Origin of the sequence: Sphingomonas sp. A2-49 (genome assembly GCF_025548555.1) — a bacterium.
In the GTDB taxonomy this organism is placed as follows: Bacteria; Pseudomonadota; Alphaproteobacteria; order Sphingomonadales; family Sphingomonadaceae; genus Sphingomonas.
In genome coordinates this window covers 1-228,719 of record NZ_JAJLPA010000002.1, presented here as the reverse complement: position 1 = coordinate 228,719, position 228,719 = coordinate 1, and the positions used below count along the sequence as shown (strand labels likewise).

At 63.3% G+C, this 228,719-nt stretch carries 221 protein-coding genes and 5 pseudogenes (1 of these 226 running past the window's edge); 121 read left to right on the top strand and 105 right to left on the bottom strand.

Annotated elements, in window-relative coordinates; genetic code table 11:
- The 8 genes from LPN01_RS05055 to LPN01_RS05020 form a co-directional block, all read left to right on the top strand.
- A protein-coding gene (locus LPN01_RS05055) for a BPTD_3080 family restriction endonuclease (RefSeq protein WP_410482795.1) crosses the window boundary here: on the top strand, positions 1-848 show its 3' end. The gene continues 2,143 nt to the left of window position 1, outside the view; the window shows 848 of its 2,991 coding nt (coding positions 2,144-2,991); its start codon lies beyond the left edge, outside the window; the stop codon is at positions 846-848.
- Positions 848-3,805: a site-specific DNA-methyltransferase gene (locus LPN01_RS05050; protein ID WP_262827265.1), complete on the top strand. Its 2,958-nt coding sequence runs from the start codon at positions 848-850 to the stop codon at positions 3,803-3,805. Before LPN01_RS05055 ends, LPN01_RS05050 begins: the two co-directional genes overlap by 1 nt.
- A 20-nt stretch (positions 3,806-3,825) precedes the next feature.
- Positions 3,826-4,203 carry a hypothetical protein gene (locus tag LPN01_RS05045; RefSeq protein ID WP_262827264.1) on the top strand — a complete coding sequence of 126 codons (378 nt, stop codon included), beginning with the start codon at positions 3,826-3,828 and terminating at the stop codon, positions 4,201-4,203.
- Positions 4,204-4,207: 4 nt separating this feature from the next.
- Complete coding sequence (locus tag LPN01_RS05040; protein ID WP_262827263.1) at positions 4,208-6,268, top strand: 3'-5' exonuclease; 2,061 nt, start codon at positions 4,208-4,210, stop codon at positions 6,266-6,268.
- Positions 6,269-6,595: 327 nt separating this feature from the next.
- A complete protein-coding gene (locus LPN01_RS05035; protein ID WP_262827262.1) occupies positions 6,596-7,600 on the top strand; it encodes a site-specific integrase in 1,005 nt (334 codons plus the stop codon).
- Positions 7,601-8,665, top strand: coding sequence for a hypothetical protein (locus tag LPN01_RS05030; RefSeq protein ID WP_262827261.1), 1,065 nt, complete (start codon positions 7,601-7,603; stop codon positions 8,663-8,665).
- Positions 8,666-8,777: 112 nt separating this feature from the next.
- On the top strand, positions 8,778-9,647 hold the full coding sequence (locus tag LPN01_RS05025; RefSeq protein WP_262827260.1) for a hypothetical protein: 870 nt from the start codon (positions 8,778-8,780) through the stop codon (positions 9,645-9,647).
- Between the two features lie 131 nt (positions 9,648-9,778).
- Complete coding sequence (locus LPN01_RS05020; RefSeq protein ID WP_262827259.1) at positions 9,779-11,224, top strand: MBL fold metallo-hydrolase; 1,446 nt, start codon at positions 9,779-9,781, stop codon at positions 11,222-11,224.
- A gap of 164 nt (positions 11,225-11,388) precedes the next feature.
- Here the strand turns inward: LPN01_RS05020 and LPN01_RS19115 are convergent.
- Positions 11,389-11,884, bottom strand: a pseudogene (locus tag LPN01_RS19115) (AAA family ATPase); the annotation flags it as partial.
- 266 nt (positions 11,885-12,150) lie between these two features.
- Between LPN01_RS19115 and LPN01_RS05005 the strand changes: the two are divergent.
- Both LPN01_RS05005 and LPN01_RS05000 read left to right on the top strand, forming a co-directional pair.
- The gene (locus tag LPN01_RS05005) at positions 12,151-12,399 is read left to right on the top strand and encodes a hypothetical protein (protein WP_262827256.1); all 249 of its coding nucleotides are present in this window, start codon (positions 12,151-12,153) and stop codon (positions 12,397-12,399) included.
- A gap of 672 nt (positions 12,400-13,071) precedes the next feature.
- Positions 13,072-13,290, top strand: a complete 219-nt coding sequence (locus LPN01_RS05000) for a hypothetical protein (RefSeq protein WP_262827255.1) — start codon at positions 13,072-13,074, stop codon at positions 13,288-13,290.
- 208 nt (positions 13,291-13,498) lie between these two features.
- On the opposite strand, the gene LPN01_RS04995 is transcribed toward LPN01_RS05000, so the two are convergent.
- A complete protein-coding gene (locus tag LPN01_RS04995; RefSeq protein ID WP_262827254.1) occupies positions 13,499-13,924 on the bottom strand; it encodes a MerR family DNA-binding protein in 426 nt (141 codons plus the stop codon).
- Between the two features lie 69 nt (positions 13,925-13,993).
- Between LPN01_RS04995 and LPN01_RS04990 the strand changes: the two genes are divergently transcribed.
- The 3 genes from LPN01_RS04990 to LPN01_RS19065 are packed head-to-tail and all read left to right on the top strand — an operon-like array spanning position 13,994 to position 14,906.
- Positions 13,994-14,368, top strand: a complete 375-nt coding sequence (locus LPN01_RS04990; RefSeq protein WP_262827253.1) for a mercuric transporter MerT family protein — start codon at positions 13,994-13,996, stop codon at positions 14,366-14,368.
- A gap of 8 nt (positions 14,369-14,376) precedes the next feature.
- Positions 14,377-14,661: a heavy-metal-associated domain-containing protein gene (locus LPN01_RS04985; protein WP_133192460.1), complete on the top strand. Its 285-nt coding sequence runs from the start codon at positions 14,377-14,379 to the stop codon at positions 14,659-14,661.
- The gene (locus LPN01_RS19065) at positions 14,658-14,906 is read left to right on the top strand and encodes a GDCCVxC domain-containing (seleno)protein (RefSeq protein WP_240699152.1); all 249 of its coding nucleotides are present in this window, start codon (positions 14,658-14,660) and stop codon (positions 14,904-14,906) included. Before LPN01_RS04985 ends, LPN01_RS19065 begins: the two co-directional genes overlap by 4 nt.
- Before the next feature lie 289 nt (positions 14,907-15,195).
- Here the strand turns inward: LPN01_RS19065 and LPN01_RS04980 are convergent, their stop codons facing one another.
- The gene (locus LPN01_RS04980; RefSeq protein ID WP_262827252.1) at positions 15,196-15,504 is read right to left on the bottom strand and encodes a hypothetical protein; all 309 of its coding nucleotides are present in this window, start codon (positions 15,502-15,504) and stop codon (positions 15,196-15,198) included.
- A gap of 530 nt (positions 15,505-16,034) precedes the next feature.
- Here LPN01_RS04980 and LPN01_RS04975 point away from each other — a divergent pair.
- Complete coding sequence (locus LPN01_RS04975) at positions 16,035-16,301, top strand: Abi family protein (RefSeq protein ID WP_262827251.1); 267 nt, start codon at positions 16,035-16,037, stop codon at positions 16,299-16,301.
- A 438-nt stretch (positions 16,302-16,739) separates the two neighbouring features.
- On the opposite strand, the gene arsH is transcribed toward LPN01_RS04975, so the two are convergent.
- The 5 genes from arsH to LPN01_RS04950 are packed head-to-tail and all read right to left on the bottom strand — an operon-like array spanning position 16,740 to position 19,975.
- Positions 16,740-17,486 carry an arsenical resistance protein ArsH gene (gene arsH, locus LPN01_RS04970; protein ID WP_262827250.1) on the bottom strand — a complete coding sequence of 249 codons (747 nt, stop codon included), beginning with the start codon at positions 17,484-17,486 and terminating at the stop codon, positions 16,740-16,742.
- A complete protein-coding gene (arsN2, locus tag LPN01_RS04965; RefSeq protein ID WP_262827276.1) occupies positions 17,486-17,911 on the bottom strand; it encodes an arsenic resistance N-acetyltransferase ArsN2 in 426 nt (141 codons plus the stop codon). Before arsN2 ends, arsH begins: the two co-directional genes overlap by 1 nt.
- Before the next feature lie 5 nt (positions 17,912-17,916).
- On the bottom strand, positions 17,917-19,203 hold the full coding sequence (locus LPN01_RS04960; protein WP_262827249.1) for an arsenic transporter: 1,287 nt from the start codon (positions 19,201-19,203) through the stop codon (positions 17,917-17,919).
- Positions 19,203-19,631, bottom strand: coding sequence for an arsenate reductase (glutaredoxin) (gene arsC, locus LPN01_RS04955; RefSeq protein WP_262827248.1), 429 nt, complete (start codon positions 19,629-19,631; stop codon positions 19,203-19,205). The genes LPN01_RS04960 and arsC overlap by 1 nt, the downstream gene beginning before the upstream one ends.
- Before the next feature lie 11 nt (positions 19,632-19,642).
- Positions 19,643-19,975 carry an ArsR/SmtB family transcription factor gene (locus LPN01_RS04950; RefSeq protein ID WP_262827247.1) on the bottom strand — a complete coding sequence of 111 codons (333 nt, stop codon included), beginning with the start codon at positions 19,973-19,975 and terminating at the stop codon, positions 19,643-19,645.
- A gap of 425 nt (positions 19,976-20,400) precedes the next feature.
- Between LPN01_RS04950 and LPN01_RS04945 the strand changes: the two genes are divergently transcribed.
- Positions 20,401-20,799, top strand: a complete 399-nt coding sequence (locus LPN01_RS04945) for a hypothetical protein (RefSeq protein WP_262827246.1) — start codon at positions 20,401-20,403, stop codon at positions 20,797-20,799.
- Positions 20,800-20,865: 66 nt separating this feature from the next.
- Positions 20,866-21,327, top strand: a complete 462-nt coding sequence (locus LPN01_RS04940) for an RES family NAD+ phosphorylase (RefSeq protein ID WP_262827245.1) — start codon at positions 20,866-20,868, stop codon at positions 21,325-21,327.
- A gap of 111 nt (positions 21,328-21,438) precedes the next feature.
- On the opposite strand, the gene LPN01_RS04935 is transcribed toward LPN01_RS04940, so the two are convergent.
- The 9 genes from LPN01_RS04935 to LPN01_RS04895 all read right to left on the bottom strand — a co-directional run bounded on the left by LPN01_RS04935 (position 21,439) and on the right by LPN01_RS04895 (position 31,473).
- Positions 21,439-22,959 (bottom strand): glycosyltransferase family 39 protein, encoded by a 1,521-nt coding sequence (locus tag LPN01_RS04935; RefSeq protein WP_262827244.1) that lies wholly within the window; start codon positions 22,957-22,959, stop codon positions 21,439-21,441.
- 53 nt (positions 22,960-23,012) lie between these two features.
- Positions 23,013-24,071, bottom strand: a complete 1,059-nt coding sequence (locus tag LPN01_RS04930; protein WP_262827243.1) for a VacJ family lipoprotein — start codon at positions 24,069-24,071, stop codon at positions 23,013-23,015.
- Positions 24,072-24,132: 61 nt separating this feature from the next.
- Positions 24,133-24,642: a DUF2141 domain-containing protein gene (locus tag LPN01_RS04925; protein WP_262827242.1), complete on the bottom strand. Its 510-nt coding sequence runs from the start codon at positions 24,640-24,642 to the stop codon at positions 24,133-24,135.
- Positions 24,642-25,559 (bottom strand): hypothetical protein, encoded by a 918-nt coding sequence (locus LPN01_RS04920; protein ID WP_262827241.1) that lies wholly within the window; start codon positions 25,557-25,559, stop codon positions 24,642-24,644. The genes LPN01_RS04925 and LPN01_RS04920 overlap by 1 nt, the downstream gene beginning before the upstream one ends.
- Positions 25,556-26,710 (bottom strand): glycosyltransferase, encoded by a 1,155-nt coding sequence (locus tag LPN01_RS04915; protein ID WP_262827240.1) that lies wholly within the window; start codon positions 26,708-26,710, stop codon positions 25,556-25,558. The genes LPN01_RS04920 and LPN01_RS04915 overlap by 4 nt, the downstream gene beginning before the upstream one ends.
- Positions 26,698-27,459 (bottom strand): DUF2334 domain-containing protein, encoded by a 762-nt coding sequence (locus tag LPN01_RS04910; protein ID WP_262827239.1) that lies wholly within the window; start codon positions 27,457-27,459, stop codon positions 26,698-26,700. The genes LPN01_RS04915 and LPN01_RS04910 overlap by 13 nt, the downstream gene beginning before the upstream one ends.
- 156 nt (positions 27,460-27,615) lie before the next feature.
- Positions 27,616-29,946 (bottom strand): TonB-dependent receptor, encoded by a 2,331-nt coding sequence (locus LPN01_RS04905; RefSeq protein WP_262827238.1) that lies wholly within the window; start codon positions 29,944-29,946, stop codon positions 27,616-27,618.
- Positions 29,906-30,859, bottom strand: coding sequence for a FecR family protein (locus LPN01_RS04900; protein ID WP_262827237.1), 954 nt, complete (start codon positions 30,857-30,859; stop codon positions 29,906-29,908). The genes LPN01_RS04905 and LPN01_RS04900 overlap by 41 nt, the downstream gene beginning before the upstream one ends.
- Positions 30,860-30,936: 77 nt before the next feature.
- The gene (locus LPN01_RS04895) at positions 30,937-31,473 is read right to left on the bottom strand and encodes an RNA polymerase sigma factor (protein ID WP_262827236.1); all 537 of its coding nucleotides are present in this window, start codon (positions 31,471-31,473) and stop codon (positions 30,937-30,939) included.
- A gap of 129 nt (positions 31,474-31,602) precedes the next feature.
- On the opposite strand from LPN01_RS04895, the gene LPN01_RS04890 reads away from it, so the two are divergent.
- On the top strand, positions 31,603-32,763 hold the full coding sequence (locus LPN01_RS04890) for a glycosyltransferase (protein WP_262827235.1): 1,161 nt from the start codon (positions 31,603-31,605) through the stop codon (positions 32,761-32,763).
- Positions 32,764-33,298: 535 nt separating this feature from the next.
- Here the strand turns inward: LPN01_RS04890 and LPN01_RS04885 are convergent.
- The 3 genes from LPN01_RS04885 to LPN01_RS04875 form a co-directional block, all read right to left on the bottom strand.
- A complete protein-coding gene (locus tag LPN01_RS04885) occupies positions 33,299-34,186 on the bottom strand; it encodes a protein-L-isoaspartate(D-aspartate) O-methyltransferase (RefSeq protein ID WP_262827234.1) in 888 nt (295 codons plus the stop codon).
- 479 nt (positions 34,187-34,665) lie between these two features.
- A complete protein-coding gene (locus LPN01_RS04880) occupies positions 34,666-34,833 on the bottom strand; it encodes a hypothetical protein (protein WP_262827233.1) in 168 nt (55 codons plus the stop codon).
- Between the two features lie 203 nt (positions 34,834-35,036).
- Positions 35,037-36,128, bottom strand: a complete 1,092-nt coding sequence (locus LPN01_RS04875) for a glycosyltransferase (RefSeq protein WP_262827232.1) — start codon at positions 36,126-36,128, stop codon at positions 35,037-35,039.
- Between the two features lie 397 nt (positions 36,129-36,525).
- On the opposite strand from LPN01_RS04875, the gene LPN01_RS04870 reads away from it, so the two are divergent.
- Entirely contained in the window at positions 36,526-37,122 is a 597-nt protein-coding gene (locus LPN01_RS04870) for a DedA family protein (RefSeq protein ID WP_262827231.1), read from the top strand.
- A gap of 134 nt (positions 37,123-37,256) precedes the next feature.
- Here the strand turns inward: LPN01_RS04870 and LPN01_RS04865 are convergent, their stop codons facing one another.
- Positions 37,257-37,796, bottom strand: coding sequence for a phosphatase PAP2 family protein (locus tag LPN01_RS04865; protein ID WP_262827230.1), 540 nt, complete (start codon positions 37,794-37,796; stop codon positions 37,257-37,259).
- 301 nt (positions 37,797-38,097) lie between these two features.
- Here LPN01_RS04865 and LPN01_RS04860 point away from each other — a divergent pair, with 301 nt between their 5' ends.
- From LPN01_RS04860 to LPN01_RS04850, 3 genes are all read left to right on the top strand, one after another.
- Complete coding sequence (locus LPN01_RS04860; RefSeq protein WP_262827229.1) at positions 38,098-38,766, top strand: response regulator transcription factor; 669 nt, start codon at positions 38,098-38,100, stop codon at positions 38,764-38,766.
- A gap of 143 nt (positions 38,767-38,909) precedes the next feature.
- Positions 38,910-41,531, top strand: coding sequence for a TonB-dependent receptor (locus LPN01_RS04855; RefSeq protein ID WP_262827228.1), 2,622 nt, complete (start codon positions 38,910-38,912; stop codon positions 41,529-41,531).
- Positions 41,532-41,871: 340 nt separating this feature from the next.
- Positions 41,872-43,113 carry a cytochrome P450 gene (locus LPN01_RS04850; protein WP_262827227.1) on the top strand — a complete coding sequence of 414 codons (1,242 nt, stop codon included), beginning with the start codon at positions 41,872-41,874 and terminating at the stop codon, positions 43,111-43,113.
- A 447-nt stretch (positions 43,114-43,560) separates the two neighbouring features.
- On the opposite strand, the gene fliE (LPN01_RS04845) is transcribed toward LPN01_RS04850, so the two are convergent.
- From fliE (LPN01_RS04845) to LPN01_RS04835, 3 genes are all read right to left on the bottom strand, one after another.
- Positions 43,561-44,010, bottom strand: coding sequence for a flagellar hook-basal body complex protein FliE (gene fliE / locus LPN01_RS04845; protein ID WP_410482794.1), 450 nt, complete (start codon positions 44,008-44,010; stop codon positions 43,561-43,563).
- A 337-nt stretch (positions 44,011-44,347) separates the two neighbouring features.
- Positions 44,348-44,791: a DMT family transporter gene (locus LPN01_RS04840; RefSeq protein WP_262827226.1), complete on the bottom strand. Its 444-nt coding sequence runs from the start codon at positions 44,789-44,791 to the stop codon at positions 44,348-44,350.
- Between the two features lie 90 nt (positions 44,792-44,881).
- Entirely contained in the window at positions 44,882-45,853 is a 972-nt protein-coding gene (locus LPN01_RS04835) for a diacylglycerol/lipid kinase family protein (protein ID WP_262827225.1), read from the bottom strand.
- Between the two features lie 1,140 nt (positions 45,854-46,993).
- On the opposite strand from LPN01_RS04835, the gene LPN01_RS04830 reads away from it, so the two are divergent.
- Positions 46,994-47,176: a hypothetical protein gene (locus LPN01_RS04830; RefSeq protein ID WP_262827224.1), complete on the top strand. Its 183-nt coding sequence runs from the start codon at positions 46,994-46,996 to the stop codon at positions 47,174-47,176.
- A 282-nt stretch (positions 47,177-47,458) separates the two neighbouring features.
- On the opposite strand, the gene LPN01_RS04825 is transcribed toward LPN01_RS04830, so the two are convergent.
- Both LPN01_RS04825 and LPN01_RS04820 read right to left on the bottom strand, forming a co-directional pair.
- Positions 47,459-48,106, bottom strand: coding sequence for a DUF2490 domain-containing protein (locus LPN01_RS04825; RefSeq protein WP_262827223.1), 648 nt, complete (start codon positions 48,104-48,106; stop codon positions 47,459-47,461).
- Positions 48,107-48,228: 122 nt separating this feature from the next.
- Positions 48,229-49,344, bottom strand: a complete 1,116-nt coding sequence (locus LPN01_RS04820; protein ID WP_262827222.1) for a VacJ family lipoprotein — start codon at positions 49,342-49,344, stop codon at positions 48,229-48,231.
- A gap of 965 nt (positions 49,345-50,309) precedes the next feature.
- Here LPN01_RS04820 and LPN01_RS04815 point away from each other — a divergent pair.
- Positions 50,310-50,600, top strand: coding sequence for an HU family DNA-binding protein (locus LPN01_RS04815; RefSeq protein WP_262827221.1), 291 nt, complete (start codon positions 50,310-50,312; stop codon positions 50,598-50,600).
- On the top strand, positions 50,597-51,097 hold the full coding sequence (locus LPN01_RS04810; RefSeq protein ID WP_262827220.1) for a MucR family transcriptional regulator: 501 nt from the start codon (positions 50,597-50,599) through the stop codon (positions 51,095-51,097). Before LPN01_RS04815 ends, LPN01_RS04810 begins: the two co-directional genes overlap by 4 nt.
- 117 nt (positions 51,098-51,214) lie before the next feature.
- On the opposite strand, the gene LPN01_RS04805 is transcribed toward LPN01_RS04810, so the two are convergent.
- The 7 genes from LPN01_RS04805 to LPN01_RS04775 form a co-directional block, all read right to left on the bottom strand.
- Positions 51,215-51,340, bottom strand: a complete 126-nt coding sequence (locus LPN01_RS04805) for a hypothetical protein (protein ID WP_262827219.1) — start codon at positions 51,338-51,340, stop codon at positions 51,215-51,217.
- Between the two features lie 421 nt (positions 51,341-51,761).
- The gene (locus LPN01_RS04800) at positions 51,762-52,751 is read right to left on the bottom strand and encodes a cation diffusion facilitator family transporter (protein WP_262827218.1); all 990 of its coding nucleotides are present in this window, start codon (positions 52,749-52,751) and stop codon (positions 51,762-51,764) included.
- 360 nt (positions 52,752-53,111) lie between these two features.
- Complete coding sequence (locus LPN01_RS04795; RefSeq protein ID WP_262827217.1) at positions 53,112-53,984, bottom strand: undecaprenyl-diphosphate phosphatase; 873 nt, start codon at positions 53,982-53,984, stop codon at positions 53,112-53,114.
- Positions 53,985-54,035: 51 nt separating this feature from the next.
- A complete protein-coding gene (locus LPN01_RS04790) occupies positions 54,036-55,982 on the bottom strand; it encodes a cytochrome c/FTR1 family iron permease (protein WP_262827274.1) in 1,947 nt (648 codons plus the stop codon).
- A 167-nt stretch (positions 55,983-56,149) separates the two neighbouring features.
- Positions 56,150-57,367, bottom strand: a complete 1,218-nt coding sequence (locus LPN01_RS04785; RefSeq protein WP_262827273.1) for an aspartyl protease family protein — start codon at positions 57,365-57,367, stop codon at positions 56,150-56,152.
- A gap of 489 nt (positions 57,368-57,856) precedes the next feature.
- On the bottom strand, positions 57,857-60,880 hold the full coding sequence (locus LPN01_RS04780) for a heavy metal translocating P-type ATPase (RefSeq protein ID WP_262827216.1): 3,024 nt from the start codon (positions 60,878-60,880) through the stop codon (positions 57,857-57,859).
- A gap of 317 nt (positions 60,881-61,197) precedes the next feature.
- On the bottom strand, positions 61,198-61,596 hold the full coding sequence (locus LPN01_RS04775; RefSeq protein WP_262827272.1) for a MerR family transcriptional regulator: 399 nt from the start codon (positions 61,594-61,596) through the stop codon (positions 61,198-61,200).
- Positions 61,597-61,673: 77 nt separating this feature from the next.
- On the opposite strand from LPN01_RS04775, the gene LPN01_RS04770 reads away from it, so the two are divergent.
- The 12 genes and pseudogenes from LPN01_RS04770 to LPN01_RS04715 all read left to right on the top strand — a co-directional run.
- The gene (locus LPN01_RS04770) at positions 61,674-62,306 is read left to right on the top strand and encodes a cation transporter (RefSeq protein ID WP_262827215.1); all 633 of its coding nucleotides are present in this window, start codon (positions 61,674-61,676) and stop codon (positions 62,304-62,306) included.
- Positions 62,307-62,350: 44 nt separating this feature from the next.
- A complete protein-coding gene (locus LPN01_RS04765) occupies positions 62,351-63,652 on the top strand; it encodes a TolC family protein (RefSeq protein WP_316746898.1) in 1,302 nt (433 codons plus the stop codon).
- Between the two features lie 85 nt (positions 63,653-63,737).
- Positions 63,738-64,907 (top strand): efflux RND transporter periplasmic adaptor subunit, encoded by a 1,170-nt coding sequence (locus LPN01_RS04760; RefSeq protein WP_262827212.1) that lies wholly within the window; start codon positions 63,738-63,740, stop codon positions 64,905-64,907.
- A 3-nt stretch (positions 64,908-64,910) separates the two neighbouring features.
- Positions 64,911-68,153: an efflux RND transporter permease subunit gene (locus LPN01_RS04755; RefSeq protein ID WP_262827211.1), complete on the top strand. Its 3,243-nt coding sequence runs from the start codon at positions 64,911-64,913 to the stop codon at positions 68,151-68,153.
- 22 nt (positions 68,154-68,175) lie between these two features.
- Positions 68,176-68,508 carry a DUF190 domain-containing protein gene (locus LPN01_RS04750; RefSeq protein WP_410482799.1) on the top strand — a complete coding sequence of 111 codons (333 nt, stop codon included), beginning with the start codon at positions 68,176-68,178 and terminating at the stop codon, positions 68,506-68,508.
- A gap of 15 nt (positions 68,509-68,523) precedes the next feature.
- Positions 68,524-69,009, top strand: a complete 486-nt coding sequence (locus LPN01_RS04745) for an SRPBCC domain-containing protein (protein WP_262827209.1) — start codon at positions 68,524-68,526, stop codon at positions 69,007-69,009.
- A gap of 55 nt (positions 69,010-69,064) precedes the next feature.
- On the top strand, positions 69,065-70,336 hold the full coding sequence (locus LPN01_RS04740) for a sodium:proton exchanger (protein WP_262827208.1): 1,272 nt from the start codon (positions 69,065-69,067) through the stop codon (positions 70,334-70,336).
- A 117-nt stretch (positions 70,337-70,453) separates the two neighbouring features.
- Positions 70,454-70,939 carry a signal peptidase II gene (gene lspA, locus LPN01_RS04735; protein WP_262827206.1) on the top strand — a complete coding sequence of 162 codons (486 nt, stop codon included), beginning with the start codon at positions 70,454-70,456 and terminating at the stop codon, positions 70,937-70,939.
- A complete protein-coding gene (locus tag LPN01_RS04730) occupies positions 70,939-73,095 on the top strand; it encodes an NAD(+) synthase (protein WP_262827205.1) in 2,157 nt (718 codons plus the stop codon). Before lspA ends, LPN01_RS04730 begins: the two co-directional genes overlap by 1 nt.
- A 495-nt stretch (positions 73,096-73,590) precedes the next feature.
- Positions 73,591-73,845, top strand: coding sequence for a hypothetical protein (locus tag LPN01_RS04725; protein WP_262827204.1), 255 nt, complete (start codon positions 73,591-73,593; stop codon positions 73,843-73,845).
- A 1,475-nt stretch (positions 73,846-75,320) separates the two neighbouring features.
- The gene (locus LPN01_RS04720; RefSeq protein WP_262827203.1) at positions 75,321-76,070 is read left to right on the top strand and encodes a TolC family protein; all 750 of its coding nucleotides are present in this window, start codon (positions 75,321-75,323) and stop codon (positions 76,068-76,070) included.
- A pseudogene (locus tag LPN01_RS04715) lies at positions 76,012-78,474 on the top strand (efflux RND transporter permease subunit); the annotation flags it as partial. The gene LPN01_RS04720 and the pseudogene LPN01_RS04715, both read left to right, overlap by 59 nt.
- Before the next feature lie 61 nt (positions 78,475-78,535).
- On the opposite strand, the pseudogene LPN01_RS04710 reads toward LPN01_RS04715, so the two are convergent.
- From LPN01_RS04710 to LPN01_RS04675, 8 genes and pseudogenes are all read right to left on the bottom strand, one after another.
- A pseudogene (locus LPN01_RS04710) lies at positions 78,536-78,883 on the bottom strand (RES family NAD+ phosphorylase); the annotation flags it as partial.
- 86 nt (positions 78,884-78,969) lie between these two features.
- Positions 78,970-79,401, bottom strand: a complete 432-nt coding sequence (locus tag LPN01_RS04705; RefSeq protein ID WP_262827201.1) for an antitoxin Xre/MbcA/ParS toxin-binding domain-containing protein — start codon at positions 79,399-79,401, stop codon at positions 78,970-78,972.
- A gap of 864 nt (positions 79,402-80,265) precedes the next feature.
- Positions 80,266-81,162: an MBL fold metallo-hydrolase gene (locus LPN01_RS04700; protein ID WP_262827200.1), complete on the bottom strand. Its 897-nt coding sequence runs from the start codon at positions 81,160-81,162 to the stop codon at positions 80,266-80,268.
- Positions 81,163-81,193: 31 nt separating this feature from the next.
- Positions 81,194-81,973 carry a sulfite exporter TauE/SafE family protein gene (locus LPN01_RS04695; RefSeq protein ID WP_262827199.1) on the bottom strand — a complete coding sequence of 260 codons (780 nt, stop codon included), beginning with the start codon at positions 81,971-81,973 and terminating at the stop codon, positions 81,194-81,196.
- Positions 81,974-82,034: 61 nt separating this feature from the next.
- Positions 82,035-82,385, bottom strand: a complete 351-nt coding sequence (locus LPN01_RS04690) for a TIGR01244 family sulfur transferase (protein WP_262827198.1) — start codon at positions 82,383-82,385, stop codon at positions 82,035-82,037.
- Positions 82,366-82,818: a DUF6691 family protein gene (locus LPN01_RS04685; RefSeq protein ID WP_410482793.1), complete on the bottom strand. Its 453-nt coding sequence runs from the start codon at positions 82,816-82,818 to the stop codon at positions 82,366-82,368. The genes LPN01_RS04690 and LPN01_RS04685 overlap by 20 nt, the downstream gene beginning before the upstream one ends.
- Positions 82,815-83,234, bottom strand: a complete 420-nt coding sequence (locus tag LPN01_RS04680; protein WP_410482798.1) for a YeeE/YedE family protein — start codon at positions 83,232-83,234, stop codon at positions 82,815-82,817. Before LPN01_RS04680 ends, LPN01_RS04685 begins: the two co-directional genes overlap by 4 nt.
- Before the next feature lie 32 nt (positions 83,235-83,266).
- The gene (locus tag LPN01_RS04675; protein ID WP_262827195.1) at positions 83,267-83,614 is read right to left on the bottom strand and encodes a PepSY domain-containing protein; all 348 of its coding nucleotides are present in this window, start codon (positions 83,612-83,614) and stop codon (positions 83,267-83,269) included.
- A 145-nt stretch (positions 83,615-83,759) separates the two neighbouring features.
- On the opposite strand from LPN01_RS04675, the gene LPN01_RS04670 reads away from it, so the two are divergent.
- The 5 genes from LPN01_RS04670 to LPN01_RS04650 all read left to right on the top strand — a co-directional run bounded on the left by LPN01_RS04670 (position 83,760) and on the right by LPN01_RS04650 (position 86,689).
- A complete protein-coding gene (locus LPN01_RS04670) occupies positions 83,760-84,074 on the top strand; it encodes an ArsR/SmtB family transcription factor (protein ID WP_262827194.1) in 315 nt (104 codons plus the stop codon).
- Between the two features lie 29 nt (positions 84,075-84,103).
- Positions 84,104-84,313: a hypothetical protein gene (locus LPN01_RS19060; RefSeq protein ID WP_316746861.1), complete on the top strand. Its 210-nt coding sequence runs from the start codon at positions 84,104-84,106 to the stop codon at positions 84,311-84,313.
- Between the two features lie 433 nt (positions 84,314-84,746).
- Positions 84,747-85,016 carry an HU family DNA-binding protein gene (locus LPN01_RS04660; RefSeq protein WP_262827193.1) on the top strand — a complete coding sequence of 90 codons (270 nt, stop codon included), beginning with the start codon at positions 84,747-84,749 and terminating at the stop codon, positions 85,014-85,016.
- A gap of 320 nt (positions 85,017-85,336) precedes the next feature.
- On the top strand, positions 85,337-86,305 hold the full coding sequence (locus LPN01_RS04655) for a magnesium and cobalt transport protein CorA (RefSeq protein WP_262827192.1): 969 nt from the start codon (positions 85,337-85,339) through the stop codon (positions 86,303-86,305).
- Positions 86,306-86,413: 108 nt separating this feature from the next.
- Positions 86,414-86,689, top strand: coding sequence for a hypothetical protein (locus tag LPN01_RS04650; protein WP_262827191.1), 276 nt, complete (start codon positions 86,414-86,416; stop codon positions 86,687-86,689).
- A gap of 150 nt (positions 86,690-86,839) precedes the next feature.
- Here the strand turns inward: LPN01_RS04650 and tnpC are convergent, their stop codons facing one another.
- From tnpC to LPN01_RS04625, 5 genes are all read right to left on the bottom strand, one after another.
- A complete protein-coding gene (tnpC, locus tag LPN01_RS04645; protein WP_410482792.1) occupies positions 86,840-88,378 on the bottom strand; it encodes an IS66 family transposase in 1,539 nt (512 codons plus the stop codon).
- Between the two features lie 62 nt (positions 88,379-88,440).
- A complete protein-coding gene (tnpB, locus tag LPN01_RS04640) occupies positions 88,441-88,788 on the bottom strand; it encodes an IS66 family insertion sequence element accessory protein TnpB (RefSeq protein WP_262827190.1) in 348 nt (115 codons plus the stop codon).
- The gene (gene tnpA / locus LPN01_RS04635; RefSeq protein ID WP_262827189.1) at positions 88,785-89,198 is read right to left on the bottom strand and encodes an IS66-like element accessory protein TnpA; all 414 of its coding nucleotides are present in this window, start codon (positions 89,196-89,198) and stop codon (positions 88,785-88,787) included. Before tnpA ends, tnpB begins: the two co-directional genes overlap by 4 nt.
- Before the next feature lie 82 nt (positions 89,199-89,280).
- Positions 89,281-89,517 (bottom strand): hypothetical protein, encoded by a 237-nt coding sequence (locus tag LPN01_RS04630; protein WP_262827188.1) that lies wholly within the window; start codon positions 89,515-89,517, stop codon positions 89,281-89,283.
- Positions 89,518-90,130: 613 nt separating this feature from the next.
- The gene (locus LPN01_RS04625) at positions 90,131-90,535 is read right to left on the bottom strand and encodes a MerR family transcriptional regulator (RefSeq protein WP_262827187.1); all 405 of its coding nucleotides are present in this window, start codon (positions 90,533-90,535) and stop codon (positions 90,131-90,133) included.
- 574 nt (positions 90,536-91,109) lie between these two features.
- Here LPN01_RS04625 and LPN01_RS04620 point away from each other — a divergent pair.
- The 18 genes from LPN01_RS04620 (at position 91,110) to fliE (LPN01_RS04535) (ending at position 112,118) form a co-directional block, all read left to right on the top strand.
- The gene (locus LPN01_RS04620; protein ID WP_262827186.1) at positions 91,110-92,393 is read left to right on the top strand and encodes a TolC family protein; all 1,284 of its coding nucleotides are present in this window, start codon (positions 91,110-91,112) and stop codon (positions 92,391-92,393) included.
- A 103-nt stretch (positions 92,394-92,496) separates the two neighbouring features.
- The gene (locus LPN01_RS04615) at positions 92,497-93,669 is read left to right on the top strand and encodes an efflux RND transporter periplasmic adaptor subunit (RefSeq protein ID WP_262827185.1); all 1,173 of its coding nucleotides are present in this window, start codon (positions 92,497-92,499) and stop codon (positions 93,667-93,669) included.
- A gap of 3 nt (positions 93,670-93,672) precedes the next feature.
- Positions 93,673-96,921, top strand: coding sequence for an efflux RND transporter permease subunit (locus LPN01_RS04610; protein WP_262827184.1), 3,249 nt, complete (start codon positions 93,673-93,675; stop codon positions 96,919-96,921).
- A 5-nt stretch (positions 96,922-96,926) separates the two neighbouring features.
- Positions 96,927-97,268, top strand: a complete 342-nt coding sequence (locus LPN01_RS04605) for a DUF190 domain-containing protein (protein ID WP_262827183.1) — start codon at positions 96,927-96,929, stop codon at positions 97,266-97,268.
- A gap of 9 nt (positions 97,269-97,277) precedes the next feature.
- On the top strand, positions 97,278-97,781 hold the full coding sequence (locus LPN01_RS04600; RefSeq protein ID WP_262827182.1) for an SRPBCC domain-containing protein: 504 nt from the start codon (positions 97,278-97,280) through the stop codon (positions 97,779-97,781).
- Entirely contained in the window at positions 97,778-99,265 is a 1,488-nt protein-coding gene (locus tag LPN01_RS04595; RefSeq protein WP_262827181.1) for a TolC family outer membrane protein, read from the top strand. The genes LPN01_RS04600 and LPN01_RS04595 overlap by 4 nt, the downstream gene beginning before the upstream one ends.
- 8 nt (positions 99,266-99,273) lie before the next feature.
- Positions 99,274-99,639: a hypothetical protein gene (locus LPN01_RS04590; protein WP_262827180.1), complete on the top strand. Its 366-nt coding sequence runs from the start codon at positions 99,274-99,276 to the stop codon at positions 99,637-99,639.
- Between the two features lie 157 nt (positions 99,640-99,796).
- The gene (locus LPN01_RS04585) at positions 99,797-100,252 is read left to right on the top strand and encodes an MgtC/SapB family protein (RefSeq protein ID WP_262827179.1); all 456 of its coding nucleotides are present in this window, start codon (positions 99,797-99,799) and stop codon (positions 100,250-100,252) included.
- Positions 100,253-100,268: 16 nt separating this feature from the next.
- A complete protein-coding gene (locus tag LPN01_RS04580) occupies positions 100,269-101,180 on the top strand; it encodes a cation diffusion facilitator family transporter (protein ID WP_262827178.1) in 912 nt (303 codons plus the stop codon).
- Between the two features lie 617 nt (positions 101,181-101,797).
- Positions 101,798-102,484, top strand: coding sequence for a ZIP family metal transporter (locus LPN01_RS04575; protein WP_262827177.1), 687 nt, complete (start codon positions 101,798-101,800; stop codon positions 102,482-102,484).
- Positions 102,481-103,077 carry a cation transporter gene (locus tag LPN01_RS04570; protein ID WP_262827176.1) on the top strand — a complete coding sequence of 199 codons (597 nt, stop codon included), beginning with the start codon at positions 102,481-102,483 and terminating at the stop codon, positions 103,075-103,077. Before LPN01_RS04575 ends, LPN01_RS04570 begins: the two co-directional genes overlap by 4 nt.
- The gene (locus LPN01_RS04565; RefSeq protein ID WP_262827175.1) at positions 103,074-105,662 is read left to right on the top strand and encodes a heavy metal translocating P-type ATPase; all 2,589 of its coding nucleotides are present in this window, start codon (positions 103,074-103,076) and stop codon (positions 105,660-105,662) included. The genes LPN01_RS04570 and LPN01_RS04565 overlap by 4 nt, the downstream gene beginning before the upstream one ends.
- A 54-nt stretch (positions 105,663-105,716) precedes the next feature.
- Positions 105,717-107,048 (top strand): NRAMP family divalent metal transporter, encoded by a 1,332-nt coding sequence (locus tag LPN01_RS04560; protein WP_262827174.1) that lies wholly within the window; start codon positions 105,717-105,719, stop codon positions 107,046-107,048.
- A gap of 663 nt (positions 107,049-107,711) precedes the next feature.
- Positions 107,712-108,095 (top strand): STAS/SEC14 domain-containing protein, encoded by a 384-nt coding sequence (locus LPN01_RS04555; protein ID WP_262827173.1) that lies wholly within the window; start codon positions 107,712-107,714, stop codon positions 108,093-108,095.
- Positions 108,096-108,213: 118 nt separating this feature from the next.
- Complete coding sequence (locus LPN01_RS04550; RefSeq protein ID WP_262827172.1) at positions 108,214-108,555, top strand: hypothetical protein; 342 nt, start codon at positions 108,214-108,216, stop codon at positions 108,553-108,555.
- 976 nt (positions 108,556-109,531) lie between these two features.
- The gene (locus LPN01_RS04545) at positions 109,532-110,137 is read left to right on the top strand and encodes a DedA family protein (protein ID WP_262827171.1); all 606 of its coding nucleotides are present in this window, start codon (positions 109,532-109,534) and stop codon (positions 110,135-110,137) included.
- A complete protein-coding gene (locus LPN01_RS04540; RefSeq protein ID WP_262827170.1) occupies positions 110,127-111,623 on the top strand; it encodes a phospholipase D-like domain-containing protein in 1,497 nt (498 codons plus the stop codon). The genes LPN01_RS04545 and LPN01_RS04540 overlap by 11 nt, the downstream gene beginning before the upstream one ends.
- Positions 111,624-111,764: 141 nt before the next feature.
- Positions 111,765-112,118 (top strand): flagellar hook-basal body complex protein FliE, encoded by a 354-nt coding sequence (gene fliE / locus LPN01_RS04535; protein ID WP_262827169.1) that lies wholly within the window; start codon positions 111,765-111,767, stop codon positions 112,116-112,118.
- 474 nt (positions 112,119-112,592) lie between these two features.
- Here the strand turns inward: fliE (LPN01_RS04535) and LPN01_RS04530 are convergent, their stop codons facing one another.
- Together LPN01_RS04530 and LPN01_RS04525 are read right to left on the bottom strand one after the other, a co-directional pair.
- Positions 112,593-112,970 carry a zf-TFIIB domain-containing protein gene (locus LPN01_RS04530; RefSeq protein WP_410482791.1) on the bottom strand — a complete coding sequence of 126 codons (378 nt, stop codon included), beginning with the start codon at positions 112,968-112,970 and terminating at the stop codon, positions 112,593-112,595.
- A gap of 66 nt (positions 112,971-113,036) precedes the next feature.
- Positions 113,037-113,444, bottom strand: coding sequence for a hypothetical protein (locus LPN01_RS04525; RefSeq protein ID WP_262827168.1), 408 nt, complete (start codon positions 113,442-113,444; stop codon positions 113,037-113,039).
- A 690-nt stretch (positions 113,445-114,134) separates the two neighbouring features.
- Between LPN01_RS04525 and LPN01_RS04520 the strand changes: the two genes are divergently transcribed.
- On the top strand, positions 114,135-114,533 hold the full coding sequence (locus LPN01_RS04520; RefSeq protein ID WP_262827167.1) for a hypothetical protein: 399 nt from the start codon (positions 114,135-114,137) through the stop codon (positions 114,531-114,533).
- Positions 114,534-114,616: 83 nt separating this feature from the next.
- Here the strand turns inward: LPN01_RS04520 and LPN01_RS04515 are convergent, their stop codons facing one another.
- From LPN01_RS04515 to LPN01_RS04475, 9 genes are all read right to left on the bottom strand, one after another.
- Positions 114,617-114,889 carry a hypothetical protein gene (locus LPN01_RS04515; protein WP_262827166.1) on the bottom strand — a complete coding sequence of 91 codons (273 nt, stop codon included), beginning with the start codon at positions 114,887-114,889 and terminating at the stop codon, positions 114,617-114,619.
- Positions 114,890-115,013: 124 nt separating this feature from the next.
- Positions 115,014-115,763, bottom strand: a complete 750-nt coding sequence (locus LPN01_RS04510) for a VWA domain-containing protein (RefSeq protein ID WP_262827165.1) — start codon at positions 115,761-115,763, stop codon at positions 115,014-115,016.
- Between the two features lie 13 nt (positions 115,764-115,776).
- Positions 115,777-116,556, bottom strand: coding sequence for a hypothetical protein (locus tag LPN01_RS04505; protein ID WP_262827164.1), 780 nt, complete (start codon positions 116,554-116,556; stop codon positions 115,777-115,779).
- Positions 116,557-116,845: 289 nt separating this feature from the next.
- On the bottom strand, positions 116,846-117,499 hold the full coding sequence (locus LPN01_RS04500) for a TerD family protein (protein ID WP_262827163.1): 654 nt from the start codon (positions 117,497-117,499) through the stop codon (positions 116,846-116,848).
- Between the two features lie 43 nt (positions 117,500-117,542).
- Complete coding sequence (locus LPN01_RS04495; RefSeq protein WP_262827162.1) at positions 117,543-118,715, bottom strand: hypothetical protein; 1,173 nt, start codon at positions 118,713-118,715, stop codon at positions 117,543-117,545.
- 249 nt (positions 118,716-118,964) lie between these two features.
- Positions 118,965-120,374, bottom strand: coding sequence for a dihydrolipoyl dehydrogenase (lpdA, locus tag LPN01_RS04490; protein ID WP_262827161.1), 1,410 nt, complete (start codon positions 120,372-120,374; stop codon positions 118,965-118,967).
- 349 nt (positions 120,375-120,723) lie between these two features.
- Positions 120,724-121,014 (bottom strand): DUF411 domain-containing protein, encoded by a 291-nt coding sequence (locus LPN01_RS04485; protein ID WP_316746845.1) that lies wholly within the window; start codon positions 121,012-121,014, stop codon positions 120,724-120,726.
- 180 nt (positions 121,015-121,194) lie between these two features.
- The gene (locus LPN01_RS04480) at positions 121,195-122,133 is read right to left on the bottom strand and encodes an NAD(P)/FAD-dependent oxidoreductase (protein WP_262827159.1); all 939 of its coding nucleotides are present in this window, start codon (positions 122,131-122,133) and stop codon (positions 121,195-121,197) included.
- A gap of 58 nt (positions 122,134-122,191) precedes the next feature.
- Positions 122,192-122,842 (bottom strand): cation transporter, encoded by a 651-nt coding sequence (locus LPN01_RS04475; RefSeq protein ID WP_262827158.1) that lies wholly within the window; start codon positions 122,840-122,842, stop codon positions 122,192-122,194.
- Here LPN01_RS04475 and LPN01_RS04470 point away from each other — a divergent pair.
- Entirely contained in the window at positions 122,754-123,314 is a 561-nt protein-coding gene (locus tag LPN01_RS04470) for a MerR family DNA-binding protein (RefSeq protein WP_262827157.1), read from the top strand. The two genes, LPN01_RS04475 and LPN01_RS04470, sit on opposite strands and share 89 nt — an antisense overlap.
- A 29-nt stretch (positions 123,315-123,343) precedes the next feature.
- Here LPN01_RS04470 and LPN01_RS04465 read toward each other — a convergent pair whose 3' ends face one another.
- The 3 genes from LPN01_RS04465 to LPN01_RS04455 form a co-directional block, all read right to left on the bottom strand.
- Positions 123,344-123,727: a MerR family transcriptional regulator gene (locus tag LPN01_RS04465; protein ID WP_262827156.1), complete on the bottom strand. Its 384-nt coding sequence runs from the start codon at positions 123,725-123,727 to the stop codon at positions 123,344-123,346.
- Positions 123,724-125,985, bottom strand: coding sequence for a heavy metal translocating P-type ATPase (locus LPN01_RS04460; RefSeq protein ID WP_410482797.1), 2,262 nt, complete (start codon positions 125,983-125,985; stop codon positions 123,724-123,726). The genes LPN01_RS04465 and LPN01_RS04460 overlap by 4 nt, the downstream gene beginning before the upstream one ends.
- Positions 125,986-126,374: 389 nt before the next feature.
- Positions 126,375-126,743 (bottom strand): hypothetical protein, encoded by a 369-nt coding sequence (locus LPN01_RS04455; RefSeq protein ID WP_262827154.1) that lies wholly within the window; start codon positions 126,741-126,743, stop codon positions 126,375-126,377.
- A 280-nt stretch (positions 126,744-127,023) separates the two neighbouring features.
- Here LPN01_RS04455 and LPN01_RS04450 point away from each other — a divergent pair, with 280 nt between their 5' ends.
- From LPN01_RS04450 to LPN01_RS04435, 4 genes are all read left to right on the top strand, one after another.
- A complete protein-coding gene (locus LPN01_RS04450) occupies positions 127,024-127,239 on the top strand; it encodes a hypothetical protein (protein ID WP_262827153.1) in 216 nt (71 codons plus the stop codon).
- Positions 127,240-127,458: 219 nt separating this feature from the next.
- On the top strand, positions 127,459-128,766 hold the full coding sequence (locus LPN01_RS04445) for a type II restriction endonuclease (RefSeq protein WP_262827152.1): 1,308 nt from the start codon (positions 127,459-127,461) through the stop codon (positions 128,764-128,766).
- Positions 128,767-128,834: 68 nt separating this feature from the next.
- The gene (locus tag LPN01_RS04440; protein WP_262827269.1) at positions 128,835-129,713 is read left to right on the top strand and encodes a DUF4396 domain-containing protein; all 879 of its coding nucleotides are present in this window, start codon (positions 128,835-128,837) and stop codon (positions 129,711-129,713) included.
- 86 nt (positions 129,714-129,799) lie between these two features.
- Positions 129,800-130,132, top strand: coding sequence for a four-helix bundle copper-binding protein (locus LPN01_RS04435; RefSeq protein ID WP_262827151.1), 333 nt, complete (start codon positions 129,800-129,802; stop codon positions 130,130-130,132).
- Between the two features lie 48 nt (positions 130,133-130,180).
- Here LPN01_RS04435 and LPN01_RS04430 read toward each other — a convergent pair whose 3' ends face one another.
- From LPN01_RS04430 to copC, 3 genes are read right to left on the bottom strand one after another with little or no spacing between them, the layout of a single operon-like run.
- On the bottom strand, positions 130,181-130,450 hold the full coding sequence (locus LPN01_RS04430; RefSeq protein WP_262827150.1) for a flagellar biosynthetic protein FliQ: 270 nt from the start codon (positions 130,448-130,450) through the stop codon (positions 130,181-130,183).
- Between the two features lie 52 nt (positions 130,451-130,502).
- The gene (gene copD, locus LPN01_RS04425; protein WP_262827149.1) at positions 130,503-131,429 is read right to left on the bottom strand and encodes a copper homeostasis membrane protein CopD; all 927 of its coding nucleotides are present in this window, start codon (positions 131,427-131,429) and stop codon (positions 130,503-130,505) included.
- A 4-nt stretch (positions 131,430-131,433) separates the two neighbouring features.
- A complete protein-coding gene (gene copC, locus LPN01_RS04420) occupies positions 131,434-131,802 on the bottom strand; it encodes a copper homeostasis periplasmic binding protein CopC (protein ID WP_262827148.1) in 369 nt (122 codons plus the stop codon).
- Positions 131,803-132,200: 398 nt separating this feature from the next.
- Between copC and LPN01_RS04415 the strand changes: the two genes are divergently transcribed.
- Positions 132,201-132,641 carry a periplasmic heavy metal sensor gene (locus LPN01_RS04415; protein WP_262827147.1) on the top strand — a complete coding sequence of 147 codons (441 nt, stop codon included), beginning with the start codon at positions 132,201-132,203 and terminating at the stop codon, positions 132,639-132,641.
- Positions 132,642-132,651: 10 nt separating this feature from the next.
- A complete protein-coding gene (locus tag LPN01_RS04410; RefSeq protein ID WP_262827145.1) occupies positions 132,652-133,239 on the top strand; it encodes an RNA polymerase sigma factor in 588 nt (195 codons plus the stop codon).
- Here LPN01_RS04410 and LPN01_RS04405 read toward each other — a convergent pair.
- On the bottom strand, positions 133,231-133,605 hold the full coding sequence (locus LPN01_RS04405; RefSeq protein ID WP_262827144.1) for a hypothetical protein: 375 nt from the start codon (positions 133,603-133,605) through the stop codon (positions 133,231-133,233). The two genes, LPN01_RS04410 and LPN01_RS04405, sit on opposite strands and share 9 nt — an antisense overlap.
- Before the next feature lie 175 nt (positions 133,606-133,780).
- Here LPN01_RS04405 and LPN01_RS04400 point away from each other — a divergent pair, with 175 nt between their 5' ends.
- The 12 genes from LPN01_RS04400 (at position 133,781) to LPN01_RS04345 (ending at position 146,447) form a co-directional block, all read left to right on the top strand.
- Positions 133,781-135,847: a copper resistance system multicopper oxidase gene (locus LPN01_RS04400; protein ID WP_262827143.1), complete on the top strand. Its 2,067-nt coding sequence runs from the start codon at positions 133,781-133,783 to the stop codon at positions 135,845-135,847.
- Positions 135,844-137,139 carry a copper resistance protein B gene (locus LPN01_RS04395; RefSeq protein ID WP_262827142.1) on the top strand — a complete coding sequence of 432 codons (1,296 nt, stop codon included), beginning with the start codon at positions 135,844-135,846 and terminating at the stop codon, positions 137,137-137,139. Before LPN01_RS04400 ends, LPN01_RS04395 begins: the two co-directional genes overlap by 4 nt.
- Before the next feature lie 69 nt (positions 137,140-137,208).
- Positions 137,209-137,793, top strand: coding sequence for a c-type cytochrome (locus tag LPN01_RS04390; RefSeq protein ID WP_262827141.1), 585 nt, complete (start codon positions 137,209-137,211; stop codon positions 137,791-137,793).
- Between the two features lie 25 nt (positions 137,794-137,818).
- A complete protein-coding gene (locus LPN01_RS04385; protein ID WP_262827140.1) occupies positions 137,819-138,556 on the top strand; it encodes a PepSY domain-containing protein in 738 nt (245 codons plus the stop codon).
- 133 nt (positions 138,557-138,689) lie between these two features.
- A complete protein-coding gene (locus tag LPN01_RS04380; protein ID WP_262827139.1) occupies positions 138,690-139,082 on the top strand; it encodes a DUF305 domain-containing protein in 393 nt (130 codons plus the stop codon).
- Positions 139,083-139,156: 74 nt separating this feature from the next.
- Positions 139,157-139,606: a DUF411 domain-containing protein gene (locus LPN01_RS04375; protein WP_262827138.1), complete on the top strand. Its 450-nt coding sequence runs from the start codon at positions 139,157-139,159 to the stop codon at positions 139,604-139,606.
- A gap of 96 nt (positions 139,607-139,702) precedes the next feature.
- Entirely contained in the window at positions 139,703-140,062 is a 360-nt protein-coding gene (locus LPN01_RS04370) for a hypothetical protein (protein ID WP_262827137.1), read from the top strand.
- An 81-nt stretch (positions 140,063-140,143) separates the two neighbouring features.
- Complete coding sequence (locus tag LPN01_RS04365) at positions 140,144-140,404, top strand: hypothetical protein (RefSeq protein WP_262827136.1); 261 nt, start codon at positions 140,144-140,146, stop codon at positions 140,402-140,404.
- Between the two features lie 82 nt (positions 140,405-140,486).
- Entirely contained in the window at positions 140,487-141,725 is a 1,239-nt protein-coding gene (locus LPN01_RS04360) for a TolC family protein (RefSeq protein WP_262827135.1), read from the top strand.
- The gene (locus tag LPN01_RS04355) at positions 141,722-142,969 is read left to right on the top strand and encodes an efflux RND transporter periplasmic adaptor subunit (RefSeq protein ID WP_262827134.1); all 1,248 of its coding nucleotides are present in this window, start codon (positions 141,722-141,724) and stop codon (positions 142,967-142,969) included. The genes LPN01_RS04360 and LPN01_RS04355 overlap by 4 nt, the downstream gene beginning before the upstream one ends.
- The gene (locus tag LPN01_RS04350; RefSeq protein ID WP_262827133.1) at positions 142,966-146,127 is read left to right on the top strand and encodes an efflux RND transporter permease subunit; all 3,162 of its coding nucleotides are present in this window, start codon (positions 142,966-142,968) and stop codon (positions 146,125-146,127) included. The genes LPN01_RS04355 and LPN01_RS04350 overlap by 4 nt, the downstream gene beginning before the upstream one ends.
- Positions 146,124-146,447: a copper-binding protein gene (locus LPN01_RS04345; RefSeq protein WP_262827132.1), complete on the top strand. Its 324-nt coding sequence runs from the start codon at positions 146,124-146,126 to the stop codon at positions 146,445-146,447. The genes LPN01_RS04350 and LPN01_RS04345 overlap by 4 nt, the downstream gene beginning before the upstream one ends.
- Positions 146,448-146,485: 38 nt before the next feature.
- Here the strand turns inward: LPN01_RS04345 and LPN01_RS04340 are convergent.
- A pseudogene (locus tag LPN01_RS04340) lies at positions 146,486-148,457 on the bottom strand (FTR1 family protein); the annotation flags it as partial.
- A complete protein-coding gene (locus LPN01_RS04335) occupies positions 148,457-149,083 on the bottom strand; it encodes a cation transporter (protein ID WP_262827131.1) in 627 nt (208 codons plus the stop codon). The pseudogene LPN01_RS04340 and the gene LPN01_RS04335, both read right to left, overlap by 1 nt.
- 76 nt (positions 149,084-149,159) lie before the next feature.
- Here LPN01_RS04335 and LPN01_RS04330 point away from each other — a divergent pair, with 76 nt between their 5' ends.
- Positions 149,160-149,627, top strand: coding sequence for a MerR family transcriptional regulator (locus LPN01_RS04330; protein WP_262827130.1), 468 nt, complete (start codon positions 149,160-149,162; stop codon positions 149,625-149,627).
- Here LPN01_RS04330 and LPN01_RS04325 read toward each other — a convergent pair.
- Both LPN01_RS04325 and LPN01_RS04320 read right to left on the bottom strand, forming a co-directional pair.
- Positions 149,575-150,807: a retropepsin-like aspartic protease gene (locus LPN01_RS04325; RefSeq protein ID WP_262827129.1), complete on the bottom strand. Its 1,233-nt coding sequence runs from the start codon at positions 150,805-150,807 to the stop codon at positions 149,575-149,577. The two genes, LPN01_RS04330 and LPN01_RS04325, sit on opposite strands and share 53 nt — an antisense overlap.
- A 113-nt stretch (positions 150,808-150,920) precedes the next feature.
- A complete protein-coding gene (locus LPN01_RS04320) occupies positions 150,921-151,712 on the bottom strand; it encodes a transporter (protein WP_262827128.1) in 792 nt (263 codons plus the stop codon).
- A 763-nt stretch (positions 151,713-152,475) separates the two neighbouring features.
- Here LPN01_RS04320 and LPN01_RS04315 point away from each other — a divergent pair.
- From LPN01_RS04315 to LPN01_RS04245, 15 genes are all read left to right on the top strand, one after another.
- Positions 152,476-152,787, top strand: coding sequence for a hypothetical protein (locus LPN01_RS04315; protein ID WP_262827127.1), 312 nt, complete (start codon positions 152,476-152,478; stop codon positions 152,785-152,787).
- Between the two features lie 235 nt (positions 152,788-153,022).
- Complete coding sequence (locus LPN01_RS04310; RefSeq protein ID WP_262827126.1) at positions 153,023-153,514, top strand: RNA polymerase subunit sigma-70; 492 nt, start codon at positions 153,023-153,025, stop codon at positions 153,512-153,514.
- 27 nt (positions 153,515-153,541) lie between these two features.
- Positions 153,542-153,883, top strand: a complete 342-nt coding sequence (locus tag LPN01_RS04305; RefSeq protein ID WP_262827125.1) for a hypothetical protein — start codon at positions 153,542-153,544, stop codon at positions 153,881-153,883.
- Positions 153,884-153,906: 23 nt separating this feature from the next.
- On the top strand, positions 153,907-154,386 hold the full coding sequence (locus LPN01_RS04300; protein ID WP_262827124.1) for a hypothetical protein: 480 nt from the start codon (positions 153,907-153,909) through the stop codon (positions 154,384-154,386).
- The gene (locus LPN01_RS04295) at positions 154,356-154,826 is read left to right on the top strand and encodes a winged helix DNA-binding protein (RefSeq protein ID WP_262827123.1); all 471 of its coding nucleotides are present in this window, start codon (positions 154,356-154,358) and stop codon (positions 154,824-154,826) included. Before LPN01_RS04300 ends, LPN01_RS04295 begins: the two co-directional genes overlap by 31 nt.
- Before the next feature lie 679 nt (positions 154,827-155,505).
- The gene (gene repC, locus LPN01_RS04290; protein WP_262827122.1) at positions 155,506-156,840 is read left to right on the top strand and encodes a plasmid replication protein RepC; all 1,335 of its coding nucleotides are present in this window, start codon (positions 155,506-155,508) and stop codon (positions 156,838-156,840) included.
- A gap of 241 nt (positions 156,841-157,081) precedes the next feature.
- On the top strand, positions 157,082-158,008 hold the full coding sequence (locus LPN01_RS04285; protein ID WP_262827121.1) for a replication initiator protein A: 927 nt from the start codon (positions 157,082-157,084) through the stop codon (positions 158,006-158,008).
- 174 nt (positions 158,009-158,182) lie between these two features.
- Positions 158,183-162,403 (top strand): strawberry notch family protein, encoded by a 4,221-nt coding sequence (locus tag LPN01_RS04280; protein WP_262827120.1) that lies wholly within the window; start codon positions 158,183-158,185, stop codon positions 162,401-162,403.
- A gap of 124 nt (positions 162,404-162,527) precedes the next feature.
- Entirely contained in the window at positions 162,528-164,591 is a 2,064-nt protein-coding gene (locus tag LPN01_RS04275) for a ParB/RepB/Spo0J family partition protein (RefSeq protein WP_262827119.1), read from the top strand.
- Between the two features lie 141 nt (positions 164,592-164,732).
- A complete protein-coding gene (locus tag LPN01_RS04270; protein ID WP_262827118.1) occupies positions 164,733-165,656 on the top strand; it encodes an ArdC family protein in 924 nt (307 codons plus the stop codon).
- Positions 165,653-166,624, top strand: coding sequence for a phosphoadenosine phosphosulfate reductase family protein (locus LPN01_RS04265; protein WP_262827117.1), 972 nt, complete (start codon positions 165,653-165,655; stop codon positions 166,622-166,624). Before LPN01_RS04270 ends, LPN01_RS04265 begins: the two co-directional genes overlap by 4 nt.
- Positions 166,621-166,830 (top strand): hypothetical protein, encoded by a 210-nt coding sequence (locus tag LPN01_RS04260; RefSeq protein WP_159513210.1) that lies wholly within the window; start codon positions 166,621-166,623, stop codon positions 166,828-166,830. The genes LPN01_RS04265 and LPN01_RS04260 overlap by 4 nt, the downstream gene beginning before the upstream one ends.
- 73 nt (positions 166,831-166,903) lie before the next feature.
- Complete coding sequence (locus tag LPN01_RS04255; RefSeq protein WP_262827116.1) at positions 166,904-167,539, top strand: hypothetical protein; 636 nt, start codon at positions 166,904-166,906, stop codon at positions 167,537-167,539.
- A 24-nt stretch (positions 167,540-167,563) separates the two neighbouring features.
- Positions 167,564-168,175: a DUF6927 domain-containing protein gene (locus tag LPN01_RS04250; protein ID WP_262827115.1), complete on the top strand. Its 612-nt coding sequence runs from the start codon at positions 167,564-167,566 to the stop codon at positions 168,173-168,175.
- On the top strand, positions 168,168-169,142 hold the full coding sequence (locus LPN01_RS04245; RefSeq protein WP_262827114.1) for a hypothetical protein: 975 nt from the start codon (positions 168,168-168,170) through the stop codon (positions 169,140-169,142). Before LPN01_RS04250 ends, LPN01_RS04245 begins: the two co-directional genes overlap by 8 nt.
- Here the strand turns inward: LPN01_RS04245 and LPN01_RS04240 are convergent.
- Both LPN01_RS04240 and LPN01_RS04235 read right to left on the bottom strand, forming a co-directional pair.
- Positions 169,127-170,073, bottom strand: a protein-coding gene (locus tag LPN01_RS04240) for an IS630 family transposase (RefSeq protein ID WP_262827112.1) whose coding sequence is annotated in 2 segments (ribosomal slippage) — positions 169,127-169,737 and positions 169,737-170,073 — 948 coding nt in all. Because the reading frame shifts where the segments join, the coding sequence is not laid out codon by codon here. The genes LPN01_RS04245 and LPN01_RS04240 overlap by 16 nt on opposite strands.
- Before the next feature lie 508 nt (positions 170,074-170,581).
- Positions 170,582-170,890 (bottom strand): hypothetical protein, encoded by a 309-nt coding sequence (locus LPN01_RS04235; protein ID WP_262827111.1) that lies wholly within the window; start codon positions 170,888-170,890, stop codon positions 170,582-170,584.
- Between the two features lie 248 nt (positions 170,891-171,138).
- Between LPN01_RS04235 and LPN01_RS04230 the strand changes: the two genes are divergently transcribed.
- The gene (locus LPN01_RS04230; RefSeq protein WP_262827110.1) at positions 171,139-172,098 is read left to right on the top strand and encodes a DUF2493 domain-containing protein; all 960 of its coding nucleotides are present in this window, start codon (positions 171,139-171,141) and stop codon (positions 172,096-172,098) included.
- 1,143 nt (positions 172,099-173,241) lie between these two features.
- The gene (locus LPN01_RS04225; protein WP_037527256.1) at positions 173,242-173,652 is read left to right on the top strand and encodes a single-stranded DNA-binding protein; all 411 of its coding nucleotides are present in this window, start codon (positions 173,242-173,244) and stop codon (positions 173,650-173,652) included.
- 94 nt (positions 173,653-173,746) lie between these two features.
- Here LPN01_RS04225 and LPN01_RS04220 read toward each other — a convergent pair whose 3' ends face one another.
- Positions 173,747-174,154 carry a response regulator gene (locus LPN01_RS04220; RefSeq protein WP_183937263.1) on the bottom strand — a complete coding sequence of 136 codons (408 nt, stop codon included), beginning with the start codon at positions 174,152-174,154 and terminating at the stop codon, positions 173,747-173,749.
- 551 nt (positions 174,155-174,705) lie between these two features.
- On the opposite strand from LPN01_RS04220, the gene LPN01_RS04215 reads away from it, so the two are divergent.
- A complete protein-coding gene (locus LPN01_RS04215) occupies positions 174,706-174,870 on the top strand; it encodes a hypothetical protein (protein WP_183937264.1) in 165 nt (54 codons plus the stop codon).
- Positions 174,871-175,064: 194 nt separating this feature from the next.
- Here LPN01_RS04215 and LPN01_RS04210 read toward each other — a convergent pair whose 3' ends face one another.
- Entirely contained in the window at positions 175,065-175,277 is a 213-nt protein-coding gene (locus tag LPN01_RS04210) for a hypothetical protein (RefSeq protein WP_262827109.1), read from the bottom strand.
- 361 nt (positions 175,278-175,638) lie between these two features.
- Here LPN01_RS04210 and LPN01_RS04205 point away from each other — a divergent pair, with 361 nt between their 5' ends.
- The 3 genes from LPN01_RS04205 to LPN01_RS04195 all read left to right on the top strand — a co-directional run bounded on the left by LPN01_RS04205 (position 175,639) and on the right by LPN01_RS04195 (position 178,488).
- Positions 175,639-176,031 (top strand): DUF3768 domain-containing protein, encoded by a 393-nt coding sequence (locus tag LPN01_RS04205; protein ID WP_151989779.1) that lies wholly within the window; start codon positions 175,639-175,641, stop codon positions 176,029-176,031.
- Positions 176,032-177,439: 1,408 nt separating this feature from the next.
- On the top strand, positions 177,440-178,126 hold the full coding sequence (locus LPN01_RS04200) for a ParA family protein (protein ID WP_151989778.1): 687 nt from the start codon (positions 177,440-177,442) through the stop codon (positions 178,124-178,126).
- Positions 178,123-178,488 carry a hypothetical protein gene (locus tag LPN01_RS04195; RefSeq protein WP_133192393.1) on the top strand — a complete coding sequence of 122 codons (366 nt, stop codon included), beginning with the start codon at positions 178,123-178,125 and terminating at the stop codon, positions 178,486-178,488. The genes LPN01_RS04200 and LPN01_RS04195 overlap by 4 nt, the downstream gene beginning before the upstream one ends.
- A 424-nt stretch (positions 178,489-178,912) precedes the next feature.
- Here LPN01_RS04195 and LPN01_RS04190 read toward each other — a convergent pair whose 3' ends face one another.
- Together LPN01_RS04190 and LPN01_RS04185 are read right to left on the bottom strand one after the other, a co-directional pair.
- Complete coding sequence (locus LPN01_RS04190) at positions 178,913-179,311, bottom strand: VOC family protein (RefSeq protein ID WP_183937804.1); 399 nt, start codon at positions 179,309-179,311, stop codon at positions 178,913-178,915.
- 70 nt (positions 179,312-179,381) lie between these two features.
- Positions 179,382-179,642, bottom strand: coding sequence for a hypothetical protein (locus tag LPN01_RS04185; RefSeq protein WP_151989776.1), 261 nt, complete (start codon positions 179,640-179,642; stop codon positions 179,382-179,384).
- A gap of 307 nt (positions 179,643-179,949) precedes the next feature.
- Here LPN01_RS04185 and LPN01_RS04180 point away from each other — a divergent pair, with 307 nt between their 5' ends.
- The 3 genes from LPN01_RS04180 to LPN01_RS04170 are packed head-to-tail and all read left to right on the top strand — an operon-like array spanning position 179,950 to position 182,818.
- Positions 179,950-180,513 carry a hypothetical protein gene (locus LPN01_RS04180; RefSeq protein ID WP_234422472.1) on the top strand — a complete coding sequence of 188 codons (564 nt, stop codon included), beginning with the start codon at positions 179,950-179,952 and terminating at the stop codon, positions 180,511-180,513.
- Between the two features lie 32 nt (positions 180,514-180,545).
- A complete protein-coding gene (locus LPN01_RS04175; RefSeq protein WP_151989784.1) occupies positions 180,546-181,943 on the top strand; it encodes a relaxase/mobilization nuclease domain-containing protein in 1,398 nt (465 codons plus the stop codon).
- A complete protein-coding gene (locus LPN01_RS04170; RefSeq protein WP_262827108.1) occupies positions 181,940-182,818 on the top strand; it encodes a hypothetical protein in 879 nt (292 codons plus the stop codon). Before LPN01_RS04175 ends, LPN01_RS04170 begins: the two co-directional genes overlap by 4 nt.
- A 274-nt stretch (positions 182,819-183,092) precedes the next feature.
- Here LPN01_RS04170 and LPN01_RS04165 read toward each other — a convergent pair whose 3' ends face one another.
- From LPN01_RS04165 to LPN01_RS04135, 7 genes are all read right to left on the bottom strand, one after another.
- Positions 183,093-183,683 carry a DUF305 domain-containing protein gene (locus tag LPN01_RS04165; protein WP_262827107.1) on the bottom strand — a complete coding sequence of 197 codons (591 nt, stop codon included), beginning with the start codon at positions 183,681-183,683 and terminating at the stop codon, positions 183,093-183,095.
- A 26-nt stretch (positions 183,684-183,709) separates the two neighbouring features.
- Entirely contained in the window at positions 183,710-184,414 is a 705-nt protein-coding gene (locus tag LPN01_RS04160) for a glutaredoxin (protein WP_262827268.1), read from the bottom strand.
- Between the two features lie 86 nt (positions 184,415-184,500).
- Positions 184,501-184,809 carry a plasmid stabilization protein gene (locus LPN01_RS04155; protein ID WP_262827106.1) on the bottom strand — a complete coding sequence of 103 codons (309 nt, stop codon included), beginning with the start codon at positions 184,807-184,809 and terminating at the stop codon, positions 184,501-184,503.
- Positions 184,810-184,829: 20 nt separating this feature from the next.
- Positions 184,830-185,015: a hypothetical protein gene (locus LPN01_RS04150; protein WP_262827105.1), complete on the bottom strand. Its 186-nt coding sequence runs from the start codon at positions 185,013-185,015 to the stop codon at positions 184,830-184,832.
- Between the two features lie 27 nt (positions 185,016-185,042).
- Positions 185,043-185,693, bottom strand: a complete 651-nt coding sequence (locus LPN01_RS04145) for a sensor histidine kinase (RefSeq protein WP_262827104.1) — start codon at positions 185,691-185,693, stop codon at positions 185,043-185,045.
- A gap of 13 nt (positions 185,694-185,706) precedes the next feature.
- Positions 185,707-186,492: a Crp/Fnr family transcriptional regulator gene (locus LPN01_RS04140; protein ID WP_262827103.1), complete on the bottom strand. Its 786-nt coding sequence runs from the start codon at positions 186,490-186,492 to the stop codon at positions 185,707-185,709.
- Positions 186,489-186,653 carry a hypothetical protein gene (locus tag LPN01_RS04135; RefSeq protein ID WP_262827102.1) on the bottom strand — a complete coding sequence of 55 codons (165 nt, stop codon included), beginning with the start codon at positions 186,651-186,653 and terminating at the stop codon, positions 186,489-186,491. Before LPN01_RS04135 ends, LPN01_RS04140 begins: the two co-directional genes overlap by 4 nt.
- 352 nt (positions 186,654-187,005) lie before the next feature.
- Here LPN01_RS04135 and LPN01_RS04130 point away from each other — a divergent pair, with 352 nt between their 5' ends.
- A complete protein-coding gene (locus LPN01_RS04130; RefSeq protein ID WP_262827101.1) occupies positions 187,006-187,773 on the top strand; it encodes a Crp/Fnr family transcriptional regulator in 768 nt (255 codons plus the stop codon).
- Between the two features lie 158 nt (positions 187,774-187,931).
- Entirely contained in the window at positions 187,932-188,705 is a 774-nt protein-coding gene (locus LPN01_RS04125; RefSeq protein WP_262827100.1) for a Crp/Fnr family transcriptional regulator, read from the top strand.
- Between the two features lie 163 nt (positions 188,706-188,868).
- Here the strand turns inward: LPN01_RS04125 and LPN01_RS04120 are convergent, their stop codons facing one another.
- From LPN01_RS04120 to LPN01_RS04050, 15 genes are all read right to left on the bottom strand, one after another.
- Positions 188,869-190,791 carry a type IV secretory system conjugative DNA transfer family protein gene (locus LPN01_RS04120; RefSeq protein ID WP_183937156.1) on the bottom strand — a complete coding sequence of 641 codons (1,923 nt, stop codon included), beginning with the start codon at positions 190,789-190,791 and terminating at the stop codon, positions 188,869-188,871.
- 13 nt (positions 190,792-190,804) lie between these two features.
- Positions 190,805-191,827, bottom strand: a complete 1,023-nt coding sequence (virB11, locus tag LPN01_RS04115; protein WP_262827099.1) for a P-type DNA transfer ATPase VirB11 — start codon at positions 191,825-191,827, stop codon at positions 190,805-190,807.
- A gap of 4 nt (positions 191,828-191,831) precedes the next feature.
- A complete protein-coding gene (virB10, locus tag LPN01_RS04110) occupies positions 191,832-193,142 on the bottom strand; it encodes a type IV secretion system protein VirB10 (protein WP_262827098.1) in 1,311 nt (436 codons plus the stop codon).
- A gap of 1 nt (position 193,143) precedes the next feature.
- Positions 193,144-194,151 carry a TrbG/VirB9 family P-type conjugative transfer protein gene (locus tag LPN01_RS04105; RefSeq protein ID WP_262827097.1) on the bottom strand — a complete coding sequence of 336 codons (1,008 nt, stop codon included), beginning with the start codon at positions 194,149-194,151 and terminating at the stop codon, positions 193,144-193,146.
- A 1-nt stretch (position 194,152) separates the two neighbouring features.
- Complete coding sequence (locus LPN01_RS04100) at positions 194,153-194,830, bottom strand: virB8 family protein (RefSeq protein WP_262827096.1); 678 nt, start codon at positions 194,828-194,830, stop codon at positions 194,153-194,155.
- Positions 194,831-195,264: 434 nt separating this feature from the next.
- Positions 195,265-196,329 (bottom strand): type IV secretion system protein, encoded by a 1,065-nt coding sequence (locus LPN01_RS04095; protein ID WP_262827095.1) that lies wholly within the window; start codon positions 196,327-196,329, stop codon positions 195,265-195,267.
- Positions 196,330-196,374: 45 nt separating this feature from the next.
- Positions 196,375-196,647, bottom strand: a complete 273-nt coding sequence (locus LPN01_RS04090; RefSeq protein ID WP_262827094.1) for a hypothetical protein — start codon at positions 196,645-196,647, stop codon at positions 196,375-196,377.
- A 2-nt stretch (positions 196,648-196,649) separates the two neighbouring features.
- Positions 196,650-197,375 (bottom strand): type IV secretion system protein, encoded by a 726-nt coding sequence (locus LPN01_RS04085; RefSeq protein WP_262827093.1) that lies wholly within the window; start codon positions 197,373-197,375, stop codon positions 196,650-196,652.
- A gap of 1 nt (position 197,376) precedes the next feature.
- The gene (locus LPN01_RS04080) at positions 197,377-199,743 is read right to left on the bottom strand and encodes a VirB4 family type IV secretion/conjugal transfer ATPase (protein ID WP_262827092.1); all 2,367 of its coding nucleotides are present in this window, start codon (positions 199,741-199,743) and stop codon (positions 197,377-197,379) included.
- On the bottom strand, positions 199,736-200,071 hold the full coding sequence (locus LPN01_RS04075) for a type IV secretion system protein VirB3 (protein ID WP_262827091.1): 336 nt from the start codon (positions 200,069-200,071) through the stop codon (positions 199,736-199,738). The genes LPN01_RS04080 and LPN01_RS04075 overlap by 8 nt, the downstream gene beginning before the upstream one ends.
- A 1-nt stretch (position 200,072) precedes the next feature.
- The gene (locus LPN01_RS04070; protein ID WP_262827090.1) at positions 200,073-200,399 is read right to left on the bottom strand and encodes a TrbC/VirB2 family protein; all 327 of its coding nucleotides are present in this window, start codon (positions 200,397-200,399) and stop codon (positions 200,073-200,075) included.
- Positions 200,400-200,421: 22 nt separating this feature from the next.
- Positions 200,422-201,750 carry an LPD7 domain-containing protein gene (locus LPN01_RS04065; protein ID WP_262827089.1) on the bottom strand — a complete coding sequence of 443 codons (1,329 nt, stop codon included), beginning with the start codon at positions 201,748-201,750 and terminating at the stop codon, positions 200,422-200,424.
- Positions 201,747-202,358 (bottom strand): lytic transglycosylase domain-containing protein, encoded by a 612-nt coding sequence (locus tag LPN01_RS04060; RefSeq protein WP_262827088.1) that lies wholly within the window; start codon positions 202,356-202,358, stop codon positions 201,747-201,749. Before LPN01_RS04060 ends, LPN01_RS04065 begins: the two co-directional genes overlap by 4 nt.
- A complete protein-coding gene (locus LPN01_RS04055) occupies positions 202,355-202,708 on the bottom strand; it encodes a hypothetical protein (protein WP_262827087.1) in 354 nt (117 codons plus the stop codon). Before LPN01_RS04055 ends, LPN01_RS04060 begins: the two co-directional genes overlap by 4 nt.
- A complete protein-coding gene (locus LPN01_RS04050) occupies positions 202,705-203,361 on the bottom strand; it encodes a muramidase (protein WP_262827086.1) in 657 nt (218 codons plus the stop codon). The genes LPN01_RS04055 and LPN01_RS04050 overlap by 4 nt, the downstream gene beginning before the upstream one ends.
- Positions 203,362-203,691: 330 nt before the next feature.
- Between LPN01_RS04050 and LPN01_RS04045 the strand changes: the two genes are divergently transcribed.
- From LPN01_RS04045 to LPN01_RS04035, 3 genes are all read left to right on the top strand, one after another.
- Positions 203,692-204,468: a hypothetical protein gene (locus tag LPN01_RS04045; RefSeq protein WP_262827085.1), complete on the top strand. Its 777-nt coding sequence runs from the start codon at positions 203,692-203,694 to the stop codon at positions 204,466-204,468.
- 51 nt (positions 204,469-204,519) lie between these two features.
- Entirely contained in the window at positions 204,520-204,843 is a 324-nt protein-coding gene (locus LPN01_RS04040; protein WP_262827084.1) for a single-stranded DNA-binding protein, read from the top strand.
- 251 nt (positions 204,844-205,094) lie between these two features.
- The gene (locus LPN01_RS04035) at positions 205,095-205,964 is read left to right on the top strand and encodes a toprim domain-containing protein (protein ID WP_262827083.1); all 870 of its coding nucleotides are present in this window, start codon (positions 205,095-205,097) and stop codon (positions 205,962-205,964) included.
- Positions 205,965-206,006: 42 nt separating this feature from the next.
- Here LPN01_RS04035 and LPN01_RS04030 read toward each other — a convergent pair whose 3' ends face one another.
- The 3 genes from LPN01_RS04030 to LPN01_RS04020 form a co-directional block, all read right to left on the bottom strand.
- On the bottom strand, positions 206,007-206,630 hold the full coding sequence (locus LPN01_RS04030; RefSeq protein ID WP_262827082.1) for an SOS response-associated peptidase: 624 nt from the start codon (positions 206,628-206,630) through the stop codon (positions 206,007-206,009).
- Between the two features lie 49 nt (positions 206,631-206,679).
- The gene (locus tag LPN01_RS04025) at positions 206,680-206,949 is read right to left on the bottom strand and encodes an HU family DNA-binding protein (protein ID WP_262827081.1); all 270 of its coding nucleotides are present in this window, start codon (positions 206,947-206,949) and stop codon (positions 206,680-206,682) included.
- A 213-nt stretch (positions 206,950-207,162) separates the two neighbouring features.
- A complete protein-coding gene (locus LPN01_RS04020; RefSeq protein WP_262827080.1) occupies positions 207,163-207,705 on the bottom strand; it encodes a hypothetical protein in 543 nt (180 codons plus the stop codon).
- Positions 207,706-207,909: 204 nt separating this feature from the next.
- On the opposite strand from LPN01_RS04020, the gene LPN01_RS04015 reads away from it, so the two are divergent.
- The 5 genes from LPN01_RS04015 (at position 207,910) to LPN01_RS04000 (ending at position 213,924) form a co-directional block, all read left to right on the top strand.
- Positions 207,910-208,671 (top strand): ImuA family protein, encoded by a 762-nt coding sequence (locus tag LPN01_RS04015; RefSeq protein ID WP_262827079.1) that lies wholly within the window; start codon positions 207,910-207,912, stop codon positions 208,669-208,671.
- Positions 208,672-208,834: 163 nt separating this feature from the next.
- Positions 208,835-210,112 carry a DNA polymerase Y family protein gene (locus LPN01_RS04010; RefSeq protein ID WP_316746788.1) on the top strand — a complete coding sequence of 426 codons (1,278 nt, stop codon included), beginning with the start codon at positions 208,835-208,837 and terminating at the stop codon, positions 210,110-210,112.
- Between the two features lie 6 nt (positions 210,113-210,118).
- Positions 210,119-210,370 (top strand): DUF6504 family protein, encoded by a 252-nt coding sequence (locus LPN01_RS19110; protein WP_410482796.1) that lies wholly within the window; start codon positions 210,119-210,121, stop codon positions 210,368-210,370.
- Entirely contained in the window at positions 210,367-213,633 is a 3,267-nt protein-coding gene (locus tag LPN01_RS04005) for an error-prone DNA polymerase (RefSeq protein WP_262827078.1), read from the top strand. The genes LPN01_RS19110 and LPN01_RS04005 overlap by 4 nt, the downstream gene beginning before the upstream one ends.
- Positions 213,634-213,636: 3 nt before the next feature.
- Positions 213,637-213,924, top strand: a complete 288-nt coding sequence (locus LPN01_RS04000; protein ID WP_037533385.1) for a hypothetical protein — start codon at positions 213,637-213,639, stop codon at positions 213,922-213,924.
- Positions 213,925-214,022: 98 nt separating this feature from the next.
- On the opposite strand, the gene LPN01_RS03995 is transcribed toward LPN01_RS04000, so the two are convergent.
- The 3 genes from LPN01_RS03995 to LPN01_RS03985 form a co-directional block, all read right to left on the bottom strand.
- Positions 214,023-214,313, bottom strand: coding sequence for a DUF1488 family protein (locus LPN01_RS03995; RefSeq protein ID WP_242153008.1), 291 nt, complete (start codon positions 214,311-214,313; stop codon positions 214,023-214,025).
- 6 nt (positions 214,314-214,319) lie between these two features.
- A complete protein-coding gene (locus LPN01_RS03990; RefSeq protein WP_242187454.1) occupies positions 214,320-214,607 on the bottom strand; it encodes a hypothetical protein in 288 nt (95 codons plus the stop codon).
- 96 nt (positions 214,608-214,703) lie between these two features.
- Positions 214,704-214,910: a hypothetical protein gene (locus LPN01_RS03985; protein ID WP_037533394.1), complete on the bottom strand. Its 207-nt coding sequence runs from the start codon at positions 214,908-214,910 to the stop codon at positions 214,704-214,706.
- 335 nt (positions 214,911-215,245) lie between these two features.
- Between LPN01_RS03985 and LPN01_RS03980 the strand changes: the two genes are divergently transcribed.
- The 6 genes and pseudogenes from LPN01_RS03980 (at position 215,246) to LPN01_RS03955 (ending at position 223,343) form a co-directional block, all read left to right on the top strand.
- Positions 215,246-215,530 carry a helix-turn-helix domain-containing protein gene (locus LPN01_RS03980; protein WP_197979490.1) on the top strand — a complete coding sequence of 95 codons (285 nt, stop codon included), beginning with the start codon at positions 215,246-215,248 and terminating at the stop codon, positions 215,528-215,530.
- Positions 215,527-216,813: a type II toxin-antitoxin system HipA family toxin gene (locus LPN01_RS03975; RefSeq protein WP_262827077.1), complete on the top strand. Its 1,287-nt coding sequence runs from the start codon at positions 215,527-215,529 to the stop codon at positions 216,811-216,813. Before LPN01_RS03980 ends, LPN01_RS03975 begins: the two co-directional genes overlap by 4 nt.
- A gap of 69 nt (positions 216,814-216,882) precedes the next feature.
- Positions 216,883-217,074, top strand: a pseudogene (locus LPN01_RS03970) (integrase); the annotation flags it as partial.
- Between the two features lie 59 nt (positions 217,075-217,133).
- Positions 217,134-219,431, top strand: coding sequence for an AAA family ATPase (locus LPN01_RS03965; RefSeq protein ID WP_262827076.1), 2,298 nt, complete (start codon positions 217,134-217,136; stop codon positions 219,429-219,431).
- Positions 219,432-219,606: 175 nt separating this feature from the next.
- Positions 219,607-220,716, top strand: coding sequence for an exonuclease SbcCD subunit D (locus tag LPN01_RS03960; RefSeq protein ID WP_262827075.1), 1,110 nt, complete (start codon positions 219,607-219,609; stop codon positions 220,714-220,716).
- A complete protein-coding gene (locus LPN01_RS03955; protein WP_262827074.1) occupies positions 220,713-223,343 on the top strand; it encodes an AAA family ATPase in 2,631 nt (876 codons plus the stop codon). The genes LPN01_RS03960 and LPN01_RS03955 overlap by 4 nt, the downstream gene beginning before the upstream one ends.
- 25 nt (positions 223,344-223,368) lie before the next feature.
- Here LPN01_RS03955 and LPN01_RS03950 read toward each other — a convergent pair whose 3' ends face one another.
- The 3 genes from LPN01_RS03950 to LPN01_RS03940 form a co-directional block, all read right to left on the bottom strand.
- Positions 223,369-224,049 carry a hypothetical protein gene (locus LPN01_RS03950; protein ID WP_262827073.1) on the bottom strand — a complete coding sequence of 227 codons (681 nt, stop codon included), beginning with the start codon at positions 224,047-224,049 and terminating at the stop codon, positions 223,369-223,371.
- The gene (locus LPN01_RS03945; RefSeq protein ID WP_262827267.1) at positions 224,042-226,231 is read right to left on the bottom strand and encodes a Mov34/MPN/PAD-1 family protein; all 2,190 of its coding nucleotides are present in this window, start codon (positions 226,229-226,231) and stop codon (positions 224,042-224,044) included. Before LPN01_RS03945 ends, LPN01_RS03950 begins: the two co-directional genes overlap by 8 nt.
- 80 nt (positions 226,232-226,311) lie before the next feature.
- Positions 226,312-227,484, bottom strand: a complete 1,173-nt coding sequence (locus LPN01_RS03940) for a hypothetical protein (protein WP_262827072.1) — start codon at positions 227,482-227,484, stop codon at positions 226,312-226,314.
- A 142-nt stretch (positions 227,485-227,626) separates the two neighbouring features.
- Here LPN01_RS03940 and LPN01_RS03935 point away from each other — a divergent pair, with 142 nt between their 5' ends.
- Positions 227,627-228,502, top strand: a complete 876-nt coding sequence (locus LPN01_RS03935; protein WP_262827071.1) for a WYL domain-containing protein — start codon at positions 227,627-227,629, stop codon at positions 228,500-228,502.
- Positions 228,503-228,719 lie beyond the last annotated feature (217 nt).

Here is a 228,719-nt window from a genome sequence, read left to right as displayed (position 1 = left end):
AGGACAGCCGCCTCGTCATTACGCCCGAGGACATCGGCCCGACGTCGGTGACGATGGAGGGCATCGTCGGTGCCGGCGTCACCATCACGCCCGAGGTGTTGGCGCAACTCCGCCCCTCGGAGATCAGCTTCAACCTCGCCAAGCACCTGCTCTATACGCATTTCCGCGACGAGGACGGCTTCCCCAAGCAGCACCTGTTCCCGCAGATCCAGCGACTGGCGCGGCGCTGGATTGAGGAGGGCTATCTGGTCACCAAGGGGGTGCCGATCGGGGCGATCCTCTATCAGGAGCAGCTCGCCCGCGCCGCCGAAAAGATCGACATCGCCTGCACGCGCGGCGGCGGCGGCCACATCATCGCGGTGCTCGATCCCTACAATCCGAGCGGATCGACGCGGCACGTCAATTTCATCACGACCAAGGAATGCTGGAAGACCGGCGCCCAGCCCCCGCGCTCCCAGATCAGCCACGTCGTCAAGGATTCGAGTTGGGAAGTCGCGCTGGCGCAGGCGCTGGAGGGGCACGGCCGCGTGCTTGCTTACGCCAAGAACCAGGCGCTCGGCTTCGAAATTCCCTATCTCGATGGCGGCACGATGCGGCGCTACCTGCCCGACTTCCTCGTCCGTCTCGATACCGGCACCGAGCCGCTCCACCTCGTGCTGGAGATGAAGGGCCAGCGTGATGAAAGCGACAAGGCTAAGGCGCAGACCGCCCGCGACCTGTGGGTTCCCGGCGTCAACGCACTCGGCGGCTACGGCCGCTGGGCGTTCGCCGAGTTCACCGATCCTTACACCACCGAGGACGAGTTCAAGACTTTGGTCACCAAACTGATCGACGGGGCGGTCGCCTAATGGCACGCAAGCCCGGCACCCCCAAGAAGATTGAAGCGCTGCGTCACGCCGAGGCCACGCGGCGCAACATCCCGACGGCGGAGATGGAGAGCTTCTTCCGGCGCGAGGAAGACACGCATCCGCTGCCGCCCAAACATTATCCCCGTGCCCGGCCGCTGGCTGAGGGCCAGACCCGAACCGAAGAGGAACCGAGTGTGCCCCTTATTATCTGGAACGGGGCTCGGATCACGATCACCGAAACGCAACAGGCCGAGCTTGCCGCGACTGGCACGCTCACCCTGTCCGACACGCAACTCGTCTGGCGCGGCAAGGACCGGCAGGACTGGTCGGACCTCGTCGTCAACGTGCCGCCGCTCTATATTCAGGAGAAGATCCAACCGCAGGCAATCATCGGCGACTTGAAGCGCCGAACAGCGGAAGCGCGCGAAGCGACCACCGACGCACCCAACATGTTCGCCGACTTTAACGGCTTGCCGAAGGACTGGATCGAGGAAGGCTTCTACAAGCACGATGGCCATTGGTCGAACCGCATGATCTTGGGCGACAGCCTGCAGGTGATGGCGAGCCTGTCCGAGCGCGAGAGCCTGAAGGGCAAGGTGCAGTGCATCTATTTCGACCCGCCATACGGCATCAAATTCAATTCGAATTGGCAGGTCAGCACCCAGTCGCGCGACGTGAAGGACGGCAAGCAGACCGACATCAGCCGTGAGCCCGAGCAGGTGAAGGCGTTCCGCGACACCTGGAAGGACGGCATCCACAGCTACCTGACCTATCTGCGCGACCGCCTGACCGCGATGCGCGACCTGCTGACCGAGAGTGGGTCGATCTTCGTGCAGATCAGCGACGAGAACGTGCACCGTGTGCGGGCAGTCATGGACGAAGTATTTGGGGCAGAAAACTTCGTATCCCAAATTATCTTCACGAAGACGGCGGGGGCAACATCGGAATACCTGCCGGGCACATACGATATTATTCTATACTATTGCCGCAACAAGCAGTGGCTAAAATTCAAACCTCCATATCGCCGTAAGGTATTATCTGGGAATGGCGGGTCGGCCTATTCGAGGGTGCGCTTTTCTGATCTCACAAGCCGAAGTTTGAGTCTGGAAGAGAAATTTGCACCCGAAAAGCTCCCTGCCGGCGCGCGCGTTTATCGCATAGACAATCTTACAAGCCAAAGCGTTGGCCGAGAGAAGGGCGAAGGGGCAGCGTCGTGGTTCCCAGTTCAATTCCAGGGGCGGGAGCTCCGCCCATCATTGAAAGTGCGTTGGAAGACGAGCGAAAGCGGGATGCGAAACTTGCGCAATGCCGGGCGCTTGGAGTCGACTTCTACCGGGCTCTACTACGTTCGATACTTCGATGATTTCGCAGTCTATGCTGAAACTGACGTTTGGTCTGACACAGGTATCGCTGGGTTCGCTTCGGATAAACAATACGTAGTCGAAACATCAGCCAAGGTCATAGAGCGCTGCATCTTGATGGCCACTGATCCAGGCGATCTCGTGCTTGACCCAACCTGTGGCTCGGGCACCACAGCCTATGTAGCCGAGCAAATGGGCCGACGCTGGATCACAATGGATACCAGCCGGGTCGCCCTCACGCTTGCTCGCACTCGGTTGATGGCTGCCCGCTATCCTTGGTATCTGCTCGCAGACAGCCGTGAAGGCCGCGCGAAGGAGGCCTCGCTCACCCAGACTGTGCCGCCCGAAACGGCGGTGCACGACGATATCCGCCAAGGCTTCGTCTACGAGCGCGTGCCGCACATCACGCTCAAGTCGATCGCCAACAACCCGCTGATCGACGACATCTGGGAGAAGTGGCAGGCGGTGCTCGAGCCGCTGCGCACCGCACTCAACACGGCGACCGACGAAAGCTGGGAGGAATGGCAGATCCCGCGTGAGCTTCCCGCCACCGCGGCGCCTGCCACCGCCGAGCCGCACGCGAAATGGTGGGAAGCGCGCATCGCCCGTCAGCGCGAGATCGACGCCAGCATCGCCGGCCGCGCCGATGTCGAATATCTCTACGACAAGCCCTACACCGACCCCGCTCGCGTCCGCGTCGCCGGTCCGTTCACGGTCGAAAGCCTATCGCCGCACCGCGTCCTCCCTGCCAGCGAGGAGGAACTGATCGAGACGGCCGACGCAGCCGACGGCAAGCGCTCCGCCGCGGACTCCGATCTGGCGGGTGCCGACTTCGGTGGAATCGTAATCGACTATCTCAAGGCGGAGGGCGTCAAGCAGCAGGCCAAGGGCGACCGCATCACCTTCGAGAGCATCGCGCCTTGGCCCGGCAACTTCATCGGCGCCGCCGCGACCTTCATCGAAGGCGCGGACGGCCCGGAGCGCCGCGCCGCGATCCTCATCGGCCCCGAATACGGCACCGTCGGTCGTCAGGATCTCGTCGCTGCCGCGCGCGAGGCGGTGGACAACCGCTTCGACGTGCTGATCGCCTGCGCCTTCAACTTCGACGCACACTCGTCCGAGCTTGACAAGCTCGGCAGCCTCACAATCCTCAAGGCCCGGATCAACCCCGACATGCATATGTCGGAGGAACTGAAGAACACCGGGCGCGGCAATATGTTCGTCGTGTTCGGCGAGCCCGATGTCGAGGTGCTGAACGATGGCGGCGCAACGGTCCGCGTCAAGGTGAACGGCGTCGACGTGTTCGATCCCAACACAGGCGATATCCGCTCCAGCGACACTAATGGCATCGCAGCTTGGTTCATCGACACTGACTATAACGAAGAGAGCTTCTTCGTCCGACATGCCTATTTTCTGGGCGCGAACGACCCCTACAAGAATCTCAAGACCGCGCTCCAGGCCGAGATCGATGAGGACGCCTGGGCGACGCTCTATTCCGACACCTCGCGCCCGTTCGAGCGACCGGCGGGTGGACGGATCGCAGTGAAGGTCATCAACCACTTCGGCGACGAGGTGATGAAGGTGTTTAGCGTTTAGACAATGCGAGGGGATTCGCCGTGATCGTCGATGGCTTCAGGCACGGGTTTAATGATGAAGCTTGGGAAGCGGCCAAGGGCGAGGCGCGTGCGGTTATGTATAAGGTAGCGCGGCGAGAAGCGTTGATTGCCTATTCGGACCTCGTTGCGCGGATCGGCTCGATCTCACTCGATGCTCATGACCATCGCCTCGACCATTTTCTTGGACAAATTGCCACGGAGGATGATGACGAGGGCCTCGGCCTCACGACCGTCGTTGTGGTGCACAAGACTGGCGACCAAATGCCCGGCCCGGGATTCTTCAACATGGCTGAGAGCCAAGGACGGGACATCTCGGACCCCGTCGCCTGCTGGATGGACGAACTAAAGGCGGTATACCGCCAGTGGTCGAAAAAATAGGCAGATGAACTTCCTAATCGCCGACACCTTCACTGCTTCCTTCAACCGCCTGTCCGGGCAGGACCAGAAGGCCGTGAAGGCGAGCGTTTTCGACTTACAGATGGATCCGACCGGCAACGGTCTTCAACTTCACCGCATCGACAAGAGCAAGGATCCGAACTTCTGGTCGGCGCGGGTCAATCGCGACGTGCGGCTGATCGTCCACAAGACTGGCGAGTCGATGCTGGTCGCCTATGTCGATCACCACAACAACGCCTATGCCTGGGCCGAGCGGCGGCGGATCGAGGCGCATCCTCGTACCGGCGCGGTCCAGATCGTCGAAGTTCGCGAGCGAGTGGAGGAAGTCGCACCGCCCGAGACGTTCGACTTCGTTACGCCCGAAGCGATGGTCGCTGCGGCATCCCAACCGCAATTATTCGTGTCGCTTGGCGATGATGCCCTGCTGTCGATCGGCGTACCGGCGGACTGGCTCGCCGATGTCCGCGCGGCGACCGAGGAAGGCTTCTTCACGCTCGCGGAGCATCTGCCGGGTGAAGCATCAGAAGCTCTGCTCGAATATGCCGCGACCGGCGCGCTGCCAGTGCCGACACCGGCCACGGCCGATCCGTTCACGCACCCCGATGCTCTGCGCCGTATCAGGCCGATCGCCGATCAGGACGAGCTCGAACAGGCGCTAGCGTTCCCGTGGGAAAAGTGGGGCGTCTTTCTCCACCCTTCCCAGCGTGATCTGACCGACCGCAGCTTCGCCGGCCCGGCGCGGGTCGCCGGATCGGCTGGCACGGGCAAGACGATCGTCGCGATCCATCGCGCCGTGCGGCTGGCGCGCGAGAACCCGGGGGCGCGTATCCTGCTCGCCAGCTTCTCGCAGCCGCTCGCCGGCGCGATGGGGAAGAAGCTACTGGTCTTGGCCCCTGAGACCGGCGGCATCGTCCCGCGCATTACCGCGGCCTCGTTTCAAGGCATTGCCGAGCAGATGTATCAGCTCGAACACGGCGTTCGCCCGCGTATCGCGTCGGAGGCCGTGTTGCGGGAAAAGCTGGGCGAGGCAGCCAAGGACTCGCATCTCAAGGGCTTTTCGGATCGCTTCCTGCTCTCCGAATGGACCAACGTCGTCGACGCGTGGGGCATCACGACCCTCGACGCCTATGCGGCCGTGCAGCGAATGGGCCGCAAGAGCAGGCTCGGCCCGAACCAGCGCGAGCGGCTGTGGCCGGTGTTCGAGGCGGTGCGCTCGGCGCTGGTGGCGGAACGCCATACGACATGGGCGCAGGTGTTCACCGGGTTGGCCGTGGCGCTGGCCGATCGTCTGCGCAAGCCGTTCGATCACATCATCCTCGATGAGGCGCAGGATCTGGCGCCAGCCGAACTCCGCTTCTTCGCCGCGCTGGCGCCCGCCGGGCGCGACGCGCTGTTCCTTGCCGGCGACATGGGCCAGCGCATCTTCCAACATCCGTATTCGTGGTCGAGCCTGGGCGTCGAGGTGCGCGGCCGGTCGCATACGCTCAAGGTCTGCTACCGCACGTCGCAGCAAATCCGGCAGGCGGCCGATCACCTGCTGCCACCGGTCCTGCGCGACGTCGATGGCTTGGAAGACGAGCGGCGTGGGATCGTATCGGTTTTTGACGGGCCAGCACCTGTGGTCGAAACATTTGCCAATGCCGATGACGAAGCCGCAGCGGTCGGTGCGATGGTCGACGGGTGGTTAGCCGATGGCATTGCCGCGCACGAAATCGGCATTTTCGTGCGCGCATCCGACCTCATCGTGCGAGCTCGGGATGCGATAAATGGCAGAGACGACGCTGCCGCGATTACCACCGCGCCGATGCACTTGGCGAAGGGCTTGGAGTTTCGAGCCGTCATAGTGATGGCGTGCGATCAGGGCATTCTGCCTCTGGATGAGAGGGTGGCCGATGCAGCCGACGAGGCGGAGCTCGACGAGATCTACGAAACCGAACGACGCCTGCTCTATGTCGCCTGCACACGCGCCCGCGATCGTCTGTTTCTAACCGGCGTACGGCCAGCATCCGAATATTTCGATGATTTGAAAAACGGTGCGACGACATGAACCCCGTTTGGTGACAGCCACAGCTCTGCGCTTACCCGGCTTGTTTTTTCCGATAACGCTGATTCTCGGAACAAACTTATAGCTCGATTTCGCGAGCCCTGTTAGAGGTCGCGGAAGGCACAGGGAGGCTTTCGATGGGGCTGCGACGATGGCTGGCCGCGTTACGGGTGGCGGTAGGGCGGGTGATTGGCGTCGAACGTCGCGACGACGCCAGCAAAATTTGCTACCCGCCAGCGCGCGCTTCCCGTCGGCCTGGGTCGCCGCAGGATCAAGCGCGGCCGCCGCGCCGAGCGTCATCGATGCGACGGGCGCGGCGCGGACAGCGACATGGCTGACAAGGATCCCCTCCCGCAAGCTCTGATCGTCCGGCCGCCCGTTCTCGAGGCGCCGGTACTTCCGGCAATCATCGAGGCGGAGGTCAACGCTGCCCGCGGCTATGCCGCCGCGTCGCGCGCCGCTTCGACGCGGCGCGCCTATCTGTCCGACTGGACCATCTTTTCCGCTTGGTGCGACGGCCGTGGCGTCGGGCCGCTCCCGGCCGCGCCCGCAGCGGTGGCGACGTTCCTGGCTGCCGAAGCTGACGCGGGCGTGAAGACGGCAACGATCGGGCGTCGGCTGGCGGCGATCGGCTACATGCACCGTGTCAATGGGTTCGATCCGCCGCAAGCATGCGTCGGTGCTCAGGCGATCCGTGACGTCCTCGCCGGCATCCGGCGCACCCATGGCGTTCGCAAAGGCAAGAAACGCGCGGCCGACGCCGACATGCTGCGCGACATGCTCCACGGCATCGATGGCGACAGCCCCCGCGCCGTCCGCGACCGCGCGCTGCTCGCCATCGGCATGGCGGGCGCCTTCCGCCGGTCAGAGCTGGTCGCGCTGCAGCTCGACGAGGTGGCGATGGTGCCCGAGGGCATTCGTGTCGTGATCGGCAGGTCGAAGACCGACCAAGAGGGCGCGGGCGTCGAGATCGCGATCCCCGAGGGCACCCGCATCCGGCCAAAGCAGCTGCTGCTCGACTGGGTGACGCTCGCCGGGTTCGCCGACGGGCCGGTGTTCCGCAAGCTGACGCCGCAGGGTCGGATCACCGCCAAGCCGATGAGCGACCGCGGCGTTGCGCTGGTGGTGAAGGCGCGCGCCGAGGCGGCGGGCTACGATCCCGAACAGGTGAGCGGCCATTCGCTACGCGCCGGGTTCCTCACTGAGGCGGCGCGGCGGGGGGCCAACATCTTCAAGATGCGCGAGCAAAGCCGGCACAAGTCGCTTGAAGTGCTATCGGACTATGTCCGCAACCACGAGCTGTTCGCCGACCACGCCGGTGAACGATTCCTGTAGATGTCGCTTCATGCCCTGCTGATGCCCCAACAGGTGAAGGCGATCGAGGAAGCGCCGCTCGTTGCCGACCAGCGTCATCCAGCATGGAGCGCGCTTTTCCTCCATCAAGCGAGCGCGACCGACTTCCTCACCCGGAGGGCGGCCGACGCGGTTTGGCGCTCGCCCACGTTCAAGGTAGACATGCGGAGCGTGCTGCAGCGCGCGGCCGACCTGGAAAACATCGCCGATGCCGCTGCCGCCCTTGCGGAGCTGCGCGCGCTCGGCGCGATGATCGAGGCTCGAATGACGCCGGTGCCGCTGCCCGCGTCGGCGAAACACGGTCCGTCGCCGGACTTCGAGGCAAATGCCGGCGACGGGCCCGTGACGGTGGAGGTCCATGCCAAGCACGAAGACGGCGCACAGACCGCCCGGCGGTTCGCTATTGCCGCCGGCGAGGACGTACCCGGCGTCGAGCGCACTAGCCGCAAGGTCGGCGACATGCTCGTCACCCACACGACCTCGGTCTGGCATCCAGGCGGCACACCCGATCCCACGAAGCCGTTCGACTCGATCCAGGCGAACGTCATCAGCAAGTTATGCAGCGTCAAAGCTAGCGAGCATCAGCGGCGCGAAGCCGTGCCGTCGGTCCTGTGGCTCGACCTCACCACGTTCGATCCGATGAGCAAGAGCCAGTTGCTTCAGACGCTCCCGCTCGTTTCGGGTCACATCGGCCTGACCTCGGGAGCGATTTGGCACGCGTTTTACGGCTGGAAAGGTGCGCCGCTGCTGGAAGAGGGCAATCCTCGCCGCACGACGATGGGCCATGACGGACGGTTTCGAATGAGTGGGGACGCCAAGAGCCATCTCGCCGCGGCGATCGTCAGCTTCGAACGCGGACTAGTCCTCCTGGAAAATCCGTGGGCAACGGTGCCGCTCCCAGCAATGTTTAGACGTCGATGCGAACGGCTGCCCTGGTTCAAACTTGGCAACAGCGTGGCCGACTGGACGCGAGGACAGGCAGCGGCGCAACTTGCCCTGGCCGTCGCACAGATCGAGGCCCTCGCTGGCCAGGCTGCGATCCGATGAACCGACCGAAAGCCCTCGCTGGATCGCAGGCCGGCCCGAGGCGCAGCGGAGCACGGAAGCGCGGAAGGGTCGCGTAAGGCGGGATGAGCGTGTCGATACAGGCGGCCGAAAAGTGGAAAGGGCGAAGAACATGGCATGGCCAAAAGGAAGTGCGCAGCCACCGATCGCGAGCGGACGCGCCCGCAACCTGCCGTTCCAGGTCGCCGCCGTGTGCTGGGTAGACCTGCTCGGCTATGGCGGGATGATCGGCGCGGCCGACTTCAACCCGATTGCGCCGCAGGCCAAAACCGCGATTACGCGCCTGCGCGCGTTTCACCGGATCGTCGCCGAGCATAGCGGTCGCACCTTCCGCACCCTCGTGCTGAACGACGGCGCGGTGGTCTACCGGGATCTTTCGTTGCGCAGTTCCGGCGTAACCTACGACTTCCTGGCCCGCTCGTTCGCGCTGTTCAAGGCGCTCGAGGCGAGCGAAAAACGCAACGGCTGGTACGGCGCGCGGATGGTGCTCGCGACCGGGTTTCGCGCCAAGGGCAGCAGCCGCGCGATCGATGCCGCCGCGGGGCAGCTGGAGTCGATCCTGAGCAGGATGAAGGCGGGGCAGATCGCGCCGGAGGAAGCGATCCGGGAAGCGGCCAGCATCGAGCGCTATTTCGACGTGCTTCCGCAGTTGCAGGCGAACTTCGCCTTCACGAAAGCCTATCTCGCCGATGCGGCCGGGTCCGGCGCCGGTCTCGGCGGGCCGCGTTTCTTTGTCGACACCGCAATTTTCGAAAACGGCATTCCCACCTGGGTGCGCGCGGACGCGCCGGTGGCGTTTAAGGACCAGCGGCTTGGGCTCGGCGGCGAGTTCGCGCCCGTCTCCGAACTGACCCCGCCGGGTCACACCACGCCGGCGGTCCCCGGCATGCGCGATGCGTTGCAGATCGCCGATGCGATCGCGCCGTCGGCCAACGTGCGCGCATTGATCCGAGCCGCGCGTTGAACCTCACGCCGTCCCCTGAAAGCCGTGCTCTCGGGCACCTCCGCTGTTCGCCCGCCGATTGGGCGGGCAGCGAGATTTCCTGACTCCGAGCAGTGGCTGGCGCGAACACCTTGCTGTCCATCGAGATCGGCATGATCAAGACGATGCTCGCGTTTCGCCCCGAGCTAAGCAAGCAGGCGGTCCTCTCCTATTTCACGCGGCCCGGGCGGGACCTCAATCATCGGTTGATCGCGGAAATCGCCGGCGGACGCTGGTCTCATATTCCGGCCGCACCGGTTCAAGCGACACTCGCCTACATGGCGCAATGCCTCGGCCACCCCTATCCTCTATCCGGATCCTATGCCGATGACGAGGAGTCGACGGATTTGACGCGACTGGCGACGATGGAGTTGACGTGGTGGCCAGTCGGGCAGGGCCTGTTCATGTCCGGCCGCCTGTTCTGCATCGCCGGCGGTCAGTTCAACTGGGTCTACGACTGCGGCTCCACCTCGGGCGCGGCCGAGCGCGACCGAGCGATCGCTACGTTTCGCTCTCGGCTTGCGGGCCGCCGTCTTGACCTCGTCGTTCTCTCTCACTTCGACAGCGATCATATCAACGGGATCGTCAGGCTGATCCGCGGCACGCCTGTTCGCACCCTGCTCCTTCCCTATGTGCCGCTGTGGCAGCGGCTGCTGATCGCGCTCGGAGAAGGCATCGGGGCGGACAACGCGCTTCTCGACTTCTATCTCGATCCAGCAGCCTATCTCGCCGGTATCGACGGCAGCGAAATCGACGAGATCGTCTTCGTGCCCGGTGCCGGCCCGGACGACATTGCGCCCGGTTCGGAGGATGAACCTGATCCCGACCGGCCGATCGAGGGGGGCAAGGTCGAATATGGTCCACCGCCACAAGGCAGCGAGGGCGACCCGGCTCTTGCCGGCCAAGCGAACGTCCAAGTGCGCACTCTCGCGCCCGGGGGCCGGATCATTGTCCCGTCGCTCTGGGAGTTCGTGCCCTATAACGACGCCGCAATGCAGCCGCTCGCCGACGCCTTCTTCGTCGTTCGCGTTAAGCGCGTCGCCGGTGCTCTTCTGGCAGGGCGACGGCGACAATCGGTGATGCTGCGACTCCTCAAGAGGATCTACCAGCGGACGTTTGGCTCGGGCTCGGTACCGGCGAACATCATCTCGCTATTCCTTTATGCCGGCCCGATCGGAACACGCATCCGGTTCGACCCCGTGGCGGGGACCGCTCCGTTTCGGATCAATCTCAATCGAGACAATCTGGCGCAGCTCGCCACGGGGGATGGCTTTCTGGACACGCCCGCCCGGCTGGTGGCGCTGCAGCGCTTTTATGTGCGGAATCGACGGCTCGATCGCGCTGGGCTTCTCCAAGTGATGCACCATGGAGCGCGCCCCAATTGGCAGCCCGGGCTCGCCGCTGTCCTCAAGCCCGCCGCCAGTATCTTCTCGTCAGACCCTGATTACACCCACGCGCATCCGGCTCCTGAAGTGCTGCGCGATTTCTGGTCCTGGTGCCCGGTCCGCGTGGACAAAGTGACCGGATTCAGCCTTGTAGCAAACCTGGAATTGCGCTGAAGGCTGCGCGCTCGGCATCTTCGACGTTCGGCGAGCCCGAACCGTGATCGTCGAGGGTCACCAGCGACACCGCTACCTGTCCGCCCTTCACGCACTTGGTCGCCCGCCAGCGGGGCCGCACGACCTTTACGTGATGTCATCTCCGCTCGTGTTCAGGCCTGGCCTCACTGCCGAAACTTAACGCGCAGACGCCGCGCGCGTTTACGGAACGCCTGCTCGCCGCCTTCGAGAATGTCGCAGACGCGCTCGCGGATGACCGCGTCCTCGAGCCCGCCCGCAACGTAGCTGATCGTTGGCAGGCCGCCGCCCTCCCGCCGTCCCGCACTCGCCACGATCACCTGGTCGGCATCGGTGTTGACGACGAGATTGGCGTTGTGGGTGACCATTATAACCTGGCGGTTCGCTTTGACGGTAATGAACAGCCTAACCAGCTCGTCAAAGATCGATTGGGGTCGAGTTTCTCCTCCGGCTGGTCGATGATGAGCGGGCGATCATCGTCAGTATCGAGCGCGAGGTAGAGGAGCAGCAGAACGATCCCGCGCGCGCCCGGTGACAGGCTCCGGATGTCGGCCCGTCAAAATCGACGCTGTAGCGAACCTGAATGTGGTCGGTATTGTAGAGCCACTTGGCGAAGCGTTTCAGCCAGGCGCGGTAATCGGCACGGCTGCCCGCCGCCTCGAGCAGCTCGTCCTGGTTCTTTTGTCGTGTAACACGCTTTCGCCGAATACCGCCTTCCATGCCCCGCAGGTAAATAGCAATAATCAGCGTTATCGCTAATTATGATGCGGGGCATATGACGTGCGGAGTGTGACCCGGAGAATGAGTTTTGCGACACGGTTCGCCGCAAACGCTGACACTTTCCTTTTTCGATTTGCATCGGTCGTATAGGTTCAAAGACACCCTCAAGCGTGCGGAGGCGACCCATAATGGGGAATGTCGATCTGATTAAGATGCAAACGAAGATCCGCTCGATGACGTTTGAACGTGGCACACCAGATCAAATTGCACTTTGGCGTGACGATCTGGCGGAAGCGCGCGCTAATCTGGTCATCGAGGGGCTTGTACCGACGGCAAATGACGATGAGATGTTTGCAATGATGCTTGACGAGGGCGTTCCACCAAGATTGATGCCAACGCTTATACTTCAGCTTTACCTACAAGACGGTCGCCGCTGAGTTCATGCGTTATCTGCGGCAATAATGAGGTCGGCCTGAATCAAAATCTTCTCGGGTTCTTCAAACGGCTACGAACTTACGGCTACGGAACGCTAACCCCTAACCAACTCCGCTGCGACCGCCATTTGGTGCCGTCTGGCCATCGCATCAATCCCGGTCAACGAGTCGGCCGTGTCGCGCACCTGCTCGCTCAACAAGCCAAGATCGTCCGAGTAAAAGACAGAGGAACGCCGACGTACGCGCTCGTCCTGGATGCGGGATGCAGCTTTCTGCGCAACGCTGGTCAGGCACGAACGGTCGTCAAAAGCACGAACTCACGGCGTGTAGCCGGACCTTTTTCAAGTAGCATCTCGCGTATGAGCATTCCGGTTCGTGCTTTTGACGACCGATCACCACGGCAGCCCCGTTAGCGCAATGCTGCGGTCCGCGTGGATGTGCGACGTCGCGCAACGATTGTCGAGGGTTCGCTGCGGCCCAGACGACAGCCCAGGTCTGCGAATGCCCTTCGGGGAGACGGATAGGGCCGCTAGACCGCCGCAGGTATGGCGTATCTAGATGCTGTAGGAAAAAAGCGATTTGCAGCGCGAGTGCGTGTAGATTGAATTCCTGGTAGAGGAGGTGTGCCACGTGGCACACCTATCTTCAGCGCGAGCGACGAAGTATATTTGAGCTATGGCCAGGGCGCAGCCTACCTCAACCAGCACTTCGGTTCGTGACCCGAAAACAGGTCGTTTTCAGACCGTGCGCGGCGTCGGTGCGCTCAACGGCCGCCTGAAATTGGAAAAGGGCGTTGATCTTACCAAACCGATCGCGCCTCAGGTGCTGAAGGGCGGCGGATCCCTGAAGAATGCTGCTCAGAACCTGAAGAGACGCCTTGTCGCTAACGAATAGCAGACTTTGGCCAGCGGGCGACAATGCCGAAGGGATGCGCGCTTGGAGCAAGCGCTTAGTCGACGGGACCTCCGCTTCAGGCCACACCCCGCCGGCACGCCTCGGAACTTCGATAAATTGCTGCCCTCACGGTTGACGATCGCTAGGCTGATGCGGGCTGCCCTGACCGGGCAGGCGTTAGGCACGTCGCGGCACTATTTAGAACAGGTCATTGACCCTCCGGTCCGGCCTGTAATGCCTCAAGGATGGGGCAGCCCAGGCCGTCTTCGCCGTGCTCACACTGCGCAGAGATCGCGACCAACGTCTTCTCCAATCGCGCCAAATCGCGCAGCTTGGCGCGCACGTCGGCTAGATGACGCTGCGTGAGCGCATTGGCTTCGCCGCAGGCCTCGGAACCAGATCCGCCTAGACTCAGGAGCCCTCGCAGCTCGTCAATCGAGAAGCCGAGTTGACGACCGCGTAGGATAAACGCGAGTTGCGCCTCGTCGTCGGCCGAATAGAGCCTGTGCCCAGACGCTGTTCGATCCGGCGCGTCGAGCAGCCCGATTTTCTCGTAGTGACGCACGGTCTCGATGTTGCATCCGAACCGCCGGGCAACGTCGCCACGCTTCCTGGACCGTCCCGCAATCACCATTAAAATACCTCTTGAACCTGTAGTCACTACAGACCCTATAGTCTTTTCATACAAGGATCGGAACCTGGAATGGATCGACCATCAACATCCGGCAGCCTGAGTGATCGCCGTGCCGGCTGGCTCGCCGCAGGCGGCATCGCAGGCGCGCTGCTTGCGTCGTCCTGCTGCTTGCTGCCTCTTAGTCTTGTCCTGATCGGCGTCAGCGGTGCGTGGATCGGCAATCTTGCTGTGCTCGAGCCCTACACCCCGCTGTTCGCGGTCGTGACGTTGGGGCTGATCACAGTAGGTCTCTGGCACGCCTATCACGGGCAGCCAAACAGATGCGCTGAAGGGGCCTGCGCAAGCATCCGTCGCCGGACGCTCACCCGGACAGTGCTCTGGCTCGGTGCCGTGCTGGTCATTCTCGCGCTTACCACTCGGTGGTGGGCACCCGTTTTCTACTAGGAATCCCGATGAACCGACATCTCGTGCTCACACTCGCTGCGTTCTGCCTGCCCTCAGCGGCCATCGCCGCCCCTGAACGAAGCGTCACGTTTGCGGTCAGCAATCTCACATGCCCGACCTGCCCGATCGCGGTGAAGGCGGCGATGGGACGCGTGCCCGGCGTCACCCACGTTACTGTGGATTTCTCGACCAAGATCGCGACAGTGAATTACGACCCGGCGCGCGCGACGCCTGCAGGGATCGCGGCGGCCTCGACCAAGGTCGGTTATCCCGCACGGATTGCGACACGATGAGCCGGGGGGCTGACGCGACGGCGATCGAACCAAGATCGACGATTACCTGTCCGAAGTGCGGACACGTCGAAACCGAGACGATGCCGACGAATGCGTGCCAATTTTTCTACGACTGCAAGGGTTGTGCCGCAGTGCTCCGGCCGAACGCTGGTGATTGCTGCGTCTACTGTTCGTTTGCCGACGTCCCATGCCCGCCCATTCAGGAGGCTCGGCTGACCGGGGGCGTGGCGAGTTGCTGCGGCTAGAGTCGCGAAATGAAATCTTCAAGCGCCGGGAATGATCTGCGCGTGGAGTGGCACTCCTCGAGAGCAGATAAACCAAGGGCCGCCTTTTTTGGGCGGCCCCAGTCTGTTAGTACCCTCTCGGGAAACGGACACGCCCGATAAGCCGCCGCAGGTTCACTCTATATATATAAGGGCAGCGGAGAAGAAAACCGTAATACCTGCCTTACGGCGGTCCCGTGGGACTGATCGCAAGGGCGTTTGTGCTTATCTTGGGTTTCACGAACTTGGCGGCTTGCTTTGATCGCAGGCGTCAACCCGCCGCCCTGAAGGTACCATCGACGAAGCTGCCTCGCTCGACCTTACCGTTGAGCCTGCGGATCATCACTTCGGGATTGTCGCTGTCGAGCGAATAGAGGGGCACGTCCTTCTTGGCGTAAAGCCGAACGCCGGCTTTGGCCAAACGTCCCGTTACCCGCTCGAGCGCTTGCGTGCTGGCCTTCACGTTGTGCTGGACCACCGCCTCGGAAGGCGCGGGTGCAGTCACCGTCACGCTTCCGAAGCGGGTCTTGCGCCTTCTCACCTTGGGGTTGCCAAGCTGAATTATCGCGTGGGTCGCCATATCCTACCCTCCTGCGGCAAGGTTAAATCGTTATCTCAAGATAACGCCTGTGGCCTCTCTCCGCTACAGCCGGTCGCGCGATCGCCGTCGATATCAAAGCGCGTTCTACAATCGCAGCCGAATGGCGCCCAGCAAACGTTGCAGGTGTGCCACGTGGCACACTCTCTCTCAGATCATGCCTGCATGGCGCCACGGACCGCGTTGATCACTGCGACTTAATTGGCCGATCAGCAGCGCATCTTCGGGTCGCGATGTCCAAGTCGTTCCGGCGACGTTGAGTTGCAGGAGCGCGGTCATCCCCCGAAGAAAGCTAGATAACTCCCTGACCGGCTTTCAAATCCTATTTGAACCCTCATGCATCCAGGCCTATATCGGACGCAACATGGCCCTCCCCTCTGTTGCCGCTGGCAACAAGGGGCGGCCTTCTCCGTATCTGGGCCGGATGCTTGCGCCCTATACCACGCCCTCTCCTTAGTTTCGCCGATCAGATCGCGCTTCTCAAACCGCGCGGCTTGGTCGTGCCGATATGAATGGCAGTCGAGGCATGGAATTTCGAGACCTTGTCCTGGTTGCTCGAGATGGCGCATCCCAACGATCGTGCCGCCACCGGCAAGCGCTACGGCCTTCTTCCCAACACGCTGGTGAGCTGGATCAAGACGCTCGCGTTCGTGCGCAACATCAGCGCGCATCATGCCCGTCTGTGGAACGCAGGCATCATTAGCCGTTGGAGCGCAAGCCGTTCGAGGCACCGCAGCTCGTGCATATTGATGGCGATCTGGAGCGGCGCACGCGTGTAAATGGTGTCGTGGCCGTGGCCAGCTGCTTCGTCAGGCGGATCAATCCCGGGACATTCTGGCCGTCCCGCATGAAGGCGCACTGGCAAGCGTTCCCTACGATGCCGTTCGCAAGTCTCTTCCAAAGCGGTTTCTTGGCCGGCTGGGACGCAGAAGCGATCTGGCCTGATTTAAGGGGCTTGCGGCACGACTCCGCCGGAGCCGGCTTTATCGGCACGTTTCTGCCAACCGAGCCACCGCACCGGCGTCTCAGCCCTGACGGATGACGATCCTCCCGTGAGGTGTGCCACGTGGCACACCTATCGCCCCGCGCGCATGCGCGGCACTGAGCCCGTCATGCGCCGCACCCCGCCCCGGAGGCCCGCCAGCGCAGGGACCACCAAGCGGCTGCTCGCCGAGCGTCGTCAGCTTTGACGTCGACTAGCGCTGAAATCTGTCAGGCTATCCTTGGGGGGCGGTCGCAACGCTCGACAGATCCGTCGCCGTGTCGATCGGCACGCCGGCTTCCTTCCGTTCCGAGTAGCGATCGACGAGCTGGACCGCATGAGGGCGCAGCAGCACCGTGAACCGCACCAGTTCCTCCATCACGTCGACGATCCGGTCATAGTAGCTGGACGGCTTCATGCGCCCGGCATCGTCGAACTCGTTGAACGCCTTGGCAACGCTCGATTGGTTAGGGATCGTGACCATCCGCATCCAGCGGCCCAACACGCGCAGCGTGTTGACGCTGTTGAACGACTGCGACCCCGCCGACACCTGCATAACCGCCAGCGTGCGTCCCTGCGTCGGTCGCATCCCGCCCATCGACAGCGGAAGATGATCAATCTGCAGCTTCATGATGCCCGTAATCTGGCCGTGCCGTTCGGGGCTGCACCACACCTGTCCTTCCGACCATAGCGACAACTCTCGCAGCTCGTGGACCGCCGGATGATCGTCGCCGGCGTGTTGGTCAGGGAGCGGCAGGGTGGACGGATCGAAGATGCGCGTTTCACACCCGAAGAAGCGGAGCAGGCGCGCCGCTTCTTCGACGCACAGCCTGGAAAAGGACCGTTCGCGCAGCGAGCCATAGAGCAACAGGATACGCGGCGCGGGATCGAGCGATCGGAGCCCCAGGGCCGGCCGCTGGATGGCGTAGGCAGGATCAAGCGCCGGCAAGGTGTCGGGATCATGGAGCGTGCGGAGCGGCATCAGAGAGCTTTCACGAGATAGGCGGCCGACGCGGGGCACAGCGCGGTAAATTCGCGCGGTGCGGCGACAGCCCGGGGAGCGGCACCGCGATCGGCGTCGGTATAGCCTAGCGCTCGGAAGAACGATGCAGCCGTTGTCGTCAACAGATGCAGGCGCTCCACCCCGCGGTTGCGGGCCTGTTGTTCGAGGGTGGTGACTAATGTCCGTCCCACGCCATGTCCGCGGCGATCGGCGAGGATGACTATCGAGCGGAGCAGGCGGTCGGCCCCCTCCCCCTCAAGACCGCCATACCCGACGAGGCTATCCGCCTCGAACCGGAAGAACAGGCGGCCAGGATCGGCGAGATCGGCGCTCGGCAGGTTCGCGGCGTCGAGACACCATGCCAATCCGGCCAGCTCGCCCGGATCGAGCAACGCGGCTGCCATTTTCGTCACGCAACGCTGATCCTGATCGCGAGCGCTGCGAGCGTGATGAGCAGCACTGGCACGGTGAGCGTCACGCCAACACGAAAGTAATAGCCCCATCCGATCCGCACGCCCTTCTGGCCAAGGACGTGAAGCCATAACAGCGTCGCGAGCGAGCCGATCGGCGTGAGCTTGGGGCCGAGGTCGCAGCCGATCACGTTGGCATAGATCATCGCTTCCTTGATCGCACCCGTGGCGTGGGTGGCGTCGATCGACAGCGCGCCCACCAGTACGGTCGGCATGTTGTTCATCACCGACGACAGGACGGCCGCGATCACGCCTGTGCCGAATGCGGCGCCCCACACGCCGCCTTGAGCGGTGCGATCGAGCAGCACCGCCAGATGGTCGGTCAGGCCCGCGTTCCGCAAGCCATAGACGACCAGGTACATGCCGAGAGAGAAGATCACGACCTGCCACGGCGCGCCGCGCAGCACCTTGCCGGTCTGGATCACATGGCCCCGCCCCGCGATTACCAGCAGGAGGATAGCGCCGGCAGCGGCGACGGCGCTGACCGGCACGCCGACGGGTTCGAGCAGGAAGAAGCCGGCGAGCAACAGCGCCAACACGATCCATCCGGCGCGGAAGGTCGCGACGTCACGGATCGCTTCGCGGGGCACGCGCAGCGCGCCCACGTCATAGTCTTCCGGTAAGTCGCGCCGGAAGAACAGCAGGAGCGCCCCCAGCGTGGCGACGATCGACACCAGATCGACCGGCACCATCACGGACGCATATGTGCCGAACCCGATCTTGAAGAAGTCGGCCGACACGATGTTGACGAGATTCGACACGACCAGCGGCAGGCTGGCCGTGTCGGCAATGAACCCGGCCGCCATGACGAACGCCAGCGTCGCCTTGTCCTTGAAGCCCAGCGCCCGCAGCATGGCGATGACGATCGGCGTCAGGATCAGCGCCGCGCCATCGTTGGCGAACAGCGCGGAAACCGCCGCGCCGAGCAGCACGATCAGAACGAACAGCCGGCGACCATGCCCCCTCCCCCAGCGCGCGACATGCAGCGCCGCCCATTCGAAGAAACCGGCTTCATCGAGCAGCAGGCTTATGACGATGATCGCGACGAACGCGGCCGTCGCGTTCCAGACGATGCCCCACACGACGGGCACGTCGGACAGCGTGACGACGCCCGCGCGCAGCGCCACGACGGCGCCGCCCATCGCGCTCCATCCGATGCCGAGCCCCTTGGGTTGCCAGATGACGAGCGCGATTGTGGCGACGAAGATCAGGACGGCAAGGAGCATCAGGCGATGCGCTGACCCGAGGCATCGACCACCTTTTGTCCGTCCTCCTTTGCGAACGCGCCGAGCTGATCGTCCGGCAGCAGATCAAGCACGGCTTCGGACGGCCGGCAGAGCTTCACGCCGAGCGGAGAAACGACCAGCGGCCGGTTGATGAGGACCGGATGCGCCATCATCGCGTCCACCAACGCATCGTCGGACAGCGACGTGTCGCCCAGGCCCAACTCCGCATAGGGTGTCCCCTTCTCGCGCAGCAGATCGCGAGGCCTCATGCCGGCGCGGTCAATCAGCTCGACCAGCAGAGCGCGCGTGGGCGGGGTTTTAAGATACTCCACGACATGCGGCTCGATGCCGGCATTGCGGATCAGGCCCAGCGTGTTGCGCGACGTGCCGCATTCGGGGTTGTGATAGACGACGATATCGACGGCCAAGGGGCGTCCTTTCAGCAGCAAGGGGTAAGTTCGGCGATCAGCGGAGCGCACAGCTCCGCATTGCCGGCGCAGCAATCCTTGACGAGGAACAGCGTGAGCGCGCGCAGGCCACCCAGATCGGCACGGTAGATGATTGAGCGGCTATGCCGTTCGGATCGTACCAACCCGCCACGGGCCAGAATGCCGAGGTGTGCGGACATGGTGTTTTGCGGCACGTCGAGCTGGCGGGCAATTTCGCCCGCCGCCAGGCCATCGGGCTCGTGGCGCACCAACAGGCGAAACACGTCTAGACGTGTCCCTTGTGCGAGCGCACCGAGTGCTGAAATTGCCGATTCGTTTTCCATATATCCAGCATAGCGGATATTAATGGCAGTGAAAGCGAGCGGGAGCGATGACGAAGGGCGTCACAATGTTGTCGAGCGACTCCGCTACACGGTCAGGATTGCGACGTTCTAACGCGAGGAGACGCTGGTGACGCGGTCCTTCAATCCGCTGTTTGCGCACGAGGTCATCGAGTGTGTGAGCGAGGGACGCAGTCCAACCACGCCTGAGTTGTTCCGCCTTGCTGAACGGATCTGGCGGGAGGGCGCGGCTGAGCGCTCCGCTTTCGCCTGGGGTCAGCTCGCTTCTTCCGACCCGGAGCGGTTATGCTCCTTGCGTGCTGCCGTAGCTGCGGCAGTCGGCAGTGGAGAATAGCCCGGCACCTGCGCGGTCCTTGACAGCCGAGCGAATGTGCATATATTGTGCATAGTTTAAGCGGAGATGTGAGATGGCGACAGCCTTCCTTGTTGATGAGCAACGCGCCACCCGGTTGGCGTCCGGCTTCGTCGCGAGCTTGCAGGAGCCAAGAACGCCGTATATCTCGCCAAAGCGGGTCGCTCAGGTGCTCGGGGTTCAGTTATCGCGGCTGGCGGAGATTGCGGGAGTCCATCGCAATACGCTCGCCAATCCCGCGTCGGAGCGGCTCCAGGATCGCTTGCGCGACATGGTGCGCGTGATCCTGGCTGCGGGCGAACTGACCGGCGACATGGAGCAGGCGATCTACTGGTTCAGGAATGAGCCGATCGTCACCCTCAAACGTCAGACGGCTGCCGAACTCGTCGCCGGCGGTCACGCAGATGCCGTGATGGCGCATCTTTCGGAGCTCGTTGACGGCGCGAACGGCTAACCGTGCTGCGCGTCAGCGTCGGATTACGCCACTTCTATCGTTATCTCACGCCAAAGTGGGCCTTACTTGCCGCTCAGCGGGGCAGGAGCCGCGAGCATAGGCGGACGTTTCAATCGGCCCGGAGTCGAGGCGCTATACCTCTCGGCGGAGCCTGAGACGGCGCTTGCCGAGTACAAGCAGGGGTCGAGCCTGCCTCGGCCAGCGACGCTTGCAGCCTATGAGCTTGATCTGACCGATGTTTTCGACCTGTCCGCCGGCTACGATCCGGACCATTGGGCAGCGCCGTGGGCGGCCTGGACCTACGACTGGCGCTGGATCGCGCGGGTCGAGCACAAAGTGCCACCGTCGTGGCAGCTCGGCGATGAGGCGATCCGGTCGGGTGCTGCCGGCTTGTTGTTTCCGTCGACCGATCATGCCGGCGGTACGAACCTCGTCGTGTTCAGCGCCAACCTGGCGAGCGTCGACCGGCTTGCGGTATACGACCCGGATGATATGCTACCGAAGGACCAGCGGTCATGGGAGCCGTAGGAGACCGATCCCGTGTGCAGCCGATCACACGGTAGATACCTTAAGTATCTGTTCTGAAAAGATAATCCTTTAGTCCGATACATCTGTTATGTAAAATCGTTGCATTTCGATTTATCTGTTTTGCGCATTTGCCGTTGGTCGACCAGCGTCGGCATCCTGCTTGGGCCGCATAAGCAGCGCGTGTGGACAAGACTTGGGAGGACGGGCTGCGCTCGGAGCATCCCGCCGATACACAAGGCGGGTACGTTCAGGGCCGGTGCTGATGCAGGCGACCAGACGATAGTCGCTCGCAAGCGCCCGATCGACGATGCGCCTGGTGGCGAGATTGCCAAAGGCAAATCGTGGATAGTCGTCGACGATGGCGACGGGCCTGGTTGCCAGGGTGCGCGTCACCTCCTGCACGGGGTCGACACCGATCGCGGCGGAGGTCGATTCATCCCGCGTCGCCAAGTGACCGGGAAACGACCATTTTGTCGGCAGACACGACCCGGTCAGCATGTAGAGGGCCGGATAGCCGTCATAAACATAGATGCAATCGCCTGTCGGTTTCGCCGCCGCAGCCACTGCCATGGCTGCTTCCCGGCCGCCTTTGTATCGCTCACTAACGGCAAGCACGGCCTGACCGGCAGCCAAGGTCGTTGCGAGCGCGAGAACGATGCCGATCCTCCTCCTGAGGGTGCCGTCCAGCACCGGTGCAAGCAGGACGCATGCTGGCACCAGGAGCGGAATGCCATAATGCGGGCTGTCAAAGCGACCGTAGACCAGCATAGCGGCGATCGCCACAACGAACCAACCGGCAAGGATACGCCGTCCGACGTCGCGGTCGCGCCATGGCCGTGCGATCGCCACCCCGACCAGCAACGGCAACAGTATCGCCCCGATCACTGCTAAGCCGGTAATCTCAGTGCCGAGCGGTCGCCGACGCTGCCCCAATGCCGACGTGACGTTCGAGAACACGAAGTCGTGAATGTGCCCATCAGCAGCGTACCAAGCAAACGCGAGCAGCGTCGGCAGCGCAGCCGCAGCGATCCAAAGCATCCCGGAGACGACAAGCCTTGCGAAAGGCTCCCGGTCGCGGCTGCCCAGCCAGAGAAGAACGCACCCGAAATAGACACCCTCTAAGGCCACGCTGTACTTGATCTGAATCGCCAGTCCGACGGCAGTCATCGCCACCAAGCCCGCCGCTCGCGTCATGCCGGTTCGCATGGCCGCAGTCGTTACTGCGGCGCCGGCGGCTATCATCGGAAGATCGTAGAAGACCGGAGTTTGTCCGCCCTCCCCTTCCATGAAGTTCAGCCAGAGAACATACGTGGCCGCGGCGGCAAGTGCGCCGAACCTATTTGCGCGGTGTCGCGCGAGCAAGAAGACGCCGACGCCGGTGAGAACGACAAAGCAGGTTGCGACCAGCTTATATTGCAGAAAACCATCGCCCCCAAGCAGACGAACCGCCGCATAGATCAGGAAGAGGCCGACTGGCTTTCGGTCGAATACGTCGACGAATGGAACCGCTCCTTGGAGCATGCGATCGCCGACAAGCAGGTAGAACTGCTCGTCGAAGCCCAGCACCGGGTTGCCGAAGGTGCGCGCTCGGGCGACGATCGCGAGCAGCGCAAGCGACGTCAGTGCGATCACCGCCTCGCGCCACAATGGTGGGAGGCGTACTTGAGGCGCCGGCGTCAGACCGGTCAGAGTCTCGGTGTCGCTGCTGGTGCGCTTGCCGGACTGGCATCGCTCGGCGCTTCCGCTGCGGGGTCCTGTGGGGCGGAAGACATAGGTTGCGCCGCGTCTTCGAACGGGCGAATCGCATCGCTCGATACGGTTTTTCGGCCGTGAAGCTGATCGATCTCGGCCTGCCGGGTGCGCATGTAGAGCGCGCGGCGGCTCTCGTACGGATCAGCGCTTTCCCGGATCGCTTGGAACTGGCCGTCACGCTCCGCTCGCCGGTCGAGTACCCGCAAGGTACCGGTCGACACGACATAGGCGCGTCCACCCAGCGGCAGGAACGATAGCCCCAGGAGCCGGTCAACTCCTCCGCCGGCGATGTCGCGTACGGTCGTCGGCCCGATCAGGGGAAGGAACACGAAGGCACCAGGTCCGACGCCATAATAGCCCAGCGTGTTGGCAAAACCATTCGGGCGACGGGGCAGCTTGAACGGTCGGCGTTTCGCAAGGTCGAGAATGCCGGCGATGCCGATGGTGCTGTTGATCGCAAACCTGCCAACGGTCTCGGCGGCCTTGCCGGGCTTGAGCTGTAGCAGGTAGTTTAGCGCAACGTTCGGCTCGTGCAAGTTGTTGGCGAAGTTGCGGAAGCCGCTTCGCACCGGGTCGGGCACGACGCGCTTGTATGCAAGCGCGGCCGGACCGGTGATAGCCTCGTCGACCGCCTGTGTAGCTGCGAAAGAGCGGACGTTCACCGCTCTGATCGGATCGCCGGGCGGCCTGGCGGTCACGACGATGTCGCCTGTTTGCGGGGCACTCGTTTCCGCAGAGGCCGCTCGGTTCGCTTGAGACGAAACTTCGGCATCAATCGTCGGAGCGGCCGGAACAGCCTGTTCTTGCCGCACCGCCTCAGCACCTGGCCTTCTCCAAGCTTCCGGAAGCGCGGCGCGCCCGGCCTGTCCAATGGCCCGCCGCTGATCAGTCGGATCACTGGCTTGTGGGACAGAGGCAGCATTGTTAGCATCGGAGCGTTCGCCGCACGAGGACGCCAGCATGATCAGCGCGGCCGCTGCGGTGATGCTCATGCGTCATCTTCCAGTTCCAAAATAGTTTTGCACGGCGTCGGCCGTTCCAAAACAAGCCGGCTCATCGGCCGTCCGGGCGCATGGCCAGCCCGTGCCGGTAGTTCACCACAATGCGGAGCGGGGTAAGCCCCCCACCTGCTTCTGCAGAGGCCGCGGCCGCCTTCGGCTTGGACCATCCGAGGCGAGGATTGCCCGCGAAACCGATCCCGTCCAACGACAGGTTGAACCGGTGGTCCCGGTTGCGGTCGTGCAGGAGGCTCACGGCATACCTGCCGGCCCGCGGCAGCCGGACGCAGAGCCGGACCGATCCGGCAGTGGGCGCGGCGGTCTCGACGCGGCGGAACGGCTTCCCGGCAGCGATCAGGTGACTGTCGTCGGCCAGGAAATCTTCGTCCGTTGGCGGGTACACCTCAAGTTTCAGCAGTCCGGTCCGGTCTCGCAAGCCGACCACGTCTACGAGGAACGCCGGTCCGGGCTCGCCGGGCCGGCACGCAGCCGCGACCTTACCCAGCTCAAGATTGGAGACGACCTGCGCTGTGACCATCGCTACGGGCATCGCTTGCGAAAACATCAACCCTGCACCTTCCTCATCAATCCCGCCGCCGCCGAGCAGAGCGCCACAGCGACATGAGCGGCAATTACCAGGCCTCCGAGCATGGCCATGGCCGGCACGACCTGGGCATCCCGCCCGAGCAGGATCGCAACCAGTCCCGCGAACACAACGTCCTTGGCGGGAAGGAACGGCAGCCGCGAGAGCATCATCCGCATGGTGACGAGCACCAGGAGCCCCGTCGCCGGTAGCGCGGGTAGGAGCAGGTGCCACAGCACGCCCAGCAGCAGCATCGAACCGACGATCCGCAGGACGTGGGTTATGAAAATCGCCCAGAGCTCGCTAGTTGGAAGCGAAAACAGCCTTCGCCGCAGCAGGAACATCGCGAGCGAAGATGCCGCGATAAGCCCGGCCGAGATCGCGAACGCTTGCCCTAACGAGCCCACCACAACGCGGGCCAACAGTCCGCTGCTTGCGATCATGAGGCCCAGCGTGACCACGTTGCCCGCTACGGCCGACAGCACGGCCACGTCTTTAACCGCACCAAATGGAGAGGTGGCGAGTTTCGCATGTCGCCTGGCCCACAGATAGAACTGGGCCTCGCCCGAATAGCCGAATACCAGCTCGTTCGCGACCTGCTTGCGCATAAGTGCAGCGAGGCCTGCCACCGGCAGCCGCCACAGGCGTCGAAAGACAATCCAATCGCATGCCGAGGGCAACAGGTAGAATGCCGCGAAGACCGACCAGAAAAATGGGTCAACAGGCGCATCTCGGGCGACTTGGACCAGCCTGGCACCACCCAGCTGCGCGGCGACAGCGATGAGGATCGCAAACGACAGTAGCGCGCCTGCCCACCATTGCGGGTCGGTAGGCAGGCGACGCGGGGCATGATCCGAGTGACCTTGCGCGGCGGTAACGGCGACCGCAATCCCGCTCACGAAGCATGTTCCGCGTAAGGCATCGGCTCGATCAGATCCGGACCCGTCCGTCGAGATCGCTCGAGGACGTCTTGCATTGACACCAGGTAAAGCTCGGCGGCACCTTCGAGAGTGAAACGCCGAGCCCGCTCGCGGCAGGCTGCGCGATCAAGCGGGCGACTCGGCTCCCCGCGCATCGCGGCGGCAAACAGGACGGGATCTCCTCGCGGTACAATGGTGCCAATGCCGGCATCGAGCAGCGCACGCACGCCTGGGCCGCAGTCGCTGGCGACGATGCGCCGACCCGCCGCCAGCGCCTCGATCAGCGCAGCAGGAACCCCTTCGTATCGCGACGACATCAGCACCACGTCATAGTCTCGCATGCGCCGCGCGGCGTCGGGCACATGTCCCGCGAAAGTGACCTGTTCGCCGATCCCAAGCGACACCGCCAGCGACCCGAGCTCGAGCCGCAGCGGACCGTCACCCATAAGCGTGAGAGTATCGTCCGACCCGCGGCCAAGCGCGAACGCTCTCAGCATCAGCGAGAAATCTTTTTGGTGGACGAGCCTGCCGACCGCCAGAAATCGGATCTTACCGGCCATGCCGAACGACGTGCCCCCCGAGGCGACAATCTGAGCCTCGTCGATAGCAGGGTCCGGGACGACGACCCGATCGACGGGTCCAAGCTGGGCGTCGACATCCGGAAGGATACTTTCTTCCATCACAATCCACCGGTCGATGTACTTGGCCTGGAGGCGCAACCAGGTCGTCCACGCGTGGCGGGCGATGGGCGGCAGGTCGGCACGGGTAAGATCGTTGCTGATCTTGGCGACGATGGGCGGGCAGCTACGCCCTAGCACCAGTTTGAGGGAGACTGCGACCACAGTGTATGTGCTGCCCGCGCAGAACACGAGATCGGGCCGCGTTCGTCGGACTTGGCCGGGCAACTTGGCGATCATCCACAGCGTCTCCCACCAAGCCGTCCCCCATCGAGGCTGGCGTGGAACGTCGAAGGCAAGGCCATCTGCCACCTCGCCACGCAGCGGGCCGTCGGCGCGACCGAGAAACAACGGGGCGTCGACGCCCAATGCGCGCCAACGCCGCACGAGGCGCAGCGCTACTCGTTCGACGCCACCCGGCTCGAAGCTATGGAGGAAGGTCAGGATGCGCACGCCGCGTCTGCTTTCAAGTCGGCGTACCGACTTACGACACGAGATCGCCGCAGCGTCGAAACCGTCTCGGCTATGCTGGACATCACCTTGGGCTCGCCGCAGTCTCCCGGATGCACACCGACCCGCATGATCCTGAATGGCGCGAGGCGGCGCGCCACAGAGGCTACGGCGAGTGAGGACGCCATGCGCGCCTGGGTTCTGGTGGCCCAGGTAATAACGGGCGAGTACGCCAAGGTTGCTTCGGTCGCCGGGTTCCACACACGCCAGTGGTCCTCGGCCAGATCGATAGCGGCGTCGGCAAGCGCTCTCTTCGCGCTGGGGCCGTAGAGCCAGGCCGGAGCGACGAACCCGGCAATGGGCTGGCCGGTGACGTCCTCGAGCAAGCGGCGCCCCATCTCGATCCGCACAGTCGCCTCGAAATGGCTTAGTCCGAGGAATTCTCCCTCACCGGCCGTCAGTTGGCGAGACTTGAACCGAGCGATCCGGGATGTGTGCTGCGCGTCGTCGCGATGTACGTAGCCGTGCAGGAACATCTCCACACCCTCGGCCGCCCACGCGCGCAGCCGCGCGGCGAAAGCCGATCCGCGCACGATCGGCGATCTGTCCCAGAAATTGGGCACGACGAGCATGGCCATCCGCTCGCCGCCGCAGCCCAGCAGGTGGTCGCGCAGGCAGTCCACTTCCGCCTCGTGACGCGGACAAACATCGTGTATCGCGACCAGAAGCCGCCGCTTGGGACGCTCAGCCATCAGATATGGGTCATCACGACGCTCGACGCTTCCTTGCATGCCGGACAAGACGCCGGTCGCCGCGCGGAACCTCAGTCGGATGGAAAAAAGTCTGTCGGCGCGTGCCCCGCGACGAGCAGGTGACGACAGGCAGCGAGTTCCGATGTTCGCCGACGGTCAGAAGCGGCGTGACAGCTCCAGTCGGATCGAACGGGGCCGCAACGGCGTGTATTCGCGCTCAGCCCTCACCATGAACGGGTTTCCGAACGCGAAGCGGTCCGCGCGCGCGTTGAGGAGATTGTCCACGTCGATCCTGATCCGGAGCGATGCAATCGTCGCCGCAGCGCCGGCCCGGGTCGTAGCGTAGCCGCCCATCTCGCGGTCCAAGCCCTCGTCGAAGCTGAGACGGGAGCGGCCGACATAGTCGGCAGCGACATAGAGGTCGCTGCGAATCCCCGCGATATCGAGCGTCCTGCCTAGTTCAAGGCGGCCGGTAAGGTCAGGTACGACCGGCAGGCGCCGGTCTTTCGGCAGGTCGGCTCCGTCCACGCCGCTCTCGAGGCGCGCGCGCTGCGCCGCTCCGCCGGCCCGCAGGCGCCACGAACTCGGTCGCCATTCCACCGACAGTTCCGTGCCCATGATCTCGGCATTGCCAGCGGTCCGCGTCGCGACCAGTCCGTTTAGTTGCAGGTAGTCGGACTGCACGTCGGCCCAGGTCGATCGAAATGCCCCACCCGAAAGCGACAGTCGCCCATCCGCCAGCAGAAGGCGCGTGCCGAGATCGAAGCTGCGCACTTCGTCCGCCTCGTATCGCCCCGTTCGCGCGTTGGCCGGATCAAGACCGCCCGGGCGGAAGGCCGACCCGAAGCGCAGGTAGACCAGCCGGTCCGGCGCGAGCTCGTAGGTCAGGGAAGCGCTCGGCGTGAAAACGACGCTCGCCTTGGCGCGCGTCGTCGGCGTCCCGCGCTCCTCGCGGCGTTCGTCGGTGGTCGTCGCCCGGAACAGCCGGCCTCCCCCGCCTAACCGCAGTCCGCTGACCAGCGGCGCCGAGGCGTCCGCGAATACCGCGGCCTCCGTCACTTCCCGTTGCAGCAGAAAGAACGGCGAATACACCCTGTCCGCACCGGCCAGGTCGCCGGTCGCCAAAGTCGTCGCCGAGAGGTAAGAGGCGCCGGCCAGCCACGATACCCGTCTGCCGGGTGGGGACGAGATCCTGACCTCCTGGTCGAACACGCGATGCAACCGGCGATCGCGATAGGCTTGAGCGTCGGCACGCCCGAGCGCTGACGCCGAAGCCGCTGCCGCGTATGTCTCGGTCCTATTCTGCCAGGCATGGCTCGTGGACACCGTCAGTCGCGCATCACCCACCGACCCCTCGGCCGTGCCGCTCAGGAGCTTGAAGGTCCCCTGCGACGGCTCCGGGATGCGCATCGAGCGAGTCAGGTCCTCGGCATCGCGATCGACATACTGGCTGTCGCGCTGCGAGACCCGCTGGAGCGCGCCGCCGAGATCGACCGTCCAGCCGGCCGCCGGCGCAACGCGCACGGTTAACCTAGCGCCCTCGACGGATGTCGCGTTCAGGTCACGTCGGCCGCCTGCGTTGCGGACCCATCCTCCTTGCGCCGCGGAGTACCCAACTGCACGGATTGCCGCAGTATCGCCGAGTATGGGCGCGTTCACCATGACGGTCGCGTCCGCACCAGGCCCTCCGCCCCGCACGGAGTCAAATCCGATCGTCGCCGATGCATCTACCGCGCCCAGCACGGGTCGGTTCGTCACGATGCGGTAGACCCCACCGAGCGCGCCGGTGCCATAAAGCGGCCCTTGTGGACCCTTCAAAACCTCGACTCGCGCTACGTCGACGAGCCTGAGCCCGGGCTCCGGCGCGTCGTAGGTAACGCGCGCGTCGTCGACGATCACGCTCACCGTCGCCTGGCTGAAACCGTTGAAGGGGCTGTCAGCGATGCCACGGATGAAGGGCCTGTCCCGGCCGGGTCCAAGATTGGTGAGGCTGAGTCCCTCGACCGCCCGCGCCACGTCATGAGCGTCAGCGCGCGCTCCAGGCGGACGACCGGCATCGCTGGGCTCGAAAACCGAAACGGGTGCCGCGACGCGCGACAACGCCTCGGAAAGCTTACGGCCGGTCACTACGATATCAGCCGCGGGTGGATCGGGGAGACGCGGTTTGGTGGCGACCTCGTCTCTCCTGAGTGCGACCAGGCGCCATATCGACGGACCGACACGTTCGGCCCTCATGCCCGATCGCGCGAGCATGCGCCTGAGCGCTTCCCCCGCCTCCATCCTGCCGCGAACCGCCACGCTCGTTCTCCCCCGCAGGGTCCCGTCGGTGCCGATCGAGGTGCCGGTCTGCGCCGCGAAGGTCGCAAGCGCATCCGTCAGGTCGCCCGCCGGCACGTCGACCCTGAACGTTCGATCCTGTGCGTCGGCCCTGGCGGTGACGAGAAGGCTAGCGAGGAGTGCGGTCGCGTAGACGAATCGCGTCACCATCCCTCCTCGCCTGGAGTCCTGCGAGCGATCCGAGCGCAGCGACCATTTCATCCCCCGCGGCTGGGGCCAGGACACCTGAGAAAGGACGGGACGCTAAAGCAGGATCGACCGTCACCGACCGTCCCGACGTACGCGACACGTCCGCCACCACGATAGCAAGCGGGGTTTGATCGTAGACCATCGGGCCCGCCTTCCAGGCACCCACGTCGCCGGAACGGGTCGGCATGGTCGTTGAGCGGCCATCGGCGGAACCGGTGAGCGACCGACCGGCCGACAACTCTACCTCAGGCGCGCCAGACGGGGGCATCACCGCTACCCGGCCATTGGAAACAGCCACGCGAACCATGCCTCCGCCGGTGACGACCTCAAAGCGGGTGCCCACGTCCCTGATCCGGTAACCCCCGGCTTCCACTATCACTTGACGATCGGGATCGTGGACGACCTCGAAAAGTGCGCGACCCGACAGCGTCAGACGACCTGTGCCATTCCCGCCCGCAACGAGCGCGCTGCCTGGAGCAAGCGACGCGCGCACGCCGCGGCCGAGGTCGACGACTCGCATCGTCGATGCCGCCCGATACTCGGTCGAGTTGGCCACCTGAGGGTCCGACTGCCGCAGCGCGAACGTCCCCATGGCTATCCCCGCCACGCTGGCCGCGGCGAGTCCCCATCGCACACTGCGCCGCCGTCGCGATCCGTCGCAATCCGGCAGAGATTGCTGGTCGGCTATGGCGACGACGCTCAAGAGCGAGCGGCGGTGTAGGTCGATGCGCTCGTCCAGCAGCGCGATCTCGTCGAACGCGCCACGATGACGCGGGTTCGCTTCGAGCCACGCAGTGAACGCGTCCCAGTCCATGTCGTCCCGGTCCTGCATCGCGTGCCAGCGTGCAGCCTGCTCGAAGATGTCCTCGCTCATGTCCGTCCCGTCGCCCGGGTGTCGCCACGCCGCCTTTCTTGCCTTGCCACCCCTAGACGCCGTCCGCTTTGCATACCTCAGTCCGCCAACGCACGGCGGAGATGCGCCATCGCGAGCGCGATGTGCTTCTCGACGCCGCTTCGCGTGATGCCCAGCCGGCGCGCGACCTCCGCGTGGGGCAGCCCATCGAGCTTGTGCATCCGGAATGCGCGCCCGGCGGCTTCCGGCAGCGCCGCGATAGCGGTAGCAAGCGCGCCTGCTTTCTCGCGTTCCAGAAGCACATCCTCGGCGTTCGCGCGCGGATCGGCAGGTTCTGTCCCCGAGATAGAGCCGCTTTGCGCCTTCGACCATTCACCGTCCCGCGCCGTTCGCCGCCGACGCTCCCGAGCCCGGTCGAGCACGAGATTCTGCGCGGCGCGATAGAGATAGGCTCGACCGTTGGCGACGGGCCCGCCGGCCCCATCACGGGTGCGGATCCACAGCTCCTGAAGAAGGTCCTCGGCCTCCCCGGCATCGCCAAGCCGCGCGATCAGGAAGCGGAGCAGCTCCGGGCGTAGTTCTCCCAGCAGTTGCGAGAGCCCCGATGTGGGCGGCTGGGCTTCGACGGAACGCATAAGATAATTTACCTGTGCCTCCCCGCGGCAGGCGCGGCAAGACGCAAAACCCGCCTTATCGACTGTGGTGCGTGCCCCGCGCGGCGTCTTCCTGAGGTGCGCCCGTCATGGGTCCGCCCGGAGAACCTCGTGCGAATTCTCGACGTATGCGCCTTCTACACGCCGCATGGAGGCGGCGTGCGGACCTATGTCCACCGCAAGATGGCGGCGGCGACCGCGGCGGGCCACGAGGTCGTCGTGCTCGCGCCGGGTGAATGCGACGGCTGGCGCGAGTTGTCGGGCGGCGGCATCCTCGCCACCATCGCGGCGCCCAAGCTGCCGGTCGACCGCCGGTATCGGTTCTTCAACGACGAGCAGGCGCTTCACCGCGCGCTCGACACGTGGCGACCGGACGTGGTCGAGGCGTCGTCCCCTTGGTCCAGCGCGTCGATGGTCACGCGATGGTCGGGTGCGGCCAAGCGCTCGCTCGTGATGCACGCCGATCCCATGTCCGCCTACGCCTATCGCTGGTTTGGCCGGGTCGCGAGCGTGGCGACCATCGACCGGGGCTTCGAACGTTTCTGGCGGCACCTGCGGCAGCTGGACAGCGCGGTAGATGCCGTGCTGTGCGCCAGCGACGAACTGGCCGGACGGCTCGTCGCCGGCGGACTGACGCGCGTGGTGACGCTGCCGATGGGCGTGGAGCCGGGAAGGTTCTCGCCCACGCACCGCGATCCGACCCTCCGCGCGGGCCTCCTCGCCCAGTGCAACCTACCGCCATCGGCAACCCTCCTGCTGGGCGCAGGGCGCTACTCCGCTGAAAAACGTTGGGGCATGGTGATCGACGCCGCTACGGCTGCGGGCAACGCAACGCCGGTCGGCCTCGTGCTCGTCGGTGACGGACGCGGCCGCCGTGGTCTGGCCGCGCTTGCGAGCTCGCCGCACGTGGTCGTCGACGCCCCTGTCCACGACCGGTCGCTGCTCGCGACCATGATGGCGAGCGCCGACGCGCTGGTTCATGGCTGTGAGGCCGAGACCTTCTGCATGGTCGCTGCCGAAGCCGCAGCAAGCGGACTGCCGATCATCGCACCCGACCGGGGCGGAGCCGCCGACCACGTCTTGCCGCCGGGCCGACACTACCGCGCGGCGGACGGTGGTTCCCTGCGCGACGTGCTGGTCGAGTTCGCCTGCACTCGGTACGGACGCTCCACGCAACCCAGGCCACTCCCAACCCGCACGATGGACGAGCATTTCGGCGAGTTGTTCGCGCTGTACGCAGGCCTGCGCAGTCCCTGTCGCCTGGCTGCGTGATTGCGGAGCGGCATCTTGAGCACGGTCGACAAGTATCTGCTGCGACTGGTCGCGCTCCGTTTCGCGGCGGTGGTCACAATAGTGAGCGCCATCATGTCGCTCGAGAACGCCTCCCGGCTTGCCTTGTTGGTTGAACGAACTGGGACGCCGTTCGCGCTCTTGTCGCGATTGATGGCCAGCCTGTTGCCGGAATATCTTGCTATCGCCCTCACGAATGGTGAGGGAGCCTGGGATACCGCCTTGGCTGCAGTCGCGTGTCGGCTGGGTCGGTCGGCGCGAGACGGCGTTCCGCTCACTCGCCGAACAGCACGCATCCGGCGGGTCCTACGTAGATAATGCAGCAGAACGCGTGAATCGCCGGTCCGCGATCGATGTTGATGCTGTAGGCTGGTGCCGCTCCTCCTAAGATTAGTAGCGCAGAACCGCGGCCGCGCCGAGGGAGCGGGTGCTGCACCCCACATAACGAACGCCGAACCCAACCATCGAGGTTGGCGCGGCGCGGGCACCGCCACCGGTACCGGCTAGCGATTGTTCCTCAGGTAAGGGGCTGAGCGTGGCAGCTCGGAATACCGCGGTCGATGAGACCGCGGCTATCGGCGGCTCGCTCACCTGTGCCCGTCAGCGGTACGAACATCGTCCATCCAAGCGAACAGCGCCTCACCTCCCCGTCTGCGCGCTTGCTATAGACGAGCAGCTGCTCCTGCGCCCCGCTCGGGCCGACCGGCATTACCAGGCGCCCGCCGGGCTTGAGCTGGTCCAGAAGCGGTTGCGGCACCGCGGCCGCGCCCGCAGCGACGACAATGCCGTCAAAGGGCGCATGCTCGGGCCAACCCGCGAAACCGTCTCCGGCGCGCACCTCGATGTTGCGGTAGCCGAGTCGGCGCAGCCGGGCCGCGGCCTCGTCGGCGAGTCCCTTGACGATCTCGATGGAGGACACCCGCCGGGCCAGCGGTGCCAGCAGCGCGGCTTGGTATCGCGAGCCGGTCCCGACGTCGAGCACCTCGGCGTTCGGCGGAAGTCGCAGTTCTGCCGTCATGATCGCCTGGATGTAGGCATCCGAGATGGTCTGGCCGTAGCCGATCTGAAGCGGGGTCGGTAGATAGGCATATGGTCGCGCCGCGCGCGAAACGAACTCTTCTCGCGGGATCGCGCCGATAATGCTCAGCACGCGCTCGAATTGGGCGTCGTCGAGGGCCGGATCGGCCTCCCTGACCTGACGACGAATCCCTTCTACCAGATCGCGACGCTTCTCCGCAAAGCTGCGGTGCCGATCCGCTGCGATCCGTCGAGCGAGCGGCAAGGCTATCCAGCCGTCGCCGCCAGTGGCCCGAGCCTCGCGTCGCGAGTTCGGTTGTTTCTGTTGGGCGTGCAAAATCGCGATGGGCGCGAACCCGATCAGAAGAACCGTCACCAGCCATTTCATATGTCGCCACTCTCCTCGATATCGCCGCCAAGACGCTGCGGTGGCTGAGAAGTCGCAGTTCGACGCCGCTCCACGCGCAAGGCTACCGCTGATCGTGGCTGCCGCAAGCAGGGCGGGCCGTGGTCCAACCGCCGCGCACTCAGAAGGTAGCCGATCGCTGTGACGGTGAACAAGCTGAGCGCCGTCACTCCGCCGAGCGCCGACACGTCGATCGCCACGACCTGGAGCCACCCGCAACCTTCTGGTACGGCCAAATTGGCAGGCGACCTCATCGCGAGCAGCAGCCAGCAGTCGGAGGCCGACGTCCCCTCCACCCAGATCTGGAACCCTAGCCCAACCATCGCGAGCAGCGTGGCGGCTAAGACTAGGAAGGCGACGGTCAGTCTAGCTTCGCGCCGGGCAAAAGCGTGATACGAAGAGCCGGGCCTGGCTTGTGGAACGAGAGGTACATCAAAGGGGTCCTCCAATCCGTCCACGGTTCACTCCGGTGCCACGAGGACCACGCCTGCGCCGATCAGCGCGACGATGAACACATTTCGCTTGTCGACGGGAGTGACCCGCGAGGCGTTCCCTAACTCAAGGGCACTACGGTAACGCAGCCACGAAGACCCGGTCACCAGCCCCGCCAGAACCTGGAACGCCCACATGCGCGCGCGCCGACCGGCGACGCCCGGCAGCTTACCGGTCGTCGCGAATAGCGTCTCGCCTTCGGCAGCTGTGCGAAGTGGCGCACGGGAATGTTCAGGAACTGACCTCGGCGACGAGCGCCGGCGTCCCCGCCCTGTATTCCGCGGGGTGAGGACAAGACCGGAAACCACGCGGTAAGTGCAAATTGCAGCGAACGTCTTCCTCACCCTGACGTAGCAGCTTGATCTCGGTGCCTTGCTTCAGGGGCTGGGGCAGACTGAAGCGACGTGACACTCCGGAACTGGTCGACGAACGTCTGCGCGGACTTTTCAAGCGAGCATCTGACGAGTTTCTCATGGACCCTTTCGCGAGACGGCATCGGCACGGAGAGCATAGCATGCGACAACGAGACGACGTCGCCCCAGACCGCCAGCGCGCCAAGGGCACCGTCGTCGAGCAACGCGCGAACGCCGGCATCCGTGTCCGACCCGATCACCCCCAGTCCGGCGGCAAGCGCGTGCACCATCGCATTCGGGACCCCCGGATCGCGCGACGGCAGCATGAGCACGTCGTGTTTCTCGAGCTCTTCCAACGGGTCCCTGCTCGGTGGTGCGAAGTCGATGACATTGTCGACGTGGAGCGCACGCCCCCACTTCTCCAGTCTGGCGCGAAGCCCGCCATAGCCGATGATCGTCAAGCGATCGCCAAGACGGCCGGCAAGCGCGAACGCCCGCACGCCCTGGACAAAGCTCTTGGGGTCATTCGAGTTGCCCAACAGCACGTAGGATGTATGCGAGGATGGAATGCGGCGGGGATGCGTGCACCTCATTGTCTCGGTGGCATCGACAAATGAGGGTGCGGGGGCGGATAGGAGATGCACCAGCGACAAGCGGTCGGCGAGCCTTGCCAGCAGCTTATCAGACCACGTGGTGTTGCAAGCGTGCTCCTCACTAAGCTTTGATCGATGGTGCGACCGCTCCGGGGACGAGAAACGAGGGCGGTGCCGAAGATCGAGCACGTGGTTGATGCTGGCCACGATCGGAGGGCATAGCCGGCCAAGAACCGTGCGGGCGATAATCGCGACGGCGGCGTACATTGGATCGGGGCAGAAGATAACGTCCGGTTGCCAGCGGCGGATCTCCGCTGGCAAGCCTTTGAAAAGCCGCAAGCCCTGGCGCCACTGCGACGTGCCGCAATGCGCGCATAGTTCGGCGGAGCCTTCATTGCCACATTTGAACGCCCCGTCGGCTGGGCGGAGAATGCGCACTTTCAGCCCTATCTCGCGCCAGCGCTGCACGAGCGTGAGCAGGGCCATCTTGTCGCCCGAGGGGTAGCCTCGAAGAACTACCAAAATCCTCATATCACCCATCGGCAGGGTTGACCGAGGCACAGCGAGGGAGGTGCACTGTCGGCAGTGGTTTGCCGTGGCGTTGCCGACCGTACCCTCTTCGTGCTGGGCTGTTGCAAGTTCATGCGCTGGAGACGCCGTCGCGTATCGTTTCCGCAGTCGCCGCGCCCGCACCCGGTCGAGCCAAGTCTTCACTTCAGCCTTAATCCCGAGAGCCAATCCGCCCCGGACACCTCGCTTGTTGATAGTGCGCTGTTGTTCCGGAAGCCAACGAGCGGTTCAGTTTCGGCAAGGTTTGGAATAGCTAAGGTGCGACACCTGGCCGGCCATGCGACGGCCCTGTTCATATCCTGGAGCCGCCTGCATGTTCGACTGGATCACGTCCCTGATTTCACGCACCGGCTACGGCGGCATCGCTCTCCTCATGCTCGCCGAGAATGTCTTCCCGCCGATCCCCTCAGAGCTCATCATGCCCCTTTCCGGTTTCGAGGCCGCGTCCGGCAGGCTCTCGTTTGCCGGGGTGATTGTCGCGGGTAGCGTAGGATCGCTGGCCGGCGCGACATTTTGGTACTGGATAGCGGTCTGGCTCGGGTCCGACGGGGTTCGGAGTCTGGCGGCCCGGCATGGCCGCTGGATGACCATGTCGCCCGACGACGTGGATCGCGCCACGGACTGGTTCCGAACCCGTGGCGGCAAGGCGGTGCTGATCGGGCGTCTCGTGCCCACCGTCAGATCGATCATTTCGGTGCCAGCAGGTCTCTCAGGAATGCCTTTCAGACGTTTTTTCGTTCTGTCGGCCTTAGGCGTGACCGTGTGGTCTGCCGTCCTCGCCACCGGAGGGTACATGCTGCGCAGCGCGTACGGGACGGTAGCTCACTACCTCAATCCTATTTCGGCAGTAGTGCTGGTGCTGCTCGTCGGATGGTATCTGTACCGTGTCGCGACCTTCAATCAATCGTAAGCAGGTCATGCAGTTGAGTGCGGCACAGAAGCGCGAGCCTGTTTGGATCGCGGCATGCGGCGAGGGTCTATCCCTGCCCGCCAACGATGACCGTTACCCAGCTCTCAGCTCTGCGCGGAGTTGCTCTTCGGGGATCAGAACCGCGCCGCGAAGCTCACCCCGCCGCTGCGGTATCCCGCCCACGGCACCAGTTGAACGCGATCGTTGCGCTTCGACGTCAAGAACAGCCCGCTGGCGCTGCCTATCACCGCCCCGGCGAGCACGTCCTGGACGTAGTGCTTGTCTGCCTGCACCCGGGCGAAACCGACTAAGGTCGCCATGACGAGAGCGGGCAGACCCGCCTTCCATCCGTAGCGCTTATCAAGCGTGGCAGCGGCGGCGAACGAGACCGAGGTGTGTCCGGATGGAAAGCTGCGTCCGTCGCTTCCGTCTGGCCGACGTTCGTGGATCAGTTCCTTGAGCACGAAGGTCGTGCCGCCCGCAACGGCCATGCCGCCGCCGGCCTCCAGCGCACCGCGCCAGTCACCCTGGACTACCGGAACCCCGATCGCGGCCCCAACCAGCAAGTCGCGGCCGATGCTACTTGCGCGATCCCAATCCTTGTCGCTAGCAACAGCCGGCGACGTCCAGAGCAACGGTGCGGCTAGAATGAGGAGCTTAAACGGCGCTTTCATTTCGGCACTCCCTGTCATCGCGAACCCAAGCCGCTGTTCGCACGGCGGGCGCCGCCCGGTCGCAGCGTTCTTAGCCGCCGCTTTCCTGCTCGGGGAGCGCATTCTAGGCTGACTTCGATGCCAGCCGTCGTACGTCACGGTCCCGTGGATGGCGGCGGCAGTGAAGCAGCCCCTTTTGCTTTGGAGACAGACATGATAGCCGCTGCTATACAAGCTGTGTTTGTGCTGAGAACCCATCCCCCGTTCCTGCAATGCGCAAATGCGTTTCTTACCTCGAGCTCAGGCTTCTTTAGGGCCTTAAATGCGATTGCTCATCGTCGATAGCGACACCGCAACAGCCAGATCTATTGCGCGGGAACTCGAAAAAAGTTTCCACCATGTTTTAGTTGCGGGCTGCGTCCGAGAAGCGCGGTTCGCAATCGAACAAGAAGATCTGGACGGCATAATTATGGAGCGACAGCTGCCATTTTCTGATGGGAATGTACTCCTAAAGGAGATAAGAAGCCAGGGGTTAATGATTCCGGTGGTAATACTTACTGCTCCAAGTGGCGTGAGAGAACGAGTAGAGGCACTCGATGCCGGAGCAGACGATTACCTCGCAAAGCCCGTAGATATCGATGAATTACTCGCTCGCATAAGGGCCATAGCTAGACGATCGCCCATCTTGATCGACCCAGATATCATAAAAATCGGAGCAATAGAGGTTAATTTACGCAATCATCGAGTGACACACGACAAGAGCGAAGTGCATTTACAGCCACTGGAATATAAAATTCTTATTGAGCTAATTAGACAGCCTGACAAGGTAGTCAGTCGCAAAAGTCTTTATAAGAAGATTTGGGGATATGACAATGCTCCAAAGTCTAACAGCATCGATAGCCACATTCGACGACTAAGAAGTAAACTATCAGGTGATGGTGGCTTAAGCCCTATTGTTACTGTTCGCCGTCTTGGATATTACATCAAGTAGGCATTTTCATTTTCTGCGCTGCGGCGTTACACCAGATTTACGAGGTTTATTGTCACATTAGTGTTACACGGCTGTCACATGTTTGACCCATTCGTCAGGTAGCGGCTCCTCCATAGGACAATGCATCCTGACAAGGGGAATTTATGCGCTTTCGGACGGGCTTCCGCCTGCAATTGCTTCTGAGTGGCGGGCTACTGGCGACTACCGCATCCCCGGTTTTTGCTCAAAGCGTACCATCAAGCGATATGGATGCGAGTGTTGAGCAGCAATCCCCAGCATCTGGCAGCAGCTCCACCGCCGACGATAGCCTTGCCGACATTGTCGTTACGGCCACCAAGCGCGAGACCAACCTGCAGCAGACGCCGATCTCGATTTCCGTGCTGAGCGCAGAGGTGATCCGCGACCGCAAAATTCAAAGTCTGCTTGACCTTGCCGACGGAGGTGTTCCTGGCCTGCGCATTGCGACGTTCGAGGCGCGCCAGTCGGCACTGACGATCGGAATCCGCGGCATCGTGCCGCTCGACGCCAACCAACCTGCGCGCGAGCAGGGCGTCGGTGTCTATATCGATGGCGTCTATCTCGGCCGCCAACACGGCCTCAACGCCGCGCTGTTCGACGTCGAGCGGATCGAAGTCCTCAAAGGTCCGCAGGGCACGTTGTTCGGTCGCAATACCGAAGGCGGCGCGCTGTCGCTGGTCACGCGCGCGCCGTCGGGCAAGTTTGGCGGGCGGGCCGAGGGCGGCTTCGGCAATCTAGGCGGGCGTAACGCTTCGCTTCATCTCGACCTACCGCAGGTCGCGGGTTTCTCAGTTAAGCTCGACGGCGTCATCCAGCATCAGGACGACGTCACGCGCAACCCGCTCGCCGGACAGCGCGGCTGGGGCTATTATAACCGCAAGGGCCTGCGCGCCGCCGTTCGCTGGCAGCCGGTCGATGGTATCACCAACGACTTCGCCTATGATGTCGCGCGTGACGAGAACACGCCGTTCTACAGCCAGCTACTCAATTATAACCCGAACGGCTGTCTGAGTGGTGGCACCAACGCCGCGCCGCTTGCGGTCCCGGCGGGCAGCACCTGCGTAACTCCCGGCACCGCGTTCACCGGCACGCAGGGCACGGTCCGTTCGCTACTGCCTGGCGTCGTGGTCAATGGCGACACGTTGCAGCGTGTCGCCGATATCGGCGTCCCCCAGCAAGTCAGCGTCGACAAGACGTTCGGCTTCACCAATGCGTTCAAGTGGCAGATCGCACCCGAGATCGAGCTCCGCTCGATCACCGCGTGGCGCGGCGTCGACGTGCAGCAGTTCGACAATTCGGGCGGCGCGCACCGTGTGCCGGTCGTCAACCTGACCGCGGCGTGCGCCGGAGCAAATTGCGGATTCAGCCGCTATAGCCTTGCCGATTTGCGCCAGCGCCAGTTCAGCCAGGAGTTTCAGGCGGTCGGCACGGTTGGCATCGTCGATTACGTCGCGGGCCTTTACTATTTCAACGAGCGCGTCAGCGACGACGCCGCGACGCCGAACTCGATGGGCGCGACCGCGGTCCTGACCAACGGCGTGGTGACAGGCGCGACGTACGCACCAATCCCTTTCTGCACCGCGAGCACCCCCTTGTTCGTCGGCACGGCGGTCAACGGCTGTTCGATCGACCGGGCCTCGGTCGTCCGCTCGCGCAGCTATGCCGCGTACGGCCAAGTCACGTTGAACGCGACCGACGCGCTGCATGTGACCGTCGGTGGTCGCTACACGATCGACAAGAAAACTGGCGCCCTGACCTTTTCGCGCAACATCAACTACGCGACCAATCCGACGGCGGCAGCGGCGAACGGCTATGCTCCGCTCGACAAGGAGTCCAAGCGCTTCAATCCGCTGGTGACGGTCGCATATGATTTTACCGATCGGGTTCACGGTTACGCAAAATACGCGACAGGATACCGCGCCGGCGGTGCCAGCTCGCGCACCTCGAACTATCAGGCGTTCAACCCGGAGGACGTGAAGAGCTACGAGATCGGGCTGAAGACCGATTTCTTCGATCGTCGCGCGCGCTTCAACGTCGCCGCCTACATCATGAATCGCAAGGGCAGCCAGGTCGATCTCAGCACCATCCAGCCAACCGCGACCGGCAACTTCAACAACCTGGTCACGTTTAATGCGCCCGGCACTACTAAAATCCGCGGCATCGAAGCTGACCTCACCGTGCAACCCGTGGACAATCTCACGCTGTCGGCATCCTATGCCTATACCTACACCGACATCCCGCTAGTGCCCGTCACCTACCGCGAGTTCTCCGCCGCCGGCGTGCCGACTGGCAATCTGACGACGGTCGATCAGAAGTTCTTCATTGTCTTCACCCCACGCAACGCGGCTAGCGGGGCGATCGACTATGCGGTGCCTTTCGGCGGCGGCGATACTCGGGTTAAGTTTCACCTCGACGCCAATTATGCGCAGGCGACGCAAACCTTCGATCAATTTGCGACTAAGGCCGATGCATCCTTTATCGTCAATGGCCGCATCAATCTCGCCGACATCGGGCTCGGCAGCGGCGGTGGGCAGACGCTGACGATCGGCATCTGGAGTCGCAATTTGTTCAATGAGCATTACGTCTATCGCCGTGATCCGTCGAACAGCCTGCCGGCGGTACAAACCACGGCGGCAGCCGGCGTGCCAAATGTGCTGCGGGTTGGCAACAACGGCGGCATCCTCGGCGATTACGGAAACTTCAACGTGCCGCGTACCTTCGGCGTGGACGCATCATTACGTTTTTAGGCTAGATCAACGTCCCTTAAGACGTCCAGGTCGACGACGGCGTGAGGCTGGCTTCAGCCGGCCCGGCACGCCGACAGACAACGCGCTCTTCGAATGCTCCAACGTCCACCTGCGCGACGGGTGTTCTACACGCACTGGTTCCTGTAGCGGAACGGCGTCCAGCCAAGACCGAGATCTGGAGACGGGACTATTACGAGAGTCGTCCTCTTACATCGCTTGGCTGAATGACGCCGGTCGAATATGCTGCTGCTGCGGCCGCCAAGGCAGCCAATTGAACGCCGGAGCCTCACGCTCAATTCGGATGATAAACCAAGGGATCCTCATTCCGCAAAGGCGATCGATGATGAGTCGAAAGCGTTCCCGAAAGCACCTTGACCACACGCTGGCGCTGTTGGCCGATCCTTATCGGTTCATTGGTCGGCAGGCGGACGAGGCGGGAGCCGATATCTTAGAGACTCGGCTGCTTCTGAGAAGCACGACCTGCGTCCGCGGATCCGAGGCGGCAGAGCTGTTCTATAATCCGGACTCGTTCAAGCGCGCCGGTGCTATGCCCGCACCGGTGCGCAAGACACTGCTCGGCGAAGGTGGTGTGCAGGGACTCGATGGCGAAGCGCACCGGCATCGTAAAGCCTTGTTCATGTCGCTCATGGCGCCCGACCGCGTTCGCGAGCTGGGGCGAATCTTTTCGGAGGATTGGCTTCGCATGACCGCGAGCTGGCGCGGGCGCGACGAGATCATACTCTACGATGAACTCCATCCCATCTTTACAGAGGCAGTCTGCGCCTGGGCCGCCGTTCCGCTTCCCCCGGAGGACCTCCGCCGCCGGACGAGCGAGCTTCGGGCGCTCTTCGATGCCGCAGGCGCGCGCGGTCCTCGGCATCTCTGGTCGCGTTGGGCGCGCTGGCGCGTCGACCATTGGTTGACAGACATCGTCGAAGCGGTTCGGGAGGGAAGGCACGCGCCGCCAGCTGGCACGCCGGCGTACATGATCTCTTGGTGGCGCGATCATGTCGGCGATCTCCTCCCGGCCAAAATCGCCGCCGTCGAGCTCGCGAACATACTGCGCCCAACGGTGGCCACGAGCGTCTACATCGTTTTCGTCGCACACGCGCTGCATGCTGAACCGCACGCCAGCGAGCGCGCCGCCGCCGACCCCGAGTATCGGCGGGCATTCGTGCAGGAGGTGCGACGCTTCTACCCCTTCTTCCCCGCCGTGGCCGCGCGCGCAAGCCGCAACTTTACTTGGTGCCATTGGCGGTTTCCAAAGAACCGACGGGTGCTTCTGGACCTCTACGGGACAAACCATCACGGGCTGACGTGGGGTGATCCTGAACAATTCCGGCCTGCCCGATTTCTGGAAGGAGATCCCGGGCCCTACGCGTTCATTCCGCAGGGCGGCGGCGGGCACCTCACAGGTCATCGGTGCCCAGGCGAGTGGATCGTCATTGAGCTGATGGAGCGAGCCGTTTGCCTGTTGTCGGCGATGCGGTACGAGGTCCCGGAACAGGATCTGGAGATCGACTTCCACCGTCTGCCAGCTCTCCCGAAAAGCGGGTTTCGGATCATCAAAGAGGGCGCTTGATGAGAGGGTTGCTGACGTCCTGCGGCTTAGAGTAAAACCGGCACCGCGGCCATATTGTATTGCGACCCCGCCTTCGCTTTGGCCCTGCGAATGCAACTTATTACAAAGCCGAGATCGGCGAGCGAAGGGCGGGGGCGGTCTCCCCGCTCGCTCAGTAGTTATGACTTGATCCGAAGTAGCCATGGACCAGTCGGCCAAAGGGGTTGTCGAAAGTCGGCTTTACTCTCGACGCTGTAGCGGTCCGCCTTCGAACTGTTTCTTGGTCAGGGTGACGACATCGCCGCCCCTGTTGGTCGCGCGGTTTAGTGGACCGTCCAGGACCAAGCTGCGCCTTCGCCTGTGCCTGGCAAATGCCCCCGATGATCGACGATGTCACCCAGGCGGCAGGCCCTCCGTAGACTTTTGATGGCTGAGTAATTGAAAGCTCTTGCCGAGGATCTCGCCGCGTTATATTTGCATGCTCATAACGTCCTTGTATGCGGAGAGCAGTTTGTTGCGGACCTGCAGGGTTGCCTCAAACGCGATCGAGGAGCGCTGGCCGGCGAGCATGACCTTGGCGATGTCGGTCGTTTCGCCCCTTTCATATGCCTCAGCAGCGGAGCTATCTGCCTCATCAAGCTGATTGACCTTTTGCAATTGCGCTTTAAGCGTAGATGCGAAGCTCGTAGGCTGAGAGGGTGAGGCCTGACCTGTGGGTGCCGCCCCGTTTGGACCACTCAGGCCACCCGCGCCTCTCTGCAAAACCGCGTTCATCGCGGACTCAAAGCTCGGCCGCCCGACGACGGTTGGATTTGCGATCGAGCTTGGGACACTCGCAACATTGCGCAGCACTGCATTACGCTCAAGGATCGCGCCGCGCGCCGCGAGCATATTAACATTGATAGAAATGTCGCCCACTGGGTCCATTCTCCTAGCTCTCACTCAACTTAGGGAACCCGTAGCGTCAAGTCGTTTCCGCATGGTTAACAGACCATAAACGACATCGATACGCACGATCGCCGGCGGTCAAGTAATCTGCCTCACCGCGTAATCTGAATAGATGGCCCTGCTATTTATTCTATGGCTGCCGCATTGTCGTTCGGCCAAAAATAAATGTCGGGCGTCCCACCCAAACGCTCGCCAGGCGCGGCTCGTAAACTCGGCAAGTGCCACCCCCCCTAGGCTGCTGTGCGGACGCCGATATGTCATCCAACCGACCGCCCAGTCAGGTCGCTCCTGGAACAGGGGCCCTGAATTAGTTTCGGGCAATCAGGCCCACGCCCGCAATCATCAACATCCCGCCAAGGACGCGCGATATAGTGACCGGATGCTCTTTGAATCCCATCAAACCAAAGTGATCAAGTACTATGGACATCATCACCGCCGCCGTGACCGTTAGACCAAGATATGGTGCCGCGCCGACACGCTGCGCGACCAAAAGCTGGGACATTACTACGGCTGCGCCCATGACGCCGCCTGTCCAAGACCACCAGGGCGTCCCGTTCAACCTCTCGCCGCTTGGCCAAGCAAGCTGGCCTGAAATAAGGCCGGCGGCAAAAAGGCTGGTCGCGCTCACCGCGACGACGACCAGGGCCGCAGGATAGGTCGTCGCCAACGACTTGCTCAAGGTTGCGTTAGCACCAGCCTGCAGTGCGTTGAGCATGCCAGCGAGAACCGCAAAACCATAAAGCAGATACATTTTCGTTTCCATTGTAGTTCACCTGCTGGTTGTTCCCTCGGCTGGGGGCCTAAGCAGCGAGTTTCAGTTGCAGACGATCGACACCCTAACCTATGGTTCCTGGTCCTCCAGCTGGGGAAGGTCGGTTGGCGCCATCAAAAGCAACGCTTCACGTGCGACCGACACCCGGATGGGCGTCTGCGTAATCACCTCGCCATCGACCGCGACGTGCTGCTTGGGCACGGTGTCGATCGTCAGCTCTGACGCGGTGAGTATTTCGATATCAGCAGGGCCGAACGGCACGCCGAGGGCGAGCCGCGCCCATTCTCTCGCCAACGCCCACTTGGAGGGCCCTCTGAGAATGTGGATGGCAATCCTGCCGTCATCGGGGCTGGCGTCACTGTCCACCAACACGCCGCCCTGGAAACCCCCGTTCACGATCCGAACGTCAAATGCTTTGAAGGTTGTCTTCTTTCCGTTGATCGTGACGGTACAACCGAATGGCGCGTATCGAACGAACTTCCCTGCCGCGACGAACGCGTATGCGCCTCGCCCAATCAGGCGCTTCAAGTTATGCGGTGTCGCCCGACCGACGATGGCCGGCATTCCGATCGAGGACCCATTGGCAAAATAAGCGTCGCCAATCATGGCCAAGTCGATATCAGCGACCTTGCCATTGACCAGGACGTCAATTGCTCCAGCGATATCAAGCGGAATGCCCAGAGTACGAGCGAAACTGTTCGCCGTGCCCAGTGGCAGCAATCCAAACACGACATCGGTGTAAGCAAACTCTCCAATAACAGAGCTAATCGACCCGTCCCCGCCTCCCACGATGATAAACTTTCGGCCTTTAGCGATCTCTTCCCTGACTATTTCCACCATCCGCTCTGGATAACGAATGGGATAAGCCGCATCGAGGGCTATCCCAGACTCCGCTAATAGCCTTTTGGCTTCCGAGTAGATACGGGCACCACTTCGTGACCGTGTGTTTACAATGAGAACGGCGTGGCGCCCTTCCTTGATCTCGCGATCAAGCGCGGCTTTTTGCGCGCGGCGCTCGGGAACGGAACGGCGAAGGGGCATCTTAGCTCCTCTTTATGGAGAGATAGGTCGGGGACGATTGAGCATCAGGACTGGAGCTGGTGCGAGTCGGGCGAGATCCACGCGATGCCACCGTGGCTCCGGAAGGTATGTTCGATCATCGACAGAAATGTCCTAGTGCCTATTGTGCTGCTCCCCTCCCGGCTCCCCAACCGATCAGAAGGCGGAGTCCCCGCCGTCATGACCATGCCAACTTCGGCGATTGGCGTGAGGGCGTCGGCTGACACGAAGAAGGCGTGTCTCTTCATGGTCTTCCCGCCTGGGGGTATGGCAAACGGGAAGTCTGTCGCACCATCGGTCCGCGCGCATTAAGAGCTGCGGCAATACCCCTGCAACTTGGAATAACCCAGCTAGTAACTGCACTTCACGACGACGGGAGGCACCTTTCCCGCCGGCCCGTGCTCTCTGACGCAGCGCAAGCTTTGTCCCGAGACGCGGGCCTGGCCCCTGTTGGTGCCACACCCGCTAACAAACATCGTCGCGGCGATCGTGGCCGATGCGATCAGAACAGCTTGAGCAATCATCTGATCCTCTTTTTGTCGAAGCATCGAACTAACACGCCCACCGCAACGCGCCTCTGTCCACAGCGGTTAAGCTCCCATAGCTTCTACAGCAACTAGAGGGTCAAGCTGTTTTTTTGTCCGGGTGCGGGGGTCTGAACGGCGCGCAACGTGCCTCGTCTGGTCGGACTAGGTTGCAGCTTTCGATTGGGCACCGGATTTGAACAAGGCGGAAAGGGCGGGAGATGCGTGGCGATCAGGTTCGCCACGAGAATCTGGAAGTCCCCGCGCTAGCCATGTCAGTGTGTTCATGATGAGGGCTTCGTGCTCTGCCAAATCACTTCCAGGGTCACCTAGACGATGAAGAGAACGGCCAAAGCAGCCGCACCTGCAAGACTTAAACGAAAACGAAGTAGCAAGCCGATCCCGAATAGCGATCGCGCGGCGGCAAAAAAGAACTCCTCGTGCTGGCGTGCGTCGAGCGGGAGGTCCGTCAGATGCCTCGCGCCAATTCCGGATCAGCGGCAACATGCCGGCGAGCAGAGTCCACTGATTGATCTCGTCAGACAACATCTTCGCGAGCCCGTTCTGGGCGCGGTTCCGCAGCACGAAGAGAGCCGCCATGACGACGGCGGGCGCTTCGCTCGCGAACGGCATGAGCTACTGGATCAGCAAGAACTTGTCCAAACCCCAAGAGGCGACCTGCCTCGATCATCGACTCGGCGAAAGGCTCGGCGGATACAAGAATGACGGCGGCTGCGACTATCGTCAGCGTTCCCATCGCCAACCAGTGGCGAATGGGTGAAAGCGCCATGAGCGCGGCGGCCGGGCCGGGCTCGTCGTCGTCGTCCGCGCCAGTCTCCTGTCAGCTGGCGCTGTAAAAAAGCCTGCGGTGCTGACCAGAAGGGGTGTTCAGTGGCGCGGCAGTTCGGGTCGCGGTGCCAGCTCGTTCCCGCCGTCGGGGACCGCTTTGAATGCCATTGAGCCAAACCGGCTGTTTTGGCAGCCTCGGCTGTGGTCAATTCGATTGTCGCGCGAACGATTGTTCGCACGAGAGGCTCGAATGTGTTCGCGGTGAAAAGTCAGATTATAGCCTGATCAGAAACCCCAAGGTCAGCGCGTGCTCCATCAGGTCGCGATTAGCGCCGTTGAAGCGGTACTGATTCATATAACCGACTTCGGCCTTCAACCTTTCGGCGATTGGAAAGGACAACGTCGCCGAATTGCGCATCCGCTCGTGGCCTGCATCCTGGCCAAAATCGGTCGTGTTAAAATTAAAGTAGCTCTCGTGCGCGAATGTCAGACTGAGCGCCTCGCTGAGCGGCAGCGCATAGGAAATCGCAGGTCGGACGCGATGGCCGACATCTTGGCCATTCCCTAGAAAGCGCTGCTCGAAGCGGACGCGGCCCGCCAGCTTGCCCCCTCCCAGCATCATGATCGGAAAGCTGATCTGCTGTCGCGGACGCCACTCGGTGTTGCTGATCCGGCCGTTGCTGAGCGCGACGACGCGGTTAACGCCGCCAGTCAGCGTGACGCCTTCAGCAATCTCGATGCCGACTACGGCGGAATACTGGCTTTCATAAAGCCCGCCGAGATCGTCGCTGAGGCGCTGGTTGGTCTCGATCACCAGTTCGACGCCCTCAAAGAGCTTGGTTGAAGCGTCAAGCTTGATCCATGACTGCTCGTCCTGATTTTGAGCGAGCGCTGGCGCAGTGGCAAGGCTTAGTCCAAACACGGCTATGATCGTCGACCAAATGTGCCTCATATCTCCACTGACTGCCTATTCAGATGATAATGGCTGCGTTCGCGACGGTGCGGTACCCAGTGCGCTATCACGCGACATGACTAGCGCTTAGCTTAGGGTTGACTGTCGGGCTCGACTGCGGCCTCCGCGACAGGGGTCTCCGTCGCCGTCGACTCAACCAAAGGCGTCTCACTTGGGACCGTTGTTCCAGAAGCCGGTATTCCAGGTAAGACTGGACGCAGCGCTGCGCCCGGCTCCAAATTCTTCGGCACAAACGGCCGTACGCTGGGCGGGGGCTCGGACATCCCCGCCGGATCCCCTTCGCCGCGCCCATGAAGACGATCGATTTCCGCCTGCCGCCGATTGAGATAAAAAGCCCGCGTCGCCGCGTATGGATCAGGCGAATTGTCGTGCAGGTCCTTCAGCGTCTGATCAAATTCGGAGCGATGATCGAGCGCGCCCAAGACGCCTGCCGGTGCGGTGTAGGTCGCGCTGGTAAACGGCTTGCCTACTCCCACTGGCAGAATCAGCCGATCGATTGCTCCACCAAACAGGTCGCGCACTGTGGTCGGCCCGACCAGCGGTAGGAACAGGAACGGCCCGTTCTTCACCCCGTAATATCCGAGCGTGTTGGCAAACCCGTTCGACCGGCGCGGCAGGCGAAAAGGTTTTCGTTTGGCGATATCAAGCACGCCAACTGCGCCGAGTGTGGAGTTGATCGCAAACCGACCAACCGTCTCTGCCGCCTTTCCAGGCTTGATTTGCAGCAGGAAGTTCAAAAACACGATTGGTTCGCGCAGATTATACAGGAAATTATGGACGCCGTGCCGGATCGGACTGGGTACCGCTTTCTTGTAAGTCCGCGCGACCGGCCCGATCACTGCGTTGTCGACCTTCTGGGTCACCGCGAACGATTCGGCGTTAACCGCGCGCAAGGGATCCCCCGCCGACTCCTTGCGTCCGGTAACGACGATGTCGTTTTGCGGGGTGGGCGGCATTCTGACCGGAGAGACGCCGATCGGAGGGGTCGCCTGTGTCGGCGAGGCCGGCATTGCCTCTGGCGAAACCGGAACTGGGGTTTCTTGCTCTGACGGTAGTGATCGCGCGGCAGGCGAAAGATCGGCAACGCCGGAGGATGTCGACGAGACTTGGGACGTCGTTCCTGCGCCATCGTCGGCAAGCTGTACGGGCGCGCCCGTTATCAGCATCGCACTTATAACTGCCAGCATTGACGAAAATCCCGAATTAAATCCGGCGGCAGCCAAAGACCGGCCGGGGTTGAGGGTCCTCCGGATTTCATCCAGGTCGAGGGTGAGTATCCGGCGTGCATCCGCCGGTTATCTTAGCCGCCGCATCTGCATATTCTATCAGCGTCAGCCAGCCAAGCGATGTGTGCACCGGACCTCGTCATATTCCCGCGGACCTCGATCTTGGCTCGAGCGTCCTTCAGCGAGAGAACCAAGGCGTGTTCAGACAATCGACCTACAGACGATTGTTGGATGACCCCACGAACATATTGTCCGTCGCGCTCGCCCGGCCGAGTAAAGACGAGTGTGACCCCAGCGATCAAGGCCTGCGAGATTAGCTCGGGACCGCTATCCATCTAAATGGTCTCGGGCGCACCGCGCGCCAGCGCAATCCGCGTCGTTGCCGATACCACCTGCTCGCAGTCGATGACCTGGTCACGTCGATCGCCAGTGCCTCGCGTGTGAACGTACCGACCACCGTCAGCGCACGGCGACGACGGCCATTTAACAGCACGTCCGAGGCGACGGCTCAACTGAGCTTGTCAAAGGCCTATCGACCACATCTCTTTCGCCGCCCACTTAGGAAGCTGCCGCGGTCGGCGGCGCTGACGTTGCGCCTGGGCCACTTGCGCCGAAGGCTCAGTTCGGCAAAGAGTCCCGGCTGCCGGCGCGCCGGTCTCCGCCTGCTTCAATGCAAATCCGAACTCCTCGTCCGTATATTTCGACTTCTTCACGGCATGGTCAATCCTCGCGGTAAACTTCAATGCCTGAAAACTCGAACTCACACCGGATGAGAAAACAGGGAGGACGCCGACGGATGAACATACTGGCTCGACACAGTCGCTCGCTCGTGCGCACAATCGTGCGTAATTTTTTGCGGTGCATTGGTCTGAATGAACGATGTTGAGATGCGTCGACGTTATGAATCGTAGACATGGAGAGAGTTGATGAAGCTGGATGATCTCGTGAGAAGTGTTGGGGCGGAAAGCGACCTCAGCACGGTCAAGGCGCGCGCGCTGATCGACCATGTGTTCGGCAGTATCGGCGATGCGGTTGCCCGCGGTGAAGAAGTGTCGTTGCCGGGGTTCGGCAAATTCTCCAGCAAGGGCACGAACGCGCGCACCGGACGCAATCCACGCACTGGCGAGCCTATGGAGATCGCTGCATCGACCAAGGTCGTATTCGTCCCGGCCAAAGCCTTCAGGGACAAGTTTCCCGTCGCAAAGGGTCGTTCATGACTACAGAGTTTGACACTGGTCCAAGCGTTATCGAACTCGCAACCGAGCTAACGATCGCTTGGCTGAGTAACCCCAACACTCGCGCTTCGGCCGAGGATGTGCCGGCGTTCCTCGCCACGATGCGAGATAGCGTGCTGCAACTGATCGGTCAGCCAAGCGCGGTAGATATCGAGGAAACTCCATCTGACCTGTTCACCCCGGCGGTGTCAGTGCGCAAGTCGCTGGCGTCCAAGGAACACATCATTTCGATGATCGATGGCAAGCCGTACAAGACCTTACGCCGTCATCTGGGCGGGTATGGTCTGACCGAGGAAGAGTATCGGCGCCGGTATAAGTTGAAGCCCGATTATCCGATGGTGGCGGAAGCGTACTCAGCTGCGCGTCGCGCCATGGCAAAGAAAATTGGCCTGGGCCGTAAACCTGGCTTGCGGATTACAACGACCCAACCGAGCCCACCTAAACGGCCGAAGTTGAAGCTGTCGACTGTCACCGGATAATTGTTAGAGTCCATGGCTGTCGACCAGTTTGGATCCTAGCAGTGCCACTTGAGCGGCGCGGAGCGACATCAACTTACCGGGATCGGTTGGCGCGAGGCAGCCGCAACGAAACGCCGATCAATCGGCAGCGCCTTCTGCCCAGATACGCTCCGCCACATGGATCGGCTCCTGAATAGTCGGGGCGCGGTCGCTTGCCATGCGCTCGATCACGACGTCATCGAATACTGGGCTTATCGAGCGCATCGTCGGTCCTCCTAGCAACCGCTTAAAGAACAACCATGACGCCGTTATGGCAGAGCGTCCGCACCCGGCCTTTGTCATTTGCTGGTGCTCGCGCGGCCGCGCTGAAATTGGCCCGAGCGTGTGCCGGCACGTGAAACCGCTCGGCCGACTGAAGATGTCGGGTAGCGGTCGATGGAGAACGCCGGTCCGAGGCATGAAAAAGCGTGCTTGCAACCCCTAGATTGTTTCTGACGGTCACAAGTCCATATAAGTCAACGTAAGCTTGATGGCAAAGGCCAGAAACGAGCGTGATGTTGCGATGTTTGGTGAACGCAGCGTCGTTGAACGTAGGTCTCAGGTATATATGCGAAATGAACGTGGTTAGAAGAGAACGACTTTACGATAATTCAGCGGGAAACGCTCGCGGCTTTGGCAATCCGAGCTAGACGGAGTTGCGAAAGTTCTTGGCATATCTTCCCACCGACAACCCGTCGAAATCCCGATCGTGGTGCTCTGATAAACCGAAAGGGTCTGCGTGAATGACAAGGTCGGCGCTGGGGAAAGCAGCTAGAATGCGATGCTCTGCGGCCTCAACAATTTCATGGGCAGCGGCAAGGGACTGATCAGGTTCCAACTCCATGTGCATCTGAATATGGAGGAACGGCCCTGAGGCGCGGGTTCGAAACTGATGGACGCCTAGAACCTGCTGATCGTCCAGCGCCAGCTTAAGGATCTGATGTCGATCGGCTTCGTCGACCTCGCGATCGAGCAGCTCGTTCGACGCTTCGCGCAACACGTTGATCGCGCCCTTGATTAGCCACCCGGCGACCAGCACGCCGGCCAGCGCGTCCCACCTTGCTTCGCCAGAGAGTCGCGCAAGCCCGATACCGACGATCGCCGCAGCGTTCGATACCAGGTCCGCAACATAGTGAGCGCGGTCGCCCTTGATGGCAACGGAGCGCGTTTGTGCGATCACTGAGGCTTGGGCGCGCACCAAAGCGAGGGTGGCGGCCACGGACACTATCATGACGATGATAGCGCCGCCCTGGTCCTGTACGGGCTGGGGGCGCAGAAGATGCGTGATCGCTTCGCGCGCAATTAGCGCCGCAGAGGCGAACACTAATCCAGCCTGCAGCAGACTGGCGAATGCTTCCGCTTTCCCGTGCCCGTAGCGATGTTCGGCGTCAGCGGGCAGAACGGCGACGCGTACCGCCCAGAATGTGCCTAGCGCAGCCACGAAATCAAGGCCCGAGTCTGCCGCCGAGGCCAGCAACGAAACCGAACCACTACGCCACCACACGGCTGCCTTCAGCAATGCCAGCGACAGACCGACTGACACTGACAGCCAGGTTACACGGGCCGTCAGCTTCGCCGTTTCGGCCGCACTCATCCGCTGTGCGCCGACAGGGTCAGGAGTGGTGGATACAAACATGTCAGGCATTTTCCGGATGATCTGTTTACGACGTGGTCGGCCTCAGGAGTTCGTCAGCGCTCGCATCTGATAATCACGAAACGGCGTAAGCGGACAGGCTTATCGATGGGGACAGAATGTTGACCGCCAGTGGCGGATTGATGGAGGTGTGCCGCAAAGCTGCAGCTCAAGCTTATAAGACCCCGCGTTGTGATCGAGTACCCTCGCCCGCACCGCAGTCAATCGAGTACACCAGCTTATCGAAGCAGCGTCAGGCAAGCTACAAGCTTTTCCTACTCCGTCGCGTACGATCTGCTTGCAAACTGATAAATCGCTCCCGGCTGACCCCAGATTGGCGCGTCAACACCTAGGCCGATCGCGTCAGCCCAGGGATCCTCGTGCTATCATGACAAGCAGAAAGATACCCAGGACGCCGCGATATATCACAAAAGGCCAGGCCGAGAATCGCTCGAGAACGCTCATCAATGCCCAAATTGCAGCGAAGGCGGCAATCGAGGCGGTGAGCAGGCCAACGGCCAGCACTGACCAGCCATGCACGTCGAGCCCTGCGCGATGAAGTTCCCACAGCTCCTTAAGTCCGGCAAGGGCGATCGCTGGAATGCCGAGCAAAAAGGAGAAGCGCGCGGCTTCCTCACGCTTAAATCCCAGCGCCAACGCAGCACTCAAGGTCGAACCAGACCGCGAAACACCAGGGATCAGGGCGCCAACCTGAGCAAGACCAACCAAAAACGCGTCTCTAAGGGACGCATTCTCGACCGTACGGCGATGCCGAGCGCTGATCTCCGCCAGCGCCATCACGCACGCCATTCCGATGCAGGCCCAGCCGATTACGGTAAGACTTCGAAGCGGCGACGCACATCGATTGAGGACAGGGCTAAGCGCAGCTCCGGCAAACAGGATCGGGAGCGTGCCAAGTCCAATCCAGAGAGACAGCCGGAGTTCTGCATCGTGGAATTTTCGCTGCATGATCGCGGAGACAGAGCCGGTTGCCAGCCGGGCGACGTCCTGCCGGAAGTAGCTGATCACGGCCACTAGCGCTGCAAGCTGCATCGCCGCCGAGAAGGCGGTGCCAGGATCGTGCCAGCCCAACAGTGCCGGCACGATCCGCATGTGAGCGGTTGAGGAAATCGGGAGGAGTTCGGTTATTCCTTGGACCACTCCCAGCCACGCCACCTTGATGTAGCCAAGCGACACGAAGCTGGTATCCGCGCCAGAGGAGCACGCAGCCGTCATCGGATACGCGCCTTTATTGGTCGTTCAATCAACATAGAGCGGTCGCTAACGTCATTCAGCAGGCGCGGGGTTAAGGGGGCGCAATCCCTTAAGTCGGTTGAGTGAGAAGCCCACGACGATTGCTACCGCCATCAAAAGCTGGGCGGCGATGGACTGCCAGGTCGGAAACAGGCCCAGCATCGAAAGGCGGGGTAGGTCTGCGATCGGGGAAATGGCAACGATGTCCGCTTCTTGTAACGCCGCGACTCCCTTACCGGCGAGTACGACGGTCAGGCCCGCCATCAGCCACGAGCTATAAGCGAACACTTTGGCGATCGGGAGTTGTCGGCTGTAGCGCAGCATCGCCCGGGCGATCACGCCGAGCATCGCGACGGCCACCCCGGCACCAGCCAAAAGCGCGCCGCCACTCCCTTGGGTCCACAGCGCCGCATAGAACAGGATCGTCTCGAACACCTCACGATAGACCACTAGGAACGCGAGTCCGAACAGGAACCAAGCCGAACGCCCCGACAGCGCGTGCGTCATTTTCGCCCGGATATAGCGTTGCCACTGATCGGCCTGCGCCTTGCCGTGCATCCAGATTCCGACCGAGAGCAGGACCACGGCCGCGAACAGCGATCCGAACCCTTCCGTCAGCTCCCGACTCGCGCCGCTGATTCCGATCGCGTAGGTGGCGACCACCCAGGTCAGCAGGCCCGCGACGATCGCCGCGGCCCAACCCCCATGCACATAGGGCAGGACTTCAGACCGCTCCGCCTTGCGGAGGAACGCGATCATGGCGACCACGATGAGCAGAGCTTCCAGACCCTCGCGCAGCAGGATCGTGAACGCGCCGAGGAACGTCGAGGCGGCGCTGGATGCGCCGGGGGCCAACGCCGCCTCGGCATCGTCAAACAACCCGTTCAGCACGAGGGCGCGGTTCTCCAGATCATCAAGCGCCGCACCTTGATCTACGGCGGCGCGATACTCTCCCATCGCGCCTTCGATCCGGGTGAGCAGCGTCGCGTCGCGTGCCCCTAGCGTTGGCTCAATCGCTTCAAAACCGTCGAGATAGGCCGACAGCGCCAGTTCCTTGGCGGCACGGGGATCACCTTTGCGGGCGGCATCTACGCTTGCCGCGAGTTTTTGGCGGACGAGCGATAGCGACGCCGGCCTTTGTTCGACCACAGCTTCCGGGTGACGGCGCAGAAAACCCATGACAGCCAGCGCGCGCTTCTCGCCGATGCTATCCGCCAGCTCGGCGGGGGTGAGCCCGACGAGCGTCTTCAGGTCCGGCACCCGCTTGTGGAGTGAAGGGTCGGCCTTCCACAGCCGCTCACCTTCGCGCGCCTGTTCGTCAGTCACAGCAAAGCTGCCGGCGCGAAATGCGAGCGCCCAGCGGTCCTGGTTTGGCAGATCGGAGAAGCTCTGCATCGCCGTTCCGTCGATGCCTTGAGTGATGGCCTGATAGAGCGCGAACACGCTCCGCTGGCGCGCGCGCTCGGCGTCCGTGAACGCAATTGGCGGCGTGGTGAGTTTCGCCGCGTCCGGCCCATGCCCGTTCCCTGTCGCACCGTGGCACGCAGCGCAGGTCGATCCGAACAGGGCCGCACCCCGCGCAAAGTCAGGAGGGGAAGCAGGCGCGAGCGGCACGGGATAGGCTTGGAGCAGATCGACCGCCAACCCGTGCGCAAGCGCCGCAACCTCTTGCGGCGTGCCCTTGCGGGCAATCACGCCTTGCAGGCGCGCCGCGCCGGCGAGCAGCGCTGAACGCTGAGTCTTGGGCGGGAGCGTGGCGAGCCGCGACGATACGGAGTGCGCGAATTCCGTCATCTCGGCATATTCGGTGGTGTTCTTGATCCGGCCGCCCTCCACCGCGCCGCCATAATCGACCGCCAGATAGTCGAGCAGTCGCCATGCGGTTTGCACATCGTTGGGATTGGCGGCCGGCTCGGCCCGGAGGGTGGCCGGGGCTAAGACGCCGAGCAAAATAGCTAGTGCGTGTGCCAAAAGGCGCATCATCGGACGGCGGATCATAGCCTGCGCGCGTGCGCAGGGACTCGCGGCAGGGCTTGGGTAGAACGAGAACATACGATCGTCCTACAACCTCTAGCAGGTAGAGGGTCAAGCGATTTGCGACCCGCTCGCATTAGCATCTGCTAAATCCGTGGCCGCAGACTGACTTCTCAGTAATAGTCGGCGAGCTTGAGCACCCGCGTCGTCCCGTCCGCGAGCTTGAGCGTCACCCGAGTTCCTGCTTGGCCGTAGCGCCACTGCCAAAGCAGTCCCCGCGTATAGGAGCCGTCGATGGGACGACCGTTCACGGCTACGACGTGCTCGCCAACACCCCAGCCCGCTTGAGCCGCGGGACTGCCGGATGCCACATGTACGACGGTCAGTTCAGTTGCGGAGGCGGCGAGACCCAGGCCGCTTCGATCCTTCAACATTGGCAATCGTGCCCGAGGCGGTGCGGACCGTAGCCACAACCACCCTTGCGAAACATCGAGCACGATGTCGAATTGGCCCAGGAGCGGCAGACCGATATTGCCCAGTGTGCTTGCAGAGGTCCAACGATCAAGTGCAAGCGCCGGAACCGCGGCGATCGAGAGCGCGCCCAGGCTTACCTTGTCGGCGGTAAACGGCTTGACGATTTGCACCCCCTCGACCCCGCCAAGGGCGGCGGTAGAGACGGTCTTGCCCGCAAGAAGGGAGTGAGCCTCGATATAGGAGGAGGAGAGGATCAGCGCCGACGAACTCCCAAAATCGAGCATCAGCGGCACCGGGTCGAGACCGGCGATGGACGCGAGCACGAACAATTCCTGTTTGGCACCGTGCCCGAGCGGAAGTGCCGTCCATTCCGGTCCCGCCACGAAGCTGGCGGGCTTCTCGAATGCGAACCGTCGCGTTGCGAAATCGAGCGCCACGCAGCCACCGGCAAGAACATCCGCCCCGAGCAACATATCGACAGGGCGTCCGAACGCGGCGGAAATCGCCCCGAGATCGGCTACAACCGCAAAAGGCAGGACACGCGCTTGTCCGCCAAGCACAACTTCGACATTGCGGACCAGTCCGACTGGAGCCTTGCCGCTCAGGCCGTTGATCCGTCGCGGCTCCAGGTTCGACATTCCGAGCTTTGCAGCAAGCGGCTTGCTGATGATGGACGCGCCGCTCCCGCTGTCGAGCACCGCCTCGATCGCTACGCCGGACATCTTGGCCGGCACGATCAGCAGGTCGCCGGTCCCGACCTCCAGGGGACGCCAGATTGGGGGCGTGGCAAAGCCAGCCCAAGACTCGCGGCTCTCGGTCCTTGCCGCCCACAGCGGAGGCGGATTGCTCGTTACGATGAGACCAGCACCGATATACTTAAGTGCCGAGCGCCGAGCGATGCACCGGCTAGTCTCCATTTCAGTTCTGTTTTCCACCAAATTTCCAATCGATTCTCACCGATTTGCAGAGAGGGTTGAGCTCTAGTTACATGCTGCAGCTACTAGAGGATCAAGCCCCGAACTACATACGAGACGCCTTGTAACGGGTCGAGCGATTAGAAGCACTTCGAGGAGCCCGCCGCAAGGAAGGGATAAGGATGCTTTGTGCCAGCTGCACGTGTTCCGATACCAGAGTCGATCTGAATATCATGCCCGATGATGTACGCCGCCACGACGTCGAGAACCACTGAGGCGTGCCCAACCTTCTCTTCGGGATATTTTGAGCTCGGTACCGACTGCAGCCGCTGGCGCCGGACCCAACAATATACCTATCGAGCGAAAGAGCGTGACAAGAGCGTGACAAGAGCGTCCGACGGATCGCGTTCATGGTCTTCGTCGGAGTTGCGCACAGGCGGCCTCTAAGAATTTGCTTCAAGCCCAAAATATCACTGGTCGGGTGAAAGTTGATCAAGCAGGCTTGAGAAGGCCGGTCGGAGATATTGGCAAGGTCGGCCCCTGCCCTCTGTGAAGTAGTCTGAGACCGTTCAGGACCACGAGCAGCGAGGCCCCGACATCCGCGGCGATTGCACCCCATAACGATGCAACGCCGATTAGCGTCAGAGCCAAAAAGAGCAGCTTCACCGCCAGCGAGAAACCGACGTTTTGCCTTACGACAGCAAGCGTCGCCCGCGAATGCCGGATCAGCCAGGGCAGCTTGGAGAGGTCGTCCGACATAAGCGCGATGTCCGCGGTCTCGATCGCCGCGTCGCTGCCCATGGCGCCCATTGCGATGCCAAGGTTTGCGCGGCCCATGGCTGGCGCGTCATTGACGCCGTCGCCGACCATCGCGACCGATCCGAAGCGCCGCACGAGATCCTCGACGGCACCAACTTTGTCACCGGGCAACAATTCCGCTTTAACCTCGTCGATGCCGGTCTGCATCGCGATCGCCTGCGCCGTTGCCAGATTGTCGCCTGTGAGCATCACCACATGCTTGACGCCGGCGCGATGGAGTGCCGTCACGATGCTCTTGGCTTCCGGCCTGACCGTGTCGGCGACCGCGATCAGACCATGTACCTTGTCATCGAGGCCGACGGCGACGATTGTGCGCCCCGCACTCGCCAGCCGGTCGGCGTGATCCAGTGCCGCCTGAGCGCCGCCGGTCCGCTCGTCGAGAAAGCGGCGCGAGCCGAGCCAGGCGTCGCGACCGTCGACCAGGCCGGTAACTCCACGACCCATGATCGCCCTGAGCTCGTCGGCGGGCACAAAGGTGAGCGCCTGCTCGGTCGCCTTGGCAAGGATGGCGCGAGCAATCGGATGTTCGCTCCGCGCTTCGAGCGCGGCCGCCAATCCTAGCAGCTCCGCCACGCTGCGGCCGTCGAAGGGCAGGAACTCGACGACCTGAGGTTCGCCCCTGGTGAGCGTGCCGGTCTTGTCCATGGCGATGGCTTGCAGCCTCGCCGGCGTTTCAAGATAAGTTCCGCCTTTGATTAGCACGCCCTGCTTGGCGGCGCCCGCGAGCGCCGCGACAATCGTAACCGGGGTCGAGATGACGAGCGCACAGGGACAAGCAATCACCAGCAATACTAGCGCGCGATAGAACCAAGTCTCCCATCCGCTGCCGAAAACGAGCGGAGGAACCAAGAAGACGGCTAGGGCGAGCGCCATGACGACGGGCGTGTATATCCGGGCGAATTTCTCGACCCATTGCTCGCTCGGTGCGCGTCGGCTCTGGGCTGACCCGACCATCCGAATGATCTGCGCCAGCGTCGTGTCGTTCGCAGCCTTTGTCGTGAGGACGTCGAGAACTCCCTCCCCATTGATCGTTCCCGCGAACACTTCCGCGCCGATGGTCTTCGCGACCGGAACGCTCTCGCCGGTGATTGGCGCCTGGTTGACCTCACTTTCGCCGGTTGAGACGATTCCATCAAGCGGAACCTTTTCTCCGGGCCGTATGACGAGGTGCGCGCCCATTGCGACCTCGCCGGCGGGCACATCGTGTTCGCTTCCGTCCTCGTGCCGAACGCGGGCTGTTAGCGGCGCGAGCTCCATCAACGCGGCGACCGCGCGTCGTGCTCGGCCAAGGCTCCATGCTTCGAGCGCCAGCGCGAGCGCAAAGAAGAAGGACACTGTCGCTGCTTCGAACCAGGCTCCAATGCCGATCGCGCCCGCAACCGCGATCATCATCAGCAGGTTCATGTCCGGACGCAACCGTCTGGCCGACAGCCACGCCTTCGGCGCGACGTAGCGGACAGCCGCCAAAATCGCGAGGGTGTAGAGTATTTTGCTGATGAGCGGTGTCGATCCGGCGGCGGCCTCGCCCGCCTCGAAGGCCGCGACGATGCCGCCAACCAGCCATGCGTGCGCCGCGAAGCCGAGTGCTGAAAAGACCCCGCTGGCGCTAGTCAGCCAGGTCTGAAGTCGCCGCCGACGGTCGTCGGCCACCGAAGCGTCGCTGGTGCTGCCCTCGATCCACGGCTCAGCGCGCAGACCGGCGCGCTGGACGGCTTTCTCGATCCGCGCTTCGAGTTCTGTATCGGGCGCTCGGCCGATTGCCATGCGGCCATTCAACAGGTCGAAGGACAAGGCTTCCTCGCCTACGATCGGACCGACTTCCCGTTTCAACGCCGCGATCTCGTCGGCGCAATCCATGCCGTGGATGCGAAAGACCATTCCGCCGACGATGTGTGTTGGAACGGGAGGCGAGAGTGCCTCCGCCCCGCTCGGCTCGCAGCCGCAGACTTCAGACGGTTGGGCGTGCAAAGCCGGTGACGGTGTCGCTTGCGAAGGTTCGCTCTTTGATGAAGCCTGCAATCCGGTGTTGCCAATGGCCGTCGTGATGGCTGCTCGATCCGCGCCGTTGGGCAGGACGGTCAGCGCGCCTGTCTCGGTGTCAAACGCGAGCGCGCCCTCGCCGACAAGCGGCGCAAGCTCCTTGGTCAGTGCGGCGACTTGGTCCCGCGCTTGCAGTTCTGGAATTCGAAAGAGCAACGCAGCAACCATGGGATCGCCGAGGATAGTGCCTCGCAAGCCTGCCGACATCAGACGATCGAGTATATCATCGACCGTTGCGCGCGCTTGGCGCGCGACGGTCATGCGACCCTGCGTGGTGTCGAAGAACAGGAACGTGTCGCCTCCAACCAGCGAGCCGATCTCGCGTTTAAGCTTCGCGACCTCATTCGCGCAGTCCAGCCCTTCGATCTGAAAGAGCCAAGGACCATCCGCCGATCGAGATGCCAGTTCCGGAGTCAGGTGCGCACGCATGCCGGTCGTGGCGACTGCTTGCTCGATGGCGGCAATATCGATCGACCCGCCAGACTCGACCGTCATAAAGCCGTCAGCAGTATCAAAGGCGAGGTTGGTTCCCTCACCAATCAGTGGACCCACCGCATCGCGCAGCGTTCGGACCTCGTTCTGGCAATCGAGACCTTCAATCTTGAAGCGCCATTGCGGCAACCCAGCTTGGACATCTTGAGAATCTGTCATTGTCATATCACCTCGCTTAGAGCTAAATTGCCAGTGGCTCGGCGTCCGCGTCCGAACTGTCGCGTACCGATCCCTCTTCCGGAAGATCTTGCAGCTTGTTGCTAGCACCCTTGGCTGGAGAGCAGCCAAATCTATCCTATTCCTTTCGCCTGGCTAATAAATCGAGATCCCGACCGAGCTAGTTCAGAGATCATTATCGTTTTAGGAAGCGCGCACCAATAGTTCTTAGTGCTGATGGCGACAAAACGACTCCAGTCTGGTCAAGAGCATAAATTAATCGTTACATTGGCATCACCCATGGTCCGCGGCGAATAACGCGGGAGCTATTTAGCCGGTCGGGCTATTGCCTGAATGACCTTGCAGTCAATCATTGATCGGGCGCAGCAGCCACTTGCGCTCATGGCGGCTAATTCCTCGCGTAAAGCCGAAAGCTGGCGCAGCCGGTGCTCCACACCGATAAGATGGCGCGCCGCGATTTCCGCCGCGGCCGCGCAGTCACGCTCCGGTTGGTCGGCGAGCGCGAGAAGCGAGCGGACTTCCTCGATCGTGAAGCCTAGCCTCCGCCCGTTACGAACGAAGTTCAGCCGGTCCACGTCATCAGCCGCATAGGTACGTCGTCCCGAAGCTGTTCGCACCGGTGACGCGAGCAGTCCAATTTGCTCGTAGAAGCGGATTGTCGTCACCTTCGTCGCGGTCGCGCGCGACAGCTCACCAATTTTCATCACGATCTGATTATCCTTTCTGAAGCGGTTCACATTTCTCTTGCTTCTACAGTAGCTGGAGATTGTAGGGAAGCCGGATGACCGACATCCGAACCGACGCGTGCGCCTGTCATGGCGATGAGAAACGCGCCCAGCATGACCCGGCTTATCGCCGTGCGCTTGCCATCGTTGTGATTCTCAATCTCGGCTTCGGCCTATGCGAGCTGGTGGGGGGCTTCATCGCCGAAAGCCAGGCACTCAAGGCCGACTCGCTGGATTTCATCGGCGACGGCTCGATCAGCCTGCTCGGCTTGCTGGCGCTGGCATGGACAGCGCGCGCCAGGGCGCACGTCGCCTTGACCCAAGGGCTTTTCCTCGGTGCGCTCGGCCTTGGCGTTATAGCGTTCGCCATTTGGCGAGCGTTCAATGCGACGCTGCCCGAGGCGGAGTTGATGGGCATGATCGGCATCGTCGCGCTGGCGGTGAATGTCAGCGCGGCGCTGGTGCTGTCCCGCTTCCGCGAGGGTGACGCCAATGTGCGCGCAATCTGGTTGTTCAGCCGCAACGATGCGATCGCCAACGTCGCGGTGATCGTCGCGGCAGGGCTCGTCGCCTGGACGGGTAGCGCGTGGCCCGACCTCGGTGTCGCAGGCGTGATTGCGCTCCTCTTCCTTCATTCAGCCTATGACATCGTCCGCAACGCGCGGGCGGAACTTCGGCCGGCAACATAGGGGTGCGCAGGATGATCGTTCCGCTGCGCGCAGTGTCGTGCATATTGAATGCAACGCTGGTCGCGTGCCTCGCCGGCGCATCGGCCGCGCAGGCGCAAACGGAATCACAATCGGGGGGGGCAACGACGCCGACCGGTGCGACGACTTCGACCGGGGCAGATGTGCTTAGCCTTGAAGCAGCCCTGTCTCAGGGCGGCGCCGCTTCGCCCTCGATTGCAGCATCGACTGCGGGCGTTCAGGCGGTCACGGCTGCCCGGACGATAGCCGGATTGCGGCCCAACCCCGAAGTTCAGTTGCAAGTCGAAAATCTAGCGGGTTCGGGCCAATATCGAGGCCTCCGCAGGGCTGAATCAAGCGTTGGAGTTGCTCTGCCTCTGGAGCTAGGAGGCAAGCGCAGCGCGCGGCTTGCGCTGGCGAACGCACGACTGACCCGGGCTGAGATCCAGACCGCAATCGCCGTTGCGGACCTTCGGCTCCGGATCACGCAGCTCTATGTCGAGGCGGCCGCAGCCGAGCGTCGCACAGAAGTGCTTTCGGAGCAGTCTGCTATCGCAGCAAATGCGTTGCGGATCGCGAGCGAACGCGTACGTGCCGGCGCGGCGTCGCCAATCGAGCAGCAACGCGCTGATGTCCTCCGAATCAACGCACAGGTTGCTGCCGACAGTGCGGGGCGGCAGGCACAGGCTGCGAGGTTCAATCTTGCCGCACTCATCGGTCGCCCGATCACGGGATCGCTTGACCGCGCCTGGTTCGATCAGGTCGCGAGTCTCTATGGACCAGCTCAGCGTGTCGAGGTTGAAGCGACGCTTGCTTTTGCCGCGGCCACCGCCGACGTTCGGGCGGCGGATGCGCAGGTTCGGCTGGCTCGCGCGTCACGCATTCCCAACATCACGATCAGCGCAGGCGCCCGCCGTATCGCGGAGACTAATGACACTGCCGCCGTGATCGGCGTGAGTGTCCCCATCCCGATCTTCAACAATGGCCGGGCCTTTGTTAGTCAGTCGCAAGCCGAGCAGACGCAGGCTCAGGCGCTGCGCTCGCTCGTGGCACTCGATACCCGTCAGGACATCGCCCGTGCGCAAACCGAGGTCGCCAACGCTGCCGCAACTGCACGCGCGACCGGAGGCCCAGGCCTCACCGCTGCAGCTGAGGCAGCCAGGATCGCGCGTATCGGTTACGCCCAAGGCAAGTTCGACCAAATCGCGCTGCTAGACGCCGAGCGGACGCTGTCCCAAACCCGGCAAGCATATGTCGATGCGCTTGCCGCCTACCACGATGCAGAAGCGAGATTGCAGCGTCTGACAACGCCAGCCACCCTCGCCAATGGCGAGGCGCGGCAGCCATGAACCCTGAACACACGCCAGGTTCCGGTCGCACGTGCCTTGGGCATGTATCGTATGCTTGCGCCTCGTCTTATCTTGGAGAACACCTATGATGCTTCAAGATAAGCGCGTGCTTGGCGGTGCGACCGGTGTTGCGTTGATCGCCGCGCTCGGTGGTTTTGCGGTTGCGCGCTGTACCACGGGCGGTTCGACGCCTGTCGTGTCCCCGGCCAACGTTCCTGCGGCTGAACCGGTCAAGGAGAACAAGCCGGATACCTTGGCAATGACGGCACAAGCAGTGCAGCAAGCTGGTATCGCGACTGAAGCGGTCAAGGCAGGCGGTCTGGGTGCCGAAATCGTCAGCCAAGCGACGGTGGCAGCCTCCCCAACCGGCGAGGCGATCGTAACAGCGAGAGCCGGAGGGGCGGTGACGCGCCTGCTCAAGCGTCTGGGAGATCCCGTAAGAGCAGGCGAAGCGCTCGCGATCGTCGAGAGCCGTGAAGCTGCTCAATTCGCGGCGGACCGCACGGTCGCAGCGGCAAAAGCAGCGCTGGCGCAAAAGGCTTTGGCACGAGAGCAGTATTTGTACCGGCAGAAAGTATCGGCGCGGGTCGATCTCGAGCAGGCTCAGGCCGGGGCGACCTCCGCAGCGGCAGAGGCGCGACGCGCGCAGGTCGCCGCGGGAGCGGCAAACGTCACGAGTGATGGTCGCGGTGTCGTCCTCGCAAGTCCGATCACAGGACGCGTGACCGCGGAAAACGTAAGTCTTGGGGCGTTCGTTCAACCCGAGACCGAACTTTTCCGGGTTGCCGATCCCGCCAAAATTCAGATCGAGGCCGCAGTCGGTCCGGCTGATGCTCAACGTCTGTCGCCGGGCGACCGCGCGATTGTCGAACTGCCGGACGGGCGAACGTTGGAGGGACGTGTCCGGGCGGTAACGCCGGGTTTGAGCGGCGAGACCCGTTCGGCAACCGCTGTTCTGGACGTGCCAGGCGCGCTCCAGCCAGGGTTGGCCCTCCGCGTGCGGCTCCTCCCGAGCCGCGGCGATCTCTCTAATGCGATCGCGGTTCCAGATGATGCGGTACAAAGCCTTGAAGGCCGCGACGTGGTCTTCGTCCGTACGGCGAAGGGCTTTCGCGCCCAGAACGTCACGATCGGCCAGCGCAGCAATGGCCGGGTCGAGATCGTCAAGGGCCTGGCACCGGGAAGCCAGATCGCGACCAGAAACGCATTCCTGCTCAAGGCCGAACTGGGCAAGGGCGCGGGCGAGGAAGAATAGATCATGATCGCCAACCTCATGGCGCTCTCCGTCCGCATGCGTTGGACGGTGCTCGCCCTTTTCCTAGTCATCGGCGGCCTCGGCCTTTGGCAGCTTACGAAGCTGCCAATCGATGCGGTGCCAGACATCACGACCAATCAGGTTCAGATCAACACGATCGACCCGCGCCTTTCGCCGGTCGAAATTGAAAAACTCGTCACCTATCCCATCGAAATCGCGCTCGCCGGTATTCCCGGGTTAGAAACAACGCGTTCGATCTCGCGCAACGGTTTCAGCCAGGTCAGTGCGATCTTCACCGACAGCACCGACCTCTACTTCGCACGCCAACAGGTCGGCGAGCGCCTGCGCCAGGCAACCAAAAATCTTCCAGACGGCGTGCAGCCGCAGGTTGGACCGGTGTCGACCGGCCTCGGCGAGATCGTCATGTATACCGTTGGCTACGCCAACCCCGACGGCAAGGGCGCGAAGAAAGTCGCCGGCCAACCCGGCTGGCAGCCTGACGGGAGCTACCTGACACCCGAAGGCGAGCGGCTGACCGATGCGGTGGCCAAGGCGAGCTACCTGCGTACGGTGCAGGACTGGATTATCGGCCCTCAGCTTCGATCCGTCGGCGGCGTCGCCGGCGTCGACTCTATCGGCGGTTTCGCCAAAACCTTTGTGGTCGAACCGGACCCGACCAAACTCGGCAGTTTCGGCATCTCGTATAGCGAGCTTGGTCAAGCTCTCGAGAACGCCAATCTTGCGGTCGGCGCCAATTACTACAACCGTGGCGGTGAAGCCTATCTCGTCCGCGTAGACTCCCGTGTTCGAACCGTTGACGAGATCCGCAACGCTGTAGCAGCGACACGGGGCGGAACCCCGATCACGATCGGCCAGATCGCGAATGTCCGTGTTGGTGGCGACTTGCGGACCGGTGCCGGCAGCATGAACGGCCAGGAAGCGGTGATCGGCACGGTGCTGATGCTGATTGGCCAGAACAGCCGGGTCGTGGCCGAACAAGCGACCACCAAGCTTAATCAAATAACCAAGACGCTTCCACCTGGCATTCAGGTGAAGGTGGTGCTGAACCGCGCTGAGCTGGTCGGTGCGACGGTGGCTACGGTCCAGCGCAACCTGACTGAGGGCGCGATCCTCGTCGCCGTGGCGTTGTTCCTGCTGCTCGGCAATTGGCGCGCGGCAGTGATCGCGGTTCTGGTCATTCCGTTCTCGTTCCTGATGATGGCAATGGGTATGAACGCGTTCAGCGTGCCCGGCAATTTGATGAGCCTGGGGGCGCTCGACTTTGGTCTGATCGTCGACGGCGCCGTCATCATCATCGAGAACTGCCTTGCCAGACTCGCGCACCGACAGGAACATGAAGGCCGACTGCTCTCGCTGCGGGAACGGCTAGAGGAGACGATGCGAGCATCGCAGGAGATGATCAAGCCGACCGTCTTTGGTCAGGCGATCATCCTGCTCGCCTTCGCTCCGCTGCTCACATTTACCGGCACCGAAGGCAAGACGTTCTCGCCAATGGCGATCACGATCATGCTCGCTCTGGTGGCTGCCTTCGTCTTGGCGATCACGCTGGTGCCGGCACTGGTAGCGATCCTGATCCGCGGCAAAGTCGCGGAGAAGGACGTATGGCTGATCCGCAAGTCCAAGGAGCGGTACCTGCCCGCGCTGGACAAGGCGATCGCGCGGCCTTGGCCGTTCATCCTCGGCGGCTTAGCCTTCTTCCTGGCCGCGATCCCCGCCTTCGGCTTGCTGGGATCGGAATTCATTCCTCAACTCGACGAAAAAAATCTCGCTTTTGCGTCGACGCGCGTACCCTCGGTCAGCCTTGAACAATCGCTGTTGATGGAACGCAAGGTCGAGGAGGCGGTGATCAAAATCCCGGAAGTCGCCTTAATGTTTTCAAAGACCGGTATCGCGGAAGCCGCAACCGACCCGGCGCCGCCGAACGTTTCGGACGGCTTTGTCATTCTGAAGCCGCAGGAGGAATGGGCCAAGGGCACGACCAAAGCCGACGTTGTTGCCAAGATCCAAAAAGCGACCGGCGGACTGCTCGGCAATCTCTACGAGGTCAGTCAGCCGATCCAGCTCCGTTTCAACGAGCTGATCGCGGGTGTTCGCGGCGACGTCGCGATTAAGATCTACGGCGACGACCTTGACAAGATGGCGCAGACTGCAGGCGAGATGGTGCGGGTGCTCCAGACAATACCTGGCGCGGCCAGCGTCAAAGCGGAACAAGTCGGTGGCGCGCCGGCGCTCGACGTGAGGCTTGATCGTGCCGCGATCGCGCGGTTCGGCCTGACCATTCGCGATGTTGCGGACACCGTCGCGGCGGGGCTCGGCGGCCGAGAATCAGGGCTTGTATACGAGGGCGACCGGCGTTTCGATGTCACCGTGCGCGTGCCCGACGCGACACGCGCCAATCTCGACGACATCCGGTCGCTGCCGGTCCTGTTGCCCGAGGTCGCCGGACGGCCGCGCGGCCAGGTGCCGCTCGCGCAAGTGGCGCAAATCCGGCTGACCGAAGGGTTGAACCAGATCAGCCGGGAGAACGGCAAGCGCCGCGTGGTCGTTCAGGTCAATCTCGGCGGACGCGATGCCGGTTCGTTCGTGCAGGAGGCGCAGGCGAAGATCGCACAGGTGAAGCTGCCGGCTGGCTACTACCTCGAATGGGGTGGTCAGTTCGAAAACCTGGCCGCGGCATCGAAGCGGCTGTCGATCGTAGTGCCGCTGTGCTTCCTAGCGATCTTCGGGCTGCTTTACATGGCGCTTGGCGGCTTCGGGAGGGCGGCGTCGGTGTTCCTGGCAGTTCCCTTGGGCCTTGCCGGTGGCGTGTTTACGCTGGCTCTGACGGGCATCAACTTCTCGGTATCGGCTGCTGTCGGATTCATCTGCCTGGCCGGCGTCGCTGTTCTCAACGGCCTGGTGGTAATGACCGCCATCCGGGAGCGATTGGAGGCAGGACTGGCGACTGCACAAGCCATCCGCGACGGCATGGCCGACAAGATGCGCGCCGTGGTGATGACCGGGTTCGTACCGGCAATCGGTTTCGTACCGATGGCGCTTGCGCACGGTACTGGTGCCGAGGTGCAGAAACCACTCGCGACGACCGTCATCGGTGGTTTGATCGCAGCGACGATTCTTACGCTTCTGGTGCTACCGGCCATCGCCACTGTCGTCCTGGGAGCAGGCGAGCGCCTCGCGGCCAGACGAACTCTCAAGTCGACACTGGCCGAGCCGGTTGAGGCGTGAAGAGAAGGAACAACGAATGACTATGAAGTTGTTGCGCATCTACACGGATGAGTCGGCCTACTACGGCGACCGGAAGGTGTTCCAGGAGATCGCAGCGCGGGCTAAGGAGGCCCGGGTTGCCGGCGTGACAATCCTGGAGGCGTTAATTGGCTTTGGCCAATCAGTGCATTTGCACCAGCGCCACGTTCTCGAAAGTGATCGTGCGGTTGTAATCGAGATCGTTGAGGACGAGCGACGCGTCCGTGCGTTTGCAGACCAACTTTCGGATATCCCGGGTATTGGCTTGATGACGCTGGAAGCGATCGAAGTGATCGGCGGGGCATCCTCCCTCATCTCCAATACAAACTCGGATTGAAATGAATGTGGCTCTATGTTTGAGGTCGATAGCTCGATAGCTCTTTCGGCGCCAGTAGGGCGCGTCTGGCGCGTACTGTCGGACTTCAACCATTATCGGGAGTGGCATCCGTTCATATCGCTGACGGGCGCAGGCGCGTTTGAGTCCATTTTGACGTTGGAGCACAAGACCAGGATACGTTCGCTGCCGCCAATCAGCGCGCAAGCCAGGGTGATTAGATATGTGCCTAACGCCAGCGTGGCTTGGCAGATGCGCGTTGGACGTCTGATCGCGGCCGAAGAGGGCTTCGAGCTTGTAAAGATCGATCAACGCACGGAGGTGCGCCATCACATGCGGTGCGGCGGCATTGTGTCAGTGCTCGGGATTGGGATGGTCCAGCGACGAATGCGCGATGCTTTGGCCGCCACGAACAAATGCCTTTCAAGCTTTCTCGCGCGAGGAACGACGATTACCCGTTACGCGCCGTTGCAAAACCGACCGGGGAAGCGGAACGCAAAATGAATTTATTGCGTACCGCGGCTCGGACAAGAACCATGGTCAAAAGGATACCGTGCCGATGGCTTTGACTTCCCCCGAGAGTTCACCGCCTTCATTACGCCGCTTTGCGCTATTGCTAGGCCTTGTCGGCGCCACGATGATCCCGGCTGTCATCCTGCGGATCGAAGGCTGGCGGCCCAACCCGCTGCTCGACACCTTTGTTTTTGGAGCGGCCATTCTTGCCGCAGGCTTCCTCCTTTCGTGGGGCGCGGAGGCGGCCGAGAAACGCATTTCTGCGGGGTTGATCGTGGCGATCATCGCGCTGATCACCGTACTGCCCGAATATGCCGTCGATTTTTATTACGCCTATTCGGCGGGTGCAAACCCGGGATCGAATTACGTCCATTATGCCGCAGCCAATATGACCGGTGCAAATCGGCTGCTCGTCGGCCTTGCATGGCCGCTGCTCGTGCTACTTCATTGGCGTCGCACGCGAGAGCGCGCGATTTCGCTGCTGCCCGCGAACCGGACCGAGATTCTCTTCCTGCTGCTTCCAAGCATCTACGCCTTCGTCATCGTGGCAAAAGGCCGGATTTCTCCGATCGACACCGTCGTGCTGGTCGCGCTGTTCGGCCTGTATATGTGGCGCGCGAGCCGGAAAGAGATTGGTGCGGACGCCGACGACGACGATGACGACGAGCCCGGCCCGGCCGCCGCGCTGATGCTGCTTTCACCTCTTCGCCAGTGGTTGGCGATGGGAACGCTGACGATCGTCGCAGCCGCCATCATTCTTGTATCTGCCGAGCCCTTCGCCGAGTCGATGATCGAGTCAGGCCGCCTTTTAGGGTTCGACGAGTTCTTGCTGATTCAGTGGCTCGCGCCGCTCGCGAGCGAAGCCCCCGCTGTCGTCGTGGCGGCGCTGTTCGTGCTGTCGGGCCGCGCCCAGACCGGGCTCGCGACGATGATGTCCGACAAGATCAACCAATGGACGCTGCTTGTCGGCATGTTGCCGCTGGCGGTCGGCTTGGGCGCGGGGCACCTGACGAGCCTGCCGCTCGACGCACGCCAGCATGAGGAATTTTTCCTCACCGCCGCGCAATCGCTATTCGGGATCGGCTTGCTACTTCGTTTCCGTTTAAGTCTGGCAGGCGCGGCTGCTTTGGCCGTCCTTTTCGTCGTCCAGGTGACCTTGGCGGTGATTTGGCAGAACAACGAACCCCGCATCGTCAACACGTTGACATGGCTAGCTTGGGGCTACCTGGTACTCGCGGCTATCTTGTTCCTGACAAACCTCCAAGCTCTTGCTGCGCTGTTCAGCAGAACCGGGCGCCGCGACGGTCAACGTGGTTAAACTACCACCCGGCACGTCCGCGGGCGGCGTGAGTTCGTTGTATAAAAAGCCCGCCACTGTGGACCTGACAACCCGACATCGAAGCCCGGGAATGCGCAGCCCCTGGAGCGTAGATCTATGAGGAGCGCCGCCGCGTGGCTGGGGGCCGGGCTTGCCGTAACCGTGGACCAGCTGACCAAGGCAGCGGCCTTCAAGTTCGTTGCGAGCCACGGCGAGATACAAGTCGCCCCCTTCCTTAACGTCACGTCCGGCATGAACACTGGCGTTGCTTTCGGGCTCGCCACAAGGGGCGACCCGATCCTGCTGATCGCGGTCGCCGCAGCCGTTATAACGGTCGTCCTCGTGATGATCGTGCGGGCGGCGAGTCCTATCTGCCGCGCCGCGCTGGGTATGATCCTCGGTGGCGGCATCGGTAATATTGGTGACAGGCTGAGATTCGGAGCCGTACGGGACTTCGTCGACCTCCACTGGGGCGGATATCACTGGCCGACGTTCAATCTGGCCGACGCGTTCATCACCGTAGGCGTCGCGATCGTGCTCATTGCTAGCGATCCGTCCGACGGTAAGTCGGAGCCACGATCCACGCACCGTGGAGACAAGTGATGTCGGGAACGGGAATGAACGAGCGAGCGCCACCTAAGGCAGCCGACTTCCTGTCGATCTACCAGCAAGGCTTCGTCAGGGTCGCCGCCTGCCGTCCCATGTGCAGGGTCGCGGACCCGGCGTTCAACCTCGAGGAGATGCTGAGACTTGCCCGTGAGGGGAGCGATGAAGGGGTCGCGCTGATGGTCTTCCCGGAGCTCGGGCTATCCGGCTATTCCATCGACGATCTCCTCCTGCAGCGAGCGCTGCTCGACGAGGTCGAGGGACGACTTCTAGAGCTGGTCGCCAAGAGCCGCGATCTCCGCCCGGTTCTCCTCGTCGGGGCGCCGCTTCGCCGTGAGGGGCGTCTCTACAACTGTGCCGTCGCGGTCCACCGGGGTCGTATCCTCGGCGTCGTGCCGAAGGGGCACCTACCCAACTACCGCGAGTTCTACGAGAAGCGGTGGTTCGCCTCCGGACGGGACGTGCGCGGCGAGATCCCCATCGGAGGTGAACCCGTCCCGTTCGGGATGGACCTCCTGTTCCAGGCGGAAGATGTCGATGGCCTGATCTTCCACACCGAAATATGCGAGGACGTCTGGGCGCCTGCACCGCCCAGCGACTTCGCCGCGCTCGCCGGCGCACTGATCCTGACGAACCTCTCGGCCAGCAACATCGTGGTGGGGAAAGCAGACACGCGGCGGCGCCTCTGCGAGATCCAGTCCGGCCGCTGCTGGGCCGCCTACATCTACTCGGCGGCCGGACACGGGGAATCGACGACCGATCTAGCCTGGGATGGCCAGGCCTGTATTTACGAGCTGGGGGCTCAGCTCGCGGAAACGGAGCGCTTCAGCGCTGAGTCCCAGATGGCCGTCGCGGACATCGACATTGAGCGGCTGCAATTAGAGCGCATGCGAACCGGCACGTTTAACGAGGCCGCGATCGCCAATGGCATGCCAGACCGGCGCTTCCGACGCGTGTCCTTTCGCTTCGAGCCGCCGCAGGGCAACTTAGGCCTGCGGCGATGCATCGATCGATTCCCCTTCGTGCCCGACGACCCAGCCCGTCTCGACCAAGACTGCTACGAGGCATTCAACATCCAGGTGAGTGGGCTCGCGCAGCGGCTTGAGGCGACCCGGATAGGCAAGATCTGCATCGGCGTGTCCGGAGGGTTGGATTCGACCCACGCCTTGATCGTCGCGGCGAAGGCGTTTGATTTACTCGGGCGTCCACGCACCGACATCCTCGGCTTCACCATGCCCGGCTTCGCCACCAGCAGCAGGACCAGGTCCAATGCGCACGCGCTGATGAGAGGGCTGGGCGTGACAGCCGAGGAAATCGACATCAGGCCGCTGGCCATTCAGATGCTGAGGGATCTGCGGCACCCGTTCGCGAGCGGCGAGCCGGTCTACGACACGACCTTCGAGAACGTGCAGGCGGGGATCCGGACCGACCTCCTGTTCAGGGCCGCCAATCAGCGTGACGGCCTGGTGCTCGGGACCGGCAACATGTCGGAACTAGCGCTTGGCTGGTGCACCTACGGCGTCGGCGACCAGATGAGCCACTACAATGTGAACGGCTCGCTTCCGAAGACCCTCATTCAGCACCTCATCCGGCGGACGGCGTTGAACCGGCTATTCGACGCCGAAGTGACCGACATTCTGCTCGACGTGCTCGGGACGACGATATCGCCGGAGCTCATCCCGCAGTCGTCCGAGGGCCAGTCGCAGAGCACCGAGGACAAGATCGGTCCTTACGAACTCCACGACTTCTCGATCTACTATCTCACCCGGTTCGGGCTGCGACCCTCCAAGATCGCCTTTCTGGCGCTTCACGCCTGGCAGGATGCCGCCGCGGGCAACTGGCCGCCGGGCTTCCCGGAGGAGCAAAAGCGATCCTACAGCATATCCACCATCCGCGACTGGCTCGACGTCTTCCTGCGCCGCTTCTTCGCCAACCAGTTCAAGCGCTCCGCCCTGCCAAACGGACCGAAAGTCACGACAGGCGGTTCGCTGTCGCCGCGCGGTGACTGGCGCGCGCCCTCGGACGCCGACGGCCAGATTTGGATCAACGAGCTGCGCAGCAACGTGCCCGACGACCTCAAGGCGTCGGATGAGGATGCTTCGACGCAGGATCCCCCGAAGGTGTCCACGGAGGGCAGGCCCATTGTCCGATGACTTCCGCGCCCGACCGTCCCGCAGATTAAGAAGCACGGCGACAGCGCCATTCCGAGAACGCCGAATAGGCAGCCGGGCGTGAGCGCGACAGAGGCGTCGTTTCGGGGCGGCCCCGTCGAAGGTGGCGAGAGTGAACGGCAGCAAGCTGGAGCGAACAACGATGGCGGAGCATCCAAAGCCTTCGAACATGGCCGCAGAACGGTCGGGCATCCGTAGACGGGCGGCGTCGGCCTTCCTGCTGTGCGCCGTGGTGCTGGGCGTCGCCACCTTGTGGCTGCCCGAACAGATCGAGCTGCCACGGGGGACCGCCGCGCGGCTCGCCTTCGCTGCGCGCGCGAGCCTCCTCGTCATGCTGTGGCTCGCAGTGGGGGTGGGCATCGTGTCGACCATCCGGCGCTACTCGGCGCATGACAATCCCGGTTCCGCCTTCGCCGCGCCAAGCGACCGGCTGAAGGTGCCGCTCGCATTCCTTCAAACACGCTCGAGCAGGCGACGATGGCGAGCATCGCCTTCCTGGCGCTCGCCACCCTCGATGGCGACGCCCCGCTCGAATTCATTACGGGCGCCGTGGTCCTGTTCGCGGTAGGACGGGTCACGTTCCTGCGCGGCTATCCACATGGAGCGACCGGTAAAGCCTTCGGGATGGCGACGACGGCACTACCGACCCTCATCGCGTTCGCCTGGATCATCATCGACATCTGCGCTGACCTGGCCCGCGGCGCCACCCAGCTTGGAGGAGGCGCAACATGACACCGAACGCCCGGCGCGAAGCGCACAGGCCGGAACGGCAGCGTCGGCGCCACCACCCCGGGACGGGCGGCTGGACCGCACGGCGGCCTTCCTCCGCAGACCCTACGATTACGTCCAAGAGACATACGCCCGTCTTGGCTCAAACCTGTTCGGTCGCGCCCGATGGAGCATTAAAAAAAGTGCTTGATCCTTTAGTAGCTGTAGAAGCTATGTCAGTCTGATTACGGCGTCCACGAAGGTCGGTCGGACACGTGACAAAGGAGGATCACATGATTGCTCTACGTGTACAGATCGCATTAGCGACCGCCGCAACGGCCACACTTGTTAGCGGGTGTGCCACCAGTCAGGGCCAGCAAGCGCGCGCATCAGGCCAAAATGCGCGCTGTGTTCGAGAGTTTGGACCATCAGGGAAGGTGCCGCCCGTGGTCATAAAATGCCCGCAAAAACGCTGATCTGCCTCGGTTCAAAGTTGCAGGGGCATAGCCGCAGCTCTTAATGCGCGCGGCCTTAAATGGTGCGATCACTCCCCGCCTGCCGTGCCCCTGGGCGGGGAGACCATAATCCGGCACATCAGCTCGCGGCGTTTGCTAGCGGCATTCCCAATTAGGGGCCTTCGGTGCGTCTCCCCGCGAATGGTGATTATGTAACCGACCACCTAGGCTTCGCGAATTGACATTCACGACTGACACGCAAACAAGGCTCCCGTGAAGACTCTTCTCCACCTTGTCCTGCTATTCGGCGCGATGATCGGCCTAATGGGCCAGTCGACTGCTATGGCGATGGCACCAGTGACGGTAGCGGGTGCGCAGATGGCTGCAATCGCCGATATGGGTAATTGCACCGAGGTCGCGGCACCTATGCAGGGTGGCATGCCTTGCAAGAAAATCACCTGGCAGTGCATCGCAGCGATGGGGTGTGGGTCCCCAGCTATTTCGCTGCCCACCGTTAGAACCGAAACCGCATTGCACATCGCTCCATTGCCTCATGCTCGGCGAGTGATCGCAGCGCTACTGGGCCGTACTGTCGCACCCGAGATCGACCCGCCCGCCTTCCCGATCTGACACCCGAAATCCGTCTGCCTGAGCCGTTTGGGGTTCGAGCGGGCGACCACGATCAGATCAAGGAAGACATCATGAAGAAATTTATCACGCGCGCGCTTGCGTGTGCCGTCGCCCTCGTCGCGACCAGCTCCGCGTTTGCCGCACAGTCGCCGTCAGAAGGTCATTACGAATGGCGTGCTTCAGGGCAACAGCGCCCCGGAATCCGCGCGCCATTGTTAGCGCCCGAGCGCGTTTGGGTTGCAAATCGCGCTAGGATGAGCCGGGCGAGCGATTGCACGCGCATGATGGCGACCAGCGAGGCCACAGACGCGGCATCGTGCATGGCGCATTGCGCCTCCTGACACCGACCAAGCGATAAATGTGACGGCCGGTGAAGCAGATGCTTCACCGGCTGGGCTCGCGACGGGGACCATCATGATTAAACCGGCTTTCTACGGCGCGGCGCTGGCTGTCGTGCTGTTCGCGGCAACGGCACAGGCCGAGCCGCTGACTTTTGACGCAGCGCTCGCACGTGCGCGTGACAACGCGCCGTCGTTGAGGGCCAAAGGCGCGGGCGCGGACTCAGCCCGGGCCGCCCGCGGCGCGGCCGGTGCGCTCCCCGATCCGAAGCTCGCGATTGGCTACGACAGCTTCCCTATCTCGGGACCGCTGGCGTTCGAGCCGCAACGCGACAACTTTTCCTGGGTTCGATTCGGCGTAACGCAGGACATTCCAAACGCCGCTAAGCGGCACGCGCGGCAGGCGCGCGCCGACACCGACATTACCGCCGCCGATGCCGAAGGCGTCGCCGAGGGGCGGACGGTGGAAGTCGGGACCGCCGTTGCATGGATCACGCTGGCCTATGCCGAAAAAAGACTGGCGGCGCTCGACGCGGTGCGCGGGCGACTCGACCGGCTCGTACAGGTGACGCCCAGCGCGGTCGCGTCGGGCAGCGCACGGCCCGCACAAGTGCTTGCCGGTCGCCAGTCGCTCGCCGCGCTCGATGACCGCCGTGACGAACTCGCCTCCGCAGTCGCGCGAGCGCGGGCCGACCTGATTCGTTGGACAGGCAACTCGAGAGTCGAAATCGCTGGCCCCGTTCCGGACTTCTCCGTCAACGAGGCGCGTCGAGATGGCCGAGGCGGAGTATATCGTCCGCGCGACCGGCTATCTGACCTCGCTTGACGATTTCCGCGCCGTGCCGCTCAGGACCGCAGCGGGCGGCGTCCCGGTTCGACTGAGCGACGTGGCGACCATCCAGCTCGGCCCGGACATGCGCCGCGGTCTGGCCGAGCTGAACGGCGAGGGCGAGGTCGCCGGCGGCGTCATTGTCATGCGGCAGGGCAAGAACGCCCGCGAAGTGATCGACGGCGTGCGGGCCAAGCTGGTCGATTTGAAAAGAAGCCTGCCGCCCGGCGTGGAGGTCGTCACCACCTATGATCGTTCTGGGTTGATCGACCGTGCGGTCGACAATTTGAAAAGTAAATTGCTGGAAGAGTTCATCGTCGTCGCGCTCGTCTGCGCGCTTTTCCTCTGGCACGTCCGATCGGCGCTGGTCGCGATCCTCACGCTTCCGCTTGGTATCCTGTTTGCGCTAATCGTGATGCGGGTGCAGGGCGTCAACGCCAACATCATGTCACTCAGCGGCATCGCCATCGCGATCGGCGCGATGGTCGACGGCGCGATTGTGATGATCGAGAACGCGCACAAGCACATCGAGCATTGGGAGCGCGATCACCCCAACGCCGAGTTGAAGGGTGCCGAGCGCTGGCGCGTCATCACCGACGCAGCGGCCGAGGTAGGTCCCGCGCTGTTCCTCAGCCTCCTCATCATCGCGCTATCGTTCGTTCCGGTCTTCTCGTTGCAAGGCCAGGAGGGGCGGTTGTTTGCACCGCTCGCCTTCACCAAGACCTATGCGATGGCCGGCGCGGCGATCCTGTCAATCACGCTCGTCCCCGTCCTCATGGGGTTCCTGATCCGGGGCAGGATACCCGCTGAAAGCGCCAACCCCATCAACCGCGGATTGACGCACCTCTACCGCCCCGCGCTCGATTGGGCGCTAGCGCGGCCCAAGCAGCTTCTGGTGATCGCCGGACTGGTGTTCGCCACCAGCCTATGGCCGATCAGCCAGCTTGGCGGGGAGTTCATACCGCAGATTCAGGAAGGCGACCTACTCTACATGCCGTCCGCGCTGCCGGGCATATCGACCGCAAAGGCCGCGCAGCTCCTTCAACTGACCGACCGGCTCATCAAGACCGTGCCCGAGGTGGAAAGCGTGTTCGGTAAGGCGGGGCGCGCGGACACCGCGACCGATCCGGCGCCGCTGGAGATGTTCGAGACCACCATTCGCCTCAAACCCCAGAACCAGTGGCGATCGGGAATGACGCAGGACAAGCTGATCGAGCAGCTCGACAACACTGTGAAGGTGCCCGGCCTCGCCAATTTCTGGATTCCCCCGATACGCAACCGGATCGAGATGCTGTCGACGGGGATCAAGAGTCCGATCGGGATCAAGGTCGCCGGACCCAATCTTGCAGAGATCGACGCCGCCGCGCGCCAGATCGAAGCCGTGGCGAAGACCGTGCCAGGGGTCAGTTCGGCGCTTGCCGAGCGGCTGACGGGTGGGCGCTATATCGACGTCATCATCAACCGCGCGGCGGCGTCGCGGTATGGCATGAACATCGCCGACGTGCAGGAGATCGTTTCCGGCGCAATCGGCGGTGAGACGATTGGCCAGACCGTCGAAGGGCTCGCGCGCTACCCGATCAGCGTGCGCTACCCGCGCGAGCTGCGTGGCAGCCTCAACGATCTGCGCAATCTGCCGATCGTTACGCCCTCGCTCCAGCAGATTACGCTGGGCACTGTCGCCGACGTCCGAATTACTGAGGGGCCACCGATGTTGCGCAGCGAAAACGGCCGCCCAGTGACGTGGATCTACATCGACGGCCGCGGTTCGTCGCTGACGACGATCGTTGGGGGACTTCAGCGTGCGGTATCCGGCCGGGTCAAGCTGCCTCCCGGCGTCAGTGTAACCTACACAGGCCAGTTCGAGTATCTGCAACGCGCAGTCGAGCGGTTGAAAATCGTTGTTCCTGCCACGCTGCTGATTATCTTCCTGCTCCTCTACGCGACCTTTCGGCGGTTCGATGAGGCGGCGCTGATCATGGGCACGTTGCCGTTTGCGCTGACCGGCGGTGTTTGGCTGCTCTACCTGCTCGGTTACAACCAGTCGGTTGCGACCAGCGTCGGGTTCATCGCGCTGGCGGGCGTATCGGCTGAGTTCGGGGTGGTGATGCTGATCTACCTGAAACACGCGCTCGCTGAGCGCGGCCCGACGCCCGATCGCAAGGACGTGGAATCCGCGGTCCGCGAGGGTGCGCTACTGCGCGTCCGACCTAAGGCAATGACGGTGGCGGTGATCCTGGCCGGGCTGTTCCCGTTACTGATCGGCAGCGGCACGGGGTCAGAGGTGATGAGCCGCATCGCCGCGCCGATGATCGGCGGGATGCTGACGGCGCCGTTGCTGTCGATGCTGGTGCTCCCAGCCGCCTTCCTGATGCTACGGCGACCGCGGCACGGTAACGGATAGCAGAGCTGCGCTGTAACCCTGAATACTGGGTCAACGGACGTCCAGTGTCGGTCGACGCCCATCAGGACAAGAGGCGCCGATCGAATTGGAACGGCGCCCTGTGCTGGATCGTCACCCGCGCCATGTCGGCATGGCGCACATTGAGCAGCACATTGCGTTCCTGCGGCACCATCACGCTTGCAACCAGAATTGCGGCCGCATCGCCTGCATCAAGGAAAGCATCGCCGGCAGCCCGGCATTCGTCATCCCCGGTCGGACTCGGATCGAGCGTGTGCATCGCCACGTCGTCGGGGATTTCGATCGTCAACATCCGGAGGTCGTCGGGCAGCAGCTCGGCCGGCAGATCGAGATGCACCAGCACTTCCAGCACCGCAAGGCTGGGGCTGGCGGCCGCATATACCATCGGCCGCCCCGCCGAGTTCTAGCGGCCGCCCCATAACCGCGCGCCCTTGCCGTCCAACGCACTGTGGACGGCCTTGCACAATCGATAGGCGATCACGCAGCGATGCCGTGCGCAATCCGTCCCAGCAACGCCTCTACGGCGCGCGCGCCCTGATCCGTATCTGCCATCCCCAACGGGGTTTCCCCGTCCAATGTGCGGTTCTCACGGTTGAGCCAGATATGCGCCTTCTCGCTGTCGGCGAAGGTCTCCTCTGCGGTTGCAACCACGCCGACCATACGTAGCAACCGATCCGACTCCGCCTGGTCCAGCGGCTCGGCACTTAGCTGGCGCCGTTTGAACGTGCGCCGATTTAGGATTTGTGGGTCGATTGCGTTGAACGAGAGGCGGGCCACGCTCAGAAAGTGATCGACCGCCTGGGTCGGCACCCCGCGCCGGATCAAGCGCACGATGTCGCGCTCGTTGTTGAGTGGGCCGGTAATGACCTCACCGCCCAAAAGCTCTCGAATCCGTGCGACCGCGCTCATCGTTCAACCCCAACAATTTGCCGAGCACTATCCAGCATAGTGTCAAGATGGGGTTTCTGTCGTGCAAGTGCAACCGGGGTGCGTTACGTCGGGCACGGCTCTATCGCCGCCTACCGGCGCCGACCGAGACGCCTTCCGGCGTCTCGTCCCATCCGGGTCACGATCCTTGCATGGGGTGCCACGTGGCACACCGAAAGGCGCCCGTTCACACGCAGACGAGGTTCGCTGGCACCGCTATTAGGTCTCCCTTGAGGAATGCGGACACTCGCATCGGGATGCTGGCCACCTAGCTCTGGCGAACGTCGTCCTGACTTATAAATATCCGTCTTGGCCGCGAGCGTGTCCGCCGCGCGACATTGATTGCCCCTGGCCGACGATGACGGCGCGCGAGGAGCGGCGCTAGCTGGACCACGTGGCGGATCTGCCCGAAAATATTTAGTCGATCGGCAACCCCGCTCGGCGTGAAGATTGGGCGGCGCTTGCCGATGCGGCGAGGACAAGGCGCGCGTCATGGCCGAACTTCGCGCTTGCTGGATTGGCACGAGCAAACACGAGCGGAACAACCGCTCGGTATTTCTGCTTGGCATCATTAGACGTCGGCATCCTCGAGTCTGCCGGCCTTGTTGGCCGCGAGGCTGCGCCGGCTAACTTGCGATGGCGCGACTGCATGGTAGCGCGAACCCTGGAAATGCTTTCTGGACTGCTGGGCAGCGGATGATACGGAGCGCCGACCCGAGGCAGTTCCGCACGATCCTCGCCGACGACAGATCGTGAGCATTAACTGCGCGGAGATTGAAGGACTCATGAGGCAGCAACGTGCGCGCGAGACACGGTGCGATGCACGATGAAGCTCGCGCCAGGGTCTTAGGGGACCTCGGCAACCGGCTCGAAATAGTTGAGCGGCACCTTGAGGAACGACCGGCCGTTGCATTCAGGATCGGGCAGACTGCCACCCCGGATGTTGACCTGAAGCGCGGCTAGCATGAGGTCGGGGAGCGGTAGCTTCGCGTCGCGCTCGTTTCGGATAAGGACGAACTCTTCCTCGCCGATGCCGTCTTTTACATGAATATTATTGGCGCGATGTTGCGCGACCGTCGCTATGCACGTCGGTTCGCGGCCGTCCTTGCCGTAATCGTGGCCGACGAACGTCGCGGTGTCGCCGGGCAGGTCAAGGATTTCGCGGATGCTGCGGTACAGAGCATGCGCATCGCCGCCGGGAAAATCTGCACGCGAAGTGCCGGAGTCGGGGACCATAAGCGTGTCGTGCACGAACGCGACGTCGTCGAAGACGTAGCTGATCGAGGCGAGCGTATGACCGGGGGAAAACAGCACCCGGCCTTCGAGCTCGCCGATGCGCAACGTGTCGCCTGCGGCGAACAGCCGGTCCCACTGGCTGCCGTCGGTCGGGAAACCGGGCAGGCAATATATGTCTTTCCAAAGCTTCTGGACCCCGACGACCTTCTCTCCGATCGCACGGGGCGCGCCGAACTTCTCGGCCAAGTATGGCGCGGCCGAAAAGTGGTCGGCATGCGGGTGGGTGTCGAGGATCCATTCGACCTTGAGACGCTCGGTCTCGATATAGCGCACGATCTCGTCGGCGTTGCGCGTGCTCGTCGCCGCCGCCTTTTCGTCGAAGTCGAGAACGGGATCGACGATGGCGGCCGAGCGGGTCGCCTTGTCGGTGATGATGTACTGAAAGCTACCCGTCTTCTTGTCGTACAACGAAGCCACGGTGGCCTTTTCTCGATCAAATATTTCCATCTTTTCGTCTCCAGCTATTACCGTAAATCATTCAGGCGAAGGCGGCCGCGCTCTTCCAGAGCATGTATCCGGCCACCGCGAAGATCAGGATGGCGAAGATCGTCGTCAGCCGTCCGGTGGTTCCGGACAGCCGCTTGGCGAGCCTCGCTCCAAGCGCACCGCCGAGGGCACCGCCTGCGATGAAGACGAACGCCAGCGGCCAGTCGACAAGACCCGACAACGCGTAGTTGAACGCGGTCGTCAGCCCGAACGCAGTGACCGCGACGAGCGACGAGCCGACCGCATTGATGATAGGCATTCCGGTCGACATCATAAGCCCGGGCACGATCAGGAACCCGCCGCCGATCCCGAAGAAGCCGGAGAACGCGCCCGTGCCCAGGCCTGCGCTCAGTACCTTGGGAGCGTTGCGCGCGTTGCATTCCGCGTCAGGATTGCCGGCGCTCTCGCCTTTGAGCATCGCCACGCCGACGATCACCATGACGATGGCGAACAGGAACAGCAGCTTCTGCCCGTCGAACGCCTTGCCGGCGGTCGAACCGGCGAACGCGCCGGCGACCCCCGCGCCCGCGAACATGAGGGCGCAGCGCCACTTTACCGTGCCCGCGCGGGCATGGCTGACCACCCCCATCGCGGCGTTGGCGGCGACCGCGAAGGCGCTGGTGCCGATCGCAAGATGCGGATTGGGCACGCCGACGAAATAGACCATCAGCGGCACAGCCAGGATCGACCCGCCCCCGCCGACGAGGCCCAGCACGAAGCCGACAAGCGCGCCCGATCCCGCGCCCAACACATATTGAACCGGCTCGAGCATCAGGCGGATTGCAGGCGCGGACGCAGCTTTTCCAGGTCGTAACCGGCATCGCGGGCAATGGTCACGAGCGTGTCTGCATCAATGTTTCCGGCATGCCCGAGCGCCCACAAGGTCGCGACGCGCCGGTACGGCAGTAGCCAAGCGCGGGGCCGGGCTGTTCCCCCAAGGCGCGGGTCATGGCGTCGACCTGGGTGTCGCTGACCTGACCGGAGGCGACCGGGATATGAACAAAGGCAAGGCCGTGTTCGCGCGCGGCGGCCTTGATGATCGCGGCGGCGGGTTGGCCGGGTTCCTCACCGTCAGGACGCAGGTCGATGATCGTGCGGAAGCCTTGCGCGGCGGCTGCGTCGACGTCGTCGGGTGTCAGCTGCGGCGACGCGGACAGGTTGGCGTCAAGCGTGTTGAACGGCATGGGCGGGCTCCTTGGGTTTTCGGGAAAAGATCATCCGGTTGACGGCCATGCCGCCGAGCATCGCCGCGACGAAGATGGCGGCTGGGAGCGGGCGCACGGCCAGATCGGCGATCGCGGGCCCCGGGCACAGACCCGCGATGCCCCAGCCGACGCCGAACAGCGCCCCACCGCCGATCAGCTTGCGGTCGATCGCGATCGTCGCGGGAACATGAAAGCCGTCTCCGACCAGCGGCCGATCGAGGCGCGCCTTGATCCGCCACGCGACGATCATCGGCAGCATCGCGCCGCCCATGACGAAGCCGAGCGTCGGGTCCCAGCGGCCCGTCACGTCGAGAAAGGCGCGTACGCGCGACGGGTCCGCCATGCCCGAGACGGCAAGCCCGGCTCCGAACAGGAGGCCGGACAGCAGCGCGATCCAGGAGGCGCGGTTCACCACGTCACTCCCCAAGCGTTCATCGCGGTGACGGTGACGATCCCGGCGAGCATGAACGTGGCGGTGGCGGCCAGCGAACGCGGTGACAGGCGCGAAACCCCGCACACCCCGTGACCGCTCGTGCAGCCCGAACTCATGCGCGTGCCGACGCCGACGACGAATCCGCCGACAAGCAGCGTCAGTATCGATGAAGGAAAACGGGTTTCGACCGGCCCCGCGACGGCCGCGACCAGCAGAGTGCCGAGCGGTAATCCGATTACGAAGGCCACCGCAATGATGCGCGGAGTTCCCTTGCCGGAGATACCGCTCGCCCGCGCGGCCATCCCGCTGACGCCCGCGATCCGGCCGGCGCCCAGCAGCATCCCCGCGGCTGCCAGGCCGATCATGATCCCGCCAAGCAATCCTTGGCCGGGCATAGCGTAGTCGGACGGTAACAATGCCCGAAAACTCAATCGTCTTCCAGTTCGACGCTTTCCACGGTGCCAGTTGAGGCGTTCACCTTAAGTTCGACTTTCTGCCCCTTGGCGTCCTTCGCGCAGACCTCCCAAGCCTCTGCTTCACGTTCTATTTCCTCGATGTCAGTAAAACCTTGAGCTTTAACGCGGGCAATAATCGCCTCGATCGACAACTTGGGCGCTGACGGTGAGCCGGCAGTTTTAGTCGCTCGCCTCGCGCTCGTGGACAGCGTTGATGATTGCGGCTGCGCATAAGCGGCGCTACCGACGCTGATAGCGAGCAACCCCGCGGCGACCGCAAGCCGTCCGCTCGTCGTTACATCCTGAATTGATACTCGCATAGTTCTCTCCACAGTGGTCGGTCGCCGTCACCGCGCGGCATCGTTCCTCATCATATCGAGAGATGCGCATATGCGCAATATCGACTATATCGAGACAATGGATTGTGAGTGACTGCAAAATCTGCAAACCTTCGAGCGCATGGACATGAAAATTATGCTGCTTGCAGTTGAGCAGGCCACCGACCTGCTCAAAGCAATGGCCAACCGCAACCGCCTGCTGCTTCTGTGTCATATGAATGACGGGGAGAAATCGGTCGGAGAGTTGGCGCGGCTTATCGATTCCCGCGACACCGCCGTCTCGCAGCAGCTGACGTTGTTACGTAAAGACGGCCTTGTCCGCGCGCGTCGAGATGGGCAGTCGATCTACTACTCGTTGGCCAGCCCGGAGGCGGCGAAGGTGATTGAAACGCTGCATGATCTCTATTGCGCCACTGATCGGTCGAGCATCGATCAGAGATGAGACAGGCCTCAACCGATTTAGATGGGTTAATGACGCCGAGTTCCGGCTGGATTGGCAGTCAGGTGCGATTGCACTTGCAGGATCACGCCGCCATCATGACTATTCCGGTGGACATCACGCTGAATGGGCGCATGAACCTGGCCGCAGACATCCGCAAGCGGCTCGGCCTCAGCGGCGGCGGCGATCTACCTGATGAAATTCACGATGGCGTCGTCATGGTTGTTGTGACGATATTTTAGCCCGGTGGTGCGAAGGCGTACCTCGGAGCGGACAAGGGCTTGAGGCATTAAGCCTTCATGCTTGCCGCCTAGTTCGACGGCCGAGGAGATCGAAAAATGGTCATCGGACCGGATGCCCCGATATTCGTTCCAGAATTGGTACGGTGCATCGCTGATGGTCGCGACCCAAGCATCGGTAAGCTGTTCGCGCCGGTACGCGAGATCTGAACCGACGTGCAGCGCGAACGTTCGGCATTGGGCTGAGAGAGATTTGCGCCCGAACGCCCGGACAAGATTTGCGCACTCAGGATTGCTCGGGCTTTGCTCAGCAGCAGCGCGGATCCGGGATTGCCGCGGCCCTAAGTTGCAGCCCGGCGATGCGAGCGAACGATAGCATTGGCCCACGCCCGCTCTGCGGCTATCACGGTCTTCACCAGATTGGGGACAACGACACATGAACGCCAAGGAACTCGCGAAACAGATCGCAGGCCAGCATGGCATGACGGAAAAGCAGGTCCGTGAGCTGCTCGACGCCGCGCTGGAGGCTATTGCTCAAGCGGCTGCGCGAGGCGAGGAGGTCAACTTGCCGGGCTTTGGCAAGTTCAAGGTGAAGGAGTCTCCCGAACGCAGTGGTCGTAATCCGGCTTCCGGGGAAGTCATCACGATCGCGGCGTCGAAAAAGCTGACGTTCGCGGCCGCCAAGGCGCTCAAGGACCGACTCTGAAGTTTAGTGAGCGGGCTTGGCGGGACAGGGTACGGCGACCTGCGAGATCGCAGAGTTGCGGCGGCGGCTCCGTGCCTACTAGGCATCGTCTCGGCCGCGGAGCACGCTCTTGAACATCTTCGAAGCCGGCGCGCCCGCCCCGCCGCGAGCCTCGTCGCTGCTTGCGGTGAGTGTTGTCACCTTGGCCCCCTGTGTCAGGTGATGGTGGTTGCACAGCGATCCTCCGATTCGTCCTTGGACTTCGGCGCTCTGGGCAGGCAAGACACGCACGAGGCTAGGCCTGATCGAGGCCGGCCTCCTTCTTTCGCAGAGAACTGCCGATGAGCCTCGTTTCCGCTGCCTTGTACCGCCACGGACAACGGGTCCGAGCGGTCGCCATAGACGAGCCTACATTCTGCTCGGATGACAAGGCCGAGTTCGTCTGGATCGGTCTTGTGGAGCCGTCGGAGGAGGAGTTGCGAGCCCTACAAGAGCATTATGGCTTGCATCCACTTGCCGTTGAGGACGCGCTGAAGGCCCATCAGCACCCAAAGGTCGATGTTTACGGCGACCAGCTGTTCGTGGTTGCTCTGACGGCCCGGCTTGAAGATCAGGTAATCGCCTATGGCGAGACCGCTATTTTCGTTGGCCGCAGTCATATCATTACGGTGCGCCATGGCTCCGCTCGCTCTCACAGTAGCCTGCGCCATCAGCTTGAAGCGGCGCCATCACTGCTCGCTCACGGCGTGGATTACGTACTGCATGCGATCATCGACTTCATCGTGGATGGATATTTACCAATTGTTGAGGAGATAGAGGAAGACGTCGCATCCATGGAACAGCGCGCACTTGACGCTTTCCTCGAGCGAACCGAGATCAGTCGCATATTCAATCTGCGACGTGAACTGATGCGGTTTCAGCGGGTTCTTGGACCAATGAGCGAGGTTGCAAACAAGCTCACCCACCTCGACATGCCTTGCATCGACCCCGAGGCCATTCCTTACTTCAGGGATGTCCTCGATCATATTCGACGCGTCGAGACGACTGTAGGTGGACTGAGAGAGGTTCTCACATCTGTGTTCGAGGTCAGCAATCTTCTTGAACAGCAAAGAACCGGCATGAGTACCCGCCAGCTCGCCGCGTGGGCCGCAATCTTGGCGGTGCCGACCGCCATTGCAGGCATTTACGGCATGAATTTCGAGAACATGCCCGAACTGAAAACGCAATACGGCTATTTCGTGGTGCTCGCCGTTATAGCTGCGGTTTGCACAATCCTCTATGCCCGTTTCAAGCGAGCGGGCTGGATCTGAGGCCCCGCGCCAGCCGCTCAACGGTCAGTGGCGTGAGCACCTTTCGGGACAGCAGAAATCAACAGTTAACCGTTCCCTCTGGAAAACTGCCTGAAGCAGGAAGAGAATATGATGAGCGGTCCCGATGAGGAGGCGATGGAACATCATCGCGATGAACATATCGCGAGTGCACTGGGCGTTAGCGTTATGACGCTCGCGGATTACCCCTTCAGCGTGAAGAAAACACCAGTCACGACGGCATGGCGTGAGGATGGCGTAATCTATGGCTGGCGCATTATCTGGGACAAGGAAGCGCCACCCGGTGTCGATGTGAACGGCACGTCGGGCTCGCTGTGGTCGGATATTCCGGCTACGCTGGAGGAACCAGATGAGGATGACAGGTGATGCGTATTTGCGCGCGCATCGAGGGTCACACTCTCTAAAGCCCAACCAGGCACCAATGCGCTTCGCGGTTACCTGACCGGTCGGGGCGGCAACGGCCAGGAACGGCGATGTACTAAAGGCCCACCGTAAGCGTGATCTGAAGGCCGCGGTTCAGGCTGCTTGTGCGACGGGCATTGGCGGAGGCGGCGACCAGTTCCATGGCATGAGTTCATCCCAGCGCGAGGCCGGCCAGTCGGCAGCGATCTTGGCGATGACGTCGGCGATGTAGGCTTCGGGCTCGAGGCCGTTCAGTTTGGCGGTTTCGATGACGGAGTAGATGGCGGCGGCGCGTTCGCCGCCGGTTTGTGAGCCGGCGAACAGCCAGTTCTTTCGGCCGATCGCGATGGGGCGGATGGCGCGCTCGGCGATGTTGTTGTCGATCTCGAGGCGGCCATCGTCGAGGAACCGGGTGAACGCGTCCCATCGCTTCGTGCCATAGCGGATCGCCTTGGCCATCTCGGTCTTTGGGCCGAGCTTGCGGAGCGCATCGTCCATCGCGGCGCGCAGCGCCGTGACCAGCGGGCGCGACCGTTCCTGTCGGATGCATCGTCGGACATCGGCGGGCGCGCCGCGTACCTCAGCCTCGATCGCGTAAAGCTGGCCGATCCGGTCGAGGAGGTCGGTGGTCAGCGCCGTCTTCTGCTGCTTGTGGCGCTCGAACAGCTCGCGCCGGAAGTGTGCCCAGCAGGCGACCTCGGCGATGGCGTTGCCGGCGTAGATCGCGCCGAACCCGGAATAGGCGTCGGCCTGCAGGAATCCGGCGAAGCCAGCGAGCTCGCGCTTGGGGTGGATGCCGGCGCGGTTGGGCGTGAAGCGGTACCAGGCGAGCGGCGGCGATGTGGCGCCCGACGCGCGATCGTCGACGACATAGGCCCAGAGCCGCCCCGTCGCGGTCTTGCCGGTCCCAGGCGCAAGCACCTTCACCGGCGTGTCGTCGGCGTGGATCTTCGACGCCTCAAGACCTTTATCGCGGATGCGCCGGACGATCGGATCGAGAAGATGCGCCGCCTGGCCCGCCCAGCCGGCAAGCGTCGACCGGTCGATATCGACGCCTTGGCTCCCCATCATCTCTGCCTGCCGATAAAGCGGCAGGTGATGATCGAACTTGGCGACGACGACGTGCGCGAGCGTCGCGAAGGTCGCCTTGCCGCGCGCGATCGCCTTGACCGGCGCTGGAGCCTGCACGATCGCTTCGCACGCGCGGCAGCTATACTTGGGACGGATGTTGCGGACGACGCGCCAGCTGACCGGCGCAACGTCGAGCTGCTCGTCGGCATCGAGCCCGAGCCGGCGCAGCTCGCCACCGCATGAGGGACACGCGCAGTTGCCGGTCGCCGGCTCGTGGACGACGTCTTCGCGCGGGAGATGATCGGGCAGCGCCCGGATCGGTGATGGGCGCGCAGGCTTGGGAGCGGCATCGACGGTGCGCTCGTCGACGGTGGCTGCTTCGGCCTCATACTCTTCGAGCGCCAGCTCCAGCTGGGTGATCTCCTGCGCGAGCTTCTCCGACGATGTGCCGAAGGTTATCCGCCGCAGCCGCGCGAGTTGCGCGCGTAGCATCGCGATGACGCGGTCGCGGGCGTCGAGTTGCGCCTCGAGGGCGGCGATCCGCTGGTCCCGATCGGGGGTCGAGAAGGCCTCGTCCGACACGTCGATCTTATATCAGATCGGGCCGTACCGGGCCAACGAAAACGGCGGAATCCTGCCGATTATCAGCCCGCGAGCGCGGGCCGCCAAGTGCGCTCCGGACGCCGCCAATCGACCCCTTCAAGAAGCATCGAGAGCTGAACCGCGGAGAGGTGCGCGACGCCGACCTGGGTCATCGGCCACACGAACTTGCCGCGGTCGATCCGCTTCGAGAACAGGCACATGCCCTGACCATCGTACCAGAGCAGCTTGACGAGATCGCCGCGCTTGCCCCGGAAGGCGAAGACCGCGCCGGAATGCGGCTTCTGCTTCAACACCTCCTGCGCCAGCACCGCGAGGCCGCACATCCCCTTCCTCATATCGGTCGCGCCACAGGCCAGCCATACCGGCGTGGCGGGTGGCAGCGCGATCATCGCTGAAGTGCCGACAGCACGCGGCCGAGCGCGTTGGCATCGACCGTGGCATCGACGCTGAGCTTGACGCCACAAGGCAACTCGATCGCGATGCGGCCCGCTGGTTCCGCGACCGACGGCGATGCAGCGAGTACAGGTGGTGCGAGCGCCAACGGCTCGATGACGCGCACCTCGGCGAAGCCGGGTTGCTCCGGCGCGGGCAACACCTCGACGGGCGGATCAAACAGCAGACCCGACATCGCCTTCTTGCGCCAGGTGTAGAGCAGGCCACTCGACACCTCGTGGCGTTCGATCGCCCCGCGTACCGACCCGCCAGGGCCAAACGCGTCGCGCAGCATCGCCAGCTTCTGCTCGACCGTCCAGAAGCGTCGGCCCGACACACGGGCAATCACCTCGATACGACCAGTCATACGACTGCTCGTATGACCACTCACATCCGCTACGACTTCCTGACCCACCGCGCCCGACGCTCCGCCCGCAAAAAGACGTCCATCATCGCAGCATCGTCGTCACCAACAAGGCGGCCTGCAGGCCTCGCTTACGGCCCACCTTCACCATCGTCGAGATCGTGTCTGCCTCGCTAGCCGCTCTCAGTGCCGCGAGTCGCTCAAGATAGGCGTCGGCTAACCGGCAGTGGACCGCCACCACTTCAGTTTTCGTTGCGCATTGGGCCATATCGAGTTCCTCGGATGCCCTTCGCTCCAGGAACTCAATCTCGTTGTCCGACATCCTGTTTATCCTTCGGCGATGGTTGCATGGCGCTGGTAAGGTGCCTCGTAACGCCGCTCTCCGGCCAGGGCGGCACCACTTCGGTCGATGGTCATCCGGTATCACCGCCAAGGCTCGGCCCGCCCGGGCTTTAGCTAAATTGCTGATCCCGGTAGGCAGTCAGGCGGCTGCTCGCACTTAATTCCTTCCGAACCGTCGTTCGACCACACACCGCTCCTCTTCCCTCGCTGCTGCCTTCGAGTTCGCGTTGCCGGGCTTGGAGGCCCCGACTGCCGGATCGATCGCTTGCTCACGAAGTGCGCCGGGGGTGTTACAGGGTACATGGTCATATACCGGCCCAACCGCCGGACGAGCCCGAGGTGACGCGAGCTGACATGCGGAAAGGAGAGCGTAAAGGGAGGCCAAGCCGACTTTTGTTGAACGACGCATCACGACAGTCTCCTCCACCTCGCCCAGCTGAGGGCCCGAAGCTGCATAGGCGCCACGTTAAACTCGCCGCCAACGCTTTATCTAGCATATGCCGGCCAGAAGCGCATTCGCACATTGCTCGCGTGATAGCCGGTCACTCGCGACAGGAAGAGACGTCACCCTTCGACCGACCCTCTCGGACACTTCATCCGCAAGAGCGCGCCGCAGGAGCCAGCACGTCGAGGATACGGCATTCGGCCATCCTGCCGCGCTCGCACGCGGCACTCATCCTGGAAAGCTCCTGCCGCAGTGCCGAGAGGTCGGTGATCTTCCGGTCGATTGCCGCGATGTGAGCCCTCGCGTTTTCATGAACCGAGTCGCAGGCGCCTTCCCCATTGCTCGCAAGCTCGAGCAGGTCCCGCACCTGATCGAGCGAAAAGCCAAGGTCCCGAGCCCTTCTGATGAAGCTCAGGCGGCCAAGCTCCGCTTGCCCGTAGACGCGATAATTTCCGCTCGTCCTGGGAGGTTGCGGCAACAAGCCCGCCTTTTCGTACCAGCGTATCGTTTCCACCCTCGTGTCAGTCTCGCGTGCGAGATCACCGATCCTCACTACCCACTCCAATCAATTTTGACGCTTTTCAACGAAGCCAAGCTCTTTTTGCTTGACCCTGAAGCCGCTTCAGGGTGCATACACCCTTTTACGAACGAGTTGGTAGAGGTACTCCGATCCGAACATGACGTCGCTAGCGCTCTTTGCTGAAGGCCCAAATGGGCGAAGCTGGATGCGTGCGGCGCGGCGCGTGAGCCTTATGCTTTTGCTTGTCGTCGCGGGGCTTTCGTTAGTGTTCGGATCCGTGTTGCATGCGACGGAGCCGGTCCGCTGCCTCAGCACAGCCGAGGCGACCGAGCTAGGGCATAGCACGGGCGATCGCGATCAGGTCCCTTCGGATAGCGAAAAGGGGTTTGCTCACCACCATGGCGGTTGCCATGGACATCAAGTCGGTGAGCCAACCGCAACGAAGACCGTCCACCCTTCGCTGGTCACGTCGACCGTCGGGTTTCTCGATGCTGCGGATTGTCAAACATCTGCACCGACCGACCCAGGGTTAAGGCCCCCCATCGCCTGATGAGTCTCGCACGGCTGCCTAGAGGTGGCCGCGATTGATTCGCCAGGAGTTTACTACATGCAACGTTTTATCGCGGCCCTTATGGCCGCGGCGTCGTGCGCGGGTATCGCGCATGCGCAGACGGCGCCCTTGTCGGGGGTGCCGATGGCGGCGCCTGCTGGCGGCGACGTGGTCACACTCGAGTCAGCCCTTGCTCAGGGCGGAGCTGCCTCCCCTTCCATCGAGGCGTCGACCGCTGGCGTACGCGCTGCGACGGCGGCAAGATCAGTAGCCGGCCTCAGGCCAAACCCAGAGATCCAGGCGACCACCGAAAATGTCGCGGGTACTGGCGTCTACAAGGGCCTCCGAAGCTCTGAGACGACCGTCGGCGTGGCGCTGCCGCTCGAGCTCGGTGGGAAGAGAAGCGCTCGTGTTGCGCTTGCCAACGCACGGTTGACCCGCGCCGAGATCCAGTCGGCCATCGCGATCGCGGATCTGCGGCTTCGGATCACACAGCTCTACGTCGAAGCAGCCGCTGCCGAACGCCGCACCGAAGTTCTTGGGGAGCAGGCCACCATCGCAGCGAACGCGTTGCGCATCGCGAGCGAGCGGGTCCGTGCCGGAGCGGCATCGCCCATCGAGCAGCAGCGTGCCGACGTACTTCGCATCAACGCGCAAGTCGCGGCCGACAGCGCTACGCGTCAGGCACAGGCGGCACGCAGCAATCTCGCCGCTCTTACAGGTGCGCCGATCACCGGCTCGCTGGACCGCGGCTGGTTCGATCAGGTGGCAAGCCTCTACGGCCCGGCGCAACCGGTTGACGTGGAAGGGACGCTCGCTTTTGTGGCCGCTACGGCGGACGTCCGCACGGCGGATGCACAGGTTCGACTGGCCCGCACGTTGCGCGTTCCTGATATCACCATCAGTGCGGGAGCGCGTCGCCTCGAGCAGACCAATGATACCGCCGCAGTGATTGGTGTCAGCATACCGATACCGATCTTCAACAACGGCCGCGCCTTCGTCAGCCAAGCCAGAGCCGAACAGACGCAGGCACAGGCGCTCAGGAACCTGGTGGTCCTGGACACTCGGCAAGAGATCGCGCGTGCGCAAACCGAACTGGCGAATGCGGCCGCTACCGCGCGCGCGACGGGCGGTCCGGCATTGAGTGCTGCGGCGGAGTCGGCCCGCATCGCGCGCGTCGGCTACTCCCAGGGCAAATTCGACCAGATCGCCTTGCTCGATGCAGAGCGGACGTTGTCCCAGACCCGGCAATCCTATGTCGATGCGCTTGCCGCCTACCATGATGCAGAGGCGCGACTGCAGCGACTGACCACGCCCGCGCCCCTCGCTGGTGAGCGGTGACAATGCGCGGTGAACGAACGGCCTCTCGCCGGCCATTTGACTGTGACGCGTACGGGCTCCCCTGCCCCGCTCTGCCTTGCCCTTCTTCCCTCGGAGATTGTCTATGATTCCTCAAGATAAGCGCCTGCTAGGCGGCGCGGCCCGAGTAGCGCTTCTCGCTGCGATCGGCGGCATTGGCTTGGCCGGCTGTAGCGCGGACGGCCCGGCAGCCAACGAGGCGACCGCCAACACGACTGAAGCCGCCGCGCCTGCCGAGGAAAAGGTCCCGGACACCCTGGCGATGACGGCGCAGGGCATGCAGCAGGCCGGCATCATAACTGAAATTGTGCGCCCGGGCGGATTAGGCGCCGAAATCGTCAGCCAAGCCCTCGTGGCGGCCTCACCGACCGGAGAAGCGATTGTGACGGCCCGCGCGGGCGGAGCGGTCACGCGCATCTTCAAGCGCCTCGGTGACCCGGTGCGTTCAGGCGAGACCCTCGCGCTGGTCGAAAGCCGGGAGGCGGCACAGTTCGCAGCGGACCGCACAGTGGCAGCGGCGAAGGCGAATCTGGCGCAGAAAGCGTTGGCGCGCGAACAGTATCTCTTTCGGCAGAAGGTGTCGGCGCGGGTCGATCTCGAACAGGCCCAAGCCGAAGCAACTTCTGCCGCCGCTGAAGCGCGGCGGGCACAAGTGGCTGCTGGCGCTGCGAACGTCGCACGTGACGGTCGCAGCATCATCGTCGCTAGCCCAATCACGGGTCGTGTCACCGCGGAAAACGTCAGCCTTGGCGCATTCGTGCAACCGGAGACCGAGCTCTTCCGGGTCGCAGATCCAGCCAAGATCCAGATCGAGGCAGCGGTCGGCCCCGCTGACGCGCAGCGCCTGTCGCCGGGTGATCGGGCGATCGTCGAATTGCCCGATGGACGGACGGTAGAAGGACGCGTTCGGGCGGTCACCCCGGGTCTGAATAACGAAACTCGTTCAGCAACCGCTGTTCTGGACGTGCCAGGCTCGCTCCAGCCCGGGCTAGCAGTCCGCGTGCGGCTCCTGCCGAGCCGCGGCGATATTTCGAACAGCATCGTGGTTCCGGACGATGCCGTGCAAAGCTTTGAGGGCCGTGACGTAGTCTTCGTACGAACGGCCAAGGGCTTTCGTGCCCAGAGCGTCACGATCGGCCAGCGGAGCAACGGCCGGGTCGAGATCGTCAAGGGTCTTTCACCGGGCAGCCAGATCGCAACCAAGAACGCCTTCCTGCTCAAGGCCGAACTCGGCAAGGGCGCGGGCGAGGAAGAATAGAACATGATTGCCAACCTCATGGCGCTATCCGTCCGCGCCCGCTGGACGGTCCTCGCATTGTTCCTCGTCATCGCCGGCCTCGGCGTATGGCAGCTTTCGAAGCTGCCGATCGACGCGGTGCCCGACATCACCACCAAACAGGTTCAGATCAACACGATTGATCCTCGGCTGTCGCCGGTCGAGATTGAAAAGCTCGTCACCTATCCGGTCGAAATCGCGCTTGCAGGCATTCCCGGGCTTGAAACCACGCGCTCGATCTCGCGCAACGGCTTCAGCCAGGTCAGTGCGATCTTCACCGACAGCACCGACCTCTACTTCGCACGCCAACAGGTCGGTGAGCGGCTGCGCCAAGCAACCGAGAACCTGCCGGAAGGCGTGCAGCCACAGGTTGGACCGGTGTCGACCGGCCTCGGCGAGATCGTCATGTATACGGTTGGCTATGCCAATCCCGACGGCAAGGGGGCGAAGAAGGTCGCCGGCCAACCCGGCTGGCAGCCTGACGGCAGCTATTTGACGCCTGAGGGCGAGCGGCTGACCGATGCGATTGCCAAGGCAAGCTACCTGCGCACCGTCCAAGACTGGATTATCGGCCCTCAGCTTAGGTCAGTGAAGGGTATTGCCGGGGTCGACTCGATCGGCGGCTATGCCAAGACCTTCGTGGTCGAACCAGATCCGACGAAGCTCGCCGCTTTCGGCGTTTCGTACAGCGAGCTTGGCCAGGCGCTCGAAAACGCCAATCTTGCGGTCGGCGCCAACTATTACAACCGCGGTGGTGAAGCGTACCTCGTGCGCGTCGACTCTCGCGTTCGTACCGTTGACGAAATCCGCAACGCCGTCGCCGCAACACGGGGCGGGACGCCGATCACGATCGGCCAGATCGCCAACGTTCGCGTTGGCGGCGATCTGCGGACGGGTGCCGGCAGCATGAACGGCCGGGAGGCGGTCATCGGCACAGTGCTGATGCTGATCGGTCAGAACAGCCGGGTTGTGGCGGAAGCGGCGACTGCCAAGCTCGATCAGGTAGCAAAGACGCTGCCGCCGGGCGTCGAGGTAAAGGTGGTGCTGAACCGCGCCGCGTTGGTCGGGGCCACGGTGGCCACCGTTCAGCGCAACCTGACCGAAGGCGCGATCCTGGTCGCGGCGTCGCTGTTCCTGCTGCTCGGCAACTGGCGCGCCGCGGTGATCGCGACGTTGGTGATTCCGTTCTCATTCCTGATGATGGCCATGGGAATGAATGCGTTCAATGTCCCCGGAAACCTGATGAGCCTGGGGGCGCTCGATTTCGGTCTGATCGTCGATGGCGCGGTGATCATCATCGAAAACTGTCTCGCCAGATTGGCGCATCGACAGGAACATGAAGGGCGACTGCTGTCGCTCCGGGAGCGGCTTGAGGAGACGATGCGCGCCGCTCAGGAAATGATCAGGCCGACCGTATATGGTCAGGCGATCATCCTGCTCGCCTTTGCTCCGCTGCTGACGTTTACGGGGACCGAAGGCAAGACGTTCTCGCCGATGGCGATCACCATCATGCTCGCACTGGTGGCGGCGTTCATCCTTGCAATCACCTTGGTACCGGCGCTGGTCGCGATCATGATCCGGGGCAAGGTCGCGGAAAAGGACGTGTGGCTGATCCGCAAGTCCAAGGACCGCTACCTCCCGTTGCTCGACAAGGCGATCGCGCGCCCGTGGCCGTTCATCCTCGGTGGGCTGGCCTTCTTCCTGGCGGCGATTCCCGCCTTTGGGCTGCTGGGCTCGGAGTTCATTCCTCAACTCGACGAGAAGAATCTCGCCTTCGCATCGACGCGCGTGCCCTCGGTCAGCCTCGATCAATCGCTGGCGATGGAACGAAAGGTCGAGGAGGCGGTGATGAAGGTTCCGGAAGTCGCCTTGATGTTTTCCAAGACCGGTACGGCGGAAGTCGCAAGCGATCCTATGCCGCCGAACGTCTCCGACGGGTTCGTGATCCTTAAGGAGAAGGAGGAGTGGGCCGAGGGGACGACCAAAGCCGACGTGGTCGCCAAGATTGAGAAGGCGACCGGCGGGCTGCTCGGGAATCTCTATGAGGTCAGTCAGCCAATCCAGCTCCGTTTCAATGAGCTGATCGCCGGTGTCCGGGGCGATGTCGCGATCAAACTCTACGGCGATGATCTCGACAAGATGGCGCTGACCGCAAACGAGATGGTGCGGGTGCTCCAGACGATACCCGGCGCAGCCAGCGTCAAGGCCGAACAGGTCGGTGGCGCGCCGGCGCTTGACGTGAGACTCGATCGCGCGGCAATCGCCCGTCTGGGCCTCACCGTCCGTGACGTTGCGGACACCGTTGCTGCAGGGCTCGGTGGCCGTGAGTCGGGGCTTGTGTACGAGGGCGATCGACGTTTCGATGTCACCGTGCGCGTGCCAGAGGCGACACGAGCCAACCTCGACGACATTCGGGTGCTTCCCGTTCTGCTGCCTGAAGTGGAGGGTCGGCCGCGTGGCCAGGTGCCGCTCGCGCAAGTCGCACAAATCCGGCTGACTGAGGGGCTGAACCAGATCAGCCGGGAGAACGGTAAGCGCCGCGTCGTCGTCCAGGTGAACCTCGGCGGTCGCGACGCCGGTTCGTTCGTCCAGGAAGCGCAGGCCAAGATCGCACAGGTCAAGCTGCCCGCGGGTTATTACCTTGAATGGGGTGGTCAGTTCGAGAATCTGGCAGCGGCATCCAAGCGGCTGTCGATTGTCGTTCCACTCTGCTTCCTGGCGATCTTCGGGCTGCTCTACATGGCGCTTGGCGGGTTCGGCAGGGCCGCGTCGGTATTCCTGGCGGTCCCGCTGGGGCTTGCCGGCGGCGTGTTTACGCTGGCGCTGACAGGCATCAACTTCTCGGTGTCGGCGGCGGTGGGGTTCATCTGCCTCGCCGGCGTCGCGGTCCTGAACGGCCTCGTGGTGATGTCCGCGATCCGCGAACGGAGCGAAAATGGGGAGCCGATAGCGGAGGCGATCCGGCACGGCATGGCCGAGAAGATGCGGGCCGTTATTATGACCGGCTTCGTGCCCGCGATCGGCTTCGTGCCGATGGCGCTTGCCCACGGCACCGGTGCCGAAGTGCAAAAGCCACTCGCAACGACGGTCATCGGTGGTCTTATCGCCGCCACCATCCTGACGCTGCTGGTGCTGCCGGCCATCGCCAAGGTCGTGCTGGGTGCCGGTGAGCGCCGGGCAGCACGGCGCTCAAACAAACAACCGGCCCCACCCGGTTCACCAGTGACGGAGTGATAAGCATGCAGACGAAACTGCTCCGCATCTACACCGACGAGTCTGCCTATTTCGGCGATCGCAAGGTGTTCCAGGAGATTGCAGCGAGGGCAAAAGACGCCCGGCTTGCTGGCGTAACGATCTTGGAAGCGCTGATCGGGTTCGGCCAGTCGGTGCACATGCACCAGCGGCACGTTCTTGAGAGCGACCGCGCCGTCGTGATCGAAATCGTCGAGGACGAGGCTCGCGTCCGCGCCTTCGCGGCGCAGTTGGCAGACATCACCGGCATTGGCTTGATTACGGTGGAAGCCATCGAGGTAATTGGCGGCGCCTCATCGCTTTATCCTGAATCCAGCTCTGTCGCGTAGGAGGGCAGCTTGTTCGAGGTCGACAGTTCTCTGGCTCTCCCGGTGCCGGTCGGTCGCGTCTGGCGCGTGCTGTCCGATTTCAATCATTACCGGGACTGGCATCCGTTTGTCACACTCAAGGGTGAAGCGACGCTGGGGTCAGTTCTGGAATTGGAGCACAAGACCCGCATCCGATCGTTGCCGCCGATCGCCGCGCAAGCGAAGGTAACGCGGTTTGAGCCGAACGCCAGCATAGCCTGGAAGATCGGCTTGGGAGGCTTGGTTGGTGTTGAAGAAGGGTTTGAGCTCCAGAAGACCGAGCATGGCACCGAAGTGAAGCACCGTATGCGCTGCAGCGGTATCGTAGCACTGCTCGGCATCGGACCAGTGCAACGTCGAATGGATCGAGCGTTAGCCCTCACCAACCGATCTTTGTCCAACTTTCTCGCACGCGGCACGACGATCACTCGCGCCGCCCCGATGCGGGGCTCCGCCCCAACGCGGAAGCGGTCGGACACACGGGGGCGTCGATGAAAATTTTTGCAAACTCTGCGGCTGCATCTGCCCTTCTTCTCACGGTCGCGATTCCGGCAAAAGCGGATACGCTGCGAGAAGCGCTCGTGGCCGCCTATCAGACCAATCCTAGCCTGACGGGCGCCCGAGCCGGACTCCGGGCGACCGACGAAGGGGTTCCGATCGCCAAGGCGGCCGCCCGCCCGGCGCTGTCGGCGACCGCAGATTATCAAGAATTCGTCGTGCGCTCGGCTAATAGCTTCTCCGCTCCTTTGAGGGCGACGAATGCCTCGGCCAATCTGTCAGTGCCTCTGTTCCAAGGAGGTCGGGTCAAGAACGGAATCCGGGCAGCCGACGCCCGCGTCAACTCCGGTCGTGCGAACCTCCGTGCGACCGAGGCGGATCTCTTCACGGCGATCGTTTCGGTGTACATGGACGTCCTCCGCGACAGCGCCATCGCCGAGCTTAACGCCCAGAATATCCGGGTGCTTGAGGTCAACCTGCAGGCGTCTCGGGACCGTTTCCAGATCGGTGACCTGACCCGAACCGACGTTGCCCAGTCCGAGGCGCGCCTCGAACTGGCGCGGGGGCAACTCGAGTTGGCGCGATCACAGCTGGTCACCAGTCTCGAGAATTATCTGCGCTTTGTTGGAATACCTGCCCACGAGCTGGAGCAGCCTTCGGAGCTCCCAGGCTTGCCGGCAACTGTCGACGCGGCGCTGGCGATCGCCTTGGGCAACAATCCGCTTCTGATCGCTGCAAAGGCGGACTCTGCGGCGGCACGTTACGATATCAGGGTCGCAGAGGCGGCCCGACTGCCACGCCTCTCCGCCGTGGCCTCAAGCAACTATAACAATTATCTGGGTTCCCTGATCAGCACGATCCCCGGCCGCACCTTCCTGCAAGCGCAGCGGACCGCGACCGTCGGGCTGTCTGCAACCATCCCTCTCTACCAAGGTGGCCTGCCGGGAGCACAAGTCCGGCGCGCCCAAGCGCTTTCCAGCCAGTCATTGGAACAGGTGATTTTCGTGGAACGGCGTGTCGTTGCGGAAACGCGCGCGGCCTTCACGCGCCATCTTGCGACGGAAGCGGTGATCCGCTCCTCGCGGGCAGCCGTTTCCGCCAACGAGCTCGCGCTCGAGGGCGTCCGCGCAGAGAACAGTGTCGGAACCCGCAATGTGCTGGACGTGCTTAACGCGCAGCAGGAATTGCTGAACAGTCGCGTTCAGCTCGTGACGGCCCAGCGCGATGCCTATGTCGCCAGTTTCGCGCTGCTCGCCGCCATGGGACGCGCCGAAGCGGGCGATCTCGGCTTATTTGGCGGTGCGTTGTTCCAGCCCCGACTAGGCTATCGAGCCCCCGCGACGAATGACCGGTCTCAGATCCGGGCACCAGGTGAGGCATCTGGTTTGGGGATAGCTGAGCAAGAAGTCTCGGCCGAGCCTGCCATTTCTCGGGCCGTTCTCACTGCCAAGCCTGACCCGGTCCGAGGCGGCTCGCGATGATCCGGGGAATGGCGCGCAACAATCGGACTTCCATTGCGCCCGTCCGCGAGCTCCTTCTGGAGCGGCGGCTCGACTGTTTTAGGCGCCTGATCATCATCCCTGCAGGCTCGGCAGCTGTGCTCGCCCTAACGCGTCTGGTTCCATCGGTCGCTGCTGATTGCTTCTCCTGGGTTCTGGATACGGCGATCGCCGCAGCGCTCGAACTGATTGGTTCCTATTATATTGCCGGCCTGAGCGTGGCTTACGCGACCTGGTTCCTGCACGGTCCATTCGAGCGGCGAATTATGCTGCGGCTTAGTCTTGTAGGGTTCGCGGGATCGGCTGGCTCGATCTCGGTTGCGGTTGTTCTCCTGCAGCAACGATGCGCCTTATGACGGCTGCCTCTCAATTGACCAAGGGATCCGTCTCCCATCAAATCGTCCGGCTCCGTGGGCGGCATGGATTAGCACCGCCGCGACCACTGGAGACAACATCGATTAACGCCGCGCGACGGTCGACCAGCGCTGGAAGCACGAGGCTGGAGCAGAACCGATGATTTCCTCAGGTGACGTGGTCCTGCGCCTCGGTTGCGCTACGCTTGTCGGCCTGGCCATCGGGCTTGATCGAGAGATGCGCGGGGTTCCAGCGGGGCTACGAACGCACGCGCTTGTCGGTCTTAGTGCTGCCGCGATCACGCTCTCCGCGCTGCTGCTCCATGACACCCTCGACGCCGATGGGCGGACGCGATCGGACCCGTTGCGCGTTATTCAGGGCCTTGCGCAGGCGATTGGGTTCATCGCTGCCGGGCTAATCTTTGTCGCTCGCGATCAGGTGAAGAATGTCACCTCGGCCGCGGGTGTCTGGCTCACCGCAACGCTTGGGATCGCGGCGGGCGCCGGTCAATATTTTCTCTTGGGAGTGACAACGGCCTTGGGCCTGTTCGTCCTCGTCTTTGTTCGCCTGAGCGAGCGTTACCTGCCGCGCCCGAGTGACGCGGACTTCGACTGACCGCTGGAGCCACATCATGCACGATCATACCCAGGGCCACAGTCACGACCACACTGCGGGCGCCAATGCGACCATGCTGAAGTGGGCTCTAGGGCTGACCTCGACTTACCTCGTCGCCGAGGTAATCGGCGGCTTTTACTTCAACAGCCTGGCGCTCCTTTCGGACGCTGCTCACATGCTCACCGATGTTGCAGCCTTGGTGATCGCGCTATTGGCGATTCGCTTTGGCCAAAAGTCGGCTGATGACCGCCGCACATTCGGCTACCGCAGGTTCGAGATCCTGGCGGCGGCATTCAACGCCGTTCTTCTCTTCGCCATCGCGATCTACGTGCTCGTCGAAGCCATCAAGCGCTTCTCCAGCCCGGAGCCAGTTCAATCGACCGGGATGATGATCGTCGCGGTGATCGGCCTCGTCGTCAACATCATCTCCATGCGACTGCTCACGGCGGGCAAGGATCAGAGCTTCAACGTCAAGGGAGCGTATCTCGAGGTATGGGCCGACATGATCGGCTCCCTCGGCGTTATAGCCGGTGCCCTTGTGATCCGCTTCACCGGCTACACCTGGGTGGACGCGCTGGTCGCGGTCGGCATCGGTCTCTGGGTGCTGCCGCGGACATGGATCCTGCTACGCGACACGACCAACGTGCTGCTTGAAGGTGTGCCAAGAGGCCTCGAGCTAAAAGAGGTTCGGGCGGCGATTGCAGGCGTTCCGGGGGTCGCCGGGGTTCATGACCTTCACGTCTGGTCGATGAGCAATGATGACATTTCGTGCACAGTGCACGTGGCGGTGGCTGCCGGAACTGAGGCGAATGTGGTGCGGCAGGCCGTCGCCTCGCTGCTCGACGAGCGATTCGAGATCGAACACACGACGATTCAGACCGAAGCTCCAGGCGAGATGTCCGGGGAGACCCGCCATGGTCACAACTGACATTTCGGCGGAAAGGTCACGAGATCGCATATTCTTCCAGTCGCGTGGCCTTGCCTCCTGTTCATTCTTCTTTCGTTCAATAGTCCCCGCAGGCGGCTCTAAACCCCGGCGATCTGTCCCCGATCGCCCGCTTGTGAGAAGGACTGCGCCGTGGACGACGCCCGACCCCGGGGCGCGTTCACGGCAGACATTCGTCAGTAAGCGGATCTGCAACTCGAAGGCAGGTTCTGACCGTCGGCTTCCGCGCAGCGCGCGTACGCACAGTTCACCATTCCTCCTGCTGCTGGCAATCGTAGCGGCGCTGTCTGGCTGCTCGAAAGAGGGTGGAAATGCCGGGGGGACGGCCAACGGACAGGGCTCGGCGCGTGCAAACGCGACCGACGAGCAACGCTATAGCTGCAACGACGGCTCGAAATGGCATGTGGACTCACTCGCCGATGGCCTGACAATCACGCTTACGAGCATGCCGAACGGCAAGCAGGAGCGATTGGACGCACCGGCACAAGGACTGACGTTCGTCGGCGATGGGATTTCCGCCACCTTCTCTCAGAACGGTATGACCATCGAACGCAGCGAAGGTCCAGCCGTCGCGTGTCAGCGAAACTGAGGCCCGCGCCATGACAGTTCTGCTTTATACCGTCATTCCCGTGCTGGCAGTGATCCTGGGCTCAATCTGGGCCAGTTTGCGACGACCAAGTGCCGGTTTCGTGAGCGCTATGCAGCACTTGGCCGCCGGCGTGGTCTTCGCTGCGGCCGCGACCGAAATTCTGCCGCAAGTCATGCACCAGGCCTCTCCCGCCGCGACATTGATCGGAGGCTCATTGGGTGTTGGCACGATGCTGGCGCTCAAGGCCATCGAGGCTCGGTTCAAAGGGCCAGTCGCCCTGCTCGCGGCGATCGGCCTTGATATCCTGATCGATGGCCTCGTCCTCGGGCTTGCGTTCGTCGCCGGTGCCAAGGCAGGCCTGCTGCTTACGATCGCGCTCACCCTGGAGGTGCTCTTCCTCGGCTTGACGCTGACAGCGGAGCTCGGTGAAACGCTCAAGTCCCGTCTGAAGGTTGTGGCGACGGTCAGCACTTTGGCGATATTGCTCCCGATCGGGGCGCTGATCGCAACACCCGTAGCGACCTTCCCACCCGTTATAGTCTCAGGCTTCCTCAGCTTCGGGTTGATGGCGCTTCTTTACCTCGTCACGGAAGAGCTGCTCGCCGAAGCGCATGAAAAGCCGGACACGCCGCTCATCAGCGCCATGTTCTTCGTCGGATTTCTGATCCTTCTGTTGCTCGAGGAGGTGATGGGATGACCTCCCCTTCCAGTCTAGATGAGCGTCGGACCTTGTGGATCGTCCTGCTGCTCAACGCAGCCATCGCCGCCGGTTTTTTCGCAACCGGCCTGATTGCCGATTCCAGCGCCCTGATCGCCAACGGTGTGGACAATCTTTCCGATACGGCGGTGTACGCACTCAGTCTGGTCGCGCTCAGTCATGGGCCGACGTGGAAGACCCGAGCCGCGATGGCGTCGAGCATCATGCTCCTCATTTTCGCCGCCGGCATCCTGCTCGATGTCGGTCGCCGGTTCATTCAGGGCAGTGAGCCGATCGGGCCCACGATGATGGTCATGTCGGCGGTCGCCGGCGTCGTGAATTATGTCTGCCTGCGGCTCCTGCAACGACTGAAGAACCCCGACGTCAATCTTCGTGCCGCGACCACATTCAGCTTCAACGACTTCATTTCGAACGGCGGCATCCTCGTGGCCGGGGCGCTGGTGCTGTGGCTCGGCAAGAACTGGCCCGACCTCGTGGTTGGCCTCGCGACAGCGCTGATCGCGATCAAGGGAGGCATCGAAATCTTACGTGACGCGAGGGCGGAAACCGGCACCAAGGAGAAGAGTGCATGACCACCAACAAGCTGCGGCTCGACATACCGTTGATCCTGCCCGAGATAGCCGGCGCTGCCGACGCGTGCGTGACGCGCCTACTCGGCGACATTCGCGAGAGGGAAGGAGTGGACTCCGCCCATCTCCGCGAGCAATCGAATGGCCCGCCGCAGCTCTGCATCCACTACGATCCAGCCATTCTACCGCTTCTCCGTATTCGACGGCTCGTCGAAAGTCGGGGCGCCGCGATCACAAAGCGCTTTGGACACGTCGTGTGGCAGGTCAACGGCATACCTCATGAGCGTCGCGCTCGCACCGTGGGCGAGCGGCTACGGTGTTGCACGGGGGTTCTCGAAGCAGAGGCCACGCCGGCGGGAACAGTTCGCATCGAGTACGATCGTGACGCAACCAGCGAGGCCGCGCTCCAGCGCATTCTGTCGCAGCTAGGCGTCTACCTGAGGCCGAGGTCGTCGAGGATACCAGAAGGTACCAGCGGCAGCGTGGAGCCGAACGCGGATGATCACGATCATAGCAGCGCCGCTGGGCAGAACGGCCGAGATCATGCCGACCATAAGGAAGGGCACGAGCATGACGACGGACACGATCACGATCACGGTCACGCCCACGGTGGAGTCTTCGGCGCGAATAGCGAACTGATCTTCGCACTTATCTGCGGCGCTCTGCTGGGGCTTGGCTTTGCGATCCAGAAGCTTGCTTCGCTGCCAGCTTGGCTGCCACTCGCCTTTTATATCGCCGCCTACTTCTTTGGTGGCTTCTATACCTTGCGCGAGGCGATCGATAATCTGAAGCTACGCCGCTTCGAGATCGACACGCTGATGCTGGTCGCTGCTGCGGGCGCGGCAGCTCTGGGCGCGTGGGCGGAAGGCGCCTTGCTGCTCTTCCTGTTCAGCATCGGCCATGCTCTTGAACATTATGCGATGGGGCGCGCCAAACGCGCAATCGAGGCCCTTGCGAAACTCGCACCCCAGACCGCGTTCGTGCGCCGCGACAATCAGGTGCGCGAGATCCCAGTCGAGGAACTTGCCGTCGGTGACACCGTCGTCGTCAAGCCGGACGAGCGCCTCGCGGCAGATGGCTTTGTCATCAAAGGCACGAGCAGCATCAACCAGGCGCCAGTTACCGGCGAAAGCATACCGGTAGATAAGCGGCCAGTCGTCGATCACGCTGCGGCCAGCGCCAATCCGGACCAGCTCGAAGCAGCGTATCGGGTGTTCGCCGGCACCATCAACGGAAGCGGCGCGATCGAGATCGAGGTAACCCGCCGCTCCAACGAGAGCGCGCTCGCCAAGGTCGTGAAGATGGTCAGCGAGGCGGAGGCGCAAAAGTCGCCGACGCAGCGCTTTACGGATCGTTTCGAGCGCTTTTTCGTGCCGGCGGTGCTGGGCTTGGCCACCCTATTGCTGTTCGCATGGGTCGTCATCGACGAGCCGTTCCGAGACAGCTTCTACCGCTCCATGGCTGTTCTTGTCGCCGCGAGCCCCTGCGCCTTGGCGATCGCGACGCCGAGTGCGGTATTGTCGGGCGTAGCTCGCGCCGCGCGAGGCGGCGTCCTGGTCAAGGGTGGCGGCCCTCTCGAGTATCTCGGATCGCTGGACGCGATCGCATTCGACAAGACGGGCACACTGACCGAAGGTCGCCCGCGGATCACAGACGTCCTGCCTGCTTCGGGAAGCACCGAAACCGAGCTCTTGGCGCTCGCGGTGGCCGTCGAGAGCCTGAGCGATCACCCGCTGGCTCGCGCAATCGCGCGAGATGGCCGCGACCGCATCGGCGAAGCCGCGCTTCCGGTCGCGACCGACGTCGAAAGCCTGACCGGACGTGGCGTCACGGCGCAGGTTGATGGGCAGCGGATTCTCATTGGCAAAGCGGAGATGTTCGGCATCGACGGGGTCGAACCGCTCTCGATACCGATGGAAGAGGCCATCGCTGGGCTGCGGGAGCGTGGCCGCACGACGATGGTCGTCAGGCGTGGCGATCGCGACATGGGCGCGATCGGCCTGATGGATACGCCGCGCGATGCCGCCAAGGCAACTCTGGCCAAGCTGCGTGACCTCGGGATCAAGCGGATGATCCTCATCTCCGGCGATCACCAAAAAGTTGCCGAAGCCATCGCAAAGGAAGTCGGCATCGACGAGGCGTGGGGCGATCTCATGCCTGATGACAAGGTGGAGGCGATCCGCAAGCTGCGAGCGCAGGCCAAGGTGGCCATGGTCGGCGACGGCGTCAACGACGCCCCTGCGATGGCCAACGCGACGGTAGGCATCGCGATGGGCGCTGCTGGGTCCGACGTCGCGCTGGAGACTGCAGATGTGGCGCTGATGGCAGACGACCTTGCGCATCTTCCGTTCGCGGTAGGCCTGAGCCGCAGAACCCGATCAATTATCAGGCAGAACGTTTTCGTGAGCCTGGGCGTGGTTGCGGTGCTGGTGCCCGCGACAATCTTCGGCCTCGGCATCGGTCCCGCGGTCGCAATGCATGAGGGTTCCACCCTGCTGGTGGTGTTCAATGCGCTGCGGTTGTTGGCCTACCGGGACCCAGACAGGCCGGCTGACTCGAGACCAGTTAACGAGCGAGCGACCGCGTGAAGACGGCGACTTATCAATTCGCGCTCGCGCCCGCGCCGCAGACCGGGCTGCTACGTGACTGATAGCTCGCCTGAAAACGCAGCGGCAGACGACAACCTCGGGGTTCCGCCTAGTGCGGTAGTCGAGCCAAGCAAGCCGCGCATCCTGCGGGTTCTTGGGCCCGGTTTGATCACGGGCGCTTCGGACGACGACCCGAGCGGGATTGCGACGTACAGTCAGGCAGGCGCCGCGTTCGGCTATGCGCTGCTTTGGTCGATGCTGTTCACCTACCCACTGATGGCGGCAGTGCAGATCATCAGCGCTCGGATCGGTCGCACGACGGGCCGAGGCATCGCCGGCAACCTGCGCCATCATTATCCCAACTGGTTGCTTCAGGTTCTCGTAGGATTGCTCGTGGTGGCAAACACGATCAACATCGGCGCGGATCTTGGCGCCATGGCGGACGCCACACGGCTGTTGATCAGTGGCGATCAGCTCGTCTGGGTCGCAGTCTTCGCCGGGATCTGCGTCGCGATGCAGGTCCTCCTCAAATATCAACGCTACGTCAGCATTCTTAAATGGCTCGCGGTCGCACTGCTGGCCTACGTTGCGACGCTGTTCTTCGTTCAGGTGTCGTGGGCCGAAGTCGCCAAGCGCCTGGTAAACCCGTCTCTAACCTGGTCCACGACCTACCTCACCGCGCTCGTCGCGATCTTCGGCACGACGATCAGCCCGTACCTGTTCTTCTGGCAGGCCAGTCAAGAGGTCGAAGACATGCGCGAGAGCCCCCGGCGCCAGCCGCTGACGCGGGCTCCCGAGCAGGGCGCTGCGGCGATCGGTCGGATCGAGGTCGACACGATGGTCGGCATGGCATTTTCCAATCTGGTCGCGCTCGCCATCATGATTGCGGCTGCAGCCGCTTTTGCCAAATCCGGCCCCATCACCATCGAGTCATCGGCGCAGGCGGCTGCGGCGCTCCGGCCGATCGCCGGGCCTTTTGCATTTGGTCTCTTCGCCGTGGGTATCGTGGGGACCGGCCTGCTCGCGGTACCCGTGCTCGCAGGCTCTGCTGCTTACGCCGTTGGCGAGGCGCGGCGATGGCCGACCGGCCTGAACCGGCGGCCGCTTGAGGCACGTGCGTTCTACGCTACCATTATTGCGGCCACCCTGGTGGGGATGGCGATCAACTTCGCACCCGTGAACCCGATGCAGGCACTCTTCTGGAGCGCCGTGATCAACGGCATTGTCTCCGTTCCGGTGATGACCGCGATGATGCTGATGGCGCGCCGACGCGACATCATGGGCGACTGGACGATCGGAGGTTGGCTACAACTACTCGGCTGGCTCGCGAGCGCTACGCTTGCGATCTCGGTCATTGCTTCCCTCATTCTCGCGGTGGCGTCATGAGATCCGCGGCCATTCTCACTTTTGCCAAGCCGGAGTGCCGGTCAATCTGGGCAATGAAGCGGGGCCGCACGTTCGTTGGGCGTACAAGATGCGGTCGCGGGCAAGATGGCCCATCGCTTACGCACTATAGCGATCAGCGGTACGGCCAGACGGGGCATCCAACGTGCACCGGCAGTCATGCCGCGTAGTCGACCGCCACGACGTCGGGCATCCGCCAAGGATGTTGAGCAGGCCCGTGTCGACGCGATCCGAACGGCAGCCCGTCGGAACTTTCAGCGCCGAACGTTGCACCTATTTCTGCTGAGCTCAGCCGGCCTGCCGCTCGCGCTTCTCGCAATGCGCAGCGTGACTCGTCACAGCCACATCAGTTTTTGTACAAGCCGTCATTTGGCGCCGGCAGTCGCGGCCGCGTTCCTGCTTCTCTCAGCATATCTGGTCGTGGCGCTCGCGAGCCTAGCGATCGACGCCCGACGTGCACAATTGGGGAATGTTTGGGAGGACGCAGTCGCATTGGCGGCTGTCCTCGTCTTGGGAATATGCACCCACGCTTGGCTCGGCACGAATATGCTGAAGACATGGTGTCTGGCGTGACCACGTCAGAAAGCTCCCGCCGACCTCCGTCACCAGCACCCTCATCTGCGCGCCATTTACTTAGAGGTTCTCATGCTTGATTCTCGTGAAGAAGGTGGACTGCTGCACCTGTACATAGATGGACTCCTCACAACGCGGGACTACATCGACTTCGTTCCCGCCTTTGAACGCTTTGAAGACCTGGGATCGCCTCCGTTTGCAATGCTGATTGAGCTCGGACCTAGTTTCACCGGCTGGAATTTGGGGCCGCTTTTGGGCGATGGCCGACCTGAAGTCGCGCACCGCAATACATTCAGCCGAATTGCAGTCGTCGGTGACGCCAAGTGGAGTCAATGGCTCACTGCTTCCTCAGGGCTCGTATTCGCCGCGGAAAACCGGTTTTTCGAGCGGCATAAGAAGGCCGAAGCGGAAAACTGGGCGCGGGGAGGGATCGCGGGCGATGCTACGCGTTCATAGCTCAACACGACATCCTGCGCAGCCGCCGCCGGGAGCGAGTTTGTGCCGGCGTGAGCGCCTTTTCCGGTGGGCTGAGCTGCTTGAGCGGGAGCCTACCCGTCAATTCGACCTGTTGGCCGTGCGCGACCGGATCCATGCCGGCGAGAATAGCTTACCCTCCCCGGCCGGCTCGCCGCTCGACATCGCATTTCGCGATCCCATCCTCAGGATCGAAGGTCTCCGAGGCTCTTCTGCTGCGGAGGCGCTGTCATTCTTCCAGCTGTCTCCGGCTGAATTCAGCCGCATCCTGGGATGGCGACGCCGGTCCCACGAGCAGAGCGGACGCTATGTCGCCTGGCGGATCAGGAACGTTGCGGACGCGTCCGCAGAGAACCGCCTGTTCTTCTTGGGCCTGATGGCCGCCCTGCTCCTGGCCGTTATCATCTTGCTCGCAAGCGGCATGTTGGCCGCGCGGAGATAATGATGGCTGATCGTGGAATCTGTTTCGCTAGGACGATCGGGAAGCGAACAAGGTCGACGTGGGGGCAAGCGTCCGGGTTGATGAACCCCGCGCCCAGAACCGTCGCGGCGGATGATGAGCACCACCGCGGACGCGTCTGTTCTCTGCGCCCGTCAAGCTGCCGCCTACGTTCGAAAGCCGTGATCGTTCCGGCGACCGATAGCGCATGCCCGACATCGCCGAAGGCGGCGAAGGGCGCGGGCGACAACGCACCTGATCGGCTTTTCGCTGTCGAGCGCCGAGCGTGCGCTCTGCCGCCCGGCCGGACGTGTCATTGTAACGGGCGCGCCGAAATGATCCGTCGGCCCGGGGCTTGGGAGTTTGGCCGTGGCCGCTACCAGCTTCGGCCCGGCGTCAGGCGACGACAGACCGTGCGCCACTCTACAACCTCGAACCTTCTTGAATAAGGAACGACAAGATGTCCTACCACCGTACATGTCTGATCGCGACGCTCGCCGCGCCGGTCCTTCTAGGCGGCTGTGCCACTTATCGAGCAGCACCCCTCTCCTACTCCTATTACGCCGTCCCTTGCGACACGCCCGGCGCGGTCCGGGCGGTGCCGATCGCGCCGCCAGATGCCCAAGTCGGCGCACCGGCCGCCGCTCCTCCGGCAGCCCTGCCGCCTACGCGAGCTGCTCCGCAGACACCGGATGGGGTTCCCCAGGCCTCGGCGACCGAGTGCCTGATTGCGGTTGCCGATCGTGGAGGCGGTTGGCGCGGCCCCGTTTCTTACGGTGGCGGCTACCCCCGCCGCTACTATGGGTCGCCCTTCTACGGATCGCTAGGGATCGGCATCGGCATCGGAGGGCATCACTATGGCGGCGGTCATCGCGGAGGTGGCTATTTCGGGGGCGGTCACCGCGGAGGCGGCCACCATTGATCTTTCCGGCGGAGATGAACCGCTTTTGACGGACGAACAGCCGAGAGGAAGCGAAAAGTGGCGCAATGGATCCAGCAGCTTGTCGATCAACTCGGCTATTTCGGCATCGCCGTGCTGATGTTCGTCGAGACCGTGTTTCCGCCACTGCCATCCGAGGTCATAATGCCGCTCGCCGGGCTGCGCGCCGCCCGTGGGGCGCTGTCGCTACCCGGCGTGATTGCCGCCGGGGCTGCCGGCGCCATGACCGGCAACCTCTGCTGGTATGCGGTTGCTCGCATGCTCGGCATCGACCGGCTACACGGGTTGATTGATCGGCACGGCCGATGGTTGACGCTGGGGTGGGAAGAGGTCGAACGCGCGAAAAGTTGGTTCGGTCGTCATGGCGCGCTGTTCGTCTGTGTCGGCCGCATCGTTCCGACCGTGCGATCGGTCGTGTCCATCCCGGCCGGGCTTCTGCGGATGCCCTTGGGACCGTTCCTGTTCTGGTCGACGGTCGGCACGGCCGCTTGGACGGCAATCCTCGCCGCCGCCGGGTTTCTGCTTGGACAGCGCTATGGGGTGGTCGATCGTTTGATGGGCCCTTTCTCGACGGGAATCATCGTCGTGCTAGTGCTCTGGTACGCATGGCGGGTGGCGACCTGGAGGCCTCGCCATGGACGCTGAGCCGTCCAAGCCCATGAGTGCCGCAACCCTCCAGCGCGCCTTCTGGCAGACCGCCGAGGCGACACGCGCGACCTTCATTGTCGACGCGGACGAGTATTTCAGAGCGGCTAGATCGGCAATGCTCCAGGCCAAGCGGCGCATCCTGCTCATCGGCTGGGACTTCGATGCCCGCATCCACTTTGCTGGCGACGGTCAGGATGAGGGTCCGCCAACGGTCGGGGCGTTCATCAGTTGGCTGGTCAAGCAAAGTCCCCTGCTCGAAATCCACATCCTTCGGTGGGATACCGGTGCGCTGACGACGCTCTTCCACGGCCGTACCCTACTCACGCTCCTGCGCTGGATGCGCGATCCGCAGATCCATCTGAAGCTCGACGGCCATCACCCAGTCGCCGCCTCGCATCACCAGAAGGTGGTGGTGATCGACGACTGCGTGGCGTTCTGCGGCGGCATCGACATGACACGCGAGCGATGGGACACCCGAGCACACCGGGATAGCGAACCGCGCCGCATCACGCCCGCCGGCCGACCGCATGGGCCTTGGCACGACGCCGCGATGGTGCTCGAGGGGCCAATCGCCGGTGCCCTTGGCGACGCCTGCCGGGAACGGTGGCGAGCGGCGGGCGGCCGGGCGTTCGATCCGGTCGTTGGGGGACGCGATTGCTGGCCCGCCGGGCTCGCTGCCGACTTCGTCAATGTGCCGGTCGGTATCTCACGGACGCTGCCGCAGATGGACGATCAGGAGCCCGTGCATGAGATCGAGGCGCTTTATGTAACGCTTATCGCCCGCGCCCGACGTCTCATCTATGCCGAAAGCCAGTATTTCGCGTCTCGGCGCGTAGCCGAGGCGATCGCACGGCGTCTCGACGAACCGGACGGTCCGGAGATCGTGATCGTCAACCCGACTACCGCGAACGGTTGGCTTGAGCCGATCGCGATGGACACGGCGCGGGCGCGCCTCGTTTCCGAACTGCGCAAGCGCGACGTGCATGGGCGTTTTCGCCTATACCACCCGTTTACCGCCGAAGGCGTGCCGATCTACGTCCATGCAAAGGTCACGGTCATCGACGATGAAGTGCTGCGGGTGGGATCGTCGAACTTTAACAACCGCTCGCTGCGACTCGATACCGAGTGCGACGTGACGATCGACGCGCCCAGTGCGCCGGACGTGGGTGTCGAGCGGGTGATCGCGGACATTCGCGACGGGCTCCTGGCCGAGCATCTCGGGGCTACGCGCGAGGCGGTGGCGAGCAAAATGGTCGAAACGGGCTCTCTGATCGCGAGCATCGCCGCCTTACAGACATCGGGACGTTCGCTACGCGACTATGAGCTTCCCGAGCTCACCGCCGCGGGAGAATGGTTGGCCGACACCGAGTTGCTCGACCCGGAAGGGCCGGATGCAATGTTCGAACCGCTCTCCCGTCGGCGCGGGCTGCTCTTTCATCTGCGGCATCGGCATCGCGGGCGTTCGCGGCACCGCCGTGCTTGAGCAACTGCTGAGCTCAAGCGAGGCTTGACGAGCACGTCGGCTGCTGGGCTTGCGCGTCGCCCTGCCAAACATGACTAACGAGTTGTTAAACTTGACACCCCAGAACAAGTGGACAGCGCTGGTGAATGCGGGAGATGGGCGATGAACGTGAACGGGGTGGCCGACGTGCTGGCGTTGCGCAACGCCGTTCTTCAGCGCAATGCCGCGCTTCGGGACGTAGCCTCCGCTCCCGCGCCAACTTCGCTACGCGGGCCGAGCAACGTCGCTACTCCACCCTCGAGCTTCGCCGCGACGATGCAGGACGCGCTCCAGAAGGTGAATGCGATCCAGGAGCAGGAGGATGTCGCCACCGAAGCCTATGAACGCGGCGATACCACCGACATCGCCACCGTAGCGCTGATGCAGCAGCGCGCTTCGGTCTCGTTTGAAGCGACCCTGCAGGTCCGCAACAAGGTCCTTTCCGCCTACAAGGACATCATGAGCATGGCCATCTGAGCGGGACAACACAACGACTGCCCAGTGGGTGCCCGCTCCGGGGCTGGCGCGTCGCCGCGACCCTCTTTCCTCCGCTCAGGATCGGGCGAAGCGCTCAATCTGACCTGCGAGGACCGCGATGTTGCGCACGCGGAGCATCGTCGCGCCGCTCGGGCTGTGCGAGCGGAGCTTGGGCGAGGTAAGGCGAGAGCTGCGGCATCTTGTATGCCGGTCGCGGGGGAGCAGCCGCAGGGTAGCCGCCATAGCCCCCGCCTTCATAGGCATGGCCGCCGTCCCAGCTGACGCCTCCGTGGGAACCGCTCCAGCTGACGCCGGCGCCATGTGTCTTGCGCTGCGCGGCGGCGGGCGACACGGCAAGCCCGACCGTGACTAATGCGCTCAATCCCACATTCAACTTCCTGATCACGTCGCTTCTCCTGCCGCGTTCCCGATATAATATCGAAAGCGCTGGACGAAATGGCCATCGGCCCGCGTTTAGTGGCGGAACAGACCACCGAGGAAGCCGCCAGGCCGGTAGCTGCCATGATGTCCGCCACCGTGATGTCGGTCGCCATGATGACGATTGCCGTGATGGCCTTCGTCATGGCCGCCCCAGGGCGAAGGCGGCGCATAGCCCGGAGCGGGCGGCGTCGCCTGAGGGGGGTAGCTCGCGGCTGGTTTCGCAGCGGCCTCGTAGGCCGCGTTCTTGTCGATGATCTTGTCGAGTTCGCCGCGATCCAGCCAGATGCCCCGACACTGCGGACAATAGTCAATCTCCACGCCCTGCCGATCGGCAAGCACGAGATCGACGCGGCACACGGGGCAGAGCATGCCCTGCGGCCGCGTCGTCGCAGGTGCCGTATTGTCAGTCATGATTGCCTCCTCACGTCCGAGATGTCACAACCCGGGACCGTCGCCCCGGGCTGCGGTGGTCAGGCCTTAATAGGCATACCCGCGGTAATGTTCATTCCGCTCCCGCCGCTCGTGCCGGCGCTCGCGGCGCTCCTCGCGTCGATCGTGGCGATTGTTGTAGCCGTAGCCGCCGCGATTGTATCCGCCGCCATAGCCGCTCCACGATTGCCGATAGCCATCGCCCCGATAAGAACCGCCATGCTCATCGCCGTGCCCGCCAGCCCGCTGGCCATAACCCCCGCCACCGCCCTGGCTGCCATACCCGCCCCAAGATTGGGCAGTTGCCGCCGTCGGCGCTATGAAAGCAAGCGCGGCCGCGGCCAAGATCAAAGGACCCTTCATGATCGTCTCCAAGATGTGACCGAATGCCACATTGCTACTGATAAAAAGCCGCGATTGAACCTCCAGAAAACGGTGTTGACAGCCATCATTCATGGGTTCGTAGATCGCCAGCTGCCGTAAGCTTGGCGAATTGCCTACTGAAACCTGAAAAGGTGCAAGTACAACTCAACCGATCGACAATTTCCAGATTGTCATTTGCGATGGCGATGGTCTTCCGCAGGGGTCCGTTCAGCCCTCATTCAACGGCCTCAGGCGATCCGTCAGAATCGGCTGTTCGGTCGCGCCGGGCGGCGACGGGAGAGTAAGCTATGCGTACGATGTTTTTGATGGCTGCGGCTGCGCTCGCAGCTGCAATCCCTAGCACCGCGTCAGCGCAACACCATGGTGGGGGGGGCGGACATGGTGGCGGCTATGGCGGACACGGCGGATATGGCCGCGGGTATGGGCATGGCGGATCGATCGCCTTGGGCGGGTACGGCTACCGTCCCGCCGTTCCCTACTATGCGCCCTCCTACTACGACTACCCCGCTTACCCGGTTCGGTATTACCCGCGAGCGCGCTATTATGATCGGCATTATCGCCCGCGGCATCATCGCCGGCACTGGTGACCCTGATCGCGGTTGCTAGCCCATCACGTCTTTCAGGCGATCATTCCTGCCTGATGGTTGAACGGGCACTGCGGCGATATGCTGGTTCGCCTCCAGCGGACTGAACGGCTTGTCACGCTGACGCGAGGCGCTGGCGTGTTCTCTAAGCATTGCACTTCGGATAGATGCAAAGCTTATGAGGATCCTGACTTCGGAACACCGTACAGGAATGAACCGAGGCGTCATTTCCGCGTTCTCCGCCTTCGTCCTGTTTCTCGTTGGTTGCTCCGCGGAACAGCCCAAACAGGTGCCCAGCGAGCAGGAACTGCACGCGGCCGAGGTGGGCGGCAGAGGCGTGGCCGGCCGGCACCACTTTTTATGTGAGGACGGCACCACTCTCCTCGTCGACTTCAAGGCTGAGGGTCTCGGCTTGCAAATACGCGAAAGCGAAACTGCGAGACCAGAGACGCTGACCGCCCCTAGCCCCGGACGGCCATTCGTTGGCGAACATTCTTTTGCTGTGATCGGACGCGGCAAACTCGAGTATCGACGGGGTTCGGAACCCGTACTGACCTGCGCTCGCCAGACGCGCTGACATATCAGGCCCGATGGAAGGCGGGCGAGGAGCTATGCTCGCTTCCCGACCGCGCTTGCGGGAGCCTTACCCTGCCTCGCCCGTTACATCGCCAGAAGGAGAGTGAAATGACAGAAGAAAAACCAGGCCAGCATCACGATCATCCGGGCCATCAGCCCGGCGACCTGGACGAGCATGGCCACCGTGACAAGCAGGGGCAGAGCGAGGTGCCCGGTCAACACCACGATCACCCCGGACATACGCCCGGGGATCTGGACGAGCACGGCCACCGCGATACGCAGGGCCAGAGTGAGGTACCCGGTCAACATCACGACCACCCGGGACATACGCCCGGCGACCTCGACGAGCACGGTCACCGCGACAAAGGCGCTGGCGCTTCCTGAGGAGAAGGGGGAGTAGCGCTCCCCCTTTTTTCATTGTGCAAGCTAACCTGAGCGCCGCATTCTGCCGCATGTACGCTTAGGTGCGCTGAAGTGACGGTTAAGTCTTCAGCCAATCGAGAAGCTCGGGACCCAGCAGCTGCGCGTTCAGTTGCTCGTCCGACAACTCGACGAAAGCATCCAGATCACGGATGATGACGACACCCGTATTGCGGAATTGCTGAGCAATCAATCGAAGAAAGCCGAAATCGACGTCGTGCTCGCATGCACCCACGAACAAAAAGTAGATCTTGTCGCCGCGCCGTTCGGAGTTCTTCAACACCTCAATCGTTCGGGCGTGATCCGCCGGATCGTTCTCGCCATCAGTGACGAACACGACGATGGACCGTTTCTTGGCGCGAACCTCCGGCTCTTTGTCCAAACCGAAGAAGCGACTGAGAAAGCCGCCGCTTTCGGGCTCTGACGGCAGCCAGCCGAAATACCGAAGGTTGCGTTCCAGAACGTAGCTGTAGGTGGTGCCGCCGTTCCAACCGGGCACCCGATCGACCACGTTGCGAACGATGTACCCTTCGCAATCTTCTGGCGTCACCGTGCCGACATGGTGAACGCTGCCCTTGCCGTTGCTGAAGGTGAAGACGTCCATCTGTCCGTCGGGATCCAGTTCCATCCCGTAGGGCACGAGGCGCTGGATCAGCCGGCTGGTCGTGCCCTCCTCATGCTCATGCTCGAAAGAGCCCGAAACATCCATGTCGAAGGCGAGCTCGGCTTTGACGTTCGGTGCGACGCCGGCTTTGTCGAGCGACACGCGCAGCGTGCGGGCGGATTTCTGGAGGTCGAGTTGCAGAGCCATAACGTATAGTTCCTCATGCTTTGAGTTGTTGCAGGATGGTGCGGAGCTGCTGTTGATGCTCGCCCACCTCCGTCGGGTTCGGTTGACGTCGTGCGGAAGAGGCGGTCGTCAGCGCCGCCATTGTTCCCAGCCAGCCCGGCATAGCCACCAGAACCACGTCCTGTATCGCCGAGATCAGCCTCAGAGGCTGCTCCCCCTGGTTGTCGTGCAACGAAGCGCCGCCGCGGATCTGGAGCACGGTCTGCGTGAGGCTCATGCTGCGTTCCAGGAACCGCCTGGACAGGGCCGGCTGGTCCGTCGTGTGATGTTCGGACAAGAACGCCGCCGCCAACGCCGCCGCCTCGATCTCCGTTGTCACGGCTCGGATGAGACGCGCCTGCTCTTCGAGTGCCTCTTTCAGTTCTAGGAGCGGCTCGATCGCTGCGCCGGTGAGCGCAATGAGTTGGTCAAGCTCGACGCGCGCAGCTTCGAATTCACGAGGGCTGTCGATCCGGTCGCCTGCGCCGCCGAATAAGCGGCCGAACACCCCCGACGGAGGCCGTAGTCCGCAGATCGCCTCCAGATCGATTCCACCCAGCAGATCAACCATTCGGCGAACATACCCGCGGGCCCTGCTCAGCACCTCGGCTTGTGAAAGCGCCAGCGTGCGCGAGACGATAGCGGCATAGTTTTTCTGAGCGTCGTGCCCCCACAAGGTGACCTGTCGGTCGCTTTGGCCTTCCACGAAACTCTGGACGAGTCGGATCGCTTTTGCGGCGACCGGGCGTGAAAGACCCGGGGAAAGCCGCTCCAAGTCGGCCGCGGTGACCGCGATTCGCTTGCGCTCGACCCCCGGAATAGCCGTAGGCGCGGTGACTGTCCTGGAGGGGGCGGGACTGCTCGCCTTGGCGGTTGATGAGAGTCTTGCCCGTTCGTCGGGAGCGTTAGGCCTCGGACTCGCGTCTGTACCGGATGGGCGGTCATTTTCGCGCCCGGGACCCGCCTTCCCGCCGGTCGTCGAGCCGATAACGGTCGGGCGCAGCCTCCGACCGCCTTCGCCGATCGAAGTGCCGTTCCGCGCGGGGTCTTCGGACATGGGCCGATCAGGAGAAATGGGCGAGGACGTCGTTGAAAGTCCCGTTAAAGCCGCGACCCACCGCTGCATATTCCCAGCCATCGGGGCCGAGCAGGATGCTGCCGAGCTGGACCACGTTGAAGTCCTTGAATTCGGAGGAAAGCTGATAGGCGCCGAGTTCGCGGCCGCTCTCGTCCGACAGGGTTATCGTGCATAGGTCGATGTCACCGAACGCCGGTTCGTCTTCCGCTGCTTCGCCGGTGTCGTGACCGCCGCCGTGCTCGGCCTCGTGCACGGTCACCAACACGGGGATCTCGTTCACACCGGCAGGTAGCTTCGATCCGTCAATAACGATCGACTCCGTATTGTTCTGTACCCGCATATCACCGCTATGTGCCAGGCCACCGCTGGGCGTCTGGAACGAGCCGTCCGGGTTGGTCTGCAGCACGCCGCCGCGTGGATTCATCCGCGTCGTGTTATAGGTCGATAGCACGCTGGCCAGTTCGGCCACCTTGGCTCCGTTGCCGTCGTTACGCGCCTCCAGCGCGTGAACGTCGACGTCGTCGGCGTGCTCGGCGTCACAACGCCACTCGACCTTGGCGGTGAACCGAGCGCCCTTCTTCAGCGATAACTGGAGTTTGGGTGCTACCGCACCGGGTTTGTCCAACGAGAGAGTGAGCATAGTCGCACGGATCCTTCATTCTGTCCGGGGAAGGGCATGGAGGCTATTTCTGGGAGAGGGTGGCGAGCTCCCGCCGGGCGTCAGCGAACTTTTGGCGAGCAAGCTCGAACTTCTCGTCCGTGGTTTTTCGCGCGGCCTCGACGAGCCCGTGGATCTCCTTGGTGGTTGCGATGATGGATTCGATCTGCTGCGCCTGCGCGATGCGGTTTTCACCGGGCGCGAGCGCCGCCGAAACGGCAACGTCCTTGAGCGCGCGCCCGCGAAGCTCGGTCAGTTGCCGATCAAGCTTGGCTTGGCGCCCGGCGATCTGCTGGACGCTCTTGACGGCGAAAGCACCGTGGATCGACAGCAAGGTCATCTTGATCGATGCGAAGCGCGATGCGACGGTGGTCGCCGTCTCCTGCAGCGTCGCGACCCCCGCCTGCTCGATCTGCTGGATTACAAGCTGATCGGCGGGGAGCCGGGTATAGCTTCCCTCCAGCGCCAGGGCGCGACTTTCGAGCAGCCGCAGCTTGTCCCTCAGCTCGAGCAGGCGGCCCTGCGCAACGGGGTCGGCTGGATCGAGCCCAGCTTCCTGTTCAGCGACATAGCTTCGCGCCTTGTCCAGCAGAGCATTCGCGACCCCGGCCGCCAACGTGAAATCAGCGAAATGGGTGCCGTAGCTCCGCTTGAGCGCCTCGAGATTCTGCAACTCGGCGAACAGCTTCTGCATCTCCTTGGCGAGTTCGCCTTCGAGCCTCGCCATCTCGTCGGCGAGCGTTCTGGTCCGCCCCGCAACAAGGTTGCCGATCGCGGTCATCAGCTCCTCGGCGAGCTGCTCCGGCCGCTTGCCGCGAAGACGGCCGAGCAGGCTTCCGATCAGTCCCGGCTTCTCGCCGTTTTGTACCTTCTCGAGAATCTCTGGCAGGTTGGCGTCTTCGACCCCTTTCTCCAGCCGTCCGAAAAGCGCGAAAACCGCTGCTGCCGAGTTCTTGTCGAGCCGGGCGAGGAAACCGTCGAGCGTCCGCTGGAGGGCTTGTTCCGCATCGAGCCCGATCCTGATCACGTCTCCAGACGGCATGGCGGCGAAATCAAATTGAGCGAGCTGCTTCTCCGCCTCAACCCGCTGCTCGGAGCGAAGAACGATGGCGCCGGTCGCAAGCGGAGCGGCGACGACCGCGGTCGACGTCGCGATCGAGCCTCTCCCGGGATCGGACCCGATCATTGTCGGCTTCATCACATTCTCCCCCGGGTCATCGCGGTAGCGCTGCCCACTTATACAATAGCTGTCGCTCGCGCCAAGAACATCGCCAACCGCCAGTATCGCCGGCGATCCTGCGCGATCGGCTCGCGCTGCCGCTCGGCACGCGTCCGGGCAACTCAGCCACTGCTCGTCGAAGCGACAGTTCCTGCGCCTGCGGACCGATCTTACCCGATCACGCTGACGGACGACGCCAGGGTCGCACGATACCTCCAAACCCTCGCGTCAAATGTGCATGCCCTGCCCTCGCAGCACCAGAGCCGCTTCCTTTATGGACTCCGGCAACGTCGGGTGAGCGTGCACGGTAAGTGCCAAATCCTCGGCGGTGCCGCCGAACTCCATTGCCAGCACAGCCTCCGCGATCATGGTGCCGGCGTCGGGGCCAATGACGTGCGCGCCGAGGAGCCGCCCGGTCGATGGATCCGCGAGCAGCTTGGTCATCCCGCGCGTGTCGCCGTTGCAGCGGGCGCGGCTGTTGGCCGTGAAGGGGAAGGTGCCTACCTTGTATGCGACCCCTGTTGCCTTGAGCTCCTCCTCCGTCTTGCCCACGCTTGCCACCTCGGGAGATGTGTAGATGACGGCCGGGACAAGATCATAATCGACGCCGGGATATTGGCCGGCGATTCCCTCGACGCAACGGACCCCGTCGAGCGTCGTCTTGTGCGCGAGCATGGGACCGGGGATCACATCGCCGATCGCGTAGATCCCGGGCACGTTGGTGGTGAAGCCGAGCCCAACGGGAATCCGTCCCCTCTCGTCGACGAGGACTCCTACGCCGTCCAGAGCCAGTCGCTCGGTGAAGGGCCTCCGGCCGACTGCTACGAGCACGACATCTGCCTTCAGGATTTCGGAAGGGCCACCGTTCGCCGGCTCTATCGAGAGTTCCACTTGCTCCATCGTGCGCTCGGCTGATGTTACTTTCGTGCCGAGCCGGAACTCGATCCCCTGGTTTTGAAGCATCTTGTAAAACTGTGCGGCGATCTGCTGGTCCATGGCAGGAACGATGCGGTCGAGGAACTCGATGACCGTCACCTCAGACCCGAGCCGGCGCCAGACGGAGCCGAGCTCAAGACCGATATAGCCGCCGCCGATGACCGCCAAGCGCTTCGGGACCTCGGTCAGCGAGAGTGCTCCAGTCGAGGAGACAATACGCTGCTCGTCGATATCCACGCTCTTCAGCGTCGCCACGTCGGAGCCCGTCGCGATGATAATTCCTTTCCTGGCGGTCAGGACTTGCTCGCCGCCTCCGTTCAACTCGATGCGCAGCCGATCCGCAGCCTCGAATCGTGCGGTTCCACTGACCCGTTCGATCTTGTTCTTCTTGAAAAGGTACTCCACGCCTTTCGTCAGGCCATCGACTACCTGATCCTTGCGTGCGAGCATCTGGCGTAGGTTCAGCGCGACGCCGCCGACTTCGATGCCGTGCTCATTGAGGCCGTGACCTACCTCCGCATAGAGTTCCGTCGAATGCAGAAGCGCCTTTGATGGGATGCAGCCGACGTTGAGGCAAGTTCCCCCCAGGGTTTCGCGCCGTTCGATGCACGCGACGCTCATGCCAAGCTGGGACGCGCGAATCGCAGCTGGATAGCCCGCAGTCCCACCGCCGATTATCAGAAGGTCGTAAGTATCAAGCATTTCCGGCTCCGCGTTCAAGCGTTGTTAAACAAGTATCATTCGCGAGCCGGCTCAACGGCAGCAACGAAACGATCAGCACGGCAGCGGCGCGATCCGAAGGCTCAGGGTCGCTGTCAGCGCGTGAGCGGGCTGTCGACCCCGTCAATGCGCAGGCGACAAGATGTGGGCGCGAGAAAGCCTGCTACGAGAAGGGCATCGAGCCGCTTTTGAACAGCATGGATCACGTCGTCAGCCCCTGCCTTTTGGACAAATGCCGCCCTCACACTCCGATGCGCCTGCCTGTTTGCGACCTCAGGGTAGGCCCGTCGATCCTGCTGCCGAACGATCAAATGCGCAGCCGCGCCAGAGGCTAACCGCCATGCCGTGCGAACACGCGGTTGCCGCCCGGCCCGAAGGCGATGACGTTGAATCGCTCAACTTGATGCTGCGGCACCTCCATGCCTGGCGATCCCAGCGGCATTCCGGCGACGGCCAATCCGGCGACACCTTTCGGTCGTTCGGCAAGCACGCGTCGGACGTCGGCGAGCGGCACATGTCCTTCGATGACGAGTCCGTCGACCACGGCGGTGTGGCAGGAGTTGACGCCGGCAGGCACTCCGCGCGCGCGTCGAAAAGCGGCGCGATTTCCGTCATCGAGCATCTTGACCGGCCGCCGCAAGGCCTGCCCGGCCTGCCCCGCCCACTTTTCACAGCACCCACAGCCAGGATCGCGGTGTATCAGGATTGGACCTGCGGCGAGCGCAGCTCCCGGTATAGCGACCAACAGGCCGGCAAGGACGAGAGAGCGAGTCATAAGCGATCCTTTCGAATGTTAATTGACCTAACGTTGCGTTCCGACCCCTTCGTTCTCGCGCAAGTCGTTGTGAAGCGTGGTGGCGGCGATCGCAGCATGCCCAATGGCGACACTGATCTGATCGAGCGCCGCGACGATATCGCCGGCGGCGTAGACGCCTTCAAGGCTCGTCCGCTGCTTTGCGTCCGTAAGGATGCAGCTGCCATCACTGAGGACGAGGCCGAGCTGACGTGCCAGCGCGTTGCGGCTGTCGGAACCAAGCGCCGGGTAAATGGTGTCGAAGGTGCATTCCGTTCCGTCGCGCAGATGCGCTGATACCGAGTTGGCAAAGGTAAGCGTAGCGAGCGGGCTCTCCCGTACTCCGACTTGCGCCGCGGACAGCCGCTCCCGATCGTCGTCCGTCAATGCGACGGCCTCGTAAGCAAGCAAGGTTACGTTCTCCGAATAGGTTCGCAGGAACAGGGCTTCGGCCACGCCGTGACTATCGGCGCCGATAACGCCGATCACCTGGCCAGTGGCTTCATACCCGTCGCACACCGGGCAATAGCGCAGCAGCCCGCGGTTAACTGCATCACGGTGTGTCACTGTGTCCATCGCTGGCCGGCGGTTCTCCACTCCGGTGGCGAGCAGCAGTGCCCGTGCGGTGATCGCGATGCCTACACCATGAGCGTGAAATCCATCTTCCCGCCTCTCGACTGCATCTATGCGCCCAGCGACGATCCGCACGCCATATCGTTGTGCCTGTTCCCGCATCCGCTTCAGGAGTTCCTCACCACCGATGCCGTCGGGAAAACCAGCATGATTATGCGACAAGGGGATCCACTTGGCACGGCTGTGCCCCTCGTCGACGACGATCACGCGTCGATGATAGCGCGCCAGATAGATGGCTGCGGTGAGCCCCGCAGGTCCCCCGCCAACTACGAGCGAGTCGCATTGCGCGTCGCAAGTTTCGTCGTCGGTCCTCATACAGCAGGAGCCGAACCGCTGCTGGCGAACTGCCTTCTACCCCTCCTTGAAAGTCGAATCACCGCAGCACCTCGAGATCGACGCGCTTGGCTGCACGCCAGGCGGGGATAGCCTCGGCAAGCACTCGCCAAGCTGAACGCAGAAATATAACGGCGATGAGCCCGCCGACAGCGAAGTCGGGCCATGCCGAGCCTGTCGAACCGACTAGAACCGCAGCGATTAGCACCCCGACGTTAGAAGCGACATCGTTGCGCGAGCATTCGAACGTGCTCGACATATTCACGTTGTCGCCTCGAAAGCGCCATAGCAGAACGAGGCACGTGAGGTTCGCGGCAAGAGCGACGCTGCCGAACCCCAGCATCAGCGTCGACGACGGAGGGATGCCATTCAGAATCTTCTGGACGATGCCGACAATCACTGCGATCCCGAACACGAGGATGATCCCGCCTTTGGCAATTGCTGCCCCGGCTTCCCACCGAGGACCGCGGTTGAGCGCGTAAAGGCTGAGTGCATAAACCACCGCATCGCCAAACATGTCTACCGAGTCCGCCATCAGCGCTGACGAACGCGCCACCAGACCGCCGCCGAATTCGGCCACGAACATCGCAAAGTTGATGGCCATGACGATGATCAGCACGCGGCGCTGCTCGGGCTTTTGGCCGAGCTCGGCGATGGTATCGCCTTTTCTGGAACAGCAATCGTCCGCCATGTCTCGCCTCGCAATGCCGGGTCGGCCGCTCTATATGGACGCTCGACCTACTCGAGGGTCAAGCGGAGAAGCGAATGAAGATCGGCGAGGTCGCAAACTCACCGGGCTCAAGGTCGACACGATCCGGTTTTATGAAGCGGAGGGTCTGATTGACGAAGCCCGACGCACCAGAGGGAACTATCGAAGTTATGAGCGGGCGCACGTTGGTCGTTTGTCATTTATCAAGCAGTCGCGCGACTTGGGATTTACGCTCCTACAAGTTCGTGATCTACTCCGGCTGACTGACGATCCGCGCGGCTCCTGCGCGGATGTCGACGTCATCGTGCTCGAACACCTCGCCGAAATCGACCGCAAGCTGGTTGCCTTGCAAGGGCTAAGAGGCGAACTGGCAAAACGACTGGAATGCTGCGTCGGCCCTCTCACCGACGATTGCGGCATTATTAGCAGGCTGATGTCGAAGCAGGCGGCTTAGGGGCAAGCTGTCGCTTGGCAGGCGCGGCCTTATGCTTCCATGCGGCGAAGAATCGGGCAGTCCGGTCGATCATCTCCGTGACAGCGGTTCACCAAGTCTAGCAGCGTCGATCGCATATCTTCGAGCGTAGCCGCTTTACGCCCGAGTTCATCAGCGCGCGCCTGGGCAAGCATCTTTACTTCGCTGCTAGATCGGCTGCGATCCGACCAGAGGCCGAGCAGTGTGCGGATTTCCTCAATCGGAAATCCCAGATCACGCGCATTGGCGATGAACCGCAGCCGGTGAAGATCGGCATCGGAATAATCCCGGTAGCTCCCGCGCCGTCGCGGCGAAGGCACGAGGCCGATCTTCTCATAGTGTCGGATCATGCGTTGGGAGACGCCGCTGGCGTCCGACGCCGTTCCAATGTTCACAGCTTCACCGCGTTTAGGCGTAAAGCGTTCAGAACGACGGTGAAGGACGAGAGCGCCATCGCCGCCCCGGCCAGCATCGGCGAGAGCAGAATGCCGGCGACCGGGTAGAGCACCCCGGCCGCAACCGGCACGCCGATGCCGTTGAACAAGAACGAGAAGAACAGATTCTGGCGGATGTTGCGCATCGTTGCCTGGGCGAGCTTGCGCGCCCGCACGATCGCCGACAGATCGCCCCGCGTGAGCGTCATGCCCGCGCTTTCGATCGCCACGTCTGTTCCCGTGCCCATCGCAAGGCCGACGTCCGCCGCCGCCAGTGCGGGGGCATCGTTGATGCCGTCGCCGGCCATCGCGACCTTGGCACCGGACGCTTTCAGCTCCCCGATGATACGGGCCTTGTCTTCCGGCAGCAGATCGGACCGCACCTCGTCGAGTCCGCCCACGGCACGAGCGACCGCATCGGCCGTTCCACGATTGTCGCCCGTGAGCATGACGACGCGCAGGCCCTCCTTGCGGAGCGCGGCGATGGCGTCGCGCGCCGATGGCCGCACGGGATCGGCGACCGCGAGCAGCCCCGCGAGTGCTCCGTCGATAGCGACCAGGATGACGCCTGCGCCTTCGCCACGATGACGATCGGCCGCGGCGTCGAGCGGCATGGGATCAGCGCCGATCCGACTGATTTGCGCCGCGTTGCCGATCACGACCGAACGGCCGTTCACCGTAGCGCTGACTCCCAGGCCAGTTTGTGAGGTGAAATCCTCGACCGTGCCGAGCTGGAGCCCGCGTTCTTTGGCGGCAACGACGATTGCATGGGCGAGCGGATGTTCGGATTGACCTTCGACGGCCGCGGCGAGCGCGAGCATATCATTTTCGTCGACCGCTCCGATCGTCTCGACAGCGATCAGCTTGGGCTTGCCTTCCGTAAGGGTGCCCGTCTTGTCGATGACCAGCGTATCGACCTTCTCCAGCCCCTGTAAAGCTTCCGCGTTCTTGACCAGCACACCGGCTGTCGCGCCTCGTCCGGTGCCGACCATGATCGACATCGGCGTGGCGAGCCCGAGCGCACATGGGCAGGCAATAACCAGCACCGCAATGGCATTGAGGATGGCATGGCCCATACGCGGCTCAGGGCCGAGCAGCGACCACGTGATGAAGGTTGCAATCGAGATCAGCACGACAAGCGGCACGAACCATCCTGACACGCGATCGGCAATCGCCTGGATCGGGGCGCGGCTCCGCTGCGCTTCAGCGACCATGCGGACGATGCGCGCGAGCATCGTATCCGAACCAACCGCGCGAGCTTCCATGACCAGGCTGCCCGTCCCGTTGATCGTGCCCCCAGTGACGGCCGCCTCGACCTCCTTGAGTACAGGGGCGGGTTCGCCGGTGAGCATGGATTCGTCGACCGAAGAGCGACCATCGACCACCACGCCGTCGACCGGGATCGCCTCGCCCGGGCGGACCCGCAGCCGGTCGCCGGTCGCCACGTCGGCGAGACCGACTTCTTCCTCCGAGCCGTCAGACCTCAACCGTCGCGCTGTTTTGGGAGCGAGATCCATGAGCGCGCGGATCGCGCGCCCGGTTGCTGCCCTGGCGCGCAATTCGAGCACCTGCCCGAGCAGCACCAGCGTCACCACGACGCCGGCAGCCTCGTAATAGACGGGGACCATGCCCCCGTGCATCCGGAACGTCGCAGGGAAGATGCCGGGCGCGAGTGTCGCGACCACGCTGTAGAGGAACGCCGCGCCGACCCCGATCGCGATCAGCGTGAACATATTAAGATGCCAGGTGCGGATCGAGGTCCACCCTCGCTCGAAAAACGGCCAGCCCGCCCACAGCACGATCGGCGTGGTTAGTGCGAGTTGGACCCACGGCGAGGCCGCAGGACTGACCACATGCAAGCCCGTCATTTCGGCGAACATGGAGACGATCAGCAGCGGGATCGTAAGAGCGCCCGCGACCCATAGCCTGCGCGTGAAATCAACCAGCTCGGGATTGGGGCCGTCGTCGAGAGACGGTTCTTCCGGTTCGAGAGCCATGCCGCAAATCGGGCACGTCCCCGGCCCTTCCTGGCGCACTTGCGGGTGCATTGGGCACGTCCACACCGCCCCCGGCGTCGCTATCGGCTCAGGCTTTGCCTGATCGCCGAGATAGGCGTTTGGGTTAGCCACGAACTTGGTCCGGCACCCGGCGCTGCAAAAATGATATTCATGGCCGGCGTGCTCGGCATGGTGCGCCGTCGTCGCCGGATCGGCCGTCATGCCGCACACCGGGTCCGTCACCCTCGCCGCGTCGTCGGGCACCTTATTTGCCGAGCAGCAGCCACCCGTTTTGCCCGGTTGTTCGGCTGCCACTGGCGCGGTCGACGCCCCCGAGCAGCATGACGAGGGCGCAGCAGCCGGTTCGGCTGCTTGCTTCGCTGAGCAGCCGCAACCCCCGGCGTGGGAATGAGAATGAGGATCGTTCATGGCGTAACTCCTTCGACCCGAAGGCATGTAGGGTCTGACATCGTGTCAAGGTCAACCCCCGCCCCTTCTCACTAGTGTTACGCGTCCGCGACCTGTTTCCCTCAACGGTCGCTGTATCGAGAACGGGGATCAGCCCGCTCTCGATGACACCGGCTAATGCCTGATTTTAGGGCACGATGCCTTTAACGAACGGGTCGCTCGAGTTCGACGATATCATGCAGTTTCACGCTGCCAGTGAGCGGGGATGCAGTCGCAAAATGGTCGTTCAGAGTAGAATCGATGCGCACTGTGCCGATTTCGGTACGCGTAAAGCTCGCGCCGCTACGCGGGCCAGGCCGCGACACATTACGATAGACCTTGAGAACCTGACCGGCCTCGGCGCCGTCTGCCCATCCGATGCACACGACAAGATTCTTGCCCGAGACATCCACCACGCTTCCGCGCATGAAAAAGGTATGGCCGATGCCGGGCGCGGCGATGGCCGGCTGCACTGTGCCCATGAGGGGCGCGGCGAGAAATGCGGCTGCAATCAAAAAGCGGCGTGCGGTCATAAAGAATTCCTTGGATGTGCGGGATCGCCTTGCAAGATTCCCGGTGTTCTGGACCGGCGACCGAACACGATGAAGGGTCGGAAACTACGCAGACCGGAAATTCATGCCCGCGCCCTTGGGCAGCAACCAGCCCGTCGCCACGTGTTCAAGCTAACGCAGTGGTTTGGGCAAGCTCTGCAATTCGGGATCACTGCGGTATGTAAATCCCGAGTCTTTTTAGCCTCTTCGTGAGATCGTATCAGAGCGTGAATCTCCCAGAGCGATCCTTGAGGAACCCGCTATGAAACGTCTTTTTCTCGCCGGCACTCTGCCGTTTGTGTTGCTCGGTGCCTGCGCCACGACTTCGACCGCAGAACAACGTGCGAGCTACGAAAAGATGGAAAGTGGGATGGGAACCGATGATCGTCATGATCACAGCGAGCAAAAGGGAATGGGCAGAAGTTCCATGAACTTAACCCATGGTAAATGTCGTCAGATCCTCGCCAAAAGCCGCTGATTGGCTAGCCGCAAAGGGAAGATCATGACGATGCAGTCGATACCCTAACCGATGGTCGGCTGATCGCGGCGATTGCCGCGTCTATCGCGAGTGGGCTGTAGGAGCGGAGCGCCGGGGTGTGACCGCCCGGATCAGCTTTGCCCTTCCCGCGTAAAACGATATCTACCCGTCGAACTAGAACCGCGGTTGACAGCGCAGCGGGAAGCGCACGGGGGAATAATGGCGGCAGAACTCGGCTTGCAGACCATTGGCGACGATCACGACGGCCTCGTGCGACGTCTCATTGCACGATGGCGGGATGACCCAAGCGCGACCTATCGGAGCTGGTTTCTTTGGGATGAGCGCCTGAAAAACTTTCGCTCGATCCGGCGCGGCATCGGCCAAGTGGTAGCGGAGATCGAGCGCGGCACGTTCGGTGTCGCCTACCGTGGATCGTCGCTCGAGACCGTCGTTCATTCCGTCGCCGAACAGCGGCAAATTTTCAAAGGCGCCGACCACGCCTTCCTCTGGAAACCGAAGCTCCGCATCCCCGACATTTACGAGAGTCCGGAGAACCAGCGCGCGTTCGGTCGCTTGCTCGACGCCTGTTCGTGTTGCGACACGGCTGAGGAAATCATTGGCCATATCCACACGATCGACCGCTTGAAGATCAAGGGGCTCGGGCCAGCGGTCGCGAACCTCCTCTACTTCCTTCATCCCACGCTTGTGCCGCCGTTCAATACCGCGATCGTGAATGGCTACAATGCGCTCACCGGCGCGAATGTGAAGCTGGGAAGCTGGGAGCACTTCCTTGCGATGCGCACAGGCATTCTCGACCTGAACGACCGGCACCGCGATCTCTTGTCGAACGACCTAGGTGCAATAGGCGGCTTGCTGTTCGACGTAGGATCGAAGCGCTATCCTGCGCCTCCCCTTGATGGTGCTGCAATCGGCGACTGGAGCGCGCGGCTCGAAGCGGCGCGCGAGGAAGCGCGCACTCTCAGCAAGGCGGCCCAGCGCGAAGGCGAGAACGAGCGTACTCATACTGAAATCCAGGCCTGGCTTCGCGATCTTGGATTGGCGCTCGGTTACGACGTTTGGATTGCCGCCAACGACCGCAGCCGTCCTTTCAACAGCGCTCCTTTGGGACACGGATGCCTTGAGCGATTGCCCGACACCATCGCGACGTCGAGAGGGGCAGACTCTATCCGCCTGATCGACGTGCTTTGGCTTGAGAAGGGCGGCGATCACGTCGCTGCGGCGTTCGAGGTGGAGCATTCCACGTCGATCTATTCGGGGATCGTCAGGATGCTCGACCTGGCTTTGAGCGGCAGCGACCTTCACGCGACCGCAGGGCTGTTCTTGGTCGCGCCCGACGCACGCGAAGCTGACGTTCGCGCGCAGTTGCAGCGGCCCGCGTTCAGTCGCGTCGCCGACCTCGATATATCCTATCTCCCCTACGGCGAGCTGGAGAAGAACCGTGAGGCCATCGCCCGGTTCGGATCGGGGCTGAAAGCGATTAAGGCCGTGTCCAGCAAGCTCGCGTGAGGCACGCAGCCAAGGGTTAGGGCCGGGAGCCGCGTATCCTCTAGCAGTAGAGGAGAGCTGCCGTGACGATGCCATCCCCGGCCCCCTGGCTCGATGTCGTGCTGATCGGGTGGTTTGTGCTGACCGCACTTTCGGTCGCCCACGTCGCGTGGGATGCCTTCACCCGCAACCCCGAGCTGCGGGTGATGAAATGGGGGTGGCTGCTGGTCACGCTCTATGGCGGCCCGATCATGGCCGCAGCCTATGTGCTATCCTGCCAGGAGCCAGCGAACGAGCGGCACGAGGACTTCGTTCGACCATTGTGGAAGCAGGCGTTGGGCTCGGCCATTCATTGCATGGCGGGTGATGCGACCGGCGTCATCGCCGCGGCCGCGATCACCACGGCGCTCGGCCTGCCGATGTGGCAGGACGTAATCGCCGAATATGCGTTCGGCTTCGCCTTCGGGCTGCTGATTTTCCAGGCGCTGTTCATGCGCGACATGGCGGGCGGCTCCTATTGGGGCGCGCTTCGCATGTCGTTTATTCCCGAGTGGCTTTCGATGAATGCCGTCATGGCCGGCATGATTCCGACGATGGTGGTGTTGATGAGCCGGGACATGGCCGCGATGCACGCCAGTTCACTGCGCTTTTGGGGCGTCATGTCGCTGGCGACGCTCGTCGGCTTCGCCGTCGCCTATCCGATCAACCTTTGGCTTGTCGGCGTCCGCCTGAAGCACGGCATGGGCACGGTTCGCGCGCTTGGACATGGCGGGCACGAGGTCGGCGCGGACCGGCAATCGGCGACACCGATGCCGGACATGGGGCACGACATGATGGCGGGGATGAGCGGCATGGCAACGGGCGCGCGTGTGACCGGGCCGCAGATTGCCGCGATGACCGTGCTGACCCTCGTCATGCTCGGGGCGGGGGTCATCGTTGCAACGCTGTTCGGCCGATGGGCCCTGTAGCCAAGTCCGACGATGGCGATCCCGGCGAGGGGTGATCGCGCGAGCCGCGTATCTAGGGTGGGCGGGGCTGAGACGGAGAAAGTAAGATGCACCAGATCGACCCCGACATGAAGGCGTGCATGGACGCCTGCCACGAATGTCATATCACCTGCCTTCACATGGCGATGAACCATTGCCTCGAGATGGGCGGCGAGCACGCCGCGCCCGCGCACATCAAGATCATGGCCGATTGCGCGCAGATTTGCGCGGTCGCAATCGACTTCATGGCGCGCAAGTCCGCTCACCATCAGCACATCTGCCGCGAATGCGCTGAGATCTGCCGGGCGTGCGCTGCGAGCTGCGAGCAGCTCGAGGGGATGGAAGATTGCGCGGCAGCGTGCCGCAACTGTGCCGAGGCTTGCGACAAGATGGCGGCCTAAGCGGCGCTCGCGCGGGCGGTTCGGCCGTCCGCGCACTTCCGCGCAGGACTAACGCCCCATCCGCGCGATCACGTCGAAAAGCTCCGCCGTGAACTTCGTCAGCAGCTCAACCACGGCGCTTCCGAATACCACCAGGCACATGCCCAATGCGATCAGCTTGGGGACGAAGCTCAGCGACTGTTCGCTGATCGAGGTTGCGGCTTGAATGATGCTGATTACCAGGCCGACGATCATCATCGGCACGAGCAGCACCACGCAGATCAGGCCGGCCACCACCAGCATCCTGCCCGTTTCATCGAGGAGGATGGATTGATCCATCAGGTGAATCCACCTGGTGGGCCGGGGCACGCGAGGGCTCCCCGGCGTCGCATCACATCGTCGATGCAGGGGGTGCAAGCGTCCCGAGCCAAGCGACAAGCCCGAGAACCGCTACGACACAGGCTGTCTCAATCGCGAGGCTGGCCCGCAACGTGCCGAGCGCGCTGCCATGATCCGAGGCGACGATCGACCGCTCGAATGCCGGCGTCAGCCGAAACCGATTGAGCGAGGCCAGCCCCAGCATAGCCGCAAACAGCGCCAGCTTCGCAAGCAGGAGCTGACCATAGAGCGTCGCGCCGAGGCTTGCGATATTGCCAATTCCAACAAGCATCCAACCGTTAACCAGGCCGGAGACGACGATTGTCGCCACCACGATCGTGCCGACCGTGCCGAACCCATGCAGCGCTCGGTGTGTCAGTCCGAGATGCGCCGCATCAACGCGTGTGGCAGGGCGGGAGACGAGCAGGAGCAGCCCGAGCAGTGCGCCGACCCAAGCGCCCGAGGCGATCAGGTGGAGAATGTCGGCAGCGAGGTGGACCCAGCCGATTGCGCTTTCGTCCATCGCGCCGTGCCCTGTCCAGGCCAGTGTCCCCAAAGCGATGGCAGAGCATAGCGCGGCGCCCAACAACCAGAAGCTGCGACCGGCCGCCAACATTGCTGCGACTGCGGCAGCGACGATCGCGACCATGCGGACCTTCCAAGCCAGCCCAATGGAGGAGCCCGTAAGGAGCGCGCCGACCGCGTCACGGTCGATCGGCCAAGCTGGCGTTCCCGCCATCGAGGAAGCCATCAGCACTACCCACGCGGCCGAGAACAGCAGGCTAAGAGCGGCACTGGCGATCAACCAGGGACGCAACGCGAACGCGGCAACGCGCTCGCGTTCACGAAGCCCATAGAGGCTAAATGCGGTAAGGCCGAAGAGCGCCGCCAGCGTCAGGTAGAGCGCGAAGCGGACGCCGATCAGCGACCAGTCGTCCATCGGCTCACTTCACCGCGAAGGCATAGTTGCCGGCCACCTTGTGGGTGTCGGTTGAGACGACGTGCCACGCGACATTGTAGCGGCCGGCGTGGAGCGGTGCCTTGGGCGTGACGACGAGCGTCTGCCCATCAGACGCGAGCGCCGCGGTGCTGGCGATCTTCATCTCCGGCATCCCGGGCATCGCCGCCATAACCAAATCGGCCTTGGAGAAGGCCGGCATCAGCTTCTCGCTAAAGCGAAGCTGAATACGCGCGGGCTTCGCGACTGTCGCGTTGGCCGCGGGCGTTGCGGACACGAGCTTGGGATGCGCGTTCGCCGCACCGGCGAACATGACGAGAGCGGCAGCGGCAGTCAGAACAGATACGCGGCGCATAAAGGTGCCTTTCGACAGGAGGGTTCCTGTCCTTCATTACGCGCTGCAATCGGCTACCCCTCACACGACCGAAGTGAGGGGTAGGAGCTTCGCTTGCGTAATCCATGCTAGAGGGGTGGAGTGAACGATATGGACGACCTCGACGCAGTGTTGATGAGGCTGGCGCAGGCACCCGTGCCGGCGAGCCTCGACAGAATCGAAGCCCGGGTGCTTGCGCGCATCGCGGCGCGACCTGCCGTGCGGGTCGGTATGGGCGTCGGCGCCATGACGATCGCCGCGGCTCTCGTTATGGGAATGGTTGGCGCTGGCCTACCAGCTGGGCAGGCCAGCGCGGCGTCCCTATCCCCCTTGGGGCCGGTGTCGCCGCTCGCTCCCTCGACCTTGCTTCTGGGGGCGCCATGAGCGGGCGCACCCGCCTGCTGCTTAGCGTTCTCGCGTGTTTCGTCGCGGCGATCATCGGCGTGTTCGTCGGGCGGGCGCTTCTCCCATTGCGCGCGCAGCCGGGGGCAGAGCTTCACGATGTGCTGCATCACAAGCTGGCGCTGGACGCCAGCCAGGAAGCACGCCTTGCGGTGTTGGAGCAGCGGTTCGCGGTGCAGCGGCGCGCGTTCGAGCTGGAATTGCGGGCCGACAACGCCCGGCTCGCCGAAGCGATCGAGGCCGAGCACGGCAATGGGCCGCGGGTCGCCGCAGCGGTCGACCAGAGCCACGCTGTCATGGGCGAGCTACAGAAAGCGACGCTGGCGCACATCTTTTCCATGCGGCAGATCTTGCGGCCCAATCAAACTGGCCAGTTCGATCAGGCCGTGGTGAAGGCGCTCACCGACGACGCACGTTGAGGTTCGGCGCGTGAGCCTCGACTGGACCACGCTCACGGACGGCGAGCTGGCGACACTCAGCATCGCCGGGCGCGAAGCCGCTTTCGCCGAGATCATGCGCCGGCATAGGCAGTCCATTTTTCGCATGGTGCGCGCGTGCGTCGGAGAGGCTGATGAGGCGCTGGACCTGTTGCAGGAGACATTCGTCGCGGCGCATCAGGCCCTGCCCCGCTACGACGGCGAACGATCCATGCGTGCGTGGCTATCGACGATTGCGATCAACAAATGCCGGGATTGGGGACGAAAGCGCACTGTCCGGCGCTTCCTGGCATTCGCCGCGCCGATCGGTCCCGAAGCTGAAGCGATTGCAGACGATCAAGTCGCGATCGACGACGCAACGGGCGACCGGCAGGAACTCGACCGCGTGACACGCGCGATTTCGGGCTTGCCGACCGCCTTAAAAGAATCCTTGGTGCTGCGCACCATTGAGGGATTGAGCCAAGCCGAGACGGCCGATGCGTTAGGGATCAGCGAAAAGGCGGTAGAAACCCGCCTTTATCGGGCGCGGCGCACCTTGGCAGACAGGCTTGGGGTCAGCGGCCGCTCTACCCTAGCCTGAACAATTGGTTACGAGCGACTTCAGTAGCGGTTCAACAGCGCATGGCCAGAACTCTCCACTGTGAGGAGAGGTGTCATGGATGTATTCAGTAAGGCTGCGCTTGGACTGGGACTGACGCTTGGCATTGGCGTTCCTGCGATGGCCCACGATCAGGATCGGCGGTATCAACGCGACTGGCAACACGCCGCGCAACATCAGCAATTGCGCGACGAGCATCACGACGATCACGATGCCCTCGGCTATGAGCACTCCGAGGCACACGCCTATGGGCTGACGCGTCGGGAGCACCGCCAGGTTCATCGTGACCTTCGCCACCAGCACCGCGACGAGCATCGCGATCTCCGGGACGAGCATGGCGATGACCACGACCGGGATTATTCCAACCGCTATGGCTACTAAGCCGCCAAGACTCGTCCGCTAAGCAATAACCAGGAGGGCGGTAGCGCATGCTATCGCCTTCGACCAAAGCGATGAGGGGGAGCGCGCCCTGCCGCGTATCAAGGCTAGAGGGACACTCCCGTTCGAGAGCCTTGAGGACCGTATGAGCCGCATATTCGATCGCCGCCAGATGCTACGCGGGGCTGCCCTGGCGGGCGGCGGCGTGGCGCTTACTGCCTATATGCCTGCATGGGCGCAGCCTGTGTCGGGCGGGATCGTCAAGCCGTTGCCGGTCGTGTCAGGCGCTGAGATCGCGCTGACGATCGACAGCTTTGCACTTCCCGTCGATGGCAAGTCGACGCCCGCGATCGGCGTTAATGGCACTGTGCCGGCACCCCTCATTCGTTTGAAAGAGGGGCAGAAGGTCCGTCTCTCCGTCACCAACAACCTTGACGTCGACAGCTCGATCCACTGGCATGGACTGCTAGTCCCCTTCCCCATGGACGGCGTGCCCGGCATCAGCTTCCCCGGCATCAAGGCACGTTCGACCTTTGTGTACGAGTTCCCGATCATCCAGGCGGGCACTTATTGGTATCACAGCCACTCGGGCGCGCAGGAGCAAGGCGGGCTTTACGGTCCTATCGTGATCGATCCGGCCGGCACAGATCCGATCGCTTACGACCGCGAGCATGTGATCGTGCTGTCCGACCATAGCCAGATGACGGGCGACCAGATTTTCCGCAAACTGAAGCAGATGGGCGGTGCCTATTTCAACTACCAGCGTCCGACCCTCGCAGGCTTGCTCGCCGGTCGGGAAATGCCCCTGAAGGACCGTATCGATTGGGGCAAGATGCGGATGGACCCCGCCGACATCGCCGATGTTACCGGATCGACCTACACCTTCCTGGTCAACGGCTATGGGCCGTATGACAATTGGACGGGGCTGTTCAAGGCAGGCGAGCGCGTTCGCCTGCGGATCATTAACGCCGCGGCGCAGACCAATTTCAATGTTCGCATCCCCGACCTGCCGATGACCGTCGTCCAGGCCGACGGTCAGAATGTCCGTCCCGTTCAGGTGGACGAGTTCCAGATCGGCGTCGCCGAGACGTTCGACGTGATCGTGACGCCTGAGGACCGGGCTTACAGCTTCGTTTCCGAGGCGATCGACCGTTCGGGTATGGGCCGGGCAACGCTCGCTCCGCGCGAAGGCATGATCGCGCCCGTGCCCCCGCTCCGCCCGCGTACGCTGCTGACCATGACCGATATGGGCATGGACATGGGGAGCATGGGCGGGATGCAGGGCATGTCCGGCATGTCGGACGAGAGCCCGGTCGTGAAGCGCGGGGCCGACCCCACTTTGATGCAGAATGCCTCGCGCAATCTCTGGAAGTTGACCGGCTGGAAAGAGCCCACCGATCACGGGACGGTGGCGGTAGGCGGCGCGATGGCGGGCATGGCCGGCATGGACCATAGCAAGATGGGCGGCGCTGCCATGCCGGGGATGGACCATAGCCAGATGGCCGCAGGGGGTGCCGGCATGGCCGGCATGGATCAGGGCCAGATGAGCAGCGGCGCTCCTATGCCTGGAATGGATCATAGCGCCATGCAGGGCAGCTCGAGCCAGGCTGGCGGCATGGCCGGGATGGATCACGGCTCGGGTGGCAGCATGAACATGAGCATGCGCGACCCGAAGAATGCGCCGGGCGTCAAGATGGGGCCGGGCGTGCAGACCATTTCCCCGAGCCCTACAGATCGCAGCGGCGAGCCGCCGCAGGGCCTGGAAGACCTCGACCACCGTGTCCTCACCTATCGCGACCTTGTGGCGCTCGCGCCCAACCCGGACGTGCGCGCGCCATCGCGCCAGTTTGAAATTCACCTGACGGGCAACATGGAACGCTATATGTGGGGCTTCGACGGTCAGAAGCTCAGCGACCCGGCCGATCCCATCCCGTTTCGCAATGGCGAGCGGGTGCGGATTACGCTGATCAACGATACGATGATGCCGCACCCGATCCATCTCCACGGTCACTTCTTCGAGCTGGTGACGGGCCACGGCGACCACGCCCCGCGCAAGCACACGGTGAACGTGCCGCCCGGAGGCAAGATGGCCTTCGATTTGACGGCTGATGCCCCGGGCGACTGGGCGTTTCACTGCCACAACCTCTATCACATGACCGCGGGCATGATGCGTGTCGTCACCGTCCGGCCGCTTGAGGGAGTAGCGGCATGAACCGGCTGATCCCGGCGCTTGCCGCCACCACCATGCTCGGCATGACCGCCCCCGTCGCCGCTCAGTCGATGCAGGGCATGAACATGCCGGGCATGACGATGCCGATGCCCGCCAAGAAGAAGCTCGCGACCAAACCCGCAGCGAAGGAGAAGCCCGCCACAAAGGCGAAGGCTATCACGCGCACCGCAACCCCGAGGGGGAAAGCCGCCCCGACGGCGAAGCGCCGCGCCGCGCCAATGGCCGGTATGAAGGGTATGGATCACGGGACCATGCCGGGCATGGATCATTCGACCCTGCCCGGGATGGACCAGAACGCCCCGCAGGGCTCCCAGCAGGACATGCAGTCGATGCCGGGGATGCAGATGCCCAAAAGCGGCCAGACGCCCGCCCAGGGCGCTCAGCAGCCGATGCAGGGCATGGATCACTCGGCAATGCCGGGCATGAATATGCCGGCCGACCAGAGCAGCGGCCACGACATGCAGGGGATGCCCGGCATGGCCGGCATGCCAGGCATGGCGATGGAAGGGGTGCAGCAGACTGGCACCGCGCTTCCCGCCGGGAACGGACCGCCCCCGCCTATCCCGACCGACCATGCGGCCGACGACGTTTACGGCGCTGAGACGATGGCAATGGGCCGCCATCATCTTCGGCAGCATGGCGGTCAGAACTTTAGCCAAGTGCTGTTGAATCTGGCCGAGTATCAATTCCGCAACGGTCGCGACGGCTATCGCTGGGATGGCGAAGCGTGGTTCGGCGGAGACATCAACCGCCTGTTCGTCAAAAGCGAGGGCGAGGGAGCGTTTCGCAAGGGCATCGAGAGTGCCGAGGTGCAGGCGCTATATAGCCGGGCAATCGGCCCGTATTTCAATCTACAGGCGGGCGTGCGCCAGGACTTGGGGCCTTCCCCGAAGCGCACTTATGCGACCGTGGGGTTCGAGGGGCTGGCGCCAGGTTTCTTCGAGTTGGAGGGCGCGCTGTTTTTGTCCAACAAGGGCGATGTGCTTGGTCGGCTCGAGGGATACTACGACCAGCGCGTCACCCAGCGACTGATCTTGCAGCCGCGCGCCGAGCTTAATTTCGCGGCTCAGGATGTGCCTGAAAACCGGATCGGATCGGGCTTGTCCAATGCCGAGCTGGGATTGAGGCTCCGATATGAGATTCGGCGCGAGTTCGCGCCCTATATCGGCGTGTCGTTGGATCGTCGGTTCGGTGACACCGCCCGCTACGTCCGCGCAGAGGGCGATAAGGCCACATCACGCAGCATCGTTGCCGGCATCCGCATGTGGTTCTGAGCCTGCCAACTCGAGCGCCCCTAGGCCGCTCGCGACCATAAGCAACTGGGATATCGAGGGGAGGAAGCAATGGAACGCGAGGCATCGGGCACGCTAAAACGGCACTTGCCGAGCTTGTCCTTCGTTGCGGTGGTCGCGGTTCTTGTCGCCGTTTGCACAGCCGCGTTCATCTATTTCGGCGTGTATAATATCGCGGCCGACGAGCCCCACACGCCTGCGGTCTATTCGGTGCTCGAACGCCTGCGCGATCGGTCGATCGAGGCGCACGCCCGCGATATCACGCCACCGGCCGATCTTGCGTCGGCGCAGCGCGTGTCGGTCGGTGCTGGCCTATACGGCGAGATGTGTTCAGGGTGCCATCTAGGCCCCGGCGTCGAGAAGTCCGAGATGAGCCAGGGCCTCTATCCCAAAGCGCCGGAACTCGCGCGTGCCCAGGATCTCACTCCCGCACAGCAATTCTGGATCATCAAGCACGGCGTGAAGCTCAGCGCCATGCCGGCGTGGGGCAAGACGCATCCCGACCCGCTGATTTGGGATATGGTCGCGTTCGTCCGCAAGCTCCCCGGCATGACGCCCGAGCAATATAAGGCACTGGTCGCGAGCGCCCCGGCCGATCACGATGAGATGATGAAGGACATGCCGGGCATGAAATGACGCCGGCGACGATGTTGATGGAGGGGTGATTCTGAAAAGTGCGAAATTGAGGCTGCACCTACTTGCGAGCCGCACACATAAATGGCTTGCGATCATCATCGGCGCGCAGCTGCTGCTATGGTTCACGAGCGGCGCTTTGATGAGCTTTCTGCCGATCGATCGGGTGCATGGCGATCATCTCGTCGACCGCAAAGCCGTGGCGGCCCTTCCCCGCGGAGTAGCGATCGCACCGCCATCGGCGATCGTCGCGGCGACGGATGCGCCGATCGAGGCCATCTCCTATCGCATGTGGCTAGGCCGCCTCGTCGCCGAGGTCACGACCGCCAAGGGTACTCGCCTGTTCGACGCCTCGACGGGCCTGATGCTTCCAGCGCCGACGGCGCGCCAAGCCGAATCGATCGTACGATCCGCTTGGCGCGGTGGCGCACGACCGGAGGCAACGGTTGAGCGGATCGAACGCGCCAGTCCCGAATATCGAGGAACGCTTCCCGCTTGGCGCGTCGCGTTCAACGACCCTGATTCCACTCGCGTATTCGTCGCGGCCGACACCGGCCGGATCATGGCGGTAAGGACCGGGACGTGGCGGCTCTATGACTTCTTCTGGGGCCTTCACATCATGGATTGGACGAACCACGAGAACTTCAACACACCCTGGCTGCTCGCTTTCGCGATCGGCGGCCTGTTTCTATGGTTGGGCGGGGCGGTCCTTCTCTACATGCGATGGCCTAAGCGGCGACGTCGCAGCGCCGGGACTGGCGCATAATATACGCGACGCAGACGCGCGGCCCTTGGAAATAAAGTCTCGTTTCCAGCCGACATCTCGAGCGTTTTAGCAGCGTGGGTGAGGGGTAGCGTACCCGCACGCGTAAAAGACTTAGAACCCGAGGAGATCGACAATGCGATTTGCACTGACAGTAGCAGCTTTTACCCTGATCACCACGCCCGCGCTCGCGCAGCAGAGCGGAGGGATGCAGGGCATGGATCACAGCAAGATGGGCGGCATGAACGGCGGTGACATGTCCAAGATGATGGCAGGCAATCCCTACGGCCAAGCCGAGATGGACATGCATCAGAAGATGATGGCGGCCAAGCAGGGCGACGCGGCCGAAATGTGGACCCGCAAGATGATCGAGCATCACCGCGGCGCGGTCGCTATGTCGCGCGTCGCGGTTCGCGACGCCAAGGACGCGCAGACCCGCCAGATGGCGCAGATGACGATCACGAAGCAGGAAAAGGATATTGCGGAGCTACAGGCTTGGCTCAGCAAGCACGGTAAGCGCCCCCAGTAAGGAGCGCTTTCCCCCGCCCTGTCGATCCCCCTATTCCCCCCGGCAGGGCGGGGTTTCTCATTCGGAGCTGACTTATGAAGCACGGCCTTCGCGGCATCGCTGCCGCCTTGTTGATGACAATTCCTGCCGTAGCATCGGCCGCGGCAGACATCGCCATGCACCGTGATCCGGGCTGCGGCTGTTGCGAGAAATGGGCGGCTCAGGTGCGCCAGCAGTTCGGCCGCAAGGTTCAGGTCATCGACGACGCCAATCGCGCCGCCTTCCAACGTCGTGTTGGCGTGCCGGCCGCCCTCGCGTCCTGCCACACCGCCATCATCGACGGCATGGCCTTTGAGGGACACGTTCCGATCGCCGACATGAAGCGCGTGCTTGCGCAGCACCCGAACGGCGTGCGCGGACTAGCGGTCGCGGGAATGCCGATGGGCTCCCTTGGCATGGAGGTCGCAGGGGCAAAGCCGCAAGCCTACGACGTGATCGCGTTTGGCCCAGCTGGGGGCCGCGTCTTCGCGCATCATGGGGGATAGAGCTGGTTGATTCTACGGCATTGATCTTGGCGTGTAACCGACTGCTCGTTTGGGCGAATTGACCTTTAACCCCATTGCATTAGGTTACACGACGACGTGACCCGCTTTCTTCGCCCTTTCCTGTTATTGTTCGCGGTCGTCGGCCTGTTCGGACAGTCCACGGCGATGGCGATGAGTCCGCTTCAGAGCGAGACCATGTCGATGGCGACAATGGCCTCAATGGATTGCTGCGATGGCATGACGGCGGGACAGATGCACGGCTCGGTGCCGTGTAAGAAGATGACGCTCCAATGCATCGCGGCGATGGGATGCCCCGCCGCGGCGATCACCGAGCCGGTAGGTGCTACTCTCACTACCCGCCAGCTCAATCGCCTTGATCCAGCATGGCCACCGACTGCGCGCCTTGATGGGCGGACCTACGGCCCCGACCCCGACCCACCCAGTTTCCTGATCTGACACCCGGATTCCGTCTGCCGCAGGCCTCCTTCGAGGCACTTGCGTGTTGGCGGCCACTGCTCAGATTAAGGATTCAATGTCATGAATATCAAGTTTTCCGGCGTCCTCGTCGGTATGATCGCCGTGTTTGCTGCTACCTCCGCATCCGCGTCTCCGCGTCCTGATGCCGGTCATTACGAATGGCGGGCGAGTATCCAGGCTCCCGGTCCTCGCGCGCCGCTTGCCGTGGCGCGTCGCGTCTGGGTGCCGGCGGCCATTTCGATGACCGACGCCGACGCTTGCCAGTCTATGATGGCGGCCAAGTCCGGCGCTATGGCCTGCTGCGCCTCGCAGAGCTCCTAATCGAGCGCTGAAAGTCGACCGGCGGGGCTTTGACCCTGCCGGTCGGTCTTTCGCTAACCTTCGATCTGCCAGCGGGGAAACCATGTCCAGATACACGATACCGAGCGCCGCGCTGATCGCTGCGCTTACCACCACCACAGCCACGGCCGGACCGCTCACGTTCGATGCGGCGCTCGCCGCAGCGAAGGGCCATGCACCGTCACTACGCGCTCGTACCCTCGGTGCCGACAGCGCCCGTGCTTCACGCGGAGCTGCAGGCGCCCTCCCCGATCCGAAGCTCGCGCTCGGGGTCGACAGCTTCCCGGTTTCGGGGCCGCTCGCGTTCGAGCCCAATCGGGACAATTTCACCTGGGCGCGGGTCGGGCTGTCGCAGGACATTCCGAACGCCGCCAAGCGCCACGCGCAACAGGCACGTGCCGATACCGATATCGCGGCCGCCGATGCGGAGGCGGTCGCTGAAGCCCGCACCGTCGAGGTCGAAACCGCAATTGCTTGGATCACGCTGGCCTATGCCGAGCGCCGTCTGGTGGCGCTCGATGCCGTGCGCGGCAGGCTGGATCGTCTGGTACGGACATCACCAAGTGCGGTGTCGGCCGGTAGCGCTCGCCCGGCGCAGACGCTTGCCGGACGCCAAGGTCTCGCAGCCCTCGATGATCGCCGCGACGAACTGGTGTCCGCAGTCGCGCGCGCCCGCTCTGACCTGATCCGCTGGACCCGAGATCCGGCCCCTGCGGTCGCCGGCCCGGTGCCAGACTTCATGGTGGACCCCGCGCAATTGCGCAGTGCCCTCGACCGTAACCCAATGCTGGCGGCGATCGCCGCCCGTGTCGGCCAGGCCGATGCCGACGTCCGGTTGGCGCAGGCCGATCGCCGCCCGGATTTTGGTGTCGACGTCAGCTACCAGCGCCGCGATCCGCGCTTTGGCGATTATGTCTCGGCCGGCGTCACCATCGGCCTGCCGTTGTTCAAATCGCATCGCCAAGACCCGTTGATCGCCGCACGCGTCGCGGATGCGGCGAAACAGCGCGCCCAGCAGGAAGATACTGCCCGCCAACTTGCGGCAGGCCTCGATGCGGGCCTTGCCGATCATGTGATGCACCATGCGCAGTGGATGCGATCGAAGGAGACGCTCGAGCCGTTGGCGCGCGAGCGCGTCGATCTCGAGACCGCGAGCTATGCTGGCGGACGTGCCGGACTGCTCGATGTCGTCGACGCACATAGTGCGCTTGCCAATGCGGCCCTCGAAACGCTCGATCGTGAGGCACTGGTCGTGATCGACGGCGCACGCCTCACCCTCACCTATCGGAGCGATCCACGATGAGCCCGCGCAATTTCGTCCCCCGCACGCCCGCTTCCCGCGCCGTTGTTCTCGCGATCCTAGCCAGCGGCGGGATCGGGTTCGTGGCCGCGCGGCTGACCAGCCCAGCTACGACAGCCTCGGTGACATCGGCGACTGCCGATCCGGCCTCCTCGGCTAAACCGAAGCCACTCTATTATTACGACCCGATGGTGCCGCAGGAGCATTACGACAATCCGGACTCGCTCTCGTCGATGGGGATGAAGACGATCCCCAAATATCCCGATGCAAGTGCCGTGGGGGCGAACCCCAAGCCCGGCATCTCGATCGACCCGTCTGCGATGCAAAATCTCGGCATCCGGGTCGCCACGGCAACAACCGGGACGCTGGCCGGCGCACTGGATGCGACTGGCGCGATCGACTTCAACCAACGCGATGTTGCGATCATCCAGTCGCGCGCAGCCGGGTTCGTCCAGCGGGTCTATAATCGTGCGCCGGGCGACGTGATCGCGCGCGGTGCGCCGATCGCCGACATCTTGGTGCCCGAATGGGGCGGCGCACAGGCTGAGTATGAGGCCGTGCGGCGGGCTGGCGACAGGGCGCTCACCGCTGCCGCGGCCCAGCGCCTGCGTCTTCTGGGCATTCCCGGCGGTACGGCACACGGGCGCGGCCTGACCACGGTGCGCAGTCCGATCGCCGGCGTTATCCAGACGCTCGACGCCCGTTCCGGAGTTACGCTCGCACAGGGTCAAACGCTGGCGCAGGTCAACGGCCTCGCCACGGTCTGGCTGAATGCCGCGGTGCCGGAAGTGCGCGCAGGCGCCGTCAAGGTCGGGCAGACCGCGACTGCCGAACTGGCGGCCTTCCCTGCCGAGCGCTTTACCGGACGGATCATCGCCGTCTTACCGACGACGCAGGCCGACAGCCGAACGCTGACGGTACGGATCGAGCTGCGCAATCCAGGTGGCCGCCTGCGCCCCGGCATGTTCGCGACGGTCCATCTAGGCGGCGCGTCCGATACCGCGCTGCTGGTGCCGAGCGAAGCCGTGATCCGCACCGGCACGCGGACGCTGGTCATGCTCGCCGAGGACAAGGGCCGCTATCGGCCAGCAGAGGTCAAGGCGGGCCGTGAGGCAAATGGCAGGACCGAAATCCTCGCCGGACTGGCACCAGGTGAGAAGGTCGTCGCGTCGGGCCAGTTCCTGCTCGACAGCGAGGCGAGCCTGACCGGCATTGCCGCGCGGCCGATCACGGGCGACACGAAGTGATCGCGCGGATCATCGAGGCGTCGGTCAAGGCGCGCGTCCTCGTCCTGCTCGCAGCCCTCGCGCTGATCGTCATCGGGGTGGGCGCGCTCCGCTCGACCGCGGTCGATGCGCTGCCCGACCTGTCCGACGTCCAGGTCATCATCCGCACCACCTATCCGGGCCAAGCCCCACAGATCGTCGAGAACCAGGTCACGTATCCGCTCGCGACGACGATGCTGTCCGTGCCGGGTGCGCGCGTGGTGCGCGGCTATTCGTTCGTCGGCGACAGCTTCGTCTATGTGCTGTTCGACGACGCGACCGACCTCTATTGGGCGCGCAGCCGGGTGCTCGAATATCTGAGCCAAGTGCAAAGCCGCCTGCCCGAGGGCGCAAAGGCATCGCTTGGCCCGGATGCTACCGGGGTAGGCTGGGTCTATGAATATGCGCTGGTCGACCGGACCGGGCGTCACGACCTCGCACAGCTCCGCAGCATCCAAGACTGGTTCCTGCGCTACGAATTGAAGACCGTGCCGGGGGTTGCTGAGGCCGCGAGCATCGGCGGCATGGTGAAGCAGTATCAGGTCGTCCTCGATCCGCAGAAGCTGGCCGCCTACGGGATCACCCACGAGGCGGTGACTGACGCGCTGAAGCGCGGCAACCAGGAGAGCGGAGGATCGGTCCTCGAGATGGCCGAGGCGGAATATATCGTCCGCGCGACCGGCTATCTGAAGACGCTCGACGATTTCCGCAGCGTGCCGCTCAAGACGGTTGGCGGCGTGCCCGTGACCCTCGGCGACGTCGCCACGATCCAGATCGGTCCCGAAATGCGGCGCGGGTTGGCCGAACTCAATGGCGAGGGCGAGGTTGCAGGCGGCGTCATCGTGATGCGCCAGGGCAAGAACGCGCGCGAGGTGATCGACGGGGTTCGCACCCGGCTCGACGAATTGAAGAAGAGCCTGCCGCCCGGCGTGGAGGTCGTCACCACCTATGACCGCTCGGGCCTGATCGATCGCGCCGTCGACAATCTGCGCAGCAAGCTGATCGAGGAGTTCATCGTCGTGGCGCTCGTCTGCGCGCTGTTCCTCTGGCACGTCCGCTCGGCGTTGGTCGCCATCCTCACGCTGCCGCTCGGTATCCTCATCGCATTCATCGCGATGCGCGTGCAGGGACTGAACGCCAATATCCTCTCGCTGGGCGGCATCGCCATCGCCATCGGCGCGATGGTCGATGCGGCGGTCGTCATGATCGAAAACGCGCACAAGCATCTCGAACATTGGGCGCACGATCATCCCGATGAGACATTGGCGGGTGCCGAGCGCTGGCGCGTGATCACCGCCGCAGCGGTCGAGGTCGGCCCGGCGCTGTTCCTCAGCCTGCTCATCATCACCTTCTCGTTCGTGCCGATCTTCTCGCTTCAGGGTCAGGAAGGGCGGCTGTTCGCGCCCCTCGCCTTCACCAAGACCTACGCAATGGCGGGCGCTGCGATCCTGTCGATCACGCTGATCCCGGTGCTGATGGGGTTGCTGATCCGCGGTCGCATCCCGGGCGAGAATGCCAATCCGATCAATCGCGTCCTCACCCGCATCTACCGTCCCGCGCTCGACTGGGTACTGGCGAGACCAAAACAGGCGCTGGTCATCGCCGGCCTCGTGTTTGCGACCAGCCTCTGGCCGATCGGCCAGCTAGGCGGCGAGTTCATTCCGCAGATGAATGAGGGCGACCTGCTCTACATGCCTTCCGCGCTGCCAGGCATTTCGACCGCCAAGGCCGGCCAGCTTCTCCAGCTCACCGACCGGCTCATCAAGACCGTACCCGAAGTGGAAAGCGTGTTCGGCAAGGCCGGCCGCGCCGACACCGCGACCGACCCTGCCCCGCTCGAAATGTTCGAGACCACGATCCGTTTCAAGCCCAAGGATCAGTGGCGCGCGGGCATGACGCAGGACAAATTGATCGATCAGCTCGACAAGGCGGTGAAGGTGCCGGGCCTCGCCAATTTCTGGATTCCGCCGATCCGCAACCGGATCGAGATGCTGTCGACCGGCATCAAGAGCCCGATCGGTATCAAGGTTGCAGGGTCGAACCTCGCCGAGATCGATGCGACCGCGCGTGAGATCGAACAGGTCGCGAAGACCGTGCCCGGCGTCGGCTCGGCGCTCGCCGAACGGCTCACCGGCGGGCGGTATATCGATGTCGATATCAACCGGGCCGCTGCGGCACGCTATGGCCTCAACGTCGCCGACGTGCAGTCGATCGTGTCGAGCGCGATCGGCGGAGAGACGATCGGCCAGACCGTCGAGGGACTCGCGCGTTATCCGATCAGCGTGCGCTACCCGCGCGAGCTGCGCGATAGCATCGAGGGCTTGCGAAACTTAGCCGTGCTGACGCCGGCAGGGCAGCAGATTACGCTCGGCACCGTCGCCGACGTCCGCATCACCGATGGACCGCCGATGCTGCGCAGCGAGAACGGCCGACCGGTGACGTGGATCTACATCGATGGACGCGGCGCGCCTCTCACCACCATCGTTCGCGATCTGCAAAACGTGATCGCCGCCAAGGTGAAACTGCCGCCCGGCGTCAGCGTCACCTATACGGGCCAGTTCGAGTATTTGCAGCGTGCGGTCGAGCGATTGAAGATCGTCGTTCCGGCGACCTTGGTCATCATTTTCCTGCTGCTCTACGCCACCTTTCGTCGGCTCGATGAAGCTGCGCTGGTGATGGGCACCCTGCCGTTTGCGCTCACCGGCGGTCTATGGCTGCTCTATCTACTCGGCTACAATCAATCGGTCGCAACCGGTGTCGGGTTCATCGCGCTCGCCGGTGTTTCAGCGGAGTTCGGCGTGGTGATGCTGATCTACCTGAAGCACGCGCTGGATGTTCGCGGCCCGGCCCCGGACGATGCCGCTGTCGAAGCGGCGGTGCGTGAAGGCGCCCTCCTTCGTGTCCGGCCCAAGGCGATGACGGTCGCGGTGATCCTGGCCGGTCTGTTCCCGATCCTGATCGGGACAGGCACCGGCTCCGAAGTGATGAGCCGGATCGCCGCACCGATGATCGGCGGGATGCTGACTGCGCCGCTGCTCTCAATGCTGGTTCTGCCCGCCGCCTATCTGCTGCTGCGACGATCGCGCCAGCCTGCCGCTTCTACGTTTCCCCTTCCCGCTGCAACTCAGGAGCAAACATGAAACCGATCGTCCTACTCATCACCGCCAGCCTCACGGCTACCCCCGTGATAGCGCAGCCAGCGAAACAGATGCCGGGCATGGCGACGAAGGCCGCGAAATCCGGCAACGGTAGCGGCATCGTCAAGGCGCTCGATCCGAAGACGGCCAAGGTCACGATCCAGCACGGGCCGATCGCCGCATTGGCATGGCCCGGGATGACGATGGCCTTCATCGTCAGCCCGCCAACGCTCCTTAGGGGCGTCAAGGTCGGGCAGCGGATCGATTTTATGGTGAAGGTGACCGCGACGGGGCCGACCGTAACCGCTATCAAGCCACGTTGAGGTGTTGCAAGCGGACCGCCGAGAGCGGTCCGCCCCAAGCCTAAGCTGAAGCTATTTTCTCGAGGCCTACTCCGCGACGCCGATTCCATGCGAACCCGATGGCGATAGCGACCGCCATGAGAATTTGCGCGAGCACCGATTGCCAGGTCGGAAACAGACCGAGCATCGACAGCCGTGGTACGTCTGCAAGCGGCGCTATGTCGATGATCCCAGCTTCCTGGAGTGCGGCAACACCTTTGCCCACAAGGACCACCGTCAACGCCGCCATCAGCCACGAGCTGTAGCGGAAGAACTGCGTGATCGGCAGCTTTCGGCTGTAGCGGAGCATGGCCCAGGCGATCACGCCTAGCAAAGCAACGGCTGACCCCGCACCGGCAAGGAGCATCGCGTTGTTCCCCTGTGCCGAGAGTGCGGCATAGAACAGTATCGTCTCGAAGACCTCGCGATAGACCACGACAAACGCCAATCCGAACAGGAACCAGCCCGACCCGCCCGAAAGCGCGCGCGACATCTTCTCGCGAATGTAGCGCTGCCACTGATCGGCTTGCGCCTTGCCGTGCATCCAGATGCCGACCGAGAGTAGCACGATCGCTGCAAACAGCGACCCGAAACCTTCGGTCAGCTCGCGGCTCGCGCCGCTAATCCCGATCGCATAGGTCGCAATCGCCCACGTAACGCCCCCGGCGACGAGCGCTCCAATCCATCCGCCATGAACGTAGCGCAGCGCGTCGGCGCGATCGGCCTTGCGAAGAAATGCGATCATGGCAACGACGATGAGCAGGGCTTCGAGCCCCTCGCGCAGCAGGATCGTAAACGCACCCAGGAAGGTGGACGCCTCTGTGGCTGCATCAGGTGCAAGCACGGCTTCCGCATCATCGAACAAACCGTCGAGCACCGATACCTTTTCTGCGAGATCTTCGGGCGAGGCACCGCGGTCGATCGCGGCGCGGAACTCGCCCATAGCGCCCTCGATGCGGCCCATCAGGGTCGCATCGCGCGCCGTGAGTGTCGGTTCGATCGGTTCGAACCCGTCGAGATACGCCGACAGGGCCAGCTCCTTTGCCCCGTGCGCATTGCCGCGCCGTGCCGCAGCGACACTTTCGGCGAGCTTGGCACGGGCGAGTGAGAGCGATCCGGGCGCCTGTTGCACCACCTGATCGGGGTGGCGACGCAGGAACGCGAGCACGGCGTCGGCCTTGGCTTCGCCGATTGAGGTGGCGAGCGCAGCCGGGGTGAGCGCGACCAGCGTTTTCAAATCCGGAATACGTCTGCGAAGCGCCGGGTCCGACTTCCACAGCCGCGCCCCTTCTCGCGCCTGTTCGTCGGTAAAGGCAAAGCTGCCAGCGCGGAACGCAGCCGCCCAACGCTGATCGTTCGGCAGATCAGCGAAGCTCTGCATCGCCGTCCCGTCAATGCCCTGCGTCACCACCTGATAAAGCGCGAACACACTCCGTTGCCGGGCGCGGGTTACATCGGTGAACGCAATCGGAGGCGTGGAAAGCTTGGCTGCGTCAGGACCGTGCCCATTCCCTGTCATGCCGTGACAAGCGGCACAGGTCTGCTGGAACAGGGCAGATCCCGATGCGAGATCCGGCACCTTGTCGGGAGCGAGCGGCACCGGATAGGCGCGCAGCAGATCGGCCGCGAGCCCATGCGCGAGGGTAGCGACCTGTTCGCCCGATCCCTTGCGGCCAATAAGCGCTTGGAGGTTGGCGGCGCCTTGAATGAGGCTTTGCCGTTCGGGCTTTGCCGTTCGGGCTTCGCCGGCAAGCTCAGAAGCCGTGTCGAAACCGATGCAGCAAACTCATTCATTTCGGAATATTCGGACTTGCTCTTGATCCTGCCGGCCTCAACGGCACCACCATAATCGACCGCCACATAGTCGAGCAGCCGCCACGCGGTTTGCACATCAACCGGATCGGCCATCGCCGCGGTTGGGACGAGCAAGGCAACTATCGTGGCCAAAAACCGAACCGAGAGCAGCGCCCGGATCACGTCGAGGAAACGCATTATCGCTGCCCTCGTTCGCGCAACGCGCCTGTGACAATCTCATAAGCCGAGTGGAGGAACAGGAGTGCGATTACACCGGCGACGGCCAAGTCCGGCCATGCGCTCCCCGTCCAAGCGACCAGCCCGGCAGCGGCAATCACCGCCACATTTGCAAGTGCATCGTTGCGGCTGAACAGCCAGATCGCACGGACGTTGGCATCTCCTTCCCGGAAGCGTGACAGGACCAATGCCGAGGCGACATTGATGGCCAGCGCGACGGCGCCGATCGCGCCCATCAGCTCGGCATCAGGTGCGGTTGCGTTGAGTGCTCGCCAGATCGCGAAGCCGATCACGCCCACTCCGAGAGCCCCCAAAAACACCCCTTGCGAGAGCGCAACGTTAGACCGCGCCCGGGGCGCCCAAGCGAGCGCAAGCAGGCCAAGGAGGCTGATCGAGCCGTCACCCAGAAAGTCGAGCGAGTCCGCTTTCAGCGCCTGACTGTCGGCGATAAATCCGCCGAATAGCTCGGCAACACCGAAGCCGAGGTTGAGCACCACGACGATCAGTAGCGCGCGACGGTAGGCTGGATCGTGTTGCGCGCGAGCCGGTTCGCCGGCGCAGCCGCAGCTTGCTTCATTGGAGGTCATATTTTCCTCCTACATGCTACAGTAACTGTAGGATCAAGCGGAATCTGCGATCCGTTCGCATTAGCAGGGTAACACGATGACGATTGCGCCCATGATGATCGGCCAGCTCGCGCAGGAAACTGCGACCAAGGTAACGACAATTCGCTTCTACGAGACGATCGGGCTGCTTGCGGCCCCGCCGCGAACCGCGTCTGGACGCCGGACCTATGCCTCCGCGGACGCGGAGCGGCTTCATTTCATCCGCAATGGCCGTAGGCTCGGCTTTTCAATCGACGAGATTCGCTCACTGATCCACCTGGCGGAGAACCCAGCCCAGGATTGCAGCGCGGCATCGGCCATTGCCGCCCACCACCTTGCTGATGTGGAGAGCCGTCTTAAGCAGCTCGCCTCCTTACGCGACGAGCTAGCGGCCCTTACCCAGAGCTGCACGAACGAACAAATAGCGGATTGCCGGATAATGCAGGCGATCGGTGAGGTCCGTGCGCAAGGGCTTAGTAATAATCCGCAAGTTTTAGCTGACGGTCACGACCGGCCTGATCCTTGATTTTTATGACCGTTCCTGGTGGCATGAAGCGCCATCGCCAACGCGCCCCGTGCGTGTAATCCGCATCGATCGGGAACCCGTTCACCGCAACGATGCGGTTCCCGGCTGTCCAACCATCTTTCGCCGCCGGGCTGTTCGCCGCCACATGGACGACGTCGAGGCCCATTGGGGACGCTGTGAGCCCGAGGCCGCTTCGATCCTTCAACATGGGAAGGCGGTGTCCCGAAGCCGGAGGGCGGAGCCATACAAACCCGGCGGTCACGTCGAATATGGCGTCGAACTGGCCGATCAGCGGCAATCCGATATTGCCGACCGTGCTGGTCGGGAGCCAGTTGCGGTTACCCAGCGTCGGAATGTTCTCGGCCGAGAGCCCGCCGATACTCAACTTCGGCGTTGTGAAAACGTCGACGGTAGCAACACCTTCGACACCTCCAAGCGCCGCAGTCGATGTCGCTCGCCCGCGGGTCAAGCCATGCGCATCGACATAGGTCGAAGACAGCATGAGCGCCGCCGAGCTGCCGAGGTCGATCATGAGCGGCACCGGGCTCGATCCTCCGATCGAGGCAGAGACATACAATTCCTGCTTCGCACCATGCCCCAAAGCGACCGGAGTCCAGTCTGCACCGCCCGGAAAACTGCCGGTCGGCATGAGTGCGAACTGCCGCTGTCCGAAATCCAGAGCTATGCAATTCTCAACAAACATATCTGCGCCGAGCAGCATGTTGATCCGTCTTCCGAAAGCGGCTGACAGGGCGCTCAGGTCCGCTACCACCGCGAACGGCAAGCGGCGTGTCCGGTTACCAAACAGCACGTCAACATCACGGATCAGGCGGACCGGAGCCTTCCCGCCCAAACCGCTTATCGTGCGCCGTTCGACGTTCGCCAACCCGAGGGTCTGGGCCAGCGATAGGTCGATGATTGACGCGCCGCTTCCGCTATCCAGCACCGCCTCGACAGGCGATCCGGCCACTCGGGCCTTCACCAGCAACGTGTCGCCGGTTGCGACCTCCAGGGGCTGCCAGTCGAGAGGTAGCCGACCGAAATTCCACTGGCCAACGAGATGCGGCGCGATGGTCGCCAGGCCAGGCTTGCCCATGGCCGCAGCCGCACCGAAGCCCAGCAGGCGAGCGATCAGCGAGCGTCGGGACACGGTGAAGTCGCCCGGTTGTGAAAGCGACACAAAGCAATCTCCCTCCTTCCTTCATGAGAAGGTGCGGACACTGCATACAAGCTACAGCCGCTGGAGGAGCAAGCCCCTTCCGATCTCGCTGAATGAACGAATTGCGCCCTGCGCTAGAAGCGCTTCGAAAATCCGGCGGCGAGGAATGGGTGCGGTGGCGTGGAGCCCGAAATCCCGGTGCCCACACTAAGATCGAGCTGAATGTCGTGCCCGATTATATAAGCCATTCCTCCGTCGATGATAACGGAGGTCTTCCCACCCTTTTCCTCGGGCGTCTGAATGCCAGTGTCGGCAAAGAAGTTGACCGTCTTGCTTGGATTGAAGTTCAGCGTGGCAGCGAAAAGACCGGCCGTATAAGTGCGGCTCGTGTCGTCCTGAAAGACGCCAACACCGATGTTAGGGTTCAACGACCACTTGTCGGCAAACTTCCAATCCGCAGCTAACCGAAAATCACCAGTTGTTCGAGAGTCGCGAAAGTCGCCTGACCCGGATGGTGGGAATACACGTGCTATCGCACCAACTGAGACCTGCTTTGAACCTTCGGGGGCGTCTACAAAATTGTATTTAAGTCCGATCGAGGTGGGGGCGAAACCATCCGTGTGCGATGTTCCGGAAGAGTCCTTCTGCCGCATCCACGAGTAGGTATTACCCTCCACGCGAACTTCCAGTTTGTTGGCGAAGCCGTACCGAAGCAGCGTGGGAAAAAACATCGTGGTATCATGTTCGCCGCCGTCATGGCGGAACTCGGTCTGGATCGCTGTCTCAATCTGGAAGCGGCCCTGGCCCACCGTCGTGCTGCCGTCCGCGATCCCCGGCCGGTCGGGGTTGATGTAATCCTCGTCGGACTGCGCATGCGCTGGCGCGGTCGACAGTACGTTCGCGATGCCGAAGCTCAGGATTGCCATCAAGGATGGTAGTGACGTTCGGGACATTGGCTGACTACTTTCGGGGCGGGCGACATGCTTGCTGTTACACAGCCAGCGGGTGGTCAAGAGATGCTTTCCGCGGGGTCCATGAAAGCAAGCGGGCGTACGGCTCTATCGACGCGCTAGCGTCGACCGAGCCGCCTCTGGCGTCTCGTCCCACATAGGTGACGATCCTCGCGTGAGGTGTGCCACGTGGCACACCTTTGGACGCGCAGCGCGCAAGCAATGACCGAATATGGGCGACGTCGCCCCGGAAACCGTGCGCGGGGGGGACGCCAAGTGCTGCTGCCCTTTCGCCTAAGTCTCGCTACCCTCCTCTGCATTACTCGCTTCATGCACAGGCGCGGGAGGTGCCGGTAGAGCATGGCGACCGACGCGCCGATCGTCAGGGCGATTCCCGCGCTGTCATTGCGCGGCGCTCCCGCGCGGTCCGCCATGCGGCATATCGATCCGGCAACGAGCGCGACGCCTGCTTCCAGTGCGCTGGGGTTTGCTTGGATTTGCAATGACAGCGTGTTTTCGCCTGAGCCTTGTGCCATAGCGGTGTGGCTTGGGCATGGCTTGAACACCATCCTTGGCCCGCATGTGCGGTCGAATGCTGGGTCCCCGACTTCCGTCGGGCGGCCCGCGAAATACAAGACCTTGCTACCGCTTGTCGGTGCGGGGAATACGTGGGGCGTGGTTACCAGTGTTCCCGCGTGTTCAACCGTCCCGGCTGCGGGCGGTTGATGGAACGCGCGCCATGTCCTTGATCAAAAGGTTGCTTACGAGATTCCGCCGGCGCCGAAGCCCTTCACAGGGTTTCTCCGGCAGCGGCTCGGGAATACTTCAGATTGAAGCGCTGGTGCAGGCACATGGCGACTGGATGGCCCTTCTGGCCACGATACTGGAACGCGAACGCGTGATTTCAGGCGCCGAACTCGCCCGCACCCTGTCCGAATTTGCCGCGCATACAGCCGAAGATCGCCCTGCCGAAGGACAGATCCTTTCCTTTTGGGCCTCGCGCTTGAACGACACAGCCGCAACTATCGGCAAATTTCCGTCCGTTCACTAGGGCTATGACCCATGCTGAGTGGCGGTCGCGGCTGGTCGCTAAGCTGTGATTGGCTTCGGCCTGCTTCGAAATGAGAACTCGGGCGGGGCGTCGTGGGGCGCTGGAACGTGACCTGTTCGTCGCGTTCGCGCGCCGCCTGAACCCATTCGTTCTGTGGATTTGATCGACCGGGCTCGTCAGGAGTTATCCCTGAAATGGAGCCGAATCATTCCGCGATGCGAGTAATTTCAAGAGCATGCTGACAAACGAACCGGGCTCGTACCCTGCCGAACAGACGCTCGCGGCTGCTACTTCAGACGTAAGCGCGGCGGATCGCATTGCCCGCCTGACCGAACGTCAGCGGTCTTATCTCCGCCTCGTGCTTAAGAACCGCAACTCGAAAGAGATTGCTGCGGTCACGGGCAGCAGCCACCGGGCGGTCGATAAGCAGCTGTTAAAGGCCAATAATGTCCTCGGCGTGCCGACTCGGTTCGAGGCCGCACGACTTCTTGCAGATCACGACGGAGGGGTAGAGCCTTTACCCCCTGCAAACGACCTACCTTCCGCGCCGCCAACTTTCCCGCTTCCCCTCCCTTTGCCGACCGCTGGGGCGGCAGCGAATATGCTCACCTGGAAGCAGGTTGCCTTCTGGACCGCGATCATTTCGATCGTGACCCCGTTGGGGCTGACTGCGGCCGGCATGGCGATCGTAACGCTGCTCCTCCTGCTTGGGCTTAAAACACTGTAATGGGCGCCCGACGTCCGAGGAGGCGTAATGCAAGCAATATCGAATACGAGCCGGATTATCGCCGATGAGTTGCGCAAAGCGGAGCGATCGATCAACCTGGCCGCGCGTGACACGGCGCAATTTCTGCTGACGACGCTGGATGCGACGGAGGCGCACCGCCTATCTCCCGCGATGACACAGCGGACCGTCAAAGCTACGGTCGCAGCTCTGGCCTCCCTCATCGAAGGCCAAGATCACATGACGATACGAGCGCATCTTTCGATCGAAAAGGTCGGCCGACAGCTGGGGCTGACCGAGACGAGTTGGGGAGAAGGCGCACCGAAGCCCGCAATGGCCACTTTGCCCGAATTTGAGAGCATTCCAATTTAGGGGCGACCCGCCCAGGAGAAGTGATGTCGCTGCAGATTATTTTAGCTCTGCTGTTCGACGTCACGTTGCTGCTCACTTGTGGCTATGCCGCACTGAAGGGCGGGCGACCTGAGCGTATCGGAGCGGCTATAAATCTTACAGCCTCGGTCGTAACGACCGCCCTTCGCCTGATGGACGCAGCGTATTTCGCGCCCGCGGAAACGATCACCTTGCTGATAGATCTCGCTGTAGCGGGCGGGTTCTATTGGCTCGCTGTAACTACAATCCGCTTCTGGCCCATCTGGGCGGCCGGTTTAGCAGTCGCCGACCTCTTCATGAGCATCTTCGGCGCCCTGCTGCCACGCGTGCCGCTCTTTGCCTACCACACCGGGCTTGGGATCTACGCCTACCTCGCGCTCGGCGCGCTTGCGCTCGGCACGTTCCGCTTACCGGCGAACGCTGAGCCCTACATCCGAAATGGATCAAGACGATTATGGGTGCAGCATCTGAAGGAGACGACCTGATCGACGTCGTCGTGCGGCTGCCGCGCAAGGCGATCGAGGACACCTTGCTGGCTATGCCGCCAGACGCGAGAGACCTGTCTGAGCGCAGGCTTGCCGAGGCCAGGGCGGTGTTGGTCGGCCGGCGTCGGCGGGCGACCCACTTCAACGGGGTCCGCTTCTATGATCCGAGCTGGGACATGATCCTGGAGCTTTACGTGGCCACGTGCGAGCGGCGCCGCATCGCTGTGTCCCAGCTTTGTAAGCTCAGTGGAGGCTCGACGACCACCGCTTTGCGCCACATCGAGCATCTCGAGGCGCTTGGATACATAGTCAGACAAACGGATCCCGATGACGGACGCCGCCTGATTGTCGGCACGCTCACTCCCCTTCTTGCGGCTTCGGAGCAGTGGCTCGATCTTCAGATCGCCGAGTCCCGAATACAGGATCGGAGATCGGGCTGACGATTTCTACGGGTCACACAAGACTCCGTTCTTTCGGTCGCCAGTGACATATCGAACGCCCGAAAAAGTCGCCTTCGATCTACCGCATGGACAGACGACGTCAGCCAATTTCGAGCGTGAACTTGCAATTCCTCGCCGACTCAACTGCCATTTCCCCGCCACGCCTACCCGGCGCGGCGCTAAGGAGGACCCTCTCCTTCTGGGCTACATGTTACGTGGGGCTGCCGAATCGCCCGATTCTCACGCCGTTACCGAAAGCACGAGCGAGAGCGCGACGGCGTTACCGATAGCACGTGCCTCAGCGGCACGGCGTTATCGATAGCACGAGCGGAGATCGACGCTTCGTTATCGATAGCACGTGATTATTGCCCGTTCCGTTACCGATAGCACGATTCATCGCGCACGACCGCCCCGCCAGCGATGCTTAACAATCGACGTTGTGGATCGGCTCAACGCTGACCGCCGCCGTCCACCCGGGCGGGCGCCACAACGATCAAGGGGACGCTGTGCGGACATGAAAAACCCGGCACGAGGCCGGGCTTTTCGGGACGCCTGCTAGGGCGGATGTGAGAACCCTCACTTTAGCTGGCTCCCTTTCATATTGCTACCCCAAAGCGCCGGCCATGGCGCCACGGTGTCGCTTTGTCTGCACGGGCTCCCCTGCCAGGGAGAACGAACGATGGCTGCTGCCCATAGCCCCGGCCGGGGACTTCGCCGGTTTGACGAGCATGCCGCCAGGGCGACGAAGCTTGTCGACGAATTTTGCGGGCTCGAGACCGGAATGGCACCTTCCAACGCGCTTGCGGCGCTCAAACGGGCGGCTCCTTATATGGGCGTCCCCCTGCGCGTGGTCTCCGTCATCGATCTCCTGTTTGCCTGGACGAAGCCGCAGGACTGGCAGGGTGGACAAATCCCCGTCGTTTGGCCATCGAACGACCTGCTCGCGCAAAAGCTGGGCGTAACCGTTCGACAGGTTCAAAAGCTCTTGAACCAGGCACAAGCCTTCGGTCTGGTCAGCTTTCGGGATAGTCCGAACGGTCATCGTGGTGGACGCCGCGGGAGCGACGGCTTCATCACGTGGGGCTACGGTATCGTCCTCGCTCCGATCGGCACAAGGCTTCAAGAATTTGCTGCCCGCGCGGCCAAGGGAGCCGCAGAGGACGCGGCACTGACAGTGCTCCGCAAGCGCCTTGCTGCTGCCCGAAGGAATATCAGGGCTCTGGCCCAAACGGCATTCGACGCCGATTTTCACGATTTGAAGGCGGGTGACGATCTCGCGTTGGCGTTGGTGGCCACCGACCAGATGCGTTGCGTCCGCGATGCCGGCCTTCTGACGGCCTGTGTGGAGCAGATCGAAGAGCGTGCGCGTCGTCTTGCCGGGGCTGTTTCGGCCAAGATTGCCGTCCCAAATACCGGTAGTGATCAGGTTGATAGTTCATGCTGGGATGGACCTGAGGACATTCACTCTACAACTACAAACCAACTCCAATCTGCTAAAGCAGATACCCGTAGCGGCTTGGCGAAAAAGAGTAGTGGAAATGGGGACGCCCTCTCCTCTCAACCTCAAACTGCAGTCGACGACGATCTGGAGAAACACGGTGTCGATCCGGAATTCATGATGTCGATCGCGCCGGAGCTCTGTTCCGGTCTGCCCTACCGCGATGGATCGTGGGGCGAGGTGGTTGCCACCGCGGAGCGGCTTGCGGGCCAGTCGGGGATCAGCAATCACGCGTTCAAGGAAGCCTGTCGCATCATGGGCCAGCGAGGTGCTGCTGCCTCCGTCATCGCCACCATCCAAAAATACCGGCGCGGCGAGGTTCAGCGGCCCGGCGCGTATCTCCGCGGAATGAGCAGCAAGGCTGGCAAGGGCGAATTGAACCTCGGTCGGACGCTCCACGGCCTCAAGGACACGAGCCGTGCGGTCGCCATGCGGGGGATGTCCGATGGGACCGATGCGACGCCGATCGGGAGCCTGATGTCGCGGCTGGTCTCCCGGGGAGCCGGACTACGATGACGGGATCTCGTCATCTTTTCAAAGGCCTGGAGGTCGTACTGCACACCTGGTCTTTGAACGGCTTTCACGGCGTTACCGATAGCACGAGTCCCGACCGAGTTTGCGGTGGCCCGCACCTACCGAAATGTGAAACACACCCCGATTTACCGGCTAAATCGCTCCAAATCCTCGTGCTATCGATAACGCGGTCGCTTATCCGACTGCAGGTTTGCGACCGATCCGCTATAAGCGGCCTTGCTAGATGAAGCTGGTGGGAGCCCCGACGATGGATTCGCGAGAAGTCACTCTCACCCAGGGCAAGCTGTTCGACTATCTCGACAGCCCGCTGCACGGCAAAGTCCGTGGCGAGCAGAGCATCATGGACTTTCCACTATTCTCGTTAGCGAAGCGGCCTCAGATGGAGGCGATGACCTACGAGATGGACGGCGTCAAAATCGAGATCAAGCCCAGTTCGAGCGGTATCGCGACGATGTGGGATAAAGAAGTCCTGATCTACGTCCTGTCGTTGATGGTGCAGCATATTGGTCGGACCGGGGGTGAAGTACAGAACGTCTTCACCTTCAATGCACACGACTTCTTCCGGGCGACTGGCGTCGGACGCCCATCGAAGCGTGATTACGATCGCTTCATCGAAGCGCTCGGTCGTCTGCAGGGCACGCAGATCCGCACGAACATCAAAACTGGCACCGTGGGGACGAAGGGCTTCTTCTCCTGGTTCGCGGAAGCGCAGGCGACCACTCGCGAAACGGCGAGCGGCGTCGATCAACTCATGCCGGTCCGCGTCCAGCTCTGTGACTGGCTCGTCCGCGCGGTCTCGCGTGACAGCCGTATCTATGACTACCACAACGACTATTTCCGTCTCGGCTCGATTGAACGACGCCTTTATGAGTTGGCGCACTGCTACTGTCGTGATGAAGAATATGAAATGCCTCTGGAAATGCTGGGTGCGAAGATCGGCTCAACGTCGCCGCTCCGCACGTTGAAAAGTCAGCTGAAGAAGATCGCAGCCGAGAATAAAATGCCGAGCTACTCAATCGAAGTGCGGGAAGTTGTCCCGGAAGTCCCTGCGCGTGATAAATTAGGCCGACGGGTCGGGAAGCCCGAGACGGTCGTCGTGATGAAGCCCAAGGATCGTTTGACAGGAGGTCGAGCCGCGTTGGCCGCCTGATACCGATCCATATGCCTGACATGCTGCGCGACTAGCGGCGGCCGACGCGTCCCGACCGGGATTGGAAGATGGCTTCGCTGTAGCGATGCTTCGGGCACAAGGCGTTCAGAGGAGAGGGAGCCTTCGGCTTGTTGATCCGGTGATGAGCACCGGGCGACAAGAAGGAAGCCCTCGATGCGCACCTCAACCGCAGCTCTCGAACTCGATTTCACCGAACCGTCGATCACCGCCGCCAGGGCGGTCGCCGACACCATCGGCAGAAACGGATCGCTCCGACGCGACACGCTACTGTGGGTCATGGAGCAAGCCTATGGCGCTTCGTCTGCAGATGGTCGCTGGTCGCTCCGCGACGCCTACGACATGCTCGAGCTCGCCGAGGTCATATACCTCGCAAAAGCAGACCTTCCCGCCGATCCCGGCGCTTGTTTCGCGGCGCTTACCGAACTGGTCGCCAATCTGCCGACCCACACTGTTCGCAGCGAAGAGCAGATCGAGCTCCAGCAATTCTCGACACCGGCGCCGATCGCGTACCTCGCGGCGCTCGCTGCGCGCATAGCCCCCACTGACCTGGTGCTCGAGCCATCTGCCGGCACTGGTCTCCTCGCTGCTTTCGCTTCCCGCGCCGGTGCTCGCCTGGTCCTTAACGAGATCGATCCGGCTCGCGCCGAGATGCTTGGCGCCGCCTTCCCCGGGGTTGCCGTTACGCGGCACGACGCCGAGCTGATTCATGACCTGCTGGCGCCGAGCATTCGGCCTACGGCCGTTCTTATCAATCCGCCTTTCTCGCGCAGCATCGGTCGCCACGCCGACCGACAAGCAGCGTTCCGGCATCTTCGCGCCGCCTTGATGCGTCTCGGCACCGGAGGCCGCTGCGCCGCCATCCTGCCCGACCGCACCGATACCTCGAGCCGCGCCTGGGCGAAGGCGACCGAGGGTTGCACGGTCACGCTGCACCTCGAATTGCCGGCGAATGCCTATGCGAAGCATGGCACCAGCCAACCCTTGAAGATCATGGTGCTGGAAAAGGCGACCGGCACCCCTGCCGAGCTGATCCGCTGCGCGACGCTCGCCGATGCGCTCGCGGCGATCACCGCCAAGACCGCTCCGCCTGTGTCCGCGCCTGTTCCGCGCACCGCGTCGCTGCCCGCCCGCCCCAGCGGGCACAGCTCGCTTCTTGGCGGCTTGGCGAGAAAACCGCGCCTGAGCGCACCACCCGCAAAAGCCGCGAGGTCGCTGACCGCGACCCCGATCGATTACACCGTGTTCGCCGAGCCACTGCCGACCGGCGAGTCTGTCGGTGTGTACCTGCCCTATCGGCCAAGCCGCATCGCTATCGGCTGCGCATCCGCGCATCCAACCGCGCTGGTGGAATCGATCGCCATGGGCTCGATCACCGCGCCACGGCCGACCTACGTCCCCACGCTTTCGCACGCGGTCGTCGATGCGAAGACGCTCTCCGACGCGCAGCTTGAGACGCTGATCTATGCCGGCGACGCCTTCGAGCGCAACATTCCCGGCCTGTTCAAACCTGTCGAGGAAGGTCTCTCGATCGCACCATTCGAGGATGGCCGTCCGTACCGGACCGGCTTCTTCCTCGGTGACGGCACCGGCGCCGGCAAGGGCCGCCAGGTCGCTGCGATCATCCTCGACCAGTGGCTGCGCGGTCGCCGCAAGCACATCTGGGTCTCCAAGACCGAGACGCTGCTCGAAGATGCGCGTCGCGATTGGACCGCCGTTGGCGGTCTCGCGCTCGACATCCAGCATCTCAACCAGTGGAAACTCGGCACGCCCGTAGGTGCGGCCGAGGGCGTGCTGTTCCTCACCTATGCGACGCTGCGCTCCAATCGCGGCGACAAGGGAACCCGGCTCCAGCAGATCCTCGAATGGGTCGGCGACGACTATGACGGCATGATCGTGTTCGATGAGGCGCACGAGATGGCCGGTGTCGCAGGCGGCGAAGGTAGCTTCGGCACCAAACAGGGCTCCGACCAGGGCATCGCCGGCGTCCGTCTTCAGAACCTCCTGCCCCGCGCCCGCGTCCTCTATGTGTCCGCGACCGGCGCATCCGACGTCAACAATCTGGCCTATGCCACGCGGCTTGGCCTGTGGGGTCCGGGCACGGCGTTCGCCGATCGCCGGACCTTCGTCGACTCCCTGCGCCGGGGCGGGATCGCCGCGCTGGAGCTGATCGCGCGCGACCTGAAAATGCAGGGGCTCTACGTCTCGCGTGCGTTGAGCTTCGCCGGCGTCGAGTACGACATCCTCGAACACAAGCTGACCGTCGACCAGATCGAGGTGTACGACGCCTACGCCGACGCCTGGGCGATCATCCACAGCAACCTTCGCGCGGCCCTCGACGCGACCCGCGTGACGGACAGCTTCTCGAACGACACCTATAACAGCGGCGCCAAGGCCGCTGCGTTGTCGATCTTCGAGTCCACCAAGCAGCGGTTCTTCTGCCAACTCCTGATCGGCATGAAGCTGCCCTCACTCGTGCCCGCGATCCGCGCCGATCTCGCGCGCGGCGAGAGCGTCGTGATCCAGCTCGTCTCGACGTCCGAGGCCATGCTCAACCGGGCACTGGCGGCCCTTACGGTGGAAGAACGCGCGAACCTCGACATCGAATTGTCGCCCCGCGAGTTTCTCATGTCGTATCTGACCGCGGCCTTCCCGGTTCGCCAGATGAAAACCTTTGTCGACGAAACCGGCAAGACCCGCTCCGAACCGATGTCGGACGAGGACGGCCGCCCCGTCTTCAGCCAGGAGGCGCTGGAGATGCGCGACAATCTCCTCGAGCAGCTCTGCGCGCTGCCGATCGTCGGATCCGCGCTCGATCACATTATCGGGCATTTCGGCACCGACGCGGTTGCCGAGGTGACGGGGCGCAGCCGGCGCGTCATCATGGACACCCACGGCCGCCAGCGCGTCGAAAGCCGCTCGCCCCGCACCAATCTCGCCGAGACCGACGCCTTCATGCGCGGCGCCAAGAAGGTCCTGATCTTCTCCGACGCTGGCGGCACCGGCCGCAGCTATCATGCGAGTCTGACGTGCGAAAACCAATCGCGCCGCAATCATTACCTCCTCGAGCCGGGCTGGCGTGCTGACGCCGCCATCCAGGGCCTCGGTCGCACGCACCGGACGCATCAGGCGACCGCGCCGCTATTTCGGCCGGTGTCGACGGACTGCCGGGGCGAACGTCGCTTCATCTCGACGATCGCGCGCCGGCTCGACAGCCTGGGCGCGCTCACCCGCGGCCAGCGCCAGACTGGCGGTCAGGGCCTGTTCGACCCGCGCGACAACCTCGAAAGCGACTATGCCAAGGAGTCGCTCGAACAGTGGTTTCGCCTGCTCGCCAATGGCAAGCTGCGCTCCACCACACTGGACGAGTTTCAGAAACTGACCGGCCTCGAGCTGGAGGGCGAAGGTGGCGGGCTCAAGGAGGAGATGCCCCCGATCCAGCGCTGGCTCAATCGCATCCTCGCGCTGCGCATCGCCATGCAGAACGCGATCTTCGACGAGTATCTCGGCTTGATCGAGGCGCGGATCGAGGCGGCCAAGGAGGCCGGCACGCTCGATCTCGGCGTCGAGAGCATCAACGCCGAGCGCATCACGATCCTTGATCGCACCGTCATCCGGCGCGACCAGACCAGCGGCGCCGAGACCGAGATCCTCCGCTTGGAGACCGAGGAACGCTACAAGCCGCTCGCGCTCGATCGCGCTATGCGGATCCTCGGCGACGACGCTCGTCCGATCGTCAACCGCAAGTCGGGCAAGGCCGCGATCCGGTGCAGCACCTACTCGCTCACCGACGACGATGGCGAGATCGTGCGCCGCTACGAGCTGGTCCGCCCGACGCGCACCGAACGGATGCGGCAGGATCTTCTTCTCGAAACGATGTGGGAAGATGCGAGCGAGGCGGAGTTTTCCGCGCTCTGGCAGGCCGAGGTCGAGGAGATGTCGGGCAAAACCCGCACCAATACGCTCTACCTCGTCACCGGCCTGCTCCTGCCGGTCTGGGACCGCCTGCCCGACGATCACGTCCAGGTCTGGCGTCTCAACACCGATGACGGCCAGTCCTTCCTCGGCCGCATCGTCCCTGCGCCGCTCGTGACCAGGCTCGCGGACGCCTTCGGCATCGCCGCGACCATGAAGGTGTCGGGTGCCGAGACCGCCAAGCACGTCATGGGGACGGCTGAGATCACCGCGCTTGGTGCGTACCGGCTGAAGCGCAGCCTGGTCGCCGGCCAGCAGCGCCTCGAACTGCTCGACTGGCCGCACACGCGGTTGGCCGAGCTGAAGGCAGCCGGATGCTTCACCGAGATCATCCAGCACAAGACGCGCATGTTCGTGCCCGTCGCGACGGCCGCGACCGTGATCGACCGCGTCACCGCCTGACCCGAACAGAACTCTCTCTCCACTCACCAAAGGGAGGGGAGGGAGCCTTCGGCTTTGTGAGCTTGGAGGACCAGGCTCGCGTGACCGCGGCACGCGGCGCGCTATTTCCAAACGGAGACGACCGATGATCCAGTCCGTGAAGGTCAAGAACCTGTCGCTGTCGAAGGACAATGTGCGTAAATCCAACCGTGATGCAGGGATCGACACCCTCGCCGCGAACATAGCAGCCCAGGGGCTGTTGCAGAACCTTATCGTCACTCCGCTCAAGAAGGCGGGTACGTTCACGGTGAAGGCGGGCGGTCGGCGCTTGCGCGCGCTCCAGCTCCTGATCGAGCAGGGCACCCTCCCCGCTGACCACACCGTCCCGGTTCTCGTGCTGAGCGACGACGACAACGCGATCGAGGCAAGCCTCACCGAGAACTTCCAGCGGGTGCCGATGAACCCGGCCGACGAATGCACCGCGTTCAATTTCCTGATCCAGAAGGGCATGACCGCCGAGGACGTTGCCAAGCGGCAGGGCGTGACTACCCGGTTCGTCGAGCAGCGCGTCCGCCTCGCTGAACTGGCACCATGCGTCTTCGAAGCGCTCGCTGCCGGCGAGATCACGCTCGGTGTTGCGCAGGCTTACGCCGTCACCACAGACGTCGATCGCCAGACGCGCGTGTTCGCCCAGATGAAATCGTCCTACTACGGCGACAACCCCGACAACATCCGTCGCGCCATTCTAAACGGCACCGTCAAGGCGAACGACGCCAAGGCCCGCTTCGTTGGTCGCGAAGCCTATGTCGCCGCTGGCGGTCGCATCGAGGGCGACCTGTTCGCCACGGAGGGCGATGAGAACTGGATCGACGTCGACCTGATCGAGACGCTCGCCGCCTCGAAACTCGAAGCCGCAGCGGCCGAACTGGCGCGAGACCAGGGCCTCGCGTTCGTCACGCCAATTGCGGCGACGCACGTCCCCTACGACCTGGAGCGCCAGCTTCACGAGTATCACGCCCCAGCCCGCGCCCTCACCGAGGACGAGACCGTGCGTGTCGAGGTCCTGTCGGCCGAGAACGACGCGCTGATCGACCAGCTTGAGCAGGAACTGCCCGACGGCAGCGCCGAAGCCGAGGCGGCGAACGCGCGTATCGAGGCGATCGAGCGCGAGCTGGAGACGATCGAGGACGCCCGTCACGAGATCGATCCGGCGCTTAAAAGCCAGATCGGGACGTTCGTCTATATCGGGGGTGACGGCGAACCCCGCGTCCACACCCGCCTCTTTAGCGAAAAGCCGGTCGTGGATCCGAACGCCCCGCCCAAGGAGTCGGGCGGCGCAACCGGGGACGGCGATGCCGGTGACGGCGAGCAGGGTCCGAAGCTCAGCGCCACGCTGATCGATGAACTTGCGACGCAGCGCCGCCAGATCCTCGCCGCCCACGTCGCCAGCGACCCGGCTATGGCACTCGACCTGACCATCTTCCTGATGGCGCAGAACGTGGTGTTCGAGCAGGCGCACATCCCGAACCACTCGACCTTGAAGTCGAGCGCCGCGGGCTTCCCGATCTTCGGGTTCCGCGACGAGGGATCGATGGCGTCGCAGACGATCGACGACCAGCGCCAGCGGCTCGACACGAGCTGGGCGGGTCTGCCGACCATGACCGCCCGCTTCGACGCCTTCCGGTCGCTCGATGATGAGGCCCGGGGCGCTTGGGTTGCATACTCGATAGCACGAACTCTCGAACCGACGCTCAACGTCGCCGGGGGCTATCGGAGCAACGGCTTCCACGACCATCTCGGTCGCCTCCTCGACATCCAGGTCGAGAATTGGTGGCGCCCGACGGCCGAGAACTTCTTCGGTCGGGTCAAGAAGACCGTCATGCTCGACGCGCTCGAGGAGATTGGAGGCCCGATCCTGCGCGGCCGCTACAAGGACGCCAAGAAGGGCGACCTTGCCGGCACCTGTGCCTCGCTGTGCAACGGCCAGGGCATCGTCGAAGCGGAGATCCGCGAGAAGGCGACGGCCTGGTTGCCGGAAGCCATGCGCTTCGAGGCACAAGAGAAGGCGGCACGCATGCCGCTACGCTCGAGCTTCGCCGATGACGAGACGGGCACCGATCCGGACGAGGACGAGGATACCGACCTCGACACCGGTGACGACGCAGTGATCGATCACAAGGAAGAGGAGGACTTCAGCCAAGCGGCCTGACGCCGGCTTGCACATTTCGAGGCACCCTTGGGGCGGCACTCTTCGCGCAAAGTGTCGCCCCTCTTTTTGTGACCCGGCACCGCCCTTTCAGAGGGGAGGATGCTCACGCGGGTTTGCCTCAACCCAATCAGGAGAACGATCGTGGCACAGACCACCGACAAGCCCTCGCCTGCCGACATCATCACCAACACGATCATCGATAAGCTCGAATCCGGGGTGCGTCCCTGGGTCAAGCCATGGCGTCCCGGCCTTGGCGGCCGTCCGCTGCGCGCGACCGGCGACCCCTATAAGGGCATCAACTGCTTCTGGCTGTGGCTGTGTGCCGAGGGCGCGGGCTACAACTCGCGCACCTGGATGACGTACAAACAGGCGCAGGCCCTTGGCGGCCAGGTCCGCGAGGGCGAGCGCTCGCAGATCGCGATCTTCTACAAATCCTACAGCAAGACCGTCGAATCCGTCGTCACCGGCGACACGACCGACGAGATGCGGCGCGTGCTGCGCTCCTACGCCGTGTTTAATTGCGACCAGATCGACGGGCTGTCTCCTGACTTCTACCCGAGCCCTGTCAGCATCGTGCCCCCGGCCGATGCGCTCCCCGAGCGCGCGCAGCGCTTCCTCGATGCGCTGCCGGCTACGGTCCACACGCGCGGCGATCGCGCGTTCTACGACCGCACCGCCGACACCATCACCATGCCGCCCGTCGAGCTATTCTCGACCCGCGCCTACCACGCCGCCACGCTTGCCCATGAGGCTGGCCACTGGACCGGCCATCCCGACCGGCTCGATCGCACGTTCGGCAAGCGGTTCGGCGACGACTCCTACGCGTTCGAGGAGCTTTGCGCCGAGATGACCTCAGCGCTGCTCGGTGCCGATCTTGGTCTGCCGACGTCGCATATGGACGACCACGCCGCCTATATCGGCTCGTGGTTGAAGGTGCTGCGCAAGGACAGCCGCGCGATCATGACCGCCGCGGCGAAAGCAGAAGCGGCAGCCGGCTATCTGCTCCGCGCAACCGGCCTCGACGCCTTGGCCGAACCCGAGGAACAGATCCGTGAAGCAGCATGACCGCTCCGGCCGCCCTCCCCGACCTCGGCGCCTACCGGCGCTTCATCGTGGCATTCAGTGGCGGCAAGGACAGCCTTGCCGCCCTGCTCCACCTCCTCAGCCGCGGCGTGCCGGCGCACGCGATCGAGCTGCACCATCATGATGTCGATGGCCAAGGCCCGACCTTCATGGATTGGCCGTGCACGCCTGCCTATGTCCGCGCGATCGCCGACCATTTCGGCATCGCGCTCTACGTCTCGTGGCGCGAGGGCGGCTTCGCGCGCGAGCTGGCGCGCGACGACGCGCCGACCGCGCCGATCGCGTTCGAGACGCCGACCGGCATCGGCCGTGCCGGGGGCAACGGCCCAGCCGGCACGCGAGGGATCTTTCCCCAGACCTCTCCCGATCTTCGGGTGCGCTGGTGCAGCCCCGCGCTGAAGATCGACGTGCTCGCGGCCGCGATCCGGAATCAGCCGCGCTTCCTCGACGGCCGCACGCTCGTCATCACCGGCGAGCGCGCCGAGGAAAGTCCCTCGCGTGCGCGCTATGCGACGCTCGAGCCGCATCGCACATCTACCCTCGCGCGTGCGGTCGATCATTGGCGCCCGGTCCATGACTGGACCGAGCGCCTGATCTGGGACGCGATCGCGCAAGCGCGGATCCGTCCCCACCCGGCCTACGTCCTGGGTTGGGGCCGCCTGTCCTGCCGAGCCTGCATCTTCGGCTCGCCCGACCAATGGGCGACGCTTCGGCTCGTCTTCCCTGCCGCCTTCCGACGGGTCGCGGCTCGCGAAGCCGCGAGCGGGAAGACCATCCATCGATCGCTCACCGTCACGCAGCTCGCTGATCGCGGCACCGCGTTCCCGGCTGCGACGCTCCATCCCGACGAATTGGCGCAAGCCGATGATCCGGTCTGGCGTCTCTCGATCCTGGCGGATCGCTGGACGCTCCCTGCCGGCGCGCTCGGCGATCATGCAGGCCCCCCATGAACGCCGCCACGCGCGTCGACCTCATGGACCTGCTCGCTCCCACGCGGGAAGACCCGCTGTGGGAAGCCGAGAAATCGGGATGGCGCTGCTTCGTCATGGGCAACGACCGATGCCATTACCGCCGAGGGAGCAAGCTCCGCACGGCTTGGCAGTCCGGCTATGACGCGGCCTCACGATCGGCCGATCCTGTTGGCGGGATGCTTTGACCACGGCCCCGTGCACGGAGGAGAGGGAGCCTTCGGCCTTTTGAGCGCGCCCTGGCGCTCAGGAGGTTCGGCCATGCTCTACGACACCCACTACCGCCACAATGAGGCGCTGTCTCCCGACGCGCTCGGCACACTGCCCGCAGCGCTCCATGCCCTGAACGCGGGCGTCGACGACTGCCGGCGCGCCGGCAAGCCGATCCACCGCGATGCGTCGATCCTGCTGCTGATCCGCAATCTGGCGTCCGTCGCCGAACGTAGTGCGCCCAGCACAAATGAACTGCGTCTGCGCTGTGCGGAAGACCGCAACAGCCTCGTCGCCGGATCCGCGCTGCTCGACATCGCCGGTAACACCGTCGCCGGCGATTCAACGGCGAAACGGACATTCCATCGGCAGGCACGCCTCGCGCTCGCTTCGCTCGCCGAGGCGATCGGCCTCGAGGCCCATGACGTCCGTATCGATACCGACATGGGCGGTATCGCGGACGATGGTACGACCGAGCTGCGCCACGTCGATCTCTCGATCCGGGTGCGGCCGCACAGCTTTCTCCCCGACAGCGAGATCACGTTCAATTGCTGCCGGGGCGGCGAACACGCTGGCCCCGTTCAACGCGCGCCGATCGCCGAGCTGCTGGACGCTGCCGCGTTCCAGCGCCGGCTTACCGCGACGGTTGGCGACGTTGGCGCTCCGCGCCTCGCCGCTGCCGCCTGATCCTCACGTCATCGGAGACTTATCATGGGTTGGCTCTTCATGCGCGATATGGGCGGCTACGCCACACCGCGCTCGTATCTCGACAACCAGTTCACTTACCAGCGCGAGACGCATCGTCTGACCGTGCTGGCGTCCGCCATGGTCGGATCGACCTATTACGCCGCTTGCGAGCGCCTCGCGGACGACGCCGAACGGATCGTGTTCGGAATCGTCTGCCTCACCAAGACCAGCACCGGCGCGCGCGACGGCTGCACGTTCGGGTACAAGGATATGGATGAAACGGTCGGGCCGAACGAGAGCGAGTGTCCGGCTGCGATCCTCGACGAGCTGACCGCCACGGACAGCGAATATGCCCTGGCCTGGCGCGCGCGGTGCCGCGCCAACCTGCTCGCGAAGAAGCTCGACCGGGCCAAGCCGACCCCGAAGCCCGGGCAGACCATCATCTTCGATGAGCCCATGCGCTTCAGCGACGGCAGCGACCGCAGCCGCTTCGAGGTGGTCGCGAACCCCAAGGGCAAGACGCCGCTGTTCCGTGACCCGGAAAGCCGTGCGATCTGCCGCATCCCGGCGTTTCGCAAGCGCGCCTACCGCATCGTTCATGCGGCGATCATCGTCCGGGATACGAACAATGGTTGACCGCCCGCCCGTCATCGCTGCCTGGGGGGCCGGCGTCGACTCCACCGCCATGATCGTCGAGCTCGCCGAACGCGGCGAGCCCGTCGATATGGTTCTCTTCGCCGATCCCGGCGCCGAGAAATCGGCGACCTATGCGTTCATCCCCGTGTTCCGGGCCTGGATGTCGGAACGCGGCATCGCATCCGAGATTGTCCGCTACCAGCCCCGCAACTTCAAACACTGGCCGCCCTATGCGGGCATCGCCGAGAACATGCTGACCAACGCCACCCTGCCCTCTGTGGTATTTGGTGGCGGGTCGTGCAGCCAGAAATGGAAGGCGGCCCCGCAAGATGCCTGGACCGCCCAGTGGGAACCCGCGCGCCGCTGCTGGGACGCAGGCGGGCGCGTGGTAAAGCTGATCGGCTACGACGCCTCGGGACGCGACACGCAGCGTTACAATCACGCGGTCGGGTGCGAGGATCCTCGCTACGCCTACCGCTACCCCTTGCGGGAATGGGAATGGTCGCGCGCCGACTGCGAGGCGCGCATCGCGCGCGCCGAACTCCCCGTCCCCCCCAAATCGAGCTGCTACTTTTGTGGCAGCATCAAGCCCGACGAGGTGCTGGAGCTTTCAACCGAGGAGCTGCGCATCATCGTGTTGATGGAAGCGCGAGCCAGGCCTCGCCTTCGCAATGTCGCGGGCCTGTGGCGCAAGCCGGTGCTTGGCCGTCGCGGTGCGACGCCGCGTCCCGGCAGCATCACCGAGTTCATCCGCGAACGCGGCCTTCTATCACCGGCCGAAGTCGACCGCATCATCGAGACGGCGCCCTTGGCGCTACTCGATTTTCAGGCCGCGCAGGCCGCGCTTCTCCCTGAGCAACGCGTCCCGATGGGGCGCTGGCTCGACGACTTTCATCGCGCGTCGGACGCGCTGGCCGAAGACCATCACCATGGTACTAGAGCGATTTCCTTTCAATCCGGGTCATAGCCGCAGGAACTGAAGTAGTTTGCGCACTCCTGCGGCAGGAAGAGGTCGACGAGCTTGCCGATGAGAGACCACAGGCCGGACACGGTTCGCTCGCCGGCCTTTCGCAGCATGGCCTTGAGGCGTGAAAAGGCCTTCTCGATCGGGTTGAAGTCGGGGCTGTAGGACGGAAGGAACATGAGCCGGGCCCCAGCCGCCTCGATCAGGTCGCGAACGCTGGCACGCTTGTGACTGGACAGGTTGTCCATGATGACCACGTCGCCGCGCCTGAGGTCGGGTACGAGAACCTGGCCGACATAGGCCTCGAACCAGTCACCGTTGATCGGGCAGTCAAGCACCATCGGCGTGACCATGCCGGTCATGCGCAGGCCGGCAACTAGCGTGGTCGTTTTGCGATGACCATGCGGATAGCCCATCCGCAGCCGCTCGCCCCGCCGACAGCGGCCGTGACTGCGGGTCATGTTGGTCGCCGTCCAGGTTTCGTCGATAAACACAAGCCGCGCGGGGTCGAGATCGAGCTGCCCGTCGAACCATGCTTCGCGCTGGCTCAGGACGTCGGCGCGGTCCTGCTCGGTCGCGTGGCCGGTCTTTTTTTGCGCGTGATCCCGTGCCGGGCGAAGAAGCGGTGCAGCGTCGAGATCGCAACTGTCACGCCCGACTGACCAAGCTCGCGGCGTATCTCGTCCAGCGTGATGTCGCGGCGCGCTTCATGCAGTGACAGGATCCTGTCCCGGTGGGCCTCGATCTGCCGCGACCGCGTGTCACCGCCCTGCGGTTTGGCAGCATAGCCGCCCGTGCTGCGGCGCTGGTCATGCCAGCGGATCACCGTGGCCGCCGCCACTCCGAACCGACGCGCAGCCGCCCGGCAACTCATCCCATCGTCAACCGCGGCCAATGCTCGCGATCGCAGGTCCATCGACAACGGCTTGCCCATTCATGCCGGCCCCCATCCCAGCCAGCACCGTGAATCAGATCAGCACGCCCTTGTGAATCCATTTCGACTCATGTCGGCCGGAAAACGCTCTAAGATTCCGGCGAACTCTGCACCGAACCGGCACTGACCGCCTGTGGCGTCACCTTTGCCGAGGGTCACGAGGACCACGGGTGGACGATGGAACTGGAGTTTCAGGCGCGCGAGATCAGCAGCGTCCTCTCCGCTGGTCGCTTCGAGGCCCGCGTTCACGATGGCTGGCCCCCTCTCGCCTTTCCGGCCGGGCGTCCCCGCTACGAACGACCCGAACCGCTTGGGTCTCCATTTTGCCAACCTTCAGGAGCCGGGTTCCATGATGACCTTTGCCCGCCCCTGAGCGAACACCCTGCCCATTACCGTGCGGAAATCACGGTCGAGGCGGAAGATGTCGTCAGCGCTTGCCGCTCCGCTGACGATGCGTTGCATACGACCGACGGGTGGAAAAGCCTCGATACAAAGCATTCCACTTATGTCAGCGCTTGTCGCTGAAGGTGCGGACGTCAATCCTTGGCGCTTTGTCCCAGATGGCGGCGATGCCTCCGTCCTGCCCGTCCCGGGCCTGTTCTCGCAAGTTGCGGCGTGCGCGGGCTATGCGGCGACCCGGCGCGAGGATCTGGTCGACCAGCTTGCGCATCATGGTCGATGCGATGGGCGCCGATGGAGCGCTGAGGATCACCCCAGCGGCGATGGTCCGCTTGTGTGCAACGTGGCAAGCGCTTCTCAACGATATCGCGACGTTCGGGTTGAGCCCCACGTCAACCGTAGCAGCAAGCGTGGTCACGTCTGCGCTCGACGACACCTGACGCCCGACAGCCTTCCGCCAGGGAGATGCGGCACATGGGCGGCCGCGAGACCCCCGCAACCGCAAAAATCCGGGCCGAGTTGCCGCTTTGCAGCTGCCCGCACCACCCCGGTTTTTGCGGTTTCCCTGCGCTTCGCTCCGGTGCGGGCGCCTCTTATTCGGCCGCCCAGGAGGTGCGCATCCGGCGGATAGGCCGCCGGCCTCGATCAGATGAAGGGCTTGACCCCATGACCACTTCCCTCGCTGCCGCACTCTCCGCTCTGGAGCTTGGACACCTTGAACCCCGCGCCGAAGACGTTTCGGGCATGTGCCCGCCCTCGACCGAAGCACTGGAGCAGACCACCACCGCCATCTGGAGCGACCTGTTCGCAACCCTCCAGAATACGTCGCTCGAGCGCGACATCGAGGAGATGGGCTGGGGCCTGGTCAACCTCTTCCACCGGGCCGCGGCGAAGAAGCACGCGACCATCGACCGTCTGACCGACGAGATCAGGCTCCTCCTGGCCGAGCAGGACGGTTCGGAGATCAACACCGCCAACCTCGAGGACAAGATCGACCTTGCCAAGAAGATCGAGGAGGCCGCCACCTGCTACGAACACATGCGCGACACCGCAGCGGCACACTATATCCGCGAGACCGGCCGTTCCTGGATCCCGTCGACCGGCAACCGCATTTCGCTCGGGGTGACGTCGGCAATCGTTGACGGACGCGCCTTCCTTCAGGCTCGCCGCGAGCGGGTCCGCGACGCCAACACGGCACAGGGCACCCCGGTCGTGTTTGCCGGGGGACGGCTGACCTTCCGGACCGACGAGGACATGAAGGCGTTTGGCGACAATCTGCTGCGCACCCTGGGTGCGGTTCGGGAGCGCGTCGGCGACATGTATCTCGTCCATGGCGGCGACATGAAGGGGATCGAGCGCATCGCGGCGTCGTGGGCCGAACAGAACGGTATCCAGCAAGTCCGCTTCGGTCTCGATCGCAAGCTGGGTGATCGTGCCGGCTTCCGTCGCAACGAGCAGATGCTCTCGCTGAAACCTCGCTACGTCATCGCCTTCCAGGGTAACGGCGTGACCGAGCGCTTGGTAATCGACGCCAAGAAGGCCGGTATCCGCGTGGTCGACCGCCGCGGCCCGCTCGGCACCCCGCCCGCAGCTCAGAACGTTCAGCGCGACCGAGAGGTCGCCTGAGCTTCGGCTCGGCCGCTGGCAAAGCCAGCGGCCTCGCCCTTTGCGGGCTCCCGCAGAAATCCACTTACTTCCACCCCATCGAGGAGCAAACCAATGCCCCGCCCAAACGGTTACATACGCCTGCGCAAAGCTGGCGCTTCGCGCTTCAGCTGACGGCGACACCTACCACGTCGTCATGACGGACAACCACAGCGCTCCTCGCGCGCGCGAAACGAGGCTTTTCGACACCGTCGCCGACTCCGGCCCCGGCCTCCCGCCTGAATGGTGAGGAAGCGGATCGCGCTGTCGATGCCATGATCGGTCGTGCAGGCTTTCCAAGGCGAACAGCCGAGCGGTGATGACTGGTTCCTATGGGCAATCTTGCGAAGGTTCGGGTGAATAGTGTCGCGACCAGCGCGCTATTCCACCGAGCCCCTAGCCGGTCTTGGCCTGTTCGGGTGACGCTCGACTGACGGGGACTTATCGCGCCTAAATCGCGATTCCGACGCGGAGCGGTTCCTTGGGGCGAGGCCGGAGCCTGCCCCGGGGCCGTGTTCCTCCCGGACAGGGGGCACGCCACCTCCACCGCGTTGGTCTCTGCGCCGGCTTCGCCGCGTTGTGCCAGGTAGGATGCACTGCCGGCAGGCACGTCAGCCGCGCTTGGTTCCTGCCGTCCGGGCGGGACGCTGCGCAGCACGAACCCCCATCGTCATCTCGACACGCACGACGCGCGCGCGCCGTGACGGCGAAAGGCGGCACCAAGGTCCACGCCGCAACCATCATCCTTCACGACAGGCACCGGCGCAGGGCGCGAGCACCAGCGAGGGAGGGTGTCAGAGAGCGCCTGGATAGCGGAACCAGGAAAAGTGACACTGCCGGACGAGCGACGCGACAAGGGCGCCCTGCTTCACGGTTCCATGTCCGTTGCCCGCCGGTGGGGGTCCATCCCCTCTCTTTCCTGAACGACCTAATCCGGCCGTCCACCCCCTCCAACCCGCGATCATTCGGGCCGAGTTGCCGTGTGCCACGGCTGCCCGCACCACCCCTTCGATCGGGGTTCCCCTCCGCGTCTTCGCGCTTTCGGTGGAGAGGGCGTCCTGGCCGTCTTTTTTGGTGTTCAGTCGAGGGGACGGACCCCCCGGCGAGCAAAAAAGGAACCTCGAAATGCAGAACCTCGTCATCCTCGCCGGCAACGTCGGCGCCACGCCTGAAGTCCGCACCACCCAGGGCGGCACCAAGATCACCAACTTCTCCCTCGCCACCTCGCGCCCCAAGCGCGACCAGGACGGCAAGACCATGAAGGATGGCGAAGGTCGCCGGGTCGAGGACACCGAATGGCACCGGATCACCTGCTTCAACGGCGTCGGCAAGACCGTCGCGCAGTATGTCGAGAAGGGCCAGAAGGTCATGGTCCGGGGCCGCATCCACTACACCCGCTGGACCGACGATCAGAACATCGAGCGCTACGGTGTCGAGATCATCGCCGACGAAGTGACCTTCCTCTCCTACGGCAAAAGCCGCCAGGAACGCCAAGGCGCCGCGCAGGACGATGAGGCGGATGACGTCCCCTTCTGAGGGAGGCAGTACGGGCCCGGAGCTGACGCTCCGGGCCTCTTCTCGCGTTCACCGGCAATCAGGACCGCAAGGTCACAAGTTCACGAAGACGCAGCTACACCGCGCGCTTGAGCTGTTCGAGTTGCTTGTTGTCCGGCACCGTCTCCGTGAGACGTTGCTGGAGCATGCGATCGTCGAAAGGCTTGCCGATGCACGTTGCTTTGTCGGGCATGTCCCCCGGACATGGCGTCACGTTGCCGCTTGTGAGCACGATCTCGATCCAGGGCCAATACTCGGCAACGTAATGGGTTCGCGCGAACCCGTCGCTGTCGCCGGGCATCGCCACGTCGGAGAACAGGAGCGTCACACCGTCGGCATCATCGCCCATGAAGGCCTTAGCCTCCTCGACCGTACCCGCTTGGTGAAAGTTAAAACCCGCTACCTCCGGAATGTCGCACGCATGCCTGAGAATGAGCGGATCGTCGTCGACTACCAATGCATAGAGGACGGTAGGGATCGCCATTCAGTCTAAAGCCTTATCATGAAGCCGGGTAGCCTTGGGTTGCTGTCTCGAAACGAGTTGGCGTCTCCCGGCAAAGCCGGGACCGTCGCTCTATTCCGCTTCGCTCCACCGAGCCCGTAGCCGGTCTCGGCCCGTTCGGGTGACGATCGACTGACGGGCGCGCAGCGCGGAAACTTCTTTCCGGAAAGCGGCAACGTCCTTCCATCTTGGCCCGGCCTGGGCTGCACCGCCGAGCAGCGCACTGTGCCCGTCGACATTGGAGCGCAGAGAAGGGGCACGGACTGGGCAGGTGTCCACCGCGCCTGCGCGATGGGGCGCGTCTCCGGCGACCCAGCGTTGCGTCGCGACGCTTCGTGCAGGCGGGCTTCACCCCGCTCTTGAGGCGCAATCCTTGGGCCGGCTCAGGGCCTTGTACGATCAACCCGCAAGGGGTCCGGGCGCTTCGCTACGGCTTTTTTCGCATGCGAAAAAAGTGATCGCGGCCCTTCCCCGTCCTGTCGGGCGCCTGTCGAGCGGGGATGAACCCCGCCGGCTTCACAGGAGCCTCGGACATGTTCAACGATATCTGGATCGCCCGCAAAAACGCCATGGGCCTCGCAAGAACCTTGATGGTGGCAACCATGGTCATCGCCGTCGGCACCCAATATTCCGTCATCACCGCCGAAGATCACGACAGCTCGCTCACGATCGTCAACGAGTACGACCCTTACGCCTGAGCCTCCCGGGGGGCTTCGGCCCCCCTCCCCTCTCCGCTCGTCAACCGTGAAGGCGCCGGAGTGGGCATCGAGCCCGCCCCGGCCCTGCTGCGCAAGCACGGCAGCGCCGCGAGACGAAGGGCTTCTACATCTTTCTATCCACCGCTTGGGTGCGGGATCCAAATTCAGACGGTATCTCTTCCGGAGGCTGGCGATCAGCTCCACGCCGTCCGGACAGGCGTCAGTTCCTCGAACACCTTCATCAGCCGCGGGTCGCGCAGGAGCGTCACCCATTCGCGGCCATAGGTTCGCGACGCCAGATAGAAGGTAGACCCTTCGCACTCGACCATTCGGCAGCGCTCCAGCTTGTCGACCAACGAATAATCGGAGCCGTGGCGTGCCACGATGTCTTCCAGCTCGGCGCGCATCAGAGTCCCGCATTTGCAGCAGCGAGTCCGGACCAACGCCTTCATCCGGAGCATATCGCCAGCGCTGTCCATCCAGCGGGGCCACAGGGCAACGATGTTGGCAGCCGTTTTCATGATTCCACGATACGCCGCGATCGGCGTGGTCGTCCAGCATCAGCCTCGACGTGAAGTCTCCCCGTGTCGACGATCCGCGCGGCATTTCGGGCTCGTACGTCCTGGCCGGGGCGCTCCCCCGCGCAAGCCCGCCAGCGGGCTTCTCCACTCCGTTTCGACCCTATGGGTGCGCGAGCGACCTATGCCCCGGCCGTCCTGTCGCCTGTCGAAAGGCCCCGATCGTCGGGGTCAATGGCAGGAGACCATCATGGCCGAGCAAACGCCTCAATCGAACCACGCCAAGGGTGGCGTAGCGGAGATCGCCCGCCTCAACGACTGGCTGCGCGAGCATCTCACCGCCCCGGGCAACAACCGTGTCGTGATGACCAGCGGGATCGCAGACCTGATCGGCGACATCAGCCTCTTCCGGAACTTCCGCAAGCGGGCGGAGCTGCTCCGCGCGGTTCGCGACTTCGATGCCTTTGACGACGCGATCGATCCGTACGGCGAGCACGACCTGGGCCGGTTTCGGTTTGAAGGCACCGACTGCTACTGGAAGATCGACTATTACAATCACGACCTGAGCGCGGGCTCGGATGATCCGGCAGATCCCTTTAAAACCACGCGCGTCCTAACGATCATGCGCGTCGACGAACGCTGACGCGTCGCCCCGGCGTAGTGGCGCCGGGGCTTCCCATTTCTGCCGAAAGGCTCGGATCATGAATGTCGAGACCCCCCCCTCCACGCTCGTCGATCAACGCGGCCGAGCGCGCGCGGCGTGAACACGAGGTCGCCCTCGCTCGGGGAAACGTCCGTCATGAAGCGGCATTCTTCCCGATGAGATCGAGTGCCTCAATGCCCGTGACCTCGCCGCGGAGTTCGATAGCGACCAGCTGACGGTCGCGATTTGGGCAACGACGGTTGTACGGGAAGGGTGATTGGCGCGCGTGGGAGGCAAGACCGTCGCTAGGGTCGGCGCCTCCCCTGCCCTGCCAACGTCGAAAGGCTCTGTCGTCGACTCTGTCCATCGTGACGACCGGGCGGAGCCAGCGTCAAGGATGCGCGGTTCCCCCAATTTTGACGCGGCGTTCGCTGCGCTTCGACCACGACAAAATCGGCACCCCCACGCCCCGCTTGCGCGGCCGCTGCGCGGTCCTGTGACCCTGACCCCACCCGATCGTCAGCCGGCATCCGTCTCAACGAACAGACGGAGGTTCACATGCACGTGCAAACCGCACGCACCCAGGCATGGCTCGCTGAACTTGCAAGCATCCAAGCGGAGATCGCAGCACACGGGATGCCCGAGCGGGCACCCCTCCCCGCAGTAAAGCGAACTCGCAAGCTCAAGCCGCTCTGGGAGGAATGAGCATCGTCCGGGCGGCCTCGGCCGCCCGATTAGAAGATTGGGTCTTCTTCTTGAGCGTCGTTGTATCCGGTGTGGTGCAGGTCGTGTCGAACGAGATCGGGCCGTGGGTACTTCACGATCGATTTCGCCATTTTGCGCTTTGGTGAACGCCGATCGCGTTTGTCGCGTTCGGCGTCTCAATCTTTTGTCGATTTGTGGCTTTGCACTGCGGTTTCATCAATTGATTTGGCGACACGCGAACTGAGGGAATTTGTTCCTTCGTCTGGTAGCTGCTTGGTAGCAACGAGCTAGCGACATTGTAGCGACCTGATCGCGGATTGCGTTCGGGTAGCAACCCGATAGCTACGATCTGGCATGTTCATACACGGTTGGTAGCCTTGCCTCTCGCGCGTTTACAACCGCGTCTCGACGGTATCGCAAGGGCGAGCATCGCTGGTTGGTAGCAAGCAGCAACACGCTACCAACCAGATCGCCAGCACGTCGCCTTCCAGTCGCAACATGGTCGCATCCAAGCTGCAATCAGCTCGCGATAAACTCGCTACCAACTGGCTGCCTAGTTGCGATCAAATCGCAATTATACCGCAAGCTGCTCGCTGTCAGATTGCGTCAAAGTCGCTAGACGCTAGCTGCTAGGTTGCGATATAGCAGCTTCATGAACGCTGGCTGCTACATGGTAGCAACCTGGCCGCAACGGGAGAGCAGCATGCCAGTCATCAGCTTCGTGTCACCGAAAGGCGGGGTGGGCAAGACCACCGCGACATTGTTGCTCGCCGGAGAGTTGGCGGAGGCGGGGGGTACCGTACGCCTGATCGATGCTGACCCGAACCTTCCGCTGGTCGACTGGGGCCAGTTACCGGGACGACCGGATGCGATAACTGTCGTGGGGTGCCGCGACGAAAACGCGATCATCGATGAAATTGAGAGGGGCGCGTCGGAGGCGCGCTTCACACTCGTTGACCTCGAAGGCGCGGCGACCGCGACCGTCACGTTCGCAATCGCGCAAAGCGATCTGGTGATCATTCCTTGCAAGGGGTCGCATCTGGATGCCACCCAGGCTGCCCGCGCTATCAAGCTCGTCAAGCAGACGGCGCGCGGTACCAGAACAGAGATCGATTATGCGATCCTGTTCAGCCAAATCCCGCCGGCACTGCGCTCGAACAATCAGAAGGACATCGCGGAGCAGTTCAACGATGCTGAAATTCCAGTCCTTCCGGTCATGATCTACAATCGCGAGGCCTATCGCGCGATGTTCGCCGCTGGTGGAACGCTTCGCACCATCAACGACAAAGGCGTCGGTAACATGAAGGCAGCGCTCGAGAACGCCGAGGCCTATGCGGCAGCGGTGATCGCAAGGCTGCGTAAGGCGCGTAGCGTGAAGGAGGCAGCATGACCCGGTCCCGGCTCGATCTCTCGGAGTTCGATGATACGCCCCCGAACAAGGATCCAGCCAAGCTACGCGAGATCAGCGACGGGGCCGGCTTTCCGTCGCGTCCGGCTGTCCCAGCTGTAGCTGCCCCGCCTGTAGCGGCGCCCGTGCCTCAAGAGCGTCCCCAAGCCGGGACATTTCAACGGCCGCCACGCGTAACCGGCAATCGCAATATCGCGATCAACGTGAGGGTAGATCCCGAGACCGCTGCGCGACTCTATGCTCTTCGTGACGCCGACCCGGCACGCAAACGCGTGCTCGCCGACGTCGTCGCTGATGCGGCGCTTTTGCTTTACGAACGCGAGATCGATGGCGCTAGTCAATAGGTAGGGCAGGGGCCTTGCATGGCCGTTAGCGCTGCGACGCAACCCAATCCTGGTTGACCGCCCGCGCGCCGCAGAACCTCGTTAAAGGCGGCCCCACGATCGAATGGATAGGGCGTGATACCCCGCTTGGCAGGACCGAGACGGCGCCCGAAACACCATACGAACGGCGCCAGCGTGCAGCGGCGCACGGGCGATTGCCGGCCACCGACACGACGCAATCTGCGGTCGGCCGGCAGGGGAGGGGACAGCCTGATTTGGCGCCGTCAATCTGCTTTCGGATATCCTGCTCGGCCGCGCTGAAGCGAGCGCCGGCCTTGAGCCCCCGTCAAAGGAACGCCCGGACAGCCCGTGGCTACCAAGATTGGGGCATCGTTACGTTCGATCCCACCCAATCCCGTTACCGCATAGAATGGCGGATCGAAGGTCATCCCTTGCCCACGCTCAGTTCGATCAAATCCCATCGGTTTCCGTAGAGGTCTTCGAAGACCGCCACCGTGCCATATGGTTCATGTCGAGGCGCTTCGACAAAACGGATGCCCCGCTGCGTGTTAGCGAGGTGGTCACGGGCAAAGTCGTCTGTTTCGAGAAACAGGAACACGCGACCGCCGCTTTGATAGCCGATCGTCTCACGTTGCCGGTCGCCAACAGCTCGCGCTAGTAACAGTCCGTTCGCCGCACCATGCGACGCGACCACCACCCACCGCTTGTCATCAGTCAGCGCGGTATCTTCACGCACTTCGAAGCCAAGCTTCTCGACGAAGAAGGAGAGCGCGGTGTCATATTCGTCGACAAGGAGAGTGGTCAGGTTCAAGCGTTGAGGCATCCGATGAGGCTGCCCTAATCTGGATGCCAAGCCAACGCCGGCTTCTCGTCCGGAGGGTGGATCGGGAAGTCTAGCGTAGCGACGCAAGCTGGCCTGCCACCGCTTTGCCGCCGTGTTTCGAGATAGCCGTCGCGATTGCCCGGGCATCCGCTTTGTCGATCGCTGCAATTTTAACCCGCTCGAGCGCTGCGGTAAGAACCGGACGACCAGCGTCTCGAGCCGTCTGCTCCGCCGCCTTTGCCTGTTCGTCCAGATGAGCAAGTTCCGCTTTTAGAGCTTCCCGCCGAGCCTCGATAGTTGCGAGATCGACGGCGTTTCTTGTTCGGGCCATTCTTCGAATCCGGTTCCAATAGAGAACAACTTAGGAGTTTGCGGGCAATCAAGGAGATAGCAGGTAGCCGTGCCTAATGATGCAAACGCCTTGCGCCGGGACCACGAGGCCGAAAGCTACTTGTCGCAAGCGCACAGTCAATCACTTTTCACCTCCGCGTTTGGAGTGATTTAGCTCCAAAGAGGTCGTTGTTTCATGAGGATAGGCAATTACTAGGGATGGCAGGATATGCCTCACGGCACCAATGTTTAACATTGGCTTGTGGGGGCCGCTGCACGGGGCTTTTAGGATGAATGTAGGCCTGCGGTTGAAGGACGAATTGGTCGCCGAGATCGACCGCGTTGCCGCGGCGAATGGGCAAACCCGCAGCAGCTGGATGGCAAGCGTACTGGCCAACGCCGTGCTGGCCCCGGAGAACGATGACATCCCGGTGCTGCCAATTCAGGGCAGGGGGCATCCCGACGACCTCGTTCGCGTCACCGTCCGACTCGACCGGAGCGAGGTCGAAGGCATCGACACCGTAGCGGCGCCGATGAAGATGACGCGAAACGAATGGATCAAACGCACGCTTCGCTGGCAGCTTTGGGACAAGGCGGGCGTGCTGAGGCTGGCTCCGGCCACCCAGGTTGAGATCGTCAAATTGCGCAAGCAGGTGCTTCTGATCGGCCGAAACATCAACCAGGCGGTCCACGCGATGAACGCAGCGAACCAGCCCGAAAGCTCGCTCGATATCGCCCGCATCGCCGGTCCCTTTATCGAAAAATGTGAAGAGCTGAACGCGCTGCTGTTTACGACCCGGCTGGCCCTCTCGGCCGTGATCGGGGCAGAGGTCGGGTACTGGACCGAAACTCACCGAGGTTCAGTAGCGTGAGCTTCCGCTTCTCTTCCGGAACGATGGACTCCATGGCGGGCGTCTTCGCGCCGCCGAAGAAGTACCGCCTCGGGACTGGAGGCGGCAGCGCAAAGGGCCCGAAAACGGGGGGCACAATGCTCGGCCATGCCGTCGCATCGATGTTCCCGAAGGCCGCATCATCTTTGGCCACTTCGCGTCCCAGTGCGCAGGCGAAACATGCTTTCGGGGGAGGACCGCAGGCCCGGATGAGCGGCCGGGCGATCATGGCTGCGGATCGCACATCACGTCGAGTTCCAGAGGTTATGGTGCGGATCACGGGGCGTCAGCATGGCGGCGGACACGTCCTTGCCAACTTCGCCTACATCAGTCGGCTGGGGCATGGTCCCGACGAGGAACTCGGGCTTGAAACCGGCGAGGGCGTCGTGCTGCGCGACGGACGGGACATGCAGATTCTCGCGAAGGATTGGCACAACTTCGAGATGGACGGGGACGCCAGACGCAAGGGTGCGACGTCCATATCGATGATCCTTTCGATGCCGTCGGGGACCGATCCGGAGCGTCTGAAAGCGGCAGCTCTGGATTTCGCAGCCGAGGAGTTTGCGAACCGGTCGTGGGTTGCCGGCCTTCACGTCGATCGCGACCATCCGCACGTTCACCTCACGATCGCACGTCGCGATTACGATGGGCGCCGCTTCCATCCGGACCGGGATGATCTGTTTCGATGGCGGCAGCGCTTCGCCGAGAAGCTCCGCGAACGCGGCATCCAGGCCAACGCCACGCCGACCAGAGCGCGCGGTATCGACCCCGCGCATGAACACATCGCGGTACGGAAGATGCGCGACAAAGGGCAGGTTCCGCAGATCGATACGGGCCGCGCCGAGCGCGCCCGGCGCCTTCGCGACCAGGGTATTTCCGACCCGGTCGAGGCCGTTCTTGCGAGTCAGCAGGCCATTGTTCGCGCGACCTATATGCGATCCGTCGCGGAGCTATCGGCTTCGCATTCCCTTGCCGATCAGGTGGTCGCACAGAGCCTCGAACGGTTCGTCGCGGCATTGCCGCCGCCCGAGCCCAACTCCGCCCGGGCGATGCGTGCCGTTTCACCGTCCCGCAGGCGCGACGCGGTCGTCGATGCTCGGACGCGCCCGGCTGTTGCGGACCCCGGGCGCGATCCGATCACCGCAGCACTGGAACGTTCACGCGTCATGCGTGGAAAGCTGGAGGCCAAGCAAGCACTCCGGGAGAGCCCCGAGCGGACCGAAGACACTCCGCATGAACACCGACCCTCAGTGGTATCCGAGCGCCTTCGTTCGCTTATGGCCGAGGCCGAACGGCAGGCCACAGCACCGACGCCAAGCAAGCCGGAGGAGGTCCTTCGCGAGATATTGGATCGTGATCGCTCAACTCTGGACCGCGCGCGTTCGCCGGATAGGGGGAGGCCAGAACGATGAGTACGGACCAGGTAAGCGTTGCTCTGGCGGGCGTTCTGGACGCGTTGACGCTCGTTCAGGAGCAGCTCGATGCGCTGACCGAGAGCAGCGAGCGCATTGAGGCGACACACAAAGAGATCGTCAGCAGGCTCGACACGATCGATGCGGGCCAGGCCGCCGTGACGGATCTAACGCCGATCCTCGAGATGATCCTAGCGCGATCGATCGACGATCGTGAGATCATGAAAACGCAACTGGGTACGATTGCGGCGGCGATCGGCTTCGCCCATGCCGCCGCTAACGGTAACCGGGCACCCCTGCCTGTCGCAGTAGCCAGCGATCCGCTCCTCGAGCGCTTTATCCTAACCCAGCCTGCGGATCTGGCATCGAAGGAACGGGCTTTGACGGACTGGCGCAACGCCGCGTCGACCACCACCACCGCGGAGCTTATCTCTTTCCTGAACCATCAGCAGCAGCCCTCACCAACGGATACCTCAGAATCCCGGGTCCTGCGCTACCGCCTGGTGGCAATTACGCGGGCCGAGATCAAGGGGAGGGGGGCCGCGCCGCCAAGACCGCCGGACACCACGGTTGCGGGCGATCGAACGGCCTCGGCTTGCATGATCCGGTCCCACCAACTTGCCGGCCTATGGCGAGCAGGGGAAAGCGCAGCGCTATACAGTGAACCCGAACTGGCAGGCGCAATAGATCTCTTCGACGATACGGAGCGCAGGCTGGGGTCTGCGGCTGGTGTGCATTTTCCACCCGAGCTCGGCTCGCTTCACAGCGATCTAGCAACCCGCATCGAGGCAGGCGAACGGCCGAGCATAGGTGACAGTGGCCCGGCTTACAGCAGCGAACGTGCGACTACGGTCGAGCCCAGCAAGGACCGTTAGACGGCGTCCGGTAGAGTGAATTGACGGCTTCCGACCAGATTACGAAGTTCACTGGCGTTTCGCCAATGTCCGGATCGGACAGGAGCGGCCGCCCGAGCTTCACGAAACTGTCTGCCGGCACTCGCCAAGTCCCGGTCGTTAGCGCCAAAATCTAAGAGCCTTGGAAGCCTGATTATGACACGCGGTTCTGATACCTACAAACAGACGGAAAACCGCGCTCCGGACAGCGGTTCCAAAACCGACCGGTTTTGACACCGAAAGACAATCCTGGCCCCTAACGGATCGGCTGTAGGGTATTCACTCCGGTGCTCTCGTCCGTCTCGGGTGCGGGTGGGGGCACCTGCTCGTCGCGATAGGAGGGAAGATCGCGTGCGCCGTTCGGCGTGGGATGCGCCTCAAGCCGCGCGATCAGCCGCTTCATGTCGGTGATCTCGCGCACCTGGGCGTCGATGATGCCGTCTGCCAGGCGCCGAACCTCGGGGTCTTTGATGTGCGCCCGCTCGCTCGTCATGATCGCGATCGAGTGGTGCGGGATCATCGCCTTCATATAGCTCACGTCGTCTACCGTCTCCTGGCTGCGGACCAGCCATAAAGCGACGGCGAACACCACGATCGCCCCGGCGACGATGCCGACGTTGGCGCGGGTGTTCTTGTACATGCCCCACATGAAGCCGAGCATGATGACGGCCATCGTCGCCCCCATCACCAGGGCCATCCACGTCCGGGTCTGACTGTATTCGACGTCGCTCAAAGCATAGGTGTTCAGATACATCAAGCCGAACATCACGACGGTCGAGGTCGCGATCATGGCGGCGAAGCGGCCATAGCCCATGCCCATGTTCTTGCCGCTGTCCTGCTGCTGCATCTCGGTTTCCTTGCTGCTTGGCCGGCTCACCGCACCAACATCCAAAGCGCCATGCCGATCATCATCAGGTTCTCGGTCAGCGACACGAAACCAAGCGGCACGTTGCTATTGCCGCCCACGCACGCGCATTTCAGCTCGCGTTTGTCGATATAGACGGCCTTGAAGACCGACACGGCCCCGACCGTCCCGATGAACAGCCCTATCGGCACGGAAAGCCAGGTCAGTGCGCCTGCCACCATCAACACGCCTGCGGTCGCCTCGCCGAACGGGTAAAGATAGCCATAGCGGACCCAGCGCCGCGCGAGCAGGTCGTAGTTCAGGAACATGGTCGAGAACCGCTCCACGTCCTGCAATTTAAACATGGCAAGAAGGCACATGCTCATCGCGACGAACCACTCAGCCGTCCGCATGGTGAATAGCGCGCCGAACGCCGCCCAACTCGTCGCCAACGCCAGCGCCGCGGCGATGCCGAACACCGCGATCACCGGCCGGTAACTGGTCGCCTTTGGGTCGGGAACGTCCTTGCCGAAATAGCGCCGCACATCGTCATAGCCGCCAATCCGCTCACCGGTGATGAAGGTCTGCGGGGTCGTTTTGACCTGATGCTTCGCCTTGAATGCATCCGTCTCTTCGCGCGTGCGAAGCCAATGGTCATCGACCTCGAACCCCTTCCGTTTCAGGAGGTCGACGGCTTTCAGCCCGTAAGGGCAAATGTGCTCCGGCATGACCATTCGGTAGATGGTTGCCTTCTTCGGATTGTCTCGCGCCAAGCCTTTATCTGACGTCGACGGGGGTGGCAGCACGGTCGCCACCTTTGTCACTTTCCCTCGGCGTTTCGCTTTCGCGTCGCAGCGGCCTTCTTGGCTGAGGCGGAGCGATCGGCAGCCGATCGGTGGGCGGATGCTTCGCCGCCCTTCTTGCCGCCTGCTTTCGAGGACTCGTGGGTATCGAGCTTGCCGCGGCCAGAACCGGACTTGTTGCCGCCCCCGCTTTCCTTGTTCACGGTCGCCCAGGCACGGCGTTCTGCTTCTTCCTTGGGGGTGCCGCGATCCTCGTAGCCTTCTTCGATATGCTCGGCTTTGCGCTTCTGCTTATCGGTATACTTGTCCTTGTCACCTTGGGGCATCGTTGCTGTCCTTTCGACCGTCAGCTTGAGCGCAGGGTCAGCTTGGGGCGGGACTGCTGCCTCGCACGCAACTCGCGCGCCTGGGCCTCATACTCGATGGCCAGCAGCCGATGAGCGGATGCCGCCTCAACACTGGTGCTCGCTGCGGCGGATGCCGCTTCCTCGCGAGTCCGGCGCTCGTAATATTCAAGATTGTTCTCAGTCATATTCAATCCTTTTGCGCCGACGTCCCTTCATGCAGATTGAACGGGCACCCTGATTTCGAAGCGTTTTGTTCCGCTCGGCGGAGGGATCAGCAAGCCATCGACCGACGCAACGAGTCGCTTGACGAGCCCGAGGCCCATCCCCCCATCCGTTGAACCGGTCGGTTCGGGAAAGGGCAGGCCATCGTCATCGACGATGATGATAGCGTCGCGCCCGCCACTCCGGCGAATCGAGATGCTGATGCGTCCAGCCTTACCCTCCTCGAAAGCGTGCTTGATCGCGTTCGTGGCCAGCTCGTTGACGACCAGCGCCAGCGTCGCGACATGGTTCGATGTGAGGCCCTGAACGTCCTGCTCGGCCTCCAGGGAAATCAGGATCGAACGCGTCTCGGCTAGGCTGTGAAGCGCCTCACATACCTGTCGGAGCGCGGTTTGCAGGCTGGCCTGGCGCTGCTGGCTCAGCTCGGCGCGCGACCGCGCGAGCACCGCAACACGCGAGGTCGCATCGGTCAGTGCCTCGCGAGCCTCGGGGCTCGTCACCCGGCGGCTTTGCAGTGCCAGCAGGCTAACGACGAGCTGAAGATCGTTGCTGCACCGATGGTTAGTCTCGCGCAGCAATAGGTCATCACTCTGCGCCGGCTGACGCGTGCTGGTGGACATCGTCGCTGCGTTGCTCGCCACGCCGTCCTCCCCGCTACGCCGCTTGGGCTTCTGTGGACGGGTCAGCGTGCAGATAGCGCGGATCGAACCCGCCGATCTGACGAAGGCCCGCCACATCGGGCAAGGTCATGGTCCGGTTCGCGGTTGCGATCATGCCCTCGGTGCGGAGCTGCTGCATCGTGCGGTTGACGTGAACGGACGTGAGCCCGAGCGCGTCCGCGACCTGCTCCTGCGTCAGCGGGAACGCGAAGCTGCTCTCGTTCCCAGCCTCGGCATCGAGGCGGACGCTCAGTTCGCAGAGAAGATGCGCCAGCCGTTCCTTCGCCGACCGGCGGCCAAGCGATAGCGCCCATTTGCTGAGGATCACATTCTCGACCAGCGCTGCCCAAGTGAACGTCCGTGCGATGCCGGGATGCTGTGCAGCGAGCGCCAGCGCCCGATCACGCGGGAGCGCGACGATCGTCGCCTGGATAAGCGTGCGCACGCCGTAATCGAGCCGGTCGAACATCAGCGAGTCGAGGTTGCCGACGTCGCCGGGCACCAGCAGCGCCGGAAGCTGGCGACCGCCTTCCCTCGTCGTCGTATACCGGCACGCCCAGCCATCGGCGACGATGAACAGGGTGTCCGTGCGCTCTCCCTCGCGCACCAGGTCGGTGTTGGCGTTGACCGAACGCGTCGAGACGACGGCCGCCTCAAGGGCGTCCCGTTCCTCGCGTGAAAGATAGCGGGATGCCCAAAGGCGGGTGCCCGCTAACCGCGATGAGTAGCGCGGTGCGACACGAGTGCCGGACGGACTCTCGGACTGCTGAGCTTCGATCACGATGCGTCCGCCTGGGTAGGCGCAGCCGAGGCGAGCTTTTCGAGATACGCCTCCGCGAGCAAATGGTGCGCCCTTACTACCTCGGGAGCCGTCGCCTTCTGAGCAATCTCAAGCTCGACCTCGGCCCGGTGCTGGTAATAGGACCTGTCATCCTCGAACATACGGCCTTCCTTCCGCAAGATCAGTTCACCACCGATACATATCGGCTGGTTCCCTCAGCGGAAGATGCGCGCGGCCAACTGTGGAGTGCACAACATTCCCTAACCCATGTTGCCGAGGGCGTTCTGGGGCGTGGCGTTCAGCCTACGGGCACCTGGATGGCGGATTTCGGTGGTTTTTTGGCGCCGGTGAGGCATCTGCTGCACCCTGGATCACGAAATGTTGGGTAGCCCACAAAGGCTCTCATTAGGTAATCCGCCAACAACGCCTATATGAGTGTCATCGCTCGCCGACATTCAGGGCGCGAGCGGCTGAAAGATGCTTCGCGCTTTCGCCCCGACTTCGGGGGCGATCATGTCGCAGCCAGATCAGCCTTACACTACCAATACTCTGCTCAATGCTCTTTCGGATGATGATCTCGCACTCCTCAAGCCGCATCTGATCCGTGTCGATCTCGCGCGCGGTCAAGTGCTCGTGACGCCGAACACGCCGATCGAGCATGTCTACTTTCCCGAGGGCGGGGTCGTCTCGATCGTGTCGATCATGGCCCAGAGCGGGCGCATCGAGGCCGGCATTTTCGGGCGTGAAGGGGTTTCAGCCACCTGTCTCCTGCTCGGCACCGATCGCTCTCCGCACGAGACCTTCGTACAGGTCAACGGTTCGCCCGCCCTGCGCATCGATGCGGACCGGTATCTCGCGGCCGTTAGGCAGAGCGAGAGCCTGCGCACGATGCTGTTGCGCTACGTGCAAACCGTTCTCGTCCAAACCGCGCAGAGCATGGCGACCAATGCCACGCAGCGGGTCGAGGCCCGGCTCGCCCGCTGGCTGCTGATGTGCCACGACCGGGTCGACGGCGACGAGATCGCGCTGACGCATGAATTCATGGGCATGATGATCTCGGCCGAGCGAAGCGGCGTCACCATCACCCTCCACATCCTCGAAGGCGCGGGCATGATCCGCTCGAAGCGGGGCCTCGTCATGATCCGTGATCGCGACAAGCTCGAGGAACTGGCTGGCGACAGCTATGGGCTGCCAGAAGCCGAATACCGGCAGCTGATCGGGCCGCTGGGGCCGCCATCGGCCGTGCTCCCGTTCGACGGCCGCGCCAACCCGCCGCTGTGAAGCGGCACGCCACTTCGCGGACTGTTGGGTAGCACACAGAGAGTTAGCTGGCCGCAAGGGCACCTGTGACTATAATTCGGTAGATCGTTCGCCGATATCCAGGGCGCGAATGACTGGAAGATGCGTCGTGCTTTCGCCCCAAGGTTCGAGGGGCGATCATGTCGCGACCAGATGAGCGTTTCACTCCCAACACCCTGCTCAGCGCGCTGAGCGCCGACGATCTCGAATTACTGAAACCGCATCTGACGCGTGTGCAAATCGCCCGTGAGCAGATGCTGATCGTGCCGAACAAGCCGATCGAGCACGTCTATTTTCCCGAGGGTGGGATCGTCTCGATCGTCTCGGTGATGGCGAACAGCGGGCGCACAGAGGCGGGCATCTTTGGGCGGGAAGGCGTGTCCGCCACCTGCCTCCTGCTCGGGACCGACCGCTCGCCGCACGAGAGCTTCGTGCAGGTCGATGGCTCGACCGCCTTGCGCATTGATACAGATCAGTATCTCGCAGCCTTCAGGCAGAGCGAGAGCCTGCGCACGATGCTGCTCCGCTATGTCCAGACGACACTCGTCCAATCCGCGCAGAGCACGGCCACCAACGCCAGCCATCGTGTGGAGGGGCGGCTCGCCCGCTGGCTGCTGATGTGCCACGATCGGATCGACGGCGACGAAATCGCACTGACTCACGAGTTCATGAGCATGATGATCTCGGCCGATCGCAGCGGGGTTACTGTCACCCTGCACATCCTGGAGGGAGCAGGCATGATCCGTTCGAAGCGCGGGCGCGTCATCATCCGGGATCGCGATAAGCTCGAAGAGCTGGCGGGCGACAGCTACGGTGTGCCGGAAGCCGAGTATCGTCGCCTGATTGGGCCACTTGGACGGGAGTCGGTGGCCCTGCCATTCGAAGGCAAAGAGTCGCGCCGCAATGAGCCGTAATGCGGCCGGTGTCACAACCGAACGGTTGTGACACCACGTGCCGGCGGCTTTCGACCGTTCCAATCCTGAAAGCTGTCTGGCAGGAAAGTCCCCAACTGACGCCCTCCGGGGACAACCTTGCTCGTTCCCACTTTAAAACTCGATGAGAAGGCATTCCCATTGGTCACCCAGATCTGCCTCGCACCATGAGGACGCCGTCGAAGAGCTTGGCGACACGCTCGTTTGACGGAACGGCCAAGGCGGCGTTGATCGCGGCTTGGTTCAATCCATGCCGACCTACTGCGGGAGCGCCGTTAGTCGCAACCGCTCCTGCCATCGGCGCGGCGCCTGGCGCTGACGAGGCGGCATTGACGTCATCCGGGGCCTGCGTGGCCTCGATCACGCGGAGGCTGTTAGCAGCGACCGCCGGGTCGACGCGGATCTGGGGCATCTCGGGGGCCGGTATCTTGGTCCGCGCCGAGAGCTTCTTCTCGGCATAGTAGCGGACCTTCTTTCCATAGGTCGCGTACATGCCTCGCCGGAAAACGATCAGATCGTCCTCCGGCAGCAACTCGACTTCCTGAGGGAGCATCAGCGGCCGGCGCTGATCGGAGTCCGAGGTGGAGCCGCCGCCGCCACCCCACGTTCCCATCGAGCGCGAGCGAGCCTTGAACGTGTAGCTGCCGAGCTGGTCCGAAATCTTCTTCGCTTCGGCCAAACCGGCCGGACGAAGCACGAGCCGCACCGCGCAGTTCCGCTCGATGTCGGCCGCCACCTTGTCCCCATAGACGCCCTGGATCTGTTCGAGCGACTGGAATGCCGGCAGCATCCGCAACCCGTAGCCGGCGACATAGCTGAAGGCGTTCGCGAGCACGGTGCATTTGCCGAGGCTCGCGAACTCGTCCAGGGCTAGCAGCACCTTGATCTGATGCTTGTCGCCCTTCGGCAGCTCGCGGACGTTGCGGTCGATGAGTTGCTGGAAGAGCAGGCCGTAGATCGGCGCAACCCGCTCCAGGTCATCCGGCGACACGCCGAGATAGAGCGAGATCCGCTTGTCCCGAAAGTCACTGAGATCGAAATCACTCTCTGAGGTCGCCGCATCGACATATGGGTTCAGCCAGCCGTTGATCTTGGACGTAACCGACTGGCGCAATCCAGAGAATGTGTTCGCCGACGAGCCGGTATAATCCTTGATCGCCGATACGCACCCTTCCGACAGGGGCTTACCGGCCTTCTTACGATCGGCGATGATCTTCGGGAAACGCCGCTGGGCGTCGCTGGCCGCGAACTGGCGGTACACCTCGCCGAGCGTAAAGGGGAGGGCGTCCTCCCCATCGTCGACGGTTGCCGCGATATATGCGGTGATGCCGAGGAAAGCGGTTCGCGCGCCCTCGGCCCAGAACTTCTCGCCCGTGAGCGGATCGGGATAGAGCATTGCCGCGATCTTCTGAAGCTCGTTGATGACCTCCACCGGATCATGCCGGTTGATGTAGCTCAGCGGGTTCCACCGCACGGTGCGGCCCGTGGGATCGAGCGGGTTGAAGAGCAGCACCTGCTGCCCGAGCACCTTCAGCCGATACCCCGCCGTATTGTCGTAATTTTCCTGCTTGATGTCGAGCACCACGAGAGAATCGAGCCAGTCGAGCAAGTTCGGGATGATGACGCCCACCCCCTTGCCGGCGCGCGTTGGGGCTTCCAGCATCACATGCTCGGGTCCGCCAAAGCGCATCACCTTACCGCCGAACTTGCCCAGCACGATGCCGGCCGAGGCGAGCATCTTGCCGTTGCGGACCTCGCCGACTCGTGCGAAGCGCGCCTCGCCGTGGAGCTTCTGCCGTTTGAACAGCGTGGAGAGAATGGTGATGACCGTCAGGACGAGGCCGATCCCGACGCCGATCAGGAACGGCTGATAGACGATCGGATAGCCCTTCAGCGCCCACAGCGCGGCCGGCACCTTAATCCAGGGCGTATGCGCGTTGAGGAGGTGGGCACGCCACAGGACGGCGAGGGCGCCGATCGTGGCGCTCAGCGCCAGGCCGATGATGCCGAGGAACGCGATCGCGCCCGGCTGCGACCCTTCGTCGCTTCGCACCCATTTTCCGTTCATGCCGATACCCCCTTCAGTCGGTCGGCTTGCTCGCCGGATCGAACCATACTTCGGTCATGCGATAGCGCGCCGGCTGGCCCTCGCCGGGTGGCAGGCGGTGCATCTGCACGACGATATCGACCAGCGAGCGCAGCAGCGCCCGGATGTCGTGGCGGTCGAGATCGTTGCCGCCCTCCGATTCCTTCACCAGCAGCGTCAGCTGCTCGAGCGCGCCCTCCGCCGTGTTTGCGTGGACCGTGGTGATCGAACCGGGATGACCGCTGTTGACGTTGCGCAGGTAGAAGAAGGCGGTGCCGTCCCGCAGCTCCTGCAGAAGGATGCGATCGGGCCGCATCCGCAGCGCCGATTCCAGCAACTCCTTGGCGCCCGCCTTCTGGAGGCTCTTCCCATCCTTGGCGTACATCATGTGGACGTGGTTGCGCTGGGGTACAACGAGCTCGCGCGTGTCCTCGATCGTCAGGATCCGCTCATAGTCCGGGATCAGCTTGATGAGACCCTTAGAGAAGCTCGTCTTGCCGGAGCCCGTCGCGCCGGAAATGAGGATGTTCTTGCGGGCTTCGACCGCCAGCTTGAAGAAGGCGCGCCAGTCGCCCGCCTCGCGCAGTCGCAGCAGATCGGGGTCGACCTCCTCGTACAGGCCGTGCGCGCGGACCTCGCTGAACAGGCCGGCACGCTCGAAATCGTCGATGTTCATCGTCACGCCCGACGCTTTGCGGATCGTGATCGAGATGAAGCCTTGCTCGACCGCCGGGGGGACGACGACCTGCGCGCGCTCGCCGCCCGGCAAGACCGAGGAGCAGATCGGATATTCGGAGTTGATGTCCTGCTTGGTCAGCCCCGCGATCAGCTTCGCCAGCGTCATGAGGGCCGCATTGTCCAGTGCGGGCTCCTCGTGCCACTCCCAGCCGTTCCGTGTTTCGAGGCCGATCATCCCCGGCTCATTGATGACCAATTCGGTCACATCGTCGCGCAGAAGGTGCCGTCGGATCGGTTCGGCATTATGCTCGTAGATCAGCGACGTCGGACTGGATGCCACGGCCTTAACGTCTCAATCCTACGTCATAGACTGAGCGGAAATCGAAGTCCTTGGCGACGAAGATCGCCGCGGTGTCGCCCTGGTTCTTTTTCAGGATCGGTTTGATGTTCATGGTCTGCTGAAGGACGGTCTGCCCGGTTTGTCCGGGAACTTGCGTGGTGTTGCTCCCCTCATTGGCAACCGCTCGACCAGCAATTTGCGAGGCATCCTCCAGCACCGAGATGACGAGCCCAACGCCGAAACGTGCCCAGAACTGGGTATCGACGCCGCCTGGCAACCCGGCCCGGCCAAGGCTATCCGCTGCCGGCGACCCGAGGTCGATGGCGACGCCACGCGGCGTCAGGGCGCGCGTCCACAGTACGAACAGGCGCGCTTGCCCCTGCGTGATGCCACCGGAATACTGCCCCAGCACCTTGGTCCCCTTGTCGAGCAGGACGATGCGGCCGTTCTCGGAATAGACGTCGTGATTGATGACGCAGGACACGAACCCGGCCTGCGTCGAGTTGATCGCCGTTTGGAGCGTGCAGGGGATGACCGTGCCCGCACTCAGCAGAAGGTTACGGTCCGCGACCATCGTTGCCCGGACCGTCTGGATCGCGGCATGGCCGAGCTGATCGCTGAAGTCGGTCGAACCCTTGCCCGCCTCGGCCGGATTGTCTTCGCCCGGCGCTCCGAAGCCACTGGCACCGAGACCCCGCCGCGCGACGGTGGATTGTCCAGCGCCGCGCGTCCGGTCCTCGAGGTCCGTACTCTGTTGAGCGTCCGCACCGGGCACGGAGGCGGGAAGGGCGGTCGAGGCCAGCCCGGTGTTACCAAAGGCCATGATCGGCGATCGCCGGGCCGCATCGGCCATGGCGCGCGCCTGCTCGGCACGTCGCTGCTCGGGAGATTGCTGTCCGTTCGCCGTGGCGGAGGCTGTCCCGCCCGTTGTCGGCACCGGATTGCCGTTGGCATCGGCGACCTGCGTCCCCGCCGCTGCGGCGATCGGCCGCCCGAAGATATCGGTCTGCGCCGCGCCGGGCTGGCCGAGTTGACCCGCGAGCGCCGCTCGCTGCGCGTTCGGCGATCCCATCACGTCGTCCACGGCACGGTCACTGGCCTTCGCGGGCTGCGCGGCAGCCGCGGTACTGGCCGATTGGTGAAACGCACCATAGCCTATCACGATGCCGCCTATGGCGCCGAGCAGGCCGATCCCCGCACCGATGAAGGCGAGGTTGCCCCACCCGCCGCTACGCGCGACCGGGCTATCGACCTCGCCTGGAGCAACGGTGTCGGCAGCGACATCGCCCCCGCGGTCAATCACGGTCCCGACCATGTTACTGCCCCTTCACTTTGCGTTCGACGACATTGGAGACGGTGCCCGTTCGATCGCCGCGATCGTTGCGCAGCGGCGCCTCGTTGTAGATGCACAGCACCGTCGCCCCGCGCCGGAGGCGCAGCTGCCGGTAGACCGCATGGATCACGACGAAATCCTCGCGGACATCATAGGGGACGATCGTCTCGGTCCCGTCGACGTCGACCGCGAAGATCGAGGGGATGTCGGCGTGGCCCGGATAGCGCAGCACGGTGAACTCGCCGTTGTCGGAGATCTCGGTGGGTTGCAGCGCGACGTCGCCCTGCACGGTGTAATTCATATTCCGGGTGCCCTCGATCACGGCATGGTCGAGCGCGGCGGTGGTGATGGTCGTCTCGATCGCCTTGGCGGCCTGGACCTGGGCAAGCTGCACCTGCAACGCCGCCATCGCCCGTTCCTCGCGCGGATAGCGGAACCGTACGCCGTACATCGTGGCGCCCGTTCCTAGTGCGAGGTTGAAATGATAGGTGCGCGGCACGCCGCCGGCGTTGGTGACGACGATCAGGTTGGTGCCGCCAGCTTTCTCGCGGGGTTTGAGGAAGACGATGTTTCCCACGGGCGCGATCTGCCAGGAGACGGTATCGCCCAGGGCGGCCTGCGTGACCGTTTCGCCGGGCCCGAACTGGATCTCGATCGCGTGCCGGAAACTGCCGACGATCGTCACCACCTGATCCGGATCGTAGTTGACGTTGCGAACGCGGGCGTCCTTGGCCCCGGGGACGGGGGTCTCCGAGGCGAACGCGGGTTGCGGCGCGAGCGTGACTGCCGCGGCACCCAGAACCGAGAACGCGACGAGGCGGTGCCACACCGCCCCGACCCCGCGCCAGAAGCGGTTCCTGGCGCCATCCTCCGTCAGCATCAACGCCGTCGTCGGCGGTGACAGGCGCAGACCCAGCTCTTTGCGCAGCGCGGGCAGGAAGGGGACAGTGACACGGTCGCCATTGTCCGACGTATTTGGCTGATCGCTCATGTCACGCCTCCGGGTCAGAACGATAATTCACGACCTGGAAGCCGAGCGGATTGATGTTCCGATCCTTCTCATGCTCCGGCGCTGTCGTGTATCTGAAGGTCAGTATCGCGTTCCAATTTTGCGCGATCGGCGTGTTCTGCCCGAAGGTGATGATCTTCGTGAAGCGGACCTGCGCCACGGTAGGACTGAGGAAACTGATCGTCCGGATCGAGATCGAGACGAAGCCCTTGTCGCCGTAAATGTTGGACGGCGCGTTCCTGTTGTTGGCCTGAACGCTGTTGAGGTAACGAGCGCTCTCGGCGGAATCGCTGGTGAGCATGACCGTATAGGCGTTCTCGCGCGCGGCATCGTTGAGCCAGCCTTCGCGCAACCGTACATATTGCGAGATGAAGTAGCGGTTGACCGCATCCTCATAGGTGCGCGGCTGCGGCCCCTTGAGCGCCGTCACGACCTGCGTCTCGCCCGAGCTCTTGTCGACCCTGATGACATAGGGCTCGACGGTCTTCAGCGGGCTGAGCATCGCGACAGCCGCAACCGACGCCACAGCGAGCGTGCAGGCACCCGTAGCAACGCCCCAAGCGAGCCGCTTGGACTGGATCGCCGCACGCATACGGTCATATTCCCACGTCCTCGATGTCTCGTAGTATTTCTCTTTATCTTCGGCCTTCACCGCGCCCATGGCGTCGATCCCTTCAGCAGGAGGAGTAGGTCGGCGCGACGTCCTGCGCGGACGTCCGTGGCGCCGATCGCGGGATATTCATGGCCCCAGGTCCGATAGGGGCCAGCGCGCCCCCTGCACCGGTCGTCGGGGCCGGGGCGGGGCGAGGCGCCGGTGTTAGCTCGCGTGATGGCGGCGCCACCATCGACTGCCCTACGCCCTGCTGTGACGCCGGCAGTGGCACCGGCAAGCTCGGCAGGATCGACCCGTAGAGGTTGGCGGGACGCCGGTGTTTGCCGTCGCACACCGAGACAGGTCTGATATGAGTCCCGGTGCAGCCGCCAAGCACAAGCGTGCCGATCGCCACGATGGTCAGCCTTTTCATACGGTCTCCGTTCGTAAGGTCCCGCGCCCGGCGGTTCCGTGATGCATGGTCTTGGACGGGCCAGCGGTCCTCAAGTGGACCGAGAGGCCGAGCCGCCCGTGCCGCCTCCTCCTGGCGGAGGACGGTTCGCCTGCGTCGCGCGCCGGAACATGAGCCGGTTGGTCAACATGTTCGCCCCGGTCTGCAGGAAGCCATGGCCGCCAGATGACGCACCCCCCGAGATACCCGCGGCGATGGCCGGCGATTGAAAGAAGAAGATCGTGCCGACGATGTAGATCGCCGCGCAGGCGATCGTCGCGACGAGCATCACGGCAGCTTTCAGAACGATGTAGCCGTTCTGCGCCATGACGAAGGACGAGCCGTCTTCGGGGATCGATCCCATGATGCCGTCCATGGCGGCTTCCTGGAGGCCGGTGATGAACTTGGTCATGATCGCCATGACGACCATCAGCAGGATAAAATTGACGGTCTGCTTCAGCCACCCGTCGAACAGCCAGCGGGAGGAGTTGAAAAGCAGACACGCCAGCGCGAGCGGCGCGAGCGCGACGCAGATCGCAACCGACAGCTTGGCAAAAATGACGATGCAAAAGCCGATCGACGCCGACATAAACGCGAAGATGTAGAGGACGGCGACGCACAGATAGGTGATCAGCGTGGCGCTGAGCTGGATCACTGGCGTGCGAAAGTCAGTGATGCCCTTCTGCTCTTGCGACTGAACTTTCAGGTTCGCGTTGACCAACTTCTCCGAGAGCTTGCCGGTATCGGCGACATAGGTATCGAAGGTGGTGCCCGGGTTGGTGACGGGCGTGCCGGATCCAGCCGCGATGATTTCGCTCGGCAAGTTGGTGACCACGTTCACCACAAACGCCGAATAGCCAACCGCACTGGCGGCCGCGAGGGCGAACCCGACCTTGCCGGCCTGGAATACCAGCTCGCGAAGTGGAGCCTGGATAGCCCCTCGTAGCACGGCAAAGCCGAGCAGCAGGAAGTAGATGATCGCCGCCAGGGCCAAAGGCGCTGCAACGAAACTGACGAGACCCGCCCCGAAGCTCGCAACCGAGGTCGCTATGGCGGTCTCCACATACGAATACATCGTCGTGAACAGCGTCATGATGTTGGGTGGGCCGGCAGCCATTGGGTGAGGTTCCGATCTTCGGCGATCAAAGCGCAGCGAGTAAATCTACTTCTTGCGGATCGTGTTCTGTTTGAAGAAGTCCGCCTCTTCGTTGCCGGCCTTGGTCTGGGCGACCGAGATGGTCGCGTCGCCGGTCGTCGCGCACATCTTGGCCTTCTGATCCGCAGGGAGATGGCTGTACTCCCCCGCATCGCACTTCGCTTGCCACTGCGAGAGGAGTTGAGGACTGGCGATCAGATCCTTGGCGGTAGGCACCACGACGTTCTGTTGGCATCCGCAGACGACGAGCAACGAGCAGAGCGATAGTATCTTGCGCATGATCACTTCCTGATCGTGTTGGCACTGAAGAAGGCTGCTTCATCGCGACCGGCCGCCACTTGCGCCGCACTGATCTGCATGTTCGCCTGACCGGCCTGCGCCATCTGGATCGCCTGCATCTTGAGCATATCGTTTTGAAGCTGTGCCTGTTCGACCGAGATCCGGGCTTGGAGGTCCATCACGTCCTTGGGATCCTTGGCATACGACAGTTGCTCGCGGAGCTGGTCGAGGCCTTGCATCCGGGTCTGGGCGATGCTGAGCGTATTCTCGCCCAGCGCGGCCGTGGCGGCCGATGAGCTGGTCGCATCCTTGAGCGCCTGGGTGTAGGCTAGGTCTGCGTCGGAGGACGACGTTGCCGGCAGCGCGTAACGAGACTGGATGCTCGATGCGAGCGAACCGAGCGAACCAATCTTCGACAGGTCGCCACTGAGCAACGTCGAGGCGTCGATCGTCGTGTTGGGCAGGATGTTGCGCACCTGCGCGTTGAGCAATTGCGGGGCGAGCGCGTTGACGTTGGTCAGCTTCTGAAGCGAGCTGAGCGTCGTCGTCGCTGTCTGGATCTGCTGCTCGCCCTGCTGGATCATTTTGATCGTGTTCTGGACCTGGGCGAGCGCTTGCACATAGGTAGAGGTGTCGAACACAGGGATGCCCTGTGCAGCGGCCGGCGACGCGAACGCGACGATCGCGACCGGCGCGGCTGCAACCATGATGATGCGCTTGAGCGACATGTCAGCTTCTCCTTTGGTTGGCATAGAAATGCGGCAGCCACGCCGCAGGATCGTTGCCCGCCAGGGCAATGGCCTCCTCCATGGCGACGAGGGTTTCCTCGCGGCCAGAAAGCACTTTCAGCTCATTGGGCATCCCGCCGAGATCGAGCTTCGCAACGATCGAGGTATGCCCTTGCTTGACCAGAAAGGTCCGGCTCTCCGGCGTCAGGTCTTCACGGATCAGCCGATACTCCGCATCCGTCAGGCCGAGCCCATCGCAATAATCCGATCGCTTGGCGTCCGAGTTTGGAAGCAAGATCTTGGTCGCGGTCTGCTCGATGATCGAGTGCGCGATCGGCGAGCGCAGCGCGTCGGCCGGGGACTGCGTGCCAAATACCATGAAGGCGTTGCGCTTACGGAAGGTCTTGAGACCGTCCTGCGCGAACGCCCGAAAGGCTTCGTCCTGAAGCGCCTTCCAGAACTCGTCGACGTCAACCACGACACGCCGCCCGTCCAGTAGCTCGTCGACGCGGTGGAAGAGGTACAACATCGTGGGAGTGCGGATCTCAGGGTTCTCTAGGAAGTCCGTCATGTCGAAGCCGATGAACCGCGCCGACATCGACACCTCGTCCTGTGGACCATCGAAAGCCCAGCCGAGCGGGCCGCCCAGACACCAGCGCTCCAGCCGCGCACCAATGCCCTCCGCATCGGCGTAGCCCAGCATCTCGCGCAACGCGCTGAACGAGCGCGACGGCGCCGGCAGCCGCATCACCGCCTCGATACCCTCGTCGATCAGTCGCTCTTCGGCGACGCTGAGCGGGCGGTTGTCCCGGCGTACCAGGACACGAATGAACTGCCGCAGAAAAGCAATGTCGTGCGGCGACGGGGTGAGACCCTTCAACGGCGCGAACCCGGTGGGCTCGCCGTCGCGCAGCGCCAGATAGGTGCCGCCACAAGCGCGGACGAAGATCTCGGCGCCGCGATCCTTGTCAAAAAATACCTGCTTCGCACCGGTCTTTTCGAGCTGCGCTTGAAGGAAGTTCTGCAGCACCGTTTTGCCGCCACCCGTTGGCCCGATGATGAGCGTGTGGCCGATGTCGGCCCGGTGGAAGTTGAACCAGAAGGAGGAGCCCGCGCGCGTCTTGAGCAGCGTCACCGCCTCGCCCCAGTGGTTTCCCGACTTGCGACCCGCCGGGAAGGTGTAGAACGGGCTCAAGCCTGCGAAATTGCGCGTGTTGATGACCGCGGGGCGCGCGCGCATCCGAAAATTGCCGGGAAGCTGCGCCCAGAAGGCGGCCTCCAGCGCGACGTCCTCGCGCGCCATCACCATACCTGTATCGGCCGCTGCCGATCGTGCGATCGACAAGCGTTCCAGCAGCCGCTTCGGGTTCTCGTCGATTACCGCGATCGAGAGGTGATGCTCGCCCATGGCAAAGCGGTTCGCCATGAGATCGTCGACGCCGTCGAGCAGTTCCTCCGCCTGGCTGACGCCGGCATCGTCCGAAGAGACCATTTGCTTGTATTTTTTGGTGAACCGCTCGCTCGCGACCGACTTCACCAACGGCGCGAAACTCTGGGTCAGCACGAACGGGAAGTCGAGCGTGAGCAGGCTGTTGAACTGACCGGTCCGCGTGCTGGCGACATACTCGCGCACGCCGAACATTCCGAGGAAATGGGACGTGTGCGGAAGCCGGATCTCGGCCGCCTCGCGACCGAACACCACGCGTGAGGCATACAGGGCTTGGCCCAGCCTGCCGTCGAGCAGCGGCACGCGGATGCGGTCGCCGGTCAGGATGAAGTGAAGCACCTCCATCGGTCGTGAAAATAGAATACCGTTGTGCTCATACATCGAGAGCGGCTCCGGAACGACATCAGCAAGCAGCGTTTCGAAGTCGCGGCACTTGTCCGCCATGATCGTGAGCGCGCGATCGTCGATCTCGGCGTTCGCTTTTCGCTTGGAGAAAAGCCGCGTCACTTGCTCGCCGGCCATGCTCGACGGCCGGACGATGATCGTGACGTAGAACTCGTTGTGGTAGAGGACCTTCTCCTTCAGCGTGCCGGCGTATTTCTCCTGCAAGGTTCGCGCGAAGTCGGAGTGGAAGTCGCCGCCGAGAATGGGGTCTGTGGCTGTCCGCACGAGATGGGTCCACAACGCAACGCGATCGTCACCGATCGAGCGCCACGCGATGTTGAGCTTGTTATGCCAGGTGTTGAGATCGCCGACGTCGCTGGTCTCGAACGGCCGCCCATCGACGCGGTACATGCGCATGAGCGAGCCGTCCTCGAGCGCGACCAGCGTGTCGTCGACGTGCCGCGTGTAGGGAATGAACTTGATGTCATCCGTCTCGCGGACAGCGATCTTCTTATGCTTCAGCCTGGGATCAGTCATTGCCGAAATGCTTTCGCTTCACGCCTTTGGCGAGGCGGACGGGAGAGTAGCTCCCGCCGCCCCAGAACTTGCGGTTCTTGGATAGGAAGCCGGTCTGGAACCACAGGCCCCACAGCCGGAACGCATTGAAGTCGTAGTGACAGATCATGCGCGCCGGGAAGTAGAGCGCTCCGAACAAGGCCAGGGGGTAGAACGGATTGTGGAAAATCCCCCAAACCACCATGCAGACCATGATGATTGGCAGGATTGCCTCGAGCGGCAATCCCATGAACACCGACGGTCTGGTCAGGGCAAGGAACACCTTATCCTCGGCGAGCTTGTCTTCCATGCTACGCCGATCCGCCCATCCAGCCGACGATTGTCGCTGCCGAGAAGATGATGCCGATGCCGATCAGCACCGTGACCGCTTTCCCCCAATCCATCCGGCCGGTCAGCTTGGCATAGCCGACCGCCATGACGGCTATGACGCCGACAACGGACGCGACGGTGGTCATCCAGGTCCTGATCGTGCCGAGCCCGGTCTCGATCGACGTGCCGCTGCTCTGTGCAAGGACGGGCTGTGCGATCGAAATGAGGGCGAGCGCACCGGCAAAGCCGATGACCTGCCGCGCGCGGGCGTCGGACAACATCCGGCCCATGGATTGAGTGAACTTCATACGGGTCTCCATGGCTTGGGGTTTACCTCTCGAGATCGTGGGTGGGGCGGATCGGCTCGACCTGCCGAACAGGCGTCGGCTCGCGGACCGAAACATCCAGGCCGCGCCGCAGCACGTCCGAGATCATGTGGCGGCTCTCCAAGCTCGCGGACGTCATCCGTTCCGCGTCGCCATCGAACGCCGCACCAAGGTGCTGATCCATCGCCGCCTGCGCCTGTAGCGCGTTGGCGAGGCGCGGCTCGGCGGCAATACGCTCCGCCCCGCCATGCAGGAACAGTTCGGCCAGTTCGTCATTTTCGTGACGTCGCTCAGGCGCGGCCTGACGAAGGCGCTCCTCCCGAACGATATGGGGTTCCTGTTCGGGCTGTCGCTCGGGCGCAGCCGTCGCTTCGCCGGCCAGGCGGTCTTCGGGCGTGGCGGCGAGCGCGCCGCCGAGCGGCACGTTCGCACCGGCTTCGCGGGCGACTTCGTGCCGGTTGAGCCCGGAGCGGACGATGTAGATCGCATCGGCGACCTCGCCGTCCCACGCGCCGTCGCGCGCCATCTGGCGCAGACCGTCGGGTTCATAACCGGACCTTGAGAAGGCGTTGACCAGCGTCGGGCTTTCCAAGGCCCGCTCCAGCGCCCCGTTCAGCGCATCCCTGTTCAGATCGATACGTTCGGCCTGAACCTCCCTCCGCACGGGGTCCATGTCCTCGTTGACGGCCGCGTAGAGCGCCTTGCGATCCTGCGTGTGCACGCTCACCGTCAACAGGAGGCGCTTGTCTGCGTCGGACAATTCGGTGCTGCTTCCGCTTGGCAACGGCTGAGGCGCGCCGTTCCTCTCCGCGTCGGCCGACGGCGCGAGGATAGTCGCCTCCGTCGCCCCGACAGCCGCCGTCGGAGCGACGGGTTCGACAGTCGGCGCCGGCTTTTCCGCCACCTCACGGTCGCGTCGTGCAGCATCGGCGCGACGCAGCTCTTCCAATCGCGCCTGTTCGTCGAAGCTCGGCTCATAGCCGCGCACCGTCAGGCCTTCGCGCGACGCCGCCGTCCACACGGCCTGACGAAACTCAGGCGAACCTTCGACGTCGATGCCCGCCCAGCCATTGTGCTTGGCGATCGTGACCAGAGCCGAGACGGTCTCGGGATCCTCGTTTCGAGCAACGATGCGATCGCCGGCAATCTCGATCGACGGGTTCTCACGATCCGTCGGCAGGAACATGCCGACGCGGCGCTCGCTGCCGTCGGACGGCTCGATGATCCGGACCTGATAACGTGTCGCCAGCTCAGGCGGGATCTGGAACGCAGCCTGTTCGGCTTGCGTTTGCGCATCGAGGTCGCCCCGCGCAACGCTGTTATCCGCGCTCATTTGAAGACCTGAACCGCGCTGGAATCGATCTGCCCCACCACCCAGCTAGCTTCGGCGATCCCTTGCTTTGCCGAGGCGGGCGTGGCGGTCGGCGCCGACGCCGACGCCGACGCCGAGCCCGGGATGGGCGGGGGTGTCTGGATCGTCCCCATTCCGCTCGCGGCCGACCAGACCCGACCGACATAGCCGTTGCGGAAACCGCGCGTCAGCGTGCCGGTGTTGTAGAGCGAATAGGTCGCGGAGATCGCGTCCAGCCCCGTATAATGCTGGATCGCGAGGCCATATCCCGCCCGAAGGATCGAGGATGCGAGCCGCAGGTTCGTACAGGGGTCGAAGGCCTGCTCGACGGTGACACCCAACCGCGCGAAATTGGCCGAGTTCACCTGCGCCAGCCCGACATCGACGGTGTAGCCGGCCGCCATGTACCGGCGCACCAGCGCGGCACCGTCAGCGATCGACGCGGCGCGGACACGCGGCCCCTTGTTGATATTGATCGCCAGATCGTCGCCGCCGCTTTCGGTCACGACGAGGGGAACAACCGCCTCGGTCGCGATCTCAGGCGCGCATTGCTGCGCAAGCATGGTGATCGCGGCGATGGCGTGGATCATTGCTGCGTCACCGTCTGGTAGCGGGTGTCGAGCGCGTACCGCGACGTTCCGCCATCGGCCGGCGTCACGGTCAGGTCGTAGCCGTGCTTGGCCTTTTTCATTTTGACGCCGACCCCGGTGCAGGTCGGGAACGAGCCGCCGATGGCGAGGGCGTTCCAGAGTTTCGTGATCGGCGGGACGCACTCGACATATTTCGTCGGCGAACCGGGTGTCGCGAGGCAGAGGACCATCTGACACCCCCATTCCGACGCGTAGGCGGGTTGTGGGGCCGCGACCGCCACGACGCCGGCCACGCACAGCGCGATGGCGCCAGTAGTGCCGCCCAGCTTGGTCATCAAAAATCGGATCATGAGCCACCTCCATGCGATGCGCGCCACTCTTCGGTTGCGAACACGTCCCACTGCGCCGGTGCATTGGCGGCAAGGGCGAGGGCCGAGGCCTGCGCGGTCGGTGCGGGGGCCGCCTCAACTCCGGCGGGCGTCGGCGGGGACGGCGCGTCGCCCTGTGCGACGGTGATGATCCAGTCCTCGTCGCCTTCGATCGGTCGGGTCCGGTCGATGACCTGCCCGGGTCGCGCGAACGCCACATGCCAGTGGTTCGAGTGACCGCGATCCCCCGGCCCGAGCAGTTCGATGATCCGGATACCGCTGTGTGCCATGAGCGCCCGGATCTGCTCGCGGTCGATCGCGTGGACGCCGCCTGCGGGAACGAAATCGACCGCCTGGCCGAACTTGTGCCAGCTATACCGCGCGCCGAAGCTGGCGTTCATTGGGCGGATCGTATCGGTGATCCGCGAGCCAAAGGCGCGACGAACGAGGGCTGCGACGTTCGACACCGAGGGCGCGCCCATGGAGCCGATAGAAGACTGGTCGTCGTCGATATGCGCGAGCGCGCAGGTATCAAAAACCGTTGCCGCCGTGATTCCGTAAGTCGCGAAATCACGGCCGCGGATCCCCAGCGGCCCCGCCACGAAGTCCGCGCCCAACGCGATCAGATCACGCACCGTCGCCTCGGCGTCAGCTGCGTTGCCCGGCTGCCGAACGAGGACGGCACCCGAACGAACGGCGACTGCGAGCGACGCGGGAGACGGCGTTCCGGCCCCGACTAGCCCGGCGGCACAGAGTTGAATTGCCTTCGCTACGATACTCGCCGGAAGCACATCAATGCACCAATGCTAAATTGAACCCAGGCAGATGTCAGCGACTACAGGACATCGACATCGAAAGGTTAAACCTGAATCATAAGGCAAACAACAACACATCTGGAGCGATCCAGCCGCTATTATGGAGTGGTCCGGGGTAATCTATTGCGACTAAAGGCGCGGTATTGCACGATGACCGTACGCGATGTGTTTCAAACGGCTTTAGGTAATTGTCAGCTAGGCCAGCACCTAGCTAATTCAGTTGTCGAGTGGTTTCGAGGTGACTGGGACGAGGGTGGATATACGGGCCATGCGCTCTTGAAGCTGCAAGCTATATCGGGCGGGTTGGCGCTCTTGATCGCCATCGGCTTCTGGTATCGGCCGTTCGACGACAAGCGGGCTGGGAGGCGCGGTGAGGTTTCGGCCTGCAGCGTCGCTGCGACGCATGACTTCTGCGATGCCGTTGCCGGCCTATCGACGGCGCTCCGCAATCCCTTCTTGCGGGTGGACCGAACCAGCATCCTGCCGCCCAGCGACACAACAGGGGCCGTCGATCCCTCTATCACTCAGGCGAAGATCGGCGCGACGATCTGCCGACCCGGCTATGCCCGATCGGTCCGCCCCGCCTTCGCGGTTACCGCGCCCGTCAAACGGCGCTTGATGGATGCGCAGCATCCGGGCGAGTCCTTCGCCAATTACGAACTCGACCATCTGATCCCGATCTCGCTTGGCGGCGCGCCGCTCGACCTACGCGATCTGTGGCTCCAGCCCCGGCGCGGCCAGGCGAACGCGGCCGACAAGAATGCCTTGGCCTATGTCTTGTGGCGACTGGTTTGCGAGCGCCGCGTGCCACTTCGGACGGCGCAGCAGGCCATCCGGCGCGACTGGACAACGGCCTACGATACATACGCGACGCCCGAGAATTTGGCGCGCTACCACTTAGCGCACCGCCAAGAGGAGCGCGACTAGGCTCGCACAGGCCCGCCGGATCCGATCCGAACATCAACGAAGGAGGAAATCATGCCACAGAATATTGCCGAGTTCCGGATCATCGGTCGCATCGGCAAAATCACGGCGCGCGAGAAGGTCACCTATGTGAGCGTCGCCGCCAATTATAACCGCCGCGACGGCGACGACTGGAAGACCGACACGCTGTGGAACAGCGTCGTGTGCTTCTCCAATATCGGACCCCAAGTCGAAGCAGCCGGGAAGGGCGATCTGGTGCATGTCACCGGCCGGGTCCGCGAGAGCAACCACGGCGAAGGCAACGAGGTTTCCTACCGCACCGAGCTGATCGCCGACACCTTCTCGATCCTGACCAAGGCCGACGCCGAGCATAGCTGATTGGGGGTCGGAAGCGGGTTGGCGGCACGGCTCCACCTCCGCCGCGTTGCGGTCGAGCCAGCGTGGCCGTTCCAACCCGGTCGGGTGACGATCCTCGCTTGGTTGCCACCCGGACGAAAGAGATCGTCGCGCCGCGCGCGGCCCACCTTCTCATGCCGACCATCCAGAGTGGAGGATGCCGCCTGTGCCTTCGGTGATATTTTCCGGAGGCTAAAGTGACCGAAACCGACCAACTTCACAGGACATGGCCGATGACGAGACTACCGCTCGATGCCGAAATCCGAGCCAAGAACATCGTCGAACAGCTCGGCGGGGTGTGGCGCGGCACTCGCGGCGAATGCCGCTGCCCTGCCCATGACGATGGCTCACCCAGCCTGTCCGTCCGCCTCGGCGATTCGGCGATCCTCTTCCACTGTTTTGCCGGCTGTACAGCGCTCGAGGTGCTGAAGGCGCTTCAGCGCCAAAAGCTCCATGACCGTTCTGCGGTGGCAATGCCGGAGGGAAAACCAAAGCGCGACATGGGCGCGCTCGCCCTGCGTCTCTGGAATGCCAGCGTGCCGGTCGCGGGCACGCTCGCCGAAGCCTATCTCGTCGCCCGCGGCCTCTCCGCGCCCTATCCCAACGCCTTGCGCTTCAACCCGGCGACCATATTCGGCTCTGGTGCCGACAGACGCGTAATGCCCGCGATGATCGCCGCAGTCGAAAACGACCTCGGACTGGTTGCCGTCCAGCGGACCTTCCTCGATCCTGTCGACGTGCTGCGCAAGCCCATCCCAAAGCCGAAGGTTGCGCTCGGACTGCTCGGCACAGCAGCGATCCGTCTTGCGCCTGCGACGCACGAGCTGGGCCTTGCCGAGGGGATCGAGGACGCCCGATCGGCGACTGAATGGTTCGGGACGCCGACATGGGCGCTGGGCGGCGTCGAACGCCTCGCCTTCGTCGCCATCCCGGAGAAGGTCCGCCGTGTGATCGTCTACGGCGATCGCGGCCGAGCCGCCGAGCGCCTCTTTGAAAAGGCACGCGATCACCTGACAGCGAACGGGCGCGAGCTCATCAGCCGCGTGCCCGAGGATCATGACGACTGGAACGACGCCTGGCGCGCGCACCAGCGGAGCGCATGAAACCGCAACTGCGGCAGCTGAATTACGCGGATCATGGGCGTGTCAGCCAAGCCGCATCAACTGGGAAGGGTAGGGGGCGACGAGCCCCTTCAGATCGTCCCATGGTGCCGATAGCCAGTGATCATAGTCGTCGTCGTGAAGGACCACCGGCATCGCCTTTGGATGGATCGGCGCGACGATCGCATTCGGCTCGGTGGTCAAGAACCCATAGGCATTCCCGCGCTCGGTCGGTCGCCAGATTCCGGCAAAGGCAAAAATCGGGCGGCTAGGCACGTCGAACCAGTGCAGCGGCTTCTTTCCGTCCTCGCCAGGCGCGATCCCGAACTCGGAGAACGCCGTCACCGGCACCAGGCAACGACGCCCCGGCGTCGTCAGCATCGACCGCCAGAAGCTCGAACTGAGATTGCGCACGTTGGTCACGTACTTGGTGAGCTTGACCGCTGGATCGCGCTTGCTCGGCACCTGCGTCGGTACACCCCACTCCATCCGCTCGATCTTCCGGTCGGCGCCGTCCTGGATGACCACTTGGCCGTAGAACGGCGTCTTCTTGCCCGTTGGAAAGATGTCGGGGACCGGATACGTCTCGTCGGGCTCGTAAGGCGGGCGGATGCCGAATGTCGCGGCGATCTCCGCCTGCTTCGCGGTCAACCTGTATCGATTGCACATCCGAGCACCCTTTCGGTGCCGGCAAGCTCCGCCCGCCGGCACTCTGGCCTTAGAGCTTGTCCTTCAGACCCTTGGCGGGTGTGAACGAGACCTTCTTCGATGCAGCGATCGTCATCGCCTCGCCGGTCGACGGATTGCGGCCCTGGCGCTCAGGACGATCCTTAACCGAGAACTTGCCGAAGCCGGCGATCGAGACGTCTTCGCCTTTTGCGGCCGCGCTTGCGATCTGGTCGAACACGGCGGCGATTGCGGCCTTGGCCTCTGCCTCGCTCGTGCCTGTCGTCCCAGCGACGCCCTTCGCCAGTTCACCGATGTTCATGCTACTTACTCTCCCTAGTGGATCTGGCCGGACCTTAGCCGTGCCGAGCGCCGATACAATGATGCTCCTCGACGATGCGCATGTCGCGGGCGCCCGCCGGATGGTCCGCAAACTGGCTAATCATGACGTGGTCGAGGTGTATCAGCCCGGGTGCGGACAGGGGGCGATCGCGGAGCTGGCGCCCGAGCCAACGCAAAGACTTCGGCCGGGTTTCTAATGCGCGCTGCGCTCTCGCGTGACGCGCGGATCTTCATACAGGTCGCGGATTGCGCGCAGGCGAAAGACGTTCCACCAGCGCTGCCATCGATGCTCGGCCGCATCGTGGATCATATGGCAACGCTGGCAGAGCGCCGCGAGATTGCCGGGCATGCTGTTGCCTGGATCGTGATCGAGATGCGCACAAGCCAGCACGACATAAGTCGTTCGTACCGACGCCAGAATGAAGCCGCCCTTGAGCGCGATCCGCTTACCACGGCCGGAGCGCCAACACACGCCATCGGCATCCCACCAGCGACCATCGCCAAGATGTGCGACCCGACGCATATGCGGCCTCGAGCAGTGCTCGCAGCGCGCGCCGGCCCGATCGAACCGGATCACGTCCGACAGCTGGCGCCAGTCGATCGGGTAAAGCCAGCGGTTTTCAGGGCGGATCGGCATCTCGATTCTATGAGTCAGCCGATGGCAGAACGAAAGCGAAATCTTCTCGGTTTGTTTTTGGTCTGTTGTGTAACCGTTCCACACGGTGCGTACCGTCAATTTTCGTGCTGATGCCCGTGATCGTGCGCGGCGATACTGGCAACTCACTCGAGATCGCGCTGTAGACCTCGTATTCGTTACGACTCCGTACCGTTCGGCCCTCGGCTGCGGTCAAGTGCAAAGACTCGATCCGGCCGACATAAATCCGTTGACCAAGCGTCGGCGGTAACGGAACATAAAGCGAACACGTAGAGTCTAGCCACCATGTCAGCCGTCCTCGATTCGCTTCCCCAGAGCATCGCCCATCTGCGAAGCATCGCGATGCCGCTCGCCGATTACCGGGTCCTGCCATTCGGCGTGAGTGACCTCGACAATCGTGTGAACGGGGGAGGGCTCCGGGCTGGAGCGCTGCACGAGGTCGCCGCACGGACTTGTTCGCTGGTCGATGATGCGGCTGCCACGCTGTTCCTTGCCGGTGTCGCCGCGCGAGAAGCGCGGAACGCGCGTGCCCCGGTGCTTTGGGCAAGCTGCCGGAACGATCTCTACGCCCCCGGCTTGGCGCAAGCCGGCTTGTCCTCGGCGAACGTGATCTACGCCCAGCCCAAGGACGACGCAGCACTTCTGGCGGTCGTCGAGGACGCGATCCGGGATGGTACGCCGGCAGCGGTGGTGGCCGAGGCGGCAAAGGTTTCGATGGTCGCCACGCGCCGCCTGCAGCTTGTCGCTGCTGAAGCCGACATTCCTGTGCTGCTCTTGCGACGCTGGCGGGGCCGCTCGCAAGACCCGCTCGGCGAGCCCTCAGCTGCCTGGACGCGCTGGCGGGTCGCCAGCGCCCCGTCGCAGCGGCTCACGGTTGCCGGGGTGGGACGCGCGCGTTGGTCGGTCGAGCTTGCGCGTCAACGCACCGGCGGGTCCTTCTCATTGATCGTGGAGGGGTGCGATGAGACGGGTTGTCTCGCTGTTCCTGCCGCACTTGGCCATCGAGCGGCTGAGACGGCTGGACCGGCACGCCACGCCGCGGCCTGAGCGGTTAGCGCTCCCCCTTCCGGTCGACGACGATCCGGGTGAATGCTCTGTCCCGAGGGGTGGCGGATGGCGCCCGGGTGCGCGCTGGGCGCGAACGCAATCGCCGACCAAGGTCGAGGTTGCCGGGCAGATCGCCGCGCTTCCGGCGCATGCGAAGCCGCCTATGCGCGAACTCGGACGGCGATCGGAAGCCGCGAGCCATCCGTACAAGGCTCAGTCGGTCACCCGACCGGCCATGATCGTGACACGGCCCGCAACCGCTCATGCTCCGCTGGCGCTTGTCGGCAAGGTCGGGCGGCGTGAGGAAGTCGTGGCGGCGTGCGCTGCGGCGGCCTCGCTCGGTATCCATGTCGGAATGGCCGCGACCCATGCCCGCGCTCTGGTGTCCGATCTCGACTTCCGGCCCGCCCAGCCAGAAGCGGACGCGGTCCTGCTCGATCGCTTGGCGCTGCTTGCCGTTCGGCGTTGGTCGCCCATTGCGGCCGCGACGCCGACCGACGGCGTGTGGCTCGACGTCGCCGGATGCGATCACCTTTACGGGGGAGAAGAGCGCTTTTGCCGACGCCTGCGCGCCTTTTGCGAGCGTGCCGGATTCACCGCGCGCGTTGCGGTCGCCGACACGCCTGGTGCCGCACACGCGCTTGCCCGGTACGGCCGGGAAGATCTGACGATCGTGCCGGCCGGTGGTACGGTCCAAGCGATTTCGCCGCTTCCGATCGCCGCCTTGCGGCTGACCGGCACGGCGCTCAGCGCGGCCAAGCGGTTCGGCTTCGAGACTATCGCAGACCTTTTGCCGGTCGCGCGCGGCCCGCTCGCGCGGCGGCTGGGCCTGCCCGCCATCACCCGGCTCGATCAGGCGCTGGGCGGCGTTGCGGAGCCGATCACGCCGCGCGAAGATGTCACCGTTCCAGCCGTCGAGCGCCGCTTGCTCGAGCCGATCGGCACGGCCGAGGCAATCGCGCAGGTGATGGAGGATTTGCTCGGCGATTTGGCCGAGGTACTGCAGGCGAGCGGGCTCGGTGCGCGATCGCTCCGCCTGTCGGGACTGTGCGTCGATGGGACCGAACAGGTCGTGGCGGTCGGTACATCGCGGCCGACACGCGACGTCTCCCATCTCTTGCGCCTCATGAAGCTCAGGATCGAGCGCATCGATCCCGGACTGGGGCTTGAGCAGTTCCTGCTGGTGGCGCCGCATACCGAGCCGCTCGATGCAGTGGACCTGGGCGCAGTGCTAGCTGGCGAGGTTCTGGTGCGCGACCCCGCGCGCCTCGTCGATGTCGTCGCCGGTCGCATCGGCGCGAATGCAGTCTATCGGATCGCGCCGATCCCGAGCCATGTACCTGAGCGAGCGGTCGCGCGCGCCGACCCGGTCGAAATGCCGGCAGGTTGGCCGACATGGCGGCGGCCGGTGCGGCTGTTCGCCAGACCGGAGCCGCTATAGGGCGTCATCGCGCTGCTCCCCGATCAACCGCCGCGGCGCTTCGAGTGGCGAGGCCAGGCGCACAAGGTCGTCGCTGGCGATGGCCCCGAGCGGATCCACGGCGAATGGTGGCGCCGCGACGCTGAGACTTGGGCAGTACGGGACTATTACCGCGTCGAGGATGAGGCAGGCGGCCGTTTCTGGGTATTCCGGCGCGGCGACGGCACCCATGATGATACCGGCGATCTCAGCTGGTGGATCCACGGCGTGTTCGCATGAGCGCGCCCTATGTCGAGCTTCAGGTGCTCACCCATTTCTCGCTGCTGCGCGGCGCGTCGAGCCCCGACGAGCTGTTCGCGGCGGCGGCACTGCTCGGGTATTCCGCGATTGGGATCAGCGACATCGGTACGGTGGCGGGCGTCGTGCGCGCCTGGGAGGCGCAAAAGGCTACCGGCGTCCGCTCGATCGCGGGTACGCGTGTCGATCTCTCCTGCGGGCGCCGCCTGATCCTCTATCCGACCGATCGCCCCGCCTGGTCACGGATCACGCGGCTCCTAACCGTCGGGAAGAAACGGGCGGGGAAGGGGGGCTGCCTCCTGCACTGGCACGACCTTGAGCCATGGTCGGAGGGGATCATCGCTATCCTGCTGCCGGACGAGGCGGACCAAGCGAACCTTGCGGCACTTGCCGACCTGAAGACGGTCTATGGGCGGCGCGGGTACATGGCGCTGTTCCAGCGCCGGCGGCCGGACGACGCCGTCCGTATCGATGCGCTGGCTAGGCAGGCTGGCGGCGCCGGCGTCCGCGCGGTCGCAACCGGTGACGTCCTCTACCATGCGCCCGAAGCCCGCCTTCTGCAGGACGTGGTTACGGCCGTGCGCGAGAAGTGCACCGTTGATGAGCTCGGCTACCGCCGTGAGATCAACGCCGATCGCGCGCTCAAATCACCGGAGGAAATGGTCCGACGCTTTCGTGATTATCCCGACGCGCTCCGCGCCAGCGTCGATATCGCCCGGGCTTGCACCTTCGATCTTGGTGAGCTGGCCTATCAATATCCCCACGAGCGGCTGATCGACGGCCTGAGCGCGCAGGACGCGCTGCAGAAGCTCGCCACCGAGGCGGTCGAGCGGATGTTCGATGGCAACGTGCCGGCTGCCTATACCGACCAGATCGGCCACGAGATGCGGTTGATCGGCGAGCTGGGTTACGCGCCTTATTTCCTGACCGTCTATGCGATCGTGCGCGAAGCACGTCGCCGCGGCATCCTGTGCCAGGGCCGAGGCTCGGCCGCCAATTCGTGCGTGTGCTTCGTGCTCGGCGTCACCTCGATCGATCCGATCAAGCACGAGCTTCTGTTCGAGCGCTTCGTGTCGGGCGAACGGCGCGAGCCACCCGACATCGACGTCGACTTCGAGCATGAGCGCCGCGAAGAGATCATCCAGTGGATCTATGAAACCTACGGGCGTGATCGATCCGCGTTGACCGCGGTCGTCCAGCGCTACCGCGCGCGCGGTGCGGTGCGCGATGTCGGCAAGGCGTTGGGGTTGCCCGAAGACCTGACGTCCTCGCTGGCGGGGCTGGTGTGGGGCTGGTCCGCCGAAGGCGTGGGTGAGAAGCAGGTCGAGGAACTCAACCTCGATATCGGCGATCGACGGCTCCGCTTGACCCTGGAACTGGCCCGCAAGTTGATCGGCGTGCCCCGCCACATGAGCCAGCACCCGGGCGGGTTCGTCCTGACGCATGATCGGTTGGACGATCTCGTGCCGATCGAGCCCGCCGCGATGGAAGATCGCCAGATCATCGAGTGGGACAAGGACGACATCGATGCGCTGAAGTTCATGAAAGTCGATGTGCTCGGCCTCGGCATGCTCGGCTGCATGAACCGTGCCTTCAACATGCTCGAGAAGGATAAGGGCATCCGCGTCGGCCTGGCCGACCTCCAGGACGACGATCCGGCGGTGTACGCGATGATCCAGAAGGCGGACACGCTCGGCACGTTCCAGATCGAGAGCCGCGCGCAGATGTCGATGCTGCCGCGGATGAAGCCGCGCCGGTTTTATGACCTCGTGATCCAGGTCGCGATCGTCCGGCCCGGGCCGATCCAGGGTGACATGGTTCATCCCTATCTTCGTCGGCGCGAGGGACTGGAGAAGCCGGAGTATCCCCGGCCCGAGCTCCGCGCAGTGCTAGAAAAGACGCTCGGCGTGCCGCTGTTCCAGGAACAGGCGATGAAGGTCGCGATCGTGGGTGCGGGCTTCACGCCGGCCGAGGCGGATCAGCTGCGCCGCGCCATGGCGACGTTCAAGGTCACCGGCGGCGTATCGCATTTCTCGGAGAAGCTGGTCGAGGGCATGGTCGCGCGCGGGTATCCGCGCGACTTCGCCGAACGCACCTTCCGCCAGCTCGAGGGCTTCGGCTCCTACGGCTTTCCGGAAAGCCACGCGGCGAGCTTCGCCAAGATCTCCTACGCCTCAAGCTGGATGAAGCATCACCATCCCGACGTCTTCTGCGCCTCGCTGATGAACGCGCAGCCGATGGGATTTTATGCGCCCGCGCAGATCGTGCGCGACGCTCAAGCGCACGATGTCCAGGTCCGGCCCCCGTGCATCAACGCGAGCCGCTGGGACTGCACGTTGGAGCCGACAGGCGGCCGCTACCTCGCGGTGCGGCTCGGGCTTCGCCAGGTGCGCGGGCTGTCGAACGCCGACGGTGCCGCGATCGTAGGCGCACGCAGCACGACATTGTTCGATTCCATCGAGGACGTGTGGCGTCGATCCGGCGTCCAGCGTGCCGCGATCGAAAAGCTCGCGGATGCCGATGCGTTTCACGCGTTCGGCGCGGATCGGCGGCAAGGCCTGTGGAAGGTGAGGGGCCTTGGCGAGGCGCCGCTGCCGCTATTCGCGGCTGCGGACCGCGCTGCGGAGACGATTAGCGCCGAAGGAATCGAACCGTCGGTCGACCTACGACCGCTGACGGACGGTCGCGAAGTGATCGAGGATTACCGTTCGCTGCAGCTCTCGCTGCGGGCGCATCCTCTGACGTTCGTTCGGGGTGAGCTCGCGCGACGTGGCGTGACCGAATGCGCTGAACTCGCGAACATTCGGGATGGCCGGCACGTCGAGGTCGCCGGCATCATCCTGGTCCGCCAGAAGCCCGGCTCGGCCAAGGGCGTGTTGTTCATCACGATCGAGGACGAGACGGGGATCGCCAACGGCATCCTGTGGCCGGATCGGTTCGAGCGGCAACGCCGCACGATCATGTCCGCGTCGATGATCGGCATGAAGGGCAGGGTGCAGAAAGAGGGCGAGGTGATCCACGTCATCTGCGACCGGATCATCGACCATGGTGACCTGCTGCACCGAGTGGGCGAGATGTCGTTCCCCCATCGGACCGGCCGCGGCGATGGGGCCAAGCATGCCGGATCGCCTGACCGCGGTGACGCGGGTTGGAAGCCGGAGCCGCGCAACTGCTACTGGCCGCCGCACGCTGAGGGCATGGATCCCGAGGACGCCGTACGCTTCAAATCGCATGACTTTCGTTGAGCGATGGCAAAGCTTGCTCGCCACCAGCGCGTCGTCATCGCGCTATCGGTCCATATCCTGCGGAGCGGCGTCGCCCGCTGCTCGGACACGCGCGTGGACGGCGTGGAGGTTCGCTTGGCGCTTCGGTGCCTGCTACCGCATTGCCCGGAGCGTTGGCCGCTCGAGCTTTATTGGGATGCGGCGCGCCAGGAAAATGAGATTGGCAGGGCGCAGGGGGTGACCGCCGCGTTCAACGGCATTGTCCGTCAGCTGCGCCGCGCCGGCCGATATGAGGAAGTGCTGGATCAGTGAGAAAGCGTGCCGCCCGCATCCTCAGCTGAGGCACCTCGGGGATGGTGCCCGTCGGATGGCATGGATCGATCCGGATGGCGCTTCCTTCCGCCACGGCTTCAGCTTTCTACGTCGGCCGCAGTCAGCAGGATCGGGGGCTCCCCGCCGAGCCGCTTGACGAACTCGCGCTGTGCTATGCGGTGAATGTCGCTCTCGAACTCGATGAAGACCTCGAGGGCAGTTTCGGAATCGAGCGTATCGCGATCGGGATCGAGGAGCTGCGTCAAAGCCTCGCTGGTGATGAGGAACTCGACGACTCCTAAGTTGGTGGCACCCGTGAACCCGACGCTCTCGCGTTCGGCAACCCAGTAATAGTCCCCCATCTCGAAACGGACGCTGGGATTGGCCATGCCGCCTTACTCCTCTGGTGTGCTGGAAGCCGGCAGGTGCTCCGCCAGTGCTGCGATACCCTCACCGGTAAAGGTCGTGCTGGAGGCGCCCTCGATCTGGACAGGATGCTCTACCGTCAAGACGGCCGCGGCTTGATGCTCGGGGTCCAGTTTCTGCCAATCGCGAACTGCCCGTTCGAGGTTGGTGACTTCGGCCACGTCGCTATCGCCGCGCGGGACGTTTTCGAGCGAGGCGCTCATCCGCCAGTTGATCTCGGGTGTCTTCGCGCTTTCACCCCAGGTCGCTTCGGTCATGATCGTCTACCTTCTCGCGTGTGGTTCTGGGCGCGATTTCGAATATAGCCCGACAGGGCGCGTCCGTGCCAGTCCGAAGCCCACAATGCGCGAGCTTCAAGGGCCGCGAGGGGCGACCGCGATGATATCGAGCTTGCGCAAGGCTCGTGCCAGGCGTTTGGCATCGAGTAGCCCGATGCCATGGGCGCGAAAGGCGCTCGCGAGTTGTCTCTCGGTCAATGGCGCCGACACCTGATCGAGAACGGCAAGCGCGGCGGCGCGCACCTCAGGGGGTGCAGCCTTCAGGGCGTCTAGGGCTTTCATTCTGCCTCATGAAGGTTGCTCGGTCCGATCGGTAGACCAAAGACATAGCGCCGCGCCATGCGACTTGCACGTGCCACGCCCCGCGATGCCGGCGACCTGAAGAACAACCCGCCACGGCCGACGCTCTGTGTGAGATTACCGGTTCTGTCGATGCCGCCCGAGCAGTCAGTTGCATCCGCGCCTGTCGAACCCGGGCAACGCGTCTCGAACCGGCTATCTCGACTGGCAACGTAAGGTCGTGTATAACGTACCGTATTAGCCTGATGGGCGCTTATATGAGACGCTAGATGCGATCGACTGTCGCTGATACACTTCCGCCCCGCGTGAGGCGCAGCTTGACGAAGTTGGGCGCCGATATTGCGCTGGCGCGCAAGAAGCGCAGCCTCACGGTGGTCATGATGGCCGAACGCATCGGTGTGGCCAAGAGCACATATCTCAAGCTGGAAAAAGGCGACCCGACCGTCGCGTTGGGTACATACGCCATGACCTTCTTCGTTCTGGGTTTTGGCGAGAGCCTTGGAGAGATCCTCGACGCCAGGAACGACGAGCAGGGTCTGTTACTCGACGTGGAACGCATGCCGCAACGCGTCCGCAGACCCAAGCCGCCGGTTTCGCTGTGAGGCGGACGATCGGCATCCAGATCGGCGACGAAGCCCGCAGCGTCGGGTCGCTGCACTACAATCAGCAAGGAAGTCGCGAGAGCGCGGGCTTCGAATATGATGACGGCTGGCTGGCCGACCCCGACCGCTTCGCCCTTGAGCCCGCGCTGCCGCTCGTTGCCGGCCCGCAGTTCCACCGCAAGATCGGCACCGGTTCTGTCTTCCATGCCGCGATCGCCGACACCGAACCGGACGGCTGGGGGAAGCGCGTCATCCAACGCGACCATGCCAAGCGGCGGCAGGATGCCCGCCGCCGCGGTGAGGAGGTCGATGCTCGGGCACTGAATGGCCTCGATTATCTGTTGGCGGTCGACGACGTCAGCCGGGTGGGGGCACTACGCCTTGTCGACGAGCAGGGGGTTGCCCAGCGGGCGACCGAGGATGGTCGCCGAACTACGCCGCCGTTGATCGAGTTGGGCCACCTCCTAGCCGCCAGTCGTGCGGTGGAGACGAACACCGAGACCGCAGCCGATCTCGCCTATTTGCGCGGTCGCGGCACATCGCTTGGCGGACTGCGCCCCAAATGCACCGTCGTCGATGACGAGGGGCGCTTGTCGATCGGCAAGTTTCCGAGCGTCGCCGACGAGCGCTCGGTCACACGAGGGGAGGTACTGGCGATGCGGCTGGCCCGTCGCGCCGGGATCGACGCCGCCGATGCCCGACTGATCGACAGCGATGGCGACGCGATCGCGCTGATCCGGCGGTTTGACCGACCCAAAGGGGGCGGTCGGCTCATGTACGTCTCGGCGGCGACGATGATCGGTGCGGAGCCCGGCGATGCGCAGGAGCATGCCTATACCGAGATCGTCGATGCGCTCCGTGTGAATGGGAGCGCCCCCTCCGCCGATATCGAAGAGCTGTGGCGCAGGATCGCCTTTTCGATCCTGATCACGAACGTCGACGATCATCTGATGAACCACGGCTTCCTGCACGTCGATCGTGGCCTGTGGCGGCTGGCGCCAGCCTTCGACGTCAATCCGTTCCCCGAGCGAATGCGTGAGCTGAAGACCTGGGTCTCGGAAGAGGTCGGCCCGGAGGCAACCATCGACGCGTTGATGTCTGTGCTGCCCTACTTCCGCATCACTCCGCCACGCGCCAGGGAAATGCTGGCTCAGGTTGAGCAGGCTGTCGCGGGCTGGCAGGATGAGGGGCGGGCACTCGGGATGACCGGCGCCGACCTCGACAGCTTTGCCGATGCCTTCGAGCACGCGGAGCGCGCCGCGGCACGGGCGGTGCTGGCATGATGCAGGGCTCGGCGTCTCGAACTGCAGCCACCAGAAGGATCCGATGATACGCCTGATCGACACCGCCGCATCTCGGGCCGGGAAACCTGGGATCTGCGCAAGATGCTCTCCAAGCCTGCGGTGAAGGCGCGAGTCGAATATGACATCGGCACCGTGGCGCTGCACCCGGGATCGATCGGGCTGATCTTCCGGTCTATCATCCAGCGGGCTTTCGATCTCGGCACGCTTCCTGATATCACGGCGGCGGATCTGACGCGGCTGGAAGCAAAGCGCGCCAGCGGCTAGATCGGTCAAGGGGAAAACTATCTCGTGGGGGTGTCGTGCTGACTTCAATTGGGATTGCTGGCGAGGCGACATATCCAGCCGCAGGTGAGAAGCTCACCAACCTTAGAAAGATCAACTACCTATTCGGTCACAATGGTTGCGGGAAGACAACCGTATCCCGTGCCATCCATGATACTGCCGCTCGTACCGGCTACAGCGTTTCATGGAAGGACGGCCGGGCGATACCGACGCTCGTCTACAACCGCGATTTCGCCGAAGCCAACTTCGGAGAGCAGATGAGAGGCATCTTCACGCTTGGCGAGAATTCGACCAAGGCAGTTGAAGAGATCGAGAGCCTGCAGCAACAGATCGGCAAGCTCGACCGCGAAATCGACGGGCTGCGCCAGAAGCTCGAAGGCGACGATGGCACGGGTGGTAGCCGTAAGGATCTCGCAGACGCGCGATCGCTTCTCGATGAGGCATGTTGGAAATCGCAGCAGGCCCACAAGGCGGTTTTCGATGAGGCCATGACCGGTCACCGGCAGGGCAAGGTCGCCTTTTGCACCAAGGTGTTGAAGGAGGCGGCAGAGAACGAGACCGACGTCGCCACTCTTGAGGATCTCATCGCGCGTGCCGCTACCGTCTTTCAGGATGCAACGCCCCCGGAAGCCGCTATCCAGCCGATCGCCTTTACCGCCTTCCCCACATTGGAAAAGTCGGCGATCCTCGGACGGAAGGTTGTCGGCCGTGACGACGTCGTCGTCGCCGGCCTGATAGGACGGCTGGGCAACAGCGACTGGGTCAAACAGGGCGTGGAGTATCTTACGGCTGCGGGTGGCCCGTGCCCTTTCTGCCAGCAGGATGCCCCAGCGAACCTGTTGGAAGATCTCAACGCGTTTTTCGACGAGCAGTATGAGGCAGATCTCGCGGAGATCGTCCAGCTGATCACGCGATACGAGGCCTCCACGAAGGCCGTGTGCGACCGTCTCGATGCTCTCGTGGCCTCGCCCGGCAAGTTCATCGATCCGGAGACGCTCAACGAGCGTTACCACGCCCTCAAGACGGCGTTCGAACTCAACCATGAGCGGCTGGTGGCAAAGCGCCGCGAACCCAGCAATGCGGTCATGCTCGAGGATACGAAGGAGTTCGCGGACGCGATCAGCGACCTGCTGACGCAGGCGAACATGGCGATCGCTGGATACAACGAGACCGTTCGCGATCTGTCGAAGTCGAAGCGCACCCTGACCTCGCAGGTATGGCGCTTTATCGTCGAGGAGCGCCGCACCGACCTCGCGACCTATGAGGCTTCGGCGACCAAGCTCGGCAAGATGATCGAGGGCCTCGGAGCCACGATCGCTGAAAAGAAGGGCGAGCGTGCCCGGCTCGATGTCCAGCTGAAGGGCAAGGAGGCCAGCATTACGAGCGTCAAGCCGACAGTCGACGAGATTAACCGCATACTCGCCTCATTCGGCTTCACCAGCTTTAAGCTGGCTGTCGCTGGCGAGCGCCAGGACATGTACCGGATTGTCCGCCTCGACGGATCTGACGCCGCGAAGACACTGAGTGAAGGCGAACGGTCGTTCATTACCTTCCTCTACTTCTATCACATGCTGGCCGGCAGCACGTCCGGCACGGGTACCACTGTCGAGAAGGTGGTTGTGTTCGACGATCCCGTCTCGAGCCTTGATTCCGATGTGCTGTTCATTGTCAGCGCGCTTATTCGGAAGGTGGTCAGCGACGTTCGTGCTGGAAAGGGCTCGGTGCGACAGGCTTTCGTGCTGACGCACAACATCTACTTCCACAAGGAGGTGAGCTACGACAGAGATCGGCCTGCCTCCGGGTGCAGGAAGGACGAGACCTTCTGGGTTGTGCGGAAGCGCGACAACGTCTCGTCGTTCCACCACTATGCATTCAATCCGGTGAAGACGTCCTACGAGCTACTTTGGGAGGACGTGCGTGATTCCGAGCGTGCCAACCTCACCATCCAGAACACTTTGCGTCGGATCGTCGAGAACTACCTCGTTGTCCTCGGCGGCTGGCGACAGGATGCTATTGTCGCGCTCTTCACCGGTCGCGACGCGCAAGTCTGCGCCTCGCTGTTCTCATGGATCAATGACGGATCCCACAGCGCGCACGACGACATCTACCTGGCAGCCGACGACAACGCCGTGCAGAACTACCTCCGCGTGTTCGAGCGGGTCTTCGAGAAGACCGGCCATATCGCCCACTACAGGATGATGATGCGGATCAGCGACGCGGACGAGGACGAAGCGGCGGAAGGCGACGCGAAGCTGGCCCCAGCAGAAATGACAGGTTCATCGGAGGGCTCGCTAGCGTCAGCTCCAGTGGCGTGAGGCGGCGGGACACTACCAAGGCTATCGTGTCGATCACCATAATCGTGGTGCGCAGCGCGAGGCAGTCTATACGATCACCGACATGGCTGCCGGAGCTTTGGCGGGCCGGCTCTGATCAGCCGGACGGCTGAAGCTATCAAGGCCGTAAAACGACACGGCAACCTGTAGAAGCATCATGAAACTCATCCACACCGCGGACTGGCAGCTCGGCAAGCCCTACGGACGCTTCGAGCCGGAGGTTCGCGCAGCACTGACTGAGGCGCGCTTTGACGCGGTCGACGCGATCGGCAGGGCAGCGACGGTTCACGGTGCTGCGCATGTGCTGGTGGCCGGCGACGTGTTTGATACTGAGGGGCCCGAGGATCGCACGATCGTTCAGTTGATCTCCCGGATGGAGCGGTATTCCTGTCGGTGGTGGCTCCTTCCCGGCAATCACGATTTCGCGCGGAATGGCGGTCTTTGGGATCGCGTGCGTCAGCGCGCGCCAGGCAACATCACCGTGCTCACGGAGCCGCAGCCCGAAGAGATCGAGACAGGCTTATGGGTATTGCCCGCGCCACTGACGCACCGGCATAACCTCGACGACCCGACCGACTTGTTTGATACAATGGCAACGCCCGGCGCACGGCTGCGGATCGGCCTGGCTCACGGGTCGATCCGTGATTTCGGGACGCAGGGCGAGACGAAGAACCAGATTGCGCCCGACCGTGCCCGCAGGTCCAGTCTCGATTATCTTGCTCTCGGCGACTGGCATGGAACGTTGAAGATCGACGCGCGCACCTGGTATTCAGGCACGCCTGAAACCGATCGCTTTCAGCGCGACGAGCCGGGGCACATCCTGCTGGTCGACGTCGACGAGGGTCGCGAGCCAATCGTCACGCCAATCCGCACCGGTCGTTTCCAATGGATCAGGCGCAGCTGGACCGTGAATGATCAGGCTGCGTTCGACGCGGAATGCGACCAGCTATTGGCGTCGATAGACCCACCAGCGACGCTTCTCGAACTATCGCTCGCCGGGATCACTAATCTCACCGATCGCGTGGCGATGCTCGGCAGGCTCGAAAATGATGTCGGCCACCGCGTCCGCTATCTCGATGCCCGCGCTGGTGACCTCGTCGGTCGGCCGAGCGAAGACGATCTCGCACAACTCGCCGTCGAAGGCATGCTCGGCGTTGCCGCCGCAAAACTCTCCGCCCGGATTGATGCTGGTGGACCTGAGGCATCGGTCGCCAAACGCGCGCTCGAGCGCCTGTTCGTCGAATATAGCCGGGAGGAGAAGGCATGAGCCTGCGGCTCCGCCGGATCGCCGTCGACGGCTTCCGTAAGTTTCGTGAGCCGATGGCGATCGAGGGCCTGACCGATGGCCTCAACATCATCATCGAGCCGAACGAGACAGGCAAATCGACATTGCTCGAGGCGCTTCGGGCGGCCTTCTTCGTGCGCCATGGGACCAAGAACCAGCTCGCCCAGTCGTTCGCGCCCTATGGCGAGGCGGTCGGGCCGGAGATCCAGGTGTCGTTCGAAGCCGACGGGGCGCCGTGGACTGTCACCAAACGGTTCCTGCGGGGCGCAACCATCGAGCTAACGGGGCCGCAGGGTAAGGCACAGGGCGAAGAAGCCGAAGCTCGTCTTCATGCCCTTCTCGGGTCCGTCCGCGACACCAGTCAGAAGGGTGATGCCGGGACCTATGGAGCCTTGGGCCTCCTATGGGTGGCGCAAACGGATGCGCTATCGGTCAGCGCACCCGGGCAGATCGTCCGCGATACGGTCCGGTCTACCCTGGAAGCAGAGGTCGGCTCGATCATGGGCGGCCCCGCTTACAAGCGCGTGCGCACCCGGATCGACGAACAGTTTGCGCGGTATTGGTCGCCAACGGGTCAGAAGCGCGACCGACAAAATGAGGTGAGGGAGCGGGTCGAAAGCGCCGAGGCCGCCGCGCGAGACGCCGCTGACAGGCTCGCGGGATTAGAGAAGACGTTTGCCGAACTCGAAGCCGCGCGCGCCAGGCTGAAGGTCGTTCAGCGCGAGATTGCCGACGACACGGATGTCCAGACCCGGAAGGATCTGGTCGCGTCGTTAGAGGTCGCGCGTGCGGCCGCACAGATCCTCGCGACCCGTCGTGCCGAGCATGAAGCTGTCGGCGCGAAGGGCAGGGGGCTCGAGGACCTTTCGGAGCGCCACCGTTCGGCGACGGAAGCTCGTGAGAAGGCGAGCTTCGCGGTGGAGCAGGCGCATGCGAAGCGGACAGACCTCGGCGAAGGATTGGCTGCGGCGAAGCAGCGCCTTGTCGATGCGCGTGCAGCCCTCGAAAACGCCCGAACGGCGCGTCAGGACGCGCGCTTCGCTCTCAGCGCTGGTGACGATCGCGTGCGGGCTGCACGTCGTAAGACTGGCGTCGCAGCGGCGCGCAAACGGCATGTGGAGTTGGTCGAGCTTGAACGGCTTCAGAGCGAGGCCAGCATCCTCGCGGCGACATTGATCCCTGCAAAGACGATCGAACTGCTCGAGACGAATGAGCGAGCGATTGCTGAGGCGCGTGCAGCGCAGAGCGCCGGCGCGACGCGCATCGCGCTGACCGGCGACACTGCCGGCATCCTGATTGACGGCGAACCCGCGGGTCCCGGAGAGCGGACTCTCACCGGCACGACCCATTTCAATCTCGGCGGTGCCGAGCTCGTCGTTATACCGGCCGCCGGGGCAGCCAGCGCCGAAGAGGCGTTGTCGTCGGCTTTGAAGAAGCAGCAATCTGCGCTGGCGGATCTCGATGTTGCTGACCTCGCGGCTGCGCGCGCACGCAACGACAAAGCGCGGGATGCTGCCAGCGAACTGCGCACCATCGCGGCGCGGATCGAAGCGACGACGCCAGCCGACGAAAATCTTGGGCTGGCCGCTGGCGCCGGTGCGCTCAAGCTCTTCATCGTCGAGCTCGCCGATGAAGCCGAAACGGGTGAGGGCGATCTCCCCGATATCGCAGCCCTCACAACGGCACTGGAGGCGGCCGACACGGCGCTTGCGCGAGCCGAAGGCGCTCAGGATAGCGCGCTCGCCGCACTCCGGCGTGCCGAGGAGGAGGATGCACCGCTTGCCGCCGCCGAAGCGGGGGCGACGAGCGATCTCGCCAACGCTACTGGTCAGATCACCGCTATCGAGAGCCGGCCGGAATTCCCGAGCCTGGCAGAGGATCTCGTTCGTGCCCGCGAGCAAACCGCCGAAGCGGCAGTGAAGCTGGAAGATGCGATCCGCGACGCAACAGCGCACGACGCCGCGGCGATCGCGCGGAAGATCGAGACGGTCGATGCGCGGAGCAGGGCGGCGGGGGAAGCGCGGACAAAGCTTGAGATGGAGATTGCCCGGTTCGAGGGGACGATCGAGAGCGAGGGCGGCAAGGGTCTTGCAGACCGTGAGGCAAGCGCCCGCGAGGAAGCTGAGGCCGCACGCGCTGCTCTTCAACGAGTCACCGAAGAGGCCGAAACCCTGAAGCTGCTGCGCGAAACGCTCGATGAGGCACGCGACGAAACGTCCGCCAAGTTCGTCGGCCCCGTCGCCAAGCGAGCGAAACGACACATCGAGCGTTTGCTGCCTGGCTGTGATCTATCGTTCTCTGAGGATCTTATGCTCGATGCGGTCGTCCGGGGCGGGATCAGCGAAGGGTGCAGGGATCTCTCGCGTGGCACTCAGGAGCAACTGGCAGTCCTGACGCGGATTGCCTTCGCGGACATGCTCCTCGAGCAGGGCCGGCCGGTGTCGCTCATTCTTGATGACCCGCTCGTCTACGCCGATGACGCTCGGCTCGATCTGATGGTCGAGATCTTGAGCGAGGCCGCCGAACGGATGCAAGTGATCCTTTTAACCTGTCGCGATCGGGCTTTTCGCCATGTGGAAGGCACCCGAGTTTCGCTCGTGGTGAGGTAAATATCCTCGCCAAGCCTAGACCGTCCTAAGGTGAAGGTGTTGCCGGAGATGTCAGGTCCTGCGCGGCTGTAAGCGCCAGCACGTGCTGGACCATGCGGTAGCTATAATTCTTCGCAGCGAGGGCGGAAAAAAGGTAGGTCAGCAGCAAAAGCACCCCATACCACCCTGACCGGGCCGCGTTATGCGTCACGATCATCGTCATGATCGGCAGTGGCATGACCAGTAAGGCGGAAATCGTGCCGATATCTCGTGCTGCGAGATAACGTCGATGAGCATCGCAAACCCCGATATCGTCGCGCAGCGGCTTATAAAGCCGATAGAACAGGCGGTTCTGGGCAGCCGGATCGTTTGGTAGCAGGCCTATGCGTGCCGTGAGGGCCTGCATGTCGACGTGGCTCGATTTCGGACCAATCACTGAGAATGCACGGCAACCAGGCAAAGGATTGTACCACCGCAAATGAATAATCCGGTCGCGCCAATCCGGTGGGATCAGCCCGAGCAGCAGAAGCGACGCGATGACGATGATCCCGAGCGACGCCGATCCGGGCAGCGCAAGACCCTCAAGTCTTTTCCCCAACTCAACCGAGCCGGCCTTGAACAGCTTCCCCGGTTCAAGCGCTATCCACACGAATGCGATAATATGAGCGATCATGGCTGCGCGAATGAGCCACGCATTTTGCTCTTTCAGAGATTTTGTCTCAGCCAACGGCTTTATCCTTCGCGATCAGCGCATGGAAACGTCTGGGCGTCACGATAAGCAAGATCGATGGCGGTGCGCGACTGATGGCCAGATCGGCGGCGGTATTCCAGTCCGTGGCAGATGGCCCCTCGTCGGCGAGGTGGCTGTGCCACGTACCGACATCAAATAGCGTCCGCCCGCTGGCAAGATGACGGCTTTCGATGGATTTCCGAAGGCCCTGGGTTCCGAGAAGGAACAAAGTCGCAGACCGCTCGCTGTCAGGCGGCGCGTCGAGGATGTCTACGACGGTCACGGACTTGAGGCGCGCACTGCTCAGTCCGACCATCAATCCGCCAGTCTCGACATTCTTGAAGCTGGCAGCTTCGGACCGGATACGCTCTGCAACCCGGGCTGCGATGCGCAGGTGCCAACCGTCGCTCCCCTCAATGGCAACGGTTTCGAACGGTGGAACCGTGCGGCGCGACCATCGCATGGTCGGCGCGTCGCTCCCGGAGATACCGATCACGATGGCGCCGTCTTTATCGCGCTGGTCGTCCGCTTTGTTTATTTCCTTCGCGAGCCCTGCCGTCATCATTGACAGCTGGGCGTCGTCGACGGTCATAGTGAGTGATCCGCACCCCTGACCGATCTGAACCTCCGCCAGGCCTTCATCAGGGTCGAATAATAGTGAAGCCACCTCCGGATCGTCGACCGTCGCGTAAAGTTCCGCCATCAGATCACAGTGATTGGGATTGTGGTCCGCCCCGTCGATCAACAGATAGCCCACCCGGCCCCGACCGAACAGCGCGGCTTCGATTTGCCGATTGCGATCGCGCGGTCTCGTGGTCGCCGTCAGCGCTTCGCGGACGGCCAGCGAGGCTGTCGCATTGACCACCAGTTTCGCCGACGCGGGAACGATCTGGGTGCGCAGGTCCCCATCCCGCAACCCGAAGGCGATGTCTTCCACGTTATGCGCTGTCTCCTGACCGAGCTCGCGCAGTTCGCCAGCAAGCGCCTCTGCCTTGTTCGTTCCATCTCGGCCGGGGCCGAGGCCATGGCGAGCCATATTGTGCGGCCGCAGCCACCCATTATCGCTAACGGCCACTATCGGCTGACCCGCACGCGCAGCGTGAAGGGCAAGCTTGGAACCGACGCTTCCGCACCCGAGCAGAGCAAGAGGAGCGCGCTTCGGAGCGCCCGAAAGCGTCCGCAAAAGACCAGGAGTCAAGGCCTGAAAGTGGAGTGCGGGAGCGACCGGCTCATCATCCCCATAGGCAAGCAGCGCCTTGCGACCGGCGAATGGACGAAGCTCTATAATATAAGGAAGCAGTTCGACCGTCGATGATGAACCGATCAGATGGAAGGGGCGCCGAACACATAAAATGACGCCCACCGGGATGACCGCATCGATATGGTAGCCTTCGAAACAGCGCGAGACGCTGGACAAGAACAGGTCGAGGCTCCGCGCACAACCGTAGAGCTCGGCGCGCGTGCGCAGACCTTGCAGATCGGTAACGTCCTCCGGGAGATAGCGGTCGTTGATCAATTCGCCTCCGGACGGCGGCTTGTCCGGCCACATAATCCCAACGACGGTTGCGCCGCGGCTGACACCGTTGCTGACCCGGCTGCCGGTGAAGAGTGTGCCGTCTTCTCGATTTAAAGGCGTTTTGAGGGCGCCGCTGTCGATCCACGCGGACGCGTCAGCCAATAGCTGACCGTCGCGTTCGCCGCGCCGGAGAAAGCGCGCGCGCCAGGCGACATAACCGCCGGCCTTCCGGACCGCTCCACGCGCGGCCTCTGCATCGATGGCCACAACATCAACAAGGCTGCGGCGCATCATCGGCTCCCAGCCCTGCGCGGGATCGATCAGATCGCTGATCGCCGCCTTACGCAACCAGACCGCCATCTGCTCGACCAAATGGAAAAGACCATATTCGACGAGGCCAAACTGGAGAAAGAATTCGTTCTGATCGCCATCTACGAGACAAGGGCGGGGCGGAGCGTCAGAGGCGCCGGGCAGGAGATGCGGGAAGGTCCTCGGGAAGTCTGCGCGCAGGCTCACTCTGGGTGATTGCCAAGGATAGCTAGCCGGGATCGAAAACGTTACCGGCTCAACAGTGCGAACACCGGTAGCGCTGAGGCCGTCAGCTTTCATGTGGAGAGGCATTTCGACTCTGATGTCGAGACGGACGGCATCCGCGCTGAGCACCGAGCCACCACAGCACTCCGGGTGGCTCTGCGCCACCCGGAGAAGATGCTCAGCAGCGAGTGACCTCGATGCCACCACTGTCAGCTACCGTGCGGGCGCGCCTGGGCTGCGGTTGCACCGATGCCCAAGGCCGCTGTGGCCGCCCGCGCAGCATTCTTCACGGCTTTCACAATCCCGCTCGCTCCGATCTCATAACGGAGCGGTTGCTGCTCATCGTCCCAGATGTCCGTGACGCAGATGAAGCGGTCTGTCTTGCCGTTCACGATCGATATGTATTCGCGCTTCGCCCGGTCGCTCGGGGGATCCGCATCTTCGGGATCGATATGCTCGGAGCTGGCGATCACGATCGCACCTTTGCGGGTCTGCGCAAGGGCGCTACGCGCGCTGTCGCAGACTTCGGCCTCCTCGCCATATGTCGAATAGCTGTCGTAGCTTAAGCTATGCCAGGAGCAATGATGTGGCGCCTGAAGAATGTCATATTCAAGCCAGTTCGCATTGTAGGTCCCATGCTTGTCCCAAAGCCGCTCCCAGATAGCGACTTCGGCATCGCCCCCAGACAGAAACCGGCATTTGTCTGCATATCCCGCGCCGCGAATGGAGAAGCGAAGAATTACCGACGAGCGGTTCTTTGCAAGCATTTCGTCTAGCGCCTCGTCGTCGCCCTTCGGCACAGGAGCGAGCAGGCGTGCCTCGAACGCTCCGGCCGACACACGATTCAAGCTCGTGACTAGGCTGTCAGTTTTGACGACGATACCGAGTATGTCGTTGGTCTTCCCGTCAATGTCTTCGCCCATGATCTGAATGCGATCTCCCTCGATCCCGATCACTTTGTTTGCGCGATAAAGCGCGACGCGCCGGCGCGCTTCCTTCGCCCAAGCCTTGGCATCGTCACACAGAACGTGCGTCTTCGACGACCGCCTGAACACAATCGGTGACGACCACATCTCGCGGATCAATATCTTGTCGTCAGCTTTCACCCAGTCGTCCGGCGGCCCAAGGTGAAAATGACGGACAAGTCCGCCAATATGATCCTTGTCTGGGTGACTGAGCAGGAAGCCGTCAACATACAGGCGCCCTTTTTCGTCCCGCTTCAAGCGATCGCGCAACTGCGACATCACATCAGGCGTGTCGTCTTCTGGATCGTCGGCCGCTTTGCGAACATGTATGTCGATCAGGAGCTTCTGATCGTTATCGAACTCCAACAGCGTCATGTCGCCATTGCAAACCGGGAAGAAGGTGAGCGCCGCAGTCATTTGAAATCCTTCCACCTGAACCGTGACGTGACCGCTCCCCATACGGGATGGCGATTGACTCGATTCGTCTATGGGGATAGGAAATACACGGGACGCATAAAGCTGTCCATATAGTTTCGATACCCACATGGAGAATTGCACATTGACACCTGCAAGCAAGATAAAGTGGGGGGTCGAGCGACGGCTCGAATTCATCGAGTTCCGCCTTTTTTGGGAAGGCGGCGTGCGTCGTTCCGACATAATGACGACGTTTGACGTGTCAGAGCCGCAGGCCTCGAAAGATCTGACGCTGTACCAAGAGCGTGCGCCAGGAAACGCCGTCTACGACAAAACGTCGAAGCGGTACGTGGCTGGTCCTCACTTCAGTTCCGTGTTCCTAACGGAAGGACCGTCAGAATATCTGGTTCGGCTTCGATCGTTCGGAGAGGGCTTGATGGAGCCGGCTGAAACTTGGCTTGGCTCCCCTCCAGAAATAGACATCGTGCTCAATCCGGCCCGTGACGTCGATGCCGGATGCCTTCAATCCGTATTAAAGGCCGTGCGGGAAAAGCGCTCGCTGGAGGTGCGATACCAGTCCATGAGCACGCCTGACCCCGGCTGGCGGCGGATAACTCCGCACGCCTTTGGCTTCGATGGCTTCCGCTGGCACGTGCGCGCCTACTGTCACAAAAGCGATCGCTTCAAAGACTTCCTCATTCCACGCATAACTGGAGTCCGGGATTTCGACGAGCCTGGTCTCGGTGGAGACAGCGACACGATGTGGAATGACCGGTTCGTTGTCATCATTGGCTCACATCCCGGGCTCAGTCAGAATCAACGTGCTGGTGTTGAAAAAGATTACGGAATGGATGGAGGGACGAAACCACTCGAAATCCGATACGCGATGTTGTTCTATGTGCTGAGGCGGCTTGGGCTTCTGGACAATCCAGAGAGCAAACCTGCGAGAACTCAGCACATTATTACGATTAACGCCGACGAGACCGCGGAGGCTATGCGCAAAGCCGACTGGGCGCTCTAGCTCTTACGCCGCAATTTCGACGTTCCGTCCGATCGGGAATATGCATTCCTACGGCACTTAGAAAAGTGGATTCGGGATGACGGAACAGATGTCGAAGCGAACGATCAAACGCTCGCCGAACGGCAGACGATCCTCTATCAGGACATAGTTCTAGCCTCTCGATCATGAAGCCGGAACGAGGGGGCACAGGTGGCGAATAGCTTTTACGAACGACCAA

Coding starts and splice junctions, on each gene's coding strand:
- LPN01_RS04090 (WP_262827094.1), bottom strand. CDS start 196,647: ATGCGCAAGATACTATCGCTCTGCTCGTTGCTCGTCGTCTGCGGATGC.
- LPN01_RS04960 (WP_262827249.1), bottom strand. CDS start 19,203: ATGCTCCTTGCCGTCCTGATCTTCGTCGCCACAATCGCGCTCGTCATC.
- LPN01_RS04440 (WP_262827269.1), top strand. CDS start 128,835: ATGCCATCCCCGGCCCCCTGGCTCGATGTCGTGCTGATCGGGTGGTTT.
- LPN01_RS04980 (WP_262827252.1), bottom strand. CDS start 15,504: ATGGCGACCCACGCGATAATTCAGCTTGGCAACCCCAAGGTGAGAAGG.
- LPN01_RS04770 (WP_262827215.1), top strand. CDS start 61,674: ATGACCGACATCCGAACCGACGCGTGCGCCTGTCATGGCGATGAGAAA.
- LPN01_RS04585 (WP_262827179.1), top strand. CDS start 99,797: ATGATTTCCTCAGGTGACGTGGTCCTGCGCCTCGGTTGCGCTACGCTT.
- LPN01_RS04025 (WP_262827081.1), bottom strand. CDS start 206,949: ATGAACATCGGTGAACTGGCGAAGGGCGTCGCTGGGACGACAGGCACG.
- LPN01_RS04160 (WP_262827268.1), bottom strand. CDS start 184,414: ATGGTCATGCCGGAGCACATTTGCCCTTACGGGCTGAAAGCCGTCGAC.
- LPN01_RS04055 (WP_262827087.1), bottom strand. CDS start 202,708: ATGATCCGATTTTTGATGACCAAGCTGGGCGGCACTACTGGCGCCATC.
- LPN01_RS04880 (WP_262827233.1), bottom strand. CDS start 34,833: ATGTGGGCGTTCCAGGTTCTGGCGGGGCTGGTGACCGGGTCTTCGTGG.
- LPN01_RS04815 (WP_262827221.1), top strand. CDS start 50,310: ATGAAGCTGGATGATCTCGTGAGAAGTGTTGGGGCGGAAAGCGACCTC.
- LPN01_RS04580 (WP_262827178.1), top strand. CDS start 100,269: ATGCACGATCATACCCAGGGCCACAGTCACGACCACACTGCGGGCGCC.
- LPN01_RS04060 (WP_262827088.1), bottom strand. CDS start 202,358: ATGATCCACGCCATCGCCGCGATCACCATGCTTGCGCAGCAATGCGCG.
- LPN01_RS04360 (WP_262827135.1), top strand. CDS start 140,487: ATGTCCAGATACACGATACCGAGCGCCGCGCTGATCGCTGCGCTTACC.
- LPN01_RS04700 (WP_262827200.1), bottom strand. CDS start 81,162: ATGGAAATATTTGATCGAGAAAAGGCCACCGTGGCTTCGTTGTACGAC.
- LPN01_RS04650 (WP_262827191.1), top strand. CDS start 86,414: ATGATGAGCGGTCCCGATGAGGAGGCGATGGAACATCATCGCGATGAA.
- LPN01_RS04455 (WP_262827154.1), bottom strand. CDS start 126,743: ATGACCGCACGCCGCTTTTTGATTGCAGCCGCATTTCTCGCCGCGCCC.
- LPN01_RS04000 (WP_037533385.1), top strand. CDS start 213,637: ATGGCAAAGCTTGCTCGCCACCAGCGCGTCGTCATCGCGCTATCGGTC.
- LPN01_RS04080 (WP_262827092.1), bottom strand. CDS start 199,743: ATGACTGATCCCAGGCTGAAGCATAAGAAGATCGCTGTCCGCGAGACG.
- LPN01_RS04095 (WP_262827095.1), bottom strand. CDS start 196,329: ATGGCTGCCGGCCCACCCAACATCATGACGCTGTTCACGACGATGTAT.
- LPN01_RS04275 (WP_262827119.1), top strand. CDS start 162,528: ATGATCCAGTCCGTGAAGGTCAAGAACCTGTCGCTGTCGAAGGACAAT.
- LPN01_RS04215 (WP_183937264.1), top strand. CDS start 174,706: ATGTTCAACGATATCTGGATCGCCCGCAAAAACGCCATGGGCCTCGCA.
- LPN01_RS04785 (WP_262827273.1), bottom strand. CDS start 57,367: ATGGAGACTAGCCGGTGCATCGCTCGGCGCTCGGCACTTAAGTATATC.
- LPN01_RS05050 (WP_262827265.1), top strand. CDS start 848: ATGGCACGCAAGCCCGGCACCCCCAAGAAGATTGAAGCGCTGCGTCAC.
- LPN01_RS03985 (WP_037533394.1), bottom strand. CDS start 214,910: ATGAAAGCCCTAGACGCCCTGAAGGCTGCACCCCCTGAGGTGCGCGCC.
- LPN01_RS04725 (WP_262827204.1), top strand. CDS start 73,591: ATGGCGAGCATCGCCTTCCTGGCGCTCGCCACCCTCGATGGCGACGCC.
- LPN01_RS04480 (WP_262827159.1), bottom strand. CDS start 122,133: ATGAGGACCGACGACGAAACTTGCGACGCGCAATGCGACTCGCTCGTA.
- LPN01_RS04795 (WP_262827217.1), bottom strand. CDS start 53,984: ATGACGGCTGCGTGCTCCTCTGGCGCGGATACCAGCTTCGTGTCGCTT.
- LPN01_RS04170 (WP_262827108.1), top strand. CDS start 181,940: ATGAGTACGGACCAGGTAAGCGTTGCTCTGGCGGGCGTTCTGGACGCG.
- LPN01_RS04065 (WP_262827089.1), bottom strand. CDS start 201,750: ATGAGCGCGGATAACAGCGTTGCGCGGGGCGACCTCGATGCGCAAACG.
- LPN01_RS04615 (WP_262827185.1), top strand. CDS start 92,497: ATGATTCCTCAAGATAAGCGCCTGCTAGGCGGCGCGGCCCGAGTAGCG.
- copD (WP_262827149.1), bottom strand. CDS start 131,429: ATGGACGACTGGTCGCTGATCGGCGTCCGCTTCGCGCTCTACCTGACG.
- LPN01_RS04015 (WP_262827079.1), top strand. CDS start 207,910: ATGTCAGCCGTCCTCGATTCGCTTCCCCAGAGCATCGCCCATCTGCGA.
- LPN01_RS04610 (WP_262827184.1), top strand. CDS start 93,673: ATGATTGCCAACCTCATGGCGCTATCCGTCCGCGCCCGCTGGACGGTC.
- LPN01_RS04415 (WP_262827147.1), top strand. CDS start 132,201: ATGAGCGGGCGCACCCGCCTGCTGCTTAGCGTTCTCGCGTGTTTCGTC.
- LPN01_RS04380 (WP_262827139.1), top strand. CDS start 138,690: ATGCGATTTGCACTGACAGTAGCAGCTTTTACCCTGATCACCACGCCC.
- LPN01_RS04445 (WP_262827152.1), top strand. CDS start 127,459: ATGGCGGCAGAACTCGGCTTGCAGACCATTGGCGACGATCACGACGGC.
- LPN01_RS04265 (WP_262827117.1), top strand. CDS start 165,653: ATGACCGCTCCGGCCGCCCTCCCCGACCTCGGCGCCTACCGGCGCTTC.
- LPN01_RS04345 (WP_262827132.1), top strand. CDS start 146,124: ATGAAACCGATCGTCCTACTCATCACCGCCAGCCTCACGGCTACCCCC.
- LPN01_RS04990 (WP_262827253.1), top strand. CDS start 13,994: ATGGATCGACCATCAACATCCGGCAGCCTGAGTGATCGCCGTGCCGGC.
- LPN01_RS04475 (WP_262827158.1), bottom strand. CDS start 122,842: ATGGCGGACGATTGCTGTTCCAGAAAAGGCGATACCATCGCCGAGCTC.
- LPN01_RS04390 (WP_262827141.1), top strand. CDS start 137,209: ATGGAACGCGAGGCATCGGGCACGCTAAAACGGCACTTGCCGAGCTTG.
- LPN01_RS04125 (WP_262827100.1), top strand. CDS start 187,932: ATGTCGCGACCAGATGAGCGTTTCACTCCCAACACCCTGCTCAGCGCG.
- LPN01_RS04335 (WP_262827131.1), bottom strand. CDS start 149,083: ATGACCTCCAATGAAGCAAGCTGCGGCTGCGCCGGCGAACCGGCTCGC.
- LPN01_RS04100 (WP_262827096.1), bottom strand. CDS start 194,830: ATGGGCGCGGTGAAGGCCGAAGATAAAGAGAAATACTACGAGACATCG.
- LPN01_RS04855 (WP_262827228.1), top strand. CDS start 38,910: ATGCGCTTTCGGACGGGCTTCCGCCTGCAATTGCTTCTGAGTGGCGGG.
- LPN01_RS03940 (WP_262827072.1), bottom strand. CDS start 227,484: ATGACTGCGGCGCTCACCTTCTTCCCGGTTTGCAATGGCGACATGACG.
- LPN01_RS04070 (WP_262827090.1), bottom strand. CDS start 200,399: ATGAAGTTCACTCAATCCATGGGCCGGATGTTGTCCGACGCCCGCGCG.
- LPN01_RS04045 (WP_262827085.1), top strand. CDS start 203,692: ATGACCGTACGCGATGTGTTTCAAACGGCTTTAGGTAATTGTCAGCTA.
- LPN01_RS04675 (WP_262827195.1), bottom strand. CDS start 83,614: ATGCGAGTATCAATTCAGGATGTAACGACGAGCGGACGGCTTGCGGTC.
- LPN01_RS04930 (WP_262827243.1), bottom strand. CDS start 24,071: ATGAGCATCACCGCAGCGGCCGCGCTGATCATGCTGGCGTCCTCGTGC.
- LPN01_RS04035 (WP_262827083.1), top strand. CDS start 205,095: ATGACGAGACTACCGCTCGATGCCGAAATCCGAGCCAAGAACATCGTC.
- LPN01_RS04870 (WP_262827231.1), top strand. CDS start 36,526: ATGTTCGACTGGATCACGTCCCTGATTTCACGCACCGGCTACGGCGGC.
- LPN01_RS04805 (WP_262827219.1), bottom strand. CDS start 51,340: ATGCGCTCGATAAGCCCAGTATTCGATGACGTCGTGATCGAGCGCATG.
- LPN01_RS04690 (WP_262827198.1), bottom strand. CDS start 82,385: ATGCCGTTCAACACGCTTGACGCCAACCTGTCCGCGTCGCCGCAGCTG.
- arsN2 (WP_262827276.1), bottom strand. CDS start 17,911: ATGGCAGCCGCGTTGCTCGATCCGGGCGAGCTGGCCGGATTGGCATGG.
- LPN01_RS04540 (WP_262827170.1), top strand. CDS start 110,127: ATGGACGCTGAGCCGTCCAAGCCCATGAGTGCCGCAACCCTCCAGCGC.
- LPN01_RS04435 (WP_262827151.1), top strand. CDS start 129,800: ATGCACCAGATCGACCCCGACATGAAGGCGTGCATGGACGCCTGCCAC.
- LPN01_RS04305 (WP_262827125.1), top strand. CDS start 153,542: ATGCAAGCAATATCGAATACGAGCCGGATTATCGCCGATGAGTTGCGC.
- LPN01_RS04205 (WP_151989779.1), top strand. CDS start 175,639: ATGGCCGAGCAAACGCCTCAATCGAACCACGCCAAGGGTGGCGTAGCG.
- LPN01_RS04510 (WP_262827165.1), bottom strand. CDS start 115,763: ATGGCTCTGCAACTCGACCTCCAGAAATCCGCCCGCACGCTGCGCGTG.
- tnpA (WP_262827189.1), bottom strand. CDS start 89,198: ATGACTGGTCGTATCGAGGTGATTGCCCGTGTGTCGGGCCGACGCTTC.
- repC (WP_262827122.1), top strand. CDS start 155,506: ATGGCTGCTGCCCATAGCCCCGGCCGGGGACTTCGCCGGTTTGACGAG.
- LPN01_RS04570 (WP_262827176.1), top strand. CDS start 102,481: ATGACCTCCCCTTCCAGTCTAGATGAGCGTCGGACCTTGTGGATCGTC.
- LPN01_RS04495 (WP_262827162.1), bottom strand. CDS start 118,715: ATGAAGCCGACAATGATCGGGTCCGATCCCGGGAGAGGCTCGATCGCG.
- LPN01_RS05040 (WP_262827263.1), top strand. CDS start 4,208: ATGAACTTCCTAATCGCCGACACCTTCACTGCTTCCTTCAACCGCCTG.
- LPN01_RS04470 (WP_262827157.1), top strand. CDS start 122,754: ATGACGATGATCAGCACGCGGCGCTGCTCGGGCTTTTGGCCGAGCTCG.
- LPN01_RS04195 (WP_133192393.1), top strand. CDS start 178,123: ATGACCCGGTCCCGGCTCGATCTCTCGGAGTTCGATGATACGCCCCCG.
- LPN01_RS05005 (WP_262827256.1), top strand. CDS start 12,151: ATGGGGAATGTCGATCTGATTAAGATGCAAACGAAGATCCGCTCGATG.
- LPN01_RS04850 (WP_262827227.1), top strand. CDS start 41,872: ATGATGAGTCGAAAGCGTTCCCGAAAGCACCTTGACCACACGCTGGCG.
- LPN01_RS04605 (WP_262827183.1), top strand. CDS start 96,927: ATGCAGACGAAACTGCTCCGCATCTACACCGACGAGTCTGCCTATTTC.
- LPN01_RS04430 (WP_262827150.1), bottom strand. CDS start 130,450: ATGGATCAATCCATCCTCCTCGATGAAACGGGCAGGATGCTGGTGGTG.
- LPN01_RS04130 (WP_262827101.1), top strand. CDS start 187,006: ATGTCGCAGCCAGATCAGCCTTACACTACCAATACTCTGCTCAATGCT.
- LPN01_RS04565 (WP_262827175.1), top strand. CDS start 103,074: ATGACCACCAACAAGCTGCGGCTCGACATACCGTTGATCCTGCCCGAG.
- LPN01_RS04925 (WP_262827242.1), bottom strand. CDS start 24,642: ATGTTTTCGCAAGCGATGCCCGTAGCGATGGTCACAGCGCAGGTCGTC.
- LPN01_RS04740 (WP_262827208.1), top strand. CDS start 69,065: ATGGCTTTGACTTCCCCCGAGAGTTCACCGCCTTCATTACGCCGCTTT.
- LPN01_RS04660 (WP_262827193.1), top strand. CDS start 84,747: ATGAACGCCAAGGAACTCGCGAAACAGATCGCAGGCCAGCATGGCATG.
- LPN01_RS05035 (WP_262827262.1), top strand. CDS start 6,596: ATGGCTGACAAGGATCCCCTCCCGCAAGCTCTGATCGTCCGGCCGCCC.
- tnpB (WP_262827190.1), bottom strand. CDS start 88,788: ATGATCGCGCTGCCACCCGCCACGCCGGTATGGCTGGCCTGTGGCGCG.
- LPN01_RS04500 (WP_262827163.1), bottom strand. CDS start 117,499: ATGCTCACTCTCTCGTTGGACAAACCCGGTGCGGTAGCACCCAAACTC.
- lspA (WP_262827206.1), top strand. CDS start 70,454: ATGAGGAGCGCCGCCGCGTGGCTGGGGGCCGGGCTTGCCGTAACCGTG.
- LPN01_RS04365 (WP_262827136.1), top strand. CDS start 140,144: ATGAATATCAAGTTTTCCGGCGTCCTCGTCGGTATGATCGCCGTGTTT.
- LPN01_RS04900 (WP_262827237.1), bottom strand. CDS start 30,859: ATGAGCGAGGACATCTTCGAGCAGGCTGCACGCTGGCACGCGATGCAG.
- LPN01_RS04260 (WP_159513210.1), top strand. CDS start 166,621: ATGAACGCCGCCACGCGCGTCGACCTCATGGACCTGCTCGCTCCCACG.
- LPN01_RS04670 (WP_262827194.1), top strand. CDS start 83,760: ATGAAAATTATGCTGCTTGCAGTTGAGCAGGCCACCGACCTGCTCAAA.
- LPN01_RS04005 (WP_262827078.1), top strand. CDS start 210,367: ATGAGCGCGCCCTATGTCGAGCTTCAGGTGCTCACCCATTTCTCGCTG.
- LPN01_RS04210 (WP_262827109.1), bottom strand. CDS start 175,277: ATGCGCGCCGAGCTGGAAGACATCGTGGCACGCCACGGCTCCGATTAT.
- LPN01_RS04595 (WP_262827181.1), top strand. CDS start 97,778: ATGAAAATTTTTGCAAACTCTGCGGCTGCATCTGCCCTTCTTCTCACG.
- LPN01_RS03960 (WP_262827075.1), top strand. CDS start 219,607: ATGAAACTCATCCACACCGCGGACTGGCAGCTCGGCAAGCCCTACGGA.
- LPN01_RS04190 (WP_183937804.1), bottom strand. CDS start 179,311: ATGCCTCAACGCTTGAACCTGACCACTCTCCTTGTCGACGAATATGAC.
- LPN01_RS04175 (WP_151989784.1), top strand. CDS start 180,546: ATGGCGGGCGTCTTCGCGCCGCCGAAGAAGTACCGCCTCGGGACTGGA.
- LPN01_RS05030 (WP_262827261.1), top strand. CDS start 7,601: ATGTCGCTTCATGCCCTGCTGATGCCCCAACAGGTGAAGGCGATCGAG.
- LPN01_RS04655 (WP_262827192.1), top strand. CDS start 85,337: ATGAGCCTCGTTTCCGCTGCCTTGTACCGCCACGGACAACGGGTCCGA.
- LPN01_RS04680 (WP_410482798.1), bottom strand. CDS start 83,234: ATGCCCGGCCAAGGATTGCTTGGCGGGATCATGATCGGCCTGGCAGCC.
- LPN01_RS04040 (WP_262827084.1), top strand. CDS start 204,520: ATGCCACAGAATATTGCCGAGTTCCGGATCATCGGTCGCATCGGCAAA.
- LPN01_RS04895 (WP_262827236.1), bottom strand. CDS start 31,473: ATGCGTTCCGTCGAAGCCCAGCCGCCCACATCGGGGCTCTCGCAACTG.
- LPN01_RS04105 (WP_262827097.1), bottom strand. CDS start 194,151: ATGAGCGATCAGCCAAATACGTCGGACAATGGCGACCGTGTCACTGTC.
- LPN01_RS04720 (WP_262827203.1), top strand. CDS start 75,321: ATGATTAAACCGGCTTTCTACGGCGCGGCGCTGGCTGTCGTGCTGTTC.
- LPN01_RS04750 (WP_410482799.1), top strand. CDS start 68,176: ATGAAGTTGTTGCGCATCTACACGGATGAGTCGGCCTACTACGGCGAC.
- LPN01_RS04575 (WP_262827177.1), top strand. CDS start 101,798: ATGACAGTTCTGCTTTATACCGTCATTCCCGTGCTGGCAGTGATCCTG.
- LPN01_RS04355 (WP_262827134.1), top strand. CDS start 141,722: ATGAGCCCGCGCAATTTCGTCCCCCGCACGCCCGCTTCCCGCGCCGTT.
- LPN01_RS04520 (WP_262827167.1), top strand. CDS start 114,135: ATGAGGATCCTGACTTCGGAACACCGTACAGGAATGAACCGAGGCGTC.
- LPN01_RS03995 (WP_242153008.1), bottom strand. CDS start 214,313: ATGGCCAATCCCAGCGTCCGTTTCGAGATGGGGGACTATTACTGGGTT.
- LPN01_RS04245 (WP_262827114.1), top strand. CDS start 168,168: ATGGTTGACCGCCCGCCCGTCATCGCTGCCTGGGGGGCCGGCGTCGAC.
- LPN01_RS04555 (WP_262827173.1), top strand. CDS start 107,712: ATGCTTGATTCTCGTGAAGAAGGTGGACTGCTGCACCTGTACATAGAT.
- LPN01_RS04280 (WP_262827120.1), top strand. CDS start 158,183: ATGCGCACCTCAACCGCAGCTCTCGAACTCGATTTCACCGAACCGTCG.
- LPN01_RS04460 (WP_410482797.1), bottom strand. CDS start 125,985: ATGACGGCCGATCCGGCGACGACGGCGCACCATGCCGAGCACGCCGGC.
- LPN01_RS04910 (WP_262827239.1), bottom strand. CDS start 27,459: ATGGCTGAGCGTCCCAAGCGGCGGCTTCTGGTCGCGATACACGATGTT.
- LPN01_RS04695 (WP_262827199.1), bottom strand. CDS start 81,973: ATGCTCGAGCCGGTTCAATATGTGTTGGGCGCGGGATCGGGCGCGCTT.
- LPN01_RS04860 (WP_262827229.1), top strand. CDS start 38,098: ATGCGATTGCTCATCGTCGATAGCGACACCGCAACAGCCAGATCTATT.
- LPN01_RS04200 (WP_151989778.1), top strand. CDS start 177,440: ATGCCAGTCATCAGCTTCGTGTCACCGAAAGGCGGGGTGGGCAAGACC.
- virB10 (WP_262827098.1), bottom strand. CDS start 193,142: ATGGTCGGGACCGTGATTGACCGCGGGGGCGATGTCGCTGCCGACACC.
- LPN01_RS04760 (WP_262827212.1), top strand. CDS start 63,738: ATGATGCTTCAAGATAAGCGCGTGCTTGGCGGTGCGACCGGTGTTGCG.
- LPN01_RS04755 (WP_262827211.1), top strand. CDS start 64,911: ATGATCGCCAACCTCATGGCGCTCTCCGTCCGCATGCGTTGGACGGTG.
- LPN01_RS04155 (WP_262827106.1), bottom strand. CDS start 184,809: ATGCCCCAAGGTGACAAGGACAAGTATACCGATAAGCAGAAGCGCAAA.
- LPN01_RS04255 (WP_262827116.1), top strand. CDS start 166,904: ATGCTCTACGACACCCACTACCGCCACAATGAGGCGCTGTCTCCCGAC.
- LPN01_RS04375 (WP_262827138.1), top strand. CDS start 139,157: ATGAAGCACGGCCTTCGCGGCATCGCTGCCGCCTTGTTGATGACAATT.
- LPN01_RS04775 (WP_262827272.1), bottom strand. CDS start 61,596: ATGAAAATTGGTGAGCTGTCGCGCGCGACCGCGACGAAGGTGACGACA.
- LPN01_RS04310 (WP_262827126.1), top strand. CDS start 153,023: ATGCTGACAAACGAACCGGGCTCGTACCCTGCCGAACAGACGCTCGCG.
- LPN01_RS04620 (WP_262827186.1), top strand. CDS start 91,110: ATGCAACGTTTTATCGCGGCCCTTATGGCCGCGGCGTCGTGCGCGGGT.
- LPN01_RS04790 (WP_262827274.1), bottom strand. CDS start 55,982: ATGCGCCTTTTGGCACACGCACTAGCTATTTTGCTCGGCGTCTTAGCC.
- LPN01_RS04835 (WP_262827225.1), bottom strand. CDS start 45,853: ATGCCCCTTCGCCGTTCCGTTCCCGAGCGCCGCGCGCAAAAAGCCGCG.
- LPN01_RS04730 (WP_262827205.1), top strand. CDS start 70,939: ATGTCGGGAACGGGAATGAACGAGCGAGCGCCACCTAAGGCAGCCGAC.
- LPN01_RS04075 (WP_262827091.1), bottom strand. CDS start 200,071: ATGGAAGACAAGCTCGCCGAGGATAAGGTGTTCCTTGCCCTGACCAGA.
- LPN01_RS03955 (WP_262827074.1), top strand. CDS start 220,713: ATGAGCCTGCGGCTCCGCCGGATCGCCGTCGACGGCTTCCGTAAGTTT.
- LPN01_RS04985 (WP_133192460.1), top strand. CDS start 14,377: ATGAACCGACATCTCGTGCTCACACTCGCTGCGTTCTGCCTGCCCTCA.
- LPN01_RS04010 (WP_316746788.1), top strand. CDS start 208,835: ATGCGCGAACTCGGACGGCGATCGGAAGCCGCGAGCCATCCGTACAAG.
- LPN01_RS04800 (WP_262827218.1), bottom strand. CDS start 52,751: ATGTTTGTATCCACCACTCCTGACCCTGTCGGCGCACAGCGGATGAGT.
- LPN01_RS04135 (WP_262827102.1), bottom strand. CDS start 186,653: ATGTTCGAGGATGACAGGTCCTATTACCAGCACCGGGCCGAGGTCGAG.
- LPN01_RS04185 (WP_151989776.1), bottom strand. CDS start 179,642: ATGGCCCGAACAAGAAACGCCGTCGATCTCGCAACTATCGAGGCTCGG.
- LPN01_RS04830 (WP_262827224.1), top strand. CDS start 46,994: ATGACGACGGCGGGCGCTTCGCTCGCGAACGGCATGAGCTACTGGATC.
- LPN01_RS04995 (WP_262827254.1), bottom strand. CDS start 13,924: ATGGTGATTGCGGGACGGTCCAGGAAGCGTGGCGACGTTGCCCGGCGG.
- LPN01_RS04950 (WP_262827247.1), bottom strand. CDS start 19,975: ATGGAAAACGAATCGGCAATTTCAGCACTCGGTGCGCTCGCACAAGGG.
- LPN01_RS04530 (WP_410482791.1), bottom strand. CDS start 112,970: ATGACTGACAATACGGCACCTGCGACGACGCGGCCGCAGGGCATGCTC.
- LPN01_RS04810 (WP_262827220.1), top strand. CDS start 50,597: ATGACTACAGAGTTTGACACTGGTCCAAGCGTTATCGAACTCGCAACC.
- LPN01_RS04150 (WP_262827105.1), bottom strand. CDS start 185,015: ATGACTGAGAACAATCTTGAATATTACGAGCGCCGGACTCGCGAGGAA.
- LPN01_RS04395 (WP_262827142.1), top strand. CDS start 135,844: ATGAACCGGCTGATCCCGGCGCTTGCCGCCACCACCATGCTCGGCATG.
- LPN01_RS04745 (WP_262827209.1), top strand. CDS start 68,524: ATGTTTGAGGTCGATAGCTCGATAGCTCTTTCGGCGCCAGTAGGGCGC.
- LPN01_RS04250 (WP_262827115.1), top strand. CDS start 167,564: ATGGGTTGGCTCTTCATGCGCGATATGGGCGGCTACGCCACACCGCGC.
- LPN01_RS04330 (WP_262827130.1), top strand. CDS start 149,160: ATGACGATTGCGCCCATGATGATCGGCCAGCTCGCGCAGGAAACTGCG.
- LPN01_RS04030 (WP_262827082.1), bottom strand. CDS start 206,630: ATGTGCAATCGATACAGGTTGACCGCGAAGCAGGCGGAGATCGCCGCG.
- LPN01_RS04300 (WP_262827124.1), top strand. CDS start 153,907: ATGTCGCTGCAGATTATTTTAGCTCTGCTGTTCGACGTCACGTTGCTG.
- LPN01_RS04450 (WP_262827153.1), top strand. CDS start 127,024: ATGAAACGTCTTTTTCTCGCCGGCACTCTGCCGTTTGTGTTGCTCGGT.
- LPN01_RS19060 (WP_316746861.1), top strand. CDS start 84,104: ATGACGCCGAGTTCCGGCTGGATTGGCAGTCAGGTGCGATTGCACTTG.
- LPN01_RS03990 (WP_242187454.1), bottom strand. CDS start 214,607: ATGACCGAAGCGACCTGGGGTGAAAGCGCGAAGACACCCGAGATCAAC.
- LPN01_RS04220 (WP_183937263.1), bottom strand. CDS start 174,154: ATGGCGATCCCTACCGTCCTCTATGCATTGGTAGTCGACGACGATCCG.
- LPN01_RS04820 (WP_262827222.1), bottom strand. CDS start 49,344: ATGCTGGCAGTTATAAGTGCGATGCTGATAACGGGCGCGCCCGTACAG.
- LPN01_RS04525 (WP_262827168.1), bottom strand. CDS start 113,444: ATGAATGATGGCTGTCAACACCGTTTTCTGGAGGTTCAATCGCGGCTT.
- LPN01_RS04945 (WP_262827246.1), top strand. CDS start 20,401: ATGGCGACAGCCTTCCTTGTTGATGAGCAACGCGCCACCCGGTTGGCG.
- LPN01_RS04400 (WP_262827143.1), top strand. CDS start 133,781: ATGAGCCGCATATTCGATCGCCGCCAGATGCTACGCGGGGCTGCCCTG.
- LPN01_RS04780 (WP_262827216.1), bottom strand. CDS start 60,880: ATGACAATGACAGATTCTCAAGATGTCCAAGCTGGGTTGCCGCAATGG.
- LPN01_RS04120 (WP_183937156.1), bottom strand. CDS start 190,791: ATGAACGGAAAATGGGTGCGAAGCGACGAAGGGTCGCAGCCGGGCGCG.
- LPN01_RS04285 (WP_262827121.1), top strand. CDS start 157,082: ATGAAGCTGGTGGGAGCCCCGACGATGGATTCGCGAGAAGTCACTCTC.
- LPN01_RS04485 (WP_316746845.1), bottom strand. CDS start 121,014: ATGCTCGATGACGGAAATCGCGCCGCTTTTCGACGCGCGCGCGGAGTG.
- LPN01_RS05020 (WP_262827259.1), top strand. CDS start 9,779: ATGATCAAGACGATGCTCGCGTTTCGCCCCGAGCTAAGCAAGCAGGCG.
- LPN01_RS04230 (WP_262827110.1), top strand. CDS start 171,139: ATGACCACTTCCCTCGCTGCCGCACTCTCCGCTCTGGAGCTTGGACAC.
- LPN01_RS04875 (WP_262827232.1), bottom strand. CDS start 36,128: ATGGCCCTGCTCACGCTCGTGCAGCGCTGGCGCGAGATAGGGCTGAAA.
- LPN01_RS04590 (WP_262827180.1), top strand. CDS start 99,274: ATGGCGCGCAACAATCGGACTTCCATTGCGCCCGTCCGCGAGCTCCTT.
- LPN01_RS04865 (WP_262827230.1), bottom strand. CDS start 37,796: ATGAAAGCGCCGTTTAAGCTCCTCATTCTAGCCGCACCGTTGCTCTGG.
- LPN01_RS04320 (WP_262827128.1), bottom strand. CDS start 151,712: ATGGCAATCCTGAGCTTCGGCATCGCGAACGTACTGTCGACCGCGCCA.
- copC (WP_262827148.1), bottom strand. CDS start 131,802: ATGCGCCGCGTATCTGTTCTGACTGCCGCTGCCGCTCTCGTCATGTTC.
- LPN01_RS04885 (WP_262827234.1), bottom strand. CDS start 34,186: ATGAAATGGCTGGTGACGGTTCTTCTGATCGGGTTCGCGCCCATCGCG.
- LPN01_RS04905 (WP_262827238.1), bottom strand. CDS start 29,946: ATGGTGACGCGATTCGTCTACGCGACCGCACTCCTCGCTAGCCTTCTC.
- LPN01_RS04840 (WP_262827226.1), bottom strand. CDS start 44,791: ATGTATCTGCTTTATGGTTTTGCGGTTCTCGCTGGCATGCTCAACGCA.
- LPN01_RS05000 (WP_262827255.1), top strand. CDS start 13,072: ATGGCCAGGGCGCAGCCTACCTCAACCAGCACTTCGGTTCGTGACCCG.
- LPN01_RS04225 (WP_037527256.1), top strand. CDS start 173,242: ATGCAGAACCTCGTCATCCTCGCCGGCAACGTCGGCGCCACGCCTGAA.
- arsH (WP_262827250.1), bottom strand. CDS start 17,486: ATGCCGCTCCGCACGCTCCATGATCCCGACACCTTGCCGGCGCTTGAT.
- LPN01_RS04975 (WP_262827251.1), top strand. CDS start 16,035: ATGGCAGTCGAGGCATGGAATTTCGAGACCTTGTCCTGGTTGCTCGAG.
- LPN01_RS04085 (WP_262827093.1), bottom strand. CDS start 197,375: ATGTCGCTCAAGCGCATCATCATGGTTGCAGCCGCGCCGGTCGCGATC.
- fliE (WP_262827169.1), top strand. CDS start 111,765: ATGAACGTGAACGGGGTGGCCGACGTGCTGGCGTTGCGCAACGCCGTT.
- lpdA (WP_262827161.1), bottom strand. CDS start 120,374: ATGCTTGATACTTACGACCTTCTGATAATCGGCGGTGGGACTGCGGGC.
- LPN01_RS19065 (WP_240699152.1), top strand. CDS start 14,658: ATGAGCCGGGGGGCTGACGCGACGGCGATCGAACCAAGATCGACGATT.
- LPN01_RS04315 (WP_262827127.1), top strand. CDS start 152,476: ATGTCCTTGATCAAAAGGTTGCTTACGAGATTCCGCCGGCGCCGAAGC.
- LPN01_RS04165 (WP_262827107.1), bottom strand. CDS start 183,683: ATGCAGCAGCAGGACAGCGGCAAGAACATGGGCATGGGCTATGGCCGC.
- LPN01_RS04705 (WP_262827201.1), bottom strand. CDS start 79,401: ATGAGCGCGGTCGCACGGATTCGAGAGCTTTTGGGCGGTGAGGTCATT.
- LPN01_RS04295 (WP_262827123.1), top strand. CDS start 154,356: ATGGGTGCAGCATCTGAAGGAGACGACCTGATCGACGTCGTCGTGCGG.
- LPN01_RS04630 (WP_262827188.1), bottom strand. CDS start 89,517: ATGTCGGACAACGAGATTGAGTTCCTGGAGCGAAGGGCATCCGAGGAA.